Annotated in this window: 193 protein-coding genes and 3 pseudogenes; 88 read left to right on the top strand and 108 right to left on the bottom strand. The window is 72.7% G+C overall.

The genetic code is table 11. The features are described from left to right. Positions 1 to 3 precede the first annotated feature (3 nt). The 5 genes from ACGWYJ_RS04580 to ACGWYJ_RS04560 form a co-directional block, all read right to left on the bottom strand. Entirely contained in the window at positions 4 to 1,026 is a 1,023-nt protein-coding gene (locus ACGWYJ_RS04580; RefSeq protein WP_395104289.1) for a carbohydrate ABC transporter permease, read from the bottom strand. Positions 1,027 to 1,048: 22 nt separating this feature from the next. Next, positions 1,049 to 2,344, bottom strand: a complete 1,296-nt coding sequence (locus ACGWYJ_RS04575) for an ABC transporter substrate-binding protein (protein ID WP_395104288.1) — start codon at positions 2,342 to 2,344, stop codon at positions 1,049 to 1,051. Positions 2,345 to 2,385: 41 nt separating this feature from the next. After that, a complete protein-coding gene (locus ACGWYJ_RS04570; RefSeq protein WP_395104287.1) occupies positions 2,386 to 3,432 on the bottom strand; it encodes a LacI family DNA-binding transcriptional regulator in 1,047 nt (348 codons plus the stop codon). A 153-nt stretch (positions 3,433 to 3,585) separates the two neighbouring features. Beyond that, entirely contained in the window at positions 3,586 to 4,197 is a 612-nt protein-coding gene (locus tag ACGWYJ_RS04565; RefSeq protein ID WP_395104286.1) for a DUF1707 domain-containing protein, read from the bottom strand. Between the two features lie 120 nt (positions 4,198 to 4,317). Next, positions 4,318 to 7,311, bottom strand: coding sequence for an ATP-binding protein (locus ACGWYJ_RS04560; protein WP_395104285.1), 2,994 nt, complete (start codon positions 7,309 to 7,311; stop codon positions 4,318 to 4,320). A gap of 167 nt (positions 7,312 to 7,478) precedes the next feature. On the opposite strand from ACGWYJ_RS04560, the gene ACGWYJ_RS04555 reads away from it, so the two are divergent. Then, entirely contained in the window at positions 7,479 to 9,587 is a 2,109-nt protein-coding gene (locus ACGWYJ_RS04555; RefSeq protein WP_395104284.1) for a hypothetical protein, read from the top strand. 5 nt (positions 9,588 to 9,592) lie between these two features. On the opposite strand, the gene ACGWYJ_RS04550 is transcribed toward ACGWYJ_RS04555, so the two are convergent. From ACGWYJ_RS04550 to ACGWYJ_RS04540, 3 genes and pseudogenes are all read right to left on the bottom strand, one after another. Continuing rightward, entirely contained in the window at positions 9,593 to 10,045 is a 453-nt protein-coding gene (locus ACGWYJ_RS04550; RefSeq protein WP_395104282.1) for a VOC family protein, read from the bottom strand. Positions 10,046 to 10,102: 57 nt separating this feature from the next. Beyond that, positions 10,103 to 10,849, bottom strand: a complete 747-nt coding sequence (locus ACGWYJ_RS04545) for a M48 family metalloprotease (RefSeq protein WP_395104290.1) — start codon at positions 10,847 to 10,849, stop codon at positions 10,103 to 10,105. A 228-nt stretch (positions 10,850 to 11,077) separates the two neighbouring features. Beyond that, positions 11,078 to 11,197: pseudogene (locus ACGWYJ_RS04540) on the bottom strand (DUF2510 domain-containing protein); the annotation flags it as partial. Between the two features lie 202 nt (positions 11,198 to 11,399). Between ACGWYJ_RS04540 and ACGWYJ_RS04535 the strand changes: the two are divergent. After that, a complete protein-coding gene (locus ACGWYJ_RS04535; RefSeq protein ID WP_395104281.1) occupies positions 11,400 to 13,826 on the top strand; it encodes a hypothetical protein in 2,427 nt (808 codons plus the stop codon). Between the two features lie 20 nt (positions 13,827 to 13,846). Here ACGWYJ_RS04535 and ACGWYJ_RS04530 read toward each other — a convergent pair whose 3' ends face one another. Both ACGWYJ_RS04530 and ACGWYJ_RS04525 read right to left on the bottom strand, forming a co-directional pair. Continuing rightward, positions 13,847 to 15,073 (bottom strand): phosphodiester glycosidase family protein, encoded by a 1,227-nt coding sequence (locus tag ACGWYJ_RS04530; RefSeq protein ID WP_395104280.1) that lies wholly within the window; start codon positions 15,071 to 15,073, stop codon positions 13,847 to 13,849. A 102-nt stretch (positions 15,074 to 15,175) separates the two neighbouring features. Continuing rightward, a complete protein-coding gene (locus tag ACGWYJ_RS04525) occupies positions 15,176 to 16,399 on the bottom strand; it encodes a glycoside hydrolase family 6 protein (protein ID WP_395104279.1) in 1,224 nt (407 codons plus the stop codon). 339 nt (positions 16,400 to 16,738) lie between these two features. On the opposite strand from ACGWYJ_RS04525, the gene ACGWYJ_RS04520 reads away from it, so the two are divergent. After that, a complete protein-coding gene (locus tag ACGWYJ_RS04520) occupies positions 16,739 to 17,548 on the top strand; it encodes a hypothetical protein (protein WP_395104278.1) in 810 nt (269 codons plus the stop codon). Between the two features lie 15 nt (positions 17,549 to 17,563). Here ACGWYJ_RS04520 and ACGWYJ_RS04515 read toward each other — a convergent pair whose 3' ends face one another. The 5 genes from ACGWYJ_RS04515 to ACGWYJ_RS04495 all read right to left on the bottom strand — a co-directional run bounded on the left by ACGWYJ_RS04515 (position 17,564) and on the right by ACGWYJ_RS04495 (position 22,223). Beyond that, entirely contained in the window at positions 17,564 to 18,061 is a 498-nt protein-coding gene (locus ACGWYJ_RS04515; protein WP_395104277.1) for an NUDIX domain-containing protein, read from the bottom strand. 78 nt (positions 18,062 to 18,139) lie between these two features. Further along, positions 18,140 to 19,117: a ketopantoate reductase family protein gene (locus tag ACGWYJ_RS04510; protein WP_395104276.1), complete on the bottom strand. Its 978-nt coding sequence runs from the start codon at positions 19,115 to 19,117 to the stop codon at positions 18,140 to 18,142. Between the two features lie 118 nt (positions 19,118 to 19,235). Beyond that, complete coding sequence (locus tag ACGWYJ_RS04505) at positions 19,236 to 19,763, bottom strand: TrmH family RNA methyltransferase (protein WP_395104275.1); 528 nt, start codon at positions 19,761 to 19,763, stop codon at positions 19,236 to 19,238. 61 nt (positions 19,764 to 19,824) lie between these two features. Next, complete coding sequence (locus ACGWYJ_RS04500) at positions 19,825 to 20,952, bottom strand: amidohydrolase family protein (RefSeq protein WP_395104274.1); 1,128 nt, start codon at positions 20,950 to 20,952, stop codon at positions 19,825 to 19,827. Between the two features lie 38 nt (positions 20,953 to 20,990). Continuing rightward, positions 20,991 to 22,223: a cysteine desulfurase-like protein gene (locus ACGWYJ_RS04495; protein ID WP_395104273.1), complete on the bottom strand. Its 1,233-nt coding sequence runs from the start codon at positions 22,221 to 22,223 to the stop codon at positions 20,991 to 20,993. Between the two features lie 144 nt (positions 22,224 to 22,367). On the opposite strand from ACGWYJ_RS04495, the gene ACGWYJ_RS04490 reads away from it, so the two are divergent. Then, positions 22,368 to 22,637: a hypothetical protein gene (locus tag ACGWYJ_RS04490; RefSeq protein ID WP_395104271.1), complete on the top strand. Its 270-nt coding sequence runs from the start codon at positions 22,368 to 22,370 to the stop codon at positions 22,635 to 22,637. A 187-nt stretch (positions 22,638 to 22,824) separates the two neighbouring features. Here the strand turns inward: ACGWYJ_RS04490 and ACGWYJ_RS04485 are convergent, their stop codons facing one another. Then, on the bottom strand, positions 22,825 to 23,652 hold the full coding sequence (locus ACGWYJ_RS04485) for an alpha/beta fold hydrolase (RefSeq protein WP_395104269.1): 828 nt from the start codon (positions 23,650 to 23,652) through the stop codon (positions 22,825 to 22,827). Between the two features lie 59 nt (positions 23,653 to 23,711). Here ACGWYJ_RS04485 and ACGWYJ_RS04480 point away from each other — a divergent pair, with 59 nt between their 5' ends. Then, entirely contained in the window at positions 23,712 to 24,395 is a 684-nt protein-coding gene (locus tag ACGWYJ_RS04480; protein WP_395104267.1) for a TetR/AcrR family transcriptional regulator, read from the top strand. A gap of 12 nt (positions 24,396 to 24,407) precedes the next feature. Here the strand turns inward: ACGWYJ_RS04480 and ACGWYJ_RS04475 are convergent, their stop codons facing one another. From ACGWYJ_RS04475 to ACGWYJ_RS04460, 4 genes are read right to left on the bottom strand one after another with little or no spacing between them, the layout of a single operon-like run. Continuing rightward, on the bottom strand, positions 24,408 to 25,412 hold the full coding sequence (locus ACGWYJ_RS04475; protein ID WP_395104266.1) for an ATP-dependent DNA ligase: 1,005 nt from the start codon (positions 25,410 to 25,412) through the stop codon (positions 24,408 to 24,410). Between the two features lie 10 nt (positions 25,413 to 25,422). Beyond that, positions 25,423 to 26,460, bottom strand: coding sequence for a cytochrome d ubiquinol oxidase subunit II (locus ACGWYJ_RS04470; RefSeq protein WP_395104265.1), 1,038 nt, complete (start codon positions 26,458 to 26,460; stop codon positions 25,423 to 25,425). Continuing rightward, positions 26,457 to 27,869: a cytochrome ubiquinol oxidase subunit I gene (locus tag ACGWYJ_RS04465; RefSeq protein WP_395104264.1), complete on the bottom strand. Its 1,413-nt coding sequence runs from the start codon at positions 27,867 to 27,869 to the stop codon at positions 26,457 to 26,459. The genes ACGWYJ_RS04470 and ACGWYJ_RS04465 overlap by 4 nt, the downstream gene beginning before the upstream one ends. Before the next feature lie 45 nt (positions 27,870 to 27,914). Beyond that, complete coding sequence (locus ACGWYJ_RS04460; RefSeq protein WP_395104263.1) at positions 27,915 to 28,214, bottom strand: hypothetical protein; 300 nt, start codon at positions 28,212 to 28,214, stop codon at positions 27,915 to 27,917. Positions 28,215 to 28,471: 257 nt separating this feature from the next. Here ACGWYJ_RS04460 and ACGWYJ_RS04455 point away from each other — a divergent pair, with 257 nt between their 5' ends. The 3 genes from ACGWYJ_RS04455 to ACGWYJ_RS04445 all read left to right on the top strand — a co-directional run bounded on the left by ACGWYJ_RS04455 (position 28,472) and on the right by ACGWYJ_RS04445 (position 30,382). Next, the gene (locus ACGWYJ_RS04455; protein WP_395104262.1) at positions 28,472 to 29,200 is read left to right on the top strand and encodes an MFS transporter; all 729 of its coding nucleotides are present in this window, start codon (positions 28,472 to 28,474) and stop codon (positions 29,198 to 29,200) included. Further along, positions 29,200 to 29,892 (top strand): hypothetical protein, encoded by a 693-nt coding sequence (locus ACGWYJ_RS04450; protein WP_395104261.1) that lies wholly within the window; start codon positions 29,200 to 29,202, stop codon positions 29,890 to 29,892. The genes ACGWYJ_RS04455 and ACGWYJ_RS04450 overlap by 1 nt, the downstream gene beginning before the upstream one ends. A gap of 97 nt (positions 29,893 to 29,989) precedes the next feature. Next, positions 29,990 to 30,382, top strand: coding sequence for a PspC domain-containing protein (locus ACGWYJ_RS04445; protein WP_395104260.1), 393 nt, complete (start codon positions 29,990 to 29,992; stop codon positions 30,380 to 30,382). A gap of 35 nt (positions 30,383 to 30,417) precedes the next feature. On the opposite strand, the gene ACGWYJ_RS04440 is transcribed toward ACGWYJ_RS04445, so the two are convergent. Together ACGWYJ_RS04440 and ACGWYJ_RS04435 are read right to left on the bottom strand one after the other, a co-directional pair. Next, a complete protein-coding gene (locus ACGWYJ_RS04440; protein ID WP_395104258.1) occupies positions 30,418 to 32,238 on the bottom strand; it encodes a bifunctional homocysteine S-methyltransferase/methylenetetrahydrofolate reductase in 1,821 nt (606 codons plus the stop codon). Beyond that, positions 32,235 to 33,587: a PucR family transcriptional regulator gene (locus tag ACGWYJ_RS04435; RefSeq protein WP_395104257.1), complete on the bottom strand. Its 1,353-nt coding sequence runs from the start codon at positions 33,585 to 33,587 to the stop codon at positions 32,235 to 32,237. The genes ACGWYJ_RS04440 and ACGWYJ_RS04435 overlap by 4 nt, the downstream gene beginning before the upstream one ends. A 350-nt stretch (positions 33,588 to 33,937) precedes the next feature. Between ACGWYJ_RS04435 and ACGWYJ_RS04430 the strand changes: the two genes are divergently transcribed. The 6 genes from ACGWYJ_RS04430 (at position 33,938) to ACGWYJ_RS04405 (ending at position 40,430) form a co-directional block, all read left to right on the top strand. After that, positions 33,938 to 34,495 (top strand): methylenetetrahydrofolate reductase C-terminal domain-containing protein, encoded by a 558-nt coding sequence (locus tag ACGWYJ_RS04430; protein WP_395104256.1) that lies wholly within the window; start codon positions 33,938 to 33,940, stop codon positions 34,493 to 34,495. Then, positions 34,492 to 35,445 carry a methylenetetrahydrofolate reductase gene (locus tag ACGWYJ_RS04425; RefSeq protein WP_395104254.1) on the top strand — a complete coding sequence of 318 codons (954 nt, stop codon included), beginning with the start codon at positions 34,492 to 34,494 and terminating at the stop codon, positions 35,443 to 35,445. The genes ACGWYJ_RS04430 and ACGWYJ_RS04425 overlap by 4 nt, the downstream gene beginning before the upstream one ends. Next, positions 35,442 to 36,941: an SAM-dependent methyltransferase gene (locus tag ACGWYJ_RS04420; protein ID WP_395104253.1), complete on the top strand. Its 1,500-nt coding sequence runs from the start codon at positions 35,442 to 35,444 to the stop codon at positions 36,939 to 36,941. Before ACGWYJ_RS04425 ends, ACGWYJ_RS04420 begins: the two co-directional genes overlap by 4 nt. A 3-nt stretch (positions 36,942 to 36,944) precedes the next feature. Continuing rightward, positions 36,945 to 38,030: a hypothetical protein gene (locus tag ACGWYJ_RS04415; protein ID WP_395104252.1), complete on the top strand. Its 1,086-nt coding sequence runs from the start codon at positions 36,945 to 36,947 to the stop codon at positions 38,028 to 38,030. Between the two features lies 1 nt (position 38,031). Continuing rightward, positions 38,032 to 39,267, top strand: coding sequence for a methionine adenosyltransferase (metK, locus tag ACGWYJ_RS04410; protein ID WP_395104251.1), 1,236 nt, complete (start codon positions 38,032 to 38,034; stop codon positions 39,265 to 39,267). Positions 39,268 to 39,467: 200 nt separating this feature from the next. Continuing rightward, positions 39,468 to 40,430, top strand: a complete 963-nt coding sequence (locus ACGWYJ_RS04405; RefSeq protein WP_395104250.1) for a quinone oxidoreductase family protein — start codon at positions 39,468 to 39,470, stop codon at positions 40,428 to 40,430. On the opposite strand, the gene ACGWYJ_RS04400 is transcribed toward ACGWYJ_RS04405, so the two are convergent. Genes ACGWYJ_RS04400 through ACGWYJ_RS04390 form a run of 3 tightly spaced genes read right to left on the bottom strand, consistent with a single transcriptional unit; the run spans position 40,427 to position 44,183 of the window. Next, entirely contained in the window at positions 40,427 to 41,461 is a 1,035-nt protein-coding gene (locus ACGWYJ_RS04400) for a methyltransferase (protein WP_395104249.1), read from the bottom strand. The two genes, ACGWYJ_RS04405 and ACGWYJ_RS04400, sit on opposite strands and share 4 nt — an antisense overlap. Positions 41,462 to 41,514: 53 nt before the next feature. After that, positions 41,515 to 43,629, bottom strand: a complete 2,115-nt coding sequence (locus ACGWYJ_RS04395; RefSeq protein WP_395104248.1) for a bifunctional polysaccharide deacetylase/glycosyltransferase family 2 protein — start codon at positions 43,627 to 43,629, stop codon at positions 41,515 to 41,517. Continuing rightward, positions 43,626 to 44,183 (bottom strand): hypothetical protein, encoded by a 558-nt coding sequence (locus tag ACGWYJ_RS04390; RefSeq protein WP_395104247.1) that lies wholly within the window; start codon positions 44,181 to 44,183, stop codon positions 43,626 to 43,628. Before ACGWYJ_RS04390 ends, ACGWYJ_RS04395 begins: the two co-directional genes overlap by 4 nt. A 397-nt stretch (positions 44,184 to 44,580) precedes the next feature. On the opposite strand from ACGWYJ_RS04390, the gene ACGWYJ_RS04385 reads away from it, so the two are divergent. Together ACGWYJ_RS04385 and ACGWYJ_RS04380 are read left to right on the top strand one after the other, a co-directional pair. Then, the gene (locus ACGWYJ_RS04385; RefSeq protein ID WP_395104246.1) at positions 44,581 to 47,748 is read left to right on the top strand and encodes a carboxyl transferase domain-containing protein; all 3,168 of its coding nucleotides are present in this window, start codon (positions 44,581 to 44,583) and stop codon (positions 47,746 to 47,748) included. Beyond that, positions 47,745 to 48,356: an MBL fold metallo-hydrolase gene (locus ACGWYJ_RS04380; protein ID WP_395104245.1), complete on the top strand. Its 612-nt coding sequence runs from the start codon at positions 47,745 to 47,747 to the stop codon at positions 48,354 to 48,356. The genes ACGWYJ_RS04385 and ACGWYJ_RS04380 overlap by 4 nt, the downstream gene beginning before the upstream one ends. A 6-nt stretch (positions 48,357 to 48,362) precedes the next feature. On the opposite strand, the gene ACGWYJ_RS04375 is transcribed toward ACGWYJ_RS04380, so the two are convergent. Beyond that, positions 48,363 to 48,620 carry a hypothetical protein gene (locus tag ACGWYJ_RS04375; RefSeq protein WP_395104244.1) on the bottom strand — a complete coding sequence of 86 codons (258 nt, stop codon included), beginning with the start codon at positions 48,618 to 48,620 and terminating at the stop codon, positions 48,363 to 48,365. A 112-nt stretch (positions 48,621 to 48,732) separates the two neighbouring features. Between ACGWYJ_RS04375 and ACGWYJ_RS04370 the strand changes: the two genes are divergently transcribed. Next, complete coding sequence (locus ACGWYJ_RS04370) at positions 48,733 to 49,935, top strand: site-2 protease family protein (protein ID WP_395104243.1); 1,203 nt, start codon at positions 48,733 to 48,735, stop codon at positions 49,933 to 49,935. Position 49,936: 1 nt separating this feature from the next. Here the strand turns inward: ACGWYJ_RS04370 and ACGWYJ_RS04365 are convergent, their stop codons facing one another. Next, positions 49,937 to 50,344: a winged helix-turn-helix transcriptional regulator gene (locus tag ACGWYJ_RS04365; protein ID WP_395104242.1), complete on the bottom strand. Its 408-nt coding sequence runs from the start codon at positions 50,342 to 50,344 to the stop codon at positions 49,937 to 49,939. A gap of 161 nt (positions 50,345 to 50,505) precedes the next feature. Here ACGWYJ_RS04365 and ACGWYJ_RS04360 point away from each other — a divergent pair, with 161 nt between their 5' ends. Continuing rightward, entirely contained in the window at positions 50,506 to 51,084 is a 579-nt protein-coding gene (locus tag ACGWYJ_RS04360) for a YceI family protein (protein ID WP_395104241.1), read from the top strand. Between the two features lie 20 nt (positions 51,085 to 51,104). Here ACGWYJ_RS04360 and ACGWYJ_RS04355 read toward each other — a convergent pair whose 3' ends face one another. Continuing rightward, positions 51,105 to 52,961: a glycoside hydrolase family 3 protein gene (locus tag ACGWYJ_RS04355; protein WP_395104240.1), complete on the bottom strand. Its 1,857-nt coding sequence runs from the start codon at positions 52,959 to 52,961 to the stop codon at positions 51,105 to 51,107. Between the two features lie 94 nt (positions 52,962 to 53,055). Beyond that, positions 53,056 to 53,952 (bottom strand): class I SAM-dependent methyltransferase, encoded by an 897-nt coding sequence (locus tag ACGWYJ_RS04350; protein WP_395104239.1) that lies wholly within the window; start codon positions 53,950 to 53,952, stop codon positions 53,056 to 53,058. Between the two features lie 144 nt (positions 53,953 to 54,096). Here ACGWYJ_RS04350 and ACGWYJ_RS04345 point away from each other — a divergent pair. Beyond that, a pseudogene (locus ACGWYJ_RS04345) lies at positions 54,097 to 54,530 on the top strand (response regulator transcription factor); the annotation flags it as partial. A gap of 119 nt (positions 54,531 to 54,649) precedes the next feature. On the opposite strand, the pseudogene ACGWYJ_RS04340 reads toward ACGWYJ_RS04345, so the two are convergent. Beyond that, positions 54,650 to 54,985 (bottom strand): annotated as a pseudogene (locus ACGWYJ_RS04340) (TAXI family TRAP transporter solute-binding subunit); the annotation flags it as partial. 38 nt (positions 54,986 to 55,023) lie between these two features. Further along, positions 55,024 to 55,467 carry a group II truncated hemoglobin gene (locus tag ACGWYJ_RS04335; RefSeq protein WP_395104238.1) on the bottom strand — a complete coding sequence of 148 codons (444 nt, stop codon included), beginning with the start codon at positions 55,465 to 55,467 and terminating at the stop codon, positions 55,024 to 55,026. A 191-nt stretch (positions 55,468 to 55,658) separates the two neighbouring features. Here ACGWYJ_RS04335 and ACGWYJ_RS04330 point away from each other — a divergent pair, with 191 nt between their 5' ends. Next, entirely contained in the window at positions 55,659 to 56,273 is a 615-nt protein-coding gene (locus tag ACGWYJ_RS04330) for a hypothetical protein (protein ID WP_395104237.1), read from the top strand. Then, positions 56,225 to 57,208: a TAXI family TRAP transporter solute-binding subunit gene (locus tag ACGWYJ_RS04325; protein WP_395104236.1), complete on the top strand. Its 984-nt coding sequence runs from the start codon at positions 56,225 to 56,227 to the stop codon at positions 57,206 to 57,208. The genes ACGWYJ_RS04330 and ACGWYJ_RS04325 overlap by 49 nt, the downstream gene beginning before the upstream one ends. Here the strand turns inward: ACGWYJ_RS04325 and ACGWYJ_RS04320 are convergent. Continuing rightward, a complete protein-coding gene (locus tag ACGWYJ_RS04320; protein ID WP_395104235.1) occupies positions 57,193 to 61,482 on the bottom strand; it encodes a glycosyl hydrolase-related protein in 4,290 nt (1,429 codons plus the stop codon). The genes ACGWYJ_RS04325 and ACGWYJ_RS04320 overlap by 16 nt on opposite strands. A gap of 208 nt (positions 61,483 to 61,690) precedes the next feature. Here ACGWYJ_RS04320 and ACGWYJ_RS04315 point away from each other — a divergent pair, with 208 nt between their 5' ends. Continuing rightward, the gene (locus ACGWYJ_RS04315; protein WP_395104234.1) at positions 61,691 to 62,908 is read left to right on the top strand and encodes a cytochrome P450; all 1,218 of its coding nucleotides are present in this window, start codon (positions 61,691 to 61,693) and stop codon (positions 62,906 to 62,908) included. 6 nt (positions 62,909 to 62,914) lie between these two features. Here ACGWYJ_RS04315 and ACGWYJ_RS04310 read toward each other — a convergent pair whose 3' ends face one another. From ACGWYJ_RS04310 to ACGWYJ_RS04280, 7 genes are all read right to left on the bottom strand, one after another. Continuing rightward, entirely contained in the window at positions 62,915 to 64,132 is a 1,218-nt protein-coding gene (locus ACGWYJ_RS04310; RefSeq protein ID WP_395104233.1) for a cytochrome P450, read from the bottom strand. Continuing rightward, positions 64,129 to 64,773 carry an ATP/GTP-binding protein gene (locus tag ACGWYJ_RS04305; protein WP_395104232.1) on the bottom strand — a complete coding sequence of 215 codons (645 nt, stop codon included), beginning with the start codon at positions 64,771 to 64,773 and terminating at the stop codon, positions 64,129 to 64,131. The genes ACGWYJ_RS04310 and ACGWYJ_RS04305 overlap by 4 nt, the downstream gene beginning before the upstream one ends. After that, on the bottom strand, positions 64,754 to 65,116 hold the full coding sequence (locus tag ACGWYJ_RS04300) for a DUF742 domain-containing protein (RefSeq protein WP_395104231.1): 363 nt from the start codon (positions 65,114 to 65,116) through the stop codon (positions 64,754 to 64,756). Before ACGWYJ_RS04300 ends, ACGWYJ_RS04305 begins: the two co-directional genes overlap by 20 nt. Continuing rightward, a complete protein-coding gene (locus ACGWYJ_RS04295) occupies positions 65,113 to 65,526 on the bottom strand; it encodes a roadblock/LC7 domain-containing protein (RefSeq protein ID WP_395104230.1) in 414 nt (137 codons plus the stop codon). The genes ACGWYJ_RS04300 and ACGWYJ_RS04295 overlap by 4 nt, the downstream gene beginning before the upstream one ends. Positions 65,527 to 65,597: 71 nt before the next feature. After that, positions 65,598 to 67,184 carry a sensor histidine kinase gene (locus tag ACGWYJ_RS04290; RefSeq protein WP_395104229.1) on the bottom strand — a complete coding sequence of 529 codons (1,587 nt, stop codon included), beginning with the start codon at positions 67,182 to 67,184 and terminating at the stop codon, positions 65,598 to 65,600. Between the two features lie 173 nt (positions 67,185 to 67,357). Beyond that, positions 67,358 to 68,077 carry an ABC transporter ATP-binding protein gene (locus ACGWYJ_RS04285; protein ID WP_395104228.1) on the bottom strand — a complete coding sequence of 240 codons (720 nt, stop codon included), beginning with the start codon at positions 68,075 to 68,077 and terminating at the stop codon, positions 67,358 to 67,360. Then, positions 68,074 to 68,676: a hypothetical protein gene (locus tag ACGWYJ_RS04280; RefSeq protein ID WP_395104227.1), complete on the bottom strand. Its 603-nt coding sequence runs from the start codon at positions 68,674 to 68,676 to the stop codon at positions 68,074 to 68,076. Before ACGWYJ_RS04280 ends, ACGWYJ_RS04285 begins: the two co-directional genes overlap by 4 nt. 245 nt (positions 68,677 to 68,921) lie before the next feature. Here ACGWYJ_RS04280 and ACGWYJ_RS04275 point away from each other — a divergent pair, with 245 nt between their 5' ends. The 3 genes from ACGWYJ_RS04275 to ACGWYJ_RS04265 all read left to right on the top strand — a co-directional run bounded on the left by ACGWYJ_RS04275 (position 68,922) and on the right by ACGWYJ_RS04265 (position 71,397). Next, complete coding sequence (locus ACGWYJ_RS04275) at positions 68,922 to 69,965, top strand: uroporphyrinogen decarboxylase family protein (protein WP_395104226.1); 1,044 nt, start codon at positions 68,922 to 68,924, stop codon at positions 69,963 to 69,965. Between the two features lie 146 nt (positions 69,966 to 70,111). Then, the gene (locus ACGWYJ_RS04270; RefSeq protein ID WP_395104225.1) at positions 70,112 to 71,218 is read left to right on the top strand and encodes a hypothetical protein; all 1,107 of its coding nucleotides are present in this window, start codon (positions 70,112 to 70,114) and stop codon (positions 71,216 to 71,218) included. Continuing rightward, positions 71,128 to 71,397, top strand: a complete 270-nt coding sequence (locus tag ACGWYJ_RS04265; protein ID WP_395104224.1) for a helix-turn-helix transcriptional regulator — start codon at positions 71,128 to 71,130, stop codon at positions 71,395 to 71,397. Before ACGWYJ_RS04270 ends, ACGWYJ_RS04265 begins: the two co-directional genes overlap by 91 nt. A 5-nt stretch (positions 71,398 to 71,402) precedes the next feature. Here the strand turns inward: ACGWYJ_RS04265 and ACGWYJ_RS04260 are convergent, their stop codons facing one another. From ACGWYJ_RS04260 to ACGWYJ_RS04235, 6 genes are all read right to left on the bottom strand, one after another. Then, positions 71,403 to 72,368, bottom strand: a complete 966-nt coding sequence (locus ACGWYJ_RS04260; protein WP_395104223.1) for an alpha/beta hydrolase family esterase — start codon at positions 72,366 to 72,368, stop codon at positions 71,403 to 71,405. A gap of 159 nt (positions 72,369 to 72,527) precedes the next feature. Continuing rightward, entirely contained in the window at positions 72,528 to 75,635 is a 3,108-nt protein-coding gene (locus ACGWYJ_RS04255; protein WP_395104221.1) for an amidohydrolase family protein, read from the bottom strand. Positions 75,636 to 75,812: 177 nt separating this feature from the next. Beyond that, positions 75,813 to 76,679, bottom strand: a complete 867-nt coding sequence (locus ACGWYJ_RS04250; RefSeq protein ID WP_395104220.1) for an alpha/beta fold hydrolase — start codon at positions 76,677 to 76,679, stop codon at positions 75,813 to 75,815. Between the two features lie 62 nt (positions 76,680 to 76,741). Then, on the bottom strand, positions 76,742 to 77,206 hold the full coding sequence (locus ACGWYJ_RS04245; protein WP_395104219.1) for a nuclear transport factor 2 family protein: 465 nt from the start codon (positions 77,204 to 77,206) through the stop codon (positions 76,742 to 76,744). Continuing rightward, entirely contained in the window at positions 77,203 to 78,306 is a 1,104-nt protein-coding gene (locus tag ACGWYJ_RS04240; RefSeq protein ID WP_395104218.1) for a zinc-binding dehydrogenase, read from the bottom strand. Before ACGWYJ_RS04240 ends, ACGWYJ_RS04245 begins: the two co-directional genes overlap by 4 nt. Next, positions 78,303 to 78,881, bottom strand: a complete 579-nt coding sequence (locus ACGWYJ_RS04235) for a carboxymuconolactone decarboxylase family protein (protein ID WP_395104217.1) — start codon at positions 78,879 to 78,881, stop codon at positions 78,303 to 78,305. Before ACGWYJ_RS04235 ends, ACGWYJ_RS04240 begins: the two co-directional genes overlap by 4 nt. Before the next feature lie 89 nt (positions 78,882 to 78,970). Here ACGWYJ_RS04235 and ACGWYJ_RS04230 point away from each other — a divergent pair, with 89 nt between their 5' ends. From ACGWYJ_RS04230 to ACGWYJ_RS04205, 6 genes are all read left to right on the top strand, one after another. After that, positions 78,971 to 79,678 (top strand): IclR family transcriptional regulator, encoded by a 708-nt coding sequence (locus tag ACGWYJ_RS04230; RefSeq protein WP_395104216.1) that lies wholly within the window; start codon positions 78,971 to 78,973, stop codon positions 79,676 to 79,678. A gap of 135 nt (positions 79,679 to 79,813) precedes the next feature. Continuing rightward, on the top strand, positions 79,814 to 81,016 hold the full coding sequence (locus ACGWYJ_RS04225) for an ABC transporter substrate-binding protein (RefSeq protein ID WP_395104215.1): 1,203 nt from the start codon (positions 79,814 to 79,816) through the stop codon (positions 81,014 to 81,016). A 2-nt stretch (positions 81,017 to 81,018) separates the two neighbouring features. Next, a complete protein-coding gene (locus tag ACGWYJ_RS04220; RefSeq protein ID WP_395104214.1) occupies positions 81,019 to 81,891 on the top strand; it encodes a branched-chain amino acid ABC transporter permease in 873 nt (290 codons plus the stop codon). Beyond that, positions 81,888 to 83,021 (top strand): branched-chain amino acid ABC transporter permease, encoded by a 1,134-nt coding sequence (locus ACGWYJ_RS04215; RefSeq protein ID WP_395104213.1) that lies wholly within the window; start codon positions 81,888 to 81,890, stop codon positions 83,019 to 83,021. The genes ACGWYJ_RS04220 and ACGWYJ_RS04215 overlap by 4 nt, the downstream gene beginning before the upstream one ends. Next, the gene (locus ACGWYJ_RS04210) at positions 83,008 to 83,772 is read left to right on the top strand and encodes an ABC transporter ATP-binding protein (RefSeq protein ID WP_395104212.1); all 765 of its coding nucleotides are present in this window, start codon (positions 83,008 to 83,010) and stop codon (positions 83,770 to 83,772) included. Before ACGWYJ_RS04215 ends, ACGWYJ_RS04210 begins: the two co-directional genes overlap by 14 nt. Continuing rightward, positions 83,759 to 84,475, top strand: a complete 717-nt coding sequence (locus tag ACGWYJ_RS04205) for an ABC transporter ATP-binding protein (RefSeq protein ID WP_395104211.1) — start codon at positions 83,759 to 83,761, stop codon at positions 84,473 to 84,475. The genes ACGWYJ_RS04210 and ACGWYJ_RS04205 overlap by 14 nt, the downstream gene beginning before the upstream one ends. A 6-nt stretch (positions 84,476 to 84,481) precedes the next feature. On the opposite strand, the gene ACGWYJ_RS04200 is transcribed toward ACGWYJ_RS04205, so the two are convergent. Genes ACGWYJ_RS04200 through ACGWYJ_RS04185 form a run of 4 tightly spaced genes read right to left on the bottom strand, consistent with a single transcriptional unit; the run spans position 84,482 to position 88,004 of the window. Beyond that, on the bottom strand, positions 84,482 to 85,468 hold the full coding sequence (locus ACGWYJ_RS04200) for a cyclase family protein (RefSeq protein ID WP_395104209.1): 987 nt from the start codon (positions 85,466 to 85,468) through the stop codon (positions 84,482 to 84,484). 21 nt (positions 85,469 to 85,489) lie between these two features. After that, positions 85,490 to 86,449: a D-2-hydroxyacid dehydrogenase family protein gene (locus ACGWYJ_RS04195; protein WP_395104208.1), complete on the bottom strand. Its 960-nt coding sequence runs from the start codon at positions 86,447 to 86,449 to the stop codon at positions 85,490 to 85,492. After that, positions 86,446 to 87,285, bottom strand: coding sequence for an MBL fold metallo-hydrolase (locus tag ACGWYJ_RS04190; RefSeq protein WP_395104207.1), 840 nt, complete (start codon positions 87,283 to 87,285; stop codon positions 86,446 to 86,448). Before ACGWYJ_RS04190 ends, ACGWYJ_RS04195 begins: the two co-directional genes overlap by 4 nt. Further along, on the bottom strand, positions 87,282 to 88,004 hold the full coding sequence (locus tag ACGWYJ_RS04185) for a hypothetical protein (RefSeq protein ID WP_395104206.1): 723 nt from the start codon (positions 88,002 to 88,004) through the stop codon (positions 87,282 to 87,284). The genes ACGWYJ_RS04190 and ACGWYJ_RS04185 overlap by 4 nt, the downstream gene beginning before the upstream one ends. 488 nt (positions 88,005 to 88,492) lie before the next feature. Here ACGWYJ_RS04185 and ACGWYJ_RS04180 point away from each other — a divergent pair, with 488 nt between their 5' ends. From ACGWYJ_RS04180 to ACGWYJ_RS04170, 3 genes are all read left to right on the top strand, one after another. Further along, the gene (locus ACGWYJ_RS04180; RefSeq protein ID WP_395104205.1) at positions 88,493 to 89,353 is read left to right on the top strand and encodes an MHYT domain-containing protein; all 861 of its coding nucleotides are present in this window, start codon (positions 88,493 to 88,495) and stop codon (positions 89,351 to 89,353) included. An 88-nt stretch (positions 89,354 to 89,441) separates the two neighbouring features. Then, positions 89,442 to 90,737, top strand: a complete 1,296-nt coding sequence (locus ACGWYJ_RS04175; protein WP_395104204.1) for an acyl-CoA dehydrogenase family protein — start codon at positions 89,442 to 89,444, stop codon at positions 90,735 to 90,737. A 60-nt stretch (positions 90,738 to 90,797) separates the two neighbouring features. After that, positions 90,798 to 91,574 carry an IclR family transcriptional regulator gene (locus tag ACGWYJ_RS04170; RefSeq protein ID WP_395104203.1) on the top strand — a complete coding sequence of 259 codons (777 nt, stop codon included), beginning with the start codon at positions 90,798 to 90,800 and terminating at the stop codon, positions 91,572 to 91,574. Between the two features lie 4 nt (positions 91,575 to 91,578). Here ACGWYJ_RS04170 and ACGWYJ_RS04165 read toward each other — a convergent pair whose 3' ends face one another. After that, positions 91,579 to 93,678, bottom strand: coding sequence for a SpoIIE family protein phosphatase (locus tag ACGWYJ_RS04165; RefSeq protein WP_395104201.1), 2,100 nt, complete (start codon positions 93,676 to 93,678; stop codon positions 91,579 to 91,581). 127 nt (positions 93,679 to 93,805) lie between these two features. Next, positions 93,806 to 94,819 (bottom strand): alcohol dehydrogenase catalytic domain-containing protein, encoded by a 1,014-nt coding sequence (locus ACGWYJ_RS04160; protein ID WP_395104200.1) that lies wholly within the window; start codon positions 94,817 to 94,819, stop codon positions 93,806 to 93,808. Positions 94,820 to 95,138: 319 nt separating this feature from the next. Here ACGWYJ_RS04160 and ACGWYJ_RS04155 point away from each other — a divergent pair, with 319 nt between their 5' ends. The 4 genes from ACGWYJ_RS04155 (at position 95,139) to ACGWYJ_RS04140 (ending at position 99,873) form a co-directional block, all read left to right on the top strand. After that, entirely contained in the window at positions 95,139 to 96,044 is a 906-nt protein-coding gene (locus ACGWYJ_RS04155; RefSeq protein ID WP_395104199.1) for a helix-turn-helix domain-containing protein, read from the top strand. A gap of 184 nt (positions 96,045 to 96,228) precedes the next feature. Continuing rightward, positions 96,229 to 98,535 (top strand): xanthine dehydrogenase family protein molybdopterin-binding subunit, encoded by a 2,307-nt coding sequence (locus tag ACGWYJ_RS04150; RefSeq protein ID WP_395104197.1) that lies wholly within the window; start codon positions 96,229 to 96,231, stop codon positions 98,533 to 98,535. After that, positions 98,532 to 99,014: a (2Fe-2S)-binding protein gene (locus ACGWYJ_RS04145; RefSeq protein WP_395104195.1), complete on the top strand. Its 483-nt coding sequence runs from the start codon at positions 98,532 to 98,534 to the stop codon at positions 99,012 to 99,014. Before ACGWYJ_RS04150 ends, ACGWYJ_RS04145 begins: the two co-directional genes overlap by 4 nt. Beyond that, on the top strand, positions 99,001 to 99,873 hold the full coding sequence (locus ACGWYJ_RS04140) for an FAD binding domain-containing protein (RefSeq protein WP_395104194.1): 873 nt from the start codon (positions 99,001 to 99,003) through the stop codon (positions 99,871 to 99,873). The genes ACGWYJ_RS04145 and ACGWYJ_RS04140 overlap by 14 nt, the downstream gene beginning before the upstream one ends. 11 nt (positions 99,874 to 99,884) lie before the next feature. Here the strand turns inward: ACGWYJ_RS04140 and ACGWYJ_RS04135 are convergent, their stop codons facing one another. After that, on the bottom strand, positions 99,885 to 100,679 hold the full coding sequence (locus tag ACGWYJ_RS04135; protein ID WP_395104193.1) for an SAM-dependent methyltransferase: 795 nt from the start codon (positions 100,677 to 100,679) through the stop codon (positions 99,885 to 99,887). Positions 100,680 to 100,776: 97 nt separating this feature from the next. Then, positions 100,777 to 101,757, bottom strand: a complete 981-nt coding sequence (locus tag ACGWYJ_RS04130; RefSeq protein ID WP_395104192.1) for an NAD(P)-dependent alcohol dehydrogenase — start codon at positions 101,755 to 101,757, stop codon at positions 100,777 to 100,779. 212 nt (positions 101,758 to 101,969) lie between these two features. Here ACGWYJ_RS04130 and ACGWYJ_RS04125 point away from each other — a divergent pair, with 212 nt between their 5' ends. The 8 genes from ACGWYJ_RS04125 to ACGWYJ_RS04090 all read left to right on the top strand — a co-directional run bounded on the left by ACGWYJ_RS04125 (position 101,970) and on the right by ACGWYJ_RS04090 (position 110,663). Beyond that, the gene (locus ACGWYJ_RS04125) at positions 101,970 to 103,016 is read left to right on the top strand and encodes an ABC transporter substrate-binding protein (RefSeq protein ID WP_395104191.1); all 1,047 of its coding nucleotides are present in this window, start codon (positions 101,970 to 101,972) and stop codon (positions 103,014 to 103,016) included. Then, on the top strand, positions 103,013 to 104,746 hold the full coding sequence (locus tag ACGWYJ_RS04120) for a dihydroxy-acid dehydratase (RefSeq protein WP_395104189.1): 1,734 nt from the start codon (positions 103,013 to 103,015) through the stop codon (positions 104,744 to 104,746). The genes ACGWYJ_RS04125 and ACGWYJ_RS04120 overlap by 4 nt, the downstream gene beginning before the upstream one ends. Next, positions 104,721 to 106,010 carry an FAD-dependent oxidoreductase gene (locus tag ACGWYJ_RS04115; RefSeq protein WP_395104188.1) on the top strand — a complete coding sequence of 430 codons (1,290 nt, stop codon included), beginning with the start codon at positions 104,721 to 104,723 and terminating at the stop codon, positions 106,008 to 106,010. The genes ACGWYJ_RS04120 and ACGWYJ_RS04115 overlap by 26 nt, the downstream gene beginning before the upstream one ends. Before the next feature lie 51 nt (positions 106,011 to 106,061). Beyond that, positions 106,062 to 107,342, top strand: coding sequence for an aconitase X (locus tag ACGWYJ_RS04110; RefSeq protein WP_395104187.1), 1,281 nt, complete (start codon positions 106,062 to 106,064; stop codon positions 107,340 to 107,342). Then, positions 107,339 to 107,752: an aconitase X swivel domain-containing protein gene (locus ACGWYJ_RS04105; RefSeq protein WP_395104186.1), complete on the top strand. Its 414-nt coding sequence runs from the start codon at positions 107,339 to 107,341 to the stop codon at positions 107,750 to 107,752. The genes ACGWYJ_RS04110 and ACGWYJ_RS04105 overlap by 4 nt, the downstream gene beginning before the upstream one ends. A 160-nt stretch (positions 107,753 to 107,912) precedes the next feature. Then, entirely contained in the window at positions 107,913 to 109,049 is a 1,137-nt protein-coding gene (locus ACGWYJ_RS04100; RefSeq protein WP_395104184.1) for a YbhN family protein, read from the top strand. A gap of 128 nt (positions 109,050 to 109,177) precedes the next feature. Further along, positions 109,178 to 109,960 (top strand): acetate uptake transporter family protein, encoded by a 783-nt coding sequence (locus ACGWYJ_RS04095; RefSeq protein WP_395104183.1) that lies wholly within the window; start codon positions 109,178 to 109,180, stop codon positions 109,958 to 109,960. 322 nt (positions 109,961 to 110,282) lie between these two features. After that, complete coding sequence (locus ACGWYJ_RS04090; RefSeq protein WP_395104182.1) at positions 110,283 to 110,663, top strand: VOC family protein; 381 nt, start codon at positions 110,283 to 110,285, stop codon at positions 110,661 to 110,663. Positions 110,664 to 110,684: 21 nt separating this feature from the next. On the opposite strand, the gene ACGWYJ_RS04085 is transcribed toward ACGWYJ_RS04090, so the two are convergent. Together ACGWYJ_RS04085 and ACGWYJ_RS04080 are read right to left on the bottom strand one after the other, a co-directional pair. Then, entirely contained in the window at positions 110,685 to 111,803 is a 1,119-nt protein-coding gene (locus ACGWYJ_RS04085; RefSeq protein WP_395104181.1) for an acetamidase/formamidase family protein, read from the bottom strand. Between the two features lie 111 nt (positions 111,804 to 111,914). Beyond that, entirely contained in the window at positions 111,915 to 113,546 is a 1,632-nt protein-coding gene (locus ACGWYJ_RS04080) for a glycosyltransferase (protein WP_395104180.1), read from the bottom strand. A gap of 128 nt (positions 113,547 to 113,674) precedes the next feature. Between ACGWYJ_RS04080 and ACGWYJ_RS04075 the strand changes: the two genes are divergently transcribed. From ACGWYJ_RS04075 to ACGWYJ_RS04055, 5 genes are all read left to right on the top strand, one after another. Beyond that, positions 113,675 to 114,607 (top strand): NAD-dependent epimerase/dehydratase family protein, encoded by a 933-nt coding sequence (locus ACGWYJ_RS04075; RefSeq protein WP_395104179.1) that lies wholly within the window; start codon positions 113,675 to 113,677, stop codon positions 114,605 to 114,607. After that, positions 114,604 to 116,052: a hypothetical protein gene (locus ACGWYJ_RS04070; protein ID WP_395104178.1), complete on the top strand. Its 1,449-nt coding sequence runs from the start codon at positions 114,604 to 114,606 to the stop codon at positions 116,050 to 116,052. Before ACGWYJ_RS04075 ends, ACGWYJ_RS04070 begins: the two co-directional genes overlap by 4 nt. A gap of 68 nt (positions 116,053 to 116,120) precedes the next feature. After that, the gene (locus ACGWYJ_RS04065) at positions 116,121 to 117,131 is read left to right on the top strand and encodes an iron ABC transporter substrate-binding protein (RefSeq protein WP_395104177.1); all 1,011 of its coding nucleotides are present in this window, start codon (positions 116,121 to 116,123) and stop codon (positions 117,129 to 117,131) included. A 56-nt stretch (positions 117,132 to 117,187) separates the two neighbouring features. Further along, a complete protein-coding gene (locus tag ACGWYJ_RS04060) occupies positions 117,188 to 118,672 on the top strand; it encodes an ABC transporter permease (RefSeq protein ID WP_395104176.1) in 1,485 nt (494 codons plus the stop codon). Next, a complete protein-coding gene (locus tag ACGWYJ_RS04055) occupies positions 118,669 to 119,691 on the top strand; it encodes an ABC transporter ATP-binding protein (protein WP_395104175.1) in 1,023 nt (340 codons plus the stop codon). The genes ACGWYJ_RS04060 and ACGWYJ_RS04055 overlap by 4 nt, the downstream gene beginning before the upstream one ends. On the opposite strand, the gene ACGWYJ_RS04050 is transcribed toward ACGWYJ_RS04055, so the two are convergent. Next, positions 119,688 to 121,061, bottom strand: coding sequence for a protoporphyrinogen/coproporphyrinogen oxidase (locus tag ACGWYJ_RS04050; protein WP_395104174.1), 1,374 nt, complete (start codon positions 121,059 to 121,061; stop codon positions 119,688 to 119,690). The genes ACGWYJ_RS04055 and ACGWYJ_RS04050 overlap by 4 nt on opposite strands. A gap of 103 nt (positions 121,062 to 121,164) precedes the next feature. On the opposite strand from ACGWYJ_RS04050, the gene ACGWYJ_RS04045 reads away from it, so the two are divergent. From ACGWYJ_RS04045 to ACGWYJ_RS04005, 9 genes are all read left to right on the top strand, one after another. Continuing rightward, on the top strand, positions 121,165 to 121,983 hold the full coding sequence (locus tag ACGWYJ_RS04045) for a FadR/GntR family transcriptional regulator (RefSeq protein WP_395104173.1): 819 nt from the start codon (positions 121,165 to 121,167) through the stop codon (positions 121,981 to 121,983). Between the two features lie 155 nt (positions 121,984 to 122,138). After that, the gene (locus ACGWYJ_RS04040; protein WP_395104172.1) at positions 122,139 to 123,356 is read left to right on the top strand and encodes an ABC transporter substrate-binding protein; all 1,218 of its coding nucleotides are present in this window, start codon (positions 122,139 to 122,141) and stop codon (positions 123,354 to 123,356) included. Positions 123,357 to 123,370: 14 nt separating this feature from the next. Continuing rightward, on the top strand, positions 123,371 to 124,246 hold the full coding sequence (locus ACGWYJ_RS04035) for a branched-chain amino acid ABC transporter permease (RefSeq protein ID WP_395104171.1): 876 nt from the start codon (positions 123,371 to 123,373) through the stop codon (positions 124,244 to 124,246). Then, a complete protein-coding gene (locus tag ACGWYJ_RS04030) occupies positions 124,233 to 125,366 on the top strand; it encodes a branched-chain amino acid ABC transporter permease (RefSeq protein ID WP_395104170.1) in 1,134 nt (377 codons plus the stop codon). The genes ACGWYJ_RS04035 and ACGWYJ_RS04030 overlap by 14 nt, the downstream gene beginning before the upstream one ends. Further along, the gene (locus tag ACGWYJ_RS04025; protein ID WP_395104169.1) at positions 125,350 to 126,099 is read left to right on the top strand and encodes an ABC transporter ATP-binding protein; all 750 of its coding nucleotides are present in this window, start codon (positions 125,350 to 125,352) and stop codon (positions 126,097 to 126,099) included. The genes ACGWYJ_RS04030 and ACGWYJ_RS04025 overlap by 17 nt, the downstream gene beginning before the upstream one ends. Continuing rightward, complete coding sequence (locus ACGWYJ_RS04020) at positions 126,099 to 126,812, top strand: ABC transporter ATP-binding protein (protein ID WP_395104168.1); 714 nt, start codon at positions 126,099 to 126,101, stop codon at positions 126,810 to 126,812. Before ACGWYJ_RS04025 ends, ACGWYJ_RS04020 begins: the two co-directional genes overlap by 1 nt. A gap of 27 nt (positions 126,813 to 126,839) precedes the next feature. Beyond that, complete coding sequence (locus ACGWYJ_RS04015) at positions 126,840 to 127,565, top strand: class II aldolase/adducin family protein (RefSeq protein WP_395104167.1); 726 nt, start codon at positions 126,840 to 126,842, stop codon at positions 127,563 to 127,565. Beyond that, complete coding sequence (locus ACGWYJ_RS04010) at positions 127,562 to 129,196, top strand: thiamine pyrophosphate-binding protein (RefSeq protein WP_395104166.1); 1,635 nt, start codon at positions 127,562 to 127,564, stop codon at positions 129,194 to 129,196. The genes ACGWYJ_RS04015 and ACGWYJ_RS04010 overlap by 4 nt, the downstream gene beginning before the upstream one ends. 7 nt (positions 129,197 to 129,203) lie before the next feature. Next, the gene (locus tag ACGWYJ_RS04005) at positions 129,204 to 130,229 is read left to right on the top strand and encodes an alpha-hydroxy acid oxidase (protein ID WP_395104165.1); all 1,026 of its coding nucleotides are present in this window, start codon (positions 129,204 to 129,206) and stop codon (positions 130,227 to 130,229) included. Here ACGWYJ_RS04005 and ACGWYJ_RS04000 read toward each other — a convergent pair. From ACGWYJ_RS04000 to ACGWYJ_RS03975, 6 genes are all read right to left on the bottom strand, one after another. Continuing rightward, positions 130,226 to 131,476 (bottom strand): amidohydrolase family protein, encoded by a 1,251-nt coding sequence (locus tag ACGWYJ_RS04000; RefSeq protein ID WP_395104164.1) that lies wholly within the window; start codon positions 131,474 to 131,476, stop codon positions 130,226 to 130,228. The two genes, ACGWYJ_RS04005 and ACGWYJ_RS04000, sit on opposite strands and share 4 nt — an antisense overlap. A gap of 55 nt (positions 131,477 to 131,531) precedes the next feature. Continuing rightward, complete coding sequence (locus tag ACGWYJ_RS03995; protein ID WP_395104163.1) at positions 131,532 to 132,311, bottom strand: NAD(P)-binding domain-containing protein; 780 nt, start codon at positions 132,309 to 132,311, stop codon at positions 131,532 to 131,534. Then, positions 132,308 to 133,945, bottom strand: coding sequence for a CocE/NonD family hydrolase (locus tag ACGWYJ_RS03990; RefSeq protein WP_395104162.1), 1,638 nt, complete (start codon positions 133,943 to 133,945; stop codon positions 132,308 to 132,310). Before ACGWYJ_RS03990 ends, ACGWYJ_RS03995 begins: the two co-directional genes overlap by 4 nt. Before the next feature lie 17 nt (positions 133,946 to 133,962). Beyond that, a complete protein-coding gene (locus ACGWYJ_RS03985) occupies positions 133,963 to 135,183 on the bottom strand; it encodes an LLM class flavin-dependent oxidoreductase (protein ID WP_395104161.1) in 1,221 nt (406 codons plus the stop codon). 47 nt (positions 135,184 to 135,230) lie between these two features. Further along, entirely contained in the window at positions 135,231 to 136,016 is a 786-nt protein-coding gene (locus tag ACGWYJ_RS03980) for an alpha/beta fold hydrolase (RefSeq protein WP_395104160.1), read from the bottom strand. 170 nt (positions 136,017 to 136,186) lie between these two features. After that, a complete protein-coding gene (locus tag ACGWYJ_RS03975) occupies positions 136,187 to 137,038 on the bottom strand; it encodes a FadR/GntR family transcriptional regulator (protein ID WP_395104159.1) in 852 nt (283 codons plus the stop codon). A gap of 41 nt (positions 137,039 to 137,079) precedes the next feature. Here ACGWYJ_RS03975 and ACGWYJ_RS03970 point away from each other — a divergent pair, with 41 nt between their 5' ends. After that, positions 137,080 to 138,738 (top strand): AMP-binding protein, encoded by a 1,659-nt coding sequence (locus ACGWYJ_RS03970; RefSeq protein WP_395104158.1) that lies wholly within the window; start codon positions 137,080 to 137,082, stop codon positions 138,736 to 138,738. A 48-nt stretch (positions 138,739 to 138,786) separates the two neighbouring features. Here ACGWYJ_RS03970 and ACGWYJ_RS03965 read toward each other — a convergent pair whose 3' ends face one another. The 8 genes from ACGWYJ_RS03965 to mbhE all read right to left on the bottom strand — a co-directional run bounded on the left by ACGWYJ_RS03965 (position 138,787) and on the right by mbhE (position 146,901). Next, the gene (locus tag ACGWYJ_RS03965; protein ID WP_395104157.1) at positions 138,787 to 140,052 is read right to left on the bottom strand and encodes an aromatic acid exporter family protein; all 1,266 of its coding nucleotides are present in this window, start codon (positions 140,050 to 140,052) and stop codon (positions 138,787 to 138,789) included. A gap of 102 nt (positions 140,053 to 140,154) precedes the next feature. After that, a complete protein-coding gene (locus ACGWYJ_RS03960; RefSeq protein WP_395104156.1) occupies positions 140,155 to 140,868 on the bottom strand; it encodes a DUF2267 domain-containing protein in 714 nt (237 codons plus the stop codon). 86 nt (positions 140,869 to 140,954) lie between these two features. Continuing rightward, positions 140,955 to 141,287 carry a monovalent cation/H(+) antiporter subunit G gene (mnhG, locus tag ACGWYJ_RS03955; RefSeq protein ID WP_395104155.1) on the bottom strand — a complete coding sequence of 111 codons (333 nt, stop codon included), beginning with the start codon at positions 141,285 to 141,287 and terminating at the stop codon, positions 140,955 to 140,957. Further along, positions 141,284 to 141,550, bottom strand: coding sequence for a monovalent cation/H+ antiporter complex subunit F (locus tag ACGWYJ_RS03950; RefSeq protein WP_395104154.1), 267 nt, complete (start codon positions 141,548 to 141,550; stop codon positions 141,284 to 141,286). The genes mnhG and ACGWYJ_RS03950 overlap by 4 nt, the downstream gene beginning before the upstream one ends. Beyond that, positions 141,547 to 142,089: a Na+/H+ antiporter subunit E gene (locus ACGWYJ_RS03945; protein ID WP_395104153.1), complete on the bottom strand. Its 543-nt coding sequence runs from the start codon at positions 142,087 to 142,089 to the stop codon at positions 141,547 to 141,549. Before ACGWYJ_RS03945 ends, ACGWYJ_RS03950 begins: the two co-directional genes overlap by 4 nt. Beyond that, the gene (locus tag ACGWYJ_RS03940; protein ID WP_395104152.1) at positions 142,086 to 143,612 is read right to left on the bottom strand and encodes a Na+/H+ antiporter subunit D; all 1,527 of its coding nucleotides are present in this window, start codon (positions 143,610 to 143,612) and stop codon (positions 142,086 to 142,088) included. Before ACGWYJ_RS03940 ends, ACGWYJ_RS03945 begins: the two co-directional genes overlap by 4 nt. Beyond that, on the bottom strand, positions 143,609 to 143,980 hold the full coding sequence (locus ACGWYJ_RS03935; RefSeq protein WP_395104151.1) for an NADH-quinone oxidoreductase subunit K: 372 nt from the start codon (positions 143,978 to 143,980) through the stop codon (positions 143,609 to 143,611). Before ACGWYJ_RS03935 ends, ACGWYJ_RS03940 begins: the two co-directional genes overlap by 4 nt. Beyond that, complete coding sequence (gene mbhE, locus ACGWYJ_RS03930; RefSeq protein WP_395104150.1) at positions 143,977 to 146,901, bottom strand: hydrogen gas-evolving membrane-bound hydrogenase subunit E; 2,925 nt, start codon at positions 146,899 to 146,901, stop codon at positions 143,977 to 143,979. Before mbhE ends, ACGWYJ_RS03935 begins: the two co-directional genes overlap by 4 nt. 181 nt (positions 146,902 to 147,082) lie before the next feature. Here mbhE and ACGWYJ_RS03925 point away from each other — a divergent pair, with 181 nt between their 5' ends. Further along, positions 147,083 to 148,006, top strand: coding sequence for a lytic murein transglycosylase (locus tag ACGWYJ_RS03925; protein WP_395104148.1), 924 nt, complete (start codon positions 147,083 to 147,085; stop codon positions 148,004 to 148,006). On the opposite strand, the gene ACGWYJ_RS03920 is transcribed toward ACGWYJ_RS03925, so the two are convergent. Genes ACGWYJ_RS03920 through ACGWYJ_RS03905 form a run of 4 tightly spaced genes read right to left on the bottom strand, consistent with a single transcriptional unit; the run spans position 148,003 to position 152,805 of the window. Beyond that, entirely contained in the window at positions 148,003 to 148,707 is a 705-nt protein-coding gene (locus ACGWYJ_RS03920) for an ABC transporter ATP-binding protein (protein ID WP_395104147.1), read from the bottom strand. The two genes, ACGWYJ_RS03925 and ACGWYJ_RS03920, sit on opposite strands and share 4 nt — an antisense overlap. Then, positions 148,700 to 150,658, bottom strand: a complete 1,959-nt coding sequence (locus tag ACGWYJ_RS03915) for an ATP-binding cassette domain-containing protein (RefSeq protein ID WP_395104146.1) — start codon at positions 150,656 to 150,658, stop codon at positions 148,700 to 148,702. Before ACGWYJ_RS03915 ends, ACGWYJ_RS03920 begins: the two co-directional genes overlap by 8 nt. Next, positions 150,655 to 151,524 (bottom strand): branched-chain amino acid ABC transporter permease, encoded by an 870-nt coding sequence (locus ACGWYJ_RS03910; RefSeq protein WP_395104145.1) that lies wholly within the window; start codon positions 151,522 to 151,524, stop codon positions 150,655 to 150,657. The genes ACGWYJ_RS03915 and ACGWYJ_RS03910 overlap by 4 nt, the downstream gene beginning before the upstream one ends. Before the next feature lie 3 nt (positions 151,525 to 151,527). Next, a complete protein-coding gene (locus tag ACGWYJ_RS03905) occupies positions 151,528 to 152,805 on the bottom strand; it encodes an amino acid ABC transporter substrate-binding protein (RefSeq protein ID WP_395104144.1) in 1,278 nt (425 codons plus the stop codon). A 375-nt stretch (positions 152,806 to 153,180) separates the two neighbouring features. Between ACGWYJ_RS03905 and ACGWYJ_RS03900 the strand changes: the two genes are divergently transcribed. Together ACGWYJ_RS03900 and ACGWYJ_RS03895 are read left to right on the top strand one after the other, a co-directional pair. Further along, a complete protein-coding gene (locus tag ACGWYJ_RS03900; RefSeq protein WP_395104143.1) occupies positions 153,181 to 153,867 on the top strand; it encodes a rhodanese-like domain-containing protein in 687 nt (228 codons plus the stop codon). Positions 153,868 to 153,951: 84 nt separating this feature from the next. Further along, positions 153,952 to 154,281 (top strand): DUF2795 domain-containing protein, encoded by a 330-nt coding sequence (locus ACGWYJ_RS03895; RefSeq protein ID WP_395104142.1) that lies wholly within the window; start codon positions 153,952 to 153,954, stop codon positions 154,279 to 154,281. A 9-nt stretch (positions 154,282 to 154,290) separates the two neighbouring features. Here ACGWYJ_RS03895 and ACGWYJ_RS03890 read toward each other — a convergent pair whose 3' ends face one another. The 6 genes from ACGWYJ_RS03890 to ACGWYJ_RS03865 all read right to left on the bottom strand — a co-directional run bounded on the left by ACGWYJ_RS03890 (position 154,291) and on the right by ACGWYJ_RS03865 (position 165,567). Continuing rightward, positions 154,291 to 155,616: an LLM class flavin-dependent oxidoreductase gene (locus ACGWYJ_RS03890; protein ID WP_395104141.1), complete on the bottom strand. Its 1,326-nt coding sequence runs from the start codon at positions 155,614 to 155,616 to the stop codon at positions 154,291 to 154,293. Further along, entirely contained in the window at positions 155,600 to 156,367 is a 768-nt protein-coding gene (locus tag ACGWYJ_RS03885; RefSeq protein WP_395104140.1) for an ABC transporter ATP-binding protein, read from the bottom strand. Before ACGWYJ_RS03885 ends, ACGWYJ_RS03890 begins: the two co-directional genes overlap by 17 nt. Further along, on the bottom strand, positions 156,343 to 157,203 hold the full coding sequence (locus ACGWYJ_RS03880; RefSeq protein ID WP_395104139.1) for an ABC transporter permease: 861 nt from the start codon (positions 157,201 to 157,203) through the stop codon (positions 156,343 to 156,345). The genes ACGWYJ_RS03885 and ACGWYJ_RS03880 overlap by 25 nt, the downstream gene beginning before the upstream one ends. Beyond that, positions 157,203 to 158,279 (bottom strand): ABC transporter substrate-binding protein, encoded by a 1,077-nt coding sequence (locus ACGWYJ_RS03875; RefSeq protein ID WP_395104138.1) that lies wholly within the window; start codon positions 158,277 to 158,279, stop codon positions 157,203 to 157,205. Before ACGWYJ_RS03875 ends, ACGWYJ_RS03880 begins: the two co-directional genes overlap by 1 nt. Before the next feature lie 30 nt (positions 158,280 to 158,309). After that, positions 158,310 to 159,656 (bottom strand): LLM class flavin-dependent oxidoreductase, encoded by a 1,347-nt coding sequence (locus ACGWYJ_RS03870; protein ID WP_395104137.1) that lies wholly within the window; start codon positions 159,654 to 159,656, stop codon positions 158,310 to 158,312. A 430-nt stretch (positions 159,657 to 160,086) separates the two neighbouring features. Beyond that, the gene (locus ACGWYJ_RS03865; RefSeq protein WP_395104136.1) at positions 160,087 to 165,567 is read right to left on the bottom strand and encodes a carboxyl transferase domain-containing protein; all 5,481 of its coding nucleotides are present in this window, start codon (positions 165,565 to 165,567) and stop codon (positions 160,087 to 160,089) included. A 278-nt stretch (positions 165,568 to 165,845) separates the two neighbouring features. Between ACGWYJ_RS03865 and ACGWYJ_RS03860 the strand changes: the two genes are divergently transcribed. Continuing rightward, positions 165,846 to 167,423 (top strand): phytoene desaturase family protein, encoded by a 1,578-nt coding sequence (locus ACGWYJ_RS03860; protein WP_395104135.1) that lies wholly within the window; start codon positions 165,846 to 165,848, stop codon positions 167,421 to 167,423. 187 nt (positions 167,424 to 167,610) lie between these two features. Then, positions 167,611 to 169,152: a M28 family metallopeptidase gene (locus tag ACGWYJ_RS03855; protein WP_395104134.1), complete on the top strand. Its 1,542-nt coding sequence runs from the start codon at positions 167,611 to 167,613 to the stop codon at positions 169,150 to 169,152. Between the two features lies 1 nt (position 169,153). On the opposite strand, the gene ACGWYJ_RS03850 is transcribed toward ACGWYJ_RS03855, so the two are convergent. Further along, on the bottom strand, positions 169,154 to 169,408 hold the full coding sequence (locus ACGWYJ_RS03850) for a tetratricopeptide repeat protein (RefSeq protein WP_395104133.1): 255 nt from the start codon (positions 169,406 to 169,408) through the stop codon (positions 169,154 to 169,156). A gap of 146 nt (positions 169,409 to 169,554) precedes the next feature. Beyond that, positions 169,555 to 170,028, bottom strand: a complete 474-nt coding sequence (locus ACGWYJ_RS03845; RefSeq protein WP_395104132.1) for a hypothetical protein — start codon at positions 170,026 to 170,028, stop codon at positions 169,555 to 169,557. 105 nt (positions 170,029 to 170,133) lie between these two features. On the opposite strand from ACGWYJ_RS03845, the gene ACGWYJ_RS03840 reads away from it, so the two are divergent. Together ACGWYJ_RS03840 and ACGWYJ_RS03835 are read left to right on the top strand one after the other, a co-directional pair. Further along, positions 170,134 to 171,132, top strand: coding sequence for a GlxA family transcriptional regulator (locus ACGWYJ_RS03840; protein WP_395104131.1), 999 nt, complete (start codon positions 170,134 to 170,136; stop codon positions 171,130 to 171,132). A 283-nt stretch (positions 171,133 to 171,415) separates the two neighbouring features. Continuing rightward, on the top strand, positions 171,416 to 171,805 hold the full coding sequence (locus ACGWYJ_RS03835) for a hypothetical protein (protein WP_395104130.1): 390 nt from the start codon (positions 171,416 to 171,418) through the stop codon (positions 171,803 to 171,805). On the opposite strand, the gene ACGWYJ_RS03830 is transcribed toward ACGWYJ_RS03835, so the two are convergent. Both ACGWYJ_RS03830 and ACGWYJ_RS03825 read right to left on the bottom strand, forming a co-directional pair. After that, complete coding sequence (locus ACGWYJ_RS03830; protein ID WP_395104129.1) at positions 171,783 to 171,956, bottom strand: NAD(P)-binding domain-containing protein; 174 nt, start codon at positions 171,954 to 171,956, stop codon at positions 171,783 to 171,785. The two genes, ACGWYJ_RS03835 and ACGWYJ_RS03830, sit on opposite strands and share 23 nt — an antisense overlap. 55 nt (positions 171,957 to 172,011) lie before the next feature. Then, complete coding sequence (locus ACGWYJ_RS03825; protein ID WP_395104128.1) at positions 172,012 to 172,488, bottom strand: MarR family winged helix-turn-helix transcriptional regulator; 477 nt, start codon at positions 172,486 to 172,488, stop codon at positions 172,012 to 172,014. A 65-nt stretch (positions 172,489 to 172,553) separates the two neighbouring features. Here ACGWYJ_RS03825 and ACGWYJ_RS03820 point away from each other — a divergent pair, with 65 nt between their 5' ends. The 5 genes from ACGWYJ_RS03820 to ACGWYJ_RS03800 all read left to right on the top strand — a co-directional run bounded on the left by ACGWYJ_RS03820 (position 172,554) and on the right by ACGWYJ_RS03800 (position 176,136). Further along, complete coding sequence (locus ACGWYJ_RS03820) at positions 172,554 to 172,967, top strand: nuclear transport factor 2 family protein (protein ID WP_395104127.1); 414 nt, start codon at positions 172,554 to 172,556, stop codon at positions 172,965 to 172,967. 56 nt (positions 172,968 to 173,023) lie between these two features. Continuing rightward, positions 173,024 to 173,473: a helix-turn-helix transcriptional regulator gene (locus tag ACGWYJ_RS03815; protein ID WP_395104126.1), complete on the top strand. Its 450-nt coding sequence runs from the start codon at positions 173,024 to 173,026 to the stop codon at positions 173,471 to 173,473. Positions 173,474 to 173,478: 5 nt separating this feature from the next. Further along, positions 173,479 to 173,892 (top strand): VOC family protein, encoded by a 414-nt coding sequence (locus ACGWYJ_RS03810; protein WP_395104125.1) that lies wholly within the window; start codon positions 173,479 to 173,481, stop codon positions 173,890 to 173,892. A gap of 131 nt (positions 173,893 to 174,023) precedes the next feature. After that, positions 174,024 to 174,590, top strand: coding sequence for a hypothetical protein (locus ACGWYJ_RS03805; RefSeq protein ID WP_395104124.1), 567 nt, complete (start codon positions 174,024 to 174,026; stop codon positions 174,588 to 174,590). Beyond that, positions 174,583 to 176,136, top strand: coding sequence for a serine/threonine-protein kinase (locus tag ACGWYJ_RS03800; protein ID WP_395104123.1), 1,554 nt, complete (start codon positions 174,583 to 174,585; stop codon positions 176,134 to 176,136). The genes ACGWYJ_RS03805 and ACGWYJ_RS03800 overlap by 8 nt, the downstream gene beginning before the upstream one ends. Before the next feature lie 16 nt (positions 176,137 to 176,152). Here ACGWYJ_RS03800 and ACGWYJ_RS03795 read toward each other — a convergent pair whose 3' ends face one another. Further along, complete coding sequence (locus ACGWYJ_RS03795) at positions 176,153 to 176,908, bottom strand: SDR family oxidoreductase (RefSeq protein ID WP_395104122.1); 756 nt, start codon at positions 176,906 to 176,908, stop codon at positions 176,153 to 176,155. 49 nt (positions 176,909 to 176,957) lie between these two features. Beyond that, entirely contained in the window at positions 176,958 to 177,764 is an 807-nt protein-coding gene (gene map, locus ACGWYJ_RS03790; protein ID WP_395104121.1) for a type I methionyl aminopeptidase, read from the bottom strand. A gap of 95 nt (positions 177,765 to 177,859) precedes the next feature. Here map and ACGWYJ_RS03785 point away from each other — a divergent pair, with 95 nt between their 5' ends. Beyond that, positions 177,860 to 178,156: a helix-turn-helix transcriptional regulator gene (locus tag ACGWYJ_RS03785; RefSeq protein ID WP_395104120.1), complete on the top strand. Its 297-nt coding sequence runs from the start codon at positions 177,860 to 177,862 to the stop codon at positions 178,154 to 178,156. A gap of 27 nt (positions 178,157 to 178,183) precedes the next feature. Here the strand turns inward: ACGWYJ_RS03785 and ACGWYJ_RS03780 are convergent, their stop codons facing one another. Further along, positions 178,184 to 179,368: a GDSL-type esterase/lipase family protein gene (locus ACGWYJ_RS03780; RefSeq protein WP_395104119.1), complete on the bottom strand. Its 1,185-nt coding sequence runs from the start codon at positions 179,366 to 179,368 to the stop codon at positions 178,184 to 178,186. 233 nt (positions 179,369 to 179,601) lie between these two features. On the opposite strand from ACGWYJ_RS03780, the gene ACGWYJ_RS03775 reads away from it, so the two are divergent. The 3 genes from ACGWYJ_RS03775 to ACGWYJ_RS03765 are packed head-to-tail and all read left to right on the top strand — an operon-like array spanning position 179,602 to position 181,703. Next, positions 179,602 to 180,375 carry a lytic polysaccharide monooxygenase gene (locus ACGWYJ_RS03775; protein ID WP_395104118.1) on the top strand — a complete coding sequence of 258 codons (774 nt, stop codon included), beginning with the start codon at positions 179,602 to 179,604 and terminating at the stop codon, positions 180,373 to 180,375. Further along, the gene (locus ACGWYJ_RS03770) at positions 180,372 to 180,971 is read left to right on the top strand and encodes a DUF305 domain-containing protein (RefSeq protein WP_395104117.1); all 600 of its coding nucleotides are present in this window, start codon (positions 180,372 to 180,374) and stop codon (positions 180,969 to 180,971) included. Before ACGWYJ_RS03775 ends, ACGWYJ_RS03770 begins: the two co-directional genes overlap by 4 nt. A 54-nt stretch (positions 180,972 to 181,025) precedes the next feature. Continuing rightward, complete coding sequence (locus ACGWYJ_RS03765; RefSeq protein ID WP_395104116.1) at positions 181,026 to 181,703, top strand: response regulator transcription factor; 678 nt, start codon at positions 181,026 to 181,028, stop codon at positions 181,701 to 181,703. A 15-nt stretch (positions 181,704 to 181,718) separates the two neighbouring features. Here the strand turns inward: ACGWYJ_RS03765 and ACGWYJ_RS03760 are convergent, their stop codons facing one another. Further along, complete coding sequence (locus tag ACGWYJ_RS03760) at positions 181,719 to 182,237, bottom strand: hypothetical protein (RefSeq protein ID WP_395104115.1); 519 nt, start codon at positions 182,235 to 182,237, stop codon at positions 181,719 to 181,721. A gap of 122 nt (positions 182,238 to 182,359) precedes the next feature. On the opposite strand from ACGWYJ_RS03760, the gene ACGWYJ_RS03755 reads away from it, so the two are divergent. The 3 genes from ACGWYJ_RS03755 to ACGWYJ_RS03745 all read left to right on the top strand — a co-directional run bounded on the left by ACGWYJ_RS03755 (position 182,360) and on the right by ACGWYJ_RS03745 (position 185,546). Further along, entirely contained in the window at positions 182,360 to 183,724 is a 1,365-nt protein-coding gene (locus tag ACGWYJ_RS03755; RefSeq protein WP_395104114.1) for an ATP-binding protein, read from the top strand. A gap of 101 nt (positions 183,725 to 183,825) precedes the next feature. Further along, complete coding sequence (locus tag ACGWYJ_RS03750) at positions 183,826 to 184,830, top strand: helix-turn-helix domain-containing protein (protein WP_395104113.1); 1,005 nt, start codon at positions 183,826 to 183,828, stop codon at positions 184,828 to 184,830. A gap of 98 nt (positions 184,831 to 184,928) precedes the next feature. After that, positions 184,929 to 185,546 carry a hypothetical protein gene (locus ACGWYJ_RS03745; RefSeq protein WP_395104112.1) on the top strand — a complete coding sequence of 206 codons (618 nt, stop codon included), beginning with the start codon at positions 184,929 to 184,931 and terminating at the stop codon, positions 185,544 to 185,546. A gap of 72 nt (positions 185,547 to 185,618) precedes the next feature. On the opposite strand, the gene ACGWYJ_RS03740 is transcribed toward ACGWYJ_RS03745, so the two are convergent. Further along, on the bottom strand, positions 185,619 to 185,954 hold the full coding sequence (locus ACGWYJ_RS03740) for a hypothetical protein (protein ID WP_395104111.1): 336 nt from the start codon (positions 185,952 to 185,954) through the stop codon (positions 185,619 to 185,621). Between the two features lie 89 nt (positions 185,955 to 186,043). Here ACGWYJ_RS03740 and ACGWYJ_RS03735 point away from each other — a divergent pair, with 89 nt between their 5' ends. Then, positions 186,044 to 186,238, top strand: a complete 195-nt coding sequence (locus tag ACGWYJ_RS03735; protein ID WP_395104110.1) for a hypothetical protein — start codon at positions 186,044 to 186,046, stop codon at positions 186,236 to 186,238. Positions 186,239 to 186,311: 73 nt separating this feature from the next. On the opposite strand, the gene ACGWYJ_RS03730 is transcribed toward ACGWYJ_RS03735, so the two are convergent. Then, on the bottom strand, positions 186,312 to 186,692 hold the full coding sequence (locus ACGWYJ_RS03730) for a DUF4180 domain-containing protein (protein WP_395104108.1): 381 nt from the start codon (positions 186,690 to 186,692) through the stop codon (positions 186,312 to 186,314). Next, complete coding sequence (locus tag ACGWYJ_RS03725) at positions 186,689 to 187,144, bottom strand: helix-turn-helix domain-containing protein (RefSeq protein ID WP_395104107.1); 456 nt, start codon at positions 187,142 to 187,144, stop codon at positions 186,689 to 186,691. The genes ACGWYJ_RS03730 and ACGWYJ_RS03725 overlap by 4 nt, the downstream gene beginning before the upstream one ends. Positions 187,145 to 187,307: 163 nt before the next feature. Between ACGWYJ_RS03725 and ACGWYJ_RS03720 the strand changes: the two genes are divergently transcribed. From ACGWYJ_RS03720 to ACGWYJ_RS03710, 3 genes are all read left to right on the top strand, one after another. After that, positions 187,308 to 189,698, top strand: coding sequence for a penicillin acylase family protein (locus ACGWYJ_RS03720; RefSeq protein WP_395104106.1), 2,391 nt, complete (start codon positions 187,308 to 187,310; stop codon positions 189,696 to 189,698). Positions 189,699 to 190,009: 311 nt separating this feature from the next. Continuing rightward, positions 190,010 to 190,774, top strand: a complete 765-nt coding sequence (locus ACGWYJ_RS03715; RefSeq protein WP_395104105.1) for an ABC transporter ATP-binding protein — start codon at positions 190,010 to 190,012, stop codon at positions 190,772 to 190,774. 1 nt (position 190,775) lies between these two features. After that, positions 190,776 to 193,373: an FtsX-like permease family protein gene (locus ACGWYJ_RS03710; RefSeq protein ID WP_395104104.1), complete on the top strand. Its 2,598-nt coding sequence runs from the start codon at positions 190,776 to 190,778 to the stop codon at positions 193,371 to 193,373. Positions 193,374 to 193,456: 83 nt separating this feature from the next. On the opposite strand, the gene ACGWYJ_RS03705 is transcribed toward ACGWYJ_RS03710, so the two are convergent. The 7 genes from ACGWYJ_RS03705 to ACGWYJ_RS03675 all read right to left on the bottom strand — a co-directional run bounded on the left by ACGWYJ_RS03705 (position 193,457) and on the right by ACGWYJ_RS03675 (position 199,893). Further along, positions 193,457 to 195,172 carry a hypothetical protein gene (locus ACGWYJ_RS03705; RefSeq protein ID WP_395104102.1) on the bottom strand — a complete coding sequence of 572 codons (1,716 nt, stop codon included), beginning with the start codon at positions 195,170 to 195,172 and terminating at the stop codon, positions 193,457 to 193,459. A gap of 164 nt (positions 195,173 to 195,336) precedes the next feature. After that, positions 195,337 to 195,954 (bottom strand): hypothetical protein, encoded by a 618-nt coding sequence (locus ACGWYJ_RS03700; RefSeq protein ID WP_395104101.1) that lies wholly within the window; start codon positions 195,952 to 195,954, stop codon positions 195,337 to 195,339. A gap of 567 nt (positions 195,955 to 196,521) precedes the next feature. Next, positions 196,522 to 196,674: a hypothetical protein gene (locus tag ACGWYJ_RS03695; protein ID WP_395104100.1), complete on the bottom strand. Its 153-nt coding sequence runs from the start codon at positions 196,672 to 196,674 to the stop codon at positions 196,522 to 196,524. Between the two features lie 10 nt (positions 196,675 to 196,684). Next, on the bottom strand, positions 196,685 to 197,029 hold the full coding sequence (locus tag ACGWYJ_RS03690) for an SAM-dependent methyltransferase (RefSeq protein WP_395104099.1): 345 nt from the start codon (positions 197,027 to 197,029) through the stop codon (positions 196,685 to 196,687). A gap of 65 nt (positions 197,030 to 197,094) precedes the next feature. Then, positions 197,095 to 198,366 carry a hydroxyacid-oxoacid transhydrogenase gene (locus ACGWYJ_RS03685; protein ID WP_395104098.1) on the bottom strand — a complete coding sequence of 424 codons (1,272 nt, stop codon included), beginning with the start codon at positions 198,364 to 198,366 and terminating at the stop codon, positions 197,095 to 197,097. Positions 198,367 to 198,886: 520 nt separating this feature from the next. Further along, complete coding sequence (locus ACGWYJ_RS03680) at positions 198,887 to 199,330, bottom strand: hypothetical protein (RefSeq protein ID WP_395104097.1); 444 nt, start codon at positions 199,328 to 199,330, stop codon at positions 198,887 to 198,889. 44 nt (positions 199,331 to 199,374) lie between these two features. Next, positions 199,375 to 199,893 carry a DUF2231 domain-containing protein gene (locus ACGWYJ_RS03675; RefSeq protein WP_285692674.1) on the bottom strand — a complete coding sequence of 173 codons (519 nt, stop codon included), beginning with the start codon at positions 199,891 to 199,893 and terminating at the stop codon, positions 199,375 to 199,377. A gap of 121 nt (positions 199,894 to 200,014) precedes the next feature. Between ACGWYJ_RS03675 and ACGWYJ_RS03670 the strand changes: the two genes are divergently transcribed. Beyond that, complete coding sequence (locus ACGWYJ_RS03670; RefSeq protein WP_395104096.1) at positions 200,015 to 200,722, top strand: helix-turn-helix transcriptional regulator; 708 nt, start codon at positions 200,015 to 200,017, stop codon at positions 200,720 to 200,722. Between the two features lie 7 nt (positions 200,723 to 200,729). On the opposite strand, the gene ACGWYJ_RS03665 is transcribed toward ACGWYJ_RS03670, so the two are convergent. Next, positions 200,730 to 202,334: a protein kinase gene (locus ACGWYJ_RS03665; protein WP_395104095.1), complete on the bottom strand. Its 1,605-nt coding sequence runs from the start codon at positions 202,332 to 202,334 to the stop codon at positions 200,730 to 200,732. 186 nt (positions 202,335 to 202,520) lie between these two features. Here ACGWYJ_RS03665 and ACGWYJ_RS03660 point away from each other — a divergent pair, with 186 nt between their 5' ends. Then, a complete protein-coding gene (locus tag ACGWYJ_RS03660; RefSeq protein ID WP_395104094.1) occupies positions 202,521 to 203,495 on the top strand; it encodes a methylenetetrahydrofolate reductase in 975 nt (324 codons plus the stop codon). A gap of 177 nt (positions 203,496 to 203,672) precedes the next feature. Further along, positions 203,673 to 205,076, top strand: coding sequence for a hypothetical protein (locus ACGWYJ_RS03655; protein ID WP_395104093.1), 1,404 nt, complete (start codon positions 203,673 to 203,675; stop codon positions 205,074 to 205,076). A gap of 102 nt (positions 205,077 to 205,178) precedes the next feature. On the opposite strand, the gene ACGWYJ_RS03650 is transcribed toward ACGWYJ_RS03655, so the two are convergent. Next, a complete protein-coding gene (locus ACGWYJ_RS03650) occupies positions 205,179 to 205,502 on the bottom strand; it encodes a hypothetical protein (protein ID WP_395104092.1) in 324 nt (107 codons plus the stop codon). 111 nt (positions 205,503 to 205,613) lie between these two features. Here ACGWYJ_RS03650 and ACGWYJ_RS03645 point away from each other — a divergent pair, with 111 nt between their 5' ends. After that, positions 205,614 to 206,681: a S1C family serine protease gene (locus ACGWYJ_RS03645; RefSeq protein ID WP_395104091.1), complete on the top strand. Its 1,068-nt coding sequence runs from the start codon at positions 205,614 to 205,616 to the stop codon at positions 206,679 to 206,681. A 13-nt stretch (positions 206,682 to 206,694) separates the two neighbouring features. On the opposite strand, the gene ACGWYJ_RS03640 is transcribed toward ACGWYJ_RS03645, so the two are convergent. The 8 genes from ACGWYJ_RS03640 to ACGWYJ_RS03605 are packed head-to-tail and all read right to left on the bottom strand — an operon-like array spanning position 206,695 to position 214,910. Continuing rightward, positions 206,695 to 207,294, bottom strand: coding sequence for a hypothetical protein (locus ACGWYJ_RS03640; protein ID WP_395104090.1), 600 nt, complete (start codon positions 207,292 to 207,294; stop codon positions 206,695 to 206,697). Continuing rightward, on the bottom strand, positions 207,291 to 207,461 hold the full coding sequence (locus ACGWYJ_RS03635; protein WP_395104089.1) for a hypothetical protein: 171 nt from the start codon (positions 207,459 to 207,461) through the stop codon (positions 207,291 to 207,293). Before ACGWYJ_RS03635 ends, ACGWYJ_RS03640 begins: the two co-directional genes overlap by 4 nt. Before the next feature lie 17 nt (positions 207,462 to 207,478). Further along, on the bottom strand, positions 207,479 to 208,180 hold the full coding sequence (locus ACGWYJ_RS03630) for a vWA domain-containing protein (protein WP_395104088.1): 702 nt from the start codon (positions 208,178 to 208,180) through the stop codon (positions 207,479 to 207,481). Then, positions 208,153 to 209,160 (bottom strand): protein kinase, encoded by a 1,008-nt coding sequence (locus ACGWYJ_RS03625; RefSeq protein WP_395104087.1) that lies wholly within the window; start codon positions 209,158 to 209,160, stop codon positions 208,153 to 208,155. Before ACGWYJ_RS03625 ends, ACGWYJ_RS03630 begins: the two co-directional genes overlap by 28 nt. After that, positions 209,157 to 210,236 (bottom strand): hypothetical protein, encoded by a 1,080-nt coding sequence (locus ACGWYJ_RS03620; RefSeq protein WP_395104086.1) that lies wholly within the window; start codon positions 210,234 to 210,236, stop codon positions 209,157 to 209,159. The genes ACGWYJ_RS03625 and ACGWYJ_RS03620 overlap by 4 nt, the downstream gene beginning before the upstream one ends. 5 nt (positions 210,237 to 210,241) lie before the next feature. Next, complete coding sequence (locus tag ACGWYJ_RS03615) at positions 210,242 to 211,309, bottom strand: hypothetical protein (protein ID WP_395104085.1); 1,068 nt, start codon at positions 211,307 to 211,309, stop codon at positions 210,242 to 210,244. Positions 211,310 to 211,351: 42 nt separating this feature from the next. Next, on the bottom strand, positions 211,352 to 213,568 hold the full coding sequence (locus ACGWYJ_RS03610; protein ID WP_395104084.1) for a hypothetical protein: 2,217 nt from the start codon (positions 213,566 to 213,568) through the stop codon (positions 211,352 to 211,354). Positions 213,569 to 213,599: 31 nt separating this feature from the next. Further along, positions 213,600 to 214,910, bottom strand: a complete 1,311-nt coding sequence (locus ACGWYJ_RS03605; RefSeq protein WP_395104083.1) for a BTAD domain-containing putative transcriptional regulator — start codon at positions 214,908 to 214,910, stop codon at positions 213,600 to 213,602. Positions 214,911 to 214,956: the final 46 nt, after the last annotated feature.

The raw sequence follows: 214,956 nt of genomic DNA, 5'->3' as shown, positions 1-214,956 counted from the left end.
CGGTCATGAGGTCACCCCCTTCCGCTTACCCGCGCGCCGCGCGCGGAGTCCGCGTTTGGGTTTCGCCTCGCGCATGTCGCCGAGGATGTCGGCGCCCAGCAGCTTGACGAACGCGAACGCGATCGCCGCCACGTACAGGAACAGCACCGTCGAGTACGCGGCCGCCGACCCGTACCGCAGGTTGGACGCCTCGTCGAAGGCGACCATCGACAGCGTCCGCACCGACTCCTTGTCCGCGCCGATCAGCACGAACGGCAGGTCGAACATGCGCAGCGCGTCCAGCAGCCGGAACAGCACCGCGACCAGCAGCACCGGCTTGACCAGCGGCAGCGTGATCCGCCAGAACCGCTGCCAGGCGCCGCAGCCGTCCACCCGGGCCGCCTCGTGCACGTCCTGCGGGATCAGTTGCAGCCCGGCCAGCACCAGCAGCCCGACGAACGGCGCCGTCTTCCAGGTGTCGGCGATGATCACGGCGAACTTGGCCTGGAGACCCTCGGTGGTCCACAGCACCTCCCGGCCGATCAGCGCGTTGGCCACGCCGTCGGCCTGGAACGTCCAGCGCCACATCAGCGCCGACACCGCCGTCGGGATCGCCCAGGGCACCAGCACGCTGGCGCGGACCAGCGCCCGGCCCCGGAACGCCCGGTGCATGATCAGGGCCATGCACATCCCGATCACGGTCTCGATGGCGACCGTGGTCACGGTGAAGAACGTGGTGTTCCAGAGCGCGCCCCAGAACACCGGCGCCCCGGACCCGGTGAAGATGTCGAGATAGTTGTCCAGGCCGCTGAACCGGTCGCCCTGGACGACGAATCCCTCCTCGTCCAGGCCCTGGCCCCGGCGGTACAGCGACTCGCGCAGCGCCGCCAGGATGGGATACCCGACGACCAGCGCGAGCACCGCGAAGGTCGGTGAGAGCAGCAGCGCGGCCAGCCGTCCCGAGCGCTCGGGCGCGCCCCCGCGGCGAGCGGGGGACGGGGGCGCGGATCCGGGCTGCTCGGGGGCGGTGGCGATAGTGGTGGCCATCAGACCCCTCCTCGAAGCGCCGCTACTGCTGCTTGGTCAGCTCGGTGAGCTTGGCCTGCATGTCGGCGAGGGCCTGATCGGTGGTCTTGGTCCCGCTGAGCGCGGCGTAGGCGTTCTCCTGGATCGCCTTGGTCACGTCGCCGTACCGGACCACGACCGGCCGGGGCCTGGCGTTGAGGAGCGACTGCTTCAGGACCGGCAGGTACGGGTACTTCTTCTGCAGCTCGGCGTCGTCGTACAGCGAGGCCAGCGTCGGCGCCTCCGAGGTCGCCAGCAGGTTCTGCCGCTGCCGCTGCTCGTCGGTGAGGAACTTGATGAAGTCGAGCGCGGTCGCCTTGTTCTTGCCGAACGAGGAGATCGCCAGGTTGTAGCCGCCCAGCGTGGGCGCGCCGGGGCCGTTCGCGCCGGGCAGCGGCGCCACGTCGAACTTGCCCACGACCTTCGAGTCGCCCTTCGTGTTCGACAGCGCCCACTGGTACGGCCACTGCCGCAGGAAGAACAGCCCGCCCTTCTCGAACTCGCGGCGCGCCTCCTCCTCCTTGAACGTGATGGCCGACTTCGGGATGCGGCCGGACTTGAAGCCCTCGGCGAGGAAGTCCAGGCCCTGCTTGGCCTGCGGGGTGTTGACGTTGGGCGCGCCCTGGTCGTTGACCACCACGCCGCCCGCGCTGTGGACGGCCTCGGAGAAGTTGACGGTCAGGCCCTCGTACTTCTCGAACTGGCCGCCGTAGCAGGCCACGCCCTCGTCCTTGACCTTGTCGCAGGCGGAGGTCATCTCCGACCAGGTCTTCGGCGGCTCGTCGAGGCCCGCCTGCTTCAGCAGGTCGGTGCGGTAGAACAGCAGGCCCGCGTTGGTCTTGAACGGGACGGCGTAGAGCCGGTTCCGGTACTGGGCGGTCTTCACCGTGGGCGGCAGAAGCGAACCGAGGTTGAACTGGTTCTCCGGGAGCCGGGTGATCCAGCGGTTGGCGGCGAACTCCGCCGTCCACACCACGTCCAGGGCCAGCACCGTGTAGGCGTCGGACTTGGCCTGGGCGTTCTGCACCATCTGCTGGCGCTGCCCGTCGGCGTCCTCGGGCAGCTCGATGAGCCGCACCTTCTCGTTGGGATGCTGGGCGTTCCAGTCGTCGATCTGCTTCTGGAGGTTGCCGGAGGTGTCCTTGCCCTGGGCGAGGGTGATGGGCCCCCGCCCCGTCAGCTCGTCGGACGTACCACTGGAGCCCTCGTCACCACCGCACGCCACGGCGGAGGCGGCCACGAGCGCCGCCATGCTGCCAATCGCGATCGCGTGACGCATCGTCGTCGTCAGGGGTGCCACGATCTTTCCTTTCTCTCGGAGCTGCCGTTGTCATCGCCGGGTCACCGCCCGGCCTCCCCCCGAGTGATCAGTTCTGGGCGCAGCATCACCCCCTCGGGTGGGAGACCGGGCGTGCGAATCCGCTCCAGCAGCAGGTCCACGACGCGGCGCGCCACCTCGTCCACGGGCTGCCGCACGCTCGGCATCGGCGGCGCCATCAGCGCCAGCGCGGGGGAGTCGTCGTACCCGACCACGTCCACCTTCGGGACGCCCCGTGGGTCCAGGCCGCCCGCGAGCCGCGCCGCCACCGCGAAGGTGTCGCTGCCGCAGGCGAACGCGGTGGGCGGGTCGGGCAGCGCCAGCAGTTCGCGGGCCACCGCCAGGACCGCGGCCGTGTCCTCCTCGCAGCCTCCCGCCAGGCCGGACGGGTCGAGGCCGTGGCGGCGCATGGCCCTGTCCCAACCGGCCCTGCGGTCGTCGCCGACCCGGCTGCCCTCCGGCCAGCCGAGGTAGGCGATGCGCCGGTGGCCGCGTGCGACCAGGTGGTCCACCGACTGGGCCAGCCCGTCGCCGCCGTCCACGTCCACCCAGGAGTACAGCTTGTGCTCCTGGCCCCAGGGACGCCCGAAGCAGACGCAGGGGACGCCCATGCGCGCGCACCACGCGGGACGCGGGTCGTTCACGACGACGTCGGCGACCACGAAGGCGTCGACCGTGCCGGTGCCGACCAGGTCCTCGTAACAGGCCAGCTCGGCGTCGGAGATGGACGCGGTGGCCATGGTCGCGGTGGCCGAGGCCGCGGTGGCTCCGGCGGTCGCGTCGGACTCGGGGCTGGTGAACAGCAGCACGTGGTAGCCCGCCGAACCGGCCGCGTCCGCCAGCGCGTGCAGGAACCGATCGAGCAGGGTGTTCAGCCCGGCCGGATGGGCGATCTTGAATCCGATGCACCGGCTGGCGCGTTCCCGCAGGTTCCGCGCGGCCCGGTTCGGCCGGTAGCCCAGCGCGGCGATCGCGCTCCGTACCCGCTCCGCCGTCTCCGGCGCCACCCGTCCCGGCGCGTTCAGCACGTTCGACACCGTCTGCCGGGAGACGCCCGCCCGCGCCGCCACCTCGGATATCGTCGCGCCGGGTCGGCCGGCGGACGGAGTTTGATCGTTCAAATTCCCCATTTGAACGATCAAACTGGCATCACGAACACACCGTGTCAAGGTCCCATAACACGCCGATGCTCCTTCGTGACCCGCGGCGGCGTGCGGGCGGCGTCAGCCGAGGGACGTGTTCGGGGGATTGCGTTCGAGCTTGCGGCGTTCCCAGCGGTTGGGATGGCGCACGACCACGCCCGCCGAGCCGCCGTTGCCCGTGAGCCGGATCAAGGGGGTGCCGGGGAGCGGGTCGTGGTCGGTCTTGTCCTTGAGGCCGCCGATGGCGGGGTCGAACCCGCCGGTCTCCACCATCCAGCCGTCCGGGACGACGATGGTGACGCCCGCCGCCTGCCCGTGCGCCTCCACCCGGACCTCGGACAGCGGACAGTCCGCGCGCGTGAAGTCGATCTTGACGCCGCCCAGGCCGCCGTCCGCGGTGATGTGCTCGGGGACGCGCCACCGCCCGGTGCGGGACGCCCCGTTCAGCCCGCCCTTGAGGACCAGCGGCGGCTCCGATCGCGGCGGGGGCGGCGGCGGCAGGTCGGCGGTCAGGGCCTCCAGATCGCCATAGGTCTTGGCGGTCAGCGCGAGGCCGACCCTGGACTCCAGCTCGTCGAGGTCGAGCCGTCCCTCGCCGGCCGCCTCGCGCAGCCGTTCCACGACGGCGTCCCGTTCCGCATGGGACACGCGCATGTCGCTCCGCCGCGAGGGATCGGGGAGGTCGCTCGTCATGCGACCGATCATACGGAGATCCGCGCGGAAGGGGGGTGGGCCACTATCTGGAGATGGTGGCGGCCATGCTCGTCCGCCGCCGCGCCGAGTACGGCCTGTGCCGCCGGCCGAGCCCCGGGATCATCCCCCCGTACCGTACTCAGGCGGTGGAGATGTCGACCGTCCAGCGGATGCCGAAGCGGTCCGTGCAGGCGCCGAAGCGTCGCTCGGGATGTAGGAGTCCAGGAGGCCCTTGAGGTTGCTCAGCGCCGCGACGGACTCGTGCAGGCGCGTGGCCCAGTCTTCGTCGTCGCGGCGCGCGCCCACGGCGGTCTCGATCGCGGAGGGGACGGCCGTTCCCCACAGCGCGGCATCGCGGGCGTCCCGGTCGCGTTGGTCCCGGGTCCACCAGGCGGAGACGTGCTCCAACTGCTCGGTGACGGTACGGCCGGGTACGTCGCGCCCGTAGAGGGCGGCCCATTCGTCGCTGCGCGGATGGCGTCCCTGGACGGGCGCCATCTCCTGTGCCGCCCGTAGTTCTTCCAGCACCAGGCACCACCGGAAGGGGGCGGCGAGGAACTCCACCTCGTCGTTGACGCACCCGGTCACCCCGTCCAGCGGGGCGCGCAGGACGGCGGCCAGGTGGTCGGCCAGCGCCCGGTGACCGCCGGTCGGCGGGATCACGCTGGACCGGGCGGCGACGGCGGCGTCCACGGCGTGCGAGAGCGCGCAGTCGCGCAGCCGTGGCGGCAGCGCCCGCACCGCCTCCAGCACGGTCTCGTCCGGAACGGGCGTTCCCCAGCCCGTCAGGTGCGCGGCGGCGGCCAGCTCCGCCCACAGGACCAGTTCGGGACGCAGCGTCAGCGTGTGGTGGGCGGCGCGCATGTCGCGCAGCGTGCACGGCGACGCCTTGCAGTCGTTCCCGCAGGTGGGGCTGCGCGGCGACACCACCGAGGCGGGGGAGGCGACGGCCGCGGACGAGGCCGCCTCCAGCCGCGTGCCGTCCGGCATCCGGACGAGGTGCGGGAAGTCCATGCCGTCGGTGAAGACCGCGCCCTCGCCCGGAGTGAGGGTGACCAGGAACTGCGACTGGGCCTCGGTGATGTTCATCGTGGCGCCGACCGCGTCCCGGTCGTCCCTGGCCGGCAGCCGATGGACGATCTTGACGGCGGTGTTCTTGATGACGTCCGGGACGAGCTTCGCCGGGATCTGCTCGGCCACGACCAGGCCCTCGCCGTAGGCGCGGATCTCGGCCAGCAGCCCCGCGAACGTCTCCACCGCGTGCGACGCGGGACCCGCCTCCTCGGTGCGCCGCAGCAGCCGGTGCGCCTCCTCGAACACGCTGAGGTGCCGCAGCCCGCCGCCCGTCCGGTGGCGGTGGCGCAGCCGGAGGTGTTCCACCAGGCGCACCAGCACCGTGCCCATGAGGAACGCCTTGTCGCGGTCGTCCCCCACGTCCTCGATCTCCAGGACGACGTTGCGGCTCAGCAGCTCGCCGAAGTCGACCGGGTGCCCGCCCTCGAAGAACCGGCCGGTGGTGCCGAGGCGGAGGCTGGACAGCCGCACCCGGACGAACCCGCGGACATTGTCGGTGATCTCCTGCCCGTACCCGATCTCGTCCACCACGGTCTCCGCCGCGGCTTGCAGGTCGCCCAGCGTCGGGTAGCGGGGCGTCGCGCCCGGGACGGCGGGCTCGCCCAGCGCCAGGTCCCAGCCGAGCCGTTCGTAGCACCGGGTCAGCGCCGCGCTCAGCACTTGAGGGAACGGCTCGTCGGCCTCGAACGCCGCCAGGAACAGGGCGCGCACCAGATCGGCGTGCGTCTGCAACGGGAACGGCCGCCCGTCCGGTCCGGTCGCGGGCTCCAGGGGGTTGATCCCGGCCGCGATCTCTCCGGGGTCACCGGGACGGATCGCCACCACCTCGGCGTCCGGGAGGCGCGCGGCCATCAGCCGGTACTCGGCCTTGGCGGGCTCCACCACCAGCCATGGCAGCCCCGCACCCGACGCCGCGCTCAGCAGCGCCCGGACGGTCTGCGACTTGCCGGCGCCCGTCGCGCCGCACACGAAGGTGTGCCGGTTCAGGCTCGACAGCGGCAGCGTGAGGTCGCCGACCTCGCGGCGGTTGCGGTCCAGGACGCGTCCCAGCGCGATCCCGTCCGCGCCCGAGGCGGACGGTTCGGGTGTCACGTCGAACTCGGGGCGCAGCGTGAACCGGACGCCCGCCACCTCCCGCAGCGGGGGCCGGGCGAGCGCGGCGAGCATCTGCGTGCTCGCCTCGAACGGGAACGACGGCCGCGCCGCGCCGGGCTCTTCACGTTCGCCCCCGAGGCTCGCCTGGGTCTCGGGGACGAGCGCGTACGGCAGCCCCTCCAGATCGGCCGACGCGCACACCAGCCCCGCCACGCGCGCCGCCGCCCGTTCCGTCGTGGCACCGGCCAGAAGCCGCACCCTCCACAGCCCGGACGTGGTGGCCTGACGCAGCTCGCGATGCCGATGCTCATCGCGGATCGACGCCACCGCGTGTTCGGGTGACATCTCCGCCATCGACTTGAAGTACTGCTGCCGGTCCGCCAGCTCCTCCGCGAGCCGGTCGGCCTCGCCGGTCTCCACAGGCTCGGCGAGCAGCAGCCACGCGAACGGCTGCATCCACACCGACAGCAGGCCGTCCTCCAGCGATGGCCGCGCCGGCTCCCTCGTCCCGTCCCTCCTCCCGTCCGGGACGGGGTCGGCCAGCAGGCCGTCGGAGATGCCGCCGATCCGTACCCAATGCGGGAACGTGCCCAGCGCGTCCGCCAGCAGCCCCGCCGGCAGGAGTGCGCCCCGCCCTCCCGCGGGCAGGCTCAGCGTCGCGGCGCCCTCGGACGAGTCGGCGATGAGCGAGTCCCCGCCGACGAACACCTCCGTCGGACCGGACGCCTGGGTACGCCGCCATGCCACCAGCACCGCGCCGCTCTCCCCGTCCGGGCCGTGACCGGCGTGGTACGCCGACACCAGCGCGGCCATCCGCTGGTCGCGCCACTCGTCGCGGCCGTCCGGCTCGGCGTCCTCGCCGTGCGGGCGCGGCGCCTCCAGGAGGCGGCACACGGGCAGGGCGCGCATCCGTCGCCGCAGCGTGTCGGGTAGCTGACCGGCCATGCCTGTACGACCTCCGCGGCGGGACGTGATCAGTCAGGCTAGTGAGCAAGGTCGCCGATGGGAAGCCCGATTCTGGGCGGAACCGCTGACAAGTCCGGTGTCAATCTGCTTGTGTGTTTTGCGTTATCGACCGAGAGGGGCCGGCACCAGAACGGGGGTTCGCGCTCGTGCGGGGCGGTATCGACCACCAGGCCCTGCTCAGCCGCAGGGACAGGCTGTTCAGCCCGGATCCGCGGCTCGGCTGGGTGTTCCGCGACCGCTGGTGGTTCCTGCGCCCGTTCCCCGAGGCGCCTCCTCAGCGGCGGCAGCTCCCCGACTACCTGGCCCGCAGGATCACCGACACCGAGCGGGACGCGCGGCACCGCCTGCGCCGCACCCTTCCCGCCAGTCTGGGCGTCGCCGCGATCCTCGCGCTCTTCGCGGCCTGCACCGCGTCCGGCGGCGGCGCGGGGACCCCCGTCCCGGCGGGCGCGCTGCTGCTGGCACTGATCGCCGCGACGCCCGGGACGGCCCTGACGCTGATCGCCGTCCAGCGGCGCAACAGCGCGCGGCAGGCGTACGAGCTGGCGCACCGGCAGACCGTCGGAGGCTACGAGGAGGCCGCCCGGCGATGGCAGGCGCGCAAGCAGGCGCACGAGGCCGCCGAACGCGCCCGCCTCGACGGCCTTCCCGAGTGGGGCGCGGTGCCGCGCCCGTCCCGCCGGCTGGACGTGTTCGGCGGCACGCTGTGGTCCTGGGAGGCGCTGCTCACCACGTACGGGACGTCCACCCTCGCCGCGCAGCCGCTGCTGGTGCTGGACCTGTCCCGCGAGCTCGTCAGCGGTGAGCTGGTCTCGCTGGCCCAGCACGCCTGGAAGGGCGTGGACGTCCAGGTCCTGCCCGGCCGCCAGGAGTCCGCGACGCTGCTGGTCGACCTGCCGCCGCGCGACCTGGTGGACGCCATCGTCGAGTCCATGCACGGCGGCACGCCCGACACCGCCCGCGCGGAACGCAGCATGGACGACCGGATCCTCACCACCGTGTGCGGCGCCCTCAACGGCGACATCACCCTCGGCCGGATCGCCGCGGCCCTCCGCGCCCTGATGGGCGAACCCGACACGTCCGGCGCCCTCACCCGCGACGAGCGCCGCCGCATCGCGAGCGAGCTCTTCACCGTCGAGTACCGGCGCCAGGCGCACGCCAACCTGTCGCGCATCGAGTCCTACCTGCACCCCCTGGAGAACCTCGGCACCGCGCCGCGCGAGGACCACTCCGCCGGCTACCTGACCGTCGTCGCGCTGGACAGCCGCGCCCGCAACGTCCGGTCGGAGCTGCTCACCGACCTGATCGTCCAGTGGGTCACCCATCGCATCGCCGCCACGTCCGACTCCACCCCCGCCGTGGTCGTCGCCGGAGCCGACGAGCTGGCCCGGCGCCACCTGGAACGGCTGTCGGACGCCTGCGAGCGACGTGGCGTGCCCCTCACGTTCCTGTTCCGGCGCCTGCGCGAGACGTCCGCCGAACTGATCGGGGGCGGCGCGGTGGCGTTCATGCGGCTCGGCAACAACGAGGACGCGACGCGCGCCGCCGACTTCATCGGCCGCGAGTACCGGTTCGTCCTGTCCCAGATCACCAAGAGCGTCGGCGGCAACGAGTCCCACACCAGCTCCGACACCAGCGGCCACAGCGACTCGGAGACCTACTCCACCAGCCGTACCACCGGCACGTCCACCAACTGGGGGACCAGCCGCTCGTCGGGCGTCACCTACTCGGGCGGCGAGATGTTCGGCCTGTTCCCCGACCGCTCCACCAACCGCCAGTCCGGCTCCAACCGGGGCGGCTCACGCAGCACCAGCGACACCACGGGCACCTCGACGTCCACCTCGCGCAACTGGTCCGCCACCTACTCCTACGCCGAGGGCACGAACTGGAGCGACACCGACTCCACGCAGCGGGTCTACGAGTACGTCATCGAACCCGTCACCCTCCAGCACCTTCCCGACCACGCCCTTCTCCTGGTCGAGTCCGCACCGGGTGGGGGTCGCGTCCTGACCCCTGTCGAGTGCGATCCCGCCATCGTGACCCTGGACCGGGTGAGCCTCGACCCTCTGCCCGACCCGCCCGCGCCTCAGCAGGCCATCGCCTCGGGAAGCCCGGCCACCACTCCGGGCTGGACCGCCGCCCCGCCCGCGGCGCCCGTCCCGCGAGAACCCCTGCCGCAGCAACCGGGCCCGCCTCCGGGGCACCGGTCCGGTCCCCGCCATGGCCCGCCACCGCTGTTCGGCGGCAAATCCTGACGGGCTCAGGCGGCGCAGAACTCGTTGCCTTCGGGGTCCTGCATGATCCACCAGTGACCGGCGGGACCCTTGTCCACTTCACGGACGCGGGTCGCGCCCAGGCCCTCCAGGCGGGTCACCAGGTCGTCCAGGCCGCCCGGCCCGCTGTGGACGTCGATGTGCAGGCGGTTCTTGACGGTCTTGGGCTCGGGGACGTCCTGGAACAGCAGCCGCCGGCCGTGGCCGATGCCGCTGGTCTCGTCGAACGGGTCGTCGGGGTGCCGGATCGCCGCATAGCCCCGGAAGATCTTGTGGCCGCCGTGCTCGGTGACCGCCTCGGCGTCGATCTGCCCCGCCGCGAGCAGTCGCTCGATGAGCGGGGTGGGATCCTCCACATCGTACTCCAGCGCCGCGGCCCAGAAGTCCGCGAGGACGGGTGCGTTCGCGCTGTCGATGACCAGCTTCCAGCCCAATGCCATGTGAACCAGTCCTAACGCTCGTCGCAGGTCGGCCGCAAGCGTGGACGGCGGCGCGCCTCAGGCGAGTCGGCGGCGCAGACGCTCGGCCCGGCGGAGCAGGCGCGGGGGCAGGGGCTTGTCGGAGGGCGTGGCCTCCAGCCGGTGCTCGATCGCCGCGAGAAGGTCGGGGCCGAGGCCGAGGCGTACGGCGAAGTCGTCGGCGCGGAACTCGGCGCGGTCGGTCAGCGGGCGTGCCGCGCGGTGCAGGGCATGGGTGAGGGCGGCGGGCACGACGACGATGACGGTCACCGCGGTGGCGAGGGCGGCGAGCAGGAAGACCAGCAGAAAGCCGATGGGACGGTGCCATTCGACCGCCCGTTTCCACATCGGCCCGACCGGTGTCCATAAGGCGCTGAGCGTCCACCACAGCAGCCTGCTCGGCCAGGTCAGGCGGGTGAAGGACGCGGTGAACCGGTGGCCCAGTTCGTGCGCGAGCACCGCTTCGAGCTGGCGGGGCGGCAGGGTACGGGCCGACCGCGCTGTGACCACGATGCCGTGACCGGTGGTCGCGCAGGCGTTCAGCCTGTCGCGGTCGGTGAGGAGGACGCGGTGGTCGCGCGGGTCCAGCGCGGCCCGTTGGAGGACGTGCCGCCAGGGGTCGGCCAGGCGCGCCAGTTCCTTGCCGTCCGGTTCGCGGTGGGACGTCTTCGAGCGTGGCCGGTACGGGAGCAGGGCCACCGTCCACCAGAGCAGGAAGGGCAGCGCCGCTCCCCAGACGGGCCAGCGCAGGTGCAGGGCCACCGCGACCGGACCGACGATCGCCATCTCCGTCGCCAGGGCGGTGAGGAGGGTCAGCGCCGGTATCGCGGATCGGGGCGGACGCGCGGCGGCCGTCCGAGGCGGGGCGTCGATCGCGCGGGGCGCTTGCCGAACGGGCGCCGGCTGAACGGGCGCCGGGCGGGCGAGTGCCGGCTGTGTGGGTGCCGACCGGGTGGGTGCCGGATGAGTGGGTGTCGGATGAGTGGGCGTCGGCCGGGTGCTCGGGGGAGCGGACGGGGCCGGGCCGCGGTTGCCTTCCCAGCGGCGAGACCGGTCGGTCCAGGTTCGGCCATCCCAGTAGCGTTCGCGTCCCATCCAGTGCGGATCCGGATACCAGCCGGGCGACGCGCTCACCGGGTTCCTACCTCCGGTCCGGGGGGTTGAACGGCGTTGACTCCGAGGTTTCCGCACCGTGCGCCACAGCGTCAACACGGCGTGCGCGAGACGTGAGTCTACGGCCCCGTAGCGATCTTTACCGCCGTGCAACGCGGACGTAACCCACCAAGATCGCTCTTTGGGTTTTTTTCGACCGAAACCAGGTCGAAAGGAACCCCTTATGTCCCTCTTCCCGCGTGCCCGGGAACGGGCTCGCGGATCCGCGCCGCGCACGGCGTTGAGATCCGCGGTCGCCGGTGTCGCACTGGTGTCGGCGCTCGTCGCCGGCGGGACCGCGTACGCGGCCCCGGTGCCGTCCCCCTCGAAGGACTGGACGATCGAACCGGTCCGGGGCGGCGGCCATCGCGTGACGCTGCGGCTGGACGAGCCGCTGCCCGTCCGCGACGCGGCGCCCGAACTGGCCGTCGACGGGGTGTCGCTCGGCGCCGCCCAGGAATCCCCCGACGGCAAGACCCTCACGCTCGTCACCACGGACCCGCGCGCCGCCAGGGCCACCTCCGTCCAGGTGGCGTGGAACGGCGAGGTGCCCACCGAGACCGAGGCGCCGGCCAGGAAGGGCGCCCCCGCCCCCGCCGCGCCCAAGAAGAAGAAGCCGGTGCCCGCCGACCCCGCGACGCCCGGCAAGGACAGGGTCCTCAAGACCTCCTACGACCTCGGCGACACGGCCGTGACGCTTTCGGGAATCGGAGGCCGCCCGGCCGAGATCCGCGCGGACGTCTTCCTGCCCGACAGGCCCGGCAGGCGCCCCCTGGTGCTGTTCCTGCACGGCCGTCACTCGGCCTGCTACAACCCCACCACCCGGCAGACCTCCAACTCGCAGTGGCCCTGCCCGGAGGGGCAGCGTCCCATCGACAGCTTCACCGGGTACGAGGGTCCCGCCAGGGTCCTGGCCAGCCACGGCTACGCGGTCGTGTCGATCAGCGCCAACGGCGTCAACGCCACCGACAACCCGTTCAGTGAGGACCGCGGCGCGCTCGCGCGAGGCGAGCTGGTCATGAAGCACCTGGACCTCCTCGACGCGGCCACCCACGGCAAGGGTGGCGAGAAGGCCCTCATCGACATCTTCAAGAACCGGCTCGACATGAACGACATCGGGCTGATGGGCCACTCCCGCGGCGGGGAGGGCGTCGTCAAGGCCGCCCTGCTCAACGACGGCCGCAAGCACCCGTACGGCATCAAGGCGGTGCTGCCGCTCGCGCCCACCGACTTCGCCCGCGCGACCCTGCCGAACATCCCCATGTCGGTGCTGCTGCCGTACTGCGACGGCGACGTGTCCAACCAGCAGGGCCAGCACTTCTACGACGACACCCGCTACGCCGACCCCAAGGAGCGGGCCTTCATGTCGTCGCTCATGGTGATGGGCGTCAACCACAACTTCTTCAACACCGAGTGGACGCCCGGCGTCGCCGTGGCGCCCGCGTCCGACGACTGGAGCAGGCAGACCGACCCGGTGTGCGGCAACACGGCGCCGTCCCGCCTCACCCCGGCCGAGCAGTACGCGGTCGGCACCGCGTACATCAGCGGGTTCTTCCGGCTGGTCCAGGGCGGTGAGAAGGCGTTCCTCCCGCTGTTCGACGGCAGCGGCGGCACGGCCGCGTCGGCGGGACGCGCGATCGTCCACGGCGTCGCGAGGCCGCCCGCGAGCAAGCGGCTGGACGTCGCCACCTTCACCACGCTGCCCGACTCGGTGAAGATCGAGGGCTCGGCGACGGGCGGCATCTGCGCGGGCATGAACAATGGCTCTCCGCAGAGCGGCCTCCCGTCCTGCGCGACCACGCTCACCACGGCCCAGGCCCCATCGTGGACGCCCGCGACCTACGGGCCGAACGTCCCGTCCACGCCTGTGCTGCGGTTCTTCTGGACGGACACCACCGGCGCGGTCAGGGCGACGCTGCCCAAGAACGCGCGCAACGTCAGCGGCTATGACGCCCTGACGTTCCGCGCCGCGCTGGACGAGGGCTCGTCCTCCGGCGACCTGGCGGTCACCGTCACCGACCGCGCGGGCCGCTCCGCGACGGTCAAGGTGTCGGACGTGAGCGAAGCGCTGACCCCGTTCCCGGGCACGGCGTCGCCGCTGCCCAAGACGTGGCTGCGCACCGTCCGGATCCCGCTGGACTCGCTGAAGCGCGTCGACCTCAAGAACCTCCTGGACGTGCGGATCGCCGGGGCGAGCGCCGCCGGCGGCGCCTACCTGGCCGACCTCGCGTTCACCAACGCCGACGAGGGCCGGACCCGGACCGGCGGGCTGCCCCAGGTGTCGGTCGAGAGCCTGACCGTGCCCGAGGGCGACGGGCCCGGCATCGCCACGATGACGCTCCGGCTCTCGTCCCGGGCGAAGGAGCCGGTACGGGTGCAGGTCCAGACGCTCGCGAGCGGCGCCGCGGCCGTCGTCACGCAGGCGGCGCAGGAGGTCGTGATCCCCGCCGGGAAGACCTCGGCGACCTTCCAGGTGCCGGTGCGCGGCGACACGACACCGGCGAGCGGTCCGCAGTCCTACCAGGTCGTCGCGTCCGTCCCGGTGAACGCCGTGGTCGGCGCGGGGTTCGCCCGCCTGGTCGTCATCGACGACGACGACCAAGCCGCCTGAGCCGGTGAGGCGCGCCGTCGTCAGCGGCGGGTGAACACCCCGATCCCGTTGGCGACGGCGCGCTCCGTCCCGTCGGAGGGCACGTTCCGGACGGTCGCGGACGGCTCGCCGGGGAGGCGCGCGACGAACGTCGAGGAGCCTCCGCCGTCCAGGTTCACCGCGTCGTCCGCACCGGCCCGGTCGAGCAGGCCGGCCAGCTCGGCGACGGTCAGCCCGCCGCTGCGCACCGACCTGCCGTCCACGACCACCAGGTACAGGTAGCGGCCCTCCCCGCCGACCCCGGCCGCCGTGCGGGGCGCGGGCCGCCGGGTTTCAAGCCCGTCGAGCGGCACGCCGTCCCGGAGGATCGGGAACCCGCCGAGGGCGAAGCGGAATCGCCTTGGGCCGGTGAACCGGTACCGGACGCTCACCCGGTCGCCGGGACGCAGCGTCCGCAGCGTGCCGGCGGCCTTCTCGCGCCCGACCAGGACCGTCGTGTCAGGCGGTATCGTGCCCCCGCCCACCGCGTCCTCGACCTTGACGACCACGCCACGCCGCACGGTGACCTCGGCGGTGTCGGTGCTGCACGGGTCGTCCCTGTCGGTGTCGCTGCCGCACACCGCGCGCCGGCGTGACACGCCGCCCCAGTCGCTGGTGAACGCCCCGGCGCCGCCGACCGGCAACGCGTACTGGTTGAGCCCGCGCAGCGGCAGCGTGGCTTTGCGGGAACGGATCGTCCCCTGGAGGGTCAGCCGTGCCACGTGCGCGCGCTCGTCCTCGCCCACGCCGATGACGTCCTCGGTGCTCGTGGCCGGCGGCAGTCCCGGGCCGAACCGCTGGCCGGCCGGGACGGCGGCCTTGAGCGGGCGCCCGTCGTCCACCTCGGGTCCGACCGACGACCCGGTCGCCTCGACGCCCGGCCGGGTGTTGCCGATGTTGAAGAAGTCGCCGTTCACGCCGCCGACGGCGTGCCGGGCGTTGACCATAGACGACACCGTCCGGCGGGCGGCGACCACCGGCGGACGCAGCAGTCGCACCTCGACCCGTGGATTCCGCAGGTCGATCGTCATCAGGTCGCCCAGGGCGGGGCCGCCGATCCCCGAGGTGGAGAACGTCCGGAACGTCACACCCGGCGCCACCTTCACGGTGAAGGTGTACTCCGGCGCGGTCACCCCGGCCGTCGTGGCGTCCGCGACCGCCGGAACCCCGCCGCACAGCGCGGCCAACGACCCGCCCGCCACCAGGCGGGCCGACCACCGTCGCCTCACCAACCCGGTCCCTCCCAGCAGTCCGCGGCACACCGGCCTGCTGATCATGACCGAAACGGTGGGGCGACGGTGGGATGTGACGGCCCTCGCCGCCGTCCGGGGTCAGTTCAGCGGTGGAACGGCTCGCTGGGCGAGGCCGAGGGCGTAGTCGGCCCACCACTCGCCGGCGGGCGGATCGACGATGCCGTACTCCGGGTCCTCGGGGCCGGCCGTGCCGCGCGTGCACTGGCCATCGGACTCACCGGGGCGCTTCACCCAGAGGAACGCGTCGATGAGGCCGTTGCCGGTGCGCGTGGTCGGGCGGGCCCCCAGGGCGCGTCCCGGCGGGTTGCACCAATCCTGAGGGTCGGTGTACTGGCCGGATGGGGGAATCCAGGGACCCAGGCCGTTACGGCTGGTGTCGAGCACGAAGTGGGTGAGCTTGCGCGGGTCGGACGTGACGCGCGCCAGGTCTTCCTGTGAGCACGACGTGGCTCCCGTGAGGCGCCGGTGGCGCAGGCACTTCGCCAGGTCCGTGCCGTACGCGGTCAGCTCCTCGGTCGTGCGGTAGTTGGACACGTTGAGGAAGAAGCCGTCCGCCTTGGCGATGCCGCCGCGCAGCAGGCGGCTGGCCATGCCGAGCTGCTGGCTGGGCACGCCGAAGCCCGCGTCGTAGTCGTTGAGCTGCTGCCACGCGGAGTGGCCCGCGTCGATGTAGACCGCGGTGCGCGGAAGCCGCTGGAAGGTGTCGACCGCGTAGTTGATCTCGCGGAAGCGCTCGTCGACCAGGGAGAAGTCCTCGGGGAGGCCGGTGGAGCCGCCACCGCCCTCGCCGCACCAGGGCTCGCTGGACAGCAGCGCGAGCCCGTCCGGCTCGACGATCACGACGGCCTTGTGGCCGCCGACCGCGGACGCGAACGCCTTGATCCATTCCCGGTACGCCTGCTCGCTCGGCGCGCCGCCGGCCGAGTACTGGGAACAGTCCCGGCCCGGGACGTAGTACGCGACCAGGACGGGCACCGACCGCTGCCGCACCGCCTGACGCATCGTGGCCTGGACGGACTTGCGGACCTCCGCGGGGGTGCCGCTGGTGAACCAGACCGCCTGCGAGACCTTGGAGAGGGCCCGCATGTGCTTCGCGTCCTGGAAGCGTCCGGCCTTCGCCCAGATCCTCGCCTGCTCTCCGGCGTTGGTCTCGGGTTCGACATAGAAACGGGTGCGGTCATCGAGCGGGTCATGGGACCGGGTCGTCGCCTGTGCGGGCGCGGCGCTGCCGAGCAGCGTGGCGAGCAGGGAAAAGAGCAGGGCCGCGGCGGCGGCCAATAGGCCGGGACGTGGTTTCATCATGCTCCCTCATGGGCTGGGGGTGGTGGGAGCGCTCCCACGCTCCCAGCTATGGGAGCGCTCCCATGTGCCCGGTGAAAGCACAGCGTCCCGTCGTCCCGGGCGCCCGTCAACCCCTCGGCCCGGTCCGGATCAGGCCCGGACGGCGCCGGCGCGTTGGCCCGATCCGGCCGCGCCCCTCGCGGGCCGGTGCGAGAATCTCGCGACCATAATTCCCTGATGATCACTTTGCGCGGAGCGGCCTGGGGCGCGGTCCTCGTGTCGGGCACGCTCTGTTCCGGGGCCTGTACGGCCGGTTCGGACATCGAGAGAAGCGCGTCCAGCCGCCCCTCCGTAAGGCCCATGTCCCTCCAGGAGTACGAGGCCAGGGTGGCGAGCGCGGTCGAGCCGTTGCGGTCGGCGTTGAAGGACCTCGACAAGGCCAAGGGATACAAGGGGCTGGAAGGCCGGGTCACCGCGGTCCGGCGGGCGACCGGCCAGACGGCGAACGCGCTGCGGGCCGTGACACCGCCCCCGGCGACCGCGCGGGAGCATACGAATCTGCTCCTCGCGTTGCAGCGGACCTACACCGATCTGAACGTCGTCGCCGGCCTGGTGGACGGCCGGCACCTGTGCACCGGCGGCGCGGTGAGGGCCAGGGTGGGCGACACCGACGGCGCCACGGCCCTCCGCACCGGCATCACGGCGCTGGAGTCCAAGCTCCCCGGCGGCGCCGTCGAGCTGGCCGTGCCGGCCGCCGGTCAGAAACCGTCCAAGCGCCCGTCCAACGGGAAGCTGATACAGTCCGGCGGGCGCGGCGGGCGCGGCTCGCTCATCGTCAGAGGCGGCGGCGATGACGCCGTAGTCGCCCTGACCAAGGGCAAGAAGACCTTCCTGTCCGTCTACGTCCACAGCGGTAAGAAGACCACCGTCAGGGGCATCCCGGACGGCAAGTACACCGTCTACATCGCCGAGGGCACCGGCTGGGACGCCAAGGCCCGGACCTTCGCCCGGGAATGCGCGTTCGAGCGCTTCAAGGACCCGATCGGCTACCGCACGACCGTCACGGCCACCCGCATCTCCTGGAAGGACTGGACGATCCACCTGGAATCGGACTCCGGCGATCCCGCCAAGACGGAGACGGTGGACCCGGAGGACTTCCCCGAAGACTGAGCCCCCTGTCCGGTCTCATCGCCCTTGTCGCGACCCTCCCGGCGCGGGAAGGGCGATGAGCAGGTCCCGCAGGCGAGGCGACATCTCCTGCGGCAGCCCGTCCACCGCGTACCAGCGGCCGTCGAGGATCTCGCCCGGGTCCAGGTCCAGCCGGCCGCCGACGAGCTCGGCCTCGTAGTACGCCTCGACACGGAACCGGAAACCGCTGGCGAGCCACACCGGCGGCCCCGCCACCCTCACCTGGAGCCCCGTCTCCTCCCGCACCTCGCGCGCGACGCCGTCCTCCAGCCGTTCGCCCGCGTTGACGTAACCGCCCGGCAGCCCCCACGCCCGGTACGGAGGCCACAGCCGATGCCGCAGCAGCAGGATCCGCCCCTCCTCGTCCCGGACGATCCCGGCGGCGTAGACCAGGAACGTCCGGTGCCTGATCCGCGCCACCCGCCATTGGACGCGCCCGCTCAGCATCCGCCACACCCGCGCGAGCAGCCGACGCCCTACCGATACCTGCCGCATGCAGCCGATCGTTCCAGACCGTCCGAGCCGGAGCGCGCGTGGCACGGGCTCGCACGGCGCCCCGGCCCGCGCGAGCGGTCAATACCCGAGGTCGCGCTTGAGGTCCTCGTCGGTGAGGGAACCGGCCGCGACGCCCTCCCGCGCGGCCCTCGCGATCCTCCTCTGGACGGCCTCGTTCAGCGGGGCCTCCAGACCGGCCAGCCGCGCCAGCAGCACGATCTCCCCGTTCAGGTGGTCGGTCTCGACGCTGCCCGCCCTGGCCAGGCTCTGCCAGGTGGAACTGTGCTGGACGGGACGGCCGGGGATGTCGGAGGCCACGACGTCGGCGCGCACCTCGGCGGCCTCCTCGATGAGCGTGGCGGGTTCGATGCCGTGCGCCTCCAGGGCGCGCCGCCCCTCCGCGCGCAGCGCCTCGGCGGCCTGGTCGCGCAGATCGCTGGGGGCGTAGAGGGCGTCGAGCGCGTTCACCAGGTTGCTCAGGAGCTTGGCGGCCTTCCAGGAGACGATGTCGGGCACCGTCCCGGCGTGGAAACCGGCCGCGCGCAGGTCGGCGGCGACGTCGTCGGCGACGGGGGAGTGGCCGGAGGGGTACCGGCCGATCCAGAAGGCACCGGTCACGGGCTTGGCACGTGCCACGACCTCGCCCGGCGCCAGGTGGCTCGCGGGCAGCCACACCACCGCGCCCAGGACCAGCGGGAAGCGGCGCAGCGCCGTCCGCTCGTTGTCCAGCCCGTTCTGCAGGGTCAGGATCGGGACGGTCTCGGCGCCACGCACCGGGCGGTGCGCCCAGTCCTGCAAGGCCCGCTCGGTGTCCTGGGACTTGGTGGCCAGGACCAGGACGTCGCCCTTCTCCAGGTCGACCTCGTCCGGGCCGCTCGCGACGTCCAGCGCCACCCGCCGCTCACCCTCGTGACGGACGAAGAGCAACCCGTCGCGGCGCAGCACGGCGCCGTTCTCCCCGCGGGCGATCAAGACCGCCGGGATCCCGGCCAGGGTCAGTTGCGCCGCCACGGTCGCGCCGATCGCCCCGGCACCGATGATCACATATCGCCTCATGTGCCCGAATCTAGCCCCCCGCCCGATCGCAACGGCGGCCGGGCGTGGGGGCACGATTCGGTGGGCTCAGTCGCACACGACCCGGCCTCGCGGATGTCCGCGGGCCGGCCTGGCCGCCCTACAGCAGCCCGGCCAGCTTGTACAGGACGAGGGACCCGGCCACGGCCACGTTCAGGCTGTGCCCGGTGCCGACCATGGGGATCTCCACGGCCTGGTCGAGGAGGTCGAGGGCGTCGGGCGGGATGCCGTACTGCTCGTGGCCGAGCACCGCGACGGTCCGCTGCCGCGCTGGGGGCAGGTCGGCCAGCCGCACCGCCTCGTCGGCCAGTTCCACGCCGACCACGCGCGTGCCGTCCTCCCGTTGCCGGGCCAGCCATCCCAGCGGGTCGTTCACCCAGTGGACGCATGAGGGATGGCGCAGCGTGTTGCCCTTTTCCAGCGCCTCGGGCACCCACCGGAACCGGGGAACGGCCAGGCAGGCGCCTACGGCGTCGCAAGTGCGGAGCAGGGTGCCGAGGTTCGCGCCGTGCAACGGCCACAGCGGGGCGGCGATGAGATGGTCCCAGCAGGAGTGGCGGCGTCGGCGCCTTGAGCGGCGCAGCTCGCGTCTGGGACGGGGCCGGATCGCCCCCGTGCGGGCGGTCACCGGGCCGGGGTGGCGGAACACCCCCTGATCGATACGGTCCTCATGGACATCAGAGGGTACGTCACCGCTCGTCCAGCCGGTAGACGCGGCGGGCGTTCCCGGCACCGGCCAGCTCCGCGATGCGGCCGGCGTCGGCCTCCGTCCAGGCGCCGTCGTCCAGGCCGTCCCGCAGGAAGTCCGACAGGCCCCTGCGGAACAGCAGCGCGCCGAGGTGGTACAGCTCGGGCAGGCCAAAGGCGTCGGAGGAGTACAGGAACTTCCCGAACGGGATCAGCTCCAGGGCCTCCGCGATGAGCGCGGGCGCCCGGTGGCCGAGGTTGTGCGTGGCGAGCCCCACGTCCGCGAACACGTGCGGGAACACCTGCGCGAGGTAGCCCGCGTTCCGGTGGTACGGGTAGTTGTGCAGCAGCATGATGGGCGTCCCGGAGTCCTGCGTGGCGCGCAGCAGCGGCGTCAGCAGCAGCGGGTCGCAGCGGTGCAGGTCGACGTCGGAGTCCCCGTAACCGACGTGGAACTGGAGCGGCAGCCCGAGGTCGATCCCGCACCACACGAGGAACGCGTGCAGCGTCACGTTGGCCAGCCGGGGGTTCCCGGACGCGAGCCAGTCCCCGGCCGCCGCGGCGACCTCGCTGTCGGACGGGCGTTCGGCGGGCAGGTCGAGCCCGACCCGGTAGGCCGCGATCGACTTCACGCCGACGGCGTTCTCCGCGCGCTCGTGCAGGCGGGACCGCACGGCGTCGGCGAAGTCGAGCGGGGACGGCTCGGTGGCCGCCACCTCCTCGGCCACCCGCTCCAGCCGGATGACCTCGTACGCCGGAGCCTTGGCCAGCTCCCCCATCTCGCCGGGGGACAGGATCGCGTCGGGCGTGTAGCCGGTGTCGACGCACAGCGCCGCCGTCCCGGCCGCGCGCAGGAACCGCCGGTTGACCTCGTCCGGACCGAGTTCGGCGCGGCGCGCCAGGTAGTCGTCGGGGCGCGCGTGCGGCGGCAGGTCCAGGACGGGCGCGCACCAGCGGCGCACGGCCAGCCCGATCTGCGAGTCGAACAGCGACCCGCCGAGCGGGCCGGGCCCGCCGGACTCGTTGAGCATCGACTCGAACCCGTCGCGGTCCAGGTCGTGGCGCACCACCCCGTGACAGTGGTGGTCGACGAGCTGGAGCGCCTCGACGCTGGGAAGCAGGGAGCCCATGGACGATTATGGTCACGAGGACTTGCGGGCGAGGGCCGTCAAGCCCCTTTGAGGATATCGGCGAGTCCCTGGAGGAGCCGGTCCACGTCTTCGGTGTCGGTGTAGGGTGCGAGCCCGACGCGCAGTCCGCCGCCGTCGCCCAGGCCGAGCCTTCGGGACGCCTCCAGCGCGTAGAACGAGCCGGACGGGGCGTGCACGCCACGTTCGGCGAGGTAGCGATAGGCGTCGAACGTGTCGCGTCCGTCGAAGGTCAGCAGCAGCGTGGGCGTGCGCTCCGCCGCCCGTGAGTGGACGATGACGCCGGGAAGGGCGGCGAGGCCCTCTTCGATCCGGAGCCGCAGCGCGTCCTCGTGCTCTTCGAGGGCCGTGAACGCGGAGATGAGACGGCGGCGCCTGTCGCCTTCCGCGTCCGGGCGCAGCCCGGCCAGGAAGTCGACGGCGGCACGGGTACCGGCCAGGAACTCGTACGGCAGGGTGCCGAGCTCGAATCGTTCCGGGACGGCGTTGGTCGACGGCAGCAGCTTGTCCGGCTCCAGGGTTTCCAGAAGCTCGGGGCGGGCCGCGAGCACCCCCAGGTGAGGCCCGAGGAACTTGTACGGGGAGCAGGTGAAGAAGTCCGCCCCCAGCCGCTCGAAGTCGACGGAGACGTGCGCGGTGTAGTGGACGCCGTCCACGTACAGGAGCGCCCCCACCTCGTGCGCCGCCCGCGCGATCGCCGGGATGTCGGGACGCGTGCCGATGAGGTTGGACGCCGCGGTGACCGCCACCAGCCGCGTGCGCTCGGACAGCGCCTCCCGCACCGCGTCCACCGGCAGCTCACCGGTCGCCGGATCGAAGTGGGCCCAGCGCACCGTGGCTCCGGCGGCCTCCGCGGCCTGCGTCCAGGGACGGATGTTGGAGTCATGGTCCAGGCTGGTGACCACCACCTCGTCCTGAGGCGCCCACGTCTTGGCGAGGGTCCGGGAGAAGTCGTACGCGAGCTGCGTGGCGCTGCGGCCGAAGACGATCCCGGACGGGGACGCGCCGAGCAGGTCCGCCATCGCCCGCCGCGCGTCCACGACGAGCCTGTCGGCGTTCCGCTCGCCCGCGGTGTGAACGCCCCGGTTGGACAGCGGCCCGGCCAGCGCGTCGGCGATGGCCTCGATGACGGGAAGCGGCGTCTGCGTGCCGCCGGGTCCGTCGAAGTGGGCGGACCCGGCTTTCAGCGCCGGGAACAACGCGCGCACGGCCGCCACGTCATAGGCCGCGTCACGGGCCGCGTCATGAGCCATGGGACTCTCCTTTTCGCCGGTCACCGATTTTGTGGCCGTTGCCAACCGACCGCGGCGCCGCCTTGGTCCGGCGCACATATCGACGGGCCCGACCAGGCGATTAGCCTCGGACACGACGTCGAGGGTAGGCGGCCTGGAGGCGTGATGACATCGGCGCAATCTGATCAGCGTGGCCCGCTGGCGCCCGTGCTGGAGGAGCTGTCGCGCATCACCGGCGCGGTCGAGTCCGATCGCGCCGCCAGGGACCGGGCCACCATCGAGGCGCTGCGCAAGGAGGTCGCGGACCTGCGCGCGGCGGTCGCCCATCTGCGTGTCTCGCGGCGCCCGTTGCCCCCTTCGCTGCGGCCCGCCGTCGCGCGCTCCCTGATCGACGGCGCCGACGTCCCGGTGGAACGCCCGCACGCCGACGCCTAGCCGGTCCGGCTCGGGTCACCACGGGACGCCGCGCCGGTCTCCGTGGTGAAGGCGTGATGGGCGCGCTCAGGGCCGCGGCGCCGTGCAGGCCGATCGTCCCGCGACCTCGTCGGTAAGGCGGGCCGTCACGTCCGCATGAACGCGCGTGCGTCACGACGACCCGCATACCGATGGAGCCGGCTCGTTCCTAGGCGGGCCGCGTGACCCTGGCTCCGGTGAAGAACGCCGCGAGCGGGTTGACGAGCCTCGGGCGCGCCCTGTTGAGGGCGTCGTGGCCGCTGCGCGGGATGAGCATGGTGCGGGCCTGCGGCAGGACGCGGGCCAGCGCCTCGTTGCTCTCGGCGTAAAAGGGGGCGCTGTCGGCGCCCGAGGCGAGCAGCACGGCGGAGGTGACCCCCGCCCACTGCTCGGCGGGGCCGTCGTTCCGGACGATGATGTCGGTCTCGTCGAGGGTGATCTCCAGCAGGTCGCTCATGGTGCGGCCGATCCGGGTGCGCATGAACGCGCGGACGATCGCGGTCTGCACGCCGAGGGGCAGCTTCGCGGCTCCCGTCTGCGGGTTGATGCCGGACCCGACGATCGCGAGGGCGCGGGCGGTCTGCCCGTCCCGCAACGCCTGCCGCGCGGCGGGCAGCCAGGCCGCGGGGAAGCTGCCGTCGATGGAGATCGCCGCGTCGTAGAGCGCGAGCCGGTCGATCGGCAGCCGGTGCGCCGCCTTCAGCGCGATGAAGCCGCCCGAGCTGTGGCCGAGGACGTTGGCGGCGCCGGTCGCCTCCATGACGGCGGCGAGGTCGCCGATGTCCTCCTCGATGTCGTAGGGCTGTGACCTGGGCGGGGCGTCGGCGCGTCCGCGCCGGTCGTAGAGGTGGACGGTGAACCGGCTGGACAGCGCCGTGGCCAGCCGCCGGTAGACGTCGACGGTGACCCCGCCTCCGTGGACGACCACGATGCCGGGTCCGCTTCCGCTGGTCCGCACCGTGATGTCGGCGCCGTCTCGTGCCGTGATCCGTTTCATGACCCGCGTGTCCTCCGTAGCTGAAACTGCAAACGTCGTTCGCAGTTTACAGTGGACCGGTGAACGACGCACCCGCCAATTCGCGCCCGTCCGGCTCCGAGGCCCGCCGGACCCCGATCTGGTCCAGGCCCGAGCGCGGCACCCGCGGCCCCGCGCCCGCGCACAGCCGGGACGCCATCGTCGAGGCGGCGATCGCCCTCGCCGACACCGAAGGGCTCGCCGCGGTGACGATGCGCGCCGTCGCCACCGCGCTCGGCACCGGCGCCGGATCGCTCTACCGGTACCTGTCGTCCCGCGACGACCTGCTGGACCTGATGACCGACCGGGTGGTGGGCGAGCTGCGTCCCTACCCGGAGAGCGACGGGGACTGGCTGGACGCGATGCTGGAGCTGGCCCGCAGGCAACTGGGCCTCTACCGGCGCCACCCCTGGCTGGTGGAGGTGCTGCACCGGACGTCCGGGATCGGGCCCGAGGGCCTGGCCTGGTTCGACCACTGCCTGGGCGTCCTGGAACCCGTGCCGGCCGGTGCCACCGCCAAGTTCGAGGCGATCGCGATGATGACCGGCGTCGTCAGCCTCTTCGCCCGCGGCGAGGCCACCGCCGGATCCGTGTCGTTCGCGGGGCTGGACCTGACCAGGTACCCGCACTTCGCCGCCGCGCTCGGCCGCCCCGCGCCGCCCGCGCCGGAACGGGATCTCTTCGAACGGGCCGTCCGCGGCATCCTGACCGGCCTCCTCACCTGACCGGCCCGCGGATCACTCGATCCGGAGGCCGGTGGGCACGTCCGCGGGCGTGAGGTCGGTCCGCAGCTCCAGCAGCCGCGCGGCGTGCCGCCAGCGGCGTCCGCGATCCTCGGCGATGTCGACCGACACCTGCGCGACGAGCGTCGGCTCGACGCGCTCATAGGGGATCGGGGCGCGCCGGCCGGGTCCCCAGCCGGGGGACAGCAGCTCGGGCCAGGGGTGATCGGGCGGTGCCGGGCTCCTGGCCTCCAGCTCGGCCCGCAGCTCGTCGCGCAGGTCGGCCGGTGGGGCGCTGGTACGGCCCACGACGCGCAGCACCCCGTCGTCGAAGTAGCGGCCGATGACCAGGCCGGTCGGGGCGGTGACCGGGCCGGTGTAGCCGCCGACGATGACCGGCGTCTCCCGGCGATGCTTGATCTTCATCCAGCCGCGCGCGCCCGATCTGTAGGCGCCGGCCAGCGGTTTGATCACCAAGCCTTCGATCCCCTGCGCGGGCAGCACCTCCAGCCACAGCTCGGCCTCGCCGCGATCGGTGGTCTGCGGCGTCAGGACCACCAGGTCGGTACCCGGCACCCCCGCCAGCAGCCGTTCCAGGACGGCCCGCCGCTCGGCCAGCGGCCGGCCGCGCAGATCGCCCTCGTCCGCCGTCTCCAGGACGTCGAACACCGCCACCGTGACCGGGTGCCGGCGTGCGTGCTCGGCGGCGCGCCGTGGCCCCAGGTTCAGCCGCTGTCGCAGCACCTCGAAGTCGAGGCGCCCCGCCGGTGACCAGTGCACCAGCTCACCGTCCAGGACCGTCCCCGCCGGGACGTGCCGCCCGACCGCGGCCACGGTCTCCGGGAAGAAGCCGGTCAGCCTGGTGCGGGTGCGCGAGTACAGCTCCACGCCGCCCTCCGCGTCCACCCACACCTGCACGCGGAACCCGTCCCACTTGGGCTCGAAGGCCAGGGCCTCGCCCGCCGGGATCTCCTCGACCATCGCCGCGAGCATCGGCGCGACGGGCCCGCGAATCCGCACCCCGGCGCTCTCAGCCGGGCGGGTCCGCGGCCGACGGCATCGCGGTCTCCTCCGCCTCCAGCAGGTGCCTGCTCTGCAGGACGAACAGCAGCCCGAAGGAGGGTACGACCAGCACCAGCGCGGCGATGAACACCACGATCAGGCTGACGAAGGTGACCTGCGGCGCCCCGGCGTTGGTCAGGGTCACCGGCGTGCCGGGCAGCAGCACCGGATACTGGGCCACGCCCCACCCCCACACCACGGCGGCCACGCCGAGGGCGGCGATGGCCCGCGTGCCCCTGAGCCGCCTCGCGGTGAGCAGGACCACCACCGCCAGCCCGCAGACCCCGGCCAGGATGACCAGCGGCAGCGCCCGGCCGATCAGCCGGTCGAACAGCGCCTGGTTGGAACCGCGCAGGACGATCAAGGTCATCAGCGACAACGCCCCGGCGACGACGGCCGCGATCCGGGCCCGGTCGATGAAGTAGTCGAGCATGAGCCGGTCATCGCGGCGATCGGCCTCGCCGACCAGGTACACCGCCGCCAGGTAGCCGCAGGCGGCCACGAACAGCGCCCCGATCAGCAGCGAGGTGGGGCTCGTCCACGCGTCCAGGTCGACCTTGCCGGACACCGGGACGGCACCGGTGGCGATGGTGCCGATCACGGTGCCCATGAAGAAGGGGGTCATCAGCGAGGAGAGGGCGAAGACGGCGCCGGTGGCGCGCTGGGCGTGCAGCCGGGACAGCTCCTTGCGGAACGCGAACCCGGCGCCGCGCAGCACGATGCCGCCCAGCGCGAGCCACAGCGGGAGCGCGGCGGTGGTCATCACCGCGCTGAACGCCCGCGGGAAGCCGGTCCAGAAGACGACCAGGATGAAGATCAGCCAGACGTGGTTGGCCTCCCAGACCGGCGTGATGGACGTGTCGATCAGCGCGCGCGGCGCCCGTCCCCGCCGTGTGCCGCCGGCCAGCAGGTCCCACAGGCCGCCGCCGAAGTCGGCCCCGCCCAGGGCCGCGTACAGGGTGATCCCGGCGAGCAGGATCCCGCCCACCACGTCCGCGGCCGTCACCGCGCCTTCTCGCCTTCGGGCGCGTCCCGCGGAACGTCGGGGGGACCGTAGGGGACGGCCGCCTCCTCGGCGTCGCCGCCGCGCCAGCGCCGGGCCAGCATCCGCAGGATCGCGATCGTCCCCACCCCGAGCACCGCGTACAGGATGACGATCAGGGTCAGGGTGACGGCGACGCCCTCGTTGGTGGTGGCGGCCTCGGAGGTTCTCATCAGCCGGTAGACCACCCACGGCTGCCGTCCGACCTCGGTGACCACCCAGCCGGCCTCCATCGCGACGGTCGCGGCGGGACCGCTGATCAGCCCCAGAAGCCAGAACAGCCGCCCCGGTGGCAGCCGGCGCCGCCGCCACCACTCGTACAGCGCCCACAGCCCGGCGAGCAGCAGCAGCGTGCCCAGCACGACCATGACGTCGAAACACAGATGGATCAGCGAGATCGCGGGCGGACGCATGTCGGGCGGCACGCTCTCCCACCCGATGACCTTGGTGCTCGGCCGGAAACCGACCAGCAGCGAGTCCAGGTAGGGGATCTTCACACCGCCGACGACCCGGCCGTCGACGTAGACGCCGCCGATCCATTCCGGCACGTTCCGCGACGTCCGCGGGACGTACTCCATGGCGGCGAACTTCACCGGCTGGTCCCTGGCGATCGCCCGCGCCGCGGTGTCGCCGACGAAGATCTGGAACGGGGTCAGCACCGCCGCGGGAACGAACCCGACGGCGAAGCCGGTGTAGTGGTAGCGGTCGCGGCGGCCCCGCAGGATGCCCGCCGCGTACACCGAGGCCACCAGGAAGCCGGTGACCATGTAGGCGGCCAGGATCATGTGCGGCACCTGGTAGTCGAAGGCCGCGTTGAAGAACACCTGCCACGGGTTCACCGAGGTGATCACGCCGTCGCGCTCGGTGAACCCGCCCGGCTGGTTCATCCACGAGTTCACCGCGACCACCGACATCGCGCCGAAGATCCCGCTCAGGGCGATCGGCGTGCCGGACCACCAGTGCGCCCAGGGCGGCAGCCGCCGCCAGCCCCACAGATAGATCCCGGCGAAGATCGCTTCGAGGAAGAAGAACAGCCCTTCCAGGGCGAACGGGATCCCCAGCACCGCCCCGTACCGGCGCATCAGCCCGGGCCACAGCAGGCCCATCTCGAACGACAGCACGGTGCCGGTGACCGCGCCGACCGCGATCAGCACCGCCATGACCTGGGACCAGCGCCGCGCCAGCCGCAGCGCCGTCTCGTCGTTCCGGCGCAGGCCGATGAACTCCGCCAGCAGCACGATCGTCGGCAGCGCGATCCCCAGGCAGGCCAGGATGATGTGGAAGCCCAGCGTGGTCGCCATCTGCGCGCGGGCCGGGACGACGTCCTTGCCCGCGTCCACCACCGCGTGCAGCGCCACGGCGTCCAGGGCCATGGGATGAAGGGTCAGGCTGCTAGCGCACATCCGCGTCCCCCGGCCTCACCGTGCCGTCGCCTGGTCCTGACGGCTGGGGGACACGTCGGCGATCAGGTGCTCGGTGACCGGCTGCCCGCTCTGCTCGCTGAAGTCGGCGAGGCCGCACAGGACGTTCGCGTGCTTGACGCCGTTCTCGCAGATGTCCAGATGCAGGCCGTGGGAGTCGTCGGGCCACGCGCACCCCGGGCAGTCGAAGCCGCCGTCCTCCTGGTTCACCGGCGCGCGCCCGAGCGCCGGGGCGCCCGGCACCGAACCCAGCATGCGATCGTCCGCGGTCGCGCTCTCGCCGTTGGTTGCCGGCATCGTCGTTTCTCCAGTCGTGCTCGGCTTCCGCCACGGTGGCCATCACCGGGAGTGTTCTCGCCATCACCGTCGGAGAGCCCGCTACCCGGCCAAGCCGACTTCACACGGCCCCCGGACCTTCCGCGTTCGCCGAGCCGGGGCAGGTCGGCGCGCATCCCGAGCTCAGATGAGGTTTCCGTGGGGACGGCGTGGGTAGCCGCCCGATGGTGTCGGGGGACCGGAAAGCCGTGCCGTGGCAGCGGAGCTACCCTGCCGCGGTGGCGCTCGTGCTGCTCGCCCTGTGCCCGTTCCTCATCCTGTCCGGCGCGTCGCAGCTGTTCGGCGAACAACTGCAACGCGAGCTGGGCGGCGGGGCGCTGGGCATGCAGCTCGCGGCCGGGATGTCGGACGCCGCCTACGCGCTCGGCGCCGTCGTCGCCGCCGACCTGATCCAGCGCGTCCCGGCCCGCCGGGTCTACCTGGCGTGCGAGGTCGCGTTCGTGGCGGGTTCGCTGCTGGCCGCGCTCGCGCCGGGCATCGTGCCGTTCGCCCTCGGTCACGTGCTCCAGGGCCTGGCCACCGGCATGCTGCTGGTCGCCGCCCTGCCGCCGCTGGTCACCGGGCACGGCGTCGACAAGGTGCCGATGACCGCGGCGTTCGTGAGCCTGGGGCTGTTCGGGGCCGTGACGCTCGGCCCGGTCGTCGGCGGCATCGTGGGAAACGTGTCGCATTGGCGCCCGCTGTTCGTCGGCACCGCGGTGATCGGCGCCCTCGGGTTCGTGACCGGGCTGCTGGCGTTCCCGCGCCGGCCGCTGGGAGGCCACGAGGTGACCTTCGACTGGACCGCCATCCCGATCGCGGCCGCCGCCACGATCCTGCCCTTTCTCGGGGTCGCCCTGCTGGGCGAGGTGACGTTCGCCTCGCCGGGCTTCCTCGTGCCCATCGTGCTGGGGCTCGCGGCGCTCGGCGCCCTCCTGGTGACCCAGTACCGGATGCGGCATCCCTGATGCCCCTGAGGCTGCTGACCAACACGCTTCCGGTCACCGGGATCTCCTTGGCGATAGTGGTGGGCGCCTCGTTCATCACCCTGATCGAACTCACCGTGACCTACCTGCTTCAGGTGGCCGGCCGGTCCCAGATCATGTCCGGCGTGCTGCTGGCCGCCCAGCTCGTCGGGATCGTCGTGTCCGCGTTGCTGTTCATGAGGGTACTGACGTCGCGCTGGCTGCCCGTGCTGCCGTTCGCCGGGCTGTTCACGGTGGCGGCCGGCGGCGCGATCCTGCTGGGGCTGGGCACCGGCCACGACCACCTCGTCGTGACCACGGCCGGTCTGCTGCTGGGTTTCGGGGCCGGTGCCGGGGTGACGCCCGGCCTGTTCATGTCCGCGCTGAGCGTCCCCGCCGCCCGGCTCGGACCGACCTTCGGCCTGGTGGAGCTGCTCCGCTCGGAGGGGGCGTTCCTCGTCGGCCCGGTGCTGCTGTACCTCGCCATGACGCACGCGGACCTCGGCGACGGCATCCACTCCTCCATCCTCATCACCGTCGTGGTCGCGCTGATCGGCGGCGTGGTGAGCGGCGTGCTGCTGCTGCTCGGCGGCGTGCCTCCGCACAGGCCGGACCTGGAGAGGTGGATGGGCGGCCAGACGCCCGCCTACCGCTCCCCGCCGGTCGCCGCCATCCTCCGGGACACCTCAGGGTAGGGACCCGGGAACGGGGCCGCCCGGCAAGGGTCGGATCAGGGGCGGATCAGGGCGAATCCCGATGGTCCGGCGAACGCCGCGACGGCAGGATCAAGGCATGGACACCGAGCAGACCGGGCAGACCGGGCAGACCGGGCAGACCGGCACCGACACCGCCGCCACGCGGCCGCGCCGCGCCAACGAGGGCCGCATGATCGCCGGGGTGTGCGCCGGCGCCGCGCGCCACCTGGGGATCGACGTCAACGTCCTGCGGCTGGGCGTGGCCGCCCTGGCGCTCGTCGGCACCGTCACCTCCTTCGGCGGCGCGGTCGTCCTGGTCTACGCCGCGGCGTGGGCGCTGATCCCCGCGGAGGGCCGGTCGTCGTCCATCGCCGAGGACCTGCTCGCGAAGGCGAACCGGAACGCGACCGTCCAGGAGGTCGTGCGGAAGACCAAGGAGGGCCTGGACGAGGGCCTCGCCAAGGCGAAGGGCAAGCACGACCACGCCTGACGCCCGTCGGCACAGGGCCGGTGACCCGAACGGGGTCACCGGCCCTTTCCGGTGCCGGAGAGGATGGCGTGCACGGTCTCCACCGGGTCCGTCGTGGGCGCCAGGACGATCCCGCCGGCCATCCCCTTGAGGTGGGAGACCAGGTCGAGGGCCAGTTCGATACCGACCTCGCGGGCGCCGTCGCCCGCGTTCTGGAGGGCGGCGAGGGTGCGGTCGGGGATCCGGACGTCCGGGACCTCGTGGGCGAGCAGCTCGGCTTCGGGGAAGTCGGTGAGGGGGTGGACGGCCGCGAGCACCGGCACCTCCTGTCCCGAGGTCTGCCGGGTGACGAGGTCGAGAAGGCGTTCCAGGTCGGCCGGGTCGTACACGGGGCGGGTGATGAGGAAGCGGGCGCCCGCGGCGATCTTGCCGGCGGCGCGGGCGGCCTCGCGTTCGGGTTCGCGGCTGCCGGGGTTGATGCGGGCGCCGATCTCGAACTCGGTCTTGGACGGCAGCCGCAGGCCGTAGTAGTCGTCGCCGTTGTTGAGGTCGGCGAGCAGTTCGATGAGGCCGAGCGAGTCCACGTCCCAGATGCCGTCGACGTGCGGGTAGTCGCCGAGCAGGGGCGGGCTGCCGGTCTCGCAGACGACGCGGCGCAGGCCGAGGGTGTGGGCGCCCAGCAGGTCCGCCTGCAACGCCATGATGGTGCGGTCCCAGGTGGTGACCGTGGCCATGGTGTCGACGCCGAGGGTCTGGTGCAGGTGCAGGGCCAGGTCGATGGGGTTCATCTGGGCCCTGGCGGTGCGGGACGCGACCACGGAGATGAGGCCGATCCCGTCGTCCATGAGCCGCCTGGCCATGTCGAGGGTCTCCTCGCCGCCGCCGGTCGGCGGGGGCGTCAGCTCGACGATGAACCGGTCGCCGAACGGCGCGGGGCGGACCGGCGCGGGCCGGGCCGGGGCGGGCTCCTCCCGTGGCGTCACGGTCAGGGGGCGCCGCCGGTACTCCTCGGCGGCCTGGACGATCGCGGCGAGCTGGGTCGGCGTGGTGCCGCAGCAGCCGCCGACGATCCGCGCCCCCGCCTCCAGGAGCTGCCGTACGTACCGGACGAAGTACTCGGAGTCGATGTCGTACTCGAACCGTGCCGGGGCCACCCGGCGCGGCAGTCCCGCGTTGGGCTGCACGGTCAGCGGCAGGTCGGTGTGCTCGCTCAGCGCCCGCAGCACGGCGAGGGAACGCTGCGGGCCGAGGGTGCAGTTGGTGCCGAGCGCGACGATCGGGGTGCCGGCCAGCGCCGAGGCGACCTCGCGCGGGGTGTGGCCGCTGAGCGTGTGGGTGTCGCTGGCGAACGTGGCCTGCGCGATCACCGGGACACGGCACAGCCCGGCCGCGACCTCCACGGCCTCGACCAGCTCGTCCAGATAGCCGAAGGTCTCCAGGAGCACCAGGTCCACGCCCGCGTCGTCCAGGACGGAGAGCTGCTCGGCGAGCGCGTCGCGGCGCTCGGCGGCACCGGCCCTGCGCCGCTGCTGCACGTTCACCGCGGGGGAGACCGACCCCGCGACCAGGACCGGCCGGCCGGCGGCGGCCGCGGCCTCGCGGGCCAGCCGCACGCCCGCGCGGTTGATCTCCTCCACCCGGTCGCCGAAGCCGTAGGCGGCCAGCCGGGGACGGCTCGCGCCGAAGGTGTTGGTCTGGACGATGTCGGCGCCGGAGTCCACGTAGCTGTCGTGGATGGTGCGCACCAGCGCCGCGTCGGTCAGGTTGAGGGCGGGCAGCGCCTGGTCGAGCGAGTTGCCCGCCGCGTGCAGCATGGTGCCCATCGCGCCGTCGCAGATGAGGATGCCCGACTCCAGGGCCTGCCGCAGGTCGGTCATGACGTTCCCAGTCCGGTGAGGATCTCCACGGCGACCTCGGCCATCAGCCGGTCGCGGTGGACGTCGAAGGAGAGCCCGGTGATCTCCTCGACGCGGCGGATGCGGTAGCTGACGGTGTTCGGGTGGACGTGCAGCCGCCGGGCGGTGCGGCGCGGGCTGCTGTTCTCGTTGAAGTAGACCGACAGCGTGGTCAGGTACTCCATGCCGGTCGCCTCCTCCTCGTCCAGCAGCTTGCCGATCACCTCGTCGGCGAACGCGCGCAGGTCGCCCACGTCGGGAACGCGCAGCAGCAGCCGATGGATCCCGAGGTCGGCGAACGCGGCGACGCCTCCCGAGCCGCCCATCCGCCGGACGCCCGCGAGCGCCCGGCCGGCCTCGGCGTACGAGCGCGCGATCCCGGCGGCGCCGCCGCACTCGTTGCCCACCCCGGCGGCGGCGACGCCGAGCCGGCGCTCGGCGATCGAGGCGGCGCACGCGGACGCCAGCTTGCGCACCTCGGCCAGCCCTTCGTCGCCTTCGCCGTTCACCGGGACGATGGCCACGACCTCGTCCTGGCGGGTGGCCACGATCGCGTCCGGGGCGAGGCGGGTGAGGGTCGACTCGACGAAGGCGAGCGGACCCGTCCCGGCCGTGGCCGAGGGACCGGCGTGGACGAGCGCGACGGCCAGCACGTGGTAGCGGCGCTCCGGGTCGTAGCCGAGGTGGCGGGCCCAGCGCTCCGCCTCGCCGTCCTCCCGGTCGCCCGTCCCGCCGCCGCGCGCGTGGAGCAGCCCCTCGAACAGCTCCTGGCGGGCCCGGCCCGCGGCGGCGGCCACCACCAGCTCGCGGCCGAGCATCACCCCGCACACCATGGCGGCGTGCTCGGTGACCAGCAGCCGCATGTCCTCCGTCAGGTCGTGGTCGCGGCCGCCGACGGTGAGCAGGTGCCCGGCCACGTCCTCGCCGACCGAGACCGGGGCGACGATCACCGAGGCGGCGTCGCCGGTCAGCACCGGGACGGTGAGCGGGCGCCGGTTGCGGGCGGCGGAGTTGAGCACCGTGTACGGGCCGGACCCGCCGGCGTGGTCACGGAGCTTGCCGACCACCTCGGCGGGGTCGTCCACCCCGGCGAAGGCGATCACTTCGAGCGTGCGGTCGAGCAGCGCCACCTGCGCGCCGACGCCCTCGGAGAGGAACCGCACGACCCCGGCGACATCGACGTCCTGGGACGCCAGCGCCGACAGCCGCCCGCACATGGCGACGATCTTCCGCAGGACATAGGTCTCGTCGCGGGCGCCCGCCTGCCGGCCCGCGGGCGCCGCGTCGGAAGGGAACGCGGAGGTGCTCATCGCTGCGCCGGCCGCGGTCATGCCCGGAGTTCGAGATCGGCGATCCGGAACGGGCAATGGCGCGACCGGGGCCCTTCACACCCTTTTGTGTTACGGCACAAGTGACACCCCTGACCCGTTGTCTCCACGCTCACGGTGACGCACGGCACGGGCGATGACAAGCGAGGTTCTGCCCAATGGAAGGCTTTCGGCCGGCCGGTACCCCGCTGTGTCACGCAACAACGCCCGCCCGTCCACCGTTGGCCCGCGAGCCGAAGACAGCCCCGAAGCCGAATGCGACTCTGTGAAGAGGTGACCGCCCGCAATACGCGACCAATACGCGGCAAGCGCATCGGTGCCGCCCATATCGAACACGGAAGCCGCCATTGGATATGTCCAGCGAACCCCGCCCGGACACGACCTGGCCCAGGCCGTTCCGTCCGAGGCTGTCCGCGCGCATGGGCTACCTGCTGCACGCGCTCATGGCCGCGAACGCGGTCTACCGGCGGCTCGCCGCCCTCGTCGAACGCCGGCCGCGCCTGTACCGCTGGTTCACGGCGGGGGAGAGGGCGAGCAAGGAGGCGCTGTTCGGCTGCCGGATGTGCGGCCAGTGCGAGCTTCCGGCGACCGGGTACACCTGCCCGATGACCTGCCCGAAGCAGCTCCGCAACGGACCCTGCGGCGGCGTGTCGGCCGACGGCCGCTGCGAGGTGCATCCCGGGCTGCGCTGCGTGTGGCTGATCGCGTACGAGCGCGCGGAGGCGTCGGGCCGCGGCGCCGACCTCGACCTGCTGCACCGTCCCGTCGACCATCGCGAGCGGGGCCGCAGCTCCTGGGTGAACTACTGGCAGGGCCGTGACGACGGCCTGTGGACGGCCTTCACCGACACCGACCCGTACCCGGCCTTGAACGGCGCGGGCGCACAGGAGAAGGGGTTGACGCCGAGATGAGCCCTCCCGATCCCGGTGGTGAGCTGCGCGCGGCGCTCGACGCCGGGCATTTCGTCGTGACCGCGGAGATCGAGCCGCCGGGGGACGCCGACCCGGACGCGGTGGCGCGCAAGGCGGAGCTGCTGCGGGGCTGGGTGGACGCCGCCAACATCACCGACAACCAGGGCGCGAGGGTCCGGATGTCCAGCCTGGCCGCGAGCCTGCTGGCGATGCGCGCGGGCGTGGAGCCGGTGATGCAGCTGACCTGCCGCGACCGCAACCGGCTCGCGTTGCAGTCGGACCTGCTGGCGGCGGGCGCGCTGGGCATCCCGAACGTCCTGCTGCTGACCGGCGACCATCCGAAGGCGGGCGACCACCCGGACGCCAAGCCGGTGTTCGACCTGGACGGCGTGCAGCTCGGCTGGGCGGCCCGCGCCCTGCGCGACGAGGGCACGCTGATGTCGGGCCGGGAGATCGCGACCAGGCCCGGCTGGATGATCGGGACGGTGGAGAACCCGTTCGCGCCGCCGACCGAGTTGCGGGCGCGGCGGCTGGCCAAGAAGGTCGCCGCCGGGGCCGAGTTCGTGCAGACGCAGTTCGTGTTCGACTTCGACCTGTTCGAGCGCTGGATGGGCGACCTGCGCGACCTCGGGGTGACCGAGAAGTGCGCGGTGCTGGCGGGCGTCGGCCCGATCCGCTCGCTGCGCGCCCTGGAGTTCATGCGCACCGTCCCGGGCGTCGTGATCCCGGACGAGGTGGAGCGGCGGCTGCGCGCCGTGCCGTCCGACCGGGTGACCGAGGAGGGCATCGACCTGTGCGTCGAGACCATCAAGCGGCTCACCGAGGTGCCCGGCGTGGCGGGCGTGCACGTCATGGCCATCGGGTTCGAGCGCGGCGTGCCCGACATCGTCCAGCGCGCCGGGGTCGGTCCCGGGGTCCGCGGCGAGTCCGGGAAGGGAGGCCGGACGTGATCGTTGACTTCCGCCCGCATGCCCGGCTGCGGGGCAAGAAGCCGTTGGACATCGGCAAGGCGGTGACACCCGTCCTGGAGGCGCTGCGCGACGAGGACGCCGACCTCGGGCGGGTCCGGGTGGTCTACGACTGGGTGCAGTACAGGAACAACTTCCGGGACGTGGTGGACGTCCGTCCCATCCTGTCCGCGTCACCCGCTCCGAAGGATCCTTCCCAGGAATGGCCCGTGCCCGTCCCCGTCGGCGTCCGGGACGACGACATGGAGATCGCCGTGGACGTGCGGCGCAGCGGTGACCACCCCCTGCGCGAGCTGACGTCCGCCAGGCTGCACGACGCCGACGACCGCGACCTCTACCTGGAGGACTGGGGTCCGGGCAGGGAGAGCTGCATCTGGGCGTTCAACTCCCTGTACTGGTCGGCGCTGCGGGTGTGGGAGAAGGCGACCGGCCGCGAGTACGAGCAGGCGCTGCCCGGCGGCGAGAGCGACGCCCGCAACCGCGACGGCGCGCGCGAGCTGATCGGCGACCTGTTCGCGGTGTGGGACCGGCTGTCGGAGACCGGCGCGCTGCCCGAGCAGCTGTACGTCGTCGAGTTCGGCGTCGGCAACGGCAACCAGGCGCGGGTGTTCCTGGACGAGTTCCGCGAGCTGGACCGGGCGCACGGCAAGGAGTACTACCGGCGGCTGCACTACCTCATGTGCGACAACTCGCCGCACGTCCTGGACCTGGCGCGGGAGAACGTCGCCGACCACGCCGAGCGGGTCAGCTCGTTCGCGCTGGACGCCACCCGCCCCTGCACCTCGCTCGGCTTCCTCCGGTACAAGGTCTTCCTGATCTACATCTCCAACGTCTACGACAACCTGCCCACCGACGAGGTCGCGCATCTGGGCGGGCGGACCTACCTCGTCCAGACCCGGGCCTACCTCCCGGCGGACGGCGCGGCCGGGCTCGCCGAGGACGTCGGCCTGGCACCGGAGGACCTGCCCGGACTGGTCCACCGGCTGCTGCGGCTCGGCCCGTCCCTGCTGGCCGACGCCGACCCGGCGCGGTTCCCGGACGTGAACAGCGCGGTGGAGTTCTGGCAGAAGGCGTGGTCGCTGGTGCGGCTGAAGGAACGCTACGTCCCGCTCGCCGGCCTGGACCTGTACGAGCTGGCGCCGTCGGTGAGCGGCGAGACGCTGCGCCCGCTGCTGGAGTCGGGCGCGGACGTCCGGATGCACGTGAACAACGGCGCGCTGGCCAGCTTCACCGACAGCCTCTCCCTGCTGCACCCGTACGGGAAACTGGTGTGCCACGACCTGTTCGTGACCGACGTCCAGGGGTATCGGACGAGCTTCCGCGGCCCCGGCAAGTACGACGGATCCGTGGTGAACTGGGTCAACGGCCCGCTGCTCGCGCACGTGGGACGCCGCAAGGGGTTCGAGGTCCGGTACGCCCCGTTCCGTCATCGAGGCGGCGGGAACATCGTGACCATGACGGCACAGGTGAGGGACTGACGGATGGCGCACGGCAAGGCGATGGCGGGGGTGCCGTTGCTGCCGACCACCGTGGTCGGCTCGTATCCGGTGCCCGAGTGGATGGAACGCCTCAAGACCGACTACTACCGGGGCAGGATGAGCCTGGCGCAGCTCACCGACGTGCACGAGATGGCCATCAAGGCGGCGCTGCGCGACCAGGAGCTGGCCGGCATCGACATCGTGTCGGACGGCGAGCTCCGCCGCGACAACGACATCGACTACTTCCTCGCGCGCACCCCGGGCATCCGGCTCGCGGAGACGTCCAAGGACTTCTACTTCGACTATTACGACGCGACGCTGCCCGCCCCGCTGCCCGGCTCCTTCGACGCGCCACCGCTGAGGCTGGCCGACGACTACGCCTTCACCGCGTCCCAGACCTCGGCGCCCATCAAGTTCTCCTTCACCGGCCCGTTCTCGCTGTCCCGCCGCGTGCGGGACGAGGCGTACCGGGACGACCGCGAGCTGGTGCGCGCGCTGGCCCGGATGCTCAACGCCGAGGCGCGCGCCCTGGCCGAGCGCGGCGCGACGCTGCTCCAGATCGACGAGCCGTTCCTGGCCGGCTACCCCGACCAGGTGGTCACGGCGATCGAGGCGATCAATGTGGTGACCGAGGGCGTGGACGTCACCTGGGCGCTGCACGTTTGCTACGGCAACCGCTACGCTCGCCCGTTGTGGGAGGGCCACTACGACTTCCTGTTCCCCGCCGTCCTGGACACCACGGTCGACCAGCTCGTGCTGGAGTTCGCCCGCAAGGGCCAGGAGGACCTGCCGGTCGTGCGCAAGTTCGGCTGGGACCGCGACCTCGGCCTCGGCGTCCTGGACGTCAAGAGCGCCGAGGTGGAGACCCCCGACCTGGTCGCCAACCGGATCCGCAACGCCCTGGAGCTGGTGCCCGCCGACCGGCTGGTGGTCAACCCCGACTGCGGTCTGCGCAACCTGACCGGGGCGGTCGCCAGGGCCAAACTCGCCGCCATGGTGGAGGGCACCGCGGCCGTCCGCCGCGAACTGGGGCCCGCCACCGACGGCACGTCCACGCCGATCACCGAATCTCTCGCGCAAGGAGCCTGATATGTCGGCCGTTTCCCGCGACTACCTCTTCACCTCCGAGTCCGTCACCGAGGGGCATCCGGACAAGATGGCCGACGCGGTGTCGGACGCCGTCCTGGACGCCGCGCTGACCGCCGACCCGAACTCGCGGGTGGCGTGCGAGACCCTGCTGACCACCGGCATGGTCGTCGTGGCCGGTGAGATCACCACGCCGGAGCAGCTGGACTACACCAAGATCGTCCGGGACACCGTCAACGCGATCGGGTATGACGACCCCGCGTACGGCTTCGACGGCAACTCCTGCGCGGTGCTGGTGGCCCTGGACAAGCAGTCGCCCGACATCGCCCAGGGCGTGGACGCCGCGCACGAGCACCGCGGCGGCCAGTCCGAGGACGAGCTGGACCGGGCCGGCGCGGGCGACCAGGGCATGATGTTCGGCTACGCCACCGACGAGACCCCCGAGCTGATGCCGATGCCGATCGCGCTGGCGCACCGGCTGGCCCGGCGGCTGGCGGCGGTCCGCAAGGACGGCACCATCGGCTACCTGCGTCCCGACGGCAAGACCCAGGTGACGGTCCGCTACGTGGACGACGTCCCGGTCGCGGTCGAGCGGGTGTTGATCTCCACCCAGCACGCCGAGGACGCGAGCAACGAGCAGATCCGCGCCGACCTGTGGGAGCACGTGGTCACCGCCACCCTCCCCGAGGGCTTCTACGACCCCGAGGCGCTGCGCCGGGACCTGCTGGTCAACCCCACCGGACGGTTCGTGATCGGCGGCCCGGTGGGCGACGCGGGCCTGACCGGCCGCAAGATCATCGTGGACACCTACGGCGGCTACGCCCGGCACGGCGGCGGCGCGTTCTCCGGCAAGGACCCCTCCAAGGTCGACCGGTCCGCCGCCTACGCCGCCCGGTACGCCGCCAAGAACATCGTGGCCGCGGGGCTCGCCAAGCGCGCCGAGGTCCAGGTGGCCTACGCGATCGGCGTGGCCAGGCCGGTGTCGGTGCTGATCGACACCTTCGGCACCGAGCGGGTCAGCCCCAAGGTGATCGAGAAGCTGGTGGCCGACCACTTCGACCTGCGCCCCGCCGCGTTCCGGCGCTACCTGGACCTGCACCGGCCCATCTACTCGCCGACCTCCGCGTACGGGCACTTCGGCCGCACCGACGTCGACCTGCCATGGGAGCGCACCGACCGGGCCGAGGCGTTGCGCGAGGCGGCGGGACTGACCGACACCCGGAGCGGAGCGCCAGCGTAGTGGAGGGGGTCGGTCGGTCCTGTTTTTGTCGGGGAGTCTGAGGGGTCGTCCCCTCAGAGGGGGACTGACCGACACCCGGAGCGGAGCGCCAGCGTAGTGGAGGGGGCTGAGGGGTCGTCCCCTCAGAAGGGGAACTGACCGAGGGCGCCAAACCGGCTACGGTCTGACGGAACGCCCCCGTACGTCCGCAGGAGCACAGTATGCGCGCGATCGTCGTCAGCCGTAACGGCGGCCCCGAGGTCCTGGAGGCCACCGAACGCGAGGACCCCGTCCCCGGTCCGGGCGAGGTGCTCATCGAGCTGGCGGCGAGCGGCGTCAACTACATCGACGTGTACTTCAGGACGGGCGCCTACCCGCAGCCGATGCCGTACGTGCCGGGCGTCGAGGGCGCCGGCACCGTCGCGGCGCTCGGCGAGGGCGTCACCGGCTTCTCCGTCGGCGACCGGGTGGCATGGGTCAACGTGCCCGGCTCGTACGCGCAGTACGCCGCCGTCCCGGCCGACGTGGTGGTGCCCGTCCCCGACGAGCTGGACCTGGAGGTCGCGGCGGCCTCGCTGTTGCAGGGCATCACGGCGGAGTACCTGACGCGGTCCACGTACGAGGTGAAGCCGGGCGACACCGTCCTGGTGCACGCCGCGGCGGGCGGGATGGGCCTGCTGCTGGTCCAGCTCTGCAAACTCTTCGGCGCCCGGGTCATCGGAACCGTCTCCACACCGGAGAAGGAGAAGACGGCCCGGGACGCCGGGGCGGACGAGATCGTCGGGTACGACGGGTTCGCCGAGGAGGTGCGGCGGCTCACCGGCGGCGAGGGCGTCGCCGTCGTCTACGACGGGGTCGGCGCGCCCACCTTCGACGGCAGCCTGGCCGGCCTGCGCCGGCGCGGCATGATGGTGCTGTACGGCGCGGCGGGCGGGCGCGTCGCCCCCGTGGACCCGCAGCGGCTCAACACCGCGGGCTCGCTCTTCCTCACCCGTCCCACGCTGTACCACTACACCCACACCCGCGAGGAACTGCTCGAACGGGCCACCGCGGTGTACGGGTGGGTCGCGTCCGGCGACCTGCGCGTCCACATCGGCCACCGGTACGACGTGGCCGACGCCCGCGCCGCCCACGAGGACCTTGAGGGCCGCCGCACCACCGGCAAGCTGCTGCTGATCCCCTAAGACTCGGTGGCCACCGCCTCCACGAGGGAGAACGGCATTCCGTCCGCCGGGACGACCCTGGACAGCCGCAGCCCGGAGCGGGCGAACAGGTCGCGGAACTCGCTCTCGGTGCGCTGCCGGGCGCCACGGGGCCCGATGATCAGCATTTCCAGGTCGATCAGCTTGGCCCGGGACGGCTCGCGCCCGTCGGGGAGCACCGCCTCGGCCAGCAGCACCCGGCCGCCCGGGTTCATGGCCTCGCGGCAGTTCCGCAGGATCCGGACGGACCTGTCGTCGTCCCAGTCGTGGAGGATGTTCGACAGCACGTACACGTCGCCGCCCGCGGGCACCGAGTCGAAGAAGCTGCCGCCCCGGTAGTCGCAGCGGTCGCCGACCCCGGCCGCGTCGACGATCTGCCCTTCGACCACGTCGGGCAGGTCGTACAGCACGCCGCGGATTCCCGGGTTGGCGGCCAGGATCGCCGCGAGCAGCCCGCCCTGGCCGCCGCCGACGTCCACCACCGTCCGGGCGGAGCCGAAGTCGTGGCGCGCGGCGACCGCCGCGACCGCGGACCCGCCCGACACCTCGGTCATGGCCCTGTCCATGATCCGGGCGTCCTCGGGGTGATCGCGCAGGTAGTCCATGAGGATCCGGCCGTGCACCCGCTCGAACGCCGACCGCCCCGTCCGGACGCCGTCCACCAGGCCCGTCCACGCGTAGCGGTGGAACGGGCGGCCGAGCATGATCGCCCAGTGCCGGAGCGACCCGGGCACGCCGTCCCGGAGCGCCTCGCCCAGCGGCGTCGAGGCGAAGCGCCGCCCGTCGAGCTCCTCGAACACCCCCAGATCCGACAGCGCCCGCAGGAGGCGGTACAGGGACGGCGCGTCCGCCCCCACCTCCGCGGCGATGTCCTCGACGGCCCGTGGCCCGTCCGCCAGCGCGTCGGCGACCCCCAGCTCGGCCGCCGCGCTGAGGGACTGGGACACCAGCGTCCCCCACGTCATGTCCAGCAACAGCGCCTCGGGCGCCGGTTGCGGCGTCTCGTCGTCCATACGTCCTCACCTCCCCGCGCATCACCAGGGCATACCCCGGACCCGCGGCGGGCTCAGCGCTTGTTCACCAGGGTCTCCAGGCCGCCGGCGCGTTGCAGCTTGTGCCAGCCCAGCCGGATGCCGCCGACGGCCGAGACCATCGACTGGATCACGACCGCGTACATGAGCTGGCGGTAGACGAACTGCTGGACGGGCAGCGCCCACAGGCGGCGCAGCGGCTCCCGGTCCAGGCGGAAGGCGAAGACCGCCCCGGTGGCCTGGACGGCCAGGACCGCCAGCCAGGCCGCGACCGTCACCACCGGGTCGAGGAACAGCACGCCGTAGACGAGCATGATGTCGACCAGGGGCGCCAGAACGGGCAGCGCCACCTGGAACAGCGCCAGATGGGCCAGGCCGAGCCGTCCGAACCGGCCGGACGGTCCCCGGTCCAGGACGGCGCGGCGGTGCTTCCACATCGCCTGCATCGTGCCGTACGACCAGCGGTACCGCTGCCGCCACAGCTGGCCGATCGTCGCGGGGGCCTCCGTCCAGGCCAGGGCGGCGGGCTCGCAGACCACCCACCAGCCGGCGCGGGTCAGGGCCATGGTGAGGTCGGTGTCCTCGGCGAGGGTGTCGTCGCTGACGCCGCCGACCCGTTCCACGGCCGCGCGGCGGAACGCGCCCACCGCGCCCGGCACGGTCGGCATGCAGCGCCAGAGGTCGTACACCCGGCGGTCGATGTTGAACCCGATGGTGTACTCGATGCTCTGCCAGCGTCCGAGCAGGGCGCGCCGGTTGGCGATCTTGGCGTTGCCGGCGACGGCGCCGACCCGCGGATCGGCGAACGGCTGGACGAGCCGCCGCACGGTGTCGCGGGCGAACACGGTGTCGCCGTCCATCATCACCACCAGGTCGTGCCGGGCCGCGGCCAACCCCTCGTTGAGCGCCGACGGCTTGCCGCCGTTCTCCTTGCGGATCAGCCGCACGCCCGGCAGGCGGAGCCCCTCCACCACCTCGGCGGTGCGGTCGGTGGAGCCGTCGTCCACCACGATCACCTCCACCGGATGGTCGCTCGCGGCCAGGGACCTGAGGGTGTCGGCGATGCAGACCTCCTCGTTGTGGGCGGGCACCAGCACCGACACCGGCTCGGTGACCTCCCGTCCCCACGACCACCGTCCCGGCCGGCGGGAGCGGACGTGGTGCCCGGCGACGGCGAACATCAGCGCCAGCCGCAGCACCATCAGCACGCCCGCCGCGACCAGCAGCCAGGCCAGCGCGGTCACGACGCGCTCGGCGACGCCCACCGCGACGATCATGACCAGGCCGCGGTCGCGGTCGCCGCGCCCGGCGGGCGGGGTGGCGGTGGCCGTGCGCAGCTCCAGCGCCTGCGCGACGGTCGCGAACCGGTAGCCCTTGGCGCGCAGCAGCGGGATCAGCCGGTCCAGGGCGGCGACGGTCTGGGACCGGTCGCCGCCCCCGTCGTGCATCAGGACGATCTCGCCCCGGTCGCCGGCGGGGGTGGAGCCGGCGACGATCCGTTCGACGCCGGGCCGCCGCCAGTCCTGGGAGTCGACCGTGGTGAGGACGGTGGTGTAGCCGCTCCGGCCGAGCCGGCGCAGCACCCGCCATTCCGCGTCGTCGACCGCGTCGGCGGTCGAGGAGTACGGCGGGCGGAACAGCGAGCTGGTCACCCCGGCCGCGCCCGCGATGGCGAGCTGTGTCTGCGACAGCTCCATCTCGAACCGCCAGCCGGGCGTGGTGGACAGGTCGGCGTGGGTGAAGGTGTGCAGGCCCAGCTCATGGCCGGACCGGCGGATCCGCTCGGTGATCGCCGGGTTCTTGGCGACGGCGGAGCCGACGACGAAGAACGTCGCGGCCACGTCGTGCCGGTCCAGGATGTCGAGGATCTTCGGGGTCCAGGTGGGGTCGGGCCCGTCGTCGAAGGTCAGGATGACGGTCCGGTCCGGGACCCGCAGCCGTCCCGCCGCCGGGTCGCCCGAGATGATCGGGCCGCCCTCGCGCACCTCCTGCGGCACGTTCCGCTTCGGCCCCGGGGGACCGGCCCTGCCGTCCGCGCCGAACTGGGCGTTGATCAGGCCGTTGACGAACAGCACGCAGGCGAAGGCCAGCGCGGTCAGGACGATCAGGAACCAGCGGGGACGCAGCGGCCCGCGGGTGCGTGCGGTCACTCGGTGCCCCCACCGTCCGCGGGCTGGGCCGGGGCCTCGGCGGTCCCGGGGCCGGTGCCCGGGTCGGACCCGCCTTCCGCGAGCGGGGTCTGCGGCGGTGACTGGGGCGCTTCACCGGCGGCCGGCGGGGCGGCGGATCCGCCTGACGGCGAGGTCGGCGTGCGCGTGACCGGGACGCGGGTCCCCGGCGGCGCGCTCGCGGCGGGCACGCCGGAGGCGGACGGGGAGGGGATGGCGCCGGGCAGGGGCCCGGCCTCGGACGGCGGCCGGTCCGGTGGCAGCAGCAGGTTCTCCTGCCCGTCCCCACGCGCGCCCTGCGGTGTTCTCTCGGTCTTGGGCTTGCCCGGGACGCCGGGCAGGGGCAGCAGCGTCTCGGGGCTGACCGCGCCGCCGGTCAGGCTGACCACGAGCATGAGCGCGTACGCCGCGCACAGCGCCCCGGCCGCGTAGCCCGCGCGGCGCAGCCGCCGGCGACGGCGGCCGGTCGCGTCGACGAAGACGGGTCGCGGTGCCTCCAGTGGCGCGTCGAGCAGCTCACGTACGTCATCGGACATGACGAAACTCCCCCGGTTCGGCTGGCGCGGCCTACGAAAGCTAACAGCGAAAGGGGGAGCGATTTCTGGTTTTTGATGTCCGTTGCCGGAAAAGGCCGGGCCGGTTCCGGCCGCGCCGTCCGGTGGCGCGAAGATCGGCGATCACCAGGGATTTCAAGGTCGTTGATTCTGCCATCGAATTCACGATCAATTCGATCGGCGCCCTTCCGGTTCACCGGTAAAGGTGGCCGCTTTCGGTCGCGACCTGGCGGGCAAAAAGGAATTATTGGTCACCACCGACCGGATGGGGCGCCGAGGTCTCGTGGGGGCAAGGCGGTCGCGGCGGTGCCGAGGCGAGGACGTAAGGTACCGCTCGTACCGGTCCGGGAGGATCCGGTCCGGGAGGGAAAGGACGCACGTGCCTCCGACCACCCCACCCCTCGGCAGGCTGCTCGTCGCCAACCGGGGCGAGATCGCCGTCCGGATCATGGACGCCGCCGCCGCGCTGGGCGTGCCGTCCGTGGCGGTGTACGCGGCGGACGACGCCGGGTCCGCGCACGCGCGGCTCGCCGACGAGGCCGTCCCGCTGGACGGCTCCGGCCCCGCCGCCTACCTGGACGCGGCCGCGATCGTCGAGGCGGCGGCGCGGACCGGATGCGACGCCGTCCACCCCGGCTACGGGTTCCTCTCGGAGAACGCCGCGTTCGCCGAGCGGTGCGAGCGGGCCGGCCTCACCTTCGTGGGGCCGGGCCCCGAGACGCTCCGCCTGCTCGGCGACAAGACGCGCGCCCGCCGCCTGGCGCGCGACCTGGGCATCCCGCTGCTCGACGGCACCGAAGGACCCACCGACCTGGCGACGGCGCGCGCCTTCCTCGACGACCACGGCGCCGTCATGGTCAAGGCGGTCGCGGGCGGCGGCGGGCGCGGCATGCGGCCCGTGTCCGACCCGGCCGCGCTCCCCGAGGCGTTCGAGCGCGCCGCGTCCGAGGCCGAGCGCGCCTTCGGCGACGGCTCCCTCTACGTCGAACGGCTGCTGCGCGGCGCCCGCCACATCGAGGTCCAGCTCGTCGGGGACGGCACCGGCGCGGTCGTCCACCTCGCCGACCGGGACTGCGGGCTGCAACGGCGGCGGCAGAAGCTGATCGAGATCGCGCCCGCGCCCGACCTGGACCCGGACGTGGCCGCCCGGCTGCGGGAGGCGGCGCTCGCGCTCGGCCGGGCGCTGTCGTACCGGGGCGCCGGCACCGTCGAGTTCCTGGTCGCGGGCACGGAGATCGCGTTCCTTGAGGTCAACCCGCGCGTCCAGGTCGAGCACACGGTCACCGAGGAGGTCACCGGCGTCGATCTGATCGAGACCGGGCTGCTGGTCGCGGGCGGCGCGACCCTCGCCGGCCTCGGCCTGGCGTCGCCGCCCGCCGTGCGCGGCATCGCCTTGCAGGCGCGGGTCAACACCGAGACGCCGCTCGCGGACGGCACCGTCCGTCCCGCGTCCGGCACGCTCACCCGGTTCGAGCCGCCGACCGGGCGGAACGTGCGCGTCGACACCCACGGCCGCACCGGCGACACCATCGGGCCCCGGTATGACCCGCTGCTCGCCAAGGTGATCGTCACCGATCCGGGCGGCTCGCCGCGCGGCGTCGCGCGCCGGGCGTCCCGTGCCCTCGCGGCCTTCGCCGTCGAGGGGGTGGACACCAACCTCCCCCTGCTGCGCGCCCTGCTGGACCGTCCCGAGCTCGGCACGGCGGCGGCCACGACCGACTTCGTGGAGGCGCACCTGGCGGAGCTGACCGAGGCGGCCGAAGAGGCTCCCGCCGCCCCGGCGGTGGCGCCCTCCGGGACGGTGCCGGTCCCGAGCCCGCAACAGGGGGTCGTGGTGGAGGTCTCCGCCGTGCCGGGCGACGCCGTTCCGGCGGGAGCGCAACTGCTGGTCCTTGAGGCCATGAAGATGGAGCACGTCGTCACGGCCCCCGTGCCGGGCATCGTGCGGGACGTGCCGGTCAAGGCCGGTGACGTGGTGCCCGCCGCCGCGCCGGTGGCGTTCCTGGAGGAGGACGCCGCGCTCGCGGCCGAGGCGCCCGGCCCCGCCGAGGTGGACCTCGACCGCGTCCGCCCGGATTTGGCCGAGACCGTCGAGCGGCACCGGGTCGGGCTGGACGAGGGACGTCCCGCCGCCGTGCGGCGCAGGCATGACGCGGGGCGGCGCACGGCGCGGGAGAACCTCGCCGACCTGTGCGACCCCGGCAGCTTCACCGAGTACGGCGCGCTCGCCATCGCGGCGCAGCGCCGCCGCCGCTCGCTGGAGGACCTGATCGCCAACACCCCCGCCGACGGCCTGGTCGCCGGGACCGCGACCATCGGGGGACGGCCCTGCGCGGTGATGTCCTACGACTACACGGTCCTCGCGGGCACGCAGGGCTTCCAGAACCACCGCAAGACCGACCGGCTGCTCGACGTGGCGGCCCGGCGCGGGCTGCCGCTGGTGATCTTCGCGGAGGGCGGTGGCGGGCGTCCCGGCGACACCGACACCGCGTCCGTCGCGGGCCTGGACGTGACCACGTTCCGGATGGCCGCCGCCCTGTCGGGACGGGTGCCGACGGTCGCGATCGTCTCGGGCTACTGCTTCGCGGGCAACGCCGCGCTCGCCGGGGTGTGCGACGTCATCATCGCCACCGAGGAGGCGAGCCTCGGCATGGGCGGCCCCGCGATGATCGAGGGCGGGGGCCTCGGCGTCGTCGCGCCCGGCGACGTGGGGCCGATGCCGGTGCAGGTGGCCAACGGGGTGGTCGATCTCCTCGTCCCCGACGACACGGCGGCCGTCGCCGCCGCACGCCGGTACCTGTCCTACTTCGTGGGGCCCGTGGACGACTGGGACTGCGCCGACCAGCGGCTCCTGCGGCATCTCGTCCCGGAGAACCGGCTGCGCGTCTACGACGTCCGGCCGGTGATCGAGACGCTGGCCGACACCGGCAGCGTCCTGGAGCTCCGGGCGGGCTTCGGCGCGGGGATCGTCACGGCCGTGGCCAGGATCGGCGGGATCCCGGTCGGGATCATCGCCAACGACCCCCGCCATCTGGGCGGGGCGATCGACGGGGACGCCGCCGACAAGGCCACCCGGTTCCTGACGCTCTGCCAGTCCCAGGGGCTTCCCGTCGTCTCCCTCTGCGACACGCCGGGGTTCATGGTCGGCCCCGAGACCGAGCGGACCGGCGTCGTCCGCCGCTTCGGCGCGATGTTCGTGGCGGGGGCGCGGCTCACCGTGCCGGTGTGCATGGTCGTCCTGCGCAAGGGCTACGGGCTGGGCGCCATGGCGATGGCGGGGGGCGACTTCAAGGCCCCGCTGCTCACGGTGAGCTGGCCGACCGGCGAGTTCGGCGGGATGGGCCTGGAAGGCGCGGTCCGCCTCGGCTACCGCAAGGAGCTGGAGGCCATCGACGACCCCGCCGCACGTCAGGCCCGGTACGAGGAGCTGGTCGCCGAGTCCTACGAACGGGGTAAGGCCCTCAGCATGGCAGCGGCCTTCGAGATCGACGACGTCATCGACCCCGCCGAGACCCGTACCGTCCTGGTCCAGGCGCTCACCCGGTGACACGCGCGGCGGCGTTCGAGCTGCTGGGCGTGGGCGCCATGAACTCGCCCCGGTTCCGGCCCGCCGGGCTGCTGGTCCGGTACGGGCGGTACCGCGTCATGCTGGACGGCGGCGAGGAGGCGGCACCGCCGGGCCCGGTGGCGGCCTGGCTGGTGTCGGACGAGTGCGCCGAGCTGATGCCCGAGATCCGGCGGGTGTGCCGGGAGCGCGGCCTGGGCGTCGAGCCCGCCGTCGCGGCGTTCGAGCGCGCGGGCGTGAGGATCGAGCCACGGCCGGTCGTCCACACGTCCCACCCGGCCTACGGCTACCTGATCGAGTCCGGCGGCGCCCGTACGGTCTGGGCGCCGGAGTTCTGGGAGTTCCCCGCGTGGGCGGGCGGCGCGGACCTGATGTTCGCGGACGCCGCCGGGTGGCGGAGGCCGATCCGGTTCGCCCGTGGCGTCGGCGGTCACGCCTCCACCCTCGCCACCGCCGAGGAAGCGCGGCGCCGCGGGGTGCGGCGCCTGGTGTTCGCCCACATCGGGCGTCCCAGCATCCGCGCCATCGACCGGGGCGAGACCCCGCCCTTCGGTGAATGGGGTGTCGAAGGGCGCGCTTACCGCGTGTGAGGCCGGTCAGTCGTTGCGGTGCCGCTTGGACGAGGGCTCTCCGTAGCCCGGCTTCGGGTTGGGGCCGAAGTCCTGCTGCTTGCCCTCGTGAATGCTGTCGAGCCGCTCGGCGTGGTGGTGCCGTTCATGCTGGGGACGGGTGTGGGGCTGCTTGGACGCGCCCGTGGTGACGTGTTCGGCGCTCGGCGAGGACCCCGCGGCCCGTGCCTCCCGGGCCCTCTTGCGCCGCTGCGTCTCGTCCCCCTCCATCTTCTTGCGCACCATGCTCGTTCCCCCTCATGGTCACCGTTGTTCAGCTTCTGTGGAAAACAGCCCCATACCCGGGAAGATCCGGTGCAACCGCGTGTGACCTGGGTACGCCCGTTTTGTGGGTGCATTGAGTGGTTCGATCCCTCTTGGCCGTATCGGCGGTATCAGGATCGGCGTCAACATCAGCGTTCTGGTGATCGTCGCGATCGTGGTGGCGGGGCTGACGCTCGGCCTCTTCCCGGACGTCTACCCGGGCAGGAGCCTGGCGGCCTACCTGGCGGCCGGCCTGATCAGCGCCGTGCTGCTGCTGGCCTCGCTGCTCGTGCACGAGCTGTCGCACGCGCTGGTCGCGCGCCGCAACGGAATCGAGGTCGGCGGCATCACGCTGTGGCTGCTGGGCGGCGTGGCCCAGTTGCGCGGCGAGCCGCGCACACCGGCCGCCGACCTGCTGATCGCGGTGGTCGGCCCGCTGGCCAGCCTGGCGCTGGGGGTGGTGTCCGGGCTGGTCGCGCTGTTGCTCGCGAACACCATCGGGGCGGGCCTCGTGGTGGGCGTGTTCGTCTACCTGGCCGGGATCAACGTGCTGCTGGCGGTGTTCAACCTCATCCCGGCGGCGCCGCTGGACGGCGGGCGGGTGCTGCGCGCCGCGCTGTGGTGGCGCACCGGCGACCGGGTCAGGTCCGCGATCACCGCCGCCCGCGCCGGCCGGGCCTTCGGCTTCCTGCTGATCGTGGGCGGCGTCCTGATGTTCGTGTTCGGCGGGGGCTTCGACGGGCTGTGGCTGGCCCTGATCGGCCTGTTCCTGATCTCCGCCGCGCGGGCCGAGGAGCAGCAGACCCGGATCAACGCGGCCCTCAGCGGGATCCAGGTCGGCGAGATCATGACACCCCGGCCGACCGTGGCCGATCCCCAGCAGTCCGTGGGCGAGCTGATCGACGAAACCGTGCTGACCCACCGGTTCTCCACGTACCCGCTGGTCCGGGACGGCCGCCTGGCCGGGCTGGTGACGCTGAACCGCGTCCGCGCCGTCCCGCCCGGCGAGCGCGGCAGCCGCCGGCTCGCCGACATCGCCTGCCCGCGGGGCGAGGTGCCCACCACCCATCCGAAGGAGCACCTCGTCGACCTGCTGCCCCGGATGGCGGGCTGCACGGACGGCCGCGCCGTCGTCCTGGACGACGAGCAGCGCGTCCTCGGCGTGGTCACGCCCAGCGACATCAGCCGCGCGGTGCAGGTGAAGGAGCTGCACGGCCCCGGCCCCGGCGGGCCCACGCGGTGGCCGCCGGGCGAGGGCGGCCTGGTCTCGCACGGCCAGCGCGGCAGGGCCGCCTAGCTCAGCCGGTCGCGCCGTTCCCCTGGCCCTCCCGGGCGTCGTACTCGGCGCGGGCCGCGTTGATCTCGTCCACATGCATCTCGGCCCACCGGACGAACGTGCTGATGGCCTCCAGGAGGGTCTTGCCGAGCGCGGTGAGCCCGTACTCGACCCGCGGCGGAATCTCGGGGTAGAGCGTCCGGTGCACGATGCCGTCGCGTTCGAGCGAGCGCAGCGTGACCGTCAGCATCCGCTGGCTGATCCCGTCGACCGAGCGGCGCAGCTCGCCGAACCGCATGGTGCGTTCGTTCAGGACGCTGATCACGTGCAGGGACCACTTGTCGCCCACCCGGTCGAGGACCTCGCGCCCCCGGCAGGTCGGCGCGGTCGTCGCGAGTGACACGGGACTGCGGGGGTCGTTGACCTTCATGGTTATCTCCAGGTGCCCAGGGCATCCGAAAGTGCGTTCTTGTGGGTCGTCCGAGGTGATTGCACGATGAGGATGGTTCCCTTCCGGAAGCGGCAACACAAACGTAACCGAGGCACTGAAGGGAACCTACTCACTATGCATAACCATACCGAGGAGACACCATGACGACGCAGCTTGTCGAGATCCCCGGCTATGTCGCCGGGACCTGGAGCATCGACCCGGTGCACTCCAGCGTCGGCTTCACGATCCGGCACATGATGATCAGCAAGGTGCGGGGCCGGTTCGGCTCGTTCGAGGGCACGCTGGTCACCGCGGAGAACCCGCTGGAGTCCTCGGTCTCCGCCACCATCGACCTCGGCTCGATCGACACCGGCAACGCCCAGCGCGACGAGCACGTCCGCTCCGCCGACTTCCTGGACGTCGAGCGGTACACGACCATGACCTTCCGGTCGACCGGGCTGCGCGCCACCGACGGCGGCTTCGTCCTCGACGGGGACCTGTCGCTGCGCGGCATCACCAAGCCCGTCTCGCTCGACCTGGAGATCGAGGGATTCGGCCCCGACCCGTACCGGCAGGACGACCCGTTCAAGGGCGCGCGGGCCGGGTTCACCGCCACCGGGGAGATCGACCGCACCGACTTCGGCGTGGGCGACCGCGCCACGATCCCCGGCGGCAACCTCGGGCTGAGCGAGCGCATCCAGATCGTCCTGGAGATCCAGGCGGCCCTCCAGGTGGACTGACCGGCCTTGCGGGGCCGGGGTCAGCTCCGGTAGCCCAGGCCGTGGCCGAACGGGTAGAGGGTCGCGGACCCGTCCCGGACGGGGATCGTCACCGGCAGCCGTCCCTTCGGGTCGATCTCGCCGAACAGCACCTTGGCCACCGACCGCAGGGCCTCGGCCGTGTAGGAGAACGTCGCCACGTACGTCCGCGCCTCGGTGAAGTAGGCGATGTCGTACGGATCGCGGGCGGCGATGACCACCACCGGCTTCCCTGTGGCGACCAGGGACGTGACGAGGTTCATCTGCCCGGGACCGTTATGGCCGGACTCCTCCTTGACGTCCCAGGCCCGGTTGGTGACGGCGACCACCAGGTCCGCGCCCTCGGCGGCCGCGACGGCCTGGTCGATCGCCGCCTGCCCGGGGCTCAGCCCCGTCTCCCTGACCGTGGTGGTGGCGCCGCGCGCCGCGAGCTCGCCGGCGAGCGTCGCGGTGGTCGTGGCGCCCCACCCGGTCACCAGGACGTTCCGCGCGCCCGGGGCCAGCGGCAGCAGGCCCGCCTCGTTCTTGACCAGCGTCGTCGTGCGGTCCGTGGCGCGCTGCGCCGCCGCGAGATGGGCGGCCTTCCCCACCACCCGGTCGATCTTCGACTCGTCGGCGTAGGGGTCGCGGAACAGCCCGCGCCGCTGCTTGAGACGCAGGATCCGGTACACCGACTCGTCGATGCGGCGCTCGGTCAGCTCGCCGCTCTTCACCGCGTCCACGACCGCGGCGAGCTGGCGGGGGAACACCCCGTTGCCGGACGCGTCCGCCGGTGGCTTGAGCAGCACGTCCACCCCCGCCTTGAGGGCCAGGACGGGGATCCGCTCGTCGCCGTACTTGTCGCGGACGCCCTGCATGTCCAGGGCGTCGGTGACCACGACGCCGTCATAGCCCAGCCGCTGGCGCAGGATCCCGGTCAGGATGGGCCGGGACAGCGTGGCCGGGTCCTCGGACGGGTCCAGCGAGGGCACCACGATGTGCGCGGTCATGATCGAGTCCACGCCCCGGGCGATCGCGCGCTGGAACGGCGGCAGGTCGATCCGCTCCCATTCCTCCCTGGTGTGGCCGATCCGGGGGACGCCGGTGTGGCTGTCGGTGGTGGTGTCCCCGTGCCCGGGGAAGTGCTTGATCGTGGCGGCCACCCCGCCCGACCGATACCCGTCCACCTGCGCCGTGACCATCCGCGACACCAGCGCGGGATCGGACCCGAACGACCGCACGCCGATCACCGGGTTCCCCGGGTTCACGTTCACGTCGGCGTCGGGCGCGTAGTCCTGGTTGACGCCGATGGCCCGCAGCTCCCGCCCGGTGATGCGGGCGAGGGTCCTGGCGTCGTCCGTGCTCCGGCCGGCGGCCAGCGCCATGCTGCCGGGCGACTGGGTCGCGGGCGGTGGCACCCGCGCGACGATGCCGCCCTCCTGGTCGGTGGCGATGGTCGCGGGGATCCGGTGCCGCTGCGCCATGGCCGCCCTCTGGATCCCGTTGGAGAACGCGGCGAGCTGCCTCGGGCTCTCCACGTTCGCGGGGCTCGCGGCGTAGTAGATGAACCCGCCGGGCTTGTAGCGGGCGATCACATGCGCGGCGTTGTCCACCCCGTACAGCCTCCGGTTCGCCGCGACGTCCGCGGGGTCGGTGGTGTCGGCGCTCTTGCCGAACACCTGCAGGACGAACAGCTGCGCCGCCTTCTCCTCCAGCGTCATCGACCGGATGAGCTTGAGCAGCCGCGGGTCCTTGCCGCCGGCGTGGGCGTCGGGCGCGGCGAGACCGGTCACCGCGAGGAGCCCCGCCAGCAGCGCGGCGAGCGGTACGGCGCCGAAGCGCCCGGCGGGACGGCGCCCGCGGGCACGGGGACGGGACATGACGACTCCCTCCGCCCCCCGAAGATCATCATTTTCCCGCACGCTAGTCCCGGACGCCGCCCCCGTCCACGGCAAAGCTCGACGACGTTCGAGCCTACCGGCGGCGGAGGGCCCGAGGGAGGGCGGTGACCCCGCGGCCGATCTTGAAGCTCAGCGAGCCGCGCACCGAGTCCAGCTCGTCGCGGACGCCCGCGAGCCGCCGCTCCAGCTTGCGCACCCGGTCGTCCTTGGTGGCCGCCCGCCACCTGCCCTTGACGCGGACGAGCCGGTGTCCCGCCACCCGCTGGACCCCGTGCCAGACGTTCTCCTTGGCCTCGGCCCAGGCCAGCAGGTCGTCCCGGATCGCGTCCACCTCGCCCCAGGTGCCGTAGAACTTCTGCGGGGTGACGCAGATCGGCCGGAGCCCGCCGGTGACCACGGCCTCCCAGACGGCCGCCGCGACGCCCGGCGTGTGCTCGGAGCGGTAGTCGTCGCACACCACCACGCCCTCGTCGGAGAGCATCGTCCGCGCCGCCTCGATGTCGCCGCTGACGTGCTCGTACAGGTGGGACGCGTCCACATGGACGAAGCGGCAGGAATCCGGCCGCACACGGTCCAGGATCAGCGAGGTCGGCCCCTGGACGATCTCCGGGAGCCGGTCGTGGAAGGCGCGGTAGTTCCGCTCGAACGCCTCGCGGGTCAGCGTGGAGTAGGAGTGGATCATCTCCTGCTGGTTGGAGTCGTCCGGCGCCTCGGAGCCGAACAGGTCGCACACGGTGAAGGTCTCGCCCTCGCGCACGTGACGCCCGATGAGGATGGCGCTCTTGCCCAGGTAGGAGCCGAGCTCCACCAGGTCGCCCGGTTGGCCGAGGCGGGCCTGCCGTTCCAGGAACCAGGTGAAGAGCAGCTGGTCGATCTTCGGGAACCAGCCCTTGACGTCGTCGGGAGAGGCGGGGGGCGACGAGGGCGCGGCGGACGTGGCGGGTGCGGCGGTCTTCGGGCGGTTGGTCATGGGGAAGCTCCAACGGCTCGCGTGCGTGATCGCGCGAAGTGGCCCATGCTAGGGGAGCCCCGACGGCGTTCGGAACCGGCGCCCGGAACCGTCCGTGACCGGGGCATGGCCGGCGGGCCTGAGGCTTGGACGATGGGGTGCGCCATGCGTGTCCTTCTGGTGGAAGACGACAACCGGTTCGCCGACGCGCTGATGGTGGCGCTGCGGCGGCACGGGCTCGGCGTGCACCGCGCGGTCACGGCGGCGGAGGCGCTGGCGGCGCCGGGGGCGGACCTGGTCCTGCTGGACCTGGGGCTTCCGGACATGGACGGCATCGAGGTGTGCCGGCGGCTGCGCGGGGCCGGGGACACGGCGATCATCGCCGTCACGGCGCGGGGGACGAGCGGGACCGGGTGCTCGGGCTGCGCTCGGGCGCCGACGACTACCTGGTCAAGCCGTTCGGGATCGCCGAGCTGATGGCCCGGATCGACGCGGTCATGCGGCGCGCCCGTCCCGTGGTGACCGCGCGGGGCGTGCGGATCGACCTGGGCCGCCGCCTGGTCACCGCGCGGGACGGCGCGCGTGTCGCGCTGACCCGAGCACGCGGCGTCCGAGCCGGAGCCTCAACCGGCGACCTTGGACTCCCGGTAGTAGCGCGCCGCCCCCGGATGCAGCGGCAGCGGGCTGGTGGAGATCGCCGCCCGCCGGTTGTGTCCGCCGCCACCACCAGATGGGTGTAGTCGTCGTACAACCGGGCCAGCGCCTTGGCGTCCACCCGCCGGCCGAACGGCTCGGCGCCCGCGACGGCGAGCGCCGCCAGGTCGGCCGGAGCGAACGTGACGTCCGCCTCGCCCCGGCCCACCTGCGTCAGGCCGTCCGCGGCCGACGAGGCGGAAACCACCCTGGCGTCCAGCCCGGCCGCCGACGCCGCCCGCGCGAGCGCCTCGCCATAGGGCAGATAGGCGCCCCGCCCTCCACCGGCGGCGATGACGACCCGCCCGGCCGAACGCTCACCCTCCTGACACCCCCCGAGAACCACCAGGAGCAAGGCCATCCCCGCCATCGCGACAGCCTTCACACCGGGCTCCCTCGTCAGCCGTCACCGTCCCAGGTCCAGCGTGGGACCTCGCTCAGAGGATGCAGGTCGGCATCCGTCTCGGCCAGGGAGTTCTGCTGCGCGACCCGCGACCCGAACTCCGCGTGTTCGCGGAAGGCCGCGCGGAACGCCTCGTCGGCGGGCAGCTCCGCCTCGTCCAGCGCCTCCATGTAGAGGTCGACGAACCGCTGCCGCTGCTCGTCGGTGATCCGCAGGTTCCGGTGCTCGTCCACGAGGTACGGGAATCCCAGCTCGCGGGTGAAACGGTCGGGCCCGCCGAAGGACTCCGCCGTGAACCACGTCAGATGCTTCACATGGTCCGGCCTCCGGGCGGGGAAGAGCGGCCTCAGCACCGGATCGGCCAGCAGCTTGCCGTAGAAGATCTCCTCAAGCCGGTGCAACGCCTCATCACCGCCGGCGTGGTCGTACAGGCTGGGCATGGACGGGTTCCTCCAGCGGTAGGCGATCGGTCACTGCGAGAACCGTAAGGGGACCGCGCCACCCCAAGACCATCGTGACCGGTTCCGGCACGAAGCCCCGCGTTAAGGGTTCGTCAAGTTACGGCGGTGCGGGGTTCTCGGGGCGGGCGGGGCGCACTTATCGTGCGGGCGACCCCGAACGGGAGGTTGCCGTGTCCGAGCGTGTGGGGACGGGCGATGCCGAGGCCGTGATCGCCGAGTACGACGCGGAGCGGCCCGCGCGGAGGCTCGGCGGGCCGGTGGCGTACCTGGCCGGGGCGGTCGCGTTCGGGGTGTCGGTGTACGTCCTGTACGCGGTGTTCAGGCCCGTTCCGGCGTTGCAGTACCGGATGGCGTTCCTGGCGTCCGTGCTGCCGTTGACGTTCCTGTCCTACCGGTCCGGGATCACGCTGCCCTGGTTCCGGAAGCGGGAGGCGGAGCGCGAACGGCCGAGCGTCGCCGACTGGGCGCCGGCCGTGCTCTCGGTCGTCGTCTGCGCCTATCCGATCTTCGGCATCGACGCGTTCATCCGGCGGGCCGGGTATCCGCCCGCCGCGGGAGGCGGGGTGCTGGCGGCGGCCGGGATCGGGGCGATCCTCTCGCCGCCCACGCTGGGCGTACCTGCGGCCCGGCAGCGTGGCCGTGGGGCTCGGGCTGCCGGCGGCCGCGGTGATCGTCCATCTGCTGCCGGCCAGCCCCTTCTCCTCTCCTCCACCCCCTCTGCCAGGGAAGGACAACGATGCGCACCATCCTCCGCTCCCGCGCCGTCCTGGCGACGCTGGCGCTGACGACGACGCTGGGGCTGACGGCCTGCGGCGGCGAACGTGAGAGCGACGAAGGCGGCCCCTACAACCGGGGCCGGCTGTCCATCGCCACCGGCAACACCACCGGCGTCTACTACCAGCTCGGCGGCGGCTACGCGGACGTGATCAGCAAGAACGTGCGCGGCTACCAGGCCACCGCGGAGGCCACCGGCGCGTCCATCGAGAACATCCAGCGGGTGGTGCGCGGCGACTCCGACATCGCGTTCAGCCTCGCCGACGTGGCGGGGGAGGCGGCGACCGGCAAGCACTCGTTCGACTCCCCGCAGCCGATCCGCGCGCTGGCCCGCATCTACGACAACTACGTCCACGTCATCGCCCGCGCCGACTCCGGTATCCGGAGGGTCGCGGACATGCGGGGCAAGCGGGTCTCCACCGGGTCGCCCAACTCCGGGACGGAGGCCATGGCGGTGCGCCTGCTGGAGGCGGCGGGCATCAACCCGAAGTCGGGCATCCGGCGGCAGGCGCTGTCGCTGCCCGAGACCGTCCAGGGCATGAAGGACGGCACGATCGACGCCATGGTGTGGTCGGGCGGCCTGCCCACCAGCGGCATCACCGACCTGATGACCAGCCTCAGGTCCCGGGCGGTCTTCGTGCCGCTGGACCGGGAGCTGCCCAGGCTCCAGGCCAGGTACGGGCAGATCTACCAGCCCACCACCATCCGGCGGAACGTCTACAAGACCCCGCGGCCGGTGCCGACGATCCTGGTGCCCAACGTCCTGATCGTCTCGCCCACGATGCCCGACGACCTGGCCTTCCAGCTCGCCAAGGTCATCTTCGACCGCAGGCAGGACCTGGTCAGGGTCCATCCCGAGGCCGAGAACATCGACCGCGCCCGCGCTCCCAGGACCGAGCCGATCCCGCTGCACCCGGGAGCCAGGAGGTACTACTCCGGCGGCTGACCGGAGGCGGCGTGCGGCGACCGCGAGACCACCTCGATGGAGGTGGTCTCGCTGTAGTGGACGTGCCCGAACGCCGCCACCTTGACCAGTGCCCACCAGGCGCCCGGACTCGCGGACGCGGGGGCGCGCACGGGAAAGCGCAGACCGGCGGTGTCCCCGGGCGCCACCTCGAACGGCAGCGTCCACGGATCGACCAGCACGTCCGCGCCCGGACCCCAGGTGCCGTAGGGGCTCACCACCTGCGCCTCCCCTCGCACCGGGGACGCCGCGCAGCCGCGCACCTCCACGGTCAGCTCCGCCGACTCGCCGGGCGCCAGGGCAATGGCGTCCGGGGTCACCAGGATCTCCAGCGGGTCGGCTTGGGCCGCCTCGCCGATTCTGATCGCCGCCACGTCCTCCCAGGCGCGGCCCCGGTCATCGTGGATCCGGGCGGCGAGGTAGTACGTCCCCTCGGCGGCGCCGTCCACGCCCACCTTGAGGTCCCATGCCGCGTACTCGCCCTCGCCCAGCCGGTAGTCGAGGCGGCCAGGTTCCACGGCGGCCACCAGTTCGTCAGGGACGAGCAGCTCCAGCCTCCCCGTCGCGGGACGCCCGGACGCGGCCACCGTCACGCGCAGCGTCCCCGGCCCGTCGAGCCGCTGCGGGGACACGTGCACCGCGACCGGCTTGTTGCCCAGCGGTGCCGGGCCCTGGTTGTGCAGCCAGTAGCGGGAGAACACCGGCCGCCGCTCCCGCCCGGCGTCCTGCCGGTGATCAGCGGCCGGTAGCCCGCGTTCGGGACGCAGCCGCAGGGTGACCACGTCGAGCGGCCCCAGGTCCAGCGAGGCGTCGTCGAGGCGCCGGCCGGTGGGGGCCTCCAGCAGGTCGGTCACCTCCGCTTCGGCGATTCCGGTGAGCAGCGCGATCCGCGCGGTCGTCTCCCGTCCCGTCGCTTCGTGCAGGCGGACCGTGAGGCCGTCCAGAGCATCCTGGGCGCCGTCGCGCCCCGCGGCCAGCGGGTTGCCGGACGGCTTGAGCGCGCTCAGCACGACGTTGCCCGGCCGTACCGTCACCAGCCCGGCGCTCGGTGGCAGCCCGCCCGGGTGGGACGCGGTCTCCCGCGCGAGAAGGTCGTGGTTGAACTCCTGCCCGGCCTGCACGAACCCGGCGGTGCGCCAGTCGCCCTCGCCCGCCACCAGGCTGTAGCGGAACGTGTGGCTCCAGTGCTGCCACGACAGGCTGGACCCGTCCGGGGCGGTGCGCAGCGGCCCGTCGATCCACACGCCGCTCGGCCAGGTGCTGCACGAGCGCATGAGGTTGAGGTGGACGGTCCCGGCGGTCGTGGTGACGGTGCCGGGCGTGCCGGCGTTCAGCAGCGCCACCGAGTACCCGGCCAGCGGGTCGCCGAGGGCGGACGGGCCGGTGGGCGCGCCGGGATGGCGGACCTCGATGGTCGCGTCGGCGAGATCGTCGCGGAACGCGGCGAGGTCGCCGGAGACGATGAGCACCGGCAGGTCCCTCGTCCCGCGCAGGTCCGCGCCCGGCCGCCACACCTCGGTGAGGGGACGGGCGGGCGGCACGAGCACCCGTCCGTGGTCCGCCAGCGCCTCCCGGTACGCCGGATCGGCGCCCGCGAGGACCTGTTCGGCGAACGGGTTGGTCTCCGGGCCGCCGAGGACGACGCGCACGTCCGGCAGGTTCGAGTCGACGTCCAGGGCGCCGTAGCGGGGACCTTCCGGCCGGGTGAGGGTCGCCGTCACGCCCTGCGCGGCGAGCGCGGCCATCACGGCGCGCACCTCCTCGGCCGTCTCGGGATCGCCGGCCGCGACCACCTCGGCGACGCCGATCGCGTACTCGTGGCGGGCGCCGCCGTCGCCGGTCAGCGCGATACGGGCGGTGGCGCCGAGCGCCGTCCAGGTGTGCGCGGGATTGTCCAGCGTCCACAGGTCCTCGGCGGCGTCGGCGTCCGGGAACCCGAACGGCCGGCCGATCGCGCCGAACCCGACCTCCGCCACCGGCCGCCCACCCGGAACGTCCAGGTCGAAGCGGACCCGCAGCAGGTGGTCCGAGCCGATGGACCCGTGGACCCGCGTCCGGAAGTCGACCCGGCCGACGCCGTCCCAGAGCAGCGCCTCGCCGGTGATCCGCAGATCGCCGAGCGACGTCTCGGTCACGACGCGGCGGCCGACGGCGCACTCCTCCGCCCGGACGACCGCGGTCCCCGACCCGCCGTCGCCGCTCCCGGTGCCGGGCCCGGCGGGCAGCAGATGCCACGGCCCCTCGCCCCAGACCGGGTGGGTCGGGTGCTCCCGCTGAAGGACGAACTCGCCGCCAAGCCCGCCGGGCCGCAGCAGTTCGAGCCCGTCACGCAGGGCACGGATCGAGGTCAGGGCACCGCCGCGCGCCGGGTCGGCGGTCACCTCGAACGCCCGGTTGGCCACGGTCACCGGCGCCGCCCCGCCCCCATCGGGCAGGGCGTTCCAGCCGCCGGGCACGGCCTCGTCCGGGACGGCGCGATACACGCGGTACCCGAGCGCCGGGACGTCCCTCGCGAGGAAGGTCAGCGTGATCCGGGTCAGCAGTCCCGAGCCGTCGCGCCGCACCCCTTCACCGAGCGCCGGGACGGTCTCCCCGGCCTCGTCCACGAGGCGCACCCCCCGGAAGCCGCCGTCCGGGAAGGTCAACCGCACCTCGGTGATCCCGTGCCGCGGCCACGACAGCGTGTTGACCACGACGACGGCGACACCCGGGCCGGAGGTGTCCACGCGCGCCGCCAGGTCGTCGATCGCCTGCGTCCGCGCCCGGTCGGCCAGCTCGAACGCCTCCCGCCAGCCGCCGAGCAGATCGACGTACACCTGGTCGGACTCGCTCCCGGTGATGCCGTCGTGGTGCGCGCCGTAGACCAGTTGCCGCCACGACTTGTCCAGCTCCTCACCCGGATAGGGGGCGCCGCCCAGCGCGGCGAGGGCGGCCAGCCGCTCGGCGTCCAGGACGGCGACCTCGGCGGCGCGCTGCGCCTGCTTGGTGTCGATGTAGGAGACGTCCTTGCCGGTGTAGACGGGATTCATGTCGCGGGTCTGCGGGCTGGGCCGCCGCCCGCTCGCGCCCAGCTCCTCCCGCACCGCGCCGAAGAACTCGCGGGGCAGGCCGACCACGAACCGCGGCCAGACGTACCGCGCGTTCCAGTCCCGGTGGATCTCGGTGCACCAGCGGGACGGGACGACATGGTCGGCGCCCACCGGCAGGAGCACGTTGCGGGTGGCCGCGACCGGCTTGAGCTCGGCGAACTGCCCATAGGCGATCAGCGCGGCCTCGTCGCGCGCCGGGGCTCCCTCCATGGCCCAGCCGGCGCCGTAATGGTTCGGCATGTACGCGGTGAGCAGCCCGCGCCCGTTCGGTGAGATCCACTCGAACTCCGAGGGGAACTGCATCCGCCGGTTGTCGCCGACATGCCGGTTCGGCCCCCACATGTGGAAGGGACCGCGCGCCCACGCGCTGGACGTCAGCCCCGCGTCCGCCATGAGTCCCGGGTAGGCGGGGTCGTGCCCGAACACGTCCAGCATCCACGCCGACCGGGGATCGCCGCCGACCACGTCGCGCTGGTAGCCGACCCCGTACACCGCGTTGCGGATCGTCGACTCGGGGTGGGTGAGGTTGGTGTTCGGCTCGTTGTAGTCGCCGCCGACGATCTCGATCCGTCCCTCGCCGAGGAGGCGCCGCAGGTCGGCCCGGTCCTCCGGGAAGACGTCCCAGTACGGCTTGAGGTAGTCGACCTCGGCGAGCACGAACTTGTAGTCGGGGTCCCGGCGCGCGGCGTCCAGATGGGCGCGCACCAGGTCGAAGGCGGTCCTGACCGTTCCGGGCCGCAGCGCCTCCGCCCCCGGCAGGTCGTACCACGCCTCGGTGAACCCGCCCTGGGTGTTCCACCACACCGGGTCGTAGTGGAAGTGCGAGACCATCCACATCGTCCAGCCGGTGGCCGCCGCGACGATCTCACCCTCCGCCGCGCACCGTCCCGCGTCCGGCCCGGTCTCCTCGGCGACCGCGGTCACCCGGCGCGCGGCCCCCTCGGTGACGGGCTCGGCCGGCCGGACCCCCACCTCGACGGACCGTTCCTCGCCCGCCGCGAGCCCGTTCACGATCACCGGCTCGGGCGTCGTGACCGCCGGGCCGTCCACCCGTACCCGAAGCTCCCCGACCGCGCGCTCCGCCGTCAGCCGCACCCGCACGACCTGCCGGGGCGCGAGCGGCGGCCCGATGAACAGATCCGTCCCCTCAACACCGCTGATTCGCAAGGATCCCCTCCGATCCACCCTTCCCCCCTGTGCCGGTAACATTCTGAGGTTTTGGCGCGTGGGGTTGCGGACGCGGCACCGCGAATTTCGGACAGGTGCACAAAGGGGGCCGACAAGGCGCTTTGGATCTTCATTGTGGACGTGCCCGCACCGGTTTACCTAGGCTCGGTCGCAACCCTGCGATCGCCTGTTGACAATGGAGTGCCGGATGACAGTCAGGCCGGAAGCGCCCGATATCACCTCCCCCGAATTCGCCGCCGATCCTTACGGCTCCTACCGCGTCCTGCGGGAAGAATTTCCCGTCCTCTGGCACGAACCCATGCAGAGTTATGTGATCTCCCGCTACGAGGACGTGGCGCGGGCCTTCCGCGACCCGGTGTTCACCACCGCCAACTACGACTGGCAGCTCGAACCGGTACACGGCCGCACCATCCTCCAGCTCAGCGGGCGCGAGCACGCGGTGCGCCGCGGCCTGGTCGCCCCCGCCTTCCGCGGCGACGAACTGCAGCAACGGTTCCTGCCGGTGATCGAGCACAATGCCCGCACCCTCATCGACGGATTCCGGACGGCGGGAAAGGTGGAACTGGTCGGCCAGTTCAGTACCCATTTCCCCATCAACGTCATCGTCGACATGCTCGGGCTCGACCAGGCCGACCACGCCAGGTTCCAGCGCTGGTACACCTCGATCATCGCGTTCCTCGGAAACCTCTCCCAGGACCCCGACATCGCGGCGGCCGGGCTGCGCACCCGCGAGGAACTGGCCGCCTACATGCTGCCGATCATCGCGGAGCGGCGCGAGAACCCCGGCGACGACCTGCTGTCCCGGCTGTGCCTCGCCGAGATCGACGGCACCCGGATGAGCGACGAGGACATCAAGGCGTTCGTCAGCCTGCTGCTGGCCGCCGGCGGGGAGACCACCGACAAGGCGGTCGCGGCGCTGTTCGCGAACCTGCTGCGGAACCCCGAGCAGCTCGCGGCGGTGCGGGAAGACCGCGACCTGATCGCGCCCGCGCTCGCCGAGACCCTCCGCTACACCCCGCCCGTCCACATGATCATGCGGCAGCCGGCCGAGGACGTGGAGATCGGCGGCGTCACGATCCCCGCGGGCAGCACCGTCACCTGCCTGATCGGCGCGGCCAACCGCGACCCCGGCCGCTACCGCGACCCCGAGCGGTTCGACATCTTCCGGGACGACCTGAAGACCACCAGCGCCTTCTCCGCCGCCGCCGACCACCTGGCCTTCGCGCTCGGCCGGCACTTCTGCGTGGGCGCGCTGCTGGCCAAGACCGAGGTCGAGGTCGGCGCGAACCTGCTGCTGGACGCCATGCCGGACATGCGGCTCGCCGACGGGGCCGTCCCCGTCGAGCGGGGCGTGTTCACCCGCGGCCCCGGATCGCTGCCCGTGGAGTTCACCCCGGCGGCATGACCGTCCTCACGCCGTCGGGGTGAACACGACCGGGAGGGAGTGCAGGCCGCGCATCCACAGCGACGGCCGCCACTCCAGCTCGCCGGCCGGGACCGCGAGCTCCACGTCGGGCAGCCGGTCCAGCAGCGCCCCGACGGCGGTGCGCGCGATCACCTCGGCCAGCTCGGGCGCGGGGAACGGGCAGCCGTGCTCCCCGTGCCCGAACGACATGTGGGCGCGGTTGCCCGGGTCGCCGTGGTCGGCGGGCTGCACCTGCGGGTCGCCGTTGGCCGCGGCCAGCCCCAGCACCAGCAGGTCGCCCGCGCGGATGTGCCGGCCGCCGAGGGTGCAGCCGTGCACCGCCCACCGGCCGATGAAGTTCTGCGTCGGCGTGTCCTTCCACAGCACCTGGTTCAGCGCCTGGTCCACGCTGTTGCGGCCGCCCTGCAGCCCCATCGAGAACTGGTCGTCGACCAGCATCAGGCGCAGCGTGTTGCCGATCCAGTTGCCGGTCGGCTGCTGCGCGGCGGCCATCACCACCAGCAGGTCGATGGTCACCTCGTCCGGGGTGAGGCCCGCGGGGTGCTCCAGCAGCCGGGACGGCACGTCCCGTCCGCCGCGCCGCCCGCGCTCGTCCACCAGCCGCCGCATCCGCTCCTGGATCCGCTGGTGCGCGGCCGCGGCCTTCTCGTCCGCGTCCAGCGACTCGGCGACGTCGCGCACCAGGTCGGGGACGTCGGCGTCGGGCAGGCCGAACAGCCTGGCCATCACCAGCAGCGGGATCCGGTGCGAGAACCGCCCGATCAGATCGGCCCGGCCCTCACCGGCGAAGCCGTCGATCAGCCGGTCGGACAGCTCCTCGCAGATCACCGCGAGCTCGGTGCGGTCCACGGCGTCCAGCGCGTCGCCGATCGCCCCCGCCCGCCGCTGGTGCTCCTCTCCCTCGGCGAACATCACCGACGGCGTCCAGCCGACATAGGGCATCAGCGGCCAGTCGTCCGGCACCTGGTCCCAGGCGTTCCAGCGGCGGCAGTCGCGGGCGAACTGCCGGGGATTGCTGGTGATGTGGTTGACCTCCCGGTAGCCGATCACGAACCAGGCGGGCACGTCCCCGTCCAGCAGGACGGGGACGACCGGGCCGTGCTCGCGCCGCAGGGCGCGGTAGAACTCGCCGGGCCGGTTCGCGATCCCGGCGCCGGTCAGCCGCACCGCGTCCGCGCGCGTCTCCTCCGAGGTCTCCGTCATGGCGTGCTCCTCTCGGCGGCGGCCATGGGTTCGGGCGCGCCCGCCTCCGCCAGCCGGGTCAGGTACCGGACGAGGGTGATCAACACGGATTTGGCCGACTCCCGCCTGCGCGCGTCGCAGTCGACGATGGGCACGTCCTCCGGCAGGGACAGCGCGTCGCGGACCCGGTCCAGCGGCGGACGGGGCCCGGGGAACCGGTTGACCGCCACCACGAACGGCGTCGAGTGCGCCTCCAGGCGGTCCAGGCAGTAGAAGGAGTCCTCCAGCCGCCGGGTGTCGACGAGGACGATCGCGCCCAGCGTCCCGGAGAACAGCCGGTCCCACAGGAACCAGAACCGCTCCTGCCCCGGGGCGCCGAACAGGTAGAGCACCCGCCGCTCGTCCAGCGAGATCCGGCCGAAGTCGAACGCGACCGTGGTGGTCCTCTTGTGCTCCACCCGGCTGATGTCGTCGATCCCGACCCCGGCCTGCGTCATGGTCTCTTCGGTGCTCAGCGGGCGGATCTCGCTGACCGAGCCGACCATGGTGGTCTTGCCCGCGCCGAACCCGCCCACGACGACGATCTTCAGCGCGTCCCGCACGGTGTCGCTCAGCGGCGGCTCGGTGTCGCCCGCGGCCGTGTCAGAGTTTCTCGAGTCCAAGGAGCACCTGCTTCAGCGTTTCCTGGTCGGCCCGCCGCGCCGGGGCGGTGGCCGAGGACGGGTGGCGGACGGTGACGCGGCCGGTGTCGCGCAGGTCGAGCAGCAGGATCTTCACCACGCCCACCGGCATCCGCAGCCGGGACGCCAGCTCGACCACCGCCATCGGATGGTCCCTGCACAGCCGGAGGATCGCCGCGTGCTCGGACTGCATCCCCGGAACCGGCTCGTCCTCGGCGACGATCAGCGCCACCAGGTCCAGGCCGTCGTCGTCGGCCTGGGCACGGCCCCCGGTGACGGTGTAGAGCCGGTCGGGGTTCTCCTCGGCGAGGCGGCGGCGGTTCATCGCGGGACGTCGTGCCCCGCCCGGCGCGGAGCGGCCGTGAGGTGACCGCCGATCTGCTCGACCAGCTCGTTCATGCTGTGCCCCACGAGCCCGACGTCGGCCGTCTCGTCGGCGATCACCGCGAGATGGGCGCCCTCGCCGGCGGGCACGATCAACAAAGCGCCTCCGGGGAACTCCACCATCGACTGGCCCGCGCCGATGCCGACGCCGAAGTCGCCGGACGCGCTCAGCGACAGGCTCTGGATGCCGGCGGCGATCGCGGCGAGCTGGTCGGCCCGGTCCTCGTCGAGTTCGCTGGTATGGCTGATCTTCAGGCCGTCCTTGGACAGCACCAGGACGTGCCGGACGCCGGGCGCCCGGTCCGCCAGGGTCGCCAGCAGCCATCCGAGGTCGCGCTGCTCAGTGGTCATCGATTGCGCGGGACGCCATCGGCCTGCCGGGCGTCCCTCCTCCCATCACTCGTCCAGCTGTGTACCGGCCGCTACAGGTCGGGGTCGGCCGGGGGCTCGCCCGGCTCCTCCGCGGCCGGGCGGGAGCGTTTCGCCGCGGAACCGTGGAACGCGGCGAACCGGGCTCCGGGGTCGCGCGGGCGGGCGTCGGAGGTCACCGCGCGGGCGGAGGCCGGCGCCTTCGCCAAGGCCGCGCCGCGCCGCCGCTTGGGGAGCGCCAGGTCGCCGTCGTCGCCGTCCAGGTCCACGGTGGACGCCGGCGCGCCGGCCGAGCCGGGCCCCCCGGCCGGCTCGGGCCCGTCCCCCGGCGGGAGGTGGCTGATGAGCTTGGCGGGGATCAGGACCACCACGCCGGTGCCGCCGCGCGAGGACGGCCGGAAGCTGATCGTCAGCTCGTGCTTGCGGGCGAGCCTCCCGACCACCGCGAGGCCGAGCCGGGTGCCGGGGAGGGAGGACAGGTCGGCGGCCTCGGCGACCAGCCGCTCGGCCCGCTCCCGCTCCCGGCGGCGCATCCCCAGGCCGGAGTCCTCGATGGTGACGACCACGCCGGCGTCCTCCTCCTCGACGTAGACGTGGACCATGCTGCCGTGCGGGGAGAAGTTGGCGGCGTTGTCCATCAGCTCGGCCAGCACGTGCATCACACCCTCGGCGGCGAAGCCCGCGACCGCCGCCTCGCTGGCGGAGTGGTACTTGACGCGGCGGTAGGCGCTGATGCGGCCCATGGCGCCGCGCAGGATGCTCTCCATCACGATCGGCTTGGTCCAGCGCCGCCCCGACCGGCCGCCGCTGAGCAGCGCGATGCTGTCGGCCAGCCGGCCGAGCTGCGAGACCTCGTGGTCGAGCGCCAGCAGGTCGCCGAAGACCGCGTCGTCGCCGTACCGGTCCTCAAGCTCGCGCAGTTGCGCCAGCATACGGGTGGTCTGCGCCTGGATGCGCGCCGCGGCGCTGGCGCAGGAGGCCATCGCGGCGGCGCTGGTCCGTTCGCCGGACGCCAGGTCGTCGGCGAACCGGCGCAGGACGCGCCGCATCGACTCGTGCGCGGGCGCCGAGACCTCGGCCAGGGCGGTCGCGGCGGCGGCGCGTCCCTCGCGGATCCGGCCGGCCACGGCGGGCATGGTGCTGTCGACCAGCCGTCCCGCCTCGTTCTCCAGGGCGGTGACCTCCATCCGGGCACGGGCCGCCGCGCCGGCGGTGGAGGCGACGCCCTCCACGACCGTGCGCAGCAGGCGGCCCACCACCGGGTCGGGCGGCGGCGGGAAGTCGGCCAGCGCCGTCGCCGGTGACTGGCCGTCGGCGAGGCGGGCGAGCAGCGCGGGCAGCGGGCCGTCCACCAGGTCGTGCATGCGGCGTTCGAGCCGGTCGCCGTCGGAACGCGCCTCGGCCAGCGCGGCGCGGGCCCGGCGCGCCCGGTCGGCGAAGTAGGCCGAGGCCGCGATCGCCGCGCTGAGCGCCACGACGGCGGCGCCGCCGCAGATGGCCAGCAGCGGCTCCGCGGGCTCGGCGAGCACGACGATCAGCAGCCAAACGCCTCCGCACGCCGGCGCCGCTCCGAGCCAGATGAAGAGGGCGCGTTCCAGCGCCGCGCGCCGTATCTGCGCACGGCTTGCGTGTACTGCCATCCGACGATTCCTTTAAACGGGGGACGGATCGTGGGCGTACGGATAGACCGGCGTCGTGGGCCGAACTCCGGAAATTGGGTGGGACCCATAATGCAGCAAACGGCACCGACAAGCGAGGCGACTCCCCAGAATTCACCCGCACGGAGATTCGCCTTGTATGTCGGTTATAGCCATTAATGGGGTGGCGGGGAGAATTCAGGCGGGCCGCCGGTTTCCGCGATCACGCCGTCCCGCAGGTTCAGGACGCGGTCCGCCGCCCCCAGCAGCACCCGGTCATGCGTGGCGACCAGCGCGGTGACGTTCTCGCCGCGGACCACCGCGCGCAGCAGCGGCATGATCGTCGCCGCGGTCTCGGAGTCGAGCCGGCCGGTCGGCTCGTCGGCCGGCAGCACCCGGGGCCGGTTGGCCAGGGCGCGGGCGATGGCCACCCGCTGCCGCTGGCCGCCCGACAGCTCGTAGGGCCGCTGCTCCGCGTGCTCGCGCAGGCCGACGAGGGACAGCAGGACGCGGACCCGCTCGGCGCGCTCGGCCGCCGGCCTCCGGGCCAGCCGCAGCGGCACCTCCACGTTCTCGGCCGCCGACAGCACGGGGATCAGGCCGTGCGACTGGAACACGAACCCGATGACGTCGCGGCGCAGCGACAGCAGGTCGTCCTCGGCGAGCGCGCCGACGTCCCGGCCGTCCACCCGCGCCGTGCCCGAGTCCGGGACGTCCAGGCCGCCGATCAGGTTGAGCAGGGTGGTCTTGCCCGAGCCGGAACGGCCGTTGATCGCGACCAGCTCGCCGGGGCGCGCGCTCAGCGAGGCGCCGCGCAGCGCCCTGACCTCCGTCCGGCCCGTCCGGTAGGTCGTGGTGAGGCCGTCCACGACGACCATCGGGTCACTCCCGCTCATCCCGGCCCCCCTCGCGTTCCGGCCAGACACCGACATGGTCGCTCTCCAGCGCCAGCCGGACACGGTCGCGCATGTCCAGGGCCTCGGTGCCACGCCACCTGGACGGCCTCGCCGACCTCGTCCGCCAGCTCGGGCAGCGACGTCACGACCGTGACCTGCCCGCCGCCGCCCGCGCCCTGGAAGGCCGCGGAGCCGCGGGCCGCGCGGTCGCCCAGCGGGCCGATCTCCCCGGCGTCCACGTGCCGCAGATCGGGCAGCACCGTCCAGCGGACGTCGGCGCCCGTGGTGATGAGCCGGTCGCCCTGCCAGAAGTACTCCTCGGGGCGCGTGGCGTCGAACAGCCCGACGACCCTCACCCGCACGACATCGTCGGTGTCGATCCTGCCGCGCAGCGTGAGGACGTCCCCCACGCCCACGCGGATCCACTGGGCGGCGGCGCTCGGCAGGGCCGCCTCCACCTCGCCGCCCCCGGCGGCCCGCGGCCAGCGGCCCCGTGCCAGCCGGGCATGCCCCTCGATTCCGGTGTAGCTCGCGAACGCCGTGAGGTCGGGGTGGTCGCGGCGCTCCTGCCCGGGAAGGGTGTAGGAGTCACTGCGCATCCCCGCCGAGACCGACAGCTCCCGGCGTACCCGACGAGCGCCGCCAGCACGGTCGTGGTGAACATCGCGGTCGCGCAGGCGGCCGGCAGCAGGGCCCGGTCGCTGCCCATCCTCCGTACGACCAGTCCCCCGCGCATGGGGCGGACTGATGACGTATGTCCGACCCGTGGGACAAGGGGCAACTGGACGAGGGCGGGGCGGGATGCCCAGACTGGGGCGGTCGTCATGATCCCGAGGAGACCCCCATGGCATCGTTGCCCCTGTTGCCGACGTCCCTTGTCGGAAGCTATGCCCAGCCCGAATGGCTGATCGATCGTTCCAAGCTCGCCGGGCGCTTCCCGCCGCGGGTGCGCGCCAAGGAACTGTGGCGCATCCCACCCGAGTTCCTCGCCCAGGCTCAGGACGACGCCACGCTGCTGGCGATCCGGGCGCAGGAGGAGGCCGGGCTCGACATCCTGACCGACGGGGAGATCCGCAGGGAGAGCTACTCCAACCATTTCGCGACGGCGCTGGAGGGCGTCGACATCGACAATCCCGGCACGGCGCTGGACCGCAGCGGCCACCCCAATCCCGTGCCGCGGATCGTCGGGCCGATCCACCGGCCGCACCCGGTCGAGGTCGACGACGTGCGGTTCCTGCGGGCGCACACCGACCGGACGATCAAGATGACGGTGCCGGGACCGTTCACCATGTCCCAGCAGGCGCAGAACGAGTACTACCCCGACGCCGAGGCCGCGGCGATGGACTACGCGAAGGCGGTCAACGCCGAGATCGCCGACCTGTTCGCGGCGGGCGCGGACATCGTGCAGATCGACGAGCCCTACATGCAGGCGCGCCCGGAGGCCGCCCGCGCGTACGGCCTGGCCGCGCTGAACGCCGCACTGGAGGGGATCACCGGCACCACCGCCGTGCACATCTGCTTCGGCTACGCGGCGATCATCCACGAGCGTCCCGAGGGCTACTCGTTCCTGCCGGAGCTGGCGGGCTGCCCGGTGGACCAGATCTCGATCGAGACCGCGCAGTCCGGGCTCGACCTGGGGGTGCTCGCCGACCTCACGGACAAGACCATCATCCTCGGGGTGATCGACCTGTCCGACCACTCGGTGGAGTCCGCCGAGCTGGTCGCCGACCGCGTCCGCCGGGCGTTCGACCGGATCCCGCCCGAGCAGATCGTCATCGCCACCGACTGCGGGATGAAGTACCTTCCGCGCGAGTCCGCCGAGGGCAAGATGCGCGCCATGTCCGGCGCCGCGCGGCTGCTCCGGACGGAGCTGGGCGACCGTACGTGAGCCGACCGGCCCCCGGTGGGCCGCCGGGCCCGCCGGGCCCGCCGGGAGACTACCACGGCGGTGTTACGGACATCCGATTCCTCCGGTGATATCGGGGGATCCGATAAAGCGGATCGGTCAATGGCATTCCCACCCTCCGAAACGCGATGCCGGTGGCGACGGGGCGGGCCGATGCGGAACGTGTCCGGAGGTGGCCGCCGAAGGCCGTACGGGCGGCGCCGCCGCCCCAGGGCCCGCCGCGCCCCGCCGACCTGCTGCTGGACGGCCTGGCGGCCCGGGTGATCGACGGACCGGCCGCGGGGATGCCCGCGATCGGGCGCGCCCTGGACGCCTTCCGCGGCCCGGACCTCGACGAGGACAAGGGGCCGCGGTGGTTGTGGCCGGCCGGGGCGGTCGCCGTGGGCGTGTGGGACTACGCCACCTGGGACCTGCTGTCCGACCGGCAGGTGTGGCTGGCCCGTACGTCCGGGCAGGTCACCGACCTTCCCCTCGCGCTGACCGCACGCGTCTGCGCGCTGGCCTTCGCCGGCGACCTGACCACTGCCGCCGCGCTCGCCGACGAGGTCAGGACCGTGTCCGAGGCGATCGGGGCGTCCATGCCGCTCTACGGCGTCCTGCTGGTCGCCGCCTTCCAGGGCGACCGCGCCCCGGACGACGAGCTGTTCAGGACGGCCGAGGCCGAGGCGGCGCGCCGCGGCGAGGGCGGCGGGGTGACCATCAGCCACTGGTCCAGGGCCATGCTCGCCAACGGCCACGGCCGGTACAAGGAGGCGTCCGCCGCGGCGGAGCGGGCCGCCCGGCATGCCACCGTGGGGATCGGCCCGGCGATCTGGGCGCTGGCGGAGGGCGTCGAGGCCGCGGCGCGCGGCGGCACGCCCCGGCTGGGCGACGCGGCCCTGGGACGGCTCACCGAGGCGACCCGGCCCAGCGGGACCGACTGGGCGCTGGGCATCGAGGCGCGCTGCCGGGCGCTGGTCAACGAGGAGCGCCCGGCAGCGGACCAGCACTATCAGGAGGCGATCGACCTGCTGGGCCGTACGCCCCTCCGGGTGGAATCGCACGGGCGCACCTTCTCTACGGCGAGTGGCTGCGCCGCCGGCATCACCGGAGCGCCGCGCGCGGGCACCTGCGCACCGCCTACGACCTGTTCGCCACCATGGGCATGCTCGCGTTCGCCCGGCGGGCGGCGCGCGAACTGCGGAGCACCGGTGAGAGCGCGCGCAGGCGCACCGCCCAGGCCGCGAGCGAGCTGACGCCCCAGGAGGCGCACATCATCCGGCTCGTCCGCGAGGGCCTGACCAATCCGGAGATCGGCGCCCGGCTGTTCATCAGCCCTCGCACCGTCGAATGGCATCTCCGGAAGATCTTCGTCAAGCTGGGGCTCACCTCACGCCGCCGGCTTCAGCGCACCACCACCAACGGCCTCGGCTAGGAGGCTCAGGCGAGCCCGAAGAAACGGGCGTCGTGGTAGGCCGAGCAGATCGTGTCGAGGAAGTACGCCGCCGTGGAGCCGCACTGGTCGGCGGCGCCGCCGGGGTCGATCGGCAGGCCGTGCCCCATCCCGGCGATCTCGTAGAGCCGCACGTCGTCCGACCCGTACACCGTCAGCGTGGTGCCACCGGTCAGCGATTGAGTCGACGTCGGTGTCCGGGAGACGCCGCGCACGTTCGTCCACTGGTCCCGCAGCTGCCTGCCGTTGGAGGGGACGACGGTGAAGTCGGACTGGCCGTGCCAGATGGCGACCCGCGGGTACGGCCCCGAGTAGCCGGGGAAGGCGTTGCGCACCAGGTCACCCCACTGCTGCGGTGTCCTCGTCGTGGCTCCGAGCTGGCAGCCGGACGCCTGCAACAGGCTGACGGCGCAGCGGTACGGGATCCCGGCGGCGACCGATCCGGCGGCGAAGACATCGGGGTAGGTGGCGAGCATGACGGCGGACATGGCGCCACCGGCCGACAGTCCGGACACGTAGACCCGTGAGGGGTCGGTCCCGTAGTTGGCGACCGCGTACGACACCATGGAGCGCACCGATGCGGCCTCACCCTGGCCGCGCGTCGTGTCGCCCGTCTGGAACCAGTTGAAGCAACTGGAGATGTTGTTGACGCTGCTGGTCTGCGGCAGCACGAGCGCGAACCCGAACTGGTCGGCGAATTCGCGCCAGCCGGAGTTGGTGAAGTAGCCGGTGGCGTTTTGCGTGCAGCCGTGCAGCAGCACGACCAGAGGACGGCCGCCGGGCAGGCCGTCGGGACGGTAGCTGAACATCGCCAGGTTCCCGGGGTTGGAACCGAACGACGTGACCCGTACCAGGGAGGCGGCACGGGCGGAGGGCGCGGCGAGGACACCGCCCAGAAGGGCGAGCATCGCCAGCAGTACGGTCAGGAATCGTCCGGGGCGGAAGACGACCATGGGAGCTCCTTGTGATCTGGCTCACCGGTATGGCCGCACGTTAGGCCGCACCACCCGCGCCGCCTATGTCGGCTGCCCCTACTTTCCACGGCGGGCTCATATGCCCCCTCCTCTGCCGTACGGAAGGATCACGCTGACTGGGGCGGGTCGTGACCCGGCTCAGCCGCAGCAATAGTGCCCCGCCCACTCCGGCTCGTGCCACCAGAACCGGTCGTCGTGGACGTGGGGCGCCGGGGCGGACGTGCGCACCAGGGCGGGGACGGACGCCCCGGCCGGGGTGGCGAACGGCCTCATCAGCTCGCCGACCGTGCTGAGCCTGCCGTTGACCATCACCATGCGCACCGCCGCCGCGGCGCGGATGTCGGCCAGCGGATCGCCCTCGACGAACGCCAGGTCGGCCATCGCGCCCTGCCGCACCACCCCGAGCCGGTTCTCCAGGCCGAGCCACCGCGCCGGGTTCCGGGTCGCGGTCGTCAGCGCCTCGTGCGGGGTGAAGCCGAACCGCACCATCGCGCGCAGGTTGGTGTGCAGCGACACGGCGACGTTGTCCAGCGGCGCGTCCGTTCCGGAGATCACGAAACCGCCGCCACGGTGGACGCGCAGCACCATGTCCACGTTCGCCGCGAGCAGCGCCCGCGCGGTCGCGCCCCCGGGGCCCGCCGCGTTGTCGGCCTTGTGGACGAGCTGCCGGTACTCCCAGCTCGGGAACAGCGTCCTGGTGCGGACGTCCTCGACCAGCGACCGGTCCTCGCCGTACATCGCGGACGAGGTGAACAGCGTCGGCGTGAGCGACATGCCGGAGCGCACGAACAGGGTCACCGCGTCGGCGTACGCGCGTCCCAGCCGGGACACTGTGTGCGAGTAGCCGAGCCGGTTGGTGGCGCCCGTGTGCTCCATGCCGTCCATGCCGATGTGCTCGGCGGGATAGAGGTAATGGGAGGAGAGCGGCAGTCCCGCCTTGTGCGCGGCCTCGACCGTCCGTTTCTGGTACGCGACCGGCAAGCGGACGTAGGTCTTGATGAGGTCGTATCCGAGTGCCCGTGCGCGCTCCAGTTCCAGTTCGAGCTGGGCCAGCGAGCGTGTGGGCCGCATGAAGTTGTAGTAGACCCGGGACCCGTCGATCGCCTCTCCGGTGCCGAACAGGCGTGGCCCGACCCGTTCGCCCGCGTCGAGCGCTTCCCGCGTCTCGGTGAACTGGTACGCGGGGTCGCCCGGCGAGCGGGTGGTGGTGATGCCGTAGGCCAGCCACAGCCGCCCCTGCCGGTCGCCCCACTGCCTGCCGCGCAGATGCCAGTGGACGTGGGCGTCGATCAGACCGGGCATGACGGTCAGCCGGGACGCGTCCACGGTGGGGGTGCGGTCGCCCCGCGGTACCACCGCTTCGATACGGCCGTCGTCCAGCACGATGTCGACGTCGCGGCGCAGGCGCGTGTCCCGGCCGTCCCAGAGCGCGCCCGCGCGGATCACCGCGTGCTCGCGGACGCGGGCGGGACGCCAGCGCAGCGACAGCGGGATGTCGCGCGCCCCGCGCCCGTCGATCCCGATCGTGCGCAGCCTGCCGTTGTGCAGGTACAGCAGCCGGTCGGGGCCCATCCAGGCCAGGGAGTCGGTGACCTCGCGGGTGACCTGGCGCGGCTCGCCGGTGAAGCGGCCCTTGCCGTCCACCGGGACGACCCACGCGCACGACTCGACGACGAACGCGAGATGACGGCCGTCGGGCGACCAGACCGGTCCGTCGTCGCCGCGGGTCGCGATCGAGGCGTGCGGCATCGGCGGCGTGTAGGTGAGCGCGCCGCTGTCGAGGTCGACGGTGAGGATCTGGCTCGTCCCCTCGCGGTACCGCGCCGAGTACGGCTGCACGGCGGCCAGGGCGATCGTGCCGCCGTCCTTCGACCAGGTGGGACGGCCCGGCATGAACAGGGTCGGGGTGTGCCGCGCGGCCTGGCCTCCATCGAGCCCGGCCGTCCAGACCACGCCGTCCTGGTCGGTGTAGGCGATCCTGCGGCCGTCCGGGGAGAAGCGCGGCGCGAGCTGGGCGCCCGGCAGCCCGGTCACCCGCCGTTCGGCGCCGGTGCGGAGGTCGCGGATCCACAGGTCGGGGTCGCCGGCGCGGTCGGAGGAGTAGACGAGCGAACGGCCGTCGGGGGAGAAGTCCGGGTCGGAGTTGAAGTACCCGTCGTCCACCGGCTTCGCCGGCTCCGGCCGGCCGACGCGCAGCAGCCACAGCGCGCCGAGCGCGCGGAACGCGATGCGGGAGCCGTCCGGGGACGCGACGGGCGAGGCGATGCCGAGCGCCTGCCGTTCGCGGGTCGAGTCGAGGTCGCGCACCGCCTGCCGGTAGCGGGAGCGCGGCACCACCGGCACCGCCGCCGAGAAGGGGATCGCCTTGGGGGACGACCCGTCCGTACGGATCCGCTTGATACGCCCGTCCGCGGTGTAGACCAGCTCGCCGGACGGCAGCCAGGTGGGCGCGAAGCCGAAGACGTCCTCGCCCTCGGCGCTGAGCACGCGATCGCCGACCACGAGCGCGGCGGTGGCCCCGGCGACGCGGACGTAGGCCAGCGTCGCGCCGTCGGGCGAGAACGACGGCCCGAACAGCGTGGCGCCCTGAGGCGCGGTCACGGCGCGTCTGACCGTCCCGGACGCGACGTCGAGCACGTCGATGGCCGTGCCGTTGACCGTGTAGGCGATCCGCGCGCCGTCCGGTGACCACGACGGCATGGCCTCCTCGCCGGTGCCCTCGGTGAGCGCGCTGATCGCGCCGGTGCGCGGGTCGAGGGTGTGGACGCCGTAGCGGCCGGTGCCGCCTCGATCCGAGGCGAACGCGATCCGCGTCCCGTCCGGGGAGAAGCGGGGCTCGCGGTGGTCGTACGGGCCACTGGTGAGCTGCCGCGGCCCGGAGCCGTCCGGGCGGATCGTGGAGAGGTGGTAGTTGCCGTCCCGGTACGCCTGGAACACCAGGACCGTGCCGTCCGGTGACCACGCGGGCAGCGTCGCGTCGGTCAGGTCGCCGGTGAGCCTGCGCGCCTCACCGCCGCCGATCGGCACCGTCCAAATCGCGGTGACCAGGTCGAACGCCACATGCTTTCCGTCGCGGGACACCTGCGCGGAGATGTTGGTCCCTTCCGCCAGGCCGGTCTCGGACCGTTCGGCCCGCTCCTCCGCGGCGGCGGGTGCCGTGGACGCGACCGTGCCGAGCACGGCACCGCCCATCGCCCCTCCGGTGCCGCGGAGGAGGGCGCGGCGGCTGACCTCGGACTCGTGCATCCTGCCTCCCAAGGCGCGGCGCGGCCTTCCGGCACGCGCCGATGCAAAGATGATCAATCGCCCTCGGTCGTATCTCAGCGGTTTCGACCAAGCAAGACCGCCCGGTCAGGGAGACCGGGCGGTCAGGGAAGGCGGGCAGGGGAGGCAGGCAGGGGAGGCAGGGTGGCCCGCCCCTGCTCAGCCGGTGAGCACCGTCCGCAGCGTGGCGGCGAACTCGTCGGGCTTGCCCATCTGGCCGTACTCGCCGCCGAGGAACCCGTCGTGGCCGCCGGGGAAGGTGACCGCCTTCGTCCCGAGCCCTTCGGCCACGGCCAGGGCGGTCCGTCCGGGCAGGACCGTGCCCGACTCCTCGCCCACGCCGATGACGATCCGGGTGGAGGCGGCGCGGAGCGCGTCGTAGTCGGGCCGGAAGGCGTTGCAGGTGACCATGTTCTGCCCGAGCAGCGGGTCGTCACGGGACCCGTCGTCCTCGGCGGGCAGCCCGAAGGCCGCCGGGTCGGGCGCGGGCCGCTCGGCGAAGTCGTCGGGGAACGGGCCCGAGTGGCTGACCAGCGCGATGAACCTCGCCATCGCCGGGCCGAAGCCGCTGCTCAGGTACGTGTCCCGGATGGCGACGCAGGCGGCCAGGATCGCCTCGCGGTCGGGCAACTGGCTGGAGGCCGGAGGCTCGTGCGCCACGACCGTCCTGACCTGCTCGGGATGCCGGGCCACCAGCGCCAGCGCGTTCACGGCGCCGCCGCTGCTGGCGAAGACGTCCACCGGCCCGGCGTCCAGCGCGTCGATCAGCCGGTGCAGGTCGTCGGCGTGCTCGTCGACGGTGGTCTCCGCGGCGCCGTCGGTGCGCTTGCTGCGTTCGGACCCGCGAGGGTCGTAGGTCACCACGGTACGGTCGGTGAAGTGGGCGGCCAGGCTGACGAACCCCTGGGCGGCCATCGGGGATCCGATCAGCAGCAGGACGGGCTCGGTGGTGTTCTCGCCGGCGCGCACGTCGTAGTGCAGCACGGCTCCCGGCGCGTCCAGCGTGTAGGACTTCGGCTCGCTCATCAGTGCCCTCTCACAAGTCAGAATCGCTTCTCACCAGTGCAGACTTGGGCGAGGGCGAAAACTCATCGGCCGAGCGCGGGATTGGCCCCCCGGCCGACGTCCAGGCCGAGCACGTGCGGGTTCCCGTCGAACCAGACGGCCGTTCCGTGGCGGGCGGTGATGACCCAGCGGCCGTCCCGGCGTGCGAAGCGGTCCTCGACCCATCCGCCGATCACGAGGAGCGAGTCGGGCGCGAGGTCGTTGCGCGCGTGCTGCGCCTGGTAATAGGTGTGGGCCCGCGCCCCTTCCCCGTCCGGGACGATCCTCGGGGAGGAGAAGACGTGGTGGGTCGCGTCGAGCGTCGCCAGCGTGGCCCTGGCCTTGTCCCGGTACGCGGCCGGGGACGGGTAGCGGCCTGCGACGCTCATCTGGATCGCGGCGTCGGGGGCGAAGCAGGCGTCGAGCAGGTCCCAGTCGCGGGTGTCGATGGCGATCGCGTAGGCGTAGATGACCTGCTCGATCTCGTGGACGTCGTCGAGCCAGCTCATGGGGCCGTCCCGGGGACGAACACGGCGTGCAGAGGCGGCGCCTCCTCGGTCTTCCCCGCCATGGTGAGCAGCAGGCGGGCGACGTCGCCGAAGCCCGCGACCCGCGTGGACACCGCCCCGAAGGGGAAGCGCCCCGAGCCGAGGAGGTCCAGGGCCCGTCCGGGCGCGTCCGTCGAGACTCCGCGCACTCCCATGACGCGCAGCTCCCTCGACATGATCAGGTCGGGTTCGCAGGTGGCGGTCACGCCGTCCCCGCGTACCCCGGCGCACACCACGCGGGCGCCGCGGCCCGCGAGCCTCAGCGACTGGCCGAACGCCTCGGGCGCGTCGGCCGTGGCGTCGACCACGACGTCGGCCAGCCCGCCGGTCGCCGCTTCGAGCGCCTCCACCGGATCGTCCCGCGCGACGTCCACGACCAGGTCGGCGCCCAGTTCGGACGCCGTGCGCAGGCGGGCCGCGTCGCGCTCCCCATGCCCCGTGACCAGCACGAACCGTGCCCCGGCGGCCTTGGCGGCGACCGCGGCGCAGATGCCGCGCACGCCCGGCCCCAGCACGGCCACCACCTCGCCCGGACGGGTGCGCGGTACCTCGGCCGCCCAGGTGTGCCCGGCGGCCAGCGGGTTGAACAGCGTCGCCGTGACCGGGTCGAGCCCGTCCGGGACGCGGTGGACGACGGACTCCGGCGCCAGGTAGTGGTGCGAGGCGTAGCCGCCCCACAGGCCCGGCGCGGTCGAGACCGGGATCATGCCGTACGACTCCCGGGGGTCGAAGCGCTCGCAGCCCGCAAGGTCGCCGTCGCGGCAGCGGGGGCAGTCACGGCAGGCGCGCCGGTTGCCGACGGCGACGCGGTCTCCCTCCCGCACGCCCCACCGCTCGGCGGCGGCGGCGCCGACCTTCTCCAGCACGCCCACGGTCTCGTGGCCGGGGATGAAGCCCACGGGCCAGCGCATGCGGCCGGTGAAGACCTCGTGGTCGGAGCCGCACAGCCCGCACGCCTCCACGCGGAGCAGCGCGTCGTCCGCGCCGATGGGCGGCAGCGGCAGCGCGCGGCGTTCCAGGCGGCCGTAGTCCTCCAGGACCAGCGCCTCGGCCTCGCTCACCACGTGATCGTCTCACCGCCCCACGGCGTCAGGACGTTCTCGACGTCCTTGAACCGGTCGGGCAGATGGTCGATGTTCATCCAGGTCGCGTTGAGCCTGCCGAACCCGATCGTGCGGGCGCACCGCAGCCCCAGCTCCACGATCTCGCCCTCGTCGAAGTACTGCCGCAGGTCGTCGTAGACGGACTCGTCGATGGCCAGATGGTCGGTGGCGAGCAGGTCGGCGAAGCGCAGCGCGGCGCGCTCGGCGGGGGTCAGGTCCTCGGCCTCCTCGGGCTTCTCCAGGGAGCACACCAGGTCCTCGGTGACGCCGTCCTCGATGCCCGAGGTGTACCGGACGGCCATGCAACTGCGGCACTGGTTGTGGAAGGCCAGCCGGATGCGGACCAGCTCCACCAGCCGCGGCGGCAGCGTGCCCTCCTCTTCGAGCGCGGCGCGGTACGCCTCGTTCACGGCGTGGGCGATCTTCGGCCGGTGCGCCAGGACGGAGGCGTGCAGCCGGGCGATCCGCGTCCGCTGGTCGAGCCGGTCGAGGTCGCCGAGGTCGAAGCCCTCGGCGGGGTGGATACGGGCCATCGGCTACTCCCGGGTCGGTCGCGCCCACAGGTGTATCACTGAGTGATATGGTGTAGCACCAATCGACTCTAGCGTGGGGCTCCCGGACGGTGGCTGTCAAGACGATCCAGGTGGTGAGCAGGGCGCTCACCGTGCTCGAAGCGGTGTCGGAACGCCAGCCCGTGGGGCTCGGCGCGCTCGCCAGAGACCTCGGCATGGACAAGAGCGCGGTTCAGCGCATCCTGGCGACGCTGCACGAGGAGGGCTGGATCCGGCCCGCGCCCGGCGACGGCCGGTGGGTGCTCACCGGCCGCGCGCTGTCGGTCGGCGGCCGGTTCGTCGGGGACCGGACGGTGCGCGAACGGGTCCGCGGGGTGCTGCGGGCGGTGCACGACGCGACCAACGAGACCGTGTGGCTGACGGTCGCGGACGGCTCGTCGCTCATCGTCGCCGACGAGATCGCCAGCACCCATCCGCTGCGCATCTCCTACCCGGTGGGCTACAGCGGCCCGTTCGGCATGGACACGGCGGGCGGCCAGGCGATCCTCTCGGCGATGGACGGGGCGGAGGCCGAGCGCGTCCTCGGCGCCGCCGAGGCGGCCGGCGCGGCCCCGGTCCTGGACGAGGTGCGGCGCCGCGGGTACGCCGTCCAGGCCGAGCCGGAACGGCCGCTGTGGGCGGCCGCGGTGCCCGTCCCGCCGGAGACCGGGACGGCCGCCGCCGTCGTGGTCGCCGCGCCCCAGGAGCGCTCCGGCGAGCGGGCGCTGCACGGGTTCGGCGAGCTGATCGCGCGCACCATACAGCAGGCGTTCGGATGATCACGCCGTCTGAGCTGGCCAGATCGAGACCATTGACTAAAACAAGCGCTTGGTAGAAGCTGACCACCACAACGGCCGAGGGGGGCGGGCGAACGGCTCCCGCCAGGGCCGGACGTGTGTATGGAGGCGATCACCATGCGTGCCAGACCCGCCTTGACGTCACTGATCGGAGCCTGCGCTGTCCTCGTGGCCGCGTGCGGCGGCTCCGGCGGTGGATCCGAGAAGGGCATCGACGAGCCGATCAAGATGGTCGGGCTGTGGGAGGTCAAGGGCGAGAGCGCCGCCGCCATCGACGACTACAACAACGGCGCCCGGATGGCCGTGGAGAAGATCAACGCCGCGGGCGGGATCAAGGGGCAGAAGATCGTGCTGGAGCGGGTCGCGGCCGACCCGCTCAACCCGCAGAAGGCCACCGGCCAGTTCCTCCAGGCGGTCGACAAGGACCCCGTGGTGATGCTCGGCTTCACCGCCTCGTCGGCGTTGCTGGCCAGCAAGACCCAGGTGGACCGCGCCGGCATCCCGCTGATCAGCCTGGCCAGCGCCAGCTCGCCGCTGCGCTTCGGCGGTCCGGGCGGCAGCGAGTGGTTCTGGGTGGTGCAGCCGTCCGACGAGTTCAAGGACCAGGCGACCGTCCGGTTCGCCGTCGAGCAGCTCAAGGCCACCAAGATCGGCCTGATGGGCACCAACGAGTCGTACGGGATGACCAACACCAAGGCCGTCGCCGCCGCGCTCAAGCAGCGCGGTCTCACCCCGGTGGCCACCCGCAACTACGACCCGACCGCCACCGACCTCACCCAGGACGTGCTGGCGATGAAGGGCTCGCAGGCGGTCATCGCGTTCACCTACCCCAACCCGCTGGCCGTCCAGCTCAAGCAGTTCGTGCAGAACGGGATGAAGATCCCCACGATCTCCTCGTCCTCGGCCAACATCGCGGCCAACAACAAGCTGGTCACCGGTGAGGCGCTGAGCCTGCTGTACGGCACCAACGCCTGCGCGCCCGTCGGGTCCAAGAACCCGGCGACCAACGCCTTCGGGCAGGAGTACCTGCGGCGGTTCAATCAGATCCCGACCGACCTGGCGGCGGAGAGCCATGACGCCGTCTACATCGCCAAGGCCGCGATCGAGAAGGCCGGCAGCACCGACCCCGAGGCGATCAGGAAGGCGATGAACAGCATCACCGTCACCCCGCAGCAGGGGATCATCTGCGCCGCCGAGTACAAGACCGACGGCGCGCACTTCATGAACCACACCGTCTCGATCCAGCGGTTCGGCACGGACGGCAAGTCCACCGAGATGATCACCTACCAGTTCCCGCCGACGGAGGCGGCGAAGGGCTGACCGTGGACAAATTCATCGCGCTGACCGCGGGCGGCATCGCACTGGGCGCCGTGCTCGCCCTGGTGGCGCTCGGCTTCCTCGTCCTCTACAAGGCCACCGGGGTGATCAACTTCGCCCATGGCGATCTGATCACCCTGGGCGCCTACATCGGGGTGTGGACGGTGGCCGACCTCGGCCTGCCCACCATCCCCGGCTATGTCCTGACCATCGTGCTGATGGGCCTGATCGGCGTGCTGATCGAGCGGGTGGCGCACGCGCCGCTGCGCAAGCGGCCCGCGATGGTGGTCGTGATCGCCACCCTGGCGGCCGCCATCGTGATCCGCGGCTTCATCTCGGTGTGGCAGGGCGCCACCCCCCGGGCGCTGGACAGCCCCGTGGGCGGCGGCGTCCTGCGCGTCGGCGGCGCCAACATCGCCTACCAGCGCATCCTCATCCTCATCGTCGGCGCGATCGCGGTGATCGCGCTGCTGATGGTCTTCCAGCGCACCGCGTTCGGCCGCCAGGTCAGGGCGCTGGCGGCCGACCCGGAGACCGCGCAGCTCATGGGCGTGCGGACCAAGTACGTCGCGATGGCGGCCTTCGCCCTGTCGGCGATGCTGGCGGGGCTGGCCGGGCTGCTGGTGGCGCCGCTGGGCGCCGTCGAGCTGAACTTCGGCTTCGGCCTGATGATCACGGCGTTCGCCGCGGCGGTGCTGGGCGGGTTCGGCAGCCTGGGCGGCGTCGTGGCCGGAGCCATGGTGATCGGCATCGTCCAGCAGCTGGTCGGCGGGTACGTGCTGCCCGAGTACGCGGCGACCTACCCGGCGATCGTGCTGTTCATCGTCATCGCCCTGCGCCCGCAGGGACTGTTCGACCTCGCGAGGAGCCGGCTGTGACGCCCCGGGAGCCGGCGGCCGCGCAGGCCGCCACGACGCCGGATAACGCCAACAAGACCGACAAGACGGCCGACAAGACGAACACGAGCGAAACATCTGAGAACCAGGTCCTGCGGGACCCGCTCAGGGCGGTGCGCCCGCCCGACTACCGGCGGCACCACTTCCTGGCCATCGCCGCCTTCGTGGTGCTCGTCGCCCTGATCGCCCCGCAGGCCGCCACGTCGAGGTCCAGCCAGTTCCTGGTGAACCTGTGGCTGGTCTACTCGATCGCCGCGCTGGGCTTCTACCTGGTCTTCGGCCTCGCCGGGCGGTTCGCGTTCTGCCAGACGTTCATGATGGCGTTCGGCGGCTACACCTCCGCCTGGATCACCCGAGGGGAGGACGGCCAGCCGTTCTGGGTCGGCGCCGCCGCGGCGATGCTCGTCACGGCGCTCGTGGCGGGCGTGGTGGGGGCGCTGGTGCGCAAGGCGCAGCACTTCTACTTCGCGATCGCGACGTTCGCGGTCACCCAGGTCGGCATGGTCGTGTTCCAGCGCGCGGACGGGTTCACCGGCCCGCACGGGCAGGCCGTCGGCATCGATCCGCCGCGGCTGTTCGGCTACGAGTTCGTCAAGGACGGCCAGGTGTTCTGGCTGTTCCTGGGGACCCTGGGCCTGTGCCTGCTGCTGACCGCGTGCATCGAGCGCTCGCCGATGCGCCGCGAGGCGCTCGCGGCGCGCGACAACGGCCTGGTCGCCGGCCTCTCCGGCGTCGCCGTCCAGCGCGTGCAGCTCGTACTGTTCATGCTGGGCTCGGCGCTGGGCGGGCTGGCGGGCTCCCTGATCGGCCACTGGCAGGGCGTCATCGGCACCGAGTCCTTCCACATCGACCTGGCCATCGGCATCTTCCTGATGCTGCTGCTGGGCGGCATCAACTCGATGTGGGGGCCGCTGATCGGCGCGGCGGTGTTCGTCGGGCTGCCCCGGGTGCTGTCGGGGATCGAGGAGTACAGCTCGATCGTATACGGGCTGATGCTGCTGGCCGTCGTCCTGCTGCTGCCCAACGGCATCGCCGAGGCCGTCCGCCGGTTCGCCGACCGGGTCGTTCCGGACCGGCTCATGCGAAAGGGGGTGCCCTTTGCTCGAAACTGAGGGGATCACCGTCACCTTCGGCGGCCTACGCGTGGTCGACGACGTCGGCCTGTCCGTCGAGCGCGGGGAACTGATCGGCCTGGCCGGGCCCAACGGCAGCGGCAAGACCAGCTTCCTCAACGCGCTGTGCGGCATCGTCCCGGCCCAGGGCCGGGTGTCGGTGGACGGCACGCCGGTGCGCCTGGGCAGGCCGCGCTCCGCGCACCGCGCCGGGATCGGCCGCGTGTTCCAGGCCCCGCAGGTGTACGGCGAGCTGTCCTGCATCGACAACGTCCTGCTGTCGTCGTCCGACCCCGCGTTGCGCGGGCTGACCGGAGCGTGGCCCGCCCGGCCGCTGATGTTCCGGCGCGAGCGCCGCCGCTGGGACCGCGCGATGGAGGCGCTGGAGCTCGTCGGGCTCGCCGAGCTCGCGGCCGAGGACGCGTCGCTGCTCAGCTACGGGCAGCAGCGGCTGCTCGAACTGGCCAGGGCGCTCGCGGGCGATTCCAAGCTGCTGCTGCTCGACGAGCCCAGCGCCGGCCTGAACGACGCCGAGACCACCGCGCTGGCCACGCTGCTGGGCGAGGTGCGGGCGGCGGGCAACACCCTTGTCCTGGTCGACCACAAGATCGACTTTCTTGACGCGCTGTGCGACCGCCTCGCCGTCCTGGAGCTCGGCCGGATCATCGCCTTCGGCCGGCCCGACGAGGTCTGGCGGGACGATCGCGTGGTGAGCGCCTACCTGGGAGTTCCGGCAGATGCTGCGGATTGAGGGACTGCACGTCCGGTACGGCACCACGCACGCCGTCCGGGGAATCGACCTGACCGTGGACGAGGGCGAGGCGGTGGCGCTGCTGGGCCCCAACGGCGCGGGCAAGACCTCGACGCTGCGCGCGGTCAGCCGGCTGACCGCCTGCACCGGGACGGTCACGTTCGAGGGCCGCGACCTGGCCCGGGTGTCACCGGAGGAGGTCGCCCGGCGCGGGCTCATCCACGTGCCGGAGGGGCGCCATGTGTTCCCCGACCTCACCGTCCACGAGAACCTCCAGATCGGGACCACCGCGCGCGGAGGGCGGACCGGCGGGTTCGGCTTCGACGACGTCTACGACCTGTTCCCGCCGCTGGTCAAGCTGCGGGGCCGGCTGGGCTTCGCGCTGTCCGGCGGCGAGCAGCAGATGGTCGCCATCGGCCGCGCGTTGGTCGCGGCGCCGCGGCTGCTGCTGGTGGACGAGCCCTCGCTGGGGCTGGCGCCGCTGGTCGCCGACGCGGTCGCCCAGGCGCTGGTGGCCGTGCGGGAACGGACGGCGCTGCTGGTCATCGAGCAGAACGTCCACCTCACCACCAGGATCTGCCAGCGCGCCGCCGTGATGAGCGGCGGTTCGATCGTCATGGAGGCCGCGTCGGAGGAACTGCGCGACCGTGACACCGTGCTCGCGTCCTACCTCGGGCAGACACGAACCGGAACGGGGGTCTGATCCGGCCTATTTGACGGCCATCGGGTTCAACGGCGAGCCCGCGGCGCCGACGATCGGGAGCGGCTGCGCGACGAACAGGAACTCGGCCACTCCGTCCTCCGCGCAGTCCTCGGCCAGGTCGTCCAGCCACAGCAGCTCGGCGAGCGGCAGGCCGAGGTCGCGCAGCGCCGCGATGTGGAAGGGGATGTCCCAGGAGTCCCGCGTGGCGTCCAGCGCCTCGACCGCCGAGTTGTCGGCGCCGACCAGGACGAGGTCCCGTTCGGCGATCCAGGCGGCGGCCGAGGCGTCCAGTCCCGGCTGCGGCGACATGCCGAACGAGCCCGGCGTGCCGTCCCAGCTCCCCAGCGCCCCGGTCCGCACCAGCAGGATGTCGCCGGAGCCCAGGTCGAGCCCGGTCGCCGACAGCGCGTCGTCCAGCAGGTCCGGGCCGATCACCGTGCCGGGCGGGACGCAGGGGACGCCGAGATGGCGGGCGATGTCCAGCAGGACGCCGCGCCCGAGGATCCCGCGTCCCATGGTGTGGACGCCCAGCCGCTTGGCGCCGCCGCCCGCGGTGACCAGACCGGCCCAGTAGCCGTTGTACATGGTGTCGTCCGCCGCGACGTGCGCCAGCCCGTCCAGTTGGGTGGACGTCTGCGTGCCCATCACCAGGACCTCGTCGGAGTAGGGCGGGTGGGTGGAGGGAGGGTCCAGCACGCCGTCACCGGCCGCCGCCGTGCGCAGCACCATCGGCCGCGGCACGGCGCCCGTCGGCGGCACCCCGATCGGCAGGCCCAGCGAGAACCAGGTGCCCGTGCGCACCATCGACGCGCCCCTGCGCACGCTGCCGGGGGTGATGAGGTTGGCGCAGCCGAGCTGGTCGTCCTCACCCCAGCGTCCCCAGTTGTTGGGCGATCCGGGACGCGCCCCGACGACCTTTCCGCGCTCGTCCACGCGGTAGCCGGGCGGCTTCCAGGGCGTGAGCGGCTCGTCGGGCACCTGCTGGGCGTTCATGAACTCTCCTCGACGGCTGTCCTAGCCGAGTTCGCGGATCGGCTTCCCGTCGAGGAAGGCGGCCACGTCCTCGACGATCTGGGCGAAGTAGCCCCGGTAACTGTCATCGGTGACGTATCCGACGTGCGGCGACAGGACGGTGCCCGGCAGGTGGCGCAGCTCGTGGTCGAGCGGCAGCGGCTCGGCGCCGTAGACGTCGAGCGCGGCCCCGCCGATCCACCCCTCGCGCAGCGCCTCGGCGAGCGCCTCCTCGTCGATCAGCGGACCGCGCGAGGTGTTGACCAGCAGCGCCGTCGGCCGCATGCGGCGCAAATCGTCCCGGGTCACGTAGCCGTGCGAGCCGGGGCCGAGCTTGAGGTGGACGGTCACCACGTCGGCCTCGGCGAAGAAGGCCTCGCGGGGACGGTACTCCGCGCCGGCCTCGGCGGCCTTCTCGGGCGTGAGGTTGCGGCTCCAGGCCGTCACGCGCATGCCGAACGCCCGGCCGACCGGGATGACCGCGCGGCCGATGTTGCCGAGCCCGAGCACCCCGAGGGTCTTGCCCTGGAGGAGCATGCCCAGCCCGAGTTGCCACCCGCCGGACCGGACGGCCGCGTCCTGCTGCGGGATCCGCCGCGCCAGCGCGAGGATGAGGCCCCAGGTCAGCTCGACCGTCGAGACCATGCCCGCCAGCCCCTCCGTGCCGCACACGGTGATGCCGAGCTCGCGCGCCGCCGGGACGTCGATCGCCGCGTTGACGAAGCCCGTCGTGACCAGCAGCCGCAGGTTGGGCAGCCTCCGCAGCACGTGGGCGGGGAAGGGCGTGCGCTCGCGCATCGCCACGACGGCGTCGTACGGCACCAGTCGTGCGACCAGGGCGTCCTCGTCCGCCACATGGTCGTGGAAGGGGACGACCGTGACGTCCGGGCCGAGCGAGTCCCAGTCCGCCAGGTCGAGGGCGACGTGCTGATAGTCGTCGAGGACGGCGATACGGAAGGTCATGTCGCCCATCGTCGCCTGTTCCCGTCCCGGACGACGCGACCGAAACGCAAGCCGGGGAAGTGCGCGCCGACCACGGGCGTCCCGTCGCGGACGAGGTCCCGCGCGACCGCGATCTGCGTGGCGCGGGCCCGCGCCTCGTCGACGTCGATCACCCGTTCCCAGGCGTCGTCCAGGAGCTGGACGGGGTGGTGGACGACGTCCCCGATCAGCAGGGCCCGCTCGCCGCCGCCGCTCAGGACGAGCATCGAGCAGCCGGGGGTGTGGCCGGGGGCGGGCACGACATCGACCCCGGGCGCGAGCGTCGTCTCGCCCGTGAACATCTCGAAGCGATCCTTGATCGGGCCGAGCGTCGCGGCCGCCACCTCGCGGTACTTCGCGTCGGGCGCGTTCTCCTCGGCCGCGCCGTCCACGAACCGGGTCCAGTCCGCTTCGGCGCAGCGGTAGGTGGCGGAGGGGAAGGTCGCCTTGCCCTCGACGGCGCACCAGCCGATGTGGTCGGCGTGCAGGTGGGTGAGGACCACGTCCGTGACGTCCTCGGGACGGACGCCCGCGGCGGCCAGGTTCTCCGGGAGGCGGGGGCCGGAGACGGTCGGCGGCGCCTGCGGGCCGTAGCCCGCGTCGACCAGCATCAGCCGGTCGTCGGAGCGGATGACGAACGTCCCGACGGGCATCTCCAGCTCACCGTCGGGGGACAGGAACTCGCGGTGCTCCTCCCAGTCCTCGTCCCGGGTCCCCTTGCCCCCGCGGCCACCGCTTCCGGCCGCGTAGAGCTGGCCGGGCGTGACGTGCCCGACGCCGTCGTCGACGGGCGTGACGGCGATCGCTCCGACCTTCACGATCCGCTCCCCTCGAACGCGCCCTCCTTGGGGAAGACCTGCCGGTAGACCTGGACGTGCGAGCGGACGGCCGTGCCCAGGCGCTCGCGTCGGGGTGTCGGGGCGCCCGCCTTGCGGAAGGCCGGATCGTCGACGACCCCGGCGTCGGCCAGCTCGTACACCGCGAGGAAGGTGTGGTCGGCCTCAGGGTTCTCCCCGTTGTAGCCCGAGTCGTCGGGGACGGCGGCGAACCGCCGGGCGCTCAGCACCCCGGGCGCGCCCAGGATCGCCGGTACGTGCTCCTCGTCGTACCAGGAGTTGAAGTCGTCCACGACGGAGGGCTCGGCGGCCATCATGACGTGCAGCAGCGCCGAGCCGACCGGCTGCGTGGCGTCGCCCGCCGTGAACGGGCCGATCCGCTCGTACACGGTACGGGAGAGGCCGAGGTCGAACGCGACGCGGCGGGTCCACGGGCTGGGGTCGTCCACCAGGGCCTGGAACTCCGGCCGCGTGAGCGCCTCCAGATCGGCGAGCTGATAGAGGGTCAGGAAGCCGAACTCGGTGGGGCTGGAGAATCCGGTCTCCACCCGCGCGAACCGCCGGCCGCCGAGGATCCCCGGGACCGCCGCCATGTCGGCCAGATGCTCCTCGTCGTACCACGCCTCGAAATCCGCGACCTTCTCCGGCGGCACGTTCCAGCGAAGCTGTAGCAGGTTCGCCCCGATGCGCTGCTCGGCCACGGCGCCTCCTCCCCGGCGACCCGGCCGGAACCGTCTTCCGGCCCGCAGAGATCACCGCGCTCCGGTGCAGCGTAGGGCGGGTGGCCGCGTAGAATCAAGCGCTTGTTAGGTTGTGTGGGCGACCGTCCGGCGGCGGATGAGATTGCGGAAGACGGTCAGCACCGGATACCGGTCGAGCACGGAGGTCCACGAGGCGAGGTAGGCGTCGCCGAGTCCCCGGTGCCCGCTCTGGCCGAGCGGCCCGGGCCGTCAACGTGACCGCATTCAACCCGCGGGACGCGGGGGACGTGACGGCCGCAACGGTCACGGACAGTGCGCGGCCGCACGTCCGGCGTGGCGGCTTGACCTACCGACCATGATCGTTCAATGCCTGGTCAGAGGCTGCGTGCGGTCAGCGGGCCCCTGCCAGGAACCGGTAGGATCCCTCCGATTTGATCAGGGGGTCCGTCACGCTGTGAGCGGGACGGTTTTCGGGGGCGGGGGCCTTCATGACACAGGTTCACCATTTCAGCTACGGGGTGCTCACTCCTGTCGCCGCCTACGTGATGTCGTTCATCGGCTCGCTGATCGGCCTGCAGTGCACCTCGCGCGCGCGGGCGGCCTCGGGCCTGTCGCGGGCCTCCTGGCTGGCGCTGGCGGCGGTGGCGATCGGCGGGACCGGCATCTGGGTCATGCACTTCATCGCCATGCTCGGCTTCACCGTGTCCGGCATGGAGATCCGGTACGGCGTCGGGCTCACGCTGTTCAGCGCGATCATCGCGATCGCGGTGGTCGGCGTGGGGATCTTCACGGCCGGGTTCGGCGGCCCGAAGGCGATCGTCGTGCTGCCCGCCGGGTTCGTCACCGGGCTCGGCGTCGCCGCGATGCACTACACGGGCATGGCCGCCATGAACCTGGCGGCCGAGGTCTCCTACACGCCCGGCATCGTGCTGCTGTCGGTGCTGATCGCCGTGGTGGCGGCCACCGCCGCGCTCTGGTTCACGCTGCGGGTCCGCGGCACGCTCGCGACCGGCGCCGCCGCGATGATCATGGGTGTGGCGGTCAGCGGCATGCACTACGCCGGCATGGCCGCGCTGAACGTGCGCGCCGCGGCGGGCGCGGGCGAGCCGGCCGGGGCCGGCGCCATCGACCTGCTGATGCCGCTGGTCGTCGGGGTGAGCGTCGTGGCGGTCGTCCTCCTGGTGATCGTGTCGGTGTTCCCCGGCGAGGCGGAGATGGTGCACGCGGCCGACCTGGACCGCCGTACGCGGGAGCTCGCGCGGCGCCGTGAGCCGGCCGCCCCGTCCCGGGAGGCGCCCGCGCCGAAGCCCCAGCCGAAGAAGACGACGAACCAGTGGTTCGACGCCTGACGGCGGATCCCGTGCCGCGGCTTTGCGCTGCTGAACGATCGTTCAGCCAGACTGCGATAGGGTGACCTGGCCCACGACCGGGGATGCCATGCTGGCTGAACGAACGTTCAGGGAGGACGTGCGCGTGGACTTCACCCTTCCCGGCCGGCTGACCGGGCTCCTGGCGGACCTCGACGCCTTCATCGAGCGGGAGATCGTCCCGCTCCAGCGGCAGGACGACAACGAGCGGTTCTTCGACCACCGCCGCGAGTACGCCCGTACCGACTTCGAGAACGGCGGCGTGCCGCGGCCGGAGTGGGAGGAGCTGCTCGCCGAGATGTTCCGGCGCGCCGACGCGGCCGGATGGCTGCGGTACGGGCTGCCCAAGGAGGTCGGCGGCTCGGACGGCACCAACCTCGACATGGCGGTGATCCGCGAGCATCTCGCCCACCGGGGCCTCGGCCTGCACAACGACCTGCAGAACGAGTCGTCGGTGGTGGGGAACTTCCCGTTCGTCCACATGATGCTGGAGTACGGGACGCCCGAGCAGCGGGAGGAGTTCCTGGAGCCGATGCTGACGCGGGAGCGCCGGGTCGGCTTCGGGCTCACCGAGCCCGAGCACGGCAGCGACGCGACCTGGATGGAGACCACGGCGGTCCGCCGCGGGGGCGACTGGATCATCAACGGCGCCAAGCGGTTCAACTCGGGGATGCACACCGCCACCCATGACGTGGTGTTCGCCAGGACGTCCGGCGAGCCGGGCGACGCGCGCGGCATCACGGCCTTCATCGTCCCGGTCGACACCCCCGGCTTCTCGGTGGACTTCCACTGGTGGACGTTCAACATGCCGACCGACCACGCCGAGGTGACGCTGCGCGACGTGCGGGTGCCGGATTCGGCGATCTTCGGCGCGGAGGGCGAGGGGCTGGCGGTGGCGCAGACCTTCGTCCACGAGAACCGGATCAGGCAGGCGGCGTCCGGTGTCGGCGCCGGGCAGTACTGCGTGGACCGCAGCGTCGAGTACGCGCGGGAGCGCACGACGTTCGGGCAGCCGCTGGCGACGCGGCAGGCGATCCAGTGGCCGCTGGTCGAGTTGCAGACCGAGGCGGAGATGCTGCGCGGGCTCGTCCGCAAGACCGCCTGGGAACTGGACCGGGTGCCGCATCTGGAGATCAGCGACCGGGTCTCGATGTGCAACTATCGGGCCAACCGCTTCGTCTGCGAGGCCGCCGACCGCGCCATGCAGGTGCACGGCGGGCTCGGGTACACGCGGCACACGCCGTTCGAGCACATCTACCGCCACCACCGGCGGTATCGGATCACCGAGGGGGCGGAGGAGATCCAGATGCGGAAGGTCGCCGCGTATCTGTTCGGCTTCGCGGGGCCGCGCAAGCGCGACCGCTGAGCGCCTCGCCGGACGGCGACCGTCCCTTGACTTTGAACATCGGCAGCATACGATTCCTCTATGTCGAATAGCGGGGGCTCCTCGTCGCCGGGACTCAGTTCGGTCGACAACGCGTTGCGCATCCTCGTCCTGCTCAGCGCCCGCCCGAGCCTCCGCGTCGCGGACGCGGCGGCCGAGCTCGGCATCGCCCGCTCCACCGCGCACCGCCTGCTGGCGACGCTCAAGAAACACGAGTTCGCCGCCCAGGACAAGGGGAACGCCGCGTACCGGATCGGACCCGCCCTCACCAAGATCGGCCTGGTCGCGAACGAGCGCCTGGACGTCCGCCGCGCCGCCGCGCCGATGCTGGAGGAGCTGCGGCGGCGGACCGGGGAGACGGTGAGCCTGTCCGTCCTCGAAGGGCAGAGCGTCCGGTTCGTCGAGTGCCTTGAGGGCACCCGCGCGGTACGGGTCGGCGACCGCACCGGCCTCGTCCTGCCCGCCGGGGCGACGGCGGGCGGCAAGGCGCTGCTGGCGGCGCTCCCCGAGGACGACCTGGACTCGCGCTTCCTTGCCGAGGACCTTCCCGTGCTGACGGCGGGGACGCCGCCGACCCGCGAACGGCTGCGCGCCGAGCTGGAGGTCGTCCGCCGGGACGGGTACGCGGTCAACCTGGAGGAGAGCGAGCAGGGCATCTGCGCCGTCGCCGCCGCCGTGCGCGACCCGGCGGGAGCGCCGCTCGGCGCGATCGCCCTGGTGGTGCCGTCCAGCCGCTTCGACCGCGCCACCGCCGAGCGGTGGGCGCCCGCGCTCATCGAGGCCGCCCGGACCGTCGAGGACGCTCTGACCAGGGCCTGAGGCCCTAGGGTCGCGTCGCGCGGGTGCGGGCCAGCAGAAGCGTCACGTCGTCTTCCGCGTCCTCGCCCACCAGGGTGCCGGCCACATCCCTGCACATCTCCGCCAGCGGCCCCCGAGAGTCGGCGAGCGCCGCGCCCAGGCGGCTCATGCCCTCGTCGAGGTCGGACCCGCGACGCTCGATCAGGCCGTCGGTGTAGAGCACCATCAGCGTTCCCTCGGCGAGGTCGAGGTCCATCGACTGGTGCGTACCCATGCCCAGCCCGATCGGGGTGCCGGGAGGAACGTCCGGGAAGGTGATCGAGCCGCCCGGGTCCATCAGCGCGGGCGGCGGGTGCCCCGCCGACGCCATCGTGCACCGCCCGGCCGCCGGGTCGTACAGCGCCAGCAGGACGGTCGCGGCGATGGGGGAGTCGCGGTCGTCCTCCTCCGCCTCGCGCGCGAACACGTCGTCCAGGCGGGTCAGCAGCTCGTCCGGCGGCAGGTCCTGGTAGGCGAGGGTGCGCATGGCGGTGCGCAGGCGCCCCATGCTCGCGGCCGCGGCGATGCCGTGCCCGGTCACGTCGCCGATGACCAGGGCGACGCGGGAGCCGGGCAGGGCGATCGTGTCGTACCAGTCGCCCCCGACGCCCTCATAGCGTGTGGACGGCATGTAGTGCGAGGCCACGTCCATGGCGTCCCCGCCCGAGATGCGGCTCGGCAGGAGATGGCGTTGCAGGGTCAGGGCCGCGGTGTGCTCGCGCGTGTACTGGCGGGCGCTGTCCAGGCTCAGCGCCGCGCGGTCGGCGAGTTCCTCCGCGAGGATCTGGTCGTCCCTCGTGAAGGACGTCTCGTTCTCGGTGCGCAGGAACGCGGCGACGCCCAGGATGGTCCCCCGCGCCTTCAACGGAACGATGACCAGGGTGTGAATGCCGGTCTCATGGACGACCCTGGCGCGGGGCGGGTCGTGGCTGAGCCAGCCGTCGGGCGAGGTGTCCAGCACCGGTTCGAGGTATGAGCGGCCGGTTTCCAGAACGCGGGTGAACGGCGAGTGCTCCGGCACGTAGACCGCCTGCCCGGCCGGCAGGAGCGAACCGGGGACCTCGCCGTGGATCGAGGCCAGCGCAGCGCGGCGGAACACCGGCCGGCCCACGTCGTCGGTGTCCAGATCGTCCAGGGGTTCGGGGCCGGGGAGGACCGACTCCGACAGGTCGACGGTCACGTAGTCGGCGAAGTCCGGCACGGTCAGGTCCGCCAGTTCCTGCGCGGTCCGCATGACGTCGAGCGTGGTCCCGACCCGGACGCTGGCCTGGCGCAGCAAGGCGAGGCGCTCCCGCGCCATGCTGTGCGTGATGTCGATGGCCAGCAGGCACACGCCCAGGGGACGCCCGTCCACGCCCTCCACGCGGAACAGGAAGGTCGACAGGGCGCGCTCCTCCTCCTCACCGGCCAGGGACCAGCGGGACTCGCGGTCGATCACGGCCTCGCCGCCGTCGAGCACCTCCTGGATCAGGTCCGGCGGGAACGGGGCGTCCGCGTCGGGAGGGATCTCCGTCAGCTTTCCGCCGACCCGGAAATAGGGGAACACGTCGCGCAGCTGCTGCGCGCCCTCGTTCAGCCAGACGCACCACAGGTCGCGGTCCCAGACGGCCACGACCACGGGGGCGCGGGTCAGCAGCGGCTCCAGCACCGAGGTAACGCCGCCGTCCGCGCTCGCGGGCAGGGCGCACAAGAGCCAGTCGTGCGGTCCTCTCGGGACGAGGAGCCGCGACCGCTCAAGGCGGACCAGGGTCCTCTGGCCGTCCCGGTGGCGGAGCTCTTCGAGACCCGACCGGTACCCGATGTCGCCGTCGCCGTCCCGGCTCCAGATCCGGGAGACGTCGCCCCCTCCCGCGAGGAGCTCGCCACCGGGATGGCCGAGGATGTCCTCGGCGCGGAACCCGAGGAGCGTCTCGGCGGCCCGTGTCCATCCGACCACCTGGCCCTCGTCGTTCAGGACGGTGATCGCGGGCCTCGCCACCTCCTCCGCGTCCGATGCCTCGGCGTCCGATGTCTCCGCGTCCGATGCCTCCGTACCGCCTGCCGTAGCGCCCGCCTTACCGCCCGCCGTCTCGTCAGGTGTGGCCATCCGAATGTCCAATCGCCCACTGGAGACTTACGCACCGGATGACGGGACAAACACGCCATCGCGGATGGGTGCCGAGACTTTGCCCTCCCGTGAACGGCCCGGGTGGTCCGGGCATGCCGCTCGCCGGTCAGCCGAAGGTGATGACGCGGCGGACACCGTGCAGGGACCCGCCGGCCATGGCCTCCAGCATCGCCGGGGCGTCGTCGATCCCGATGCGCTCGATGTCGGGCAGGATGCCGTGCTGCGCCGAGAAGGCCAGCGTGTCCCGGGTGTCGTGGGGCGAGCCGGACGGCGTGGCCATGACGCGCAGCCGGTCGCGCACCATCGGGGGGACCTCCAGCGTCAGCGGCGCGCCGTCGTAACCGCAGAGCACCAGCGTCCCGTCCGGTGCCAGGCCGGTCAGGACGGCGGAGGCCGGCGCGTTGGTCGGGGCGGAGTTCAGGATGACGTCCGCCCCGCCGCCCCACGCCTTCAGCGCCTCGGCCGGGTCGGTCGCCGAGCCGGCGACGAACAGCTCCGCGCCGAGCCTCCTCGCCCTCTCCTCGCCGCGGGACGACCGTCCGATCGCCGCGACCCGGGCGCCCATCGCGGCGGCGTACCGGATGGCGAGCGCGCCGATCCCGCCGGTGCCGATGACCGCCACCCGCGAGCCCGGTTCCGCCCCGGCCACCCTCAGGCCGTTGAAGGCGGTCAGGCCCGCGCACAGCAGCGGCGCCGCCGCGACCGGGTCGAGCCCGTCCGGAATCGGGGTCGTGAACCCGCCCTTGAGCAGGACGTACTCGGCGTACCCGCCGTCCACGACGACGCCCGTGACGCGCCTGCGCGGGCAGAGGATCTGGTCGCCGCGCACGCAGTAGTCGCAGGACCCGTCCGAGTCGTACAGCCACTGGCCACCGACCGTGTCACCGGGGGACAGGCCCGGCACCCCGTCGCCGACCGCGGCGACCGTGCCGGTGATCTCATGCCCGGGGACGATGGGGAAGCGGGCGAACGGAAGGTGCCCGCGCATCAGGTTCACATCCGAGTAGCACATTCCGCAGGCGATGACCTTCACCAGGACCTCGCCCGGTCCGGGCTCGGGAACCTCGCGGTCGGTCAAGGACAGCGGGGCGTTCGGTTCGGTGGCGACTGCTGCGCGCATTGACGTTTCCCCTCGGGGTAAGCGGTGGCGGAACCGTAGGTCGTCGCCGGTGTGGAAGTGGTCACGCGGCCGCTCGGTGGCGGTGGAACCAGGTGAGAGGATCCCCAGGCCGTCCGCGTTCACACCTGCGGCCTATAGAGGGGCCGCCACTGCCGGTAACAGGGGCGTCAGTCCGAATTCGTGCAATGCTCTGGTGTTTTCGGCGAACCCGAGTACTGTTCCTGGATAGCGCCGAGGGGAGGGAAAGGCACGGTCAGATCGAGTCGGCCGCAAGGTGGGCGGCGCGGCATCGTTGGGTGACTCCGCCGGAGGAGAAGCCATGTACCCGACCCGGTTGAGCGAGACCATGAGCGCAGGAAATCCGGTTCCCCGATCCCGCACGGGATCGACGGCGCTGCGCATCCTGCTGGGCGCCCAATTGCGCAGGCTGCGGGAGGCGCGCGGCATCTCCAGGGAAGAGGCGGGCGCGGCGATCCGCGCCACCCACTCCAAGATCAGCCGGCTTGAGCTGGGGCGCAACAGCGCCAAGGAACGCGATGTCGCGGACCTGCTGACGCTGTACGGGGTCCGGGACGAGTTCGAGCGGGAGGCGATCCTCGACCTGGCCCGCCGGGCCCGGACCCAGGGCTGGTGGCATCGCTACAGCGACATCCTGCCCTCCTGGTTCGAGACCTACATCGGGCTCGAAGAGGTCGCCTCGGCCATCCGCACGTACGAGGTGCAGTTCATCCCCGGGCTCCTCCAGGTCCCCGACTACGCCCGCGCCGTCATCCTGCTGCGCCACACCGGCGCGCCGCCCGAGGAGATCGAGCACCGGGTCGGCCTCAGGATCGCGCGGCAGCGGCTGCTCACCGAGCCCAACGCGCCCAAGCTGTGGACCGTGCTCGACGAGGCCGCCCTGCGCCGCCCGATGGGCGGCCGCGAGGTCATGCGGGAGCAGCTACGGCATCTGATCGAGATCACCGAGCTGCCCAACGTCACCGTGCAGATCGTCCCCTTCGACGCCGGTGGGCACGCCGCCGCGGGCGGGCCGTTCACCATTCTGCAGTTCCCCGAGCCCGACCTGGCCAACGTCGTCTACATCGAGCAGATCAACAGCGCGCTGTACCTGGACAAGCCCAAGGACGTGGACGACTACATGGAGATCATGGACCGGCTCTGCATCGAGGCCGGGTCCGTGGCCGCCGGCCGCCGCCTGCTGGAGGAAGTCCTCGCCGCGACCTGAACGCCCGGCCCGCGGAACGGCAGGACGAACGCTTCCGGATAACGACTCGTGCATCGCCTTGCCGGACGCCCTTGACCTTTCCAGGAGCCACTATTAGCCTCGCGAAGGTTGTCCCCCCATTGTCGCCCCTTTCTGCGTTCGGCAGATCACAGGCCAATGGTCTGTGCGTTCACAAGGTGTGGCCGTGACCGATACGACGAGCCATATTGGAAAACGCATTCCCCGGATCGAGGGCCCGTCGAAGGTCACAGGTGAGGCGCTGTACGCGGCGGACGTGATGGTTCCGGGAATGCTGTGGGGCAGGACGCTGCGCTCACCGCACCCGCACGCGCGCATCGTGTCGGTGAACGCCTCCGGCGCACGGGAACTGGAGGGCGTGCACGCGGTGCTCACCGGGCGGGACGCGCCGCCGACCATGGTGGGACGGATGTTCCGCGACCTGCCCCTGCTCGCCCGGGACGTGGTGCGGTTCGCGGGCGATCGCGTGGCCGCCGTCGCCGCCGAGTCGGTGGAGATCGCCGCCGCGGCCGTGGAGCTCATCGACGTCGAGTACGAGCCGCTGCCCGCGGTGTTCGACCCGGTCGAGGCGACCTCCGAGGGCGCGCCCGTCCTGCATCCCGACGTCCGGTCCTACGGGTACGTGCCCGACCCGCCGCCGGGATGGCCGCTCCCGCATCTCATCCCCGATGACGTGCCGAACGTCCAGTCGTACGTGAAGTGGAGCCACGGCGACGTCGAGCAGGGCTTCGCCGAGTCGGACCTCGTCTTCGAGAACGAGTACAGGACGCCCCCCACCCACCAGGGCTACATCGAGCCGTCGGTGTCCACGGTGCGGATCGGGGAGGACGGCCGGGTCCAGGTGTGGATGACGCACAAGAACCCGTTCCCCGGCCGGGCATGGCTCGCCCAGGCCATCGGGGTGCCGGAGGACGACATCGTCTTCGAGTTCGTCCGGATCGGCGGCGACTTCGGCGGCAAGGGCGACCTGCGCGACGCCCCGCTCGCGTACCACCTGGCCAGGCTGACGGGCCGCCCGGTGCGCTTCGCGATGGACTACGACGAGGAGTTCGCCGCGGCGAGCACACGGCACGGCTCGGTCATCCGCATGAAGACCGGCGTGCGCCGGGACGGGACGCTCGTCGCCCACCGCGCCGAGGCGATCTTCGACGGCGGGGCCTACGCCGCCTACAAGCCGCGGCCCGAGGTGCATCTGGTGGGCCCCCGCCATCTCGGCGGCGGCTACCGGTTCGAGCACGTGTTCATGGACGCCGCCTGCGTCTACACCAACCACGTCCCGGCCGGGTTCATGCGCGCGCCAGGCGAGCCCCAGGTGATCTTCGCGCTGGAGTCGCACATGGACGCCGTCGCCGGGGAGCTCGGGCTGGACCCGTACGAGTTCCGCCGCCGGAACCTGCTCGCCGACGGCGAGCCGTCGGCGGCCGGGCACCGCAAGACCGGTCTCCAGTTCCAGGCCGTGCTGGACGCCGCCGTCGACGCGGCGGGCTGGCACGAGCCCAAGCCGAGCGCACCCGGAGGCGGGCGGGTCGGGCGCGGGCTGGCGGTCAGCAACCAGAAGCTCGGCACCGGGTTCTCGGTGGCGGTGGCGATGCTGCTCCCCGGCGGCGAGGTCGCCGTCCGCACCGGCGTCCCCGACGCGGGCGTCGGCAGCCACACGATGCTGCGGCAGGTGGCCGCCGAACTGCTGACGCTGCCGCTGGACGCGGTGCGGATCCTCCCCGGCAGCACCGACGAGTCGCCGTGGGACATGGGCCTGGGCGCGTCCCGGCACACCTACGTCCATGGCCAGGCGGTCGCGTCGGCCTGCGCGGAGCTGACCGGCAAGCTCAAGGAGACGGCCGCGGAGTCGTTCGGGGTGCCTCCGGAGGAGGTGACGCTGGAGCGCGGAACGTTCTCCCACCCCGGCGGCGACCGGGGGCTGGGCTTCGCCGACCTCGCCGGGACGCTGGCCGCCGACGGGCCGTTCGCCGTCCCCGGCCGGTTCCTGCATCCCGGCGACGAGGCCGGGACCGAATGCTTCTCCGCGCAGATCGCCGAGGTCGAGGTGGACCCCGAGACCGGCCAGGTGCGGGTGCTGCGGCTGACGACCGGCAACGACCCCGGCACGGTGATCAACCCGCTGATGGTCGAGGGGCAGATCGAGGGCGGCGTCGTCCAGGGGCTGGGGTACGCGCTCATGGAGGAGCTGCGGATCGTGGACGGCCATGTCACCAACGGGAGCCTCGTCGACTACCGGATCCCCACGGCCGCCGACGTCCCGCCGCTGACCAGGGTGCTCGTCGAGGACGGGACCGGTCCCGGGCCGTTCGGCGCCCGTCCCATCGCCGAGTACACGGTGGCGGCCACCGCGCCCGCCATCGCCAACGCCGTCTTCGACGCGGTCGGCGTCCGGATCACCAGCACACCGATCACCGCCGAGAAGGTCTGGCGCGCTCTGCACGCCGCCGAGTCCAGGGAAGGCAGGGCATCGTGACGCGCGTCCGGCTGTCGGTCAACGGCAAGGAGTACCGGCTCGATGTGCCGGCGGCGCGCCGGCTGCTCGACTGCCTCCGCCACGACCTGGAACTGACGGGGACGAAGGAGGGCTGCGGCACCGGCGCGTGCGGCGCCTGCACCGTCCTGGTCGACGGGGAGATGATCAGCTCGTGCCTGCTGCCCGCCGTCATGGCCGACGGCAGGGAGGTCGTCACGATCGAGGGCGTGTCCCAGGACGGTGAGCCGTCCGCGCTCCAGCGGGCGTTCGTCGAGCGCGGCGGCTTCCAGTGCGGCATCTGCACGCCGGGCCAGATCCTCGCCGCGCGGGCACTGCTGGAGGAGACCCCGGACCCCTCGCCCGACGAGGTGACGCGCTGGATGGCCGGCAACCTGTGCCGCTGCACCGGCTACTACAAGATCGTCGAAGCCGTGCTGGCCGCGGCCGGGGAGGGGAGGGCGGCCGATGAGCGAGCCTGAGTTCCTGGCGCCCGCGCGCCTGTCCGAGGCCGCGCGGATCCTGGCCGAGCACGGCACCGACGCCCGGGTGCTCGGCGGCGGGACGGCCCTGCTCCCGCTCCTGAGGCGGCGGATCGCCACGCCGCGCGTCCTGCTCGGCCTGCGCCGGATACCGGGCATCGCCGAGGTGAACCACCACTTCAGCGGCCTGCGCATCGGCGCGCAGGCCACGCTGCGGACCCTTGAGACGGCGTCCGCGGTCGGCGGCCTCATCCCCGGGCTCGGGGACGCGCTCGCGCGCATCGGGGTCGTCCGGATCCGCAACCAGGCCACCGTCGGCGGCACGCTCGCCTGCGGCGACCCGCGCCTGGACCTGCCCGCGCTGCTGGCGGTGCTGGACGCCGATCTCCGCCTGGTGAGCACCAGGGGCGAGCGCACCATCGGCTTCGGCGATCTCTACGCCGGGGACGGCGCGACCGCGATCCGGCCCGACGAGCTGATCGTCGATGTGCACGTCCCGTTCCAGCCTGCCGGAAGCGCCCTGGTCCACCTCAAGTACCTGCCGGGGACCGAGGGCGGCTACCCGACCGTGGGCGTGGCGGTCCGGCTGGGCCTGGACGAGGCGGGGGAGCGGATCGCCGACGCCCGTCTCGCGCTCGTCGGCGCCGGTCCCGCCACCGTCGTCGCCCCGGCCGCGCAGGACGGGCTGCTCGGCGCGCGCCCCACCGGGGAGGTGTTCGCGGAGGCCGCCGCCGCGGTGCGGGACGAGATCGCGCCCGAGACCGACTCCCTCGGGACGGCCGAGTACAAGCGCGCCATGGCCGAGGTCTTCACGCGCCGGGCGCTCACCGAGGCCCTCGCCCGGGTGCGGGCGGACTGACCCGGGGCTGCTCAGGGCTTGACGCCCACACCGCCCGCGATCTTCAGCCGGGTGCGCGGATGGTCCCGCTCGGGCCGCCACTCCTCGATCCCGACCACCCCGGGAGGCAGCAGCTCGAAGCCGTCGAAGAGGTCGCGGATCCGCTCCCGCTCCCGGAAGGTCACCTTGACCGGCGAGCCGGCGTAGATCTCGTTGAACGCGGCGATCCCCTCCGGATCGCTGTCGGCGGCGAACTGCACGAGCGCCAGATGGCTGCCGGGGGCCATCCTCTCCCGATACGCGGCCACGATCCCGGCGGGGTCCTCGTGGTCGGCGACCAGGTGGAACACGGCGATGCACAGGATGCCGACCGGCTCGTCGAAGTCGATGAGCCGCCGCACGGCGGGATCGCCGAGGATCTGCTCCGGCTTGCGGAGGTCGCCCTCGACGGCCGCCACCCCCGCGTCCGTGGCCAGCAGCGCGTCGGCGTGGACGACCACCACGGGGTCGTTGTCGACGTACGCCACCCGCGCGTCCGGATCCACGGAGCGGGCGATCTCGTGCACGCTCGGGGACGTCGGGATGCCGGTGCCGATGTCGATGAACTGCCTGATGCCCGCCTCGGAGAGCGTCCGCACCACGCGGACCAGGAACTGCCGCAGCTCGCGCGCCAGCACCGGGGTGTCCGGCGCCGACTCGGCGATCCGCGCGGCGGCCAGGCGGTCGGCCTCGTAGTTGGTCTTGCCGCCCAGGAAGTGGTCGTACACCCGCGCATGGTTGGGCGTCGAGGTGTCGATCTTCTTGGGCGCCTTGTCCGGACCCACCACGCCGACTCCACCGCCTTGGTCGCATGCACGTGGCCACGACTATAACGGGCATACCGCCGGGCTCGGTGATCGTCACATCCTTCGCCGTCGAGGACGGTCAGTGCGGTGGGTCCGGCGGCACGACCTCGATGACCACGTTGCCGATCTTCTGGCCGGTCTCGACGTACCGGTAGGCGTCCGCGATCTCGTCCAGCGGATAGCGCCGGTCGATGACCGGCCGGAAGCGTCCGTCGGCGATGAGGTCCCGCAGGTGCCGCGCCACGTCCTGGCCGCTGCGCGGGAACGGGAACCTGACCCGCTTCCCGCCCCGTATGCGCGTGGCCAGCGGCAGGATCACGTTCTGCCACCCCGGGCCCAGATCGGACGACACGTACGTCCCGCCGGGTTTCAGCAGCGGCTTGCACCGTCCGAACGTGCTCTTGCCGACCGCATCGAACACCACGTCGTAGGTCTGCGCGTCCTTGGTGAAGTCCTCGGCCGTGTAGTCGACGACCTTGTCCGCGCCGAGTCCGCGCACCAGTTCCAGGTTCGCCGTGCCGCAGACCGCGGTGACCGTGACATCGAGGGCTTTCAGCAATTGCACCGCCGCCGAGCCGATGGCGCCGGTCGCCCCGTTGACGAGGACGGCCTGCCCGGCCTCGATTCCGGCGCACTTGATGAACGAGTACGCGTAGTGCGAGCCCTCGGTGCCGGGCGCCGCCTCGGCGAACGTCGTGCCCTCCGGCATCGTCGCGATCATGCCGTCCGCGCGCACCGCCACGTATTCGGCGTGCGTTCCGAACGGGCCCTCGTTGTAGCCGAACACCCGGTCGCCCACGGCGAAGGACGTGACGCCTTCGCCGACCGCCTCCACGACCCCGGCGAACTCGGTCCCCAGGATGCGGCGCCGCGGGCGGGCGATCCCGCTGACGAACCGGATGAAGAAGGGATAGGCCCTCCGGTAGGCGCAGTCCGTCCGGTTGACCGTGGTCGCATGGACCTTGACGAGAACCTCGCCCTCACCGGGTGACGGCCGTTCGACCTCGGCGATCCTGACCACGTCGGGCGGACCGTATCTGGCGACAACCGCTGCCTTCATGAACGAACCCTAATACGGGGCGCAATCGCTCAAGAAGGAACCTTCGGCCACCGCGCCCGCCGGGCCCGTTCGCGGAGGGCGCGGCGGAATTCGTTGGACTGGCCTTCCGATATGTGGAAACGCGGGTGGTCGCCGGGGCGCCGTGGCACGAGTCTCAGTGCGTCGGCAATCGGGGTGTGACCTGGTCAGATCGGACATAGGAGTGTCGTGCCGTGAACGAGTTCGCCTCATCCCGCAGATCCTTCCTCGCCTTGGCCGCCGTGGCGGCCGGCTCTCCCCTGCTGGCGGCCTGCGGTTCGGGTCCCGCAGGTGGTTCCGGGGGCGGAGACGGGAAGCAGACGACGTTCCTCAGCTACCTGCCGCTGGAGACCGTGTCGATGGCGCCCGAACTGCTCGCCGTGGCCGGCGGCCACTTCGAGAAGCACGGGCTCGACGTGAAGTTGCAGCCGGTCAAGGGATCGCCGCAGGCCATGCAGACCCTGCTGTCCGGCATCGGCCCCATCACCCGGCTCGGCCAGATCGACGTCATGATCGCGATCGCCGAGACCCAGCGCCCGTTCGTCGCCATCGGGACGCTCAGCCGCGGCTCGTCGCTGCGGTTCATGTACAGCAAGAAGAACCACCCGATCACCAAGCCGCAGGACCTGGTCGGCCAGACGATGGGCGTGCCGTCCGAGGGCGGGACCAGCGACAAGGTGGTGTCGCTGGTGCTGGCCGGCGCCGGCATCGACCCCAAGGAGACCAGGCGGCAGGTCGTGGGCCTCACCCCGGGCACGTTCAACCTGGTGGAGCGGGGCAGGATCGTCGGGTACGTGGTCAGCGTCGACACCGCCAACCTGCTGATGTCGCAGAACCCCGACGCCGGGGCGTTCGACCCCGCCCAGTTCGTCAAGTCCGACCAGCAGGTGTACGTCACGACGAAGGACGCCCTGCAGAAGGACCCGGACACCCTCAAGAAGTTCATGGCGGCCATCCATGACGCGGTGTCGTCGATCGTGACGGACCAGTCGCTGGACGCGACCGTCAAGACGCTGCGGGAGAAGTACTCGTTCGCGACGCTCGACAACGACAAGATCGTCAAGGCGAGCCTGACACAGCTGCGGGGCTCCTGGACGGGCGGCGATCCGAGCAAGCCGCTGCTGGTCACGGACGGGACCGTGTGGGCCAACGGGTACAAGGAGCTCACCTCCGCCGGCATCGCCAAACCCGGCGGTGACCCGGCCTCGTGGTTCGACAACTCCCTCCTGCCCAAGAAATGAGCCGGCGCCTGCGAAGCGAGGTTCCGGAGGGCAGCCCGCGCTGGGCGACGCGCAGAGCACAGTGGCGCGCGCTCGGGCTGACCGACGACGACCTGGTCAAACCGAAGATCGCGATCGTGAACTCGTCGTCGGGGCTGGCGCCGTGCTTCGCGCACCTCGACCCCGTCGCCGCGGCGGTCAAGCGGTCCGTGGAGGCCGCGGGCGGCGTGGGGTTCGAGATCCGCACGGTCGCGCCGACGGACTTCATCATGTCCGCCGGCCGCGGCGGCGGCCATGTCCTGTCGAGCCGTGACCTGCTGGCCGCCGACATCGAGGCGGTGGTCGAGGGCGCCCAACTGGACGGCATGGTGTGCCTGGCGTCGTGCGACAAGACGACGCCGGGCCAGCTCATGGCGGCGGCCCGGACCGACGTCCCGACGCTGGTCCTGGCCTGTGGCTACCAGAGCTGCGGGCGGCTCGACAACGGTGAGCGGGTCGACATCGAGGAGGTCTTCCTGCGCGCCGGCGGGCTGAAATTCGGCGGCATCACCGTCGACGGCCTGTGCGACCTGAGCGAACGCGCGATCACCGGGCCGGGTGTGTGCACCGGCATGGGCACCGCGAACTCCATGCACATCGTGGCCGAGGCGCTCGGCATGACGTTGCCCGGCACCGCGCCGGTACGGGCGAACGGCGAGACGATGTGGCGGGCGGTGGAGGCCAGCGGCGAGGCGATCGTCCGGGCGGTGCGCGAGGACCGCCGCCCCCGGACGGTCATGACGCCGGGGGCGTTCGCCAACGCGGTGATGGCGGTGCTCGCGGTCAGCGGTTCGATCAACTGCGTCAAGCATCTGCAGGCGGTCGCGCGGGAGTCCGGCGCCGGGATCGACGTGTACCGGCTGTTCGAGAGGTACGCGGACACGATCAGGCCGCTGGCCGCCGTCCGTCCCAACGGGGAGGACGGCATCGAGGAGTTCGAGGACGCGGGCGGTGCCCTCGCGGTCCTCAAGCAACTCGGCGAGGCGCTCGAAGGGGACGCGGTCACCGTCACCGGCGACACGATGGCGGACCGGGTGGCCCGCGCGGTCGTGACGGACGAGCGGGTCATCCACCCGCTGAGCGACCCGCGCGGCGATCATCCGACGGTCGTGGTGGTGCGCGGCTCGCTCGCGCCCGACACGGCCATCGTCAAGCTGTCGGTGACCGAGGAGCGTCCCGCCACCTTCGAGGGCACGGCCCGGGTCTTCGACGACGCGCCGTCCGCGATCGCCGCCATCGAAGGCGGCGGCGTCCGCCCCGGGGACGTGCTGGTGCTGCGCGGGCTCGGTCCCGTGGGCACCCCCGGCATGGGCATGGCGTCCCAGACGGTCTTCGCGCTCAACGGCGCCGGGCTGACCGAACGGGTCGCCGTGGTGACCGACGGTCAGCTGTCGGGGCTGGTCAACAAGGGCATCGTGGTGGGGGAGGTCCAGCCCGAAGGCGTGCTCCCCGGGCCGCTGGGGGTCGTCGAGGACGGCGACCCGATCTCCATCGACCTGGCCGCCCGCCGTGTCGACCTGCTCGTCGACGAGCGCGAGCTGGAGCGGCGGCACGCGGAACGACCGCCGCACCAGGTGCCCGGTGACAGCTCCGGATGGCTTTCCGTGTACGCGCGCTCGGTCGAGCCCCTGCACCGTGGGGCGACCCTGCGTGGCAACGACCTTCCCCCGAGCGACAGGAGCACGAATGCCGCACGAGCTCACCGAGCTTAAAGTCAACACGGTCACCAGACCGGCCGCGGACCCGGTGGAGGAGCTCACCGCCGACCTCTGCGTGGTGGGCGCCGGGATCTCGGGGCTGTCGGCCGCGGTGGCGGCGCGGCGGCTCGGCCGGTCGGTGGTGCTCGCGGACGCCCTTCCGCTGCTCGGCGGGCAGTGCGTGAACTCGATCATCGGTCTGTTCTGCGGCGTCTACGGCAACGCCCCGCGCTACCACCGGTTCACCCGCGGGATCTTCGACCCGATGTTCACCGACCTGGCCAAGACGGACGACATCCACTTCAACAAGGGCCACACCGTGACCGTGGCCTACGACGAGGTGGTCCTGGGCCGGTGGGTGGAGAACCTCGTCCACTCCCTGGGGATCCAGGTCGTGCTCGGCGCGTCGGTGCTGCGGGTGGAGGCGGACGGCGGCCGGATCGGCGCGACCACGTTCGCCACCCGGCACGGCCTGGTCCGGGTGCGCGCGACCGGTTTCGTGGACGCGACCGGCGACGCGGCCCTCACCTGGGAGGCGGGCCTGCCCTGCCGGGTCCCCGAACGCACCGTCTGGGGCTCGCAGCAGATCCGGCTGGAGAACCTGCGCGAGGAGTTCAAGCCGGAACCGGCCGAGCTGGTGGCCCGGATCGAGGAGAAGGCGACGGAGTACGGCCTGCTGCGGCGGGACGGCCTGGCGTTCTTCTTCCCCGGCCGGAACACCGCGGTGATGAACATGACCCATGTCGAGGCGCCGCTGGAGGCCGTCCACGCGTCCCGGGCGCAGCTTGAGGGGCGGGCGCAGGCCGACCGTGTCGTGGAGTTCCTGCGCAAGGAGTTCCCGAAGGCGTTCGGGGAGGCGCGGGTGCGCAACTACGGCTTCCCCGGCCGCCGCCAGACCCGCTGGATCGCGGCCGTCCACCAGCTCTCGCTGGAGGAGGTCAGGACCGGGCACCGGTTCGAGGACGCGGTGGCCCGCACGGCCTGGCCGATCGAGCTGCACGATCGGGCGGAGGGGTACGTGTGGGAGACGTTCGAACCCGACCACGTGCACTACGTCCCGTTGCGCAGCCTGATCCCGGTGGGGGCGCACAACCTCGTCGCGGCCGGGCGCTGCGTGGACGGTGACGCCGCCGCGCTGTCGAGCGTCCGGGTGATGGGGCCGTGCGCCGCGACCGGGCATGCCGCCGCGCACGCGCTCGACCTCGCCGGCGAGGGCTCCGTCCAGGAGATCGACGCCGGCGAGCTGCGCGAGCGGATCCGCGAGAACGTCGACGAGTAGGCGACCTCTAGGCGTGTGGGCGACGTGTGGTCGACAGGGAGGGGAGAGCCGGTGCGGCTGGCGGACGACGAGAAGGCGATGCTGGACGGAGCCGAGGGACCGGCGGTGGCCGCCGCGATGGATCTGCTCGTCCGGTACGGGGAGGCGCTGGGCGCCGACGGGCTGTGCGACATCCGCAACGTCGCGGGGACGATGACCCAGCCGTCCCCGGTGAAGGCCAGACTGGTGCGCGAGGGCGGCTGGAACAAGGCGTTCGCCGTGATCAACCTGGACAGCGACGACGATCTGGAGATCCCGCACATGCGGGTGCCGACGTGCCAGCTCCAGCACGGATTCGGCGAGGACGCGCTCGGGGTGGTGCCGTACCCGGAGACCATGGTCGCGCTCCAGGGGGACGCGGAGTCCTTCTATGGCGCGCACGGGGTCAACATCCTCGCCACGTGCACGCCGTACCAGGTGGGGAACCTGCCGGTACGCGGTGAGCACTGCGCCTGGATGGAGTCGTCGGCGGTCGTGTACGCCAACTCCGTCCTGGGCGCCAGGACCAACTGCGAGGGCACGGCGTCCACGGGCGCGGCGAGCCTGACGGGCAAGATCCCCTGCTGGGGCAACCACCATGAGGAGAACCGCCACGGCACCCACCTGATCGAGGCGGCCGTGCCCGTCGACGGGTTCCTCGACTGGGGGATGTTCGGCTATTTCGTGGGTGAGGTCGTCCAGGAGAACCGCCCGGTCGTGATCGGCGACCTGCACCGCCCCGACCTGACCGACCTCAAGCACTTCGGCGCGGCGGCGGCCTCGTCGGGGGGCGTGGAGCTGTACCACATCCCCGGCATCACCCCCGAGGCGCCGACCGTGGAGGCCGCCTTCGGCGGGCGGGCGCTGCCCGGGAAGGTCGTGTACGGGGAGCGCGAGCGCCGGGAGATCTACGAGAGGCTGAACGACCAGGGCCGGTCCACGGACGTCGACTTCGTCCTGCTCGGCTGCCCGCACGCGTCCCTCGACCAGATCGCCAGGACGGCGCGCGCCCTTGACGGGCGCAGGCTCAGCCCCGGCACCGAGTTGTGGATCATGGCGCCGCGGGCGCTGCGCGCCATGGCCGACCGCAGCGGCTACACCGAGATCATCCAGCGGGCGGGCGGGCGGGTGCTGACCGACTCCTGCCCGGCGATGTCCCGGGTGGCGCCCGAGGGCACCCGCGTGTTCGCCACCGACTCGGCCAAGCAGGCGCACTACCTGCCCGCGATCCTGGGCATCGAGGCGTGGTTCGGAACCCTGGAGGAATGCGTGGACGCCGCCGTCACCGGAACCTGGCGAGGAGACCTGCGATGACCATCGAGTTCCGAGGCCGCGGCATCGTCCCCGGGTACGCCGAGGGCGAGGCCCTGGTCACGCGCGAGACCATCTCCGGCTGGGGCGGCATCGACCCCGCGACGGGCACGATCATCGAGCGCAGGCACGAGCTGTCCGGGGTCTGCTTCACCGGGAAGGTGCTGGTCTTCCCCGGCGCCAAGGGCTCCTCGGGCTGGTCGGGCTTCTTCCAGAGCACCCGGCTGCTCGGCACGGCCCCGCTGGCGATGGTGATCACCACCCTGTCCGCCAAGTCGGCGCTGGGCGCGGTGGTCACCCGGGTCCCGACGGTGTCCGAGCTGGACGAGGACCCCGTGGAGGTCATCAGGACGGGTGATCTCGTCGCCGTCGACGGGCATCGCGGCGTCGTCACGGTGAAGCCCGCGCGCTGAGCGGTGCCTCTCGGGTAGGCGCCACGGGACGGGTGGTGCTGACCCCACCATGGATCGGTGAGATTGCACCAATGATCTTCGGGCCGATGCGCGGTTGGCTGGGATCAGGCGGATCGAGAAAGTTCGGGGGTCCGCCAACCGGTCTCAGCGGAGGTTCCCGATGTCCGTGCACACCGTCCCGGCCAGGGGCCCGGCCCGGCCCGCGGCCCGGCGCCGCGGGCCGTGGCGCGTGCCGCCGGCGCGTTCGCTCGCTCTGGTCCTGGGCGGCGCCGCGCTGGTCGCGGGCTCGGCTCTCGCGCTGTCCCGTGGCGAGGCGACCGCGACGATCTCGGGCGCCGTGCGCGCGATCGGCGAGGCGCACTGGGTCGTCCTCCCCGTCCTGGCGGCCCTGGTGGTCGCCCACTTCTGGTTCTCCGCGGTGGCGCTGAGCGGCGCGGCCGGGCGTCGGCTGCCGCTGCTGCACGCGACGATGGCCCAGTTCACCGCGGCGACGGCGAACCGGGTCACCGGCGGTGGCCTCGGCACCGTCGCGGTGAACGCGCGCTATCTCGCCGGTGGCGGGACCTCGCCGTCGCGGGCGGTGGCCCTGGCGGGGCTGCTCCAGGTCTTCGGCGCGATCTCCGACCTGCTGCTGTTCGCGGTCGTCATCCCGGTCGCGCTGGCGACCGGCGGCGGGGCCCTGCTGCCGGAGCTGGGCCGCTACCTCGCCGGGCTCGCGGTCCCGTTGATCATCGTCGCCGTCGTCGCGGCCGTGGCCGCCGGGGTGGCGTTCCTGCTGCTGCGCGACCGGCTGCGGGACACCCTGGCCGCCTGCGCGCAGATTCTGCGCAGGCCGCGTGACCTGCTGGTCATGACGGCCGCCTCCGCCGCCACCACCCTGGTCATGGGCCTGGCCTTCGCGATCAGCATGCTGGCCGTCCCCGGCGCGGCCACGCCCGGCGAGATCGGCACGCTGGTCGCCATCTACATGCTCGCCGCCGCCGCGGGCGGCCTCGTCCCCGGCCCCGGCGGGCTCGGCTCCACGGAGGCGGCGCTGGTCGGCCTGCTCGCCCTCACCGGCACGCAGACCGCGCTTGCGCTGTCGGGCGTCCTGATCTTCCGTGCCGTGACGCACTGGGCCCCGGTCCCGATCGGCCTGCTCTTCGCGGGCACCCTCCGCAGGCGCCGGGCCGAGCGCCCCGCCCGGTCGCGCGCCCTTCCCGACCGGGCGGCCGTCAGGGCGATCGCGGAGGAATTGCTCGGCCCTCTGGGGAAGCGGCACGCCTTCCTCGTCAAGCCCGAAACCCAGCGCCCGTAGGCGATCGGAGCGTTTCCCTGCGTGAACCGTCCCTGGTCAGGGGCGCTTCGATCATGAAGATCCCGTTTATGTGTGCTTCGTCCGGATAGGTGGATGCAGATAGCCGCTCTATCACTCGGGGGGAACCCATGAGCGAACCTAGAGAGCACACGGAAAGGGGCGGGGCGGTCGGACAGCACCCGGCACCCGGGACGTTCGCCGACGACCACGCCGCCTGGGAGGGGCGCACCCGCGTGTTCCTCCAGCCGGTCGCGGCTCCGTCGATTCTCGGACTGTTCGGCTTCGCCGGCGCCACCGTGATGGTGGGCGCCTGGCAGGCGGGCTGGTACGGAGGCGCCGCCACGCCGCTGGTCCTGTTCCCGTTCGTGCTGGCCTTCGGCGGCCTGGCGCAGTTCCTGGCGGGCATGTGGTCCTACCGGGCCAGGGACGGGCTGGCCACCGCCATCCACGGCATGTGGGGCGCGTTCTGGCTGGCCTGGGGCCTGCTGTTCCTGCTGATCGCGATCGGCTCGTTCCCGCTGGTGGTGGCGCCGTCGATCGGCGTGGCCAACACGGCGTTCGCGTTCTGGTTCATCCCGCTGTGCGTGATCACGGCGCTGGGCGCCCTGGCCGCGCTCGGCCGGAACCTGGCACAGGCCGCGCTGCTGCTGGTGCTCGCGGCGGGGGCCGGCTTCACCGCGGCGGGCTTCTGGACGGGGTCCACCTGGCCGCTGCGCACCGGCGGCTGGCTCTTCGTGATCGCGGCCGGTCTCGCCGTCTACGTGGCGGCGTCCATGATGCTGGAGGAGACCTACGGCCGGACGATCCTGCCGCTGGGCAAGTACCGCCAGGCGGCCAACGTCCCGGGCCGCAAGGCCAGCCGGCCGCTCGAGTACCGCTACGGCGAGCCGGGCGTCCGGGTCGGCCAGTAGGCCGGTCGGCGGGCCGGCCGGTGGGCCGGCCGGCCGAGGGTCCTGGTCGAGACCCCTCCATTCCTGTCGTACGCTGGGATTTCGCTCACAGCGTCACGCAGGATGGAGGGGTCATGTCTTTCGCAGCCCGGCTCTGGCGGCGCGTGCTCCGCGCGTACCATCTCGCGTGCGCCCGCGACGATGCCGCGGCGCACGGCCTTAGGACGCCTACCTGCGTGGACTTCACCCACTGAACGGGGCGTGCGCCCGCCCGCTCCCTGACCTGAGGCTCGCTTGACCTGAAGCGCGCTTGAGGAAGCAGGCTGGGGTGAGGAGGTGCGCGATGTCCGTCCGACTCGACCACATCATCGTCCCGGCCGGGGACAAGAAGACCTCGGCCCGGTTCCTCGCCCGCATCCTCGGCCTGGAGGTGGGCGCGCAATACGGCCCGTTCATCCCGGTGAAGACCACGAACGGGGTGACGCTCGACTTCATGGACTCCGACGACTTCCGGTGGCAGCACTGCGCGTTCCTGGTCTCGGAGGAGGAGTTCGACGCCGTCCTCGCCCGCGTCAAGGAGTCCGGCGCCGGCTACTACGCCAATCCGGACGGCAGCGGGCAGGGTGAGATCAACACCCGGGACGGCGGACGGGGCGTCTATTTCAACGACCCGTCCGGTCACGTCATGGAGGTGCTCACCGTCCCGTACGGGGGGTGGTCCTGAGGCGGCGTCAGGTGTCCCCGGTCAGTCGGTGAAGATGTCCAGCGGCAGGAACGCCGAGACCAGGAAGCTCGGCACGTCCACCAGCTGGCTGATCTTGAGGTCGACGGCGACGCTGCACAGGGCGTACGCCTGCTGGCGGCTCCACCCCCGCTCGCCGAGATGGTCGATCATGTTCAGCAGGGCGTTGCGGGCGGCCAGCGTCAGGTCCTCGGCGACGACCCCGCCGCCGTCCCTGGCGACGGACATGCCGGTGGTGGCGTAGAACCGGCGCGGCGCCGCGAACTCCGGCGCCACCCAGTAGTCCGTGCGCGAGAACCTGGGGTCGGTGATGCCCTTCTCCCGTGCCTCCCCCTCGTGCACGGTGAACCGCACCCGCAGCGTCGACCGCATCTCGATGGCCGTGCCGCACGTCTCGCTGTCGCCCTGCGCGAAGTGCGCGTCGCCGGCGCTGAACAGGCCGCCGGGGGTGTCGACCGGAAGGAACAGCCGGGTCCCCGCGGTGAGCTGCTTGATGTCCACGTTGCCGCCCTGCTCCCTGGGCGGGACGGTGCGCAGCGCCGTGGCCGCGATCTCCGGGTCGGACGGCACCGCGCCCGCGGCCGACGGCGGGAGCACGAAGCCGCCGGCGTCCAGGGACGCCTGCTCCCGTTCGGTGATCCGGCGCAACGCGTCGTGCCCCGGCGACAGTCCGATCGTCCCCATGAACGGGGCGCCGGGGATACGGACGCCGGGCAGGTCGTCCGAGGTCGCCCAGCCGTCGGCGATGTCCCAGTGGACGATGAAGGGGTCGGGGAACTCGTCCCGCAGGAACCCGAACCCCGGTGCCTGCACGGTGAACCCGAACGTGTCCGGCACGATCTCAAGGATCTCCACTTCGAGCAGGTCGCCGGGTTGGGCGCCCTCGACGTACACCGGGCCGGTCAGCGGGTGCACCACGTCCAGGCTGGCCGAGGCCACCGCCTCCGCGGTGCTGGAGGGTCCGATCTGCCCGTCGAACGCGTCGCGCGTCTCCATGACGACCTCGTCGCCCGGCGCGCAGCGCACCACCGGCGGGATGCCGGGGTGCCACCGGTTGTGGCCCGTGCCGGGCTCGTCCGTCAGGGTCTTGGCCGGGTCGATGCGGATCTCGTGAACGGCCATCCCGCCACTCTCCTCACCTTGGCATCCAGGTGATCGTGAGGCTTTCGCCTCATGGTCCGGCTGTCAATGAGATGTCCGTGACGGGTCGTTTCGCGTGGAACGAGGGGACGGTCAGGGCGTGTTCAGCTCCCGGTGCACGGCCGGGACGACCTTGCGGAGGTAACGGCCGAGCTTGATGAAGGAGGTGCCGGTCTCGCGGAAGGTGTAGCGGATCGGCACCTCCTGGTAGCGGTAGCCCTTGGCGAGGAGGTCGAGGGTGAGGACCTGCGCGTAGTTGTAGTCGTGGATCACCTCGGCCGTGGCGGCCGCGCCGGGGGAGAACGCGCGGTAGCCGCTCTGCCCGTCGGTGAGGTCGCGGCGCCGGGTGAGCCACCGCACCCAGCGGGTCAGGACGAGGTTGCCCAGGCGGCGGTGCGGCAGCATCCGCCGGATGCCCCCGGTGAAACGCGAGCCGACGACGTAGTCGGCGCTGCCCTTGAGCACGGGCTCGACCACGGTCGCGATGTCCTCGGGGAAGTACTCGCCGTCCGCGTCGAGGTAGACCACGGCGGCCGGTCCGAGCGCGACGGCCTCGGCCAGGCCCCGGCGCACCGCCGCGCCGAGCCCCAGGTTGCGGGGCTGGTGGACGACGCGGGCACCGGCCCGCGCGGCGCGTTCGGCGGTCGCGTCGGTGGAGCCGTCGTTCACCACGATCGTGACCACGTCCCGCCCGTCCACGGTGGCGGGCAGCATGGCGACGACCTGGCCGACCGACTCCTCCTCGTTGAAGGCGGGGATGAAGACGACGACGGGCGCCCCGGCGTCCACCGGCCGCGGCTCCGGGCGGGGCGGCGCGACGCGGGGGAGCCGCAGCCGCCCGAAGTAGGACGGAGCGGGGACCCACAGCGCGATCGCGCCGGTCACCAGCGCGTAGGCGGTCTTCACCGCGTGGGTCAGCAGGGCCAGCGCGAAGGCGGGGCCCGCCGGGGTGCCGAGCGCGGTGAGCGCCGCCGTGGCCGCCGCCTCGTACGACCCGATGCCGCCCGGCGTGATCGCGACCGTCTGCGCGGCGATGGTGACGGCGGTGACCGCGACCGCCTCGTACGGTGTCAGCGGCACTCCGGCCGCGTCCGCGAGATGGAACAGCACCGCGGACTCCAGCGCCCACGCCGCCGCCGCGACCGGCAGCGCGAGCAGCGCGGGAGCGATGGGCGCATCGCTCCGTGTGCTGCCTGCGCTGCCTGTTCGCCCTGTGCGCCTCAGCCAGGCGAAGCCGGCCGCCGTGGCCGCGACGAGCAGCAGCCCGGCGGGCCAGATCCAGGCGCCGGTCAGCGTCAGCACCAGCCCGGGGGCGGCCGCGGCGGCGAGGGCCAGCACGGCGAGCAGGTCGGCGGCGCGCAGGAAGACCGTGGACGCGACGACCGGGGCGGTCTCCCGTCCCGTGCGGCGCGTCACGCTGGTCACCCTGAGCGCCTCGCCGAGCCGCAGCGGCAGCACGTGGTTGCCGAGCAGCGAGACGTGCAGCGCCGCCCAGGAGTGACCGTTCGGCAGACCGGGGAGGACGCGCGTCCATAAAGCGGCGCGCAGGGCGAACGCGGCGGCGTAGCAGGCCAGCCCGATCGACAGGCCGACGGGGTCGGCGGCGACCGCCCGGGCCGCGTCCGCCAGCGCCGGTCCGGAGACGACCCGCGTGAGGTACACCGCCGCCACGCCGAGGACGGCGCAGCCGGCGCCGACGCGAAGGGCTCTGACCAGGTTCGGCATGGCGAACCCCTCCTCCGGGCAGCGAACTAAGGTTAGGCTATCTTTAATTTATTGTTGAACGATGTGCCATGGCATCATCCGGCCCCGACATGCCGTGGCGTCCTTGGCAGGCGTTGCGCGGAGACACCATGACGGCGATCGTGACCGGAGCGGCGGGATTCATCGGCCGCGCGCTGACCCGGGAGCTGCTGCGCCGTGGCGAGCATGTCATCGGGATCGACCGCGTCTCCCCGGCCGCCGCTCCGGGGCTCACCGTCCTCACCGCCGACCTCACCTCCGGCGACCCCATGGTGCGGCTCGCGCTCGAAAGCGCCGACGTGGTGTACCACCTGGCCGGATGCCCCGGCGTCCGCGACCGGGCGGCGGACGCCGAAGGGCGCCGGCACCGTGACAACGTGCTGGCCACCGCCGCCGTGCTGGACGCCGTTCCCCTCCACGTCCCCCTGGTCGTCGCCTCCTCCTCGGCCGTCTACGGCGGAGCGGTGGACGGGCGGGCGTGCCGCGAGGACGACCCGCCGCGCCCCCGCGGCGGCTACGCCCGGAGCAAGGTGGCGATGGAACGGCTGTGCGCCGCGCGGCTCGCGGAGGGCGGCGCGCTGACGATCGTCCGCCCGTTCACCGTGGCCGGTGAGGGCCAGCGGCCCGACATGGCGTTCTCGCTGTGGATCGAGGCGGCCCGTGAGGGCCGTCCGCTGCGCCTGCTCGGCTCGCCGGACCGCACCCGCGACATCACCGACGTGCGGGACGCCGTCCACGCGATCCTCGCGCTCGCGGACGTGCGCGCCCAGGGCGTGGTGAACGTCGGCACCGGGACGGGCCACACGCTGCGCCGCATGGTCGAGGCCGTCGCCGCCGCGCTCGGCACGCCGGTCTCCTACACCGTGGAACCGGCCGGGCCCGCCGAGGTGCGCCATTCCCTGGCCGACATCAGCAGGCTCGTGGAGCTCACCGGGTTCGTCCCGCGCACCGACCTGTTCGATGTCGTGGCCCGCCAGGTCCGCGCCACCGTTCCGGACGGCAGTCCGGACGGCAGGCTCGGCGCCACCGGAGCCGTGCCGTGACCGGCGCCCGGATGCGCGCCGCGCTCGCCCTGGCGTTCTGCGCCGGAACGATCGCCGCGATCCTCGGCATCGGCGTGCGCGCGACCTACGCGGGACACGTCGCGGTCGACGAGCCGCAATACCTGCTGACCGCGCTGTCCCTGTACGAGGACGGCGATCTGGACATCGCCGACGAGCTCGCGGAACGCCGCTGGCGCGTCTACTACGACCGGGAACTGCCCGTGCAGACCGAGGTGCTGCCGGGCGGGCGCCAGATCAGCCCGCACGACCCGCTGCTCCCGGTGCTACTGGCCGTGCCGATGGGCCTGTTCGGCTGGGTGGGCGCCAAGGTGGCGCTGAGCCTGTTCGCCGGAGCCCTCGCCGCGGTGGTGCTGTGGACGGCGATCCGCAGGTTCGAGGTGCCGCCCGGGATCGCGGTCCCCGGGGTGGTGCTGGCCGCCGTCTCCGCTCCGTTCGCCGTGTACGGCCAGCAGGTCTATCCCGAGGTGCCCGCCGCCCTCGCCGTGGCGATCGCCGTCGCGGCGCTGACGGCCGAGCGCCCGTCACCGCTCGTCATCGGCGTCGTGCTCACCGCCCTGCCCTGGCTCTCGGTGAAGTACGCGCCGGTCGCCGCCGTGCTCGCCGTCCTCACCCTGTGGAGGCTGTGGCGGACCGGGAGGCGCCGTGAGCTCGGGGCGCTGACCGCCGGCCTCACGCTCATGGGTGCGCTCTACCTGTGGGCGCACCGCGTGGTGTGGGGCGGCTGGACGGTCTACGCCAGCGGCGACCATTTCCAGGAGTCCGGGGAGTTCGGCGTCATGGGGTTCGACCCCGACTACGCCGACCGGGCGCTGCGGCTCACCGGGCTGCTCATCGACCGCGGCTACGGCCTGGCCGCCTGGCAGCCGGGCTGGCTCCTGCTCGTCCCGGCCGTGGCGGCGGCCGTACGGCTGCGTCCGCGCGGCGCCGCGGCGCTGGTCCTGCCGCTGACGGCGGGGTGGCTGACCGCGACGTTCGTGGCGCTGACGATGCGGGGCAACTGGTGGCCCGGCCGCCAGACGGTCGTGGTGCTGCCGCTGGCCCTGCTGCTGATCCTCTGGTGGCTCGCGCGCCGCGCGCCCGCCGTCGTCCGGTGGGTGGCGCTGGTCGCGGGCTGCTCGGGCGTCCTGGCGTACGGCTGGCTGCTCGCCGATGGCTACGCGCGGACGCTCACCTGGGTGTCGGGGTTCCAGTCGGTCGGCTACCCGGGATACCGGCTGCTCCGCCCCCTGCTCCCGCCCTACCACGAGCCCTTCGCGGGGTTCGTCGTGCCGCATCTGGTGTGGATCGCGGTGTTCATCCTGCTCATCCGGTACTCGTCCATCCACAAGAAAGGGGATCTTCATGAAACGCCTCACCACCCGTCTCGCCGCCCTGACCCTGGCCCTGACCAGCGCGCTGACGTTCGCCCTGGCCGGGTGCTCTGACGGCGACGGCGACGGCGGATCGGGCTCCGGGTCGGGTTCGGGCTCCGCCTCCTCGTCGGAATGACGTGATGCGTCCTCGACTGGCCCTGCTGGCTTTGTGGGCGCTGTTGGCGCCGCTCGTCCTCGCCGCCTGCGGCGGAGACGGCTTCGACGACGACGCCCTGGTCATCTACTCGGGACGGAACAAGAACCTGGTCGGGCCGCTCTTGGACGACATGGAGCGGACGACCGGGCTCAACGTGCAGGTGCGGTACGGCGACAGCGCCGAACTCGCCGCGCAGATCCAGGAGGAGGGCGACCGGACCCGCGCCGACCTGTTCTTCTCCCAGGACGCCGGGGCCCTCGGTGCCCTCACCAAGGCGGGGCGGCTCCAGCCGCTGCCCCAGCCGCTGCTCGGGCGCGTACCGGCCGAGTTCCGTGCCAAGGACGGCACCTGGGTGGGCCTGTCCGGCCGCGCCCGCGTGTTCGCCTACGACCCGCGCCAGGTGCCACGGCCGCCCAAGAGCGTCTTCGAGCTGACCGGGCCCGCCTGGCGGGGCCGTGTCGGGTGGGCGCCGACCAACGCCTCGTTCCAGGCGTTCGTCACCGGCATGCGGGTGACCGAGGGCGAGGCCAGGGCGCGCCAGTGGCTGACCGCCATGAAGGCGGCCGGCACCAGGAGCTACGACAACAACGTCCTGGCGCTGGAGGCCGTCGACCGCGGCGAGATCGCCCTCGCGCTGATCAACCACTACTACTGGTACGAGGAGGTGGCGGAGAAGGGGCAGGCCGCCGTGCACGCCCGCATCGCGTTCGTCACCGGCGGCGACCCCGGCGGCCTCATCAACGTCGCGGGGATCGGCGTCCTCAAGGGCACCGAGCGGCGCGCCGCCGCGGAGAAGGCGGTCGACTTCCTGCTGAGCCGCGAGGCGCAGACCCATTTCGCCACGGAGACCAAGGAGTACCCGCTGGCCGCCGGCGTGCCCGCCGAGAAGGGCCTGCCGCCGCTCGACTCGCTCCACGGGCCCGACATCGACCTCAGCAGCCTGGACTCGCTGGAGCGGACCCTCGACCTGCTCAAGGAGGTGGGACTGGTCTGAGCATCGCCGTTCGCTCGCGCGCCGGGCGGGCACCGCTGGTCCTGCTCGTCCCGGCGATGGTCACGGCCGCGCTGGCGCTGCTGCCCGTGGCCTACCTCGGCGTGCGCGTGCTGGAGAGCGGCGGCGGCGCGGTCGCCGACGTGCTGGGCCGTCCCCGCACGGCCGAGCTGGTCGCGCGCAGCCTGACGCTGGCGGCCGTGGTGACGGCGGGCTGCGTCGCCGTCGGCGTCTCCCTGGCCTGGCTGGTGGTGCGCACCGACCTGCCGGGACGCCGCCTCGTCGGGGTCATGGCGGCGCTGCCGCTCGCGGTGCCCAGCTACGTCGCCGCCTACACGTGGATCGCCGCCGTGCCCCGCGTCAACGGCTTCACCGGGTCCGCGCTGGTGCTCGTCCTGGTCAGCTACCCCTACGTGTACCTGCCCGCGGTCGCCGTGCTGAGCCGGCTCGACCCGGCGATGGAGGAGGTCGCCCGGTCCCTCGGCCACGGGCGGGCGCGCACGTTCCTGACCCTGGTCGTGCCGCAGCTCCGTCCCGCCGTGGCCGCAGGCGGGCTGCTGGTGGCGCTGTACGTGCTCGGCGAGTTCGGCGCCGTGTCGATCATGCGGTACCAGGTGTTCACCACGGCGATCTACACCTCCTACCGGGCGGCGTTCGACCGTACCCCGGCCGCCGTGCTGGGCATGGTGCTCGTGGCGATCGCCTTCGTGATCGTGTGGGCCGAGGCGCGCAGCAGGGGACGGGCCGCCTACGCGCTCGGCGGCGGCGCCCCCCGGACCCGCACGCCCGACCGGCTGGGCGGCTGGCGGTGGCCCGCGCTGGGCTGGTGCGCCGTGGTGCTGGGGCTGGCCGCCGGGTTCCCCGTGGCCGGCATCGGATACTGGCTGGTGCGCGGCTCCTCGGCGTCCCTGGACCTCGCGGCCCTCGGGTCGGCGGGGTGGACGACCCTGTACGTGTCGGCGGGCGGAGCGGCGCTGGCGACCGTCCTGGCCATCCCGGTCGGGATCCTCGTCGCCCGCAGGCGCAGCCGTCCGGTACGGATGCTGGAACAGGCCACGTACGTCGGGCACGCGCTGCCCGGCATCGTCATCGCGCTCGCCTTCGTGTTCTTCGCGGTCCGCTTCGCCTACCCGCTCTACCAGCGCACGCCCCTGCTGCTGCTCGCGTACGCGGTGCTGTTCCTGCCCGCGGTCGTCGGCGCGGTACGGGCGTCGGTGCTGCAGTCGCCGCCGATCCTGGAGGACGTCGCCCGGTCGCTCGGACGCCGCCCGCTCGGCGTGCTGCGCGAGGTGACGCTGCCGCTGGCCGTCCCCGGGATCGGGGCCGGTGCCGCTCTGGTGTTCCTGACCTGCATGAAAGAACTCCCGGCCACCCTCCTGCTGCGTCCCACGGGCACGGAGACCCTGGCGACGCAGCTGTGGACGGAGACCGGCTCGGGTGCGTACGCGGCCGCCGCGCCCTACGCCGCCCTGCTCATGCTGCTCGCGGCCCTGCCCGGTTATCTGCTCGCCCAACGGCTCGGCAAGAACGGGGTGACCCTGTGATCCAGCTCGGCGTCCACGGTGTGACCAAGGCGTTCGGGACGACCCACGTACTGCGCGGCATCGACCTCACGGTGGAACGAGGGCAGATCGCCGCGCTCCTCGGCCCCTCCGGCTGCGGGAAGACGACGCTCCTGCGCATCATCGCCGGCTTCGAGGCCCCCGACGCAGGCACGATCACCCTCGCCGGACGCGAAGTGGTGGCCGAACCGCCCGAGCGCCGCCGGGTCGGCATCGTCCCGCAGGAGGGCGCGCTGTTCCCGCACCGCACGGTCGCGGGCAACGTCGGCTTCGGCCTGCCCCGCGCGGGCCGCGCCGACCGCGTCGCCGCCATGCTCACCCTGGTGGGCCTGGACGGGTTCCAGGACCGGATGCCCGCGGAGCTGTCCGGAGGCCAGCGGCAGCGGGTCGCCCTCGCCCGCGCGCTCGCGCCCGAACCCGAACTCGTGCTGCTGGACGAGCCGTTCAACGCGCTCGACCGCGCCCTGCGCGGAAGCGTGCGCGACGACGTGCGCGACGCGCTCCAACGGGTCGGCGCGACGGCGGTGCTCGTCACGCACGACCAGGAGGAGGCGCTGTCCGTGGCCGATGTCGTGGCCGTCATGCGCGACGGCCGCATCCCGCAGGCCGGGCCGCCGCTCGAAGTGTACGAGTCGCCCGTCGACCTGGAGGTGGCGGCCTTCGTCGGCGAGACCGTGGTGCTCGACGCCGAGATCGACGACGGCATGGTGACCTGCCCGCTGGGACGGCTGCCCGCCCGCGCCGTCCGCGCCACCGGCGCCCGCAGCGGGCGCGTCGCGCTGCGTCCCGAGCAGATCGTGCTCAACGGCGACGGCGCCGCCCTGTCCGGCCGGGTCGAGCGCGTCGAGTACTTCGGCCACGACGCCGTGGTGACGGTCGCCGTCGAGGACCTGCCCACCCGCATCCGCTCCCGCTCGTACGGGCACGTCAGGCACCGTCCGGGCGACCGCGTGGGCATCACCGTCACCGGCGAGCCCCTGTTCTACCCCTCGGAGCGCTAATCCTCGACGACGTGGGCGGCGAACCGTTCCCGGGCCCGCGACCAGGCCGCGGCGTCGAAGCCCGCGGGTCCCAGCGCGTCGGCGGCGTCGAACCCCATGGTCAGGGCGTGGTGGGTGTTGTCATGGGCGAACAACCCCAGGCGCCCGAAGGTCGTCACCCCGTCCAGCCCGGAGGCCCAGCGGTCCAGGCCCTCCAGGTACGCGCGATAGCCCCGCTCGTACACGGGATAGACGTGCGGGAGGCGCCGCACCTCCAACCCGCCGAGCCGCACCGGCGGCAGGCCGTGCCGGGCCGTCAGCTCGTGGACCAGCGTCGCCACCTCGTCCTCACCGGCGTTCCAGAGGGAGTCGCCCGCCTCGCAAGGGATCTCGAAGCACAGCACGCTGCGGTCGGCGGGGTCATCGCTGCTCAGGCGATAGTTGGCGGGTTCCGACACCCGTGTCACCGGCGTCTCGGGTCCGGGCAGGTAGTGGGCGTCGAAACCCGTCCACCGGCCCCCTTCGTGGACCGCGTACACCAGGACCATGGCACGGAACCGCAGCCGCGCGGCGTCCGCCAGCGCCTCGGACGGCTCGGGACGGCTCACCCGCGCCAGCACCGGCAACGGGATCGTGGAGAACACCCGCCCCGCCTCGATCTCGTCCCCGGACCCGGTCCGCACCCGGCCCGGCGCGACCTCCGTGACCTCCGTGCCGAGACGGACGTCCGCGCCCGCGCCGGCCGCGGCGTCCGCCAGCGCCTCCACGATCTGGCCGAACCCGCGACGCGGATAGTAGAAGACCCGGCCCCGCCCGTCGGACGGGCGTGCGAGGACCCGGCGGGCCACCTTCCAGGCGGTGTCGGCGGTGACCCTCTTACGCGCCTGATCGCCGTCGATGTCGTCGCCGTCCAGACCCCACAGCTTCACCGCGTAAGGCGCGTACATCGACTCGTAGAGCGTGCGCCCGAGCCCCGCACGCAGCACCTCGGCGTAGGTGTCGGAACGCGGCCGCCGCAATGGCGCCAGCACGGCCTCCATACCGGCCCGGACGACCATCCCTCGCGGCAGCGCCGCCGCCAGCTCCCCGAACCGCAGCGGGAACCCGATCCACCGGCCACCGAGCCGCAGCCTCCCGTTGCGCGGCCTGAGCTGCAAGTCGTCCCCGAGCAGCCCGCGTAACTCGGCCAGCAGCGATGGAGGCGTGGCCGGATGCAGCCGATGGCTGCCGTGGTCGACCCGTACCCCGGCCACCTCGAAGCTCCCGGCCATGCCGCCGACCCGATCGGCGCGTTCGAGCACCACGACGGAGACACCGCGCCGAGCGGCCCGCCACGCCGCGGCGAGTCCCGCCGGCCCCGCCCCCAGCACCACAAGCTCCGCACCAGCCATGACACCACCAGCCTAGACGGACGACGCCCCCCTTACCTCATGCTGATCCGGTCCTCGTACCGAGTACGGTCGGAGGGTCCACCTCCGAGCGCGACGGAGCGTCATGTCCACCGAGCCATCGACCCCGCTGCACCAGCCGCGGCTCGCCGAGCTGATCGCCGACAAGCTGCGGCGGCGCATCCTCACCGGGCGGCTGCCCGACGGTGCGCTGCTGCCCAACCAGGACAGCCTGCTGGCGGAATTCAAGATCAGCAAGCCGTCGCTGCGGGAGGCGCTGCGGATTCTGGAGGCCGAGGGCCTGATCACCGTCCGCAGGGGGAACGTCGGCGGCGCCTACGTCCACCGTCCGCAGGCCAGGCATGCCGCCTACAGCCTCAGCCTTGTGTTGCAGGCGCAACAGGCCACCCTGGACGACGTGGGCAGCGCGTTGAGGGAACTTGAGGGCACCTGCGCCGAGTTGTGCGCGCGAAGGGACGACCGTGCGACGGAGGTCGTGCCTTATCTGCGCGAGGCTAACGAGCGTGCCCGCGAAATGCTCGACGACGTGCTGGTGTACGTGGACGCGATGGCCGACTTCCATCGGGGCCTGGTCGCCCGCTGCGGGAACACGACGCTGCGATTGATCTCCGGGTCGGTGGAGGCGCTGTGGCTCGCCCACGTCCAGGACTGGGCGACGACGTCGAAGCGGGCCGGGACCTTTCCCGACCGGGACTACCGGCTGCGTGGCCTTGAGGTGCACGAGCGCATCACCGACCTGATCGCGGACGGCGCGGCCGAGGAGGCCGGTCGGCTGGCGCATGCCCATTTCGACCCGGACCAGTTCTACTCGGCCCCCGAGGACGCCGGGCGCACGATCGACGCGTCGATCCTGAAGGCTCCGGGGCGCGTGATGGCGTCCAGACACGACCGCGGCGGACTGTAGCCGGCGGCCCGCGATCCGGTGGCGGGTCGCGGCGCGACGGAACATGGCGCGGCACATCGCAGCGACTCGCGATCCCGGCCGATGATCCCTTGACCCATGCCCTTGGCGGTCCTACTTTTAGCTCTAATGTATATACGATAGCTTCAATTGATCCCTTGGAGGCGACCATGCGCCCCACCCGTCCAGGTCAAGGGTTCGCGCGTGCACGCGGCGCCCGCTCGCTGATCGCCCTCGCGGGCGGGATCGCGCTGCTGGCCACCGGGTGCGGGGAGGGCGGCGGCACGGGCGGCGCGGACGATCCCATCGTGATCGCGTCGCTGGAGCCGATGACCGGCGGCAACGTGCTGAAGAACTACATCGACGGCACCCGGATGGCGGTCGAGGAGGTCAACGCCGCCGGCGGGATCATGGGTCGCAAGGTGGTGCTGAAGGAGTACGACACCGCCATCGATCCGGCCAAGTCCGCGCAGGCCGCCAGGCTCGCGGTCGCCGACAAGGTGGACGCCGCCATCGGCCTGCCGTCCTCGATCGAGTTCAAGGCGGCCGCGAAGATCCTGCAGCGGGCCGACATCCCGTTCATGAGCATGGGCGTGTCCACCGCGACCAGCCTGAACGAGGAGGGCGGGCACCCCAACACCTACCGGGTGATGACCCGGATGGAGAAGCTCATCTACGCCGGCTCGATGTTCGTGGTCCAGGACGTCAAGCCGAAGACCGTCGGGCTGATGGGCCTCAAGATCGACTACGGGATCACCGCGATGCCGCGGTTCGAGCGGCATCTCAAGGGCGCGGGCGTGACCACGCTGCCGCCCAAGCTCTACCCGTACGACGTCAAGGACCTCACCGCCGAGGTGCTGTCGATGAGGCCGGCCGACGCCATCGTCGACTGGTCCTACCCGAACCAGATGGCGGTGGGCGTGCGGCAGTCGTTCCAGAACGGCATCAAGGTGCCGTACCTGGGCGGCCCGGCCACGAGCATCCTCGACACCCGCAAGCTCGTCCCGCCCGAGGCGATGGAGAAGGTCTACGGCGTCCAGTTGTGCAACCCGCCGGCCGACGAGCGGCAGTACGTCAGGGACTGGGCGCAGCGCTACCAGAAGAAGTACGGCGACGTGGCCGACTACGGCGCCGCCGGCGTCTACGACGCGATCTTCATGCTCAAGGCCGCCATGGAGCAGGCCCAGTCGACCAAGCCCGACGCGGTCGGCAAGGCGCTGGGCACGATCAACCACACCAAGGGCATGTGCGCGCTGGCCTACAAGTCCGACGCCGACCACGAGATGATGAACGAGGCGGTCATCGTCTCCTTCGCCGGTGGGCAGCAGAAGAGCGTTCGCAAGTTCGGCGCCGGCGACCTGGCCGGCAAGGGTTAGGCCGCGGACGCCCGATGGACCGGTTCATCGCGCTCGTCTTCAGCGGGCTCGCGCTCGGCGCGATCTACACGCTCGTCTCGCTCGGCATCCTCATCATCTACAAGGCGACCGGGATCGTCAGCGTGGCGCAGTTCGGGCTGGTCGCGCTGGCCGGGTACGTGTGCTTCTGGAGCGTCTCCGACGTGGGCCTCCCCCTCGTCCTCAGCTATCTGCTGGCGGTCGCCGCGCTGGCGGTGGCGGGGCTCGCGCTCGAACGTGTCGCGTACGCGCCGCTGCGCAAACGATCACCTGATGTCGTCCTGCTCTCCACGCTGGCGGGCGGCTTCGCGATCCAGGGGCTCATCCTGCTCTGGTACGGGCCGGACGCGCGCAGGCTGCCCAGCCCGTTCGGGTACGGCTCCACCGAGGTGTTCGGCGCGGTGATCTCCCATCACGCGCTGTTCTCGGTGGTGACCACCGGGGTCGCCGTCGCCGCGCTCGCGCTGCTGTTCGGCCGCACCCAGTTCGGCCGGCAGGTCAGGGCGCTGGCGGCCGACCGGAACGCGGCGCTGCTGCAGGGCATCGCCGTCAACCGGCTCTCCATGATCACCTTCGCGCTGGCCAGCGCCATGGCGGGGCTCGCCGGGGTGCTGCTCGCGCCGTTCTCCGCGCTGACCCCCGACATCGGGTTCACACCGATGCTGTTCGCGTTCGGCGCCGCGATCATCGGCGGCTTCGGCCGGTTGAGCGGTGTCGTGGCGGGCGCCCTGACGCTCGGCCTGGTCGAGCAACTGGGCGGTGGCTACATCTCGGGCAACATGCGGGCGGCGTTCCCGTTCATCGCGATCCTGCTGGTCATCGCGCTGCGCCCGGAGGGGCTGCTGGGAGGTGCCACCCGTGCCCGGCTTTGACCGCCCTTCGGGCGAAGCCATGGGCGTCCAGGGGTCCGCCGCCGGAGACGGAGCCGTGGAGGTCAAGCCCGAGCGGACGGTGCCCGGGGGGTCGCCCGCCCGCCGGCTGCCGGCACGGGTCCGGGTCGTGCTGCCCGGGTACGCGCCGCCGATCTACCAGCGGCGCCCGCTCGTCCCGATCCTGGTGTTCGTCGTGGTGGCGGCCGGTGCCGCGACGCTGTGGTCGGAGAACATCGCCCGCGTCGCCGTGCTCAACACGGCGCTCATCTACGCGATCGCCGCGGTCGGGCTCTACTTCGCGTACTCGGTGGGCGGACTGTTCGCGTTCTCACAGGCCGCGTTCATGGGGATCGGCGCGTACACCTCGGCGAAGGTGGCGGGTGAGAACGGGTTCCTGCTGGGCTTCGTGGTGGGCGTGGCGGTCGCGTTCCTGTCCGCGGCCGTGCTGGGCGCGCTGCTGAGCCGCGCCCGCCACCTGTACTTCGCGATCGGCGCGCTGGCCTTCGCCGAGCTGATGACCCTGGTGCTCAGGAACGTGACGTTCTTCGCCGGCGAGGAGGCCGGGCTGGTCTCCGGAATGGACCGGCCACGGCTCTTCGGCAGGTACTTCGAGACCGAGGGCGCGCTCTTCTGGCTGCTGCTCGCCGTGATGTGCGCCGTGCTGGTGATGGGTGCGCTGATCGAGCGTTCGCCGCTGCGCCGGGACGCGCTGGCCGCCAAGGAGAATCCCGAGGTCGCCAGGGCCAACGGCGTCCGGGTGCGGACCATCGCCGTGACGATCTTCGCGTTCGGCTCGGCGCTGGCCGGGGCGGCGGGCTCGCTGCAGGCGCACACGCTCGGCTTCATCGCGCCGGAGACGTTCGGCGTGGGGGTGGCCATCAACCTGTACCTGATGATCCTGCTGGGCGGGCTCGGCTCGATGTGGGGCGCGGTCGTCGGGGCGTTCTTCATCACCTGGCTGCCCGAGCTGCTGCGGCCGGTCAAGACCTATGAGGACGTGGTCTTCTCGATGCTGCTGCTGGTCACGATCGTCGTCCTCCCGCAGGGGATCGTCGGGGCGGCCTCCACGCTGTGGGACAGGCTGCCGAAGGGGGTGCTGCGGCGTGCTCCGCGCGAGTGAGGTCTCGGTCAGGTTCGGCGGGGTCGTCGCCGTCGACGGCGTCTCGTTCGCCGTGCGGCCGGGCGAGACGATCGGCGTCGTCGGCCCGAACGGCTCGGGGAAGAGCACGCTGCTCAACGCGATCTGCGGGCTGAACCGCGCCAGCGGCGCCTTGTGGATCGACGATCGGCCGCTGCGGCTGGGCCGTCCCGACCGGGTACGGGCGGCGGGCTTGCTGCGCACCTTCCAGACCCCGCAGACCTTCCTGGAGCTGTCCTGCATCGAGAACGTCCTGCTCTCGACACCTTCGCGGGCGGCCGGTGGCATGCTCGGCGCGCTGTTCACGCGGCCCCGCATGTGGCGGGCCGATCTGCGCCGCATCGAGCGCGGCCATGCGGCGCTCCAGCGGGTGGGACTCGAAGCGCTCGCCACCCGTCCGGCCGCCGGGCTGTCCTACGGCCAGCACCGGTATCTGGAGATCGCACGGGCGATCGCGGGCGAGCCGCGCATCCTGGTGATGGACGAGCCGTCCGCCGGGCTCAACCAGGCCGAGACCGAGAACCTGCTGCGGCTGCTGCGCGGCCTGCGCGAGGACGGGATGACGCTGCTGGTGGTCGACCACAAGATCGACTTCCTGCGCCGGCTGTGCGGCCGGATCATCGTCCTCCGGCTCGGCCAGGTCATCGCCGACGGCGCGCCCGACGAGGTGTTCGCGGACCAGGCCGTCGTCGAGGCATACCTGGGGAGCGCCTGATGCTCGAAGTCACCTCGCTCGTCATCGCCTACGAGGGCACCCGGGTCGTCGACGGGATCGACCTGTCGCTCGGCGACGGTGGGTCGCTGGCGCTGCTCGGCCCGAACGGCGCGGGCAAGACCTCCACTTTGTGGGCGATCTCCGGCCTGGTCCCGTACGAGGGGTCGATCGTGTTCGACGGCCGGGACCTGCGCACCGTCCCGCCCGACAAGGTCGCCAAGTCGGGCCTGATCCACATACCGGAGGGCCGGCGCGTGTTCGGCACGCTCACCGTGCACGAGAACCTCCAGGTGGGGCTGACGGCACGGGCCGGCCGCACCGGCGGCTACTCGCTCTTGGACGTCTACGACCTGCTGCCCGCCCTGGTCCCGCTCCGCCGCCGTCCGGGCTGGGCACTGTCCGGGGGCGAGCAGCAGATGGTCGCCCTCGGCCGCGCTCTGGTCGCGGCGCCCCGGCTGCTGCTGCTCGACGAGCCGTCCCTGGGCCTGGCCCCACGAGTGACGCAGGAGGTCTTCGCGGCGCTGCGCGAGATCGACGTCCCGATGCTGCTCGTCGAGCAGAACTCCACCGCCGCGCTGGAGATCTGCGACTCGGCGTGCGTGCTCGTACAGGGCGAGATCGTGCTGCGCGGCGACTCCGCCGAGCTGGGCGACCGGGAGGCACTGATCGACTCCTACCTCGGCCATCGCTCGCTGGAGGCGGTGGAGGACTAGCCGGAGGATCGGCAGGGAGGCAGCGACATGCGTGTGGACGACCCCAGATTCAAGATCGCCGCGGCTCGGCGGATGCTCTACCGCGAGGGCTGCGACAGCGGCGTCGCGGGTCATGTGAGCGCCCGGGCGCCCGGCGCGGACGCGTTCTGGATCACCCCCTTCGAGTACTTCGACGAGACCACGCCCGACCGGGTCATCAAGCTGTCCTTCGATCTCGAGGTGCTCGAAGGGGATTGGGAGGCGTCACCCGCGGTGCAGTTCCACGCGGCGATCTACCGGGAGCGGCCGGACGTCGGCTCGATCGTCCACACCCACTCCCACTACGCGGCCGTCGTCACCACGACGGGACGCCCGGTCGGCATGTACAACGAGGTCAGCACGCTGTTCCACAACGAGCAGGCGTGGTACGCCGACGACGGCGTCCAGCCCCAGGTGGAGGGCAAGCGGATGGCGGCGGCGCTGGGCGACAAGCGGGTGCTGCACATGCGCAACCACGGGATCCTCATCGCCGCGCCCGACCTGGAAGAGGCCACGGTGGACGCGATGACGCTGGAGAAGGCGGCGAAGATCCACCTGGACGCCGTGGCGGCGGGCGGGCAGGAGATCCCGCTTCCCCAGGTGATGCAGGCCAAGTCGCTCTATGAGCAGTACTTCCGCCGCAACACCTGGGCCGCTCAGCTGCGGCGGCTGCGGGTCTCGGACCCCGACCTGTTCGCCTGGCTGGACGAGGGCGACGCGGAGCGCACGGCATGACCGACGCGTCGGGCGCCGTGGCCAGGGTGGTCGCGGCGGAGACGGACGGGCCGGTGTTCGGCGTGCTGGGCGACGGCAACCTGGCGTTCCTGGACGCCCTGACCCGCCGCCACGGCGGCCGTCACGTCGCGACCGCGCGGGAGGACGGCGGCGTGCTCGCCGCCGACGGGTACGCGCGGGTGTCCGGTGAGGTCGGCGTGGCCACGGCGACCCACGGCCCCGGACTGACCAACACCGTGACACCGCTGGTGGAGGCCGCGCGCAGCCGGACCCCGCTCGTGCTCGTGACCGCCGACACCGATCCCGGCGTCCCATGGCATCCGCAGGCGCTCGACCAGGCGCGGCTGGCCGGCGCGGCGGAGGCGGCGTTCGTCTCCGTGCGTTCCACCGCGACCGCTCAGGCGGACACGGCCGAGGCGTTCGCCCGCGCCCGCTCCGAGCGCCGCCCCGTCGTGCTCGACGTGCCCGTACGCCTTCCCGCGGAGGCTCCATCACGGGAAGGCGTCCGAGGGGAGGAAGCGACGGCGGAGTGCGGCGAAGCGGAGATCGGCGCGGCCGTCGCGTTGGCTCTGTCGGCGCGGCGGGTGGTCGTGCTCGCCGGGCGCGGCGCGGTCCGCTCGGGCGCCCGCGAGGCCCTCGTCGAACTGGCCGACCGGCTCGGGGCGCTGCTCGCCACCACCCTGCTCGCGACCGAGTACTTCGCGGGAGAGCCGTACGCGGTGGGCATCAGCGGCGGCTTCGCCGATGGCCTCGCCCGCGACCTGTTGACACGGGCCGATTGCGTGCTCGTGTTCGGCGCGTCGTTCAATCCGTTCACCACCGACAACGGGGCCCTGTACGGCAAGGCGCAGGTCGTCCACTGCGACACCGACGCGGCGGCGATCGGAACGCACCGGCCCGCCGAGGTGGCGCTGGTCGGCGATGCGAGGCGGATCGCCGAACGCCTCCTCGCCAGGCTGCGCGCGGACGGCGTGCACCGCGCGGGCTGGCGCGCACCGGAGCTCGCCGGCCGGCTCGCGTCCCGCTCCCCTGAGGACGGGTTCACCGACGAGAGCGACGAGACCGGCGCCGACCCGCGATCGGTGGCGCTGGCCCTGGACCGGGTGCTGCCGAAGGAACGGATCCTCGTCGTGGACGGCGGGCACGCCGCGCTGTCCGAGCCGGTCCGGATGATCCGGGTACCCGAGCCCTCGCACCTGGTCTACCCGCTCGGGTTCGGCTCGATCGGGCTCGGCCTAGGTGCCGCGATCGGCGCCGCGCACGCCCGTCCCGGCCGGGTGGTCGCGGCCGTCGTCGGGGACGGCGGGCTGATGATGTCGCTGGCCGAGTTCGACACCGCGGTGCGGTGCGGGCTCGCGGTCGTCGTGATCGCGATGAACGACGGCGCGTACGGCTTCGAGTACCACAACATGATCCGACAGGGGATCCCGACGGGGCTGGCCGAGTTCGACCGGCCGGATTTCGCGGGCGTGGCGCGGGCGATGGGCGGTGACGGGTACTCGATCGGCTCCGTCCGGGAACTGGAGGAGCTGGCTCCTCGGCTGCGGCGCCCGGAGCGTCCCGTGCTGGTCGACGTGCGGCTTACCCGGCGGGTGCGGACGGACTGGTTCACCCGGTTCACGCAGGGCTGAGCGGCCGATGGATCTGCGTGACCTGGAGCGCCGGGCGGCCTTCGCGCTGCATCCGGCGGTCTACGACTACTACGCGGGCGGCGCGGGCGAGGAACGCACGGTGGAGGACAACCTGCGGGCGTGGCGTCGGCTCCGGCTGCGCCCCAGGACGATGCGCGACGTGTCGTCGGTGTCGCCGGCCACCGACGTGCTCGGGCACCGGGTCCGCACGCCGGTGCTGGTCGCGCCCGCGGGCATGCAGCGCCTCGCGCATCCCGAGGGCGAGCTGGCCACCGCCGCGGGCGCGGCCGCCGCGGGGGCGGGGATGATGGTGTCGACGTACTCCACCGTCTCCCTGGAGGAGATCGCCGCGCACACACCACCGGCGCCGCGCTGGTTCCAGCTCTACGTGCTCCGTGACCGCCGGCTGACCGCCGAGCTGGTACGGCGCGCGGCCGCGTCCGGTTACCAGGGCGTCGTGGTGACCGTCGACGCCGCGGCGGTCGGCGACCGTCCGCGGGACAGACGCAACGGCTACCGGTTGCCGGCCGGCGACCTGCGGGCCGCCAACCTGGCGGACGCGTCGCTGTCGGCCTACTCGACCGACCTTGACGACACCGTGACCCCCGGCGACCTGGCCTGGGTGGCAGAGGTGGGCGGCCTGCCGGTCGCCGTCAAGGGCGTGCTGCGGGGCGACGACGCGGTCGCGTGCGTGGACGCCGGCGCGCGCGGCGTGATCGTCTCCAACCACGGGGGACGCCAGCTCGATACCGCGGTGGCCTCGGCGGACGCGCTGCGCGAGGTGGTGGACGCCGTCCAGGGCAGGGCGGAGGTGCTGGTCGACGGTGGCGTCCGGTCGGGAACCGACGTGCTCAAGGCGCTCGCGCTCGGGGCGCGGGCCGTGCTCGTCGGGCGGCCGGTCCTGTGGGCGCTGGCGACCGGCGGCGCGGACGGCGTCCGCGCTCTGCTGGACGACCTGACAAGCGAACTGGTGGGCGCGATGCGGTTGTGCGGGGTGACCTCGCCCGGCGAGATCACCCCGGACCTCCTCTAGTACGCGTTCGGGTCGGCGGCGACCTCGGCCGGGACCGGGTGCCGGTAGAGGCCGGCGGCGTTCTCCCAGGTGATCTTGCGGATGTCGGCGGGCGGGAGGGTGCCGATCTCCTCGGCCAGCACCCGCTGGGTATACGGCCAGGTGGAGTCGCAGTGGGGGTAGTCCTGCTCGACGAGGATGTGGTCGACGCCGATCCGGTCGCGCAGCGCGAACGTCGTCGGGTCCTCCACGGCGCAGAACCAGAAGTTGCGCTTGAGCACCTCCGCCGGTGTGAGCTGGATGCCCTCCCACGTCCCGTACATGCGGTGGTAGCCGAGCATGTGGTCGAGCCGGTCGAGCAGCCCGGGAACCCAGCCGATGCCGCCCTCCGACAGGCAGATCCTGATGTCGGGATAGCGCACGGGGATCAGCGAGTACAGCCAGTCGACGGCGGCGTACATCGCGTACGCGAAGAACAGCACGCCGACCACATCGGGCGGGGCGTCGTCGGAGGTGCCAGGGGACGTGCCGGACGATCCGATGTGAAGGTTGACGACGGTCTGCGTCTCCGCGCACGCCCGCATGATGGGGTCCCAATGGCCGGAGTGCAGGGTCGGCAGGCCGAGCGCGTGCGGTCCCTCGGAGAACGTGACCGCCTTGAATCCGCGCTCGGCGTTGCGGTAGATCTCCTGTGCGCCGACCTCCGGATCCAGGAGGTAGGGAAGCTGGCACGGGATCATGCGGTCCGGGTAGGCGCCGCACCACTCTTCCAGGTGCCAGTCGTTCCATGCCCGTACCGCGGCCAGCGCGAGCTCCGGGTCCTTCGTCGTGAGCTGGAGGCGCTGCCCTGCGAAGCCCGGCAGGAACGAGGGGAAGCACAGCGAGGCGTAGACGCCCGAGAGGTCCATGTCCTTGATCCGGTGATGGATGTCCCAGGCGCCCCGCCGCATGTGCTCGAAGCGGGCGGGCTCGAAGCTGTACTCCTCGACGGGACGGCCGACCACGGCGTTGAACCCGACGTTGGGGATGTCCTGCCCGTCGTACACCCAGACGTGCGCGCCGTCCTTGTCGACGATGCGGGGCGCGCGGTCGGCGAACTTGGCGGGCAGCCGGCCCTCGAAGGTGTCCGGCGGCTCGACGATGTGGTCGTCGACGGAGATGACGGTGTAGGCGCGCTCCTGCCGGTCCGGCTCGGGCAGGAAGGTGACCTTGCCCTTCACCGCGGTGGTGAACCCGGTGTTCTTCTCCAGTTCGTCAAGGCTGGGCATGAAGAGGGCTCCTCTCCTTCATCAGTAAAACGATAGATATGTTTGCCGTCCAGGGTCAGCCCAGCAGACGGCGCGCGGCCGCCAGCCGTTCCGGCAGGCCGGTGCCGAGTGAGAGGCCGGGCAGCCCGCCGAGATGAGCGAGATGAGCGCGGAGCAGCCGGACGTCCTTGTCCAGCAGGTCGTCGAGCAGATCGGCGAAGCCCGCCGCCATCCAGCTTCCGCCGGACGAGGTGAGCAGCACCTGGTGCAGGCGCCGCGGATCCACCCCGGCGCGCTCGGCGAGCAGCAGCATCTCGGCGAGCACCAGCGCGTTGTACGCGCCGGTCACGTTGTTGAACAGCTTGGCCAGCGTCGGCTCGCCGTAGGCGTCGAAGGTCACCAGGCGCGCGGCGAGCGTGGTGGTCAGCAGGCGCGCGTCGGCGTCGGACAGCGGCCCCGCCGCCATCGCGGTGAGCGTGCCGCCGGAGGCGCCGGCGGCCCCGCCCGACACCGGCAGCTCCACGATCCGCAGACCCGGCCGCGCGTGGTCGCCGAGAGCCCCGGCGAACGACGGGTCGAGCGTCGTCACCACGAAGCAGGTGCGTTTGCCCGGCTCGGCCGCCAGCCGGTCGAGCACCGCCGCCGCCTGCTCGGTGAGCCGGACGACGACGAAGACCCGGTCGGCCTGCGCCCAGTCCACCTCGTCCAAGGACGGCGCGGCGGTGCGTCCGGTCAGCTCCGCCCATGCGGAGCGCCGGGCCTCGGCGAGGTCGACCCCGCATACGTCATGCCCGCACTCGACGAGCCGCCCGCCCAGGGCCAGGCCCAGATTGCCGAGGCCCACCATAACGATCATTCCGCCTCCTTCGGAACAGGGAGGACGAGCCGTGACGGTGCCCGCTCGTCGCCGCAGACGATCTCGATCTCCCCGGTGCGCGGCGCCTCCGGCACGTCCTCGGTGACCCAGCGCCGGTACCGCGGATGGCCGGTGGCCGCGAGGAACACCCCGATCCGGCTGTGGGCGGCGAACCGGTGCGCCAGCGCCCCCAGGTCGAGCCGCACGAGCCGCGGCCCGCCGGCGCCGGGGAGACGCGCGGCGGCCTCGGTGAGCAACATGGCCCGGCCCGAGGCGCTCACCTCGACCAGGCGCGCGCAGAAGGACATGCCGGGCAGGGGCGGGCGGGCGCACACGGTCAGGACGACCCCGCCCGCCACGTCAAGCTCCCGGTCCAGCGGCTCGGTGACGAAGCGGCACACGTCGTCCCGGCCGAGCAACCGCGACTGGTCCCGCGGTCCGGCGTTCGCCGCGATCTCCAGTCCGGGCAGGAACGTCGGGCCGCCGACCGTGGGCACCGGATCGGCCTCGTCGTAGCGCAGCCGTACGGTACCGGTGGCCTCCGGCGGCCGGTCCTCCAGCGCGCCCGGCACCAGATACAGGTCGAGGGCGGACGCCTGGCGGGGAGGCCAGGTCTCGTCGTGGCGCCACCGGTCGGCGCCGGTCTGGAAGTAGGTGACCGCGGGTGCGGGCCGCGGCGGCTCGTCCTCCTCGCGCAGCCACCGGTCGAACCAGTCGAGCTGCCGGTCGGTCAGCCGCGCGGCATCGGCGCTCGCACGCACGCCGAAGTCGCGCTCGGGGAACACTCCCGGCCCGGTGCCGCCGTGCGCCCACGGGCCGATCACCAGCTCGCGCGCCGTCTCACGTCCGAGCCTGGCGTACGAGTCCAGGCAGCCGCTCAGGAACAGGTCGAACCAGCCCGCGATGAGCAGTACCGGAACGTCGATCCGCGCCGGGTCGGGCGCATGCGCGGCCAGCACGTCGTCCCGCCGCCGCGGATCCAGCCAGTCGTCGAGGAACGGCAGGCGCTCCCGCATCCGGTCGAGCCTGTCGTCGCCCGGACGCTCGAAGAGCACCTCGTCGATGTCGTCGATCATGTCCAGCAGGCCGTGCAGCGGTTGCCCGTCGCGTGCCAGCAGGTCGGGAGCCAGATGGCGGATGCTCCACAGGACCGCGAAGCCCCATTCGAGCACCCCCTGCGGCGCCAGCCACCCGTGGAGGACGTCGGCGCCCGAGAACATCGGCGCGATGGCGGCGAGTCCCGGCGGGCCCTCCCCGGCGGTGTGCCATTGCAGCAGGCCGGAGTAGGAACGGCCGAACATGCCGACCTCGCCCGCGCACCAGTCCTGCGCGGTGATCCACCGGATGGTGTCGGCTCCGTCCTCCGCCTCATGCGCGAACGGGGTGAACACGCCCTCCGACCCGAACCGTCCGCGGCAGTCCTGGACCACCACCGCGTAGCCGCGGCGCACGGCCCGGCTCACGTCCAGCGCGCCGTTCAGGATCGCGGGGTTGGACCGGCCGTACGGGACGCGTTGCAACAGCGCGGGAAAGGCCCCGTCGCCCGGCAGGTAGACGTCGGTCGCCAGCGCCGTGCCGTCCCGCATGGGGACCATCAGGTCGTAGAGGACCTTCATACGAGGCGCCAGGGACATCCGGGGGGACGCCATCGTCACGAACGACCGGCGGGCACGCGGGCGTTCGAGCCGTCGGACGACACCGGGACGGCATCAGTGCCGAGCTCTTCGCGCAGCCGCGGCAGCACCTCCCGCGCGAACAGCCGCATCGACCGCGTCGCCAGGTCGTATCCCATCGTCCCCGCCTGCACCATCATCAGCAGGTGGCCGAAGCCGCCGACCGCCCCGTAGAAGTCGGCGACCTGGGCGGCGACGGTGTCGGGGCCGCCGGCGAAGAAGTAGCCTCCCGCGGTGAGCTCCTCGACGGGCGCGTCCGCCAGGTGCGCGACGGGGCTGTCGATCGCCTCCCCGTTCGCCTGCTTGCGCAACAGGGAGGCCCGCAGTGCGGGATCGTGGTAGCCCGGCACGTTGGTGAACTGCGATGGCACCTTGTTGTGCCGCAGGTACCACTGGAGCTTGCGCGCCCCGGCGTACCCCTCCTCGTCGGTCTCCCCGACGTACACCAGGCCGAGATAGGCGAACCGTCCCGGCGGCGGGTCGCCCAGGCCGCACTCGGCGCTGCGGCTCCGGTACGCATCGAAGATCTTGCGCGCGCCCCGCCGCCCGTTCAGGATCGTGGCGAGCGTGAAGCCGCGCTCGGCCACCTCCACCGCGGTCGAGGTGCTCTGCGTCGGCACCCAGATCGGCGGGTGCGGCTCCTGGTAGACCCGCGGCCACACGTTGACCTGCCGGTGGTGGAAGTGCCGGCCCTCCCAGTTGAACGGGCCGTCGTGGCTGGTCCACGCCGTGCGGATCAGCTCGGCGGCCTCCCAGAAGCGGTCCTTCATGTCCACCGGGCTGACGTTGCCCGCGGAGATCTCCTGCGGTACGCCGCGGACGAAGCCGACCTCGGCCCGGCCCTGGGAGATGACGTCCACCATCGCCATCTCCTCCGCGACCCGCACCGGATCGCGCCGGTTGGCGATGGGGTTGCCGAGCGCCAGCAGCCGGGCCCGCCGGGTCTCCCTCGCAAGGATCGCCATCGTGAGGGGCACGGCGGGTTCCACGCAGGTGGCGGTGGCATGGTGCTCGTTGAGCATGATCTCGAGCCCGAGTTCGTCGGCCGCGGCGTAGATGTCCAGGTACTTGCGGTAGAGCTGATAGCCGGTCTCGGGGTCGTACAGGCGGCTGGGCAGGGTGACCCGGACCGACTCGAAAGAGTCCTCCGGCGGCAGGTACGGGTAGGGCATCTCGGTGAACGCCCAGGCACGGAACATCGGCCTCTCCTTCGAAGTCTTCCCCTTCGCATCCATCGGGCGGGCGTTCAGGCGGTCCGGCGCGCGAAGCCCGCGATCGCCCGTGCCAGCTCGGCCGGCGCCTCCTCCTCGACGCGGTGCCCGGCGTCCGGGATCGTCAGCACCCGCGCTTCGCCGCCCAGCCGGGAGGCGAATTCCTCCAGGTAGCCCTCCACCAGGAGGAACCGGTCACGCCCGCCGCCCACCACCAGGGTCGGGACGGTGATGCGGCGCAGCCGGTCGGCCAGCGTGGGGCTGTGGAAGTACGGCTCCCAGGCGTAGTGGGCGACCGCTTCCTGGGCGCGCGCCAGGTAGCCGAACTGCTCGTCGGTGAGCGCGGTCAGGTCGGGGCGGCGCGCCTCGTCCCCGTACAGCGATGCGCTGAGGGCCTGTGGCGGGACCGCGTAAATGTCGAGGAAGGTGCGGGTGCGCGGCTCGCCGACGCGCAGGCCGACCGGTGCCACCAGTACCAGGGCCGCGATGTTGTGCTCGCACTTCGTGGCGATCTCGCAGGCCAGCCAGCCGCCGAGGGACACGCCCATGAGCGTGACCGGCCCCTCCATGGACTCCAGCAGGTCGAGGTAGAGGTAGGCGACGTCGTCGATGTCTCGGTAGCGCCGCGAACGCGGGGAGCGGCCCCACCCCGGATGCGAGGGCGCGGTCACCTCGAAGTGACCGGCGAGCTCCCGCAGCACGGGCTCGGTGAACAGATGGCCGTCCTCGCCGTGGAGGAACAGCAGCGGCGGCCCAGATCCCAGCGTGCGCCGCTCCAGCTCGGCTCCCGCTATCACGACGATGTCCTCGGATTCGCTCACGGCCCCTCCCGGGAGGTATGGATGAGCGGGCTCATGCAATCTATCATTTAAACGATGGAGCTAAAAGGGTCGGAGTTCGGGCATGGCGAACGTGAAAGTCCAGGGAGCGCCGGGCGTAGGGGTGTACGCGGTGGTCTGGGATCGGTGGAAGAGGGGGCGGAACGGGAGCGCTACGCCGGCGGCGCCCCGTCCGGCAGGTCGCCCGGCCTGACGATCTCCTGCTCATCGGTGTCGAGCGCGTACAGCAGGCTGGCATCGAGGTGGATGCGGACCTGCCGCTCCACACCGGCGACGTCCCCGCGCTCGATGAGCTGCAGGATCCGCTCGTGCGCGCGCACGCCGGCGCGGCGCTGCTCGCGCTCGGGGAAGACCTTGGCCGCCCTCGCCCGGGACGCCCAGTCCACCTCCTGCCGCGACCACAGCGACTCCAGCGCGCCGATGACCAGGATCATCGTCTGGTTGCCGCAGGAGGCGACCAGCTCCTCGTGGAAGTGGCGGGACAGCCGGGTGAAGGCGACCTCGTCGTCCAGGTTGTCGATGATCTGCTCGTGGAGCTCGCGCAGGCGCGGCAGCACCGCCGTGTGGCGGTCGTCGCGGGCCGCGCACAGCCCGGCGCACACCGGCTCGATCCGCTTGAGCGCCTCGCTGAGGTCGGCCAGCCGTACCGATTGCGACTGCAGCACCAGGCCGAAGGTGTATGCGGCGTTGGCGACCCGTGGTACGTGGACGATCGCGCCGCCGCGGTTCCCCCGGCGCACGGAGATCAGCCCCTCGGACTCCAGGATCCGCAGCGCCTCGCGCAGCGCGGGCTTGCCGACGCCGAATTCGCGCAGCAGGTCCTCCTGGCGGGGCAGCGCGTCACCGTCGGCGAGCTGGCCCTTGACGATGCGGCTGCGCAGCACGGACGCGATCATCTGGGCCAGCCGCGGCTGGCGGAGCTGGTTACTGGCCGTGGCGGGTCCCTTCCCGGACGGGCTGTGCGGGCCGGATGAGCTGTTCAGGCCGCAGATGGAAAGCATCATATCTATCAAAGCAACAACAGAGCCCATAGCGAGGACGCCGCATGACCACGACCGTTGACCCGGCCCTGATCGAGGAGTACGAGAAGGCCGGCTGGTGGGGCAGGACGACGCTGGCCGACCACGTCGCCCGGCACGCGGCCGCCCGTCCGGACGCCGCGGCCTACGTGACCACGGACACGCGGCTGAGCTGGCACGACTATGACCGGGCCTCGTCCGCGCTCGCGGGCGCGCTCGCGGGGCTTGGCCTCGCCCCCGGCGACAGGGTCGCGACGCTCCTTCCCGACGGCCCCACCGTGCACGTTTCCTTCATCGCCGCCGAGAAGGCGGGCCTGACCACGGTCGGTGTCGGCGCCCGCGCCGGGGAGCGGGAGGTACGCCACATCCTCGGCCGTACGGGGGCCAAGGCGCTGGTGACCCACGCCCGGCACCGCGGCAGGGAGACCGCGGACCTCGTCCACGACCTGCGTGCGGCGGGACTGCCCCTCGACCATCACGTCGTCGTCCCCGACTACGCGGCGGAACCGGAGGCCGTGCCCCGGGCCGACGGCGTGCCGGTGCCCGTGGCGAGCGACGCCGCGGTGGAGGCGCTCGTCGCGGCGCGGCGGCTCGGGCCCAACGACCTCTTCATGATCAACTCCACGTCCGGGACGACCGGACTGCCCAAATGCGTCATGCACACGCAGAACCGGTGGTTCTACTTCCACCTGCTGGCCCGGGAGGCCGGCGAGCTGAGCGCGGCCGACGTCGTCATGTCGGTCATCCCGGCGCCGTTCGGGTTCGGGCTCTGGACCTCCCATTTCACGCCCACGATCCTCGGTGTGCCGGCCGTGGTGACCGAGCGCTTCGACGCGGGCGCCGCGCTGGACCTCGTCGAGCGGGAGCGGGTGAGCGTGCTGTGCTGCGTGAGCACCCAGTTCATGATGATGCTGGACGAGCAGGAGCGGCGGAAGCGCGATTTGTCCTCGCTGCGCTGCATGTTCACCGGCGGCGAGGCCGTGCCGTACCACAGGGCGGCCGAGTTCGAGGACCGCACTGGGGCGAGGGTGCTCCAGTTCTACGGCTCGAACGAGACCGGGGCGCTCAGCTACACCAGCATGGCCGACGACAGGGAGCGGCGGCTGCGCACCGCCGGGCGGATCATCCCTGAGATGCGGGTGCGCCTGTTCGACGCCGCCGGGGCCGACATCACCGGCACCGGCCGGCGCGGGCGGCCGGGGTGCCGGGGGCCGGCGACCTGCCTGGGATATCTGGACGATCCCGAGGCCAACGGGCGGCTGTTCACCGAGGACGGCTGGATGCTGATGGCCGACGAGGTGGAGATCGACGACGCCGGCTACCTCCGGGTCGTCGGGCGGCTGTCCGACCTCATCATCCGCGGCGGCAAGAACATCAGCGCACCGGCCGTCGAGGAGGAGGTCGGGACCCATCCGGCCGTCGCCATGGCGGCCGCCGTGCCGGCGCCCGACCCGACGTTCGGCGAGCGCGTGTGCGTGTACGTGACCCTACGGCCGGGGCACACGCTGACGCTGGAGGACCTGGCCGAACACCTCGGCGCGCGCGGCACGTCCAAGGAATGGTTCCCCGAGCACCTTGTCGTCGTGGACAGCCTGCCCCGCTCGTCCGGAGGAAAGGTCGCCAAGGCGCGTCTGCGGGAGGATATCGCCCGCCGCCTGAGTGGTGAGGGCACGGCTCCCTTGTGACGGACCGCACGGTCCGTGTCGGTCCGCCGCCACGGTGGAGAACGGGCGTCAGTACTCGTCGTCGGGGCGGCCCCACATCTGGGTGAACCGGCGCAGGACCATGCCGAACTCGCCGAAGCGGGGAGGGCGGCGTGGCTTGGGGAGCTTCGGCCTGCGCCTGCGCCGCCTGCGTTCCGGCGTCGTCCGCTGCGAGAGTTGCAGCTCGTCCCGCAGCCGGTCGAGGTGGACGAGCAGCTCGCCGTGGAGCTGCCAGTGGGCGGTGTCGGTCCGCAGCCGCTCGGACAGCTCGCCCCGGTCCTCCCGGGCGTCGGCGAGCTGCTGTTCCAGGACCTCCTCCAGGTCGCTCGACCCCGTGGCGATCTGCTGCCGGCTCATCCGCCCGTAGGTGAGGATGGCCCAGGCGAGCCGCCGGATCGCCGCGCTCAGCGACGCGTGGGCCTCGCGCTCCGATGGGTCCACCTCGTACTCGCGCCCGACCTCGTTGACATGGTCGGCCAGCGAGCGCGCCAGCCCGCGGATGGTGATCGAGCAGTGCTCCAGCGCCTCCAGCCGCTCGTGCATCACCACCACGCTGTGCAGCAGCCCCGCACCCCTCGGGTTGAGCCGCACGCTCTCCTCGGCGTGCCCCAGGGCCTCGTCCACGCGGTGGATCTCCTGGTCGAGCGCGCGGCTGCGGGCGAGCCAGTCGCCGATCACCTCCTGGGAGGGCTCCTCGTCGCCCATGCCCGCGGCGATGTCCTCAAGCAGGTCCGCCATCGTCGTGCCGAGCTCCTCGATGGCCGACTCGGCGGGCTCCACCCGCACCGGCGCGTGGACGAAGCCCGCGGTCAGCCCGGCGGCCGTGCCGATGAGCGTCTCGATGACCCGCTGGATCGCGGCGACGTCGGTGTCGAGGGAGAGGACGAGCATGGCGCTGATCGGCACTTCGAGGATCGAGTCCCCGAGCCGCAGCGCGTACCCGGCGGCCAGGGAGACGGTGATGGCCACGCCGAGGCTCCACCAGCTGAACCCCACCGAGTGCGTCAGCAGGACGGCGACCAGCACACCGGCCACCACGCTGCCCACCCGCTGCCAGGCGTAGCGGAAGGTCTGGTAGAGCGTGACCTGCAAGACCAGCAGCGCGGTCAGCGGGGCGAGCAGCGGCTGGGAGCTGGAGCCGGGTAGCCACCTCGCGAGCTGGTAGGCCAGCACCGACGTCACGACCAGCCTGAGGATCGTGAGGGCGACCGGCTGCGCCCGCCACCGTCTCAGCAGGACCGGGACCGGGAAGCCGACGTTGCGGATCGCGGTGCGGAGCCCCTCGTTGCCGCTCATGCTCACGGTTATGCCGACGGCGGGGCGGGCCACACCTGCGGGCCGGTGGTTTTTGCCTGCGCGTTCAGCGCGTCCCCGGGATCGCAGGCCCGGAGCGGCCCGCTACGAGGGCGGCGCGGCCATGCCCGGTGCGACCTCGTCGATGAGCTCGTTGAGCCGGGCGGCCATGTCGACGTCCAGGGCGGTGACGCGGCCGACCGAGGAGGTGCTCAGCGCCAGCTGCACGCCGTCGGCGCCCCGGCGGATCTGTGGCCCGTGCAGGGTCTCCTCCTTGAGGAGGCGGATGCGCTCCAGGACCCGATCGAGGTCGCCCGGGGGCAGCACGATGGTGCGCCTGAGCTCCCGTGTGTCGCCCGTCCACTGCGGAAGGTCGTGGAGCGCCTCCCGTACCTCGTCCTCGGTGAGCGGCGGCATGCCGCCTCCCGGGGCGGTCAGCCCTCCGCCCGCGGGCGGAGGGTCGAACAGCTCGCGCAGGTCCTCCGGGACGTGCAGGTCCTCGATCAGGCCGGGTTCCTGGTCGGCCAGCGTGGACAGCACGGCCTGCGCGCGCACCCTCGCCTGTTCCGGCGGGCGGTCCTCGAGCGCGGACACCTCCTGGACGAACTCGCGCTGGTCGAGGCGCCGCACCGGATCGCGCTCCGGCACGTCCCTCCTCAGCTCGCCGGGCAGCACGTCCATGAACTGGTCACGCTCGGGGTGCGGAAGCGTACGGGCCAGCGTGGTCACCGTCGCCTCCGCCGCCTCGCGCGCGTCGGCGGTGTCCAGATCCGCCTTGCGGGAGACCGATTCCAGCAGTTCCTGATATCTCACCGTCATGATCTGCTTCTCCTCCGTCCGCCCCCGGGGACGACGAATGCCACCCATACCCGGTTAATCCAAGGTCAACCCCTATGCGGCGGGCATCAGGGTCCCTCGCCCCCGCCCTCGTCGAGGACCAGCGAGCCGGGCGGGACGACGCCGCCGTGGTAGGCGGCCGCCCCGATCGTCTCCGCGATCACGGGCACGGTGAGCAACTGGAACACCGCCGTCAGCAGCAGCGTCGCCGAGGCCGCCGGCGAGCCGGTCTGGACGGCCGCGCCGATCAGGATGAGCACCAGCCCGATCGTCTGCGGCTTGGTGGCCGCGTGCAGCCGGGCGAGCACGTTGGTGAACCGCAGCACGCCGAGGGCGCCCAGGGCGCAGAAGGCCGCGCCGGACGGCAGCAGCACGGCGCTGACGGCGTCGGCGACGCTCATGAGGCGCCGTGCCGTTTGCCCGCCAGCCGGGCCGCGGTGACCGAGCCCACGAAGCCCAGCAGCGCGATCACCACCGTCAGCGTGGCGTACGCGGGCCCGCCGCCCGCGGCCATGAAGACGGCGATGGCGCTGACCAGCAGGACCGACAGCACGTCCACCGCCAGGATGCGGTCGAACTCGGTGGGGCCGCGGACCAGGCGCAGGGACGTCATCAGCGCCGCCGCGCTCAGCAAGGCCATGGTCACGAGATGCACCACGTTCATCGATCTTCCCCTTTCGCGGGATCAGCGTCGTGCGCGTACGGCAGGGCGCGCATCAGCCTGCGCTCCGTGCCGAGCACCCTGCGCCGCACCTCCTCGGCCTCGTCCCGGTCACGGACCGGCAGGCCGTGGACGAGCAGGGTCGACCGGCGCGTGTCGATGTCGATGATCACGCTGCCGGGGCGCAGGGTGAGGCTCAGGGTGACGGCGAGCAGCACCAGCTCGGACCGGGAGCGGGTCTCCACCTCGATGAGGGCGCCCCGGACCCGGGCCGGGTCCCGGATGGCGTGCCAGGCGACGACCACGCTCGACACCAGCAGGTCGGCGATGAACTCCAGGACCGCCTCGGCCAGCCGGACCGGCCGGATCCGGGTCAGGACGGGCGCCGCCGGAAGCCGTGCCGCGCCGTAGGCGGCCGCGGCCACGGCGACACCGCTCACGACGGTGGCGCCGTCGGCCCGCCCCCACAGCAGGAGCCACACGGCCACCAGCCAGGCGCCCATGGCCAGCCTGGACGCGGTCTTCCTGATGACACGGTTCACGGCGCCTCCCCGCCGTGCAGGACGGCGTTCCGGTAGGCCGTCCGGTCGGCCAGGGACTGCGCGGCGTCACGGCTCCACTCGGAGAGCGGCCCGGCCAGCACCACCAGCATCAGGCCGGACCCGACCATGGCCGCGGTGACCGTCCGGATCGGGCGCAGCCCGTGCCGGGGGGCGACCTCCCGCACCTCCGGGGACGCGCCGGAGCCGGGCGGGCGGGGACGCCAGAACGCCAGCGTCCAGACCCTGGTCATCGCCATCAGGGTGAGCAGTCCGGTGAGGGCGGCGACGCCCGTGACCGCCCGCCCCGAGGCGCCTCCGGCGCCAATCCCGGCCTGGAACAGCGCGAGCTTCGCCACGAAGCCGGACAGCGGCGGTATCCCGCTCACGCTCAGCGCGGGGATCAGGAACAGCACCGCGGTGAACGCGGAGCCGCCGGCCAGGCCGCCGAGCCGCCGCAGCGACTTCTCCCCGGTCTCGATCTGCATGATGTCGCTGACCAGGAACAGCGTCGCCTGCACGACGATGTGGTGGACGAGGTAGAGGATCGCGCCCGCCAGCCCGGCGACGGTGAACAGCGCCAGCCCGAACAGCATGTACCCGATGTGGGCGACGAGGACGAACGACAGCACCCGGTGCAGGTCGTCCTGCGCCAAAGCGCCCAGCGTCCCGACGATCATGGTGGCGGCGGCCAGCGCGAGCATCGGCATCGAGGCGTCGTCGCGGGGGAACAGCAGGGTCTGGACGCGGATCAGGCTGTAGACGGCCGCCTTGGTCAGCAGCGCCGCGAACACCGCCGTGATCTTGGTGAGGGCCGCGGGATAGCTGTCGGGCAGCCACAGGTGCATCGGCACGACCGCCGCCTTGATCCCGAACACGACCAGGAACAGCAGGCCCAGCGCCGAGCGCGTCCCCGGCGGCAGCTCGGCCGTGCGCCCGGACAGGTCGGCCAGGTTCACCGTCCCCGTCGCGGCGTAGGCCAGGCCGACCGCGGTCAGGAACAGGATGGACGAGGTGAGGCTGACCACGGTGTAGGTCATCCCGGCCTGCATCCGCTCCCGGGTGGGCGTCAGGGTGAGCAGCACGTAGCTGGAGGCGAGCATCACCTCGAAGGCGACGAACAGGTTGAACAGGTCCCCGGCGAGGAACACCAGGCACACCCCGGCGGTCAGCGTGAGGTAGGCCGGGTAGAACACGCCCGGCTCCTCCGCGCTGAGGCCGCCCGCGCCCTCGCCCGCCGCGTACAGCATGATCGCCAGCAGCACCACGCTGGACACCACCAGCAGCAGCGCCGACAGCCGGTCCGCGACCAGGGTGATGCCGAGCGGGGCGGGCAGGCCGGAGACCTGGACGGCGACCACGCCGTCCCGTGCCACGGCGTGCAGCAGCGCCGCGGTGGAACCGACCACGCCGATGTGGAACACCGTGCCCAGGATGCGCAGCGCCCTGCCGTGGTTGCGCATCGCCAGGGCCAGGGCCGCGCCCAGCAGCGGCAGCACGAAGGGGAGCGGGACGAGGACGTTCATTCCTCGTCCTCCCGGTCCCTGCCGACGCGGCGGTCCTCCAGGTCGTCGCGGACCTCGTCGTCGTCCTGCATCAGCACGCCGCGGTAGGCCAGGGCCAGCAGGAACGCGGTGACGCCGAAGGTGATGACGATCGCCGTCAGCGCCATCGCCTGCGGCAGCGGATCGGCGGCCGGCCGGTCGTCCCCGCCGCCGAGCAGCGGCGCCCTGCCGCCCGCGCCGCCGGCGAGCAGCAGCGCGAGGTTGGCGCCGTGCCCGAGCAGGACGAAGCCCACCACGACGCGGATGAGCGAGCGTTGCAGCAGCAGGTCGAACCCGACCGCGAACAGCACGCCCACGGCGATCACCAGTGAGATCGCGGCGCCGGTCACGGCCCTCCCCCCTCGGGAGGGCGGCCGGCGGGCTCGCCGGACCGGCTCTCCAGGCCGGTGCCGAGCGTGCTGAGCAGCCTCAGCACCAGGCCGAGCACCAGGACGGCGATCCCCACGTCGAACATCAGGGCGGTGGACGCCTCGACCTCGCCCACCACGGGCACCGTGAGGTGCAGGACCTCGCCGTGCAGGAACTCCCCTCCGCTCGCCCAGCCGATCGCGCCCGAGGCCACCGCCATCGCCAGCCCGGTGCCGATGACCAGGCCGGAGCGCAGCGGGTCGGCGACGGCCAGCTCGTGCCGCCCGCCGCTCAGGTAGCGCAGGACGAACGCCATGCCGGCGACCAGCCCGCCGACGAACCCGCCGCCCGGCTGGCCGTGCCCGGCGAACAGCAGGAAGGCGGCGAACACCAGGATCGCCGGGCAGAGCAGGCGCGCGGTGGCTTCGAGCAGCACCGAGCGCCCGCCGAGGGGAGGGGAGCCGGACGTGGCGAGCCAGCGGGTCCGGGGACCGGCCATGGAGCGGGCGCCGCCCGCGTCCGGTTCCCCGGCGGGCTCGCCGGACCGGCCCGTCGCGCTCGGCGGCGACGTGCCGTTCAGATGGCCTCTGATCCGCGCTCCGGTCAGCACCAGGCCGCCCACTCCCAACGACGCCACCGCCAGGACCGTGATCTCGCCCAGGGTGTCGAGGGCCCGGAACTCCACGAGGATCACGTTGACCACGTTCCTGGCGCCCTCTTCCCCCGCGGGAACGGCGTACTCGGGGCCGGCGGGCCGGCCGTCCCGGCTCAGCGCCGCCACCACCAGGAACAGCGACACGAACGCGCCGAGGCCGCCGCTGAGCGCCGCGGCGGCGAGCCGGTCGAGGCGCCTGCGGCGGCGCGGCGGGAACCGCTCGGGCAGCCTGCGCAGCGCGAGCACCAGCATGATCAGCGTCAGCGTCTCCACGACCAGCAGCGTCAGCGCCAGGTCGGGGGCGCCGTGCAGGACGAACAGCCCTCCGATGGCGTAGCCGATCCCGGTCAGCAGCAACGCCGCCGACAGCCTGCTGCGGACGCGCTGCGTGGCGAGCGCGCCGCCGATCACAATGACGACCAGCACGGGCTGAACCGGGTGGTCCCAGAGCCGGAGCCGCCCGGCCCCCCACGGTTCCGTCCCGCGGATCAGGCCGCTTACCAGCGCCACTCCGGGGACGGCCAGCACCGTCCAGCCGATCACCTTGAGGTAGGTGGGCAGCGAGCCGACCTGAACGCGCCGGGTCACCGCCCTGGCGGTGAACGACACCGCCCTGTACACGGCGTCGTAGCCGCCCTGCGCGGTGGGCGCCCAGGACGGGAGCGCGCGTCCGGGGAACGCGCGGCCGAGCGCGAGGAACAGGCCGAGACCGGACGCCAGGGCGAGCGCCGACAGCGCGAGCGGCAGGCCGGGTCGATGCCACAAGGCGAGCTCGTATCCGGGATGGAGGGTCGTGAGCGATCCGGCGTACGGCTCGACGATCCGGCCCACCTGCTTGGAGAACAGTCCCAGGCCGAAGCCCGCGCACGCCAGCACCACCACCGGCCCGACGAGCCCGGCGGACGATCCGCGCCGTTCCGCCGTGTCCGCCGTGTCCGCGGTGTCCGCCGTGTCGCCGCCGAACGCGGCCAGCAGGAAGCGGACACCGTAGGCCACGGTGAGGACCGCTCCCGCCACCAGCCCGGTGAGGACGGCGAGGGCGAGGGCGTCGCCGGAGAACGCCCTGAACGCGGTCTCCTTCGCCACGTAGCCCAGGAACGGCGGCAGCCCGATCATGGACGCGACGGCAGCGGCGGCGGCCACGGCCAGCACCGGCATGCGCCGCCCCGCCCCGCTCAGCTCCCCGGCCCTGCGGGTGCCCAGCTCGTGCTCCACCACACCGGCCGCCATGAACAGCGGCGCCTTGAACACGCCGTGGGCCAGCAGCAGCGCCCCACCGGCCAGCGCCGCCGTACGGGTGCCCGCGCCGAACAGGACCATGAGCATGCCGAGCTGGCTCACCGTCCCGTAGGCCAGCAGCCGCTTGAGATCGTCCTGCCGCAGCGCGACGACGCCGCCGACGAGGAGGCTCGCCAGGCCCACGGCGATCACCAGCGGGCGGAAGACGCCGTCGCCGGCGAACGCCGGCGCCAGCCGGGCCACCAGGTAGACCCCGGCCTTCACCATGGCGGCGGCGTGCAGGTAGGCGCTCACCGGCGTGGGCGCCACCATCGCCGCGGGCAGCCAGGAATGCAGCGGCACCTGCGCGGACTTGGCGAACGCCCCCAGCAGCACCAGCACCAAGCCCGCCGTGGCCGCGGACCCGCGCGGCGGGTCGGCGAGCAGCGAGGAGATCCGGTACGTTCCCGCGGCCTGCCCGAGCACGATGAACCCGAGCAGCATGACCAGGCCGAACGCCGTGGTGACCAGCAGCGCCTGCGTGGCGGCGCGCCGGTTCTCCACCCGCTCGGGGCCGGGCGCGCCGATGAGGATGAACGAGCTGACCGTCGTCAGCTCCCAGAACACGTACAGGACGAACAGGTTGTCCGCGAGCACCAGGCCGGTCATCGCGCCGGCGAACGCCACCAGCGAGCCGATCATCAGCCTGGACGGGCGCGGCGTGAAGTACCACGCCGAGTACACCAGGACCAGCGCGCCGACGCCGCCCGCCAGCAGCAGCATCACCAGCGCCAGGGCGTCCAGCCTGAACTCGGCCTCCAGGCCCAGGACGGGCGCCCACGCGAAACGCGCCGTGATGCCGTGACCGTCGCGCACCGTGCCCGCGCGGGTCCCCGCCCACACCGCGGTCACCGCCGGCACGACCGCGGCGGCGAGCGTCATCGCCCGCCGGCGGCGTCCGAGCGCCCAGGGCACGGCGAGCGCCGCGACGGCATGTGCCAGGACCAGCGACGGCAGCCACGCGGACATCTCTGAATGCGCCGTCCTCCCCGGCCATGGGGGCGCCGTTCCCCCGCCCCGGAACCCGTCACGATCACGCGAGGACTCGCTACCCGGGCATCGCCGAGGCAATCGTCGCGGCCGGTGGTTTCGCCGTGCCCCGGGCAGCGCCGTTTGACCGCCGTCCACGGGACCCGCCACCATCGGTCCGATGCGGACGTCCAGACGAGGAACGGCCACCGTGGCCGCCGCGGCGGTCCTGGCGGTGGCCGCCTGCGGCGGGGGAGACGGCTCTGGACGTGACGGGCCGCCGCCCGCCCGAGCGGCGAGCCCGGAGCCCTCCGCGTCCGCGTCGCCGCTTCCCGCGCCCAACGGCAGGCTCGCGAAGGATCCCCAGGGCCTGGCCGGCGACCTGAACAGGACCCACCAGGCGATCGGCCCCGCGGTGGACGCGTGGGTGCGCGCCGACCCGAGCCGGACCGGCCCGCCCGCCGCCGTCGTCCACCTCGCTTTGCGGCAGCAGCGGCTCTACCGGGTGCTGGCCGGGGACCCCGGGCTCCGGAAGCGCACGCTGGCCCGGCTGTCCGGGCCGGTCGCCGACCAGACGCGCGACAACGTGACCGCCGTGAGCAAGCTGCTCGACCTGACCAGGCCGGTGGACGACCTGGACGGGTTCCGCGTCCAGGAGCCGGAGCCCGCGGGCGTGCTGCTCGGGCACTTCAGGGACGCCGCCAAGCGGTTCGGCGTCGACTGGCGGGTGCTGGCGGCGATCATGCTGGTGGAGACCAGGTACGGGCGGGTGCGGTCGCCGAGCTGGGCCGGTGCCCAGGGACCCATGCAGTTCCTGCCCGCAACGTGGCGGCGGTACGGGCTGGGCGGCGACATCCGCGACCCGCGTGACGCCGTGATGGGCGCGGCCAACTATCTGAAGTCGTCCGGGGCGCCGCGCGACTACCGGCGAGCACTGCGCGCCTACAACCCGACGCCGCTTTACGTCGACGCGGTGTTGCGCCACACCCGCCAGATGAGGAAGGACCCCCGCGCCTATTACGCGTACTACAACTGGCAGGTCTTCGTGGTCACCACCCGCGGCGACGTGCGGCTGACCGGTCCCGGCGCGCGCCGGCCCGGTTAGATGCCCAGCACGTTGCGCTGGACGTCCTGGCTCTCCCGCAGCTTGCCCGATGGTCCCTCGGTCAGCACTCTGCCCTCGATGAGCAGGTAGCCGCGGGCGGCGAGGGTGAGGGCGCGGTCCACGTCCTGCTCGACCAGCAGGATGCTCACGCCCTCGCGGTTGATCGCCTCGATCGCGACGAAGACCTCGTCGACGACGACCGGCGCGAGCCCCAGCGAGGGCTCGTCCAGCAGGAGCAGCCGCGGCCCGGCCATGAGCGCCCGCCCGATGGCCAGCATCTGCTGCTCGCCGCCGCTCAGGCTGCCGGCCTGCTGGCCGGACCGCTCGGCGAGCCGCGGGAACAGGTCGTACACGTTCGCCAGCTGCTCGCGGTGACGCGCCCTGGCCGCCTTGCGGTACGCGCCGAGGAAGAGGTTCTCCTCCGTCGTCAGGTGCGGGAACACCCGCCGCCCTTCGGGGACGATCGCGACGCCGTGCTCGCAGACACGGTGCGGCGGGACCGTGGCCAGGTCGGTGCCGTCGATGACGACAGCGCCGCGCGTGGAGGTGTGCAGCCGCGCGATGGCGTGGACGAGTGTCGTCTTGCCCGCGCCGTTCGGCCCGATGATGCCGACGATCTCGCCGTCCCCGACCTCCAGGGAGACGCCCCAGAGCGCCCGCGCGTCACCGTAGAAGGCGTCCAGGTCCCGGATCTCAAGCATGCGCGCGCTTCCCGAGGTAGGCCCGTACGACGTCGGGGTCTTTCATGACGGTGCGGGGGTCCCCGTCGGCCAGGCAGGACCCGCGGTCGAGCACGACGACGCGCGTCGCGAGCTGGTTGACCACCCGGAGCAGATGCTCGACGATCACGATCGCGGTGCCGGTGCGCTGGATGCGCCGCACCACCTCGACCGCGTTGTCGATCTCCGCCGGGGTGAGCCCGGCCAGCGCCTCGTCCAGAAGCAGCACCCGGGGCCGGGTGGCCAGGGCGCGGGCGATCTCCAGAAGCTGCCGCTGGTGCAGGTTGAGCGCGGCGGGCGGCGCGTCCGCCAGCCGCCCGAGCCCGACGAACCCGATGTGCTCGTCCGCCTCCAGCCGGGCCTGCCGCAGCGACCGCGGCTCCCGGCCGAACATGATCGCCATGGCGACGTTGTCGCGCACGGTCATCGAGGCGAACGGGCGCGGGATCTGGTACGTCCGCGCCACTCCCGCGTGCGCGACCCGGTGCGGCGGCAGCCCGGCGATGTCCCGCCCGGCGATCCGGATGCTCCCCTTGGTGGGACGCAGCGTGCCCGCCAGCAGGCTGACCAGCGTCGTCTTGCCCGACCCGTTGGGGCCGACGAGCCCGACCAGCTCGCCCGCCCGGATTTGGAGCGTGACGTCCTCCAGCGCCCGCACGCCGCCGAAGTACCGTGCCACGTGCTCGCACTCGACGAGCACCTCATCCGAAGGCTTGCCGGAGGGCGCGACGGTGGGTTCGGGGGAGGGCGCGGCGGGGGGCTCGGGTTCCCGGACCTGCTCGGCCCGGGGCACGGTGCCGGTCTCGGCCTTCTGTGGCGCGCGTCCAGGGGCGCGCCAGGGGGCGACCGCGACCACCACCGCGGCGAGCGCCCCGTACAGGATCCAGTCCAGCGTGCCGCCGACGAGGTTCGTGACGCGGAGGGGGAGGAAGACGATCGCGAACGCCCCGAGCGCGTACCAGGGCCGTGCCCGCAGCCGCGCGTACAGTCCCTCGGGCGCGATCACGACGAGCACGGCGAGGACGGCGCCCAGCACGATGAGCCGCCAGTCGGTGAGCCTCGACGCGCTGAGCCGGTCCTGCAACAGCACGATGAACGCGGCGCCGATCACCGGTCCCAGCCAGTGCGTGCGCCCGCCGAGCACGCTCATCACGATCACGAACAGCGGCACCGTCAGGTTGAACACGCTGGCGACGGCGACGAACCCGATCTGCAGTGCGAAGATGCTCCCGGCCACGCCGCCGATCACCGCGCTCGCCACGATGGCCTGCATCTTGTAGCGGAAGGTCGCCACGCCCAGGCCCTCGACCACGTCCTCCGCGTCCCGGATGGCCGCCAGCGCCCAGCCGAACCGGGAGTGCTGGATGGCGAACGCCGCCCACACGGCGGCGACCGCGACCAGAAGGCTGATCAGGTACAGGAAGTCCTGGACCAGGCCAAGCCCCGCGGGGAACGAGGGGACGGCGACGACGATGCCCTGGCCGCCGTCGATGCCCGAGTTCAGATGGGCCAGCGCGCCCAGGATGAAGGGCACGGCGAGCGTGAGCAGGGCGAAGATCTCGCCGCGCAGCGAGCGGAGCCGGAACGCCAGCCCCCCGACGACGAGCGCGAGGACCGCGCTCAGCACGGCCGAGACCAGCAGGGTCAGAGAGAAGGAGACCTGGTGCCGGCCGGACAGCACCGCCGTGGTGTACGCGCCGAGGCCCACGTACGCGGCCTGGCCGAAGCTGAAGTAGCCGCTGTAGCCGGACAGGATGTTCCAGCTCGTCGCCTGGGCCGTCCAGAACAGGATCGTGGTCAGCAGGGTGAGGTAGAAGAGCGGGAAGCCGATGGTCTCCCGGTAGAGCGACAGCGTCGCCAGCGCGACGAAGGCCAGCGGGAAGGCCCACAGGCCGCGCCTGAGCGCGCCCCCGCCGAACACCGCCGCGATCACCGGGTGCCCCCGTGGGCGAACAGCCCCTGCGGGCGCAGCAGCAGCACCAGGATGATGACCGAGAACAGCACGAACGGCTCGGCGGCCGGGGACACCACCACCGTGACGACCGCCCCCACCGCGCCGACCAGCAGCCCCGCGACGAGCGTGCCCACCAGGTGGCCGATGCCGCCGAGGATGACGACGGCGAACACGGTGCCGAACCACTCGAACGCGGTCGCCGGGGTCAGCGCGTTCGACAGCGCGAACAGCATCCCGGCCGCCGCCGCGGTGGCCCCGGCCGCGCCGGCCAGCAGCAGCCCGATCCGGCGGTGGTCGATGCCGAACGCGGCGGCGATGGCGCGGTCCTGGGCGAACGCGCGCAGCGCCCGTCCCGTGAACGTCCGTTGCAGCGCCACGTGCGCGCCGCCGATCAGCACGAGCGCGAGCACGAACGCCAGCAGCGTGTTGACCGGGAAGACCAGCGAGCCGACCTCGATGGACCGGGTGGCGTACGGATTGTCCGCCTCGGTCATCTGCTGGTAGTCGGCGCTCCACAGGTTGCTGATGCCCTGCACGATCACGATGAGCAGCCCGAAGCTGAGCAGCAGCGAGTTCAGCTCGGAGATCCCCAGCCGGTCGAAGCCCCACTGCACCGCCGCGCCCAGCGCGAACAGGGCCGGCACCGTGACCACCACGGTCAGGATCGGGTCCATGCCCCAGGACGAGGTGAGCTGGAACGTCAGGTAGGCGCCGAGCAGGATCAGCCCGAAGTGGATCAGGTTGATGATGCGCAGCACGCCCCATGTGATCGACAGACCGGCCGCCATCAGCGCGTACAAGCCGCCGCCGAGCACCCCGGTGAGCGCCGCCTGGACCGTGTTCATGCCTCAGCCCGCGGAGGACCGCAGCCGTCCCGCCGCGCGCTGCGGTGGGTAGACCGTGACCCAGTCGCGGTTCTGGATCTGCTTGATGGCCTGGGTGGTCGTCCAGAAGTTGTTGGCCTTCGGGTCGAAGGTGAGGTGGCCGGCGAAGGTGGTGTCGGCGCCCTTGGCGTGCAGGCTGTCGCAGATGGCCTTGTTGTCGACCTTGCCCGCCGCCTTCACGCCGGCGACCAGGATCTCCCAGGCGTTCCAGGACGCGGCGGCCTGCGTCTCGAACACCGTGTACGGCAGCTTGGCCTGGGTCGCCCTGGCCTTGAAGTCGTTCACGATGGCGGTCGCGTCCGGGCCGAGCCGGTCCAGCGTCGCCTTGTTGGGCTCGAAGATGGTGACCGACAGCAGGCCGTCGGAGGTGTCGCCGAGCCCCAGCAGCGGGCCGGGCGCCGGGAACAGGCTGAACATCAGCGGGGGCTTGTAGTTCAACTGCTTCATCGCCTGGAGCAGGTTGACGGGGTCCACTCCGAGGCCGTCGTTGATGACCAGGTCGGGCTTGGCGTCGCGGATCTGGGTGGCCAGCGGCGCCCAGCTCGTGGTGTTGGGCGGGTAGCGCCGTTCGAGGACGACGTCCAGGCCGCGCTGCTTGGCGATGGACACCATGCCGACCTTGTCGTTGCCGGAGCCGTAGGACACGAAGTCGGTGGAGCCGTTCTGGTTGGTGAGGATGGCGACCCGCTTGGGCGGGTCGGGGAGCGTCGCCACCGCGTCGAACAGCTGGTTCGGCACCACCTTGTTGGGCTCGGGGCCGATCGACCACGCCGGGAACTGGCACCGGTAGGTCATCAGCGGCGCGATCACGGAGGTGTGTTGCGGCAGTGTGTACCCGTGCCGCGACGCCACGGCCATCGCGGACAGGATGTTCGGCGTCGCGTACGGGCCGATGATCAGGTCCACCCGGTCCTGGGTGATCAGCTGTTCGTACAGCGTGCTGACCTTGGCCTGGTCGGACTCGTCGTCCCGGACCACCCAGCGGACCTGCCGGCCCAGCAGCCCGCCGTTCGCGTTGAGCCGGGCGACGAACTGCTCGCCCGCGATCTTGTGGATGGCGCCGGTCGCGGCGAACGCGCCGCTCAGGGAGAGGGTGGAGCCGACGACGATCGGCTTGCCACTGTCCTCCGTCCCGTCGCCGGATCCGGACTTCTGCTCGCAGGCCGCCGCCGCTCCGCTGAGGAGCAGGCCGGCCGCGACCAGCGTGAAGAGACGGTTTCCGCGATGTCCGTTATCGCCCATGGCAAGCCACCTCGCCGCCGTGTCGTCCCGGTAGTGTAATCTTCAATTTTTTCTGTGTGCAATATCTCAGTGGCGATCTCTCTCTGATCTCCGGTGCGGGCCTCAGCGGTGTGGTAAGGCGTCGTGGACGACCCGTCCGCCCACGACGGTCAGCCCCCCGATCCGAGCATCCCCCGGCGGGTCGGTGACACCGCTCTTCGCTGGTCCGAACTCACGAGCCGACACCGCCTCTCGCGGTCACCCATGGGCGCCCTGAGAGTACGTCGGTCTCCGCACAGTGGATACTTTTATTCCGCCCTATGAAAGAAGCGTCGCGGGACCGGGCCTGGCGAGGGACGGCACGCATACCTCGGGTCGTGCGGGTAGGGGGTCGGCATGGTGCGCAACATCGACCGGCGAGGCGTGCAGGAGCTGGTCCGGGACCGGGACGCCCAGATCGTCGAGGTGCTGTCGAGAAGGCAGTACGACTGGGCGCATCTGCCCGGCGCGGTGCACCGTTCGCTCGCGGAATTGGACGCTCCGGAGGCGTGGGGCCTGGACCCCGCCCGCCCGGTGATCGTCTACTGCCAGGACCTGCAATGCGACCTGAGCCCGCGCGCCGCCCACCGGCTCGAACGCCTCGGCCACCCCGAGGTCTACGACTACGCCGCGGGGAAGCTGGACTGGCTGTCGGCCGACCTGCCGTACGAGGGGCACGCGGAGCTGGTCTCGCGCGTGGTGCGCCGCGACCCGGTGGTGGCGGCCCCCGAGGACCGGATGGGGGAGGTGGCCGACCGCATCCTCGCCGACCCCGCCGGCGTGGCGCTGGTGGTGGACGCCTCCGGCGTCGTCCAGGGCGTGATCGGCGAGCGGGAGCTGGCGGGCGCCCCGGACGAGGCGCCGGCCGAGCGGTTCATGAACCCGGCGGCCCCGACCGTGCGGCCGAGCGAGGACGCCGCCGCCCTGATGCGCCGGGCGGACCGCGCCGGTCTCCACGAGATCGTCGTGACCCGCCCGGACGCGACCCCGGTCGGCATCGTCGCCACCGCGATCGCCCGCTCGCCCCGCTCCGGCCCCCGCTGAGCGCCCGCGCGTTTCGGCGGCCGGTCAGCGGGCAGGGTCAGCGCCGTGGCGGTCGGCGATCAGGCGACCGAGAGGACCAGGACGATGAGGGTCTCCGACACCCGCCGGATCGAGGAGATGCTGGGGGATCTCGCCTTTCCGGCGAGCAAGCAGCAGATCGTCGCGCACGCGCGCTACCGGCAGCCCGGCTCCGCCGCCGAAAGGGCGCTCGCCGCCCTTCCGCTCGGCGACTACGACAACGTCGAGCAGGTGCTCAGGTCCGTGCCCACCGAGCCGGATCCGGGACGCAGCCCGGCGGAGCGGGACTACCAGCGCACCCATCACAGGAAGCCGCAGCTGGCCGAGCACATGCGCGACAGCGAGGAGCCACCCGTCCAGGAGGAGCTGCACAGGGAGCCGCGCCGGCGCCGGTAGCGGCACCGGTCACGGCTCGAAGACACGGTTGCGCGGCCGGGGCAGGTCGTAATGGTCACGCAGGGTCGTGCCCTCGTACTCCTTGCGGAACAGGCCGCGGCGCTGGAGTTCGGGCACCACGTGGTCGATGAAGTCGTCCAGGCCGCCCGGCAGGTGCGGGGGCATGATGTTGAACCCGTCGGCGGCGCCCGCCTCGGACCACTCCTCGATCCTGTCGGCGATCTGCTCGGGCGTCCCGGTCACGACCAGGTGGCCGCGCGCCCCCGCCAGCCGGTAGAGCAGTTCGCGCAGGGTGGGACGCTCGCGCCGCACCAGGTCGGTGATGAGCTTGGCGCGGCTCTGCGGGCCCTGCACGTCCGACGGCCGCGGCAGCGCGTCCACCGAGAGGGGCTCGTCCAGCGGGATGCCCGACAGGTCGGCGCCGTCGAAACGCGCCGACAGGTGGCGCAGGCCGACCTCGGGAAGGGTCAGCTCGTTCAGCTCGCGCTCCAGCCGCCGCGCCTCCTCCTCGGTCGAGCCGATGATCGGGCTGAGCCCGGGAAGGATCTTCAGATGCCGGGGGTCGCGGCCCGCGGCGGACGCGCGGCGGCGGACGTCGGCGGCGAACGCGACCGCCTCGGCCATGTCCTGCTGCGCGGTGAAGATCGCCTCGGCGTGGTGCGCGGCGAACCGGCGCCCCTCCTCCGACGAACCGGCCTGCACCAGGACGGGGTGCCCCTGCGGCGGCCTCGGGACGGTCCCCGCGCCCTTCACCCGGTAGAACTCGCCCTCGAACCCGGCCTCCCTGATCTTGGCGGGGTCGGCGAAGCGTCCCGCGGCCTGGTCGTGCACGACCGCGTCGTCGGCCCAGCTGTCCCACAGCCGGGTGACGACCTCCATGTACTCGAACGCGCGGGCGTACCGCTCGTCGTGCGGGATGGGGCGGTCCAGGCCGAAGTTGGCGGCGGCGCCGACCGCCCACGAGGTGACGATGTTCCACCCGATCCGGCCATGGCTGATGTGGTCCAGCGAGGCGAACTGCCGGGCCAGGTTGAACGGCTCGGTGTAGGTGGTGGACGCGGTCGCGATCAGCCCGATCCGCTCGGTGACGGTGGCCAGCGCCGCCAGCAGCGTCAGCGGCTCCAGCCCGCCGCGCGGGCGGAACTCGGCGTCGCCGTTGCCCAGGACGAGCTGGTCGGCGAAGAACACCGAGTCCAGCAGCCCCTCCTCGGCGCGGCGCGCCAGCGACTGGAAGTAGGCGACGTCGGTGACCGCGGCGGTGGTGGAGCGCGGATGCCTCCAGGCCGCCTCGTGATGGCCGTGACCGACCACGAAGACGTTAAGGTGCAGCGACATCGCGGCCGTCCTTTCTGGTGATGCCCAGCCCTTCGAGCAGGGTCCTCCGGATGTTCAGGAAGTCGGGGTGCTCGTGGTCCCGGGGCTTGGCGAGCCCGACGGGCAGGTCCACGCGGATGCGGCCCTCGTCCAGCACCAGGACGCGGTCGGCGAGCGTGATCGCCTCGTCCACGTCGTGCGTGACCAGCAGCACGGCGGGACGGTGCCGCGCGCACAGGTCGGCCAGCAGGACGTGCATGCGGATCCGGGTCAGCGCGTCCAGCGCGCCGAACGGCTCGTCGGCCAGCAGCAGGGCCGGTTCCCGTACGAGGGACCGCGCCAGCGCGACGCGCTGCTGCTCGCCGCCCGACAGCATCCTGGGCCAGGCGCGTTCCCGCCCCGCCAGGCCCACGTCGGCCAGCGCCGCCCGGCCGCGCGCCGCGGCGTCGGGGGAGTCGAGCCCCAGCACCACGTTGTCCAGCACACGCGCCCAGGGCAGCAGCCGCGAGTCCTGGAACATGACCGAGCGGTTCTCGGGGACCTCAAGGCGGCCGTCGCCGTCGACGTCCGGGTCGAGGCGTGCCAGGGCGCGCAGCAGCGTGCTCTTGCCCGAGCCGCTCCGGCCGATCAGCGCGACGAACTCGCCCGGCGCGATCTCCAGGTCGATCGCGTCCAGCACCGCGCGCTCCCCGTAGCGGCGGGTCAGCCCCGAGATCGTGACGACGGCCCGGTCCGTCGTGGACTCGGTCACGCTCCCAGCGACGTCCGCCATGACAGCGCCCTCCTCTCCGCGACACGCACGAGACCGTCGGAGAGCAGCCCCATCGTGGCGTAGATGACCAGGCCGACCACGATGATGTCGGTCTGGCCGTAGTCGCGGGCCTTGGTCATCACGTAGCCGATGCCCTCGGTCGCGTTGATCTGCTCCAGCACGACCAGCGCCGTCCACGACATCGTGACCGCCAGCCGCAGGCCGGTGAAGAAGCCGGGCAGCGCCCCCGGCAGCGCCACCCTGCGGATGAACTGCCATCGGGACAGGTGCACGGTGAAGGCCAGCTCGACGTACCGGTAGTCGATGCCGCGCAGGGCCGCGTGCGTGTTGATGTAGACCGGCACCAGCACGCTGAGGGTGATCAGCGTGATCTTCATGGTCTCGCCGATGCCGAGCCACAGGATCGCCAGCGGGATCAGCGCCAGCGTCGGGATGGCGCGTTTGATCTGCACCAGCCCGTCCACGGCGGCCTCCCCGGCCCGCGACAGTCCCGACAGCAGCGCCAGGACCGTGCCCAGCAGCACGCCGCAGACCAGGGCGGTGCCCGCGCGGCGCGCCGAGGCGAGCAGGTGCCCGACCAGCTCGCCGTCCGCGAACATCTGGGCCCCGGTGCGCAGGGCCGTGCTCGGCGCCTCGAGCTGCCGCGGGTCGAGCAGCCCGGTGCTGGACGCGACCTGCCACACCACCAGGACCACGACCGGGCCCAGCAGCCGTGCCGCGCCCAGCGGGCGGCGCGACGTCAGCCGCACCGTGCGCTTCGGCCGCCGCGGCGCGTCCGGCGCGGACGCGCCGCCCTGGTCCTGCCGCGCGGTGGTGCCCGATGCGGTCAGCGCCATCAGGATCCGCCTCCCGCGTCCGGTGTCCGGCTCGCGCCCACGCTCGCCGCCGCCTCCTGGATCACCGGGTCGAAGCGGGTGTCGATCGCCTCCTTGGCCTGGAGCCGCTTGGGCAGGTCACCGGCCTCGAAGAGAAGGTCGATGGTCTGCTGCTGGCGGGCGATGAGGGCCTGGTCCAGCTTGGGGAAGGTGAACGCGCCCTGGCTGCGGATCATGGCCTGGCCGTCGGCGGGGGACAGCTTCTGGTTCTTCACCACGTAGGCGTCGATCCAGGCGTCCGGGTTCTTGTTGACCCACGCCTGCGCGCGGACCCAGTGCCGCACGTACTCGGCGATGGCCGCCGCCTTCGCCGGGTCCCGCAGCGCCTCGCGCCGCGCGTACAGGTACCACAGCCCGGTGGCCAGGCCCGCGGTCTCCGACTCGGGGAGCCCGGTGCCACCGCGGCTCCGGTACTCGGTGATGTAGCGCGTGTAGTGCGGCTCGTTCAGCGGCGCGGCGTCCACCTGCCGGTTGCGGATGGCGTCGGGGAAGTCGGCCGCCTTCAGCGGCACCAGCGTGACGTCCTTCTTGGTCAGCCCCGCCTTCTTGAGCGCGCGCAGGATGTACGGCTGGCGGCCGGTGCCCTCCCCGTAGGCGATCTTCTTGCCCTTGAGGTCGCGGAGCGTCGTGATGTTCGCGCCCGGCGCGATGGCCAGGTGGTAGTCGAAGGGCCGCTCCTGGCGGGCCGCGATGATGGGGACGTCCACGCCCGCGGCCTGCGCCTGGATCGGCGGCGTGTCGGCGACCACCGCCAGGTCGATCGCGTCGCCGCGGAACGCCTCCAGGATGGACGGGCCACCGATGAAGTTGGCGTACGTGACCTTGGCCTTCATCTGGCCGAGTTCGCCCGACGCCCGCATGAGGACCTGGTCCTGCTCGTTCTGGTCGCCGAAGACGATCTCCGCACCGGCCGGGACGGCGGTGGGCAGCGGCGCGTCGGCCGCGAGCTCACCGCCCTCGTCCCCACCGCACCCGGCCAGGACGAGCGGCAACGCGAGGACGAGCGCGAGCACCGCGCGAGGGGATCGGTTGAACATCTTCTGGGGCTCTTCCTTCCGCAGTGGTGGTCAGCGGGCCGCCGTGGCCCGGGACGCGTAGCGGCTCTCGGGACGGGGCAGGCCGTAGTGCTCGCGAAGCGTCGAGCCGGTGTAGCCGGTCCGGAACAGGCCCCGGCGCCGCAGTTCGGGCACGACGTGGTCGATGAACAGCTCCAGGCCGCCCGGCAGGTAGGGCGCCATGATGTTGAAGCCGTCGGCGGCACCCGCCTCGAACCAGGTCTGGATGTGGTCGGCGATCTGCTCGGGCGTCCCGGCGATCACCTTGTGGCCGCGGGCGCCGGCGAGCCGTCGCAGGAGCCCGCGCACGGTCGGCCGTTCCCGCCGCACGATGTCGGCGACCAGCGCGCGCCGGCTCTTGCTGGTCTCCACCGCGTCGCCGTTCAGCAGGCCGGGCGGGACGGGGTCGTCCAGCGGGACGCCGGACAGGTCGACGCCGGCCAGCCGCCGCAGCGTGAGCAGGCCGTACTCGGGGACGGCCAGCGCGTCCAGCTCCTCCTTGCGGGCCAGCGCCACCGCCTCGGTGTCGCCGATCACCGGGCTCAGGCCGGGCAGGATCCTGAGGTGGCCGGGGTCGCGGCCGATCGCCGCGGCGCGGCGGCGCACGTCGGCGGCGAACGCGAGCGCCTGGTCCAGGTCCTGCTGCGCGGTGAAGATGGCCTCGGCGTGGCGGGCGGCGAAGTCGCGCCCGTCCTCCGACGAGCCCGCCTGCACGAGGACGGGCCATCCTTGGGGCGAACGCGGCACGTTCAGCGGGCCGCGCACGCGCAGCAGCGGCCCCTCGTGCTCGATGGCGTGGACCTTGTCCGGGTCGGCGTAGACGCCCGCGTCCCGGTCGCCGACGATCGCGTCGTCCTCCCAGCTGTCCCACAGCTTGGTGACCACGTCGACGAACTCGTCCGCGCGCACGTAACGGTCGTGGTGCGCGGGCTGCTCGTCGAACCCGAAGTTGGCGGCGGCGCCGGTGGCGGAGGAGGTGACGATGTTCCAGCCGGCCCGCCCGCCGCTGATGTGGTCCACGGACGCGAACTGCCGGGCCAGGTTGTAGGGCTCGGAGTAGGTGGTGGACGCGGTCGCGATGAGCCCGATCCGCTCGGTGGCCACGGCGATCGCGGCCAGCAGCGTCAGCGGCTCGGGGCGGCGTATCGGCTGGTAGCGGATGTCCTCGGTGAGGGAGAGCGCGTCGGCGAAGAACACCGAGTCCAGCGCGCCGCGCTCGGCGAGCCGGGCGACCTCCTGGAAGTAGCGCACGTCGGTGAGGCGGGCCGGGTCCGTCTCCGGATGTCGCCAGGCCGCCTCGTGATGACCCACGCCCTGGATGAAGGCGTTCAGGTGCAGCCGTCGCCCGCCACCGGTCATCGCGGTCCCCCTCCCAAGATCTCTAGTTAAAAGACTATACATACCTTTTTTATCGGGAAAGCCTCCGGCCTGTGGCGGGCGTCTCGCGCGATACCGATTGTTCTTCACATTGTCGACAATCTCGCGTACGGTCCCGGTGTGGAGGTCACGAGCCGTTCCGGTGGCGCCGGAGTCCGGGCCGCACCGAACCGAACCGAATCAGGAGCGCCCACATGACCGCACCTTGGGGGACGTCGCCCACCTCGGCCACGTCGAGCTGCTCACCCCCGACCTGGACGGCACCGTGCTGGCACCCGACTGGGAGCTCATCACCTGGACGGAGGAGGAGCGCAAGAAGGGCCAGGCATGGGGCCTGAAGACCATCGAGACCTTCCACACGCACGGCACGCCGCCGGTCGGCGAGGAGGACGGCGACCGGCGGCGGGAGCCGTCAGCGCAGGCGGGACTCGATGGCCTCGATAACGCGCGGGCGCAGCTCGGCGGCGCTGACGACGGCGTCGACCGAGCCGACCTCGACCGCGCGCCGGATGTCGTGGACGCGGTCGAACTCGGTGGCGACCTCGCCGAGCTTCTCCGCCCGCACCGAGGCGCGCAGCTCGTCCAGCTCCGCGGTCAGCGTCGCGCGGTCGGCGCCCGAGGCCGCCGTGACACGGGCCTCCAGGTCCCGCACCCGCGGGTCGGCCGCGGTACGGGCGTCGACCTCGCCGGCGAACACCACCGCGGCGGCGGGGGCGCCGCCGAGCACCGAGGCGAACGAGCCCTCCAGCGCGAGCACCGTCATGTTCGGGTTCAGCGCCTTGGAGAACACCACGAACGCGCCGCCGTGGTACCGGGAGATCACGCAGAACACGATGGGCCCGCGGAAGTTCACGATCGCCCGGCCGATCTCGGCGCCGTACTCCAGTTGCAGCTTGCGCATCGACTCCGGCGAGCCGTCGAAGCCCGACAGGTTCGCTAGCACCACCAGCGGCCGGTTGCCGCTGGCCGCGTTGATGGCCCGCGCCGCCTTCTTGGACGACTGCGGGAACAGCGTGCCCGCGGTGTAGGCGTCCGGGCCGTCGGTGGGCGGGAAGCCGCGCCGCGGCACCGACCGCGACTCGATGCCGAGCAGGCACACCGGCATGCCGCCCAGGTGCACGTCCTGCACCACGGCCGTCTCCGCGTCCGCCATCCCCGCCCAGCGCTCCAGCACCGGGTGGTCCTGGTCGGACAGCGCCCGCATCACGGTGCGGATGTCGAACGGCTTCTTGCGGTCCGGGTTGGCCTCGGCGGAGAAGATCTCGCCGACGGTGGTGAACTCGCTGCCCTCCACGGCGTGCGGGAAGTCGCGGATGTCGCGGTCGACGGGGTCGGACGTGCGGGCGCGGCGCGGCCCGTCCTCGCCGGGCACGACATAGGTGTGGTCGTAGTGCGCCATCAGCACGTCCCGCGCCGCGGCCAGGTTCGGCGCCCAGTACTGCGCCTGCCCGTTCGGGCCCATCACCCGGTCGTAGCCGCCGATGCCGAAGTTGTCCTCGGCCGACACGCCGCCGGAAAAGTCCAGCGACTGCTTGCCGGTGAGCACCATCGCCGAGTCCGGCGTCATCACCAGGATGCCCCTGGTGTGCATGAGCATCGTCGCCTCGGCGTTCCAGTACGGCTGCGCGCCGACGTTGATGCCCGCGACCACGACGTTGATCTCGCCGCCCGCCTGGGTGAACTCCACGATCCGCTTGAGCGCCGCGGCCACCCAGTCCATGTTCTCCGTGCCGGAGTCCATGGAGATCCGGGCGCCGGCGGACAGCGCGTACCACTCCAGCGGCACCCGCATCCGCTCCGCCAGGTCCAGCGCGGCGATCACGCGGCGGCACTCCGGCTCCGCCAGCGCCCCGAGCGACTTGGTCGGGTCGCCGAGCAGCACGACCCGGGTGACGCCCTCCGGATGCCGCCCGGTCTTGGTGCTGACCACGCCCGCGACGATCCCCGCGGTGTTGCGCCCCTTGGGACGGTCCACCGGGACCAGCGCGTTCCGGTCGTCCAGGTCGTGCTCGGTGAAGTCGCCGAGCAGGCCGGTCAGCTCGTACGGGTACACGGTGTTGCGGGCGCTCGCGCGCAGCACCTTCTGCCGGTAGCCGTCCACCGGCTCGACCGGCGCGTCCGACGGCTCGCCGACGGTCACCTCGGCGCCGCCGGTGGCGTCGAAGGTGACCCGCACGGCGATCTTGCGCAGCTCGCCGGTCCCGCCGTCGCGCTGCCGGGCGATGAACTCGATCTCCTCCAGACCGGCGCCCGCGGTCGTCGGCAGGATCCGCTCGACCAGCATGTCCAGCTCGGACCTGGTGATGCGGCTCGGCGGCCACACGTAGATCACGATCCGGTTGGTGGTGAAGCGGGCCTTGGACGGCCGCCGCGACTGCGCGCGGCGGATCGAGTCGAGGCAGGTGGCGATGGTGTTCTCGGCGGTCGGCAGCGCGACCAGCCTGCCGTCGTGCTCGCGCAGCTCGGTCAGATCCCGCACCTGCGCGAACGCCACGAGACGGTCGTCGGACGGGTTCTCCCGCGCCACGCACCGGAACAGGTAGACCTCCTCGTCCGAGGACGGCAGCCGGGTGAGGTCGAACCCGCTCAGCCGGTGCATCCGCATCCGCTCGGCGATGTACGGGTGCAGGCCGCGGATCAGCCGTTCCTCCTCCATCCCGGTGGGGGACGGGCGGAAGGTGAAGTGGTGGTGCATCACCGCGCCGCTCCGGCCCGCGACGGTGGCGGTGAGCCGGCGGACCCGCTCCGGCAGCGGATGCGCGTTGATGACCTCGTGCAGCGCGGCGGCCATCGCGTCGAAGTCCTCCGGCTGCCGCTCCCAGGAGAGATAGATGTCGGCGTCCGTGTCGGCGTCGATGGCGTCCTGTCCGCCCGCCAGCTCCGCCAGGCCGTCCAGCGCCCGTCCCAGCGACTCGAAGCCGACCGCGGCCGACACCACGCACGACCCCGCGCGCTCGGCGACCACGAACCGGCATCCGGCGACCTCGCTGGTGCGGACGCCGGTGAGGTCCTTGTTGCCGTAGTAGCGGCGGGTCAGCACCTCCAGCATGACCGAGTTGTCCCGGTCGTGGCGGACCAGCCGCCGGCCCAGCAGCCGCACCAGCGGCTCGGTGCTGCGCACCATCTCGGCGATGCGCTCGGCGCGGTCCGGCGCGTCCGGGTGCGCGTCCAGGTGGCGCAGGTGCTTGCGGACGTCGGCGTACACGCGGGCGCGGTTGCGGCGCAGCAGCGGCTGGGCGAACCAGGCGAACACCACCCCGCGCGCCAGGTCGGAGACCACGGGGAAGCGGACCTGCGTCGCCGCCACCAGCCGTTCCAGCATCAGGCCCACGGGCTCGTGCAGTGTGTGGTCCGGCGGCGGCTCCCGCAGCCAGGCGCGCAACAGCGTCGTGACGACCGTGGCGTCGGTGGACGCGCGCTGCAGCGCCAGGAAGATCCGGAAGACCGCGGCCTCCAGCTCCGGGGTGCGTTCGAGCTCCGTGACGCCGTAGTGCGCGAGCGCCTTGGCGAGCTTGGCCTGGAACGCCTCCGGCAGCCCGGCCCGCTCGACGTCCAGGCTCTGCAGGTAGGTGTGGAAGTGCTCGCGGTCGCTGTGCACGTGACCGTCGCCGCCGCCGTCCTCACCGGCGGGCCGGTTGCGGCTCAGCTCGGCCAGGTCGGTGAACGCCTCGACCAGCGCCAGCTCGTCGGCCAGCGGCCGGTGGCCCTCGTCGGCGGACGCCCGGCGCGCGTCCAGGTACTCCTCCAGCACCCGGCGCTCGTCGTGCGGATCGACGTCGAAGCCCAGCAGCAGGCTGCGCAGGTCCTCCCGGCCGCGCGCGGCCCGCGCCCGCGCCGGGATCGACGCGGGCGCCGCGGGCAGGTCCAGCTCGACCGCCCCGGCCGCCGAGGTCTCCTCGGCCCCCGCGTCGTCGGCGACCGCCTCCAGCCGCAGCAGCGGAGCGCCGGTCTCCACCTGGCTGCCCACCGACACGGCGCATTCCTTGAGCCGGGCCTTGAACGGCGCGCGCAGCACCGTCTCCATCTTCATGCTCTCCAGCACCAGCACCGGCGCGCCCGCCTCGACCTCGGCGCCGACCTCCACCGGCGTGGCGACCACCAGCGCCGGGGCGGGGGACCGGACGACGCCGCCCTCGTCCTGGCTGACCTGGTGCGTCACACCGTCCACCTCGATCAGGTGGATCGGCCCGTGCCGGCCGGCGAGCAGGCGGTGCCGGCTGCCGTTGACGACGATCTGCCCGCTGTGCCGGTCGAAACGGTCCAGCTCGACGTCCGCCGTGCGCATGCCCCCGCGGTCGCCGGTCTCGATGCCGACGCGGAACCGGTGCGCGCCGACCCGCGCCACGCGCACGCGGTAGGCGGCGCCGCGCAGCTTGAGGTCCAGCGGCCGGCCGCTCTCGTGCCGGACCTGCGGGCGTCCGCCGAACGCCGTCGACAGCAGCCGCTGCCGCTCGGCGCGCTCCTCCTCCTCGTACACCGCGATGGCGGCGGCGGCCAGCGCCACGCCGGAGTGCCGGTTGGAGACCAGGCGGCCCTCGTCGCGGACGCGGTCGATCCAGCCGGTGTCCGCGGAGGCGTCGATCACCTCGGGCTGGCCGAGCAGGTCGAGCACGAAGCTCTTGTTGGTGGCCCCGCCCTCGATGATCACCGTGGTCTGCGCCATGGCCCGGCGCAGCCGGCCCAGCGCCTCCTCGCGGTCGCGGCCATGGGCGATGATCTTCGCGATCATCGAGTCGAAGTCGGCGGGGATGGTGTCGCCCTCGCGGACGCCGGTGTCCACCCGGATGCCGGGCCCGGCGGGCAGGTCGAGCCGCGCGATCCGCCCGGGGGAGGGCGCGAAGTCGCGGTCGGGGTCCTCGGCGTTCAGCCGGGCCTCGACGGCGTGCCCGCGCTCCACCGGCGGCTCCCCTTCGAGCCGTCCGCCGGCCGCCACGTGCAGCTGCGCCTTGACCAGGTCGAACCCCGTGGTGACCTCGGTGATCGGGTGCTCGACCTGGAGCCGGGTGTTGACCTCCAGGAACGCGAACAGCCGCTCGCCCGGGTGGTAGAGGAACTCGACGGTCGCCGCGCCCCGGTAGCCGACCGCCACCGCCAGCCGCTCGGCGGACGCCTTCAGCTCGGCCGCCTGCTCCGGGCTCAGCACGGGCGACGCCGACTCCTCGATGACCTTCTGGTTGCGCCGCTGCACCGAGCAGTCGCGCACGCCCAGCGCCCACGCCGTGCCCTGCCCGTCCGCGATCACCTGCACCTCGACATGCCGGGCGCCGGTGACCAGCCGCTCCAGGAACACCACGCCGCTGCCGAACGCCCGCGCCGCCTCCTGGCTGGTGCGCTCGTAGGCGTCGGCCAGCTCCGCCTCGCTCTTGATCACCCGGATGCCGCGCCCGCCGCCGCCCGCGGTCGCCTTCAGCATCAGCGGGTAGCCGATCCGGGACGCCGCCGCCAGCGCGGCGTCCAGGTTCTCGACCGCGCCCCGGCTCCACGGCGCGACCGGCACCCCCACCTCCTCGGCGAGCAGCTTGGCGCCGATCTTGTCGCCGAGCCGGCGCATGGCGTCCGCGTCCGGGCCGACGAAGGTGACCCCGATCTCCTCGCACAGCTCGGCGAAGGCCGGGTCCTCCGCGACGAACCCCCAGCCGACCCACGCCGCGTCCGCCCCGGTCTCCACCAGGGCGCGCTCCAGCACCTTCAGGTCCAGGTACGGGCGCGCCGCCGCCGGGCCGAGATCGTAGGAGAGGTCGGCCTCCCGCACGAAGGCGGCCGAGCGGTCGACGTCGGTGTGCAGGGCGACGGTCTCGATCCGGTTCCCGGTCTCCGCGGCGATGTCCCGCACGGCGTGGATCACCCGCATGGCGGCCTCACCGCGGTTGACGATGGCGACACGACTGAACACCGGCCGAGTCCTCCTCAAGATCAACGAATGGGTGCGCGCCGCGACACGGCGACCCCGGCGGTCTCAACCCTCCCGCCTGACCGGCCGTCCGCGCCATGTCGGGGACAGCGCAGGCTGGGCACCCCCACTTTGTGGGAAACGTCCAAAAGCCGGAGCCCTCAAGCCCGGCCGTCCCATAGCCACCACCACCGCAGTTAGCGCAAACTGCCCATAGAGGGCGCGCACGGCTCACGGACCACCTCACCCCCGCTCGCGGGACGGACCACCAGGGAGACGCGATGGGCACGGCTGACGACAGGCGACACACCGAGGTGCCCGACGAAGTGGACGCCGTCATTCTCGGCGCGGGGCACAACGGCCTGGTGTGCGCCGGGTATCTGGCCGCGGCCGGGCTCGAAGTGCTCGTGCTGGAGGCGCGGGACGTACCCGGCGGTGACACGGTCACCGAGGAGCTGACGTTGCCGGGGTTCGCCCATGACTCGTGCTCCAGCGCGCACGTGCTGATCCAGTCGAACCCGCTGATCAGGGACGACGAGCTCGGGCTGCTGTCGGCGTACGGGCTCCGGTACGTGATGACCGACCCGGCGGTGGTCCTTCCGCAGGCCGACGGGGACGCGCTGGTCATGCATCGCGATGTGGGCGCGACCGCGGAGGAGATCGCGCGCTGGTCCACGGCGGACGCGGAGTCCTTCAGGACCCTGCTGGACGAGTGGTCGCACGGGCTGGCCGCCGTCCATGCCCGGTGGAACTCCAACCTGCCGCTACGGGACGACGACGCCTCCAAGCGCTACCGGGAGCTGCGTGCCGGGAGCGCCTGGGACGTGGTGCACGAGCGCTTCACCCATCCGGTGATCCGCTCGTTCATGCTGTGGCTGGCGCTGGCGACCATCCAGGATCCGCGCCGTCCCGGCACGGGGGTGCTCCCCTCGTCGATCGCCGCGGGGCGCATCAACTTCGGGTGGACGACGCCGATCGGCGGCTCGTCCGCGCTCCCGGAGGCGCTGATCCGGCAGATCGAGGCCCACGGGGGCCGGGTCGTGTGCTCCGCCCCGGTGTCGGCCATCGACGTGGTGAACGGCAGGGCCGCCGCGGTCCGGACCGGCGACGGGCGGCGGGTGAGAGCGCGCCGGGCGGTGGTGTCCAGCGCGCACCTGGCGAAGCTGGCGGACATGCTCAGCGGCATCGGCGTCCCCTCCGACCTGGCCGAGGCCCGGGACACCTGGCGGCCCGGCCTCAGCGTCTTCGCCGTCCACGCCGCGCTCCGGGGCGACCTCGGCTTCCACACCCGCAAGGGGCCGATGCCGAGCGTCGCGGCCGGGTTCGGCACCGCCGAGGGCATCGCGCGGCAGATGGCGGCCTTCCATCGCGGTGAGCCCGACGCGACCGATCCGTGGCTGCTCGTCGTCGACCAGACGGTGGTCGACCCCGACAGGGCCCCCGGGGACGCCGCCACGTTCAAGATCCTCACCATCGCGCCGTACGAGCGCGCGGACGGGCGCTCATGGGAGGAGAGCAAGGTCGAGCACGCGGAGGCGCTCGTCGGCCTGGTCCGCGCGCGCAGCGACGGACTGGAGCCGGGGGACGTCCTCGCGCTCAGGGCCGAGTCACCGGTCGACGTCGCCGCCCACAACACGCACAACCTCGGCGGCTCGTGCCATGGCGGCGAGTTCCTCACCCCCTCCGGGGAGGTGATCCCCGGCTGGACCTCGTACCGGACCTCCGTTCCCGGGCTGTTCCTGACGGGCGCGACCACGCATCCGGGCGGCTCGGTGTCGGGCCGTCCCGGACGCAACACCGCGCGGACGGTCCTCACCGACCTCGGCATCGACCCGGAAACCGTGATGGGGCCGATCTAACAACGCCGCCCGGCCCGCGCGGGCATTACTCAATCCAGCGCGTCCGGCATATTGCAATAAATGCCAAATTTCCTATTTGGCCGTGAGTGGTCATGAGTGCGGCATTGATGTGTTTGTGGGCGTTACGTTCGCCTGGACGCGCGTCGGGGGCGTGTTGTGCGCGTTCCGCTACTGACGAAGGAGTCGTATGCGCATCCACCGTCGCAGGCGCGCCGCCCTCGCCGGCGCGCTGGCCGTGGCCTTGGTCGCGCCGATGGCGGTCGCCGGTCCGGCGGAGGCCCGAGGCCACCCGCTGGACGAGGTCTTCGCCCGGCTGCTGGTCAAGAAGGTCTCCGGCAAGAACGTCCACGAGCACCTGCGGGCCTTCCAGGCGATCGCCGACGCCAACGGCGGCAACCGGCCGGCCGGGTCGCCCGGCTATGACGCCTCCCGCGACTATGTGGCGAACAAGCTGCGGCGCGCCGGGTACAAGGTGCAGTTGCAGCCGATCAACTTCGTGCAGGACTGGAGCGAGAACACCCCGCCGGTTCTCGAACAGCGCTCGCCGAACGCCAAGACGTACACGCCCGGCACCGACTTCGTCACCTTCGAGCCCTCGCCGTCGGGCGACGTGACCGCCGAGGTCCAGGGCGTGGACCTGACGCTCCCGCCCACACCGGAGCCGAGCTCGACCAGTGGCTGCGAGGCGGCGGACTTCGAAGGGTTCGTGGCCGGTCGCATCGCCCTGATCCAGCGCGGCACATGCCCGTTCGTCAACAAGGTGCAGAACGCCAAGGCCGCCGGGGCGTCCGGCATCATCGTCTTCAACGAGGGGCAGCCCGGCCGCACCGACCCGTCCCCGCTGGACATCGGCGAGTGGCGGGCCGGGATCCCGATGGTCTTCTCCAGCTTCGCGGTCGGCGACGAGCTGGCGAGCACCCCGGGCGCCACGGTCCGGCTCAAGGTCGACTCCAACCTGGTGCTGGGGACCAACCACAACGTCATCGCCGAGACCCGTGGCGGAGACTCCCGCAACGTGGTGATGGTCGGCGCCCACCTCGACGGCGTCCCCGAAGGACCCGGGATCAACGACAACGGCTCGGGCAGCGCGGCGATCCTTGAGACCGCGCTGCAGATGAGCAAGTTCCCGGTGCGCAACAAGGTGCGGTTCGCGTGGTGGGCCGCCGAGGAGATCGGGCTGCTCGGCTCGGACCAGTACGTCGGCTCCCTGTCCCAGACGCAACGGGACCGCATCCGGCTGTACCTGAACTTCGACATGGTCGCCTCGCCGAACTACGCCATCAAGCTGTACGACGGCGACGACTCCGACGCGACCGGCTCCCCGGCAGGCCCGCCCGGATCGGCGCAGATCGAGGCGCAACTGGAGAGGTTCTACGACCGCCGCGGCCTCGGGCACGTGGGCACCGACTTCGACGGCCGGTCCGACTACGGCCCGTTCATCGCGATCGGCATCCCGGCGGGCGGCGTCTTCACCGGCGCCGAGACCTTCAAGACGCCGGCCGAGGCCGCGCTGTTCGGCGGGACCGCGGGCGTCGCGTACGACGTCTGCTACCACCAGGCGTGCGACGGCCTCGCCAACGTCAACCGGACGGCGCTGGACGTCAACTCCGACGCGATCGCCGACTCCACCGCGCGCTACGCGTTCACCACCAAGGGCATCCCCTCCCGCAAGAGCACCCTGGCCGCCCGGACCACGGGCGCCGCCGCGGGGACCCACGCGGCGCGCTGATTCACCGCGCGGGGGTGAACGGCCGGACAACGCGGCCGCTCACCCCCGCGTCGCGGTACGCGTCCAGCGCCCGCTGATGGTGGTCACGGGCCTGCTCGTGCTGACCGAGCCTGAGGTGGACCTGGCCCAGAAGGTCGAGCGCGCGGGCCTCGCCGTTGCGGCTTCCGAGCAACGGCACCGCCCGCGCGCCCGCCTCGGGAACGGACGGCCTGCGCAGCCTGCCGAACGGGTAGACCAGCGCGATCGCCGTGGACACCGTCGCCCGGTAGTGGTCTGTCCATGCGCGACCGGCGGCTGCCGCTCATCGGCGCGCTCGCCGCCCAGGGCCTGAACGACGTCCTCGACCGACCCACTACATCGGCTGGCCGCTGGGCGCCAGACTCAGCGTCCAGATCGACACCCTCATCGCCCGCCAGGAGAAGGGACCGCCGTCCTGACCGGCTCCAGGGCGCTCATGTAGTCGACCAGGCGCACGCCGATCTCGAACGCGACATCGCCCTCCAGCTCGGGATCGAGCCACACCTCGGAGATCCGCCGCCAGGACACGGGGCCGAGGAACACACCGGCGACGGCCTCGCCTCCGAGCCTCGGGCGCCACTCCTCCTCGGCCGTGGCCAGGCGGGCGAGGACGGCGTCGTTGTCGCGCTCGGCGCGGTGCTCGGCATGGAAGCCGATCTCCAGCGCCTGCGTGCGCGCGGCGGCGACGATGTCGGCGCCGATGATCTGCGCCTCGTAGTGCTCGCGCTGCGGCCCGGGATCCCCGAACCACGCCTTGACCCCGTTCCGGCGTACCTGCACATGCAACCGGCCCAAGTCGGGCGGTGCCGTCCCACGGACGACCTCACCGACCTGCTCGAAAAGCTCCCAATCCTCCACCGTTTCACCCCAATGACGCCCTACCGTAGCCGGTGGCCCCGACACTCCGCAGGGGCGCAGAACCGCGGCCTTGCCGCGCGTGAGGGCGCGGCCAAGGATGGCGAGATGAAGTCAGCGACAGACATGGATTCCCGCGCCGTGGTCATCGCCGTGTTTCCCGGGGTCCTGGGCCTGGACGTCGTGGGTCCCCTTGAGGTCTTCGCGTTGGCCAACCGCTTCGGGGCCGCTCCCGCGTACGCGACCTCCGTCGTCTCCCTGACCGGCGGAACGATCGTCGCCTCGTCGGGGCTGGCCCTGGGCACCGAGCCTGCCGCAAGCGTCACGGCTCCGCCCGACACCCTGGTCGTGGCCGGGGGTTACAGCTCAAGCCAGGCCGCCGCCGACCGTGACTTCATCGGCTGGCTGCGGCGCGTCGCCGGATCCGCGCGACGTGTCACGTCGGTCTGTAGCGGCGCGTTGCTGCTCGCCCGAGCGGGGCTGCTGGACGGACGCCGGGCGACGACGCATTGGTCGGTGTGCGGCAAGCTCGCGACGCACTATCCGTCGGTCGAGGTCGAGACCGGTCCCGTCTACGTCCGGGACGGGAAGGTGTGGACCTCGGCGGGTGTCACCGCCGGCATGGACCTCGCGCTGGCCCTCGTCGAGCACGACCACGGCGCCGACCTGGCCTTGACGGTGGCTCGTGAGCTGGTCATGTTCGTCCACAGGCCGGGCGGGTTCCCGCAGCTCAGCGTGCAGCTCGAAGTGCGGCGGCCGGAGAGCGAACGTCTCCGCGAGATCCTGGCGTTCATCGCCCGGTGCCCCGGCGCCGATCTGTCGGTGCCGGCGCTGGCCCGCCGCTGCGCGATGAGCGTGCGGACGTTCGGCCGGGTCTTCCGTCGGCAGACCGGGACCACGCCCGGGGCGTTCGTCCGGGCGAGCCGGGTCGAGGCCGCGCGGCGGCTGATCCAGACGAGCGACGCCACCTTCGAGGAGATCGCCCGGACCTGCGGGTTCGGCACCGTCGAGACGATGCACCGCGCGTTCCAGCGCACGGTCGGGACGACCCCGGGCCGGTTCAGGCCGCAGCGCGAACCCGAGCGTGCCGGAACGGCCGTCCCGTGACGGCGCCGGTCGCGCGCCCGGGACGGCCAGTTTTCTGATGAATTCGGTCACCTGTTCGGAACGGGCTGGACACCCACCCTGGCGGCCAGCATCTTCGCGAGCATGGACACCGAGAGACGAGGCGACGGGCGCCGGCACATCCGGCCTGCACGCGATCCTGCATCGCTGGCCGAGCGCGGTCGGGCTGGCCGCGGCCATCTGGTCGCTTGCGACCGGGGCGGAACGTAGAGCCGTCGCGGTCACGATCTGCGTGGCGGCCCTGTGCTATCTCGGTGCCGCCGCGTTGGACAAGCCGTGGGTCGCGTGGGCGGGGATCCCCGGCGGCAGCCTGGTCGTGGTCGTCAGCGAGGTGATCGGCCTGGTGTGGTGGGCGGGCATCGGGATCGCCGCGCTCGCCCTGATCGCGATCGGGCTCCTCACCAAGGTCTCCCGGCCACCGCTCACCGCTCAGACGCTGGCCCTCATCGGCTTCGGCGGTCTCGCCGTCGTCGGCATGTACGTGGCTCCCCGCGCCGGACTGGCGCTGGCCGGTGTCGCCCTGGCGTCCCACAGCGTGTGGGACGTGATCCACTACCGGCGTAACCGGGTGGTGCCTCGTTCCCTGGCGGAATTCTGCGTCCTCCTGGACGTCCCGCTGGGCGCCGGAGCCGTCATTCTCGCGATCCTCGATTGACCCCTGGCGCCGTTCCGCCGCGTTCGGCGTGCCGCCGCAGAGCCTCCTCGTCGATGTCGTACCCGGTGACGGTGAAGCCCGCCGCCAGCAGATGGGCGCTCATCGCCGAGCCCATCACCCCGAGGCCGATCATTCCGACGCGAGGCCGCATCCGTGTGTCAGCCGTCCGCAGGATGGACACTTGTCCGGCCAGTCTGGTCGCGGGGTCAGCGCGGGGGCCGGACGCGGCGGAGCCGGATCGGCTCGGTGCCGCCGAGCGCGTCCAGCAGGTCGATCAGGACGGCCCGGGTCACCTCGACGCGGTCGTCGCCGAGGCGGGCGCGGGCCAGGTCGTCCAGGCCGGCGCGGAAGCGGCGCGCGGCGGCGACCGCCTCCTCGCCCCTACCGGTCAGCCGGATCCGGCGGATCCGGCCGTCGCGGGCGTCGGCCACGCGCTCCAGATAGCCGAGGCCCTCCAGCTCGGCGACGGTCTTGGAGACGGCCTGCTGGGTGAGCCGCATCCGTTCGGCCAGTTCCCCGACGGTCGGCTCCTCCTCGATCAGGTGCTGGAACAGGTAGCCGTGCGCGATGCGGAGGCCGGTGAGGCCGGCGGCGTCCAGGTCCGCCTGGACGCGCGCCGCCGCCGCCTGGCCCACGAACAGCGCGAGGCTGCCGAGGTCGAGGTGCTGCGGATCGACGGGCATGCCGACCATGGTGCATTGCACAACCGTAGTTGCACAACCGTAGTTGTACAACTATGGTTGTGGATATGACGCAGGAACACCCCAACATCACCCTGGCCCGGCGTTACCACGAGGCCGTGTCGGCGGGGCCCAGCGATGACGAGCTGGCCGAGTTCCTCGCCGCCGATGTCGTCCACCGGGAGATGCCCAACGCCCTCTTCCCTCACGGCGCCGAACGCGACCTGGCCGCCATGCAGGAGGCGGGCCGCCGTGGCCGCGAAGCCCTCGCCCGCCAGCGCTTCGAGGTGCTCAACGCGGTCGCCGACGGCGATCAGGTGGCCCTTGAGGTCCTCTGGGAGGGCACCCTCGCCGTGCCGTACGGCGCCCTGCCCGCCGGGCACACGCTTCGCGCCCACATCGCGACCTTCCTCCGGGTCCGCGACGGCAAGATCGTCGAACAGCGCAACTACGACTGCTACGAGCCCCCGGACCCCGCCTGACACCGGGCCGCCGGAGGCGTGTCCGCGCAGCTCGGGCGCGTTGTTACGATGGGCCGGTGTCCAGCGATCCCGTTTCGTCCCGTCGGCTGCGCGACCTCGCGCGGCTGCGCCGCGTCCGCGACCGGATCGACCGGGAGTACGCGCAGCCGCTGGACGTCGAGGCGCTCGCCCGCGGGGTGCACATGTCGGCCGGGCACCTCAGCCGCGAGTTCCGCCGCGCCTATGGGGAGTCGCCCTACGGCTACCTGATGACGCGGCGCATCGAGCGGGCGATGGCGCTGCTGCGCCGCGGCGACCTCAGCGTCACCGAGGTCTGCTTCGAGGTCGGCTGCTCGTCCCTCGGCACGTTCAGCACCCGCTTCACCGAGCTGGTCGGCGTCCCGCCCAGCGTCTACCGGCGCCGGGCGGCGGGCGCGACGGAGGGAATGCCCTCCTGCGTGGCGAAGCAGGTGACCCGACCGGTCAGGAATCGAGAAGTCCCGGTGGCGCGGCCGCAGCTAGCGTGACCGCCATGGACATCACGATCCACTCCAGCTTCCTCCCGCACGACGACCCGGACGCCTCCCTGGCCTTCTACCGCGACACCCTCGGCTTCGAGGTGCGCGCCGACGTCGGCTACGACGGCTACCGCTGGATCACGGTCGGACCGCCGGACCAGCCCGACACGGCCATCGTGCTCCAGCCGCCGACTCCCCCGGGCGCCGGCATCACCGAGGACGAGCAGCGCGTCATCGCCGAGATGATGGCCAAGGGCACCTACGCCGGTGTCAACCTGGCCACCACCGACCTCGACGGCACCTTCGAGCGGATCGAGGCCAGGGGAGCCGAGGTCGTCCAGGAGCCGGCCGAGCAGCCCTATGGCGTTCGTGACTGCGCCGTCCGCGACCCCGCGGGCAACCTGATCCGCATCCAGGAGAAGCGCTGAGGCGCCGCGCGGCCGTTTGGTTCGCCACGGAGCGTGGCCGATTGTGGGCACAACCCGGTCGCTGCGTCCCGCATCTTCTCTCGTGACCGCCACGTCCGAGCGGTAGGCGGGCATGTTACGGGGGGAGTGTTATGCGACGCTCATTGCTGGTCGGCGCGGCACTGACGACGCTTCTGGGCGCCGGTTGCGCATCCGATCCGCAGCCGCGGCGCGACGGAGGCGGCGCCGAGCGGTTCACGGGTTTCGCGGGGGTCGTCGAGGAGACCGGGAACTACCTCGCCATCGCGGTGCTGGGCGAGCGGGTCCGCATGTTCGTGTGCGACAGCGCGGACGAGGTGTGGCTCGAAGGCTCGGCGGCCAAGGACGGCATGGTCACGCTGAAGGCCGGGGGCAACAAGCGGGTCGGCTTCTTCAACACCCAGCAGGGCGTCGGCACGTTCTGGATCGGGGGCAGGCTGCGGTCGTTCAAGGCCGCCCCGGTCGACAAGCCCGCCGGGCTGTACCGGGCGCAGTCGCCGAACCGGAACCTGGTCGGCGGCTGGGTGGTCCTGCCGAACGGCGACCAGGTCGGGACCGTGACGCTCGACGGCGTCAACCAGCCCGCGCCGCGCATCGACCCCGGCAAGGACACGGTGACGGTCGCGGGCGAGCGGCTCGCGCTCAAGGCGGGCGACCAGCAGCTGTCGGCCGGTGGCTGAGCACATCGGGCCGTACCGGCTGGAACGGGTGCTGGGCAGCGGCGGCATGGGCGTGGTCCATCTCGCCCGCGACCCCGGCGGCAGGCGGGTCGCGCTCAAGGTCATGCACCCGCAGTGGAGCGCGCTCCCGGAGTTCCGAGCCCGGTTCCGGGACGAGGCCGAGGCGGCGCGGCGGGTGGCGCGGTTCTGCACGGCCGCGGTGCTGGACGCCTCGTTCGGCGAGCCGTCCTACCTGGTCACCGAGTACATCGAGGGCAGGACGCTGGCGGCGGTGCTCGCCGCGGACGGCGTGCTGGAGGGCGGCAGCCTGGAGTCGGTCGCGGTCGGGACCGCCGTGGCGCTCGGCGCGATCCACAACGCCGGCATCGTCCACCGCGACCTGAAGCCGGGCAACATCATCCTGTCGCCGTACGGTCCGAAGGTCATCGACTTCGGCATCGCGCAGATCGAGGACACCGAGGGCCGGACGGGGCCGGTCGTGTTCGGCACGCCCACCGTCATCGCGCCGGAGCGCTATCTGGGCCGGCGGGCGACCCCGGCCTCGGACGTCTACTCCTGGGGCTGCGTCGTCGCGTACGCGGGCACGGGACGCTGGCCGTTCGGCTCGGGGCGCCGCGACGCGGACCGGTTCCGGAACCTGGACGCCCCGCCCGCGCTCGACGGCCTGGACGCGAGGCTCACCCCTCTCGTCCGCCGCGCCCTCTCAGCGGACCCGGACGAGCGTCCCACGGTGCCCGAGCTGCTGGAGGCGATGACCGGCTCGGGCCTCCAGCTCACCCGGCACCTCCCCGTGCCCGATCTCGCACGGGCCGTTCAGCCGCGCGAGGCGCCGACCGGACCGGAACCCGAGCCGGAACCGCGTCGTCGGCGGCGTGGCCGTGCGGCGGCCGTTCTGACCGCTGTGGGGGCGGCGGCGGTGGCCGCCGTCGCCGCCACGGTCATGCTGCTGATGCCGTCCTCCGGTGACCCGCTCGTACGGGACGACGATTTCAGCGGCCGGTACCGGTGGCCCGAGGGCCGGTACACCCAGCCGGTCGACGCGTCCGCCGAACTGGCCGGTGGGCGCTACCGCCTGACGGTGAGCAACCCGTCGCGCCGGCCGGACCAGGGCGGCATCCCCGCGTCGGCCAACGTCGACACCTCCCGCCATGCCGACCTCCTCGTGACCGCGAAGGTCGCCGGGACGGGCGCGTACGGCGTCTGGTGCCGCGGCACGCCGGCCCGCCGGCCGCTCGCGAAGTACGAGTTCTACGTGACGGACACGGGGCGGGCGGCCATCGTGAGAAGGGACGCGACCGGCCAGGGGACCGAGCTGTGGGGGTTCCGCCAAGCCTTCGCTCCCGCCGCCGTCACCACCGTCGGCGCCCGCTGCCGGAGTGAGGGCGGCGGCGCCCGCCTCAGCATCACCGTCAACGGCAGGCACGTGGCCACGGTCACCGACACCTCCGCGCCGCTGGGGCCGGGTGCCGTGGGCGTCGTCGCGTACGCGCGGGACGTGCCCCAGGCGACCGCCGACTTCGACGCCTTCAGGGTGGAGATCCCCTAGCCGCCTCCGGAGATCCTCAGCCGCCCGTCCCGGTGCGGCCCGGCCAGTCGTCGTACCCGATGTCGCCGGTGAGCGCTCCCTCCACGGGCACGAGGTCCCGTTCGCCCACTTCCGAGCCGAAGTAGGGCGCGTGCGGGTCGGCGACCACCTCGCGGCGGTCGTTCCGGTCGGCCAGGGCGCGCCGGAAGAACTCGTCCATCCGGAACCGCTCGGGCCCGGCGATCTCGATCCTGCCGTTCAGCGGCGGGCCCACCGCCACCTCGGCGAGCCGCTGGGCGACGTCGGCGGCCGCGATGGGCTGGTACTGCACGGGCGGTATCCGCACCGTGCCGTCCTGCGCGGCGAGGTCGGCGATGCTGCCGGTGAACTCGAAGAACTGGGTGGCGTGCACGATCGAGTACGGGATCGGCCCGTCCTCGATCAGCTGTTCCTGCGCCTTCTTCGCCCGGAAGTAGTCGTTGTCGGGGCGCCGGCCGGTCCCCACCACCGACAGCGCGACGTGGTGTCCGACGCCCGCCGCCTCCTCGGCCTTCAGCAGGTTCCGGGTGGAGGTCCGGAAGAACTCCATGACCGCGGTGGCCTCGAAGGACGGGGCGTTCGACACGTCGACCACCACGGACGTGCCGTCCATGACCTCGGGGAGTCCCCGGCCGGTGAGGGTGTCGACGCCGGTGCTCGGCGACGCCGGCACCGCCTCGTGGCCCCGCTCGGCGAGCCGGTCGACGAGCTTGGAGCCGATCAGGCCGCTGCCACCGATGATCACGATTTTCATGGTGGGTCTGTCCCCGGGACCCCGTGCGGCTAACACGGTGCGATCGGGGCTACCGAAGCCGCGACACGGCTTGGTGAGATCTTTGGCGGTCCGGCAGGGTGAGGATCTCGGCCCCGTCGTCGGTGATGGCGATCGTGTGCTCGCTGTGCGCGGTGCGGCAGCCCGTCGCGCTCCGCAGCGTCCAGCCGTCGGCGTCGGTGACGAGCTCGGCGGTGTCCGCCATGACCCAGGGCTCCAAGGCCAGCAGCAGCCCGGGACGCAGCCTGTATCCGCGTCCGGGCCGTCCCGCGTTCGGGACGTGCGGGTCCTGGTGCATGGTCGATCCGACGCCGTGACCTCCGAACTCGGTGCTGACCGGGTATCCCGCCTCGCTGAGCGCCGAGCCGATGGCATGGGAGATGTCGCCGACGCGGGCGCCCGGCCCGGCCGCGGCGATGCCCGCGGCCAGCGCGCGCTCGGTCGCCTCGATCAACGCGATGCTCTCCTCCGGCCTGGAGTCGCCCACGATGAAGCTGATGGCGGAGTCGGCCACGATCCCGCCCTTGGAGACGGCGAGGTCGAGCGACAGCAGGTCGCCGTCGGCGAGCGTGTAGTCGTGGGGCCGGCCGTGCAGCACGGCGTCGTTGACCGACGTGCAGATGTAGTGGCCGAAGGGGCCGCGGCCGAAGGACGGCTCGTAGTCGACATAGGAGGACTGCGCCCCGGCCTCGATGATCATGGTCTTGGCCCACCGGTCGATGTCCAGGAGGTTCGTCCCGGCCACGCTCCGGTCCTTCAGGGTGTGCAGGATGCCGGCGACCAGGGCGCCGGTCTCCCGCGCTCGGGCCACTTCGGTGGGGTTGAGGATCTCGATCATCCGGCGCCTTCCTCGGACACGTCACGACGAGCCGACGTGAGTCACTGAGCCAATAACTATCCCGGCCATACTATCCCGGTATTAGAATCGGCCCCATGGTCAGGTTGCCGCTCACCCCGGAAGAGATCGAACGTGGACGGCGCCTGGGCGCGCTGCTGCGGCGGGCCAGGGGAGAGAGGCCGATGCTCGCGACCGCGCTGGACGCGGGCGTCTCGCCGGAGACCCTCCGGAAGATCGAGTCCGGCCGCGTGGCCACCCCCGCCTTCCCGACCATCGCCGCGATCGCCGCCGTCCTCGGCCTCTCCCTCGACGCGGTGTGGTCGGAGATCAGCCGGCCGGACGGCGAGGCCGGGCGCGCGGGCGGCGACGCGGGGCAGCGGCTGGCCTCCTGACCTTCGTCCCTCATCTCCCTTGCGGGATCATCCGTCCCGTCCCGGGTCCGCGAACGCGCCGTCGCCGTTGAAGGCCAGCTCGGCGAAGCGTTCGCCGATACGGCGGTGCGCGGCGGCGTCCGGGTGGAGCCGGTCGGGCAACGGAAGCTCGGCGAAGTCGGCCTCACCGTAGAGGTCGCGGCCGTCGAGATAGCGTAGGGCGGGGTCCTGCTCCGCCCGCTGCGCCACGATCCGGGCCAGCTCGTCCCGGATGACGCCGAGGGTGAGCTTTCCGGCCGCCACCTCGGCGGGATCGCCCGTGGCCTGGAACGCCAGCCGTCCCGAGCCGAGCGCGGCGAAGTCGAACCCGCTGGGGCCGGGCGTGTCCTCGTGGATGGGGCAGAGGATGGCGGAGACGACCAGCAGCGGGGTCTCCGGGTGCCCCTCGCGGACGGTGTCGAGAAAGCCGTGGACGGCCGGCGTGAAGGCGCGCAGCCGCATCAGGTCGGTGTTCACCAGATTGATGCCGATCTTGATGCTGATCAGGTCGGCGGGGGTGTCGCGCATCGCGCGGGCGGTGAACGGGTCGAGCAGCGCGCTGCCGCCCAGGCCCAGGTTGATCAGCTCCACACCGCCGAGGGACGCGGCGAGCGCGGGCCAGGTGGTCGTCGGGCCGGCGGCGTCGGATCCGTGGCTGATCGAACTGCCATGGTGCAGCCACACCCTGCGTCCGCCGTCCGGCGCGGGCTCGATGGGAGCGTCGGTGCGCAGCGCGATGACCTCGGTCGTCTCGTTGTGCGGCAGCCAGATCTCGATGGTCTTGTTCGCGCCGGACAGCCCGTCCCACCGGACGGTGCCGGGCCGTCCGCGCTCCGTCTCCGCGGTGCCCGCGGCCATGTCGATGGTCACGGTGTCGCCGCCCGCCACGCTGCCCTGCCCGGCCAGGCGGCCGTCCACGAGCAGGTCGTACATGCCGTCCGGACGTGGGGGCGCGCCCGCGTAGACCCGCTTGGTGGGCAGGGTTTCCAGTTCGATGGCGGTGGCCCGGGAGCGGAACGCCACCCGTACCCCGGACGGCTGGGACTCGGCCATGGCCAGTTGACCGTCGGCGTACTGGGCGCGTGCCCAGGCCGGCAGCCTGTGCGGCAGGACGCCGCGTTCGGTGCGCTCCACGTCCAGCGCGCCCCTCAGAAGGTCCGCGGTGACGGGTGTGGTGATCCATGCGGTACTCATTTCACCCTCAGGCTATTCCCTCATCGCCGGTGCCCGGTCCCTCGTGAACGTGCCACGGTTCCGATCGGCGCTTTTCCTGGCGTGGCCGGGCCGTTTCGGCGCGGAAAAGGTTGACGATCACTTCTGCGGGCGTTAAGGCGCTTTTAGGGCGGCCCCCACTAGCGTCCTGGACTCGATCGCGGTCGCCGGACGGTCCGGACGACCGAGCCCCACGATGATCCGGGAAGTCTCGTATGCGCAGATCAATCGCCTATCCGCTCGCGGTCGCCACGGCCGCCGGGTCGATGGTCGTCGTCGCCGGTCCCGCCTCGGCGCACGGCTACGTCTCCTCGCCGCCGAGCCGGCAGGCCCTGTGCGCCCAGGGCGCGGTGCCGGATTGCGGCCCGATTCAATTCGAGCCGCAAAGCGTCGAAGGTCCGAAAGGACTGCGTAACTGCCACGCGAATCTGAGCCGGTTCGCGGTGCTGTCGGACGAGAGCCGTGAATGGCCGGCGAAGGCCGTCGGCGCCAAGGTCTCGTTCAGGTGGGTCTTGACGGCGCGGCACCGCACCAGCACGTGGGAGTACTTCGTCGGCGGCACCCGCGTGGCCGTCTTCGACGACGGCAACCGGCAGCCGGACGCGGTGGTGACGCATGTCGTCGATCTCAGCGGGTTCCCGGGACGGCGCACCGTGCTGGCGGTCTGGAACATCGGCGACACCCCGATGGCGTTCTACAACTGCGTCGACCTGAACATCGGCGGAGGCACGGAGTCGGCGCCGCCCACCGGCCCGTCGCAGCGCCCGACGGCCACGCCCGGCACCGGCCCCGCGCCGACACAACCCGCGCCGACGCAACCCGCGCCGACCAAGAAGCCGGTGAAGGGCGCGCCATGGAAGCCGGGCGTGACGTACCGGATCGGCGACGAGGTCACCTATGGCGGCGTCCGGTACCGCTGCCGCCAGGCGCACACGACGATCCGTAGCTGGGAACCGCCGTTCACCCCCGCCCTGTGGCTGGCGCTGTGAGCCGCCGGTACCGCCTGCTGCCGGTCGTGCTCGTGCCCTTCCTGCTGACCGCGTGCGGTTCCGGGGAGGGCGGGCACGACCGGCACGCGGCGGGCACGCGGACGGGGGCCGTGTCCGCCGCGCCGGCCGCGGGCCACAACGACACCGACGTGATGTTCCTGCAACTGATGATCGCGCATCATCGGCAGGGCCTGGAGATGGCACGGCTGGCCACGGAGCGCGCCGAGCGGGAGGAGGTGCGCACGCTCGCCGCCGCCGTCGTGGCGACACAGACGGACGAGGTCAAGACCATGACCTCCTGGCTCGGACGCTGGTCCAAGCCGGTCACGGCCGAGCACGTGCCCGCCCTCCACGCCGAGCACGGCGCGCTGCCCGCCACCGGGGCGAAGGAGATCGAGACCCTGCGGCGGACGACGGGGGCCGACTTCGAGCCCGCGTTCCTCAACCTGTTCGCGGCGCACCAGCACAACGCGGTGAAGCTGGCGAGGATGGAGACCGGCAAGGGCGGCAACGCCGACGCCAAGGCGTTCGCCAAGCGGGTCCAGGAGTCCAGGACCGACCAGATCCGGCAGTTGCTCCGGCTGCTCAGCGGCTGAGCGCCGCCGTTCCCTGGCGGGTCACAGAGGTCATAGATGGACTATCGTCCGACGGTGGCGACGGTGCTCCTGGTCGAGGACGACGAGGACGTCCGGCAGGCCCTGGTGCGGGAACTGCGGGATCTCGGGCACACGGTGCGCGGCGCGAGCCGTGCGCTTGAGGCGCTGCGGGAGGTGGCGGGGAACCCGCCGGACGTCGTCGTGCTCGACCTGGGCCTGCCCGACCTGGACGGCGGCGAGGCGCTGAAGATGCTGCGCGCGGTCTCGGACGTGCCCGTGATCGTGGCGACCGCGCGGGACGGCGAGCAGGAGATCATCCGCCTGCTCCGGTCCGGGGCGGACGACTACCTGGTCAAGCCCTTCTCGGCGGGCCACCTGCACGCTCGCGTCGAGGCGGTGCTGCGGCGCGCCCGTACCGTCCCCCGGGAGCGGCCACTGATCGTGGGAGGTCTGCACGTCGACGTCGAGCGGCGGCGGGCCAAGCTGGACGGCACGCCGCTGCACCTGTCGCGCAAGGAGTTCGACATGCTGGCGTTCCTGGCGCGCAACGCGGGCAGGGTCGTGTCGCGGCGGGAACTGCTGACCGAGGTGTGGCAGCAGCCGTACGGGGACGACCAGACGATCGACGTGCACCTGTCCTGGCTGCGCCGCAAGTTCGGGGAACGCGCCGCCGAACCGCGCTACCTGCACACCGTGCGGGGCGTCGGCGTGATGCTCGCCGCTCCCGAGTGAGGGACGGCGCCCGGCTCAGTACTCGTAGACCTGCACGGTCGGCGGGTGCCCGTTCCATGTCGCGAACACCGCGGAGCCGTGGACGCCGTCGGTCAGGTCGACGCGCAGCCATCCGTCCTGCCGCCACACCTTGGCCTGGAAACCGCTGTCAGGGGTCGCCGACACCAGCCGTGCCGAACCGGCGAACAGTTCCAGCACCACCCGTCCCGACGTGACCACGTAGGTGCGCACCCGTCCGCCCGTCTCGCGGGAGGGCGCCGGAGTCGCGGTGCGCCGGGGTGTCGGCCGGGCGCCCGGCGTGTCGCCCGTAGCGGAACGGGAGGGGGACGGCGACGCGGACGGGCTCGGTCCCGCGGACGGATCCGCCGGGCCCGACACCGGAGGCCGCCCCTGCCGCACCGGGACCGCGGCGGCCAGGTCGGGCGTGGCCAGGGCGGTCCCGCGCATGGCGTCGCCGACCCCCGCCCAGCTGATCGCCATCCCCGCCGCCGTGGTGGCGGCCCAGGCGGCGAGGAATCCGATCCGCGCCCGCATGGGACTCATTATCGCCATGCCGGATCGCCGTACCGGCATATCTCTCGCATTCAACCCATCGCTGTCAGCTCGTCGTATTCAACGTGGCGGGGCGCGGGCGGAACGAACCGGAGGGTGTGCGCATGAGAGGCGCGCTGGCACGCATCGCCACGGCGGTCACGGCGATGGTGGCGCTGTCGTTCGTCGTCCCGCTCGGGTTGCTGAACGGCCAGATGGCGCGGGACCGGGCGCTGACCGCCGCCGAACGGCAGGCGGCCACGCTCGTTCCGGTGCTCACCGTGACCCGCGACCCGGCCGCTCTGAACGCGGCGATCGGATCGGTGCCCGCCGGCGCGGCGGAGCGGCTGGCGCTGCACCTGGCCACCGGGCAGGTGCTGGGGTCACCGCACGCCCCGCCCGCCGAGCCGGTGGCGGCCCGAAGGTCGAGCCGCACGTCCACCGTCCAGGCGCCGGGCGGGACGGCGCTGCTGCGGCCGGTCGTGCTGGAGACCGGGACCGTCGCGGTCATCGAGGTGTACGTGCCGGAGGACGAGCTGACCCGCGGCGTGGCCAGGTCGTGGGCCATCCTCGTCCTCGTGGCGATCGCGCTGGTCCTGGTGTCGGTGGCGATGGCCGACCGGCTGGCCACCCGGGTCGTCCGGGCCACCGACCGGCTCGTCCACGCGGTGACCGGTGTCGCCGCGGGCGACCTCACGGCCCGTGTCGAGCCGCGGGGGCCGGCGGAGCTGCGCGCGGCGGGCGAGGCGTTCAACCACATGGCCGACCGGCTCGCCGCGCTGCTGGCGGCCGAGCGTGAGGCCGACGCGGACCTGTCGCACCGCCTCCGGACGCCGCTGACCGCGCTCCGGGTCAACCTCGACGCGCTGGTGGCCCACCCCGGCGATCCGGCCCGGCTGACGCAGAGCCAGGACGCGCTGGAACGGCTGGAGACCGCGATCGACGACGTGATCGCCGCCACGCGGCGTCCCGAGGGGAAGGCCGGGCGGGCACCGGTGAGCTGCGACGTGGCCGAGGTGGTCCGCGAGCGCCTGCGGTTCTGGTCGGCGCTCGCCGAGGATCAGGACCGCCGCTGGGACCTGGTGGGGGCCGACGGACCCGTGCCCGTCCCGGTTCCCGCTGCCGACCTGGCCGCCGCCGTGGACGCGCTGCTGGGCAACGTCTTCCGGCACACGCCGCAGGGCACCGCCTTCCGGCTCGCCGTCCACCGCGGCCGGCACTCCACCGGCCTGCTGTTCGGCGACGCGGGTCCCGGCATCGCCGACGCCGAGGCGGCGCTGCGGCGCGGGGCGAGCGGGGCCGGGTCCACCGGGCTGGGCCTGGACATCGCCCGGCGCCTGGCCGAGTCCACGGGCGGGACGCTGCGGGTCGGCACGTCCCCGCTGGGCGGCGCCCAGATCGAACTGTGGCTGCGGACCTCGCCCAAGCCGGCCTCCCGGACGGCCCGCCGCGCGGAACGCCGCGCCGAGCGCCGGACCGGCCGCCGCTGATCGCCGGACGGAACCGGCCGGCCGACCTTGTTGGCTTCGGGTGGTGTATGTCACACTCCGTCACCAGTGTGGGTCGCTGGTTCGATGCGGGAGGTCGCTCGGTGACGATCCTGTGCGACACGGGCGCCGTGGAGCCCTGCGACCGTTTCGAGCTGTGGTCGCAGGCCCTGGCCTCGTCCTTCTTTCCCGTGCGCGTGGAGCGCCCGCCGAAGGCCCCCTTCAACGGCCGGCTGGCGGGGCACTCGCTCGGGCCGCTGCAGATCTTCCATGTCACGGCGAGCGCCTCCGCGCCGGTACGTACGGAGGCGTGCGTGAGGGAGGGAGACCCCGGGCATTTGCAGGTGCACCTCTTGCGGCGCGGGCGGTGCCGGGCGACGCAGGAGGATCGCTCCAGCGAGGCGCGGGCGGGGGACATCACGCTCATCGTGTCGTCCCGTCCGTTCACGCTCCGCGCGAGCGGCCACGACCTGCTGATCTTCAGCCTCCCGTTGCGGCTGCTCGGGCCGTACGCCCGGCGGATCGGCCGGTCCACCGCCATACGGATACCCGGCGACCGCGGCCTCGCCGCGCGGGTGGGACCGTTCCTCAGCGGCCTCGCGGACGGCCTGCGCGATGGGTCGGTCGCCCCGGACGACGTGGCGCTGGCCGACGGCGTCCTGGCCCTGACCCGTGCGCTCTGCGGCCCGTCCGGTCTCGACGGCCTCGGGGACGTCCGGGTCACCCCGTCCGGCGGCCTGCTCACCGCCGTGAAGTCCTACATCGAGAACCATCTGCACGAGCCCGGCCTCCGTCCGGAGACCATCGCCGCGGCCCATTTCGTCTCCACGCGCCACCTGCACAAACTGTTCGAGGCCGAGGAGCTGACGCTCTTCCGCTACATCCAGCACCGGCGCTTGCAGCGATGCTGTGACGACCTGCGGGATCCCGGGCGGGCGGACGAGCCGATCGCCTCGATCGCGGCGCGCTGGGGTTTCCGCAACCGGGACGTCTTCACCCGGCTGTTCCGCACCTCCTACGGGATGACTCCACAGGAACTACGCGCCCAGGCGCTACAGCGAACGCCGCCGCCGTTCCAGGCCCGCGAAGCGGCGCGGGACGACTCGTAGCGCACGGCGTGCGGCTCTGAGCGCACGGTTCGCCATCGCCCCCAACCAGGGTCTCACCTGCGCGGTTAGCCTCCCCGGCACGCATCGAGAGGAGAGCGATGATGAACCGGTTCGAGAAGGGCGTCCGCGACTGCATGGTCCCGACCGCCGAGCTGCTGGCGCGGACGACCGAGCCCCTGCACCGGGCGATCCTGCTCAACTGGTGGCGGCATGTGCACCTTGAGGGCTCCGGCCAGTTCGACAAGATCGTGGCGCCGGACATGATGGTGGACGAGCCCGTCTACCGGGTCACCTGGGGCGCCAACCCGACGGTGATCAAGGGCAAGGAGGGCGTGCTCGGCTTCTACAACAGCGTCTCCGAGGCGGTGCTGTGGCACTCCGACGACCGCATCGCCGTCGCCGACTGGGGTGTCGTGGACGAGCTCACCTTCCACCAGATCGCCCGCGGGGAGGATCTGCGGGCGCTCGGGTACGACGTCCCGGAGGCCGACAGGCTCTACCACGCCAGCAGCAGGCAGGTCTTCCTCTGGCCCTACGACGAGCGGGCGCGGCTGGCCGGCGAGCACCTCTACGAGGACCCGACCAGCCTCCAGGTGGAGGAGGTCGACCCGAGCGAGGCCATCACCCCGGAGCAGGTCCGGCGGATCCACCTGGAGGGCCTGCGCGCGCTGGAGGCCGAGCGCGGCGACCGGTATTGGGTCTACGACGGCGCGTGATCGCCACCGCGGCCGCGGGCGCGCTCCGGGCCCGCGGCCGCGATCCTCCTGTTCGGCGGTCCGCCAACCGCCTCAGCGGGCGGAGCCGGGCGGTTCCAGCATCGGGACGAGGAACCGCCGGGCCACGGCGGCGAGCTGCTCCTCGTCGTCCAGGTCGACGAGACGGCTCGGGATCGTCAGGAACGAGCCGGACACCCGGACCATCAGCTCGGCGACCATGTCGACGTCCAGGTCGGCGCGGACCTGTCCCGCGCGCTGCTCGCGGCGGAGCTGGCCGGCGACGAACTGGCGGACGATGGCGAGGGTCCGTCCCTCGTCGTTGACCAGGGAGGCGACCAGCAGGTCGGGTTCGGCCGCGATCAGGCCGCCGATCAGCGGGTTGCCGCGGATGGCGCGCAGCGCGCTCACGAAGCCCAGCACCACCCGGTCGGCGGCGGTCCGGGCCCGGCGGATGTCGATGAGGAACTGGTCGAAGTAGCGGCGGAACTCGGGAGCCCGTGTGGGACCCGCTGCTCAGGACGCTCTGGCCGCCCTTCGTCGCCGCCCGCGAGGGCCTGCTCAACTTCCCCGGAGCCGAGAACGTCTACTGGCTCTTCGACGAGTTCCTCCGCAGGGCGGCGCTGCTGTTCCTGTCCGAGGCCCGCCCCATCAGCATCGAGATCCCCGTGACCAACCGTCCCGAAGGAACCTGACCCCTCCCCACACGCCCGTGCCCGGCGACGGCGAGCATCGCCGGGCACGAGCGGCTCTCCGCCGGGGCCCGGGTCAGCGCCCCAGCCGCTCCCTGAGCTGTGCGAGGTCATCGACGAACCACAGGGCCCGTCCGCGATTGCTCTCCCGGACGAAGTCGCCGAGCGCGGCGCTCTCCGCCACCTGCCCGGAGATGTCGCCCACGACCGCCAGCCCGACCTTGTACTGGACGAACTTCTGCGCGATCTCCCCGGCCACCCGGGTGCGGAGCCGGAAGAAGTCCGGATCGAGCCGCTCGACGGGGAGCGCCACCCAGGCGGCCCCCGCCCCGAACGCCTCACCGAGCACGTCGAGCGCGTCCTGGGTGCTCCGGACCGCGGGTCCCTCCGCGGGGTAGACGAGAACGGGCACCTCACCGTTCATGACGTCCTCCCTTTCCCGTTCCGGCTCGGTCATGACGGCTCCTCCCGCGAGTCCTCGATCATGGCTCCGAGCAGCCGGAGCGCCTCCGCCACCGGCCGGGGCCCGCCCAGCACGATGATCTTCAGCGCGGCCCGCTCCTCGTCGTACAGCGACTCGGTGTGCAGCCGCTCGCCGTCCCGCGCCGACGCGGTCACCGCCGCCCCCAGCACGACGCTGAGGCGATGCACCAGATCCGGGGACGCCGCGTCCACCTGCACGATCGCGGTGGCCTCCGCCCGCCGGACGCGGCGCGCGCTCTCCCGCGCGGTGGCTCCCACGGGACGCCCGGTGAACGCGGCGAGGTCGTCGGCCGCGATCCGGTACCGCTTCCCGATCCGGGTCGCCTTCAGCCGACCGTCCCGTACGTAACCCCGGACGGTCTTCACATGCAGCCCGAGCAGCTCGGCCACTTCCTCCACGTTGTAGAGCCGTGGATTCCCCGTCACTCTCTATCCTTCCCTATGGATCCCTAGAGAGTATCAACAGAAGAACGATAGAGAAGGTTGGTGGTGGATACATCCGATATATGGCGTAGGGGTGGCCTGTGGCTCTTGTCATGAGGCGGCTTATGTGTCACTTTTGCGGGGCCTCTGTGATCAAGGAGGGGGTATGCCCCGCACCCGTTCACGCCGCCTGGGAGTCGTTGCCGTCCTGCTGGCCGCCGGTCTGGCGCCCGTCACCGCGCCACCCGCGAACGCCGGGGGCGTGCACGAAGCGAAAGGGCATGAAGGGAAGGGGCACGGCGGGAAGGGCCTGTCGGCGACGATCCGCTACACCCGCTACGGCATCCCGCACATCGTCGCCCGCGACTACGCGGGCCTCGGTTTCGGTACGGGGTACGCGGCGGCCAGGGACAACGTGTGCCTGCTCGCCCAGGGCGTGGTCACGCTACGCGGGGAGCGCTCCCGCTACTTCGGGCCCGAGGCCGCGCCCGACCAGTCGCTGTCGTCCGCGACCACCAACCTGGCCAGCGATCTGTTCTTCGCCGAGATCAACCGGAGCCGGACGGTCGAGCGGCTGCTGACCAGGCCCGCGCCGTACGGGCCGAGCCGCGAGGTGCGGGAGCTGAGCCGGGGCTGGGCCGCGGGCTACAACACGTTCCTGCGCGAGGGGAAGATCACCGACCCGGCGTGCAAGGGCGCCCCGTGGCTGCGCCCCATCACCGAACTGGACGTGCACAGACGCGGGTACGCGCTGGCGATGCTCGGCGGCTCGGGCCTGGCGGTCGACCAGATGGCCGCGGCCAGGCCGCCCGCGGGCGCCGCCCCGGCCGCCGCCCGGTCCGCCGCCCCCGACGCGGGGAAGATCGCCGAGGCGGTGCGCGGCCTCAAGGCCGGCGCCGACATGGGCAGCAACGCCATCGCCGTAGGGAAGGGCGCCAGCGCGAACGGGCGCGGCCTCCTGCTCGGCAACCCGCACTATCCCTGGCACACCGGCCGCCGCTTCTGGCAGATGCAGCAGACCATCCCCGGCAAGCTGAACGTGAGCGGCGGCGCCCTCCTGGGCTCGGTGTCGGTGTCGATCGGGCACAACGCCACGTTCGCGTGGAGCCACACGGTGGCCACCGGCACCCCGTTCTCGCTCACCCAGCTCCAGCTCGTCCCCGGCGACCCGACCGCCTACCTGGTGGACGGCCGCGTCGAGAAGATGGTGCAGCGCCGGGTGACCGTCCAGGCCAGGTGGCCGGACGGATCGGTCCGTCCCGTCACCGGGACGCAGTGGCGCACCCGGTACGGGCCGGTCGTCACCGCCATCGGCTCCGTCCAGCTCCCGTGGACGGCATCGACCGCGTTCGCGTTCAACGACCCCAACGCCTCCAACCTGCGCATCGCCAACACCTCGTTCGAGCTGGGCAAGTCCCGTACCACCGACGACGCCCTGCGCGCGCTCAAGCGCACCCAGGGGCTGCCGTGGGTCAACACCATCGCGGCGGACTCGCGCGGCAACGCCCTCTACACCCAGTTCCAGGTGCTGCCCAACATCACCAACGAGTTCGCGAGCCGCTGCAACACGCCACTGGGCCAAGCCGTGTTCGCGTCGGCCGGAGTGGCGATCCTGGACGGCTCCAAGTCGTCCTGCACACCGGGCAAGGCCCCCGGTGCGTTGCAGGCGGGCATCCTGGCGCCGGACCGCTACCCCGTTCTGAAGCGCTCGGACTACGTCACCAACTCCAATGACAGCCACTGGCTGACCAACCCCGGTCGGCCGCTGGAGGGCTTCGACCGCATTCTCGGGACGGAACGCACGACCCGTTCGCTGCGTACCCGCAGCGGTCTCGTCGCCGTCGAGGACCAGCTGAGGAAGGGCCGCTTCACTCCCGCGTCCATGCAGGAGCTGGTGTTCGCGAACCGCAACCACGCGGGCGAGCTGGCCGCCGCGGACACCGTCGCGATGTGCCGGGCGATGAACCTCGGCGAGCCCTGCGAGATCCTGGCGCGCTGGGACCGTACGGCCGATGTCGGCAGCAAGGGCGCCCTGCTGTTCGACCGCTACTGGCGCGCGGCGGCCCGGGCGTCCGACCTGTGGCGCGTGCCGTTCGACGTGTCCGATCCGGTGCGCACGCCGCGCGGCCTGAACACCGGCTCGCCCACCGTGCGCGCGGCCCTCACGGGCGCGATCGCGGAGCTGAGGGAGTCGGGGATCCCGCTGGACGCCCCCTTGGGCCAGTACCAGTACGTGACCCGCGACGGTGAGCGGATCCCGATCGGCGGCGGCACGGAGTCGCAGGGCGTCCTCAACAAGATCGAGGCGCCCTGGACGCCCGGCGCGGGGTACACCGAGGTGCAGCACGGCTCCAGCTACGTCCAGGTGGTGACGTTCGGCCACGGTCCCTGCCCGGACGCGCGGACGCTGCTGACCTACTCGCAGTCGGCCGACAGCACCTCGCCCCACTACGCCGACCAGACCCGGCTGTTCTCCCGGAACCAATGGGTGCGGGCACCGTTCTGCGAGGCCGACATCAGGAGGGACCCGGCCCTCACGGTGATCCACCTTCGCTGACGTCAGGTGAACGAGTAGCGCGTCGCGGCGAGCGTCAGAGGGCGCTCACGCTGGCGAGCAGCCCGATGCCGAACACCAGGGCGGCCTCCGGGCCGAGCCGTTCCCTGGGCACGTTGAGGTTCGAGATGCCACTTGATCAGGTCGAGGGTCACGGCGTCCGTGCTTCGCGGTGGACCCGGTTGAACCGGCGGCTGCATCGGCTCTCTCACACCCTGACCGTAGGTCCGGCGACGGCGTCTGTCAGGTGCCCTCGGCGCTAGGATCGGCTGATATATTCTCATCTGAGATTATCTCTGATTAGGGGGACCTTTATGCCTGAGTTGACCCGTGCCCAGGGGAGGGAGGCCGCGACCGAGGAGGTCATGGCCGCCACCGCCCTGGTCAAGGTCTACGGTTCCGGTGACGGCGCGGTGACCGCGCTGCGCGGCGTCTCGGCGGCCTTCACGCGGGGGCGGTTCACCGCGATCATGGGGCCGTCAGGGTCGGGGAAATCGACCTTCCTGCACTGCCTGGCCGGGCTCGACACGGTGACGTCCGGCAGCGTCGTCCTCGGCGGCGTCGACCTCACCGGCCTGTCCCGCACCCGGCGCACCGAGCTGCGCCGCGACCGGATGGGCTTCGTCTTCCAGTCGTTCAACCTGCTGCCGATGCTGACCGCCGAGGAGAACATCCTGCTCACCGCGCGGCTGGCGGGCCGCGATGTGGACCGGCGGTGGTTCGACACGATCGTGGACGCGCTCGGGCTGCGCGAGCGGCTCGGGCACCGTCCCGCCCAGCTCTCCGGCGGCCAGCAGCAGCGGGTCGCGGTGGCGCGGGCCCTGCTGACCAGGCCGGAGGTGCTGTTCGCCGACGAGCCGACCGGCAACCTCGACTCCCGCTCCGGCGCCGAGGTGCTGGGCTTCCTGCGCTCGGCCGTCGACTCCTACCGGCAGACGGTGATCATGGTGACGCACGACCCGAAGGCCGCCGCGCACGCCGACCGGGTGCTCTTCCTGGCGGACGGGGTGATCGCGGACGAGCTGACCGCGCCCACCGCCGACGCCGTGCACGCCCGCATGCGCAGGCTGGAGGGCTGACATGGGGAACGCCCTGTGGCTCATCGCGCGCCGCTCGTTCACCGACGGCTGGGCACGGCTGATCGCCACCCTGCTGGCGGCGCTCGGCTCGATCGCGCTCATCGCCGGCTCGCTGCAGTTCGCGCTGCGCGCCCAGGAGGCGGTCGCGGGCAGCGACGCCAGCGAGTACGCCCGCGCGGACGTGCTCGTCCACGGCGGGACGGTGGACCCGGAGGACCCGAACGCGCCGCCCGACGGACGAATCCGCATGGACGCGGTCGCGTCCCGGCCGGGGGTGGCGGCGGTCGCCGGGGACGCCACGGTGGCGGTGACGGCCTCCGGCCCGGACGGACGCGCGATCACGGCGTCGGCGGAGGGCCGCACGCTGCTGCGCCCCTGGGTGCCCGAGCCCAGGCTCAACCCGTACCGGCTGGAGGAGGGACGCGCGCCCGCAGGCGACGGCGAGGTGGCGGTCGTCCGGTACATGGCGCGCGCCGGGAAGGTGGACGTGGGCGACGCGCTGACGCTGACGCTGCCCCGCGAGACGCGCCGGGTGCGCGTCTCCGGGATCGTCACCGTGCAGGGACGCGACGCGGTGGCCGCCGGGAACCTGGTCCTGGCCCCGCCGGAGACCGTGCGCGGGGTCGCCGGGCTGCCCGCCGGGACCTGGCAGGCCGTCTGGGTGAAGGCGGCCGAGGGCGTCCCCGCCGACCGGCTGCGCGGCGACCTGGCGCGGGAGCTGGGCGGCGCGGCCACCGTGCGCACCGCGGCGTCCGTGCGGGCCGCGCAGTCCGCCGCCGCGTCGGGGGAGGGCGCCACGATCGCGAGCATCATCGGCATGCTCGCCTCGGTGGCGATCTTCGTCGGCCTGTTCGTGGTGGCCAACACCTTCGGCACGCTGGTGCGGCAGCGGACCAGGCGGCTGGCGCTGCTCGGCGCGATCGGCGCCACCCCCCGGCAGATCGGGCGGCTGATCCGGCTGGAGGCGCTGGTGCTGGGCGCGATCGCCGCGGTGGGGGGCGTGGCCGCCGGGTACCCGTTGTCCGCGCTGATCATCCGGCTGTTCGCGCGGGACGGCTTCGACGTGTCCGCCACCGGCGCCCAGTTCGGCTGGACGGCGCTGGCGCTCCCGGCCGCCGCCGGAATCGTGGTCACCCAGCTCGCGGCCTGGCGCGCCGCGCGGCGGGCCGCGGGCATCTCGCCGGTGCAGGCGCTGCGCAGCACCGTCACCGAGACCCCGGGACGCCGCTGGCCGCGCCTGCTGGCCGCCTTCGTGATCTTCCTGGGCGCGGGGTTCTGGCTGCTGGTGGGGACCGCGGTCCGTCTCGGGGACCCACCCGGCACGGACCGTACGTTCGCCGTCGCGCTCATGGTCCTGTTCGGCTCGATGCTGGGGGTCACCGGACTGGCCGTGCTCGGGCCGTTCTTCGTCGGCCCGCTCGGCGGTCTGGTCGGCCGCGCCGCACGGCTGATCGGTGGCGAGACGGGACGGCTCGCGCACGCCACCATCACCCGCAGCCCGCGCCGGGTCTCCTCGGCCGCCTCCTCGCTCATGCTCGGCGTCGCGCTGGTCGCCGCCGTGGCGATGGTCACCCTGTCGGCGCACGATCGGTTCCGGGACGCGGGACGGCAGGTCATGGCGGCCGAGCACGCGATCACCGCGACCGCCAGGACCGCCGAGGGCGGCCCCGCGCCGGTGGCCAGGGACGTCGCGGACCGGGTCGCGGGCGCACCCGGCGTGTCGCGGGTGGCCGCCCTCACCCAGAGCCAGGTCACGCTGGTGTCGCCCGCCGAACCTCCCGAACCGGACGAGGAGCCCGACCCGCTGAGCTTCCTGGTCACCGGCGCCGAGCAGTCGGGGCTGCGCGACGTGCTGCGGCTCGGCGGCCGGCCGCCCGCGCTGCGTCCAGGGGAGATCGCGCTGTCGTCGGCCATCATGAAGGAGGCGGGGCTGCGGCGCGGCCAGCGGATCGTCGTCCGGGGCGCACAGGGCCCGGCCTCGCTCACCGTGGCGGGCGCGTACCACGACCCCTCCCATCTGTTCGCCGATCAGGCGCTCGTGGCGCCCGCGACGATGGACCGGCTCGACGCCAACGCCGCGACCCAGGTGGTCCTCGTCCGGGGCGGCTCCCCGGACGTCCTGGCACGGGCCGTGGCCACGGTTCCCGGCGTGCGGGTCGTCGACCGGGACGCCTACGTGGACGCGGCGTCCCGTACGCTCACCCGGGCGCTGCGCGCCACGTACAGTTTCGTCGGCATGGCGCTGCTGCTGGCGCTGTTCGGCATGGCGACCACGGTCTCGATGAGCGTCGCCGAACGCACCCGCGAGTTCGGGCTGCTGGGCGCGGTGGGCACGACCATGAGGCAGATCCGCTCGATCGTCCGCTGGGAGGCGGCCACCGTGGTCGTCCTCGGCACCACGCTCGGCTTCGTGGTCGCCATGGGGATCCTGACGGTCCTGCACGTGATGACCGGCAGCTCGTTCGTGCGCCCCGCCCCGCCGTGGTGGCTGTTCCCCACGGTGGCCGCGGGCGCGGCGGCGGTGACCCTCGTCACCTCGGCTCTGCCCGCCCGCCGCGCCGCGTCCGTCCCCGTCCTGGAGGCCGCCAAGGCGGAATGATCAGCCCGCGGGCCCGGTCGCCTCAGGAACAGGGCCGGGCGTGGTCGGTTCCGCCTTGGCGCGAGGGGGTTTCTTCTCCTCGGTCAGAAGGGGCTGACGATCGTGCGGTCTCCGTCCGTCTCATAGGCGACGACGTGGACGACCGGGAGGCGGGCCGTTTCCGGGGGCGTGCCGCCCGCGCGCGGGCCGGGCACGACCAGCAGGGGCGGCCCGCTCCGCCGGCCGGCTTCCCGCTCGTGGGCGCCCAGCTCACCGACCGTCTTCAGGCGTGCGATGCCCGGACCGGCCGCCGCCACCAAATGCCAGCGCCGGGACGACCGCCACCACAGGGCGGCGGCCAGCGTCCCGGCCGAGGAGATGGAGTCGCTGTTCGTGCCGCCCCGCTCCGACAGCGCCCGGCCGTCGTCGGAGATCAGGATCGAGGTGCCGCGGCCGCCCCACGGCGAGGACGACTCCACCGTCAGCAGCGTCGCCCTGCCCCCGTCGTCGGGCAGGCCGCCGCTCCACAGGTGGCCCAGCATGAGGTCGCCCGACTCGCTCAGCGTCGTCGCCGCCTCGCACGCGACGGCGCGCAGGGCCGCCCACCGGAACCGCTCCTGCCGCTCGGGCGTCCCGGGCGGGTCGCGGAACCGCACCAGCGGCGACGCGGACTGCGGGCTGTGCGAGGCGAGCTGCGTGACCGTCCGCGCACCCCCGCCGGCCCCCGGCCGGAACGTCATCCGGAACACCACGTAGTTCTGGCAGCGCGGCGTGAACCAGTCCCAGGGCAGCGGATCGCTCAGCCCGTCGCGCACCGCCACCGGCACCCAGCGCGGGGAGCGCCCGGACGGCACGGCCACCCGCACGTCCCGCATCCATGGCGGGACGAGGTAGCGCCACGTCATCCCCACCATGATCATCTGGCCCGCGTCCGTCCCGAGCCTGCGGATCGACTCCACGCCGCGTGACAGGCGCCGCTCGAAGTACTGCGCCACGCGGGGCGGCTCGCGCGGGCCGGGGGAGTCGCGGAGCACGACGAGGGACGCGCCGTCCACGGTCCCCGCGTACAGGACGACGACGCGGCCGAGCGGCGGTTCGCGGCGCTCGGCCCGCCAGGCGGCGGCGGCCCGGCGCAGCAGCCCGGCGTCGTGCCGCAGCGCGCCCTGGGTGGGCCACTCGGCGATGCCCGGCGTGCCGGTCGCCTGCCAGGCGCGCCGGCCGATCACGACGGGGCCGCCGGTCGCCTCGGTCCCCCGGGTGAGGGCGAACCCGGCGACCGCCAGGAGCGCCACCGCGACCACGGCCGCCACGGCGGCGCGCCAGGCGGGCGGGACGGCGGGCGGCGGGCGGAGCCGGACGAGGTCGGGCTCGAAGGTCTCGATCTCGGCCCGTTGCGCGGCCTCGTCCAGCCCCGTCAGGGTCTCGACGGCGGTGACGGCCTGGTCCACGTCACGGAAGTCCGCCTGGACGTGGGCGCGCAGTTCGGCGGCGGCCTCGGGCGCGGTGAGTCCGTCACGGCGCAGCAGGTAGGCGAGCCGCTCGTGCGGCGACAGCTCCCGCAGCGCCGCCCGCACCGGTCCCGGCGGGGTCCCCGCGGGCTCGACGATCAGGCGGTGCAGCCGGTGGCGCCCGGCGGGCGGGCCGGTGAGCAGGATGGTGACGAGCCGCGACCGCATGGCCGGGTAGCCGCCCCGCCGCGCCCCGGCCGCACGCGCGGCGGCGCGGCGGGCGGGTAAGACCGGGTCGTCGCCGTCGTCCAAGACCAGGTACGCGAGCCGCAGGAGGCGGGCGTAGTGCCCGCGGTCCGCCGTCCGCGCCATGGCCACCTCCCACACGCATTGTGCGCATCGCTCGGTAACGGGCGGGTTGAGAAAGGCGGCCGGGTACCTCTGGCCGGGCAAACGAAAACGCCCGGCCGGAGGTACCCGGCCGGGCGTTCTCACTGTGTTCATTTTCGAGGGTCGTCCGCCTAGGGGGCGGTGCGTCAGGAGCCGTCGCCGAACGGCTTGGGCTTGCCCTTGACGCCGTCGCCCTTACCCCACTTGAGGACCTCGTACTTGACGCCCTTCAGGTGGCCCTGGTCGGTACCGGTGTTGTAGTCGCTCTTCGGCTTACCACCGTCGACCAGGTGGCGGAAGGTGTAGGTGTCCAGGTCCAGCATCACACCGCGGTGCGAGGGCTCACCGGGACCACGGTCACCGATGAAGCCGACCGCGCTACGGCCGTCGTAGGTCACCTTCACCTTGGTGTTCAGGGGCCAGCTCGGGCTGGCGAACAGGCCCTTCTGCATCGGCTTACCACTGGCGGGCATGCCCGTGTCACCGTTCACGCCCGACCCGTCGTCCCAGAAGTAGGACGCGGTCGTGGTGCCGCTGTAGAGCACCTTCTTCTTGTCCTTCTTGTCCTTCGCCTTGGGGGCCGCGCCGGCCTTCTGCGTGCCGTTCGCGGTGGTGTCGCCGGCCTGCGCGGCGATCGGCTTCTTCGCCGGCGCCTGCTCAAGGCCGTCATCGTGGGAGGCGGCGGCCACACCGGCCACCAGCATCCCGGCCATGGCGCTGCCCATGACACCGGTCATCAGGAGGTTGGTCGCACGCTTCTTCATGAGGAGTCCTTTGTTCGGCGGTCTGGGAGGCCGCTCCCGCACGAACCCTCAGGAACATCAAGAACACCTTGAGTCCCATCGGTCACATGGAGATGCCTGCGGAACACGCGGGTACCGCGGGAGTGCAGGGGAGAGCGGCTCCGAGCGTCGAGCTCGGGAAAAGCTGAGGGAGTGAGCCGTGTCTTGGCTCGGGGCCGATACCGGAGGTTCGGATGCCATCCGGCCGGCGGCCGTTCTACCTAGGGGAGGCCGCTCGTCGGCGCTAAACGATGGTCAACGGCCTGTTGGCCACGACCTGTCATCGGGAGTATTAGACGTTTCCCGGACCTGAATCATTCCCGGGATGCTTGCCGTCGTTATGACGTTCCCTTGGTGTCCGGGGGTCGTACCAGGTTTCAACAGGGGACCGTACTCGGACATTCCCAGGTCAGGGCACATGCCGAAACCCCCTGGGCCAGGGGGATCCCGGGATCTCGACCGCTCGGATCGCGGTGGGCGGGCCGGGCTTTACCCGAAGGGGAGCCGCTCACATTGTTCTCATGAACCCCATCGGTCACATGAGTGACATCAGTTCTTGCGTAGGACCCCGCCGTACTCCTTGACCCGCTTGTCGGCGCCCGACGCTTCCAGGAACGGCTGGAGGGGCGCGTCGACGGAGCTCAGCGGGGGCTGATCCGGGTCCGGACGCCAGTCGGCCACGTCCACCAGGCCGGGCGGCACCCGCTCCAGATCAGGGACGAGGGGGCTCGAAATCCTCCACCGTCCGGGTCTTCCACACCAGCCCCAAGTCGGTGGCCTTCTTGGTGTGGGCGTCCGCCGTCTCCCTGTCCACGCCGACGAACTGGGGAATCGCCAGGAAGCTCCCCGGGGCCAGCGCGTCGGCCGTGGCGGCGAGCATCCTCCGGACCTGCTCGTCGTCCGCGATGGAGTGGGCCACCGGCAGGAAGAGCGCCGCCACGGGCTGGTCGAAGTCGATCAGGCGGTTCACTTCCGGATGCGCCAGGACGTCCCGGGGATCGGTCATGTCCGCCTGGATCACCGTCGTGGCGTCCGCGGACAGGCAGTAGTCGTACATCCGCGCCGTGATCGATCACGATACAACCGCTTTGCCCCGCTTGCGGCGCAACCTCGCCGGGCGCCTCACCACAGCCGCAGCGAGCGGGTGAAGATCCCGGCGAGCTCGTCCGGGCCCGCCTGGCGAGGCGCGGTGGCGAGCAGCCGCTGCTGCTTGAGCGTCCCCTCCACCAGGGCGGGGACGTCGGCCTCGGTGTAGCCGACGCCGCCGATGCCGTCCGGGATGCCGATGTCGCGCATCAGGTGCAGCAGGGCGCGCGGCAGGTACTCGGCCGGGTCGTCCGGGCGGTCGAGACCCGGGTCGAGCAGTTCGGCGGCGCGGACGTGCCGGTCGGGCCGGGCCTCGAAGGTGTAGCGGAACGCCTCGGGCGCGGTGAGCGACACCGACATGCCGTGCGGCACCAGCGGCTCGGCGTCGGGATAGCCCTCGGGACGGAAGTCGCGCACGCGTCCGGCGATGGGGTAGGCGTTGGCGTGCGGGATGTGCACGCCCGCGTTCCCGAAGCCCAGGCCCGCGAACGTGGCCGCCAGCGCCATGTCGGCACGGGCCTGCCTGTTCTCACCGTCGCGCACGGCGGTGCGGAACGACCGGGACAGCAGCGTGAGCGACCGTTCCACCCACATGTCCGACACCGGGTTGGCGCCGCAGTACGGGACGCGCTCCTCGGGCCTCTTCCGGTCGTAGGAGTCGAACGGGCGGGCCGTGTAGCTCTCCAGCGCGTGGCACACGATGTCCATGCCGGACGACGCGGTCACCCCGGGCGGCTGGGTGACGGTCAGGTCCGGGTCCACGACCGCCAGCGTCGGGCGCAGCCTGGGGTGGCTGATGCCCGTCTTGACCTTCAGCGCCAAGACGTCCAGGACGCAGACCGTCGTGCTCTCGGCCCCCGTTCCCGTCGTCGTCGGCACCGCGACCAGGGGCAGCAACGGCCTGGCGGGCGCCCGTCCCGCGCCGACCGGCGGGTTGAGGTAGTCGGTCAGGTCGCCCTCGTTGGTGGTCAGCAGGTTGACGGCCTTCGCGGTGTCGATGCACGAACCGCCGCCGACCGCGACATAGGCGTCGTAGGGCCCGTTCGCGCGCGCATGGTCCACGGCGCGTCGCAGGCTCTCGTCGGTGGGCTCGACGTGGACGCCGTCGAAGACCTCGGCGTCGACGCCGTACTCCTTCATCGAGTCCGCGATCCGCTGCGCCGCACCCGTCGCGGCCACGCCGGGATCGGTGACCACCAGCGCGCGGCGCGCTCCGAGCTGGGCCAGGTCGAAGCCGATCTCGCCGGACGCGCCCGCCCCGAACTTCAGCTGTGGCGACCCGTAGGTGAAGACCGATTCGCTCGTCATGACGCCGACCCTCCTCAGGAGTGGGGGACCCTCCGGTGCCCTCTAAGTAGCCAGGGCGCGGGCGTCCCAACCTTAGGATCCCGGCCCGGCCGGCTTGCGTCCGGGGCGGTGTCGGCCGTCTACAGCCCGACCATCGAGAACGCCAACGTCGAGTCGATGCCTGGTGACCACGTACATCACCGATCCGGTACGGGACGCCGTCGTGGTCGGCACGCGGCTGGAGTCCTCCAGGCCCCTCGACCTGACGCCGACGTTCGGCAACGCGATGGGCGCCCGGCTCCCCGACGTCTACGTCAGGGAACCGGGCGCCGCCCCCGTACGCGCCTCGCGGCCCACCAGGACGATCACGATCGCGCTGCCCCGCGCGGGCGGCACCGCGCCGATCCGCGCGGCGGATCCGGGCACGGTGCCCAAGGCGATCGCGACGTCATCACTCCGCCCGGCACCTCCCAGGAGGCCGGGCTCGACCCGACCCGCGGCCCGGTCGTCATCGCCTCGGTCACCGTGCCCTAGGGGTGTCCTACTTGAGCGCCGCCACCAGGACCAGGATCACGGTGGCGACCGCGAACAGCCCGTGACCGGCCACGACGGGCACCGGGAAACCGCGCTCCGGCGGCTCGCCCTGCTCGGCCGGGCCGCCGCCCGACCCGCCCGCGCCGACGCCCGCCGGAGCGGCGGCGCGGGCGCGGTACACCGGGATCCAGCGGGCGAGCATGGCGAAACCGAGCAGCGCGACCGGCACGAGCAGGGCGAACGCCGTCCAGGCCAGCGCCTTGGCGTCGGTGGCCACGTAGACGATCCAGACCACCAGTCCCGCGGCGGCGAGCGCGAAATGGCCGAACAGGACCGGGACGGGCAGCCGGGAGGTACCGGCGCGGGGACCGCCACGGGCGATCCAGATGCCCATCATGAGGAAGCCGCCCAGGGCGGTGACCAGCCAGAGGGCCAATGCGGTGAGGTCCATGACAACTCCGATGGTGTGCGAAGGGGTGGCGCCGGTGTGGAGACTCAGCCGCGGCGGTCGGCGAACCCGTCCGCCTGCGTCCCCTCGTCCGCGACGCGCACGCCGTAGCGGTAGGCGAGCATCCCGCCTAGATATCCGGAAACGCCCAGGACCGCCAGGCTTGCGGCGCTGAGCGCGAGTTGCCCTGCGGGAACGCTGCCGGACGGCCCCTCTCCGGCGTTGCGCCAGAGGAATCCCGCGACGTAGGCGGCGGTCACCAGCAGGTTCAGCGTCATGTGGACGAGCGCGACACCGAACGCCCGCGTCCCCGCCGGGATGGCCAGCAGGTCCAGGGCGCCGACCAGCGCCGCCGCCACGGCCCCGAGCACCCCGATCGCGATCAGCCACAGCGAGCCGCGGGACAGGAACGTGGGGTCGTCCACGAGGTGGGAGGCGACATCGAAGACCAGGCTTCCCACCCACGCGCCGATCGGCACCGTGACCAGGATCGGATGGAACGGATGCCCGTACGGCCCGGCGAGCGCCGGGCTGACGGGTTGCTTGGACTGCCGCTGCACCGTCACGGCGACCGCCTCCCTATTTCGCTAACAAGTATTGGTCTTATCCTCCGTCAAGGTCAAGAACCCGCGCAAGAATCGGGCGGAGTCGCCTACCGACCACTTAAATAGGAGTTATCGTGGCAAGGTGGCCGATCACGACAGCCCGTCCGATCCGATCGAGTCGATCGGCGCCCTCGCCGAGGACCTGCGGCGCCGGATGTTCGCGTTCATCCGGCGCGCGCGCCGCCCGGTGACCCGCGACGAGGCGGCCGCCAGCGTCGGCATCTCACGCAAGCTCGCCGCCTTCCACCTGGACAAGCTCGTCGACGCCGGCCTTTTGCGCGCCCACTACGGGGCGCCCGGCGGCCTCCGCAAGGTCGGACGGCAGCCCAAGGTCTACGAGCCCACCGACGCCCGGATCCGGCTCAGCATCCCCGACAGCCGCCACGAACTGCTGGCCGACCTGCTCCTCACCGCCGTCGTCACCCAGCGGGACGAGGAGACCGCCGAGCAGGCGGCGCTGCGCGCGGCGCACGAGCGCGGCCGGGATCTGGGTGAGCACCAGCACGCCACGCTCCGTCCACGCCGCCTCGGCGCCGAACGCGGCGTGACCCTGTGCGAGCGGATGCTCGAAGACCACGGCTTCGAGCCGGTGCGGGAGAGCCCCACGCGGCTCACACTGCACAACTGCCCGTTCCAGCCGCAGGCCGCCAAGGCCCCCGACCTGGTCTGCGGGATGAACCACGCCTTCGTCACCGGCTATCTTCAGGGGCTGGGCGCCACCGCCGTCCAGGCCGTCCTGGCGCCCCGTCCAGGCGAGTGCTGCGTCGAACTCCGCCAAGCCGGTACGTGACCGCGGCCTAGCCCACTCGGCGGAGGGAACCGCTGACGGTGCCGTTCTCCGCCCGGAAGACGAGGGTGCCTCCGTTGGTCAGCGTGAGCGTCTGCGTCCCGGTGTTGTACTTGCAGGACAGATGCGTCTCCCGGCTGATCCGGGCGGTGACCGTGATGCCACGGGCGCCCGCCCATTCGAGCCTGCCCACCAGGTGGCAGGTGAGCCTTCCGTAGGAGAACCGCTCGGTGAGCACGTCGCTCCCGGCCCTCCCGCGCCGGATGGTGAAACGCAGGGTCTCGTCGTCGCTGCTGGGACCCTCCCAGGTGCCGACCAGCGCCGAAGGGACGGTGCTCCTTCGCGGCGAGGGCGTCGGGGTGGTGGGTGAAGGCCGCGGGGTCGAGGGCGAGGCGGTGGGCGTCGCTCGGGCCGGACCCGCCGTCGCGGCCGTCCCGGAGGCGGGCGCGCCGTCGTCGCCGAGGTCCGTCACGTACAGGACCACGCCGATCAGGGCCAGCGGCGCGAGTACCGCCCCCGCGATCGCGAGGCCCCGGGACCGGCGGGGAGGAAACATCGGCGGGACGCCCGCAGGAGTGGCGCCCGCAGGGGTGACGCTCGCGGGAGGGACGCTGACGGTAGGCGCGCTCGCGGGAGGGACGCTCGCCGGCCGGTCGGCCGATGGCGGGCGGGAGGCGGGCGCCGTCGGCCCCGCGGGGTCCCCGGGCCGCCGGGTCACGGGGGCCTCCAGGTCCAGCAGCGCGACGGCGTGGCGGCCCAGCCTGTCCATGACCTTCGGCGGCAGCCAGGGCTCGGTGGCGCCGGAGGCCGCCGCCCGTTCGATGATCTCCTGCGGGAGCGGACGCGCCGAGGGGTCCTTGGCGAGGCACGAGCCGACCAGCCCGCGCGACGACTCGGGCAGGCCGCCCAGGTCGGGTTCGGCCATGGTGATCCGCATCATCAGCGCGTGCACGCCGTCCTCGGTCGTCGCGAACGGCATGCGTCCCGTCGCCGCGTACGCCAGGACGGATCCCAGCGAGAACACGTCGCTGGCGGGGGTGACCCGCTCGCCCCGGATCTGCTCGGGCGACATGAACGCGGGCGTCCCGATCAGCGATCCCGTGCGGGTGACGACGCTGTGGTTCACCGCGCGGGCGATCCCGAAGTCGATCACGCGCGGGCCGTCCAGGGTCAGCAGCACGTTGGACGGCTTGAGGTCGCGGTGCACCACTCCCCGTTCGTGGATCGCCCGCAGCGCCCCGCCCAGCCCGGCGGCCAGGGTGCGCAGCGACCGCTCCGGCAGCGGGCCGTCCTCCCCGCCCACCACCTCCTGAAGGGTGGGACCGGCGATGTACGCGGTGGCCAGCCACGGGGTCGCGGCCTCGGTGTCGGCGTCCAGGACCGCCGCCGTGAACCTCCCGGCGACCTCGCGGGCCGCCCGCACCTCGTTCCGGAACCGGCGGCGGAACTCGGGGTCACGCGCCAGGTCCTCGCGCACCAGCTTGATGGCGACCGTCCGGCCGCCCGCCGAGCGGCCCAGGAAGACGACCCCCATGCCGCCCGACCCCAGCCTGGCCAGCAACCGGTAGGGTCCCGCCTCCCGCGGATCGCCGGGCTGGAGGGGTCGCGTGGCCACGTCCGTACCCCCTCCCTGCCTCCTCGCTACCGCCTCGCCCGCGAGGATGACCCGCCCGCGCCGAGTCCGCAACCGCGAATTCCGGGTGTGAGGCGGTTTGAGGAGGTCTGTGGAGGCGCCGGACTGAGTCAATTGTCTCGGACGTCATCGGCGTGATGCCCGTCGCGACCGGGCCGCATCGCCCGTTTGACTGACGACGGCGGGTCACGGCACTGGTCACGGTACGGCGTCACGGCGCCCGCCGTCCCCGTCGTCGAACGATCGGGAGGTAGCGGGTTCATGGGTTCCGCGCTGTCCACGGGACTGCCCGGCGAGCTGCCGGGCCGGGGCCGGATCGAACTGGCGGACCTCGTCCGCACCATGGGATACGAGGTGATGCCGTTCCGCTCGGCGGAGGAGTCCGTCGCCGCGCACGTCCCCACCGACGTCCCTCTGACCGTCACCACCACCGAGGCCAGGGGGATCGGCGCGACCGTCGACCTCGCCGTACGGCTGCGCGGGAGAGGCTATGACGTCGCCCCTCACCTGGCCGCGCGCCAGTTCACCGGGGAGGACGAGGTGGCGGCGGTCGTCGGGCGCCTGCGCGCCGCCGGGATCGGGCGGGTGTTCGTCATCGGCGGTGACGCCCCTCGTGCCGCCGGGCCGTTCCCGGACGCGCTCAGCCTGCTCGAAGCGCTCGACCGGGTCGGTCACCCCTTCTCGGACGTGGGCATCGGCGGCTACCCCGAAGGCCACGGAAGCATCGGGCCCGAGCTCATGGAACGGGCCCTCCAGGACAAGGCCGCCCACGCCACCCGCGTGGTGACGCAGATCTGCTTCAAGGCGGAGACCGTCGTGGACTGGGCGGCGGAACTGACCGCGCGCGGCGTGGGCCTTCCCGTGTACGCGGGCATGCCGGGCCCGGTCAACCGCCAGAAGCTCGTCCGGATCAGCGCCGGGATCGGGCTGGGGCAGTCCGCCAGGTTCCTGCGGAAGCAGCGAGGGCTGTGGCGGTTCCTGCTCCCCAAGACCTACGACCCCACGAGGCTCGTGCGCCGCCTGGCCGCCGCCTCGCGCACGTCCACCGGCACCATCGGCGGCCTGCACATCTTCACGTTCAACGAGCTTGAGGGCACCGAGAAGTGGCGCCGCGGCCTGCGCGCCCGGCTCGGGATCGACTGAGCGCCCGCGCGCCGCGACTACGACAAATGACCCACGTGCCCCCGCCGGATCCGGAAGGCGGCTTCCGGCCATTTACCGGTGTCCGGGCACGCGCGGTGGTTCTTACGGTGAGGACGCCGGTCACCCGAGACCGACCGGCGCGGATCGCGGAGAGCACGACCGGACAGGTGGGGCCACATGAGCGCGAAGAACCTGCAAGAGGTGCTGGACCAGGCCGGCGACACCGTGGAGTTGCTGCGCAACTCGCAACTGGGCGCGTGGATCTACCCGGTGGTCCCCTCCGAGTTCACCAACTTCCGCCGCGAGGTCAAGGCGTGGCAGAACACCGCGGTCCTGTTCGACCAGTCGCACCACATGACGAACCTGTGGGTCTCCGGTCCGGACGCGCTCAAGCTGTTCACCGACACCGGCATCAACAGCACCGCGAAGTTCCCGGTGAACTCGGCCAAGCAGTTCGTGCCCGTGGCACCCGGCGGCGGGGTCATCGGCGACGGCATCCTCTTCCGTCTCGCCGAGGAGGAGTTCGTCTTCGTGGGACGGGCGCCGGTGGCCAACTGGCTGACCTTCAACGCCGGCGAGGGGTACAACGTGGACGTCCGCATGGACGACCGCTCTCCGTCGCGCCCCTACGGCAAGCCGGTCGCGCGCGATGTGTGGCGGTTCCAGATCCAGGGGCCGAGCGCGTGGCAGGTCATCGAGAAGGTCAACGGCGGGCCCCTTGAACAGGTGCCGTTCTTCCGCATGGGCTCCATGACCGTGGCGGGCGAGCGGGTCCGCACGCTGCGGCACGGAATGGCGGGCGCGCCGGGCCTGGAGATCTGGGGACCGTACGAGACCTACGACAAGGTGCGGGAGGCGATCCTCGCGGCCGGGGAGGAGTTCGGGCTGGAACCGGCCGGTGCCCGCGCCTACTCCTGCAACACCCTGGAGTCGGGCTGGATCCCCTCGCCCCTGCCCGCCATCTACACCGACGAGGAACTGCGCCCCTACCGGGAATGGCTCCCCGCGAACAGCTACGAGGCGGTCAACGCGATCGCGGGAAGCTTCGTGTCGTCCGACATCGAGGACTACTACACCAACCCGTGGGAGCTGGGCTACGGGTCGTTCGTGAAGTTCGATCACGACTTCGTCGGACGCGACGCCCTGGAGCGGATCGACCCGGAGGTCCAGCGGCGCAAGGTCACCCTGGCGTGGAACGCCGAGGACGTCGCCACGCTGCTGGCCTCGCCGGTCGATCCCGAGGGCCCCGGCTACCAGTTCTTCGACCTGCCGAACGCCAACTACGGCTCGTCCAACTTCGACTCGGTGGTCGACGGTGACGGCACGGTCGTGGGCCTCTCGATGTTCACCGGGTACAGCGCCAACGAACGCAAGGCCCTGTCCCTCGCCACGATCGCCCCGGACGTGCCGCTCGGCGCAGAGGTCCGCGTGATCTGGGGCGAGCCCGGCGGCGGCTCCCGGAAGACCACGGTGGAGCCGCACGAGCAGTTCGAGGTCCGCGCCATCGTCAGCCCCGCCCCGTACGCGGAGATGGCCCGCACCAGCTACAAGCCGGGCTGGCGCACCGCCGCGGCCGGGTAGTCCGCGTCGTCCCGCTCCGGGGCCGGCCACGTCATGCCGACGTGGCCGGCCCCGTTCTCATGCCGTGGAACCTGCCCCGGCCGGCCGATGCCGCGCCGGTGGTCATTCATCGGTGGCCGCGCGGTCCCAGTTCATGGCGACGAGGCGTTCCGTTCCCGCCATCCACAGGGCGAAGGTGAGGTAGCCGGCCTCGAAGGACACCAGGTCACGGTCCCAGCGGTCCCGGTCTCCCCGCCGCGCCCTGCGCAGCAGGAGAAGCCCGGCGGCGAGGTTGAGCCCCGCCCACACGCCGTTCACGACGGGGCCGGAGCGGCGGCCGGCCAGCGGCGTCATGTGGCGGCGACCGGTGACGGCCGTGGCGAGGTGAGGCGCGCTGTTGGCGACCAGCATCCCGGCGAAGAACGGCGAACCCGGCAGACGTCTCATGGGCGCGATCCTAGAGGCCGCCTCATACGCCCGGCTTCTCTCACGTCTCGTGTGAACGAAATGCGGCGGGATCGGAGTACTCCCTCTTGAGAGATGAGCGTGAGGAGCCTCATGAGTTATCCACCGCACGCGGATCCCCGGTACGGCGTGCCCCGTGACACCGCCCGGTACGACCGCGGCGCATCCCCCCGGTACGGACCTGGCCCGAGCGCCGCCCCGGCCGCCACGTACGGGAACGGCGGCGACGGCTCCGGGTACGGCACGGGCGGGCCACGGCGTCCCGAGGTCATGGCTCCTCCGCCCCCTCGTACGTGGCCGCAGGACGATCCGTTCAGGCGCCCGCCGCCGCGGGACCCGTTCAGGCGGCCGCCACCGGCCGACACGTGGACCTTCCCCGACGACGACGAACCCCGCCGCGGCAGGGGGGTGCCCGTCCTGGTGGTCGTCGTCGCCGTGCTGGCGACGCTGGTGACCGGGGGAGCGGCGGGGGCCGTCGCCGGACGGATGACCGCCGGGACCCAGGCGACCCCGGCGGCCTCGCGTCCCGGCGCCGGGCCGGGGAAGCGCGCGTCCGGTGACCTGAGCGCGGTGGCCGCGCGGGTGCGGGCGAGCGTGGCGTCCATCGAGGTGCGGTCGGGGAACGCCCGGGGCACCGGGTCGGGGTTCGTGATCGACCGTCCGGGACGCGTGCTGACCAACGCGCACGTCGTCGGGGAGGGCGGCGAGGTCGTCGTGGTGCTCGGCGACCGGCGCCGCGTGCCCGCGCGCGTGGTGGGCTCCGACCGGGCCAACGACCTGGCCCTGCTGGCGATCCCCGAGGCCCAGAGCCCGGCCCCGCTGGTGTTCGGGCGGTCCGCGGCGGTCCGCGTCGGTGAGCCGGTGCTGGCCCTCGGCTCGCCGCTGGGCCTTGAGGGGACGGTCACCAGCGGCATCGTCAGCGCGCTGAACCGCAGGGTGCGCATGGGCGAGGGAGGGATCTGGAGCACGGCCCTGCAGACCGACGCGTCGATCAACCCGGGCAACTCCGGCGGCCCGCTGGTCAACGCCCGGGGCGAGGTCATCGGGGTGAACACGGCGATCGCGACCCTGTCGAGGAACGGCGAGGGCGGCTCGATCGGCATCGGGTTCGCGATCCCCGCGGACCAGGCCAGGCTGGGCGCCCAGCGGCTGGCCGGCTGACGGCGGCGCCACGTCAGTAGCCGCCGCCCGAGGACGATCCGATCGCCGAGACACAGGCCACCAGCAGGAAATACACGATGAGGAGACCGGCGCAGCCGAGGCCCATCGTGCGGGCCCTGGCCATGTCGTTCCACCACGGAGGCGACCATGGCGGACGCGGAGCCGGGAACGGCGGTCCAGGACGAGGCGGGTAAGCGTGGGGCGGGCCAGGACGAGGCGGGTAGGGGCGGCCGTAGAGCGGCGGCATCGGTGGTCGTCCGGTGTGAGGAGGGACAGGCGGGTGGCCTCCCGCGACCGGGAAGAACACCTCGCCCGCCGGCGGGGCGACACGAGGCGCGGCCGGTCCCGCGGCGGGCGCCCGCGGCGGGACTGCGGGACGCGGGACGGTGGAGCGCGGCCCGGTGACGGGACGCGGTCGGCGCTGCGGACCGGGCGCGCGGGGTGTGGCGTCCACGCGCGGGCGCGGTGGCAAGGGGATGAGCGTGCGGGCGTCCGTGGCGGTGCCGCGGTCGGTCTCGCACACCAGGCAGGCGTCGTCCTCCGGGTCGTTCCGGACATCGCAGCGCAGGCAGCGCCAAGACCGCACGGGAAGGGCGTCCTCGGCGGCGGTCACGGGGCCTTCACCTCCATGACGCCCTCGCATTCCGCGGTGGCGGCGGCGCGCAGCCGCGCCCGCAGGACGTCGAGGAGGGCCTCGGTCTCGGGTCCCGGGCGGAAACCGATCCAGTCGGCCGTGTCGGGCACGGGCTCGCAGCAGGCCACCGGCCGCGCCGCCGGCACCCGTCGTCGCCACCCGATCACAGGCTGTTCACGATCGTGTTGATGATCTCGTCCATCTCGAACTCCTCCAGGCCCTCGCCCGCCGCGGACGGGAACAGGAGCGTCTGGTTCCAGTCCTCGACCAGCTCCGACCAGGGCTCGGTGTCGGGGGCGAAGAGCACCAGGCGCTTGGCGGAGTTCTCCATCAGGGCGGTTCTGCTGCTCGCGTACCCCCACTGCTCGAAGAGCTCGTCCATGCCGGCCGGTATCCCGGCGGGGTAGGTGTGGGCGGCCCGCGACCGCGGATCGCCGAGCGGATGCGCGGGCGCGTCGGTGAACATCACGATGATGTGGCGGCGCCGGTCGAGCCCGCGCTCCCACGGCGAGGCGATGGCCAGCGCCAGCGCCTCCAGCCCCGACTCGGGGAGGTCGCCGCCGCCGAGCGGCAGCAGCCCCCGCACGAAGGCATCGAACTCGGCGGCCTGGTCGGGGAAGACGAGGAACCCCGTCTGCTCGATCGCGCTCTTGGCGTGGTCGCCGAAGTCGCGGAAGGCGATCACCCGGAGGCGGAGCTGGCTGATCGCCTTCCCCCGGTCCGCCATCACCGCGTCCAGCCGCTGGTGGAAGGACATCGCGCTCTTCTTCACCGCGTCGAGCACCGGCCACATGCTGTCGGTGACGTCGATGCACAACACGATGTCCACCGCGTACTTCAGGTTGTTCCGGCCGTCGAGCCCCATGAAAGACCCCCTGTCGTTTCTCGCTGGTCGTCGTCGGTAGGTGTCGATGGGCCGCCGGGCCACCCGCCGGCCGTCCGGCTCCGGTCGAGCAGGCACAGATCCGGATCCCGCAGCGCCTCGAAGACCGAGGCCGCCGTCGGCCGCTCCCGCGGGTCGGCCGCCGTCATGGACGTGATCAGGGCGCGCATCGCCGGGGCCAGCCGCTCGTCCACGCGCAGCGGGACCCCGTCGTCCACCGCCTCGGCCGGTGCGGTGTGACCGCCGGTGCCGTAGGCGGGAAGCGCCCCCGTCAGGTACAGGTGGATCATCAGCCCCAGCGAGAAGACGTCGGCGGACGTGGTGAGGTCCTCGGGACCCGTGTCCCCGTCGTCACGCAGGTAGCGGAGCCACTCGGGCGCGCCGTACAGATGGTCGCCCGCGACGAGGCCGGGCGGGGGCGGGCGCCCGGACAGGTACGCGTCGTCGAGGTCGATGAGCTTGGCCGTGTGGAAGGTGTTCGCCGCGCGTTGCTGGACGAGCACGTTGGCGGGCTTCACGTCGCCGTGCACGATGCCGAGCCGGTGCAGCAGCCGCAGGCTCAGGACGAGCGTCCGCAGCAGCACGCTGCGGCTGCGCGTGTCGAGGGCGTGCGGCTTGGTCAGGGACGAGGTGTCGATGCGCTCGGTCACCTTGTAGTAGGACGACTTGTGACGGAAGAAGTCCACGGCGAGCACGAGGTTGCCCGTGCCGACCGCCTCCGGGTCGAGCAGGTTCATGATCGACACATGCCGTTCCTCGAACTCCTGGCACTCGCGGAGCCGGGCTCGCCTGCTCGCCTCGCTCCCGCCTCCGCCCTCGCGCGGGTACTTGGGTTCGAGGAAGCGCTTGAGGAAGTACTCGCGTCCGTCGCGCTCGGCGAACGCCCACATGCACTTGCCGCCGCCCTCGTTCGTGGGCTCGCTGACGATCGTGTAGCCGTTCACGACCTGTCCCGCTCTCACCACGTCCCTCCTTCCTGTGAGGACGAGCCTTCGGATCCCGCGACGGCGACCGGAGGCATGCGCCGCTCGTAGTCCGGCCGGTAGGCCAGCCACGTCCGGTGCCGCCATTCGTCGAAGCCGGGACGGCCGTGGTGCTCCCGGCCCAGCCAGTAGTCGCGCTCGACGGTGTCGGCGCGGCGGGCGAACGCGCTTCGCAGGTCCTCGAAGTGGCGGTAGCCGAGGGCCACCGCCGTCAGCGACGCGTCGTCCCCCGTGTACTCGGCCACCCGGGCGCAGAGCAGGTCGGCCCAGTCCGCCGTGTCCCTGGCGTCCTGGAGCGCCCGCAGCAGGTGCCGCTCGAAGTGCGCGGGCGTGTCCACGTACCCGAAGAAGCCGTCGGTGGCGCAGACGAGCACGCAGGGCAGCTCGAACGAGGTGTCCGACTGGTCGATGCGGAAGGCCCTGTCGGCGCAGATCACGTTGGTCATCGGCGGGTCCTGGACGAGCTGTTCCAGCGCGTCGGTCTCCGCCGTGTGGTCGCGGGTGAGCGCCTGGAGGCCCGTCCCGGAGGACAGCAGGTAGGCGCGCGAGTCCCCGGCCCAGAGCACCCGGCAGCCCACCCGGCTCCCGGCGCGCCGGTACCGGACGGCCGCCATGGTCGTGGGCAGTTCCCGGCGGACGCCTCCGACGAGACGGCTGGGACGGTCCGGGCGCATGGGGGCCAGCAACCGCGTCATGTGACGGCTCAGCGTGGCCGCGTCCCCCGCGGGACCGCCGGATCCGGACCCGCGCCCGGCCACGGTCGCGCGAAACCAGCTCTCGGTGGCCGAGCGCGCGACGCGGGCGCCGACCCAGGCGCCGCTGCGCCGCGGCCCGCCCGGGAGCTCGTGCGCGATGGACGCCCCGGCCCCGCCCGCGCCGTCGAAGACCGCGGCGAGCCCTTCGCCCGTCGGCACATGGTGGACGAGGAGAGGCTCGGCGTCCTCGCCCTTCCCCTGCACGCGTTCGGTCCAGACACCGATGGACAGCAGGGAGGCACACTGGTGGTACCAGGAGGCGCGGCCGTTGCCGGCCTCGGCCATGGACGCGATCCGCACGCCGCTCACCCCCCGTCGTCCGGCCGCCGCAGCCCACGGACCCGGCTGCCGCGCGGCCCGGGACGAGAGTCCGTGTTGCCTGGAGGGCCGCCTGGAGGCTCGTCCGGCGGTGGCCCGGTGGGAGGCTGCGTGGGACCCGCCGGGTAGCTGTACTGGGGCGGCGGGTCGTCGTCATCCGGTGGCGCGGGCCGGGACGGCTCCCCCGCCGGAAGGCCCCGTACGCGGCTGGACCGCGTCCCGCCGAAGGGCACGCTCGACCCGCCGGTGATCCGGTTCACCAGGTCGCGCTCGGCCTCCAGGTGGTCGAACGGCTCGCGATCGGCGCCGGTGCCGGCGAGAAGCCGGTCCAGGGTCTCGCGCAGCTCCTTGCGCTCGTCCGCCTCGGCCGCCGCGATCCACTCCAGGGCGGCGCGCGGGCCCTCCGTCTCCACGATCTCGGCGAGCAGGCCCTCGGCGCCCTCCCGCCGCATCATCTCCAGATGGCGGTCGCGGCGCATCGCGTTCAGCCTGGTCTCCCTGCGCACATCGCGGTACTCCCGCGCCGCCTTGGCGACCTCGTCCTCGTCCAGGAGCAGCTCGACCGAGGCGTTGCGCAACCGGAGCGCGGAGTCGCCGGGGAACGAGGCGAGCGTCTCGTTGAGCGCCTCCTCGGCCTCGTGGAACTCCTTGATGTCGAAGCGTTTGGCGACCGGCCGCAGCATCCGCCTGATCGGGTCGTACAGGGTCGCGCCCAGATCGCGGATCCCCCGGGCGACGACCACCGCGGGCTCGCCGACCCGGCATCCGACCACGACCTGGCCGTTGAAGGAGAAGACGGGGTCGCGGCTGACCAGCGGCACCCGGAACCGCACCCGGTGCTCGGCCAGGTCGACCAGGGCGCTGTACTGGTAGACGCCGTAACGCGCGTCCGGGACGAGCTCGCCGTGGCGGATCGTGATCGGGTTGCCCTCGTGCGGCACCAGCACCAGGGCGGTGCCGGGCGCGGGGGCGCGCAGCGGGCGCAGCAGCCGGAACATCGAGATCGGCCGCTCATCGAGGATGGGATTGATCCTGCCGTTGCTCCATTGGTCCATGCCGTGCGTCCTTAAAGGCTCGGGTGTCCTTGGTGTGCCGGGTCAGGCGCTCAGATTCAGCGCGCGGCGCAGAGAGGCGGCGGCCCTGGACGGCCGGTCGGCGTCGGACGCCCACGCGCCGAGATACCAGTCGAGCCGCTGCCGGTGCCGTCCGCCCCGCGCCGCCACCCCGGCCAGCAGGCCGCGGATCGCGTCCAGCGCGGCCGGGTCGTCGCCGTCGGCACCGAGAACGAGGTCGCGCAACGCGTCGAGCGCGAGCTCCTGGGCGGGCTTGCGGGCAAGGGCACGCGCCCAAAGCTCCTCCAGATGCCGCCGGTGCCGCCCGCCGTCCGCGACCAGCAGCGGACGATCGGATCCGCCGTCGGGCAGGTACGTCCAGGGGACGGGCGCGGTCGCGATGAACACGAACACCGACAGCGCCTGCGCCACCAGCGGCGAGTCGTCCTGGGGCCGGGACCACTCCAGCAGGGCGCCGAGCACCTCGGTCTCCCGCCCCAGCTCGACCAGCTGGAGCATGGCCAGGCTGACCGTGATCAGGCCGCGCCACTTCTCGTCGTCCAGGACCGCGCGGAGCAGGGCCAGCGCGCGTTCGGGCTCCCGGGCGCCGAGCGGCCCGCCGACCGCCCCTGCGGCGGTGTGGCGCAGCCGGTTCTGGAACGGCGAGCCCTCCTCCTCCGCCCACGACTCCAGCAGGGACCACACGGGACCGGTCAGCTCCGGCTCGCTCGCCAGCAGGCCGAGCGCCGCCGCGACGGCCTCGCGCGTCGTCCTCCTCTCGGCGCCCGCCCAGCTCCGCAGGAACCGGTGCAGCGCGTGGTCGAGGTCGCAGCGCGCGATCAGCCCGGTGGCGACGGCGGCGCGGCCGCGCACCTCGATGTCGCGGTGGTCGGTGAGCCGCCGCAGCCAGCGCAGCAGCGGCCCCCTCGCGCCGTCCAGGTACTGCCACGCGTACCCGAGGACGGCGGGCTGGAGCAGGTCGTCGGTGAAGCGCACCCGGGACGGCGCGCCCGGGGCGGCGGGCGCGCCGCCGCCGAGCTCGATCCAGGGGTGGTCGGTGCCGAGCCGTTCACGGAAGCGCAGGTCGGACGGGTCGGCGGCCTCCGGATCGAGCTGCCTGTACAGCTCCACCGCGGCGTCGGACACCGTGAGGTAGCCCGCGCCTTCGAGGACCGCGGCGGCGAGCGCGAAGCAGGTCGCCTCGGCCGACCGGTGCCGCCCGAACCACGCGTGGACCTGCGCGGCGGGATCGCTCAGCGCGCGGACGGTGGCGGCGAGGTCACCGCCCTCACCGAACGCGTCCGCGAGGCGGACCGCCGTGCGCGGCTGGGGCTGCCGCGCCAGCAGGTGGAACCCGCCCGCCTCGTCCAGCGAGCGGTGCAGGTCCTCCAGCTCGGACGGATCGGGATCGGGTCCCAGGACGCGGTGGGTGAAGACGGTGACCGGATCGAGCTCGCCGAGGGTGGTCAGCACGTGCGGCGAGTGGGCCGCCGCCTCCAGCAGCGCACCGGTCGGCGATCCGGTCAGCACGACCAGATAGCCGTCCGCGTCGCGCACCCGCCTCGCCGTCGCCTCGATCCACTCCTCGTCGATTCCGGACGCGACCACCGGGTCACGGCCCTCCGCGCGGACGTCGAGGTCGATGACGTGACCGGCCCCCCGCGCCGAGGGCGTCCACTCACCGGCGGCGGCCGCCTCCGGGTCGGCCACGCGGAAGCAGGCGCCGTCGCCGTCCTCGGCGTCGAGCGCCTCGATCAGCAGGTTGAGCGCCGCCGCGTCGCGGCCCGTCCCGACCGGCACGGCCAGGACGAGCAGCCGCCGCTCGCGCAGGCGGCGCAGCGCGCCCGCGTAGCCGGACGGGCGGACGTAGCGGTCGCGGTGCGCGCTCAGCGTCGCCGCGTCGATCCGGACGTCGTCGCGAGCGGCGCGCGGGCGACCGGCACGGCCGCCGCCGACGGAGAAGTCGCCGCCGACCTCCACGTCATGGAACATCGCCAGCGTTCCGATGTGCACGTCGCCGCGATGGCGTTCGCGGTCGAGGCGCGAGTTGGCGTCCTCCACGAACGAGGTCATCCGCGTCAGCTCCGCGCGGAAGGCCGCGTCACCGAAGTCGCGCAGTCCCTTCAGCGCGTCGGCCACGGGATCGGCCGGCTCCGCGCCGGGGTCGGGCCCGGGGTGGGCGTCGTGGCCCTCGTCCTCGTCCGCCCCGTCCTCGGCGGCGCCGGGTGAGGGATCCGCGAGGTCCTCGCCGTCGTCGATCATCGTTGTCCGCCTCCGTCCCGGGCAGCGTGGGTCAGTTGATGGTGAAGTCGCCGGAGACCTGGACGGTCTCGTTGAAGACGGTGGCCTTGCCGATCGTCGTCGCGTTGATCGACACCGGCCTCGTCGGCGAGGTGGGCGAGGGCGCGCCGGCGAGCCGCCGCAGGTCGTCGGCGAACGACCGGTCGCGGGCCAGCGCGGCGACGAGGGCCCGTTCGAGGGCGGCCACGGCGTCGTGGCTGTCCGGCTCCCTGACGACCCAGGCGAGGATGGTCGCGGCGGCCGGGTCCTCCGTGAACTGCGCCCGCAGCCTGCCGGCGAGGGCGGTGCCGCCGGTCCCGCCCGAGTCCGCGGTGCCGCCCCGCGCGCTCGTCTCCGCGACGAGCCGGGCCGCCCGGCTCGCGAGGTCGTGGTCGTCCCGCTGGTCGTGGTCATGGGTGGACGGCATCGTCGCTCCCGGGTGGTGTGCGGATGGTTCCCGCCGTGGCGGGGGAAGGAGCGCCGGATCCTCTTGGAGGATGCGCCGCCGCAGGTTTTCCAGCCGCGGCGACGGGTCGCTGCCCTGCTCTTCCAGAAGGCGCTCCCTGGTGATGTGGAAGAGGTTGAGCGCGTCACCGCGCCGCCCGGCATGGACGTAGGCCAGCATCAGCAGCTCCACGAGCTGCTCGTCCTGCGGCTTGGCGTCGAGCCAGAGCGCGAGTTCGGGGATCAGCCGATGCTCATGGCCGCCGAGCCGCAGCTCCGCCTTCACGCAGTCGACGAAGGCGGCCTGGCGCCTGCCTCGGAGCGCGCTCCGCTGCCCCTCGGCCCAGGTGCCGGGGAGCCCGGCCAGAGGGTGGACCTCGTCCGGTCCCGAGTCGTCCGCCCGCCATTCCTTCAAGGCGGCGCGCAGGAGGGCGGCGGCCTTCGCGTCGTCCCGCCCGGCGAGCCGGGCCGCCTCGGCGACCCGGTCGTCGAAGCGGTGCAGATCGACCCGGGCGGGGTCCACGCGGGCTCGATAGCCGCCGTCGTAGCGCGGCAGGAGCGCCGCGCCCGTGCCGGAGCCCGCCTTGTCGAGATGCCTCCGCGCCTTCTTGAGGTAGTCGCGCAGCAGTTCGGGCGATGTCTCTGGTGAGGCGTTCCCCCACAGCCGGTCGGTGAGCTCCTCCGTGCTCAGGGCGCGGCCCTTGGCCAGCAGCAGGGCGGTCAGGACGAGGCGGTCCATCGGGGCGCCCAGCTTGAGGGGACGGCCGTTCACCATGGCCTCGACCGCCCCGAGCACGCGGAATTCCACGTCCGCGCCCGGACCTGGGGAATCGCCCGGGGCCGGCGAATGCCGGTCCGCGGCCTCGAACGCTGTCGACATGCCTGAACTCCCCGAATCGAACCGTGAACAGAGGGGCTAGGGAAAA

The sequence above is a fragment of the Actinomadura sp. SCN-SB genome, from assembly GCF_043906805.1.
Classification (GTDB): Bacteria; Actinomycetota; Actinomycetes; order Streptosporangiales; family Streptosporangiaceae; genus Spirillospora.
The sequence above is the reverse complement of the archived record's forward strand: the minus strand, read 5'-3'. Positions and strand labels throughout refer to the sequence as shown.

What these genes read in the sequence shown, in the direction of transcription:
- ACGWYJ_RS04400 (WP_395104249.1), bottom strand. Translation starts at nt 41,461, where the DNA reads ATGGACGACGAGACGCCGCAACCGGCGCCCGAGGCGCTGTTGCTGGAC.
- ACGWYJ_RS04405 (WP_395104250.1), top strand. Translation starts at nt 39,468, where the DNA reads ATGCGCGCGATCGTCGTCAGCCGTAACGGCGGCCCCGAGGTCCTGGAG.
- ACGWYJ_RS04155 (WP_395104199.1), top strand. Translation starts at nt 95,139, where the DNA reads ATGTACCCGACCCGGTTGAGCGAGACCATGAGCGCAGGAAATCCGGTT.
- ACGWYJ_RS04440 (WP_395104258.1), bottom strand. Translation starts at nt 32,238, where the DNA reads ATGACCGACCTGCGGCAGGCCCTGGAGTCGGGCATCCTCATCTGCGAC.
- ACGWYJ_RS03995 (WP_395104163.1), bottom strand. Translation starts at nt 132,311, where the DNA reads ATGATCGTTATGGTGGGCCTCGGCAATCTGGGCCTGGCCCTGGGCGGG.
- ACGWYJ_RS04045 (WP_395104173.1), top strand. Translation starts at nt 121,165, where the DNA reads ATGTCCACCGAGCCATCGACCCCGCTGCACCAGCCGCGGCTCGCCGAG.
- ACGWYJ_RS03885 (WP_395104140.1), bottom strand. Translation starts at nt 156,367, where the DNA reads ATGGCGGACGTCGCTGGGAGCGTGACCGAGTCCACGACGGACCGGGCC.
- ACGWYJ_RS03685 (WP_395104098.1), bottom strand. Translation starts at nt 198,366, where the DNA reads ATGACGAGCGAATCGGTCTTCACCTACGGGTCGCCACAGCTGAAGTTC.
- ACGWYJ_RS03990 (WP_395104162.1), bottom strand. Translation starts at nt 133,945, where the DNA reads ATGTCCCTGGCGCCTCGTATGAAGGTCCTCTACGACCTGATGGTCCCC.
- ACGWYJ_RS04205 (WP_395104211.1), top strand. Translation starts at nt 83,759, where the DNA reads ATGCTGCGGATTGAGGGACTGCACGTCCGGTACGGCACCACGCACGCC.
- ACGWYJ_RS04280 (WP_395104227.1), bottom strand. Translation starts at nt 68,676, where the DNA reads ATGCGCAGTGACTCCTACACCCTTCCCGGGCAGGAGCGCCGCGACCAC.
- ACGWYJ_RS04140 (WP_395104194.1), top strand. Translation starts at nt 99,001, where the DNA reads ATGAGCGAGCCTGAGTTCCTGGCGCCCGCGCGCCTGTCCGAGGCCGCG.
- ACGWYJ_RS03690 (WP_395104099.1), bottom strand. Translation starts at nt 197,029, where the DNA reads ATGTACGACTACTGCCTGTCCGCGGACGCCACGACGGTGATCCAGGCG.
- ACGWYJ_RS03925 (WP_395104148.1), top strand. Translation starts at nt 147,083, where the DNA reads ATGCGGACGTCCAGACGAGGAACGGCCACCGTGGCCGCCGCGGCGGTC.
- ACGWYJ_RS03720 (WP_395104106.1), top strand. Translation starts at nt 187,308, where the DNA reads ATGCCCCGCACCCGTTCACGCCGCCTGGGAGTCGTTGCCGTCCTGCTG.
- ACGWYJ_RS03965 (WP_395104157.1), bottom strand. Translation starts at nt 140,052, where the DNA reads ATGAGCGGCAACGAGGGGCTCCGCACCGCGATCCGCAACGTCGGCTTC.
- ACGWYJ_RS04175 (WP_395104204.1), top strand. Translation starts at nt 89,442, where the DNA reads ATGCTGGCTGAACGAACGTTCAGGGAGGACGTGCGCGTGGACTTCACC.
- ACGWYJ_RS04495 (WP_395104273.1), bottom strand. Translation starts at nt 22,223, where the DNA reads ATGGCTCATGACGCGGCCCGTGACGCGGCCTATGACGTGGCGGCCGTG.
- ACGWYJ_RS04310 (WP_395104233.1), bottom strand. Translation starts at nt 64,132, where the DNA reads ATGACGGAGACCTCGGAGGAGACGCGCGCGGACGCGGTGCGGCTGACC.
- ACGWYJ_RS04165 (WP_395104201.1), bottom strand. Translation starts at nt 93,678, where the DNA reads ATGGCCACACCTGACGAGACGGCGGGCGGTAAGGCGGGCGCTACGGCA.
- ACGWYJ_RS04195 (WP_395104208.1), bottom strand. Translation starts at nt 86,449, where the DNA reads ATGACCTTCCGTATCGCCGTCCTCGACGACTATCAGCACGTCGCCCTC.
- ACGWYJ_RS04465 (WP_395104264.1), bottom strand. Translation starts at nt 27,869, where the DNA reads ATGGCCCTGGACGCCGTGGCGCTGCACGCGGTGGTGGACGCGGGCAAG.
- ACGWYJ_RS03755 (WP_395104114.1), top strand. Translation starts at nt 182,360, where the DNA reads ATGAGAGGCGCGCTGGCACGCATCGCCACGGCGGTCACGGCGATGGTG.
- ACGWYJ_RS03855 (WP_395104134.1), top strand. Translation starts at nt 167,611, where the DNA reads ATGCGCATCCACCGTCGCAGGCGCGCCGCCCTCGCCGGCGCGCTGGCC.
- ACGWYJ_RS03775 (WP_395104118.1), top strand. Translation starts at nt 179,602, where the DNA reads ATGCGCAGATCAATCGCCTATCCGCTCGCGGTCGCCACGGCCGCCGGG.
- ACGWYJ_RS04325 (WP_395104236.1), top strand. Translation starts at nt 56,225, where the DNA reads ATGCGCACCATCCTCCGCTCCCGCGCCGTCCTGGCGACGCTGGCGCTG.
- ACGWYJ_RS04000 (WP_395104164.1), bottom strand. Translation starts at nt 131,476, where the DNA reads ATGCCCAGCCTTGACGAACTGGAGAAGAACACCGGGTTCACCACCGCG.
- ACGWYJ_RS04300 (WP_395104231.1), bottom strand. Translation starts at nt 65,116, where the DNA reads ATGAACCGCCGCCGCCTCGCCGAGGAGAACCCCGACCGGCTCTACACC.
- ACGWYJ_RS03700 (WP_395104101.1), bottom strand. Translation starts at nt 195,954, where the DNA reads ATGAAGAAGCGTGCGACCAACCTCCTGATGACCGGTGTCATGGGCAGC.
- ACGWYJ_RS03610 (WP_395104084.1), bottom strand. Translation starts at nt 213,568, where the DNA reads ATGATCGACGACGGCGAGGACCTCGCGGATCCCTCACCCGGCGCCGCC.
- ACGWYJ_RS03615 (WP_395104085.1), bottom strand. Translation starts at nt 211,309, where the DNA reads ATGGACCAATGGAGCAACGGCAGGATCAATCCCATCCTCGATGAGCGG.
- ACGWYJ_RS04295 (WP_395104230.1), bottom strand. Translation starts at nt 65,526, where the DNA reads ATGACCACTGAGCAGCGCGACCTCGGATGGCTGCTGGCGACCCTGGCG.
- ACGWYJ_RS04260 (WP_395104223.1), bottom strand. Translation starts at nt 72,368, where the DNA reads ATGGTCGTCTTCCGCCCCGGACGATTCCTGACCGTACTGCTGGCGATG.
- ACGWYJ_RS03730 (WP_395104108.1), bottom strand. Translation starts at nt 186,692, where the DNA reads ATGACCGAGCCGGAACGGGAAAGGGAGGACGTCATGAACGGTGAGGTG.
- ACGWYJ_RS03985 (WP_395104161.1), bottom strand. Translation starts at nt 135,183, where the DNA reads ATGTTCCGTGCCTGGGCGTTCACCGAGATGCCCTACCCGTACCTGCCG.
- ACGWYJ_RS03680 (WP_395104097.1), bottom strand. Translation starts at nt 199,330, where the DNA reads ATGGACCTCACCGCATTGGCCCTCTGGCTGGTCACCGCCCTGGGCGGC.
- ACGWYJ_RS04255 (WP_395104221.1), bottom strand. Translation starts at nt 75,635, where the DNA reads ATGCACGAGTCCGAGGTCAGCCGCCGCGCCCTCCTCCGCGGCACCGGA.
- ACGWYJ_RS04545 (WP_395104290.1), bottom strand. Translation starts at nt 10,849, where the DNA reads ATGGCGATCGTCGGTCCGGTCGCGGTGGCCCTGCACCTGCGCTGGCCC.
- ACGWYJ_RS03880 (WP_395104139.1), bottom strand. Translation starts at nt 157,203, where the DNA reads ATGGCGCTGACCGCATCGGGCACCACCGCGCGGCAGGACCAGGGCGGC.
- ACGWYJ_RS04535 (WP_395104281.1), top strand. Translation starts at nt 11,400, where the DNA reads ATGTCCCTCTTCCCGCGTGCCCGGGAACGGGCTCGCGGATCCGCGCCG.
- ACGWYJ_RS04445 (WP_395104260.1), top strand. Translation starts at nt 29,990, where the DNA reads ATGGACACCGAGCAGACCGGGCAGACCGGGCAGACCGGGCAGACCGGC.
- ACGWYJ_RS04275 (WP_395104226.1), top strand. Translation starts at nt 68,922, where the DNA reads ATGGCATCGTTGCCCCTGTTGCCGACGTCCCTTGTCGGAAGCTATGCC.
- ACGWYJ_RS04100 (WP_395104184.1), top strand. Translation starts at nt 107,913, where the DNA reads ATGTCCGTGCACACCGTCCCGGCCAGGGGCCCGGCCCGGCCCGCGGCC.
- ACGWYJ_RS04020 (WP_395104168.1), top strand. Translation starts at nt 126,099, where the DNA reads ATGCTCGAAGTCACCTCGCTCGTCATCGCCTACGAGGGCACCCGGGTC.
- ACGWYJ_RS04035 (WP_395104171.1), top strand. Translation starts at nt 123,371, where the DNA reads ATGGACCGGTTCATCGCGCTCGTCTTCAGCGGGCTCGCGCTCGGCGCG.
- ACGWYJ_RS04105 (WP_395104186.1), top strand. Translation starts at nt 107,339, where the DNA reads ATGACCATCGAGTTCCGAGGCCGCGGCATCGTCCCCGGGTACGCCGAG.
- ACGWYJ_RS04235 (WP_395104217.1), bottom strand. Translation starts at nt 78,881, where the DNA reads ATGGCCCGTATCCACCCCGCCGAGGGCTTCGACCTCGGCGACCTCGAC.
- ACGWYJ_RS03705 (WP_395104102.1), bottom strand. Translation starts at nt 195,172, where the DNA reads ATGGCGCGGACGGCGGACCGCGGGCACTACGCCCGCCTCCTGCGGCTC.
- ACGWYJ_RS04430 (WP_395104256.1), top strand. Translation starts at nt 33,938, where the DNA reads ATGTCCAGCGAACCCCGCCCGGACACGACCTGGCCCAGGCCGTTCCGT.
- ACGWYJ_RS04565 (WP_395104286.1), bottom strand. Translation starts at nt 4,197, where the DNA reads ATGACGAGCGACCTCCCCGATCCCTCGCGGCGGAGCGACATGCGCGTG.
- ACGWYJ_RS03940 (WP_395104152.1), bottom strand. Translation starts at nt 143,612, where the DNA reads ATGAACGTCCTCGTCCCGCTCCCCTTCGTGCTGCCGCTGCTGGGCGCG.
- ACGWYJ_RS03950 (WP_395104154.1), bottom strand. Translation starts at nt 141,550, where the DNA reads ATGAACGTGGTGCATCTCGTGACCATGGCCTTGCTGAGCGCGGCGGCG.
- ACGWYJ_RS04075 (WP_395104179.1), top strand. Translation starts at nt 113,675, where the DNA reads ATGACGGCGATCGTGACCGGAGCGGCGGGATTCATCGGCCGCGCGCTG.
- ACGWYJ_RS04510 (WP_395104276.1), bottom strand. Translation starts at nt 19,117, where the DNA reads ATGAGGCGATATGTGATCATCGGTGCCGGGGCGATCGGCGCGACCGTG.
- ACGWYJ_RS04270 (WP_395104225.1), top strand. Translation starts at nt 70,112, where the DNA reads ATGCCGGTGGCGACGGGGCGGGCCGATGCGGAACGTGTCCGGAGGTGG.
- ACGWYJ_RS03875 (WP_395104138.1), bottom strand. Translation starts at nt 158,279, where the DNA reads ATGTTCAACCGATCCCCTCGCGCGGTGCTCGCGCTCGTCCTCGCGTTG.
- ACGWYJ_RS04005 (WP_395104165.1), top strand. Translation starts at nt 129,204, where the DNA reads ATGGATCTGCGTGACCTGGAGCGCCGGGCGGCCTTCGCGCTGCATCCG.
- ACGWYJ_RS03820 (WP_395104127.1), top strand. Translation starts at nt 172,554, where the DNA reads ATGACGCAGGAACACCCCAACATCACCCTGGCCCGGCGTTACCACGAG.
- ACGWYJ_RS04560 (WP_395104285.1), bottom strand. Translation starts at nt 7,311, where the DNA reads ATGGCCGGTCAGCTACCCGACACGCTGCGGCGACGGATGCGCGCCCTG.
- ACGWYJ_RS04090 (WP_395104182.1), top strand. Translation starts at nt 110,283, where the DNA reads ATGTCCGTCCGACTCGACCACATCATCGTCCCGGCCGGGGACAAGAAG.
- ACGWYJ_RS04460 (WP_395104263.1), bottom strand. Translation starts at nt 28,214, where the DNA reads ATGCCGGCAACCAACGGCGAGAGCGCGACCGCGGACGATCGCATGCTG.
- ACGWYJ_RS03630 (WP_395104088.1), bottom strand. Translation starts at nt 208,180, where the DNA reads ATGGGGCTCGACGGCCGGAACAACCTGAAGTACGCGGTGGACATCGTG.
- ACGWYJ_RS03715 (WP_395104105.1), top strand. Translation starts at nt 190,010, where the DNA reads ATGCCTGAGTTGACCCGTGCCCAGGGGAGGGAGGCCGCGACCGAGGAG.
- ACGWYJ_RS04365 (WP_395104242.1), bottom strand. Translation starts at nt 50,344, where the DNA reads ATGAAGGTCAACGACCCCCGCAGTCCCGTGTCACTCGCGACGACCGCG.
- ACGWYJ_RS04550 (WP_395104282.1), bottom strand. Translation starts at nt 10,045, where the DNA reads ATGGCATTGGGCTGGAAGCTGGTCATCGACAGCGCGAACGCACCCGTC.
- ACGWYJ_RS03860 (WP_395104135.1), top strand. Translation starts at nt 165,846, where the DNA reads ATGGGCACGGCTGACGACAGGCGACACACCGAGGTGCCCGACGAAGTG.
- ACGWYJ_RS03655 (WP_395104093.1), top strand. Translation starts at nt 203,673, where the DNA reads ATGAGCGCGAAGAACCTGCAAGAGGTGCTGGACCAGGCCGGCGACACC.
- ACGWYJ_RS03960 (WP_395104156.1), bottom strand. Translation starts at nt 140,868, where the DNA reads ATGACGGTGAGATATCAGGAACTGCTGGAATCGGTCTCCCGCAAGGCG.
- ACGWYJ_RS04285 (WP_395104228.1), bottom strand. Translation starts at nt 68,077, where the DNA reads ATGAGCGGGAGTGACCCGATGGTCGTCGTGGACGGCCTCACCACGACC.
- ACGWYJ_RS03830 (WP_395104129.1), bottom strand. Translation starts at nt 171,956, where the DNA reads ATGCGGCCTCGCGTCGGAATGATCGGCCTCGGGGTGATGGGCTCGGCG.
- ACGWYJ_RS03970 (WP_395104158.1), top strand. Translation starts at nt 137,080, where the DNA reads ATGACCACGACCGTTGACCCGGCCCTGATCGAGGAGTACGAGAAGGCC.
- ACGWYJ_RS04520 (WP_395104278.1), top strand. Translation starts at nt 16,739, where the DNA reads ATGTCCCTCCAGGAGTACGAGGCCAGGGTGGCGAGCGCGGTCGAGCCG.
- ACGWYJ_RS04580 (WP_395104289.1), bottom strand. Translation starts at nt 1,026, where the DNA reads ATGGCCACCACTATCGCCACCGCCCCCGAGCAGCCCGGATCCGCGCCC.
- ACGWYJ_RS04250 (WP_395104220.1), bottom strand. Translation starts at nt 76,679, where the DNA reads ATGAGCGAGCCGAAGTCCTACACGCTGGACGCGCCGGGAGCCGTGCTG.
- ACGWYJ_RS03745 (WP_395104112.1), top strand. Translation starts at nt 184,929, where the DNA reads ATGATGAACCGGTTCGAGAAGGGCGTCCGCGACTGCATGGTCCCGACC.
- ACGWYJ_RS04315 (WP_395104234.1), top strand. Translation starts at nt 61,691, where the DNA reads ATGACAGTCAGGCCGGAAGCGCCCGATATCACCTCCCCCGAATTCGCC.
- ACGWYJ_RS04350 (WP_395104239.1), bottom strand. Translation starts at nt 53,952, where the DNA reads ATGACCAACCGCCCGAAGACCGCCGCACCCGCCACGTCCGCCGCGCCC.
- ACGWYJ_RS03650 (WP_395104092.1), bottom strand. Translation starts at nt 205,502, where the DNA reads ATGAGACGTCTGCCGGGTTCGCCGTTCTTCGCCGGGATGCTGGTCGCC.
- ACGWYJ_RS04335 (WP_395104238.1), bottom strand. Translation starts at nt 55,467, where the DNA reads ATGCCCAGCCTGTACGACCACGCCGGCGGTGATGAGGCGTTGCACCGG.
- ACGWYJ_RS04360 (WP_395104241.1), top strand. Translation starts at nt 50,506, where the DNA reads ATGACGACGCAGCTTGTCGAGATCCCCGGCTATGTCGCCGGGACCTGG.
- ACGWYJ_RS04085 (WP_395104181.1), bottom strand. Translation starts at nt 111,803, where the DNA reads ATGGCCGTTCACGAGATCCGCATCGACCCGGCCAAGACCCTGACGGAC.
- ACGWYJ_RS04390 (WP_395104247.1), bottom strand. Translation starts at nt 44,183, where the DNA reads ATGTCCGATGACGTACGTGAGCTGCTCGACGCGCCACTGGAGGCACCG.
- ACGWYJ_RS04490 (WP_395104271.1), top strand. Translation starts at nt 22,368, where the DNA reads ATGACATCGGCGCAATCTGATCAGCGTGGCCCGCTGGCGCCCGTGCTG.
- ACGWYJ_RS04060 (WP_395104176.1), top strand. Translation starts at nt 117,188, where the DNA reads ATGGTCACGGCCGCGCTGGCGCTGCTGCCCGTGGCCTACCTCGGCGTG.
- ACGWYJ_RS03805 (WP_395104124.1), top strand. Translation starts at nt 174,024, where the DNA reads ATGCGACGCTCATTGCTGGTCGGCGCGGCACTGACGACGCTTCTGGGC.
- ACGWYJ_RS04095 (WP_395104183.1), top strand. Translation starts at nt 109,178, where the DNA reads ATGAGCGAACCTAGAGAGCACACGGAAAGGGGCGGGGCGGTCGGACAG.
- ACGWYJ_RS04415 (WP_395104252.1), top strand. Translation starts at nt 36,945, where the DNA reads ATGGCGCACGGCAAGGCGATGGCGGGGGTGCCGTTGCTGCCGACCACC.
- ACGWYJ_RS04120 (WP_395104189.1), top strand. Translation starts at nt 103,013, where the DNA reads ATGAGCCGGCGCCTGCGAAGCGAGGTTCCGGAGGGCAGCCCGCGCTGG.
- ACGWYJ_RS03645 (WP_395104091.1), top strand. Translation starts at nt 205,614, where the DNA reads ATGAGTTATCCACCGCACGCGGATCCCCGGTACGGCGTGCCCCGTGAC.
- ACGWYJ_RS04015 (WP_395104167.1), top strand. Translation starts at nt 126,840, where the DNA reads ATGCGTGTGGACGACCCCAGATTCAAGATCGCCGCGGCTCGGCGGATG.
- ACGWYJ_RS04050 (WP_395104174.1), bottom strand. Translation starts at nt 121,061, where the DNA reads ATGGCTGGTGCGGAGCTTGTGGTGCTGGGGGCGGGGCCGGCGGGACTC.
- ACGWYJ_RS03975 (WP_395104159.1), bottom strand. Translation starts at nt 137,038, where the DNA reads ATGATGCTTTCCATCTGCGGCCTGAACAGCTCATCCGGCCCGCACAGC.
- ACGWYJ_RS03795 (WP_395104122.1), bottom strand. Translation starts at nt 176,908, where the DNA reads ATGAAAATCGTGATCATCGGTGGCAGCGGCCTGATCGGCTCCAAGCTC.
- ACGWYJ_RS03810 (WP_395104125.1), top strand. Translation starts at nt 173,479, where the DNA reads ATGGACATCACGATCCACTCCAGCTTCCTCCCGCACGACGACCCGGAC.
- ACGWYJ_RS04485 (WP_395104269.1), bottom strand. Translation starts at nt 23,652, where the DNA reads ATGAAACGGATCACGGCACGAGACGGCGCCGACATCACGGTGCGGACC.
- ACGWYJ_RS04355 (WP_395104240.1), bottom strand. Translation starts at nt 52,961, where the DNA reads ATGTCCCGTCCCCGTGCCCGCGGGCGCCGTCCCGCCGGGCGCTTCGGC.
- ACGWYJ_RS04245 (WP_395104219.1), bottom strand. Translation starts at nt 77,206, where the DNA reads ATGAGCTGGCTCGACGACGTCCACGAGATCGAGCAGGTCATCTACGCC.
- ACGWYJ_RS03710 (WP_395104104.1), top strand. Translation starts at nt 190,776, where the DNA reads ATGGGGAACGCCCTGTGGCTCATCGCGCGCCGCTCGTTCACCGACGGC.
- ACGWYJ_RS04515 (WP_395104277.1), bottom strand. Translation starts at nt 18,061, where the DNA reads ATGCGGCAGGTATCGGTAGGGCGTCGGCTGCTCGCGCGGGTGTGGCGG.
- ACGWYJ_RS04170 (WP_395104203.1), top strand. Translation starts at nt 90,798, where the DNA reads ATGTCGAATAGCGGGGGCTCCTCGTCGCCGGGACTCAGTTCGGTCGAC.
- ACGWYJ_RS04525 (WP_395104279.1), bottom strand. Translation starts at nt 16,399, where the DNA reads ATGATGAAACCACGTCCCGGCCTATTGGCCGCCGCCGCGGCCCTGCTC.
- ACGWYJ_RS03780 (WP_395104119.1), bottom strand. Translation starts at nt 179,368, where the DNA reads ATGAGTACCGCATGGATCACCACACCCGTCACCGCGGACCTTCTGAGG.
- ACGWYJ_RS04290 (WP_395104229.1), bottom strand. Translation starts at nt 67,184, where the DNA reads ATGGCAGTACACGCAAGCCGTGCGCAGATACGGCGCGCGGCGCTGGAA.
- mbhE (WP_395104150.1), bottom strand. Translation starts at nt 146,901, where the DNA reads ATGTCCGCGTGGCTGCCGTCGCTGGTCCTGGCACATGCCGTCGCGGCG.
- ACGWYJ_RS04180 (WP_395104205.1), top strand. Translation starts at nt 88,493, where the DNA reads ATGACACAGGTTCACCATTTCAGCTACGGGGTGCTCACTCCTGTCGCC.
- ACGWYJ_RS04450 (WP_395104261.1), top strand. Translation starts at nt 29,200, where the DNA reads ATGCCCCTGAGGCTGCTGACCAACACGCTTCCGGTCACCGGGATCTCC.
- ACGWYJ_RS03785 (WP_395104120.1), top strand. Translation starts at nt 177,860, where the DNA reads ATGGTCAGGTTGCCGCTCACCCCGGAAGAGATCGAACGTGGACGGCGC.
- ACGWYJ_RS03905 (WP_395104144.1), bottom strand. Translation starts at nt 152,805, where the DNA reads ATGGGCGATAACGGACATCGCGGAAACCGTCTCTTCACGCTGGTCGCG.
- metK (WP_395104251.1), top strand. Translation starts at nt 38,032, where the DNA reads ATGTCGGCCGTTTCCCGCGACTACCTCTTCACCTCCGAGTCCGTCACC.
- ACGWYJ_RS04435 (WP_395104257.1), bottom strand. Translation starts at nt 33,587, where the DNA reads ATGACCGCGGCCGGCGCAGCGATGAGCACCTCCGCGTTCCCTTCCGAC.
- ACGWYJ_RS04065 (WP_395104177.1), top strand. Translation starts at nt 116,121, where the DNA reads ATGCGTCCTCGACTGGCCCTGCTGGCTTTGTGGGCGCTGTTGGCGCCG.
- ACGWYJ_RS04225 (WP_395104215.1), top strand. Translation starts at nt 79,814, where the DNA reads ATGCGTGCCAGACCCGCCTTGACGTCACTGATCGGAGCCTGCGCTGTC.
- ACGWYJ_RS04115 (WP_395104188.1), top strand. Translation starts at nt 104,721, where the DNA reads ATGCCGCACGAGCTCACCGAGCTTAAAGTCAACACGGTCACCAGACCG.
- ACGWYJ_RS04130 (WP_395104192.1), bottom strand. Translation starts at nt 101,757, where the DNA reads ATGAAGGCAGCGGTTGTCGCCAGATACGGTCCGCCCGACGTGGTCAGG.
- ACGWYJ_RS03910 (WP_395104145.1), bottom strand. Translation starts at nt 151,524, where the DNA reads ATGAACACGGTCCAGGCGGCGCTCACCGGGGTGCTCGGCGGCGGCTTG.
- ACGWYJ_RS03825 (WP_395104128.1), bottom strand. Translation starts at nt 172,488, where the DNA reads ATGCCCGTCGATCCGCAGCACCTCGACCTCGGCAGCCTCGCGCTGTTC.
- ACGWYJ_RS03870 (WP_395104137.1), bottom strand. Translation starts at nt 159,656, where the DNA reads ATGACCGGTGGCGGGCGACGGCTGCACCTGAACGCCTTCATCCAGGGC.
- ACGWYJ_RS04160 (WP_395104200.1), bottom strand. Translation starts at nt 94,819, where the DNA reads ATGCGCGCAGCAGTCGCCACCGAACCGAACGCCCCGCTGTCCTTGACC.
- ACGWYJ_RS03890 (WP_395104141.1), bottom strand. Translation starts at nt 155,616, where the DNA reads ATGTCGCTGCACCTTAACGTCTTCGTGGTCGGTCACGGCCATCACGAG.
- map (WP_395104121.1), bottom strand. Translation starts at nt 177,764, where the DNA reads ATGATCGAGATCCTCAACCCCACCGAAGTGGCCCGAGCGCGGGAGACC.
- ACGWYJ_RS04080 (WP_395104180.1), bottom strand. Translation starts at nt 113,546, where the DNA reads ATGCCGAACCTGGTCAGAGCCCTTCGCGTCGGCGCCGGCTGCGCCGTC.
- ACGWYJ_RS03900 (WP_395104143.1), top strand. Translation starts at nt 153,181, where the DNA reads ATGGTGCGCAACATCGACCGGCGAGGCGTGCAGGAGCTGGTCCGGGAC.
- ACGWYJ_RS03605 (WP_395104083.1), bottom strand. Translation starts at nt 214,910, where the DNA reads ATGTCGACAGCGTTCGAGGCCGCGGACCGGCATTCGCCGGCCCCGGGC.
- ACGWYJ_RS04010 (WP_395104166.1), top strand. Translation starts at nt 127,562, where the DNA reads ATGACCGACGCGTCGGGCGCCGTGGCCAGGGTGGTCGCGGCGGAGACG.
- mnhG (WP_395104155.1), bottom strand. Translation starts at nt 141,287, where the DNA reads ATGAGCGTCGCCGACGCCGTCAGCGCCGTGCTGCTGCCGTCCGGCGCG.
- ACGWYJ_RS03840 (WP_395104131.1), top strand. Translation starts at nt 170,134, where the DNA reads ATGAAGTCAGCGACAGACATGGATTCCCGCGCCGTGGTCATCGCCGTG.
- ACGWYJ_RS03920 (WP_395104147.1), bottom strand. Translation starts at nt 148,707, where the DNA reads ATGCTTGAGATCCGGGACCTGGACGCCTTCTACGGTGACGCGCGGGCG.
- ACGWYJ_RS04500 (WP_395104274.1), bottom strand. Translation starts at nt 20,952, where the DNA reads ATGGGCTCCCTGCTTCCCAGCGTCGAGGCGCTCCAGCTCGTCGACCAC.
- ACGWYJ_RS04200 (WP_395104209.1), bottom strand. Translation starts at nt 85,468, where the DNA reads ATGAACGCCCAGCAGGTGCCCGACGAGCCGCTCACGCCCTGGAAGCCG.
- ACGWYJ_RS04375 (WP_395104244.1), bottom strand. Translation starts at nt 48,620, where the DNA reads ATGGTGCGCAAGAAGATGGAGGGGGACGAGACGCAGCGGCGCAAGAGG.
- ACGWYJ_RS03760 (WP_395104115.1), bottom strand. Translation starts at nt 182,237, where the DNA reads ATGCGGGCGCGGATCGGATTCCTCGCCGCCTGGGCCGCCACCACGGCG.
- ACGWYJ_RS04425 (WP_395104254.1), top strand. Translation starts at nt 34,492, where the DNA reads ATGAGCCCTCCCGATCCCGGTGGTGAGCTGCGCGCGGCGCTCGACGCC.
- ACGWYJ_RS04265 (WP_395104224.1), top strand. Translation starts at nt 71,128, where the DNA reads ATGCTCGCGTTCGCCCGGCGGGCGGCGCGCGAACTGCGGAGCACCGGT.
- ACGWYJ_RS03895 (WP_395104142.1), top strand. Translation starts at nt 153,952, where the DNA reads ATGAGGGTCTCCGACACCCGCCGGATCGAGGAGATGCTGGGGGATCTC.